The sequence below is a fragment of the Sphingomonas citricola genome (assembly GCF_019429535.1).
Classification (GTDB): domain Bacteria; phylum Pseudomonadota; class Alphaproteobacteria; order Sphingomonadales; family Sphingomonadaceae; genus Sphingomonas; species Sphingomonas citricola.
In genome coordinates, this window is the sequence record NZ_JAHXZM010000006.1 from 56,360 (window position 1) to 237,075 (window position 180,716).

Annotated in this window: 157 protein-coding genes, 5 tRNA genes and 1 other RNA gene (1 of these 163 cut by a window edge); 81 read left to right on the top strand and 82 right to left on the bottom strand. The window is 68.3% G+C overall.

All coding sequences use genetic code 11. The annotated features are described in order from the left end of the window. From KZ810_RS14500 to KZ810_RS14525, 6 genes are all read left to right on the top strand, one after another. On the top strand, positions 1 to 255 hold the 3' portion of the coding sequence (locus KZ810_RS14500; RefSeq protein WP_219769836.1) for a hypothetical protein. The gene continues 120 nt to the left of window position 1, outside the view; only the last 255 of its 375 coding nucleotides appear in the window; its start codon lies off the left edge, out of view; the stop codon is at positions 253 to 255. Continuing rightward, the gene (locus tag KZ810_RS14505) at positions 252 to 2,270 is read left to right on the top strand and encodes an acetyl-CoA carboxylase biotin carboxylase subunit (protein WP_219769986.1); all 2,019 of its coding nucleotides are present in this window, start codon (positions 252 to 254) and stop codon (positions 2,268 to 2,270) included. Before KZ810_RS14500 ends, KZ810_RS14505 begins: the two co-directional genes overlap by 4 nt. A gap of 276 nt (positions 2,271 to 2,546) precedes the next feature. Next, the gene (locus KZ810_RS14510) at positions 2,547 to 4,025 is read left to right on the top strand and encodes an efflux transporter outer membrane subunit (protein ID WP_219769987.1); all 1,479 of its coding nucleotides are present in this window, start codon (positions 2,547 to 2,549) and stop codon (positions 4,023 to 4,025) included. Further along, positions 4,025 to 5,431, top strand: coding sequence for an efflux RND transporter periplasmic adaptor subunit (locus KZ810_RS14515; protein WP_219769837.1), 1,407 nt, complete (start codon positions 4,025 to 4,027; stop codon positions 5,429 to 5,431). Before KZ810_RS14510 ends, KZ810_RS14515 begins: the two co-directional genes overlap by 1 nt. Further along, on the top strand, positions 5,349 to 6,176 hold the full coding sequence (locus KZ810_RS14520) for an ABC transporter ATP-binding protein (RefSeq protein ID WP_258044980.1): 828 nt from the start codon (positions 5,349 to 5,351) through the stop codon (positions 6,174 to 6,176). Before KZ810_RS14515 ends, KZ810_RS14520 begins: the two co-directional genes overlap by 83 nt. Next, on the top strand, positions 6,176 to 7,384 hold the full coding sequence (locus KZ810_RS14525; protein WP_219769838.1) for an ABC transporter permease: 1,209 nt from the start codon (positions 6,176 to 6,178) through the stop codon (positions 7,382 to 7,384). Before KZ810_RS14520 ends, KZ810_RS14525 begins: the two co-directional genes overlap by 1 nt. A 6-nt stretch (positions 7,385 to 7,390) precedes the next feature. Here the strand turns inward: KZ810_RS14525 and KZ810_RS14530 are convergent, their stop codons facing one another. The 6 genes from KZ810_RS14530 to KZ810_RS14555 form a co-directional block, all read right to left on the bottom strand. Next, a complete protein-coding gene (locus KZ810_RS14530; protein WP_219769839.1) occupies positions 7,391 to 8,026 on the bottom strand; it encodes a nucleotidyltransferase family protein in 636 nt (211 codons plus the stop codon). Next, entirely contained in the window at positions 8,023 to 8,988 is a 966-nt protein-coding gene (locus KZ810_RS14535) for an XdhC family protein (RefSeq protein ID WP_219769840.1), read from the bottom strand. The genes KZ810_RS14530 and KZ810_RS14535 overlap by 4 nt, the downstream gene beginning before the upstream one ends. A 20-nt stretch (positions 8,989 to 9,008) precedes the next feature. After that, positions 9,009 to 11,213, bottom strand: coding sequence for a xanthine dehydrogenase family protein molybdopterin-binding subunit (locus tag KZ810_RS14540; RefSeq protein WP_219769841.1), 2,205 nt, complete (start codon positions 11,211 to 11,213; stop codon positions 9,009 to 9,011). Between the two features lie 106 nt (positions 11,214 to 11,319). After that, on the bottom strand, positions 11,320 to 13,575 hold the full coding sequence (locus KZ810_RS14545; RefSeq protein ID WP_219769842.1) for a xanthine dehydrogenase family protein molybdopterin-binding subunit: 2,256 nt from the start codon (positions 13,573 to 13,575) through the stop codon (positions 11,320 to 11,322). Continuing rightward, positions 13,572 to 14,537 (bottom strand): FAD binding domain-containing protein, encoded by a 966-nt coding sequence (locus KZ810_RS14550; RefSeq protein ID WP_219769843.1) that lies wholly within the window; start codon positions 14,535 to 14,537, stop codon positions 13,572 to 13,574. The genes KZ810_RS14545 and KZ810_RS14550 overlap by 4 nt, the downstream gene beginning before the upstream one ends. Continuing rightward, the gene (locus tag KZ810_RS14555; protein ID WP_219769844.1) at positions 14,534 to 15,097 is read right to left on the bottom strand and encodes a 2Fe-2S iron-sulfur cluster-binding protein; all 564 of its coding nucleotides are present in this window, start codon (positions 15,095 to 15,097) and stop codon (positions 14,534 to 14,536) included. Before KZ810_RS14555 ends, KZ810_RS14550 begins: the two co-directional genes overlap by 4 nt. A 118-nt stretch (positions 15,098 to 15,215) precedes the next feature. On the opposite strand from KZ810_RS14555, the gene KZ810_RS14560 reads away from it, so the two are divergent. Both KZ810_RS14560 and KZ810_RS14565 read left to right on the top strand, forming a co-directional pair. Beyond that, on the top strand, positions 15,216 to 16,226 hold the full coding sequence (locus tag KZ810_RS14560) for a glycerophosphodiester phosphodiesterase (protein WP_219769845.1): 1,011 nt from the start codon (positions 15,216 to 15,218) through the stop codon (positions 16,224 to 16,226). Beyond that, complete coding sequence (locus KZ810_RS14565) at positions 16,226 to 16,510, top strand: hypothetical protein (RefSeq protein WP_219769846.1); 285 nt, start codon at positions 16,226 to 16,228, stop codon at positions 16,508 to 16,510. Before KZ810_RS14560 ends, KZ810_RS14565 begins: the two co-directional genes overlap by 1 nt. Before the next feature lie 51 nt (positions 16,511 to 16,561). On the opposite strand, the gene KZ810_RS14570 is transcribed toward KZ810_RS14565, so the two are convergent. Both KZ810_RS14570 and KZ810_RS14575 read right to left on the bottom strand, forming a co-directional pair. Then, entirely contained in the window at positions 16,562 to 16,942 is a 381-nt protein-coding gene (locus KZ810_RS14570) for a hypothetical protein (protein ID WP_219769847.1), read from the bottom strand. A gap of 23 nt (positions 16,943 to 16,965) precedes the next feature. Then, positions 16,966 to 18,525 carry a L,D-transpeptidase family protein gene (locus KZ810_RS14575; RefSeq protein WP_219769848.1) on the bottom strand — a complete coding sequence of 520 codons (1,560 nt, stop codon included), beginning with the start codon at positions 18,523 to 18,525 and terminating at the stop codon, positions 16,966 to 16,968. Positions 18,526 to 18,839: 314 nt separating this feature from the next. Between KZ810_RS14575 and KZ810_RS14580 the strand changes: the two genes are divergently transcribed. The 4 genes from KZ810_RS14580 (at position 18,840) to KZ810_RS14595 (ending at position 21,321) form a co-directional block, all read left to right on the top strand. Further along, a tRNA-Gly gene (locus tag KZ810_RS14580) sits at positions 18,840 to 18,913 on the top strand. Between the two features lie 91 nt (positions 18,914 to 19,004). Continuing rightward, positions 19,005 to 19,769, top strand: coding sequence for an SDR family oxidoreductase (locus tag KZ810_RS14585; protein WP_219769849.1), 765 nt, complete (start codon positions 19,005 to 19,007; stop codon positions 19,767 to 19,769). Beyond that, positions 19,766 to 20,725 (top strand): glycoside hydrolase family protein, encoded by a 960-nt coding sequence (locus tag KZ810_RS14590; RefSeq protein ID WP_219769850.1) that lies wholly within the window; start codon positions 19,766 to 19,768, stop codon positions 20,723 to 20,725. Before KZ810_RS14585 ends, KZ810_RS14590 begins: the two co-directional genes overlap by 4 nt. Positions 20,726 to 20,841: 116 nt before the next feature. Beyond that, entirely contained in the window at positions 20,842 to 21,321 is a 480-nt protein-coding gene (locus KZ810_RS14595; protein ID WP_219769851.1) for a hypothetical protein, read from the top strand. 383 nt (positions 21,322 to 21,704) lie between these two features. Here KZ810_RS14595 and KZ810_RS14600 read toward each other — a convergent pair whose 3' ends face one another. The 7 genes from KZ810_RS14600 to KZ810_RS14630 all read right to left on the bottom strand — a co-directional run bounded on the left by KZ810_RS14600 (position 21,705) and on the right by KZ810_RS14630 (position 32,926). Continuing rightward, positions 21,705 to 23,267, bottom strand: coding sequence for an efflux transporter outer membrane subunit (locus KZ810_RS14600; protein WP_219769852.1), 1,563 nt, complete (start codon positions 23,265 to 23,267; stop codon positions 21,705 to 21,707). After that, positions 23,264 to 24,832: a DHA2 family efflux MFS transporter permease subunit gene (locus KZ810_RS14605; RefSeq protein ID WP_219769853.1), complete on the bottom strand. Its 1,569-nt coding sequence runs from the start codon at positions 24,830 to 24,832 to the stop codon at positions 23,264 to 23,266. The genes KZ810_RS14600 and KZ810_RS14605 overlap by 4 nt, the downstream gene beginning before the upstream one ends. Before the next feature lie 31 nt (positions 24,833 to 24,863). Continuing rightward, positions 24,864 to 26,162, bottom strand: a complete 1,299-nt coding sequence (locus tag KZ810_RS14610) for an HlyD family secretion protein (protein ID WP_219769854.1) — start codon at positions 26,160 to 26,162, stop codon at positions 24,864 to 24,866. A gap of 123 nt (positions 26,163 to 26,285) precedes the next feature. After that, the gene (locus KZ810_RS14615) at positions 26,286 to 27,776 is read right to left on the bottom strand and encodes a tryptophan halogenase family protein (RefSeq protein ID WP_219769855.1); all 1,491 of its coding nucleotides are present in this window, start codon (positions 27,774 to 27,776) and stop codon (positions 26,286 to 26,288) included. Beyond that, positions 27,773 to 28,807 (bottom strand): cupin-like domain-containing protein, encoded by a 1,035-nt coding sequence (locus KZ810_RS14620; RefSeq protein WP_219769856.1) that lies wholly within the window; start codon positions 28,805 to 28,807, stop codon positions 27,773 to 27,775. Before KZ810_RS14620 ends, KZ810_RS14615 begins: the two co-directional genes overlap by 4 nt. After that, complete coding sequence (locus tag KZ810_RS14625) at positions 28,800 to 29,501, bottom strand: SapC family protein (protein WP_219769857.1); 702 nt, start codon at positions 29,499 to 29,501, stop codon at positions 28,800 to 28,802. The genes KZ810_RS14620 and KZ810_RS14625 overlap by 8 nt, the downstream gene beginning before the upstream one ends. A 71-nt stretch (positions 29,502 to 29,572) precedes the next feature. Further along, positions 29,573 to 32,926 carry a TonB-dependent receptor gene (locus tag KZ810_RS14630; protein WP_219769858.1) on the bottom strand — a complete coding sequence of 1,118 codons (3,354 nt, stop codon included), beginning with the start codon at positions 32,924 to 32,926 and terminating at the stop codon, positions 29,573 to 29,575. Positions 32,927 to 33,252: 326 nt separating this feature from the next. Between KZ810_RS14630 and KZ810_RS14635 the strand changes: the two genes are divergently transcribed. Then, positions 33,253 to 34,272, top strand: coding sequence for a LacI family DNA-binding transcriptional regulator (locus KZ810_RS14635; RefSeq protein ID WP_219769859.1), 1,020 nt, complete (start codon positions 33,253 to 33,255; stop codon positions 34,270 to 34,272). Here KZ810_RS14635 and KZ810_RS14640 read toward each other — a convergent pair. The 7 genes from KZ810_RS14640 to KZ810_RS14670 all read right to left on the bottom strand — a co-directional run bounded on the left by KZ810_RS14640 (position 34,235) and on the right by KZ810_RS14670 (position 44,803). Beyond that, positions 34,235 to 35,431 (bottom strand): MFS transporter, encoded by a 1,197-nt coding sequence (locus tag KZ810_RS14640; protein ID WP_219769860.1) that lies wholly within the window; start codon positions 35,429 to 35,431, stop codon positions 34,235 to 34,237. The genes KZ810_RS14635 and KZ810_RS14640 overlap by 38 nt on opposite strands. A 17-nt stretch (positions 35,432 to 35,448) precedes the next feature. Beyond that, positions 35,449 to 37,791: a hypothetical protein gene (locus KZ810_RS14645; RefSeq protein ID WP_308461565.1), complete on the bottom strand. Its 2,343-nt coding sequence runs from the start codon at positions 37,789 to 37,791 to the stop codon at positions 35,449 to 35,451. Positions 37,792 to 37,835: 44 nt separating this feature from the next. Further along, a complete protein-coding gene (locus tag KZ810_RS14650) occupies positions 37,836 to 38,822 on the bottom strand; it encodes an endonuclease/exonuclease/phosphatase family protein (protein WP_219769861.1) in 987 nt (328 codons plus the stop codon). Between the two features lie 127 nt (positions 38,823 to 38,949). Further along, positions 38,950 to 39,576, bottom strand: a complete 627-nt coding sequence (locus tag KZ810_RS14655; protein ID WP_219769862.1) for a nicotinamidase — start codon at positions 39,574 to 39,576, stop codon at positions 38,950 to 38,952. Further along, on the bottom strand, positions 39,573 to 40,553 hold the full coding sequence (locus tag KZ810_RS14660; RefSeq protein WP_219769863.1) for an aldo/keto reductase: 981 nt from the start codon (positions 40,551 to 40,553) through the stop codon (positions 39,573 to 39,575). Before KZ810_RS14660 ends, KZ810_RS14655 begins: the two co-directional genes overlap by 4 nt. Positions 40,554 to 40,582: 29 nt before the next feature. Beyond that, a complete protein-coding gene (locus tag KZ810_RS14665; protein WP_219769864.1) occupies positions 40,583 to 42,373 on the bottom strand; it encodes a thiamine pyrophosphate-requiring protein in 1,791 nt (596 codons plus the stop codon). A 150-nt stretch (positions 42,374 to 42,523) separates the two neighbouring features. Beyond that, a complete protein-coding gene (locus KZ810_RS14670) occupies positions 42,524 to 44,803 on the bottom strand; it encodes a beta-glucosidase family protein (RefSeq protein ID WP_219769865.1) in 2,280 nt (759 codons plus the stop codon). Positions 44,804 to 44,978: 175 nt separating this feature from the next. On the opposite strand from KZ810_RS14670, the gene KZ810_RS14675 reads away from it, so the two are divergent. Continuing rightward, positions 44,979 to 46,409 (top strand): L,D-transpeptidase family protein, encoded by a 1,431-nt coding sequence (locus KZ810_RS14675; RefSeq protein WP_219769866.1) that lies wholly within the window; start codon positions 44,979 to 44,981, stop codon positions 46,407 to 46,409. A 17-nt stretch (positions 46,410 to 46,426) separates the two neighbouring features. Here KZ810_RS14675 and KZ810_RS14680 read toward each other — a convergent pair whose 3' ends face one another. Continuing rightward, a complete protein-coding gene (locus tag KZ810_RS14680) occupies positions 46,427 to 48,511 on the bottom strand; it encodes a putative bifunctional diguanylate cyclase/phosphodiesterase (RefSeq protein ID WP_219769867.1) in 2,085 nt (694 codons plus the stop codon). A 90-nt stretch (positions 48,512 to 48,601) separates the two neighbouring features. Further along, on the bottom strand, positions 48,602 to 48,763 hold the full coding sequence (locus KZ810_RS14685) for a hypothetical protein (RefSeq protein WP_219769868.1): 162 nt from the start codon (positions 48,761 to 48,763) through the stop codon (positions 48,602 to 48,604). 114 nt (positions 48,764 to 48,877) lie between these two features. Here KZ810_RS14685 and KZ810_RS14690 point away from each other — a divergent pair. The 9 genes from KZ810_RS14690 (at position 48,878) to KZ810_RS14730 (ending at position 56,866) form a co-directional block, all read left to right on the top strand. Beyond that, a tRNA-Val gene (locus KZ810_RS14690) sits at positions 48,878 to 48,953 on the top strand. 268 nt (positions 48,954 to 49,221) lie between these two features. Next, positions 49,222 to 51,762, top strand: coding sequence for a TonB-dependent receptor (locus KZ810_RS14695; RefSeq protein WP_219769869.1), 2,541 nt, complete (start codon positions 49,222 to 49,224; stop codon positions 51,760 to 51,762). 181 nt (positions 51,763 to 51,943) lie between these two features. Then, positions 51,944 to 52,195, top strand: a complete 252-nt coding sequence (locus KZ810_RS14700) for a GCG_CRPN prefix-to-repeats domain-containing protein (protein WP_219769870.1) — start codon at positions 51,944 to 51,946, stop codon at positions 52,193 to 52,195. A gap of 59 nt (positions 52,196 to 52,254) precedes the next feature. Then, positions 52,255 to 52,704 (top strand): EF-hand domain-containing protein, encoded by a 450-nt coding sequence (locus tag KZ810_RS14705; protein WP_219769871.1) that lies wholly within the window; start codon positions 52,255 to 52,257, stop codon positions 52,702 to 52,704. A gap of 36 nt (positions 52,705 to 52,740) precedes the next feature. Next, positions 52,741 to 53,301: an RNA polymerase sigma factor gene (locus tag KZ810_RS14710; RefSeq protein WP_219769872.1), complete on the top strand. Its 561-nt coding sequence runs from the start codon at positions 52,741 to 52,743 to the stop codon at positions 53,299 to 53,301. After that, positions 53,294 to 53,698 carry a hypothetical protein gene (locus tag KZ810_RS14715; protein WP_219769873.1) on the top strand — a complete coding sequence of 135 codons (405 nt, stop codon included), beginning with the start codon at positions 53,294 to 53,296 and terminating at the stop codon, positions 53,696 to 53,698. Before KZ810_RS14710 ends, KZ810_RS14715 begins: the two co-directional genes overlap by 8 nt. A 3-nt stretch (positions 53,699 to 53,701) precedes the next feature. Next, positions 53,702 to 54,148, top strand: coding sequence for a periplasmic heavy metal sensor (locus KZ810_RS14720; protein ID WP_219769874.1), 447 nt, complete (start codon positions 53,702 to 53,704; stop codon positions 54,146 to 54,148). 62 nt (positions 54,149 to 54,210) lie between these two features. Next, positions 54,211 to 55,713: a DUF1800 domain-containing protein gene (locus tag KZ810_RS14725; RefSeq protein WP_219769875.1), complete on the top strand. Its 1,503-nt coding sequence runs from the start codon at positions 54,211 to 54,213 to the stop codon at positions 55,711 to 55,713. Between the two features lie 4 nt (positions 55,714 to 55,717). After that, entirely contained in the window at positions 55,718 to 56,866 is a 1,149-nt protein-coding gene (locus KZ810_RS14730; RefSeq protein WP_219769876.1) for a DUF1501 domain-containing protein, read from the top strand. 6 nt (positions 56,867 to 56,872) lie between these two features. Here KZ810_RS14730 and KZ810_RS14735 read toward each other — a convergent pair whose 3' ends face one another. Further along, positions 56,873 to 57,259 carry a winged helix-turn-helix transcriptional regulator gene (locus KZ810_RS14735; protein ID WP_219769877.1) on the bottom strand — a complete coding sequence of 129 codons (387 nt, stop codon included), beginning with the start codon at positions 57,257 to 57,259 and terminating at the stop codon, positions 56,873 to 56,875. Positions 57,260 to 57,349: 90 nt separating this feature from the next. Here KZ810_RS14735 and KZ810_RS14740 point away from each other — a divergent pair, with 90 nt between their 5' ends. Then, positions 57,350 to 58,072 (top strand): SDR family NAD(P)-dependent oxidoreductase, encoded by a 723-nt coding sequence (locus KZ810_RS14740; protein ID WP_219769878.1) that lies wholly within the window; start codon positions 57,350 to 57,352, stop codon positions 58,070 to 58,072. Positions 58,073 to 58,211: 139 nt separating this feature from the next. Here the strand turns inward: KZ810_RS14740 and KZ810_RS14745 are convergent. After that, a tRNA-Ser gene (locus tag KZ810_RS14745) sits at positions 58,212 to 58,301 on the bottom strand. 161 nt (positions 58,302 to 58,462) lie between these two features. On the opposite strand from KZ810_RS14745, the gene KZ810_RS14750 reads away from it, so the two are divergent. Then, complete coding sequence (locus KZ810_RS14750) at positions 58,463 to 59,224, top strand: EipA family protein (protein ID WP_373369171.1); 762 nt, start codon at positions 58,463 to 58,465, stop codon at positions 59,222 to 59,224. 55 nt (positions 59,225 to 59,279) lie between these two features. Here KZ810_RS14750 and KZ810_RS14755 read toward each other — a convergent pair whose 3' ends face one another. The 5 genes from KZ810_RS14755 to KZ810_RS14775 all read right to left on the bottom strand — a co-directional run bounded on the left by KZ810_RS14755 (position 59,280) and on the right by KZ810_RS14775 (position 63,642). After that, complete coding sequence (locus tag KZ810_RS14755; RefSeq protein WP_219769879.1) at positions 59,280 to 59,582, bottom strand: cytochrome o ubiquinol oxidase subunit IV; 303 nt, start codon at positions 59,580 to 59,582, stop codon at positions 59,280 to 59,282. Continuing rightward, positions 59,579 to 60,205 carry a cytochrome c oxidase subunit 3 gene (locus tag KZ810_RS14760; RefSeq protein WP_219769880.1) on the bottom strand — a complete coding sequence of 209 codons (627 nt, stop codon included), beginning with the start codon at positions 60,203 to 60,205 and terminating at the stop codon, positions 59,579 to 59,581. Before KZ810_RS14760 ends, KZ810_RS14755 begins: the two co-directional genes overlap by 4 nt. Further along, positions 60,202 to 62,295, bottom strand: coding sequence for a cbb3-type cytochrome c oxidase subunit I (locus KZ810_RS14765; RefSeq protein ID WP_219769881.1), 2,094 nt, complete (start codon positions 62,293 to 62,295; stop codon positions 60,202 to 60,204). Before KZ810_RS14765 ends, KZ810_RS14760 begins: the two co-directional genes overlap by 4 nt. Positions 62,296 to 62,299: 4 nt before the next feature. Next, a complete protein-coding gene (locus KZ810_RS14770; protein ID WP_308461566.1) occupies positions 62,300 to 63,235 on the bottom strand; it encodes a ubiquinol oxidase subunit II in 936 nt (311 codons plus the stop codon). Between the two features lie 332 nt (positions 63,236 to 63,567). Next, positions 63,568 to 63,642, bottom strand: a tRNA-Thr gene (locus KZ810_RS14775). Positions 63,643 to 63,729: 87 nt separating this feature from the next. On the opposite strand from KZ810_RS14775, the gene KZ810_RS14780 reads away from it, so the two are divergent. Then, complete coding sequence (locus tag KZ810_RS14780; protein ID WP_219769882.1) at positions 63,730 to 63,870, top strand: hypothetical protein; 141 nt, start codon at positions 63,730 to 63,732, stop codon at positions 63,868 to 63,870. A gap of 20 nt (positions 63,871 to 63,890) precedes the next feature. On the opposite strand, the gene KZ810_RS14785 is transcribed toward KZ810_RS14780, so the two are convergent. Next, positions 63,891 to 65,690 (bottom strand): aminopeptidase P family protein, encoded by a 1,800-nt coding sequence (locus tag KZ810_RS14785; RefSeq protein ID WP_219769883.1) that lies wholly within the window; start codon positions 65,688 to 65,690, stop codon positions 63,891 to 63,893. 183 nt (positions 65,691 to 65,873) lie between these two features. On the opposite strand from KZ810_RS14785, the gene KZ810_RS14790 reads away from it, so the two are divergent. The 3 genes from KZ810_RS14790 to ppc all read left to right on the top strand — a co-directional run bounded on the left by KZ810_RS14790 (position 65,874) and on the right by ppc (position 69,673). Beyond that, on the top strand, positions 65,874 to 66,440 hold the full coding sequence (locus tag KZ810_RS14790; RefSeq protein ID WP_019515615.1) for an HNH endonuclease: 567 nt from the start codon (positions 65,874 to 65,876) through the stop codon (positions 66,438 to 66,440). 41 nt (positions 66,441 to 66,481) lie between these two features. Beyond that, positions 66,482 to 66,928, top strand: coding sequence for a hypothetical protein (locus tag KZ810_RS14795; protein ID WP_219769884.1), 447 nt, complete (start codon positions 66,482 to 66,484; stop codon positions 66,926 to 66,928). A gap of 63 nt (positions 66,929 to 66,991) precedes the next feature. Further along, positions 66,992 to 69,673, top strand: coding sequence for a phosphoenolpyruvate carboxylase (ppc, locus tag KZ810_RS14800; protein ID WP_219769885.1), 2,682 nt, complete (start codon positions 66,992 to 66,994; stop codon positions 69,671 to 69,673). A gap of 86 nt (positions 69,674 to 69,759) precedes the next feature. On the opposite strand, the gene KZ810_RS14805 is transcribed toward ppc, so the two are convergent. Next, positions 69,760 to 70,257: a hypothetical protein gene (locus KZ810_RS14805; protein WP_219769886.1), complete on the bottom strand. Its 498-nt coding sequence runs from the start codon at positions 70,255 to 70,257 to the stop codon at positions 69,760 to 69,762. 257 nt (positions 70,258 to 70,514) lie between these two features. Next, positions 70,515 to 73,121 (bottom strand): aminopeptidase N, encoded by a 2,607-nt coding sequence (pepN, locus tag KZ810_RS14810; protein ID WP_219769887.1) that lies wholly within the window; start codon positions 73,119 to 73,121, stop codon positions 70,515 to 70,517. A gap of 147 nt (positions 73,122 to 73,268) precedes the next feature. Here pepN and KZ810_RS14815 point away from each other — a divergent pair, with 147 nt between their 5' ends. Further along, positions 73,269 to 74,930, top strand: a complete 1,662-nt coding sequence (locus KZ810_RS14815; protein WP_308461567.1) for a M28 family peptidase — start codon at positions 73,269 to 73,271, stop codon at positions 74,928 to 74,930. Positions 74,931 to 74,959: 29 nt separating this feature from the next. Then, a complete protein-coding gene (locus tag KZ810_RS14820; protein WP_219769889.1) occupies positions 74,960 to 75,781 on the top strand; it encodes a Rossmann-fold NAD(P)-binding domain-containing protein in 822 nt (273 codons plus the stop codon). On the opposite strand, the gene KZ810_RS14825 is transcribed toward KZ810_RS14820, so the two are convergent. Then, on the bottom strand, positions 75,691 to 76,614 hold the full coding sequence (locus KZ810_RS14825) for a DMT family transporter (protein ID WP_219769890.1): 924 nt from the start codon (positions 76,612 to 76,614) through the stop codon (positions 75,691 to 75,693). The two genes, KZ810_RS14820 and KZ810_RS14825, sit on opposite strands and share 91 nt — an antisense overlap. A gap of 148 nt (positions 76,615 to 76,762) precedes the next feature. Between KZ810_RS14825 and KZ810_RS14830 the strand changes: the two genes are divergently transcribed. Then, positions 76,763 to 77,203: a glycine zipper 2TM domain-containing protein gene (locus KZ810_RS14830; RefSeq protein WP_219769891.1), complete on the top strand. Its 441-nt coding sequence runs from the start codon at positions 76,763 to 76,765 to the stop codon at positions 77,201 to 77,203. A gap of 58 nt (positions 77,204 to 77,261) precedes the next feature. Here KZ810_RS14830 and KZ810_RS14835 read toward each other — a convergent pair whose 3' ends face one another. The 3 genes from KZ810_RS14835 to KZ810_RS14845 all read right to left on the bottom strand — a co-directional run bounded on the left by KZ810_RS14835 (position 77,262) and on the right by KZ810_RS14845 (position 81,651). Beyond that, entirely contained in the window at positions 77,262 to 78,263 is a 1,002-nt protein-coding gene (locus tag KZ810_RS14835; RefSeq protein WP_219769892.1) for a threonine aldolase family protein, read from the bottom strand. A gap of 42 nt (positions 78,264 to 78,305) precedes the next feature. Next, positions 78,306 to 79,367, bottom strand: a complete 1,062-nt coding sequence (locus KZ810_RS14840) for a sodium:calcium antiporter (RefSeq protein WP_219769893.1) — start codon at positions 79,365 to 79,367, stop codon at positions 78,306 to 78,308. 124 nt (positions 79,368 to 79,491) lie between these two features. Further along, the gene (locus KZ810_RS14845) at positions 79,492 to 81,651 is read right to left on the bottom strand and encodes a transglycosylase domain-containing protein (protein ID WP_219769894.1); all 2,160 of its coding nucleotides are present in this window, start codon (positions 81,649 to 81,651) and stop codon (positions 79,492 to 79,494) included. A 90-nt stretch (positions 81,652 to 81,741) separates the two neighbouring features. Here KZ810_RS14845 and KZ810_RS14850 point away from each other — a divergent pair, with 90 nt between their 5' ends. From KZ810_RS14850 to KZ810_RS14885, 8 genes are all read left to right on the top strand, one after another. Further along, positions 81,742 to 82,221 carry a YaiI/YqxD family protein gene (locus KZ810_RS14850; RefSeq protein ID WP_219769895.1) on the top strand — a complete coding sequence of 160 codons (480 nt, stop codon included), beginning with the start codon at positions 81,742 to 81,744 and terminating at the stop codon, positions 82,219 to 82,221. 92 nt (positions 82,222 to 82,313) lie between these two features. Then, positions 82,314 to 83,426: an Rv3169 family protein gene (locus tag KZ810_RS14855; RefSeq protein WP_219769896.1), complete on the top strand. Its 1,113-nt coding sequence runs from the start codon at positions 82,314 to 82,316 to the stop codon at positions 83,424 to 83,426. Continuing rightward, entirely contained in the window at positions 83,423 to 84,436 is a 1,014-nt protein-coding gene (locus tag KZ810_RS14860) for a phosphotransferase family protein (RefSeq protein WP_219769897.1), read from the top strand. Before KZ810_RS14855 ends, KZ810_RS14860 begins: the two co-directional genes overlap by 4 nt. Further along, complete coding sequence (locus KZ810_RS14865; RefSeq protein ID WP_219769898.1) at positions 84,433 to 84,813, top strand: hypothetical protein; 381 nt, start codon at positions 84,433 to 84,435, stop codon at positions 84,811 to 84,813. The genes KZ810_RS14860 and KZ810_RS14865 overlap by 4 nt, the downstream gene beginning before the upstream one ends. Next, a complete protein-coding gene (locus KZ810_RS14870; RefSeq protein ID WP_219769899.1) occupies positions 84,810 to 87,134 on the top strand; it encodes a CaiB/BaiF CoA-transferase family protein in 2,325 nt (774 codons plus the stop codon). Before KZ810_RS14865 ends, KZ810_RS14870 begins: the two co-directional genes overlap by 4 nt. Positions 87,135 to 87,148: 14 nt before the next feature. Further along, the gene (locus KZ810_RS14875; RefSeq protein ID WP_219769900.1) at positions 87,149 to 87,952 is read left to right on the top strand and encodes a crotonase/enoyl-CoA hydratase family protein; all 804 of its coding nucleotides are present in this window, start codon (positions 87,149 to 87,151) and stop codon (positions 87,950 to 87,952) included. Beyond that, positions 87,937 to 89,460, top strand: a complete 1,524-nt coding sequence (locus KZ810_RS17400) for a TLP1 C-terminal extension domain-containing protein (protein WP_308461568.1) — start codon at positions 87,937 to 87,939, stop codon at positions 89,458 to 89,460. Before KZ810_RS14875 ends, KZ810_RS17400 begins: the two co-directional genes overlap by 16 nt. A gap of 37 nt (positions 89,461 to 89,497) precedes the next feature. After that, complete coding sequence (locus tag KZ810_RS14885) at positions 89,498 to 90,379, top strand: HpcH/HpaI aldolase/citrate lyase family protein (RefSeq protein ID WP_219769901.1); 882 nt, start codon at positions 89,498 to 89,500, stop codon at positions 90,377 to 90,379. Here KZ810_RS14885 and KZ810_RS14890 read toward each other — a convergent pair. Further along, the gene (locus KZ810_RS14890; protein ID WP_219769902.1) at positions 90,364 to 90,837 is read right to left on the bottom strand and encodes a hypothetical protein; all 474 of its coding nucleotides are present in this window, start codon (positions 90,835 to 90,837) and stop codon (positions 90,364 to 90,366) included. The two genes, KZ810_RS14885 and KZ810_RS14890, sit on opposite strands and share 16 nt — an antisense overlap. Positions 90,838 to 90,951: 114 nt before the next feature. Here KZ810_RS14890 and rpiB point away from each other — a divergent pair, with 114 nt between their 5' ends. From rpiB to KZ810_RS14915, 5 genes are read left to right on the top strand one after another with little or no spacing between them, the layout of a single operon-like run. Then, positions 90,952 to 91,386 (top strand): ribose 5-phosphate isomerase B, encoded by a 435-nt coding sequence (rpiB, locus tag KZ810_RS14895; protein ID WP_219769903.1) that lies wholly within the window; start codon positions 90,952 to 90,954, stop codon positions 91,384 to 91,386. Further along, positions 91,383 to 92,693: a serine hydroxymethyltransferase gene (gene glyA, locus KZ810_RS14900; RefSeq protein WP_219769904.1), complete on the top strand. Its 1,311-nt coding sequence runs from the start codon at positions 91,383 to 91,385 to the stop codon at positions 92,691 to 92,693. The genes rpiB and glyA overlap by 4 nt, the downstream gene beginning before the upstream one ends. A 6-nt stretch (positions 92,694 to 92,699) precedes the next feature. Then, positions 92,700 to 92,873 (top strand): hypothetical protein, encoded by a 174-nt coding sequence (locus KZ810_RS14905; protein WP_219769905.1) that lies wholly within the window; start codon positions 92,700 to 92,702, stop codon positions 92,871 to 92,873. After that, a complete protein-coding gene (gene nrdR, locus KZ810_RS14910; RefSeq protein ID WP_219769906.1) occupies positions 92,874 to 93,335 on the top strand; it encodes a transcriptional regulator NrdR in 462 nt (153 codons plus the stop codon). Then, positions 93,332 to 94,096 (top strand): RNA methyltransferase, encoded by a 765-nt coding sequence (locus tag KZ810_RS14915; protein WP_219769907.1) that lies wholly within the window; start codon positions 93,332 to 93,334, stop codon positions 94,094 to 94,096. Before nrdR ends, KZ810_RS14915 begins: the two co-directional genes overlap by 4 nt. Positions 94,097 to 94,104: 8 nt before the next feature. Here KZ810_RS14915 and KZ810_RS14920 read toward each other — a convergent pair whose 3' ends face one another. The 8 genes from KZ810_RS14920 to KZ810_RS14950 form a co-directional block, all read right to left on the bottom strand. Beyond that, entirely contained in the window at positions 94,105 to 94,971 is an 867-nt protein-coding gene (locus KZ810_RS14920; RefSeq protein WP_219769908.1) for a Brp/Blh family beta-carotene 15,15'-dioxygenase, read from the bottom strand. Beyond that, a complete protein-coding gene (locus tag KZ810_RS14925; protein ID WP_219769909.1) occupies positions 94,968 to 95,690 on the bottom strand; it encodes a bacteriorhodopsin in 723 nt (240 codons plus the stop codon). The genes KZ810_RS14920 and KZ810_RS14925 overlap by 4 nt, the downstream gene beginning before the upstream one ends. Before the next feature lie 316 nt (positions 95,691 to 96,006). Continuing rightward, positions 96,007 to 96,243 (bottom strand): helix-turn-helix transcriptional regulator, encoded by a 237-nt coding sequence (locus KZ810_RS14930; protein ID WP_219769910.1) that lies wholly within the window; start codon positions 96,241 to 96,243, stop codon positions 96,007 to 96,009. Then, positions 96,240 to 96,629, bottom strand: coding sequence for a hypothetical protein (locus tag KZ810_RS14935; protein WP_219769911.1), 390 nt, complete (start codon positions 96,627 to 96,629; stop codon positions 96,240 to 96,242). Before KZ810_RS14935 ends, KZ810_RS14930 begins: the two co-directional genes overlap by 4 nt. 84 nt (positions 96,630 to 96,713) lie before the next feature. Further along, a complete protein-coding gene (locus KZ810_RS14940; RefSeq protein WP_219769912.1) occupies positions 96,714 to 96,926 on the bottom strand; it encodes a hypothetical protein in 213 nt (70 codons plus the stop codon). A gap of 1 nt (position 96,927) precedes the next feature. Then, the gene (locus tag KZ810_RS17305) at positions 96,928 to 97,059 is read right to left on the bottom strand and encodes a hypothetical protein (RefSeq protein ID WP_258044966.1); all 132 of its coding nucleotides are present in this window, start codon (positions 97,057 to 97,059) and stop codon (positions 96,928 to 96,930) included. Further along, positions 97,059 to 97,205, bottom strand: coding sequence for a hypothetical protein (locus tag KZ810_RS14945; protein WP_219769913.1), 147 nt, complete (start codon positions 97,203 to 97,205; stop codon positions 97,059 to 97,061). Before KZ810_RS14945 ends, KZ810_RS17305 begins: the two co-directional genes overlap by 1 nt. Further along, complete coding sequence (locus KZ810_RS14950) at positions 97,202 to 97,453, bottom strand: hypothetical protein (protein ID WP_219769914.1); 252 nt, start codon at positions 97,451 to 97,453, stop codon at positions 97,202 to 97,204. The genes KZ810_RS14945 and KZ810_RS14950 overlap by 4 nt, the downstream gene beginning before the upstream one ends. Between KZ810_RS14950 and KZ810_RS14955 the strand changes: the two genes are divergently transcribed. Both KZ810_RS14955 and KZ810_RS14960 read left to right on the top strand, forming a co-directional pair. Next, a complete protein-coding gene (locus tag KZ810_RS14955; protein WP_373369172.1) occupies positions 97,452 to 98,048 on the top strand; it encodes a hypothetical protein in 597 nt (198 codons plus the stop codon). The two genes, KZ810_RS14950 and KZ810_RS14955, sit on opposite strands and share 2 nt — an antisense overlap. 151 nt (positions 98,049 to 98,199) lie before the next feature. Further along, complete coding sequence (locus KZ810_RS14960; protein WP_219769915.1) at positions 98,200 to 99,021, top strand: DNA adenine methylase; 822 nt, start codon at positions 98,200 to 98,202, stop codon at positions 99,019 to 99,021. A gap of 54 nt (positions 99,022 to 99,075) precedes the next feature. Here the strand turns inward: KZ810_RS14960 and KZ810_RS14965 are convergent, their stop codons facing one another. After that, on the bottom strand, positions 99,076 to 100,203 hold the full coding sequence (locus tag KZ810_RS14965; protein ID WP_219769916.1) for a hypothetical protein: 1,128 nt from the start codon (positions 100,201 to 100,203) through the stop codon (positions 99,076 to 99,078). Positions 100,204 to 100,708: 505 nt separating this feature from the next. Here KZ810_RS14965 and KZ810_RS14970 point away from each other — a divergent pair. Then, positions 100,709 to 101,839, top strand: coding sequence for a DUF262 domain-containing protein (locus KZ810_RS14970; protein WP_219769917.1), 1,131 nt, complete (start codon positions 100,709 to 100,711; stop codon positions 101,837 to 101,839). Then, positions 101,836 to 102,663, top strand: coding sequence for a HEPN domain-containing protein (locus KZ810_RS14975; protein WP_219769918.1), 828 nt, complete (start codon positions 101,836 to 101,838; stop codon positions 102,661 to 102,663). The genes KZ810_RS14970 and KZ810_RS14975 overlap by 4 nt, the downstream gene beginning before the upstream one ends. A 223-nt stretch (positions 102,664 to 102,886) precedes the next feature. Here KZ810_RS14975 and KZ810_RS14980 read toward each other — a convergent pair whose 3' ends face one another. From KZ810_RS14980 to KZ810_RS14990, 3 genes are all read right to left on the bottom strand, one after another. Beyond that, entirely contained in the window at positions 102,887 to 103,594 is a 708-nt protein-coding gene (locus KZ810_RS14980) for a replication protein A (RefSeq protein ID WP_219769919.1), read from the bottom strand. 19 nt (positions 103,595 to 103,613) lie between these two features. Next, entirely contained in the window at positions 103,614 to 104,873 is a 1,260-nt protein-coding gene (locus KZ810_RS14985) for a tyrosine-type recombinase/integrase (protein WP_219769920.1), read from the bottom strand. 159 nt (positions 104,874 to 105,032) lie between these two features. Further along, positions 105,033 to 105,118 (bottom strand) — tRNA-Tyr (locus KZ810_RS14990). Positions 105,119 to 105,356: 238 nt separating this feature from the next. On the opposite strand from KZ810_RS14990, the gene rlmB reads away from it, so the two are divergent. Beyond that, on the top strand, positions 105,357 to 106,103 hold the full coding sequence (rlmB, locus tag KZ810_RS14995) for a 23S rRNA (guanosine(2251)-2'-O)-methyltransferase RlmB (protein WP_219769921.1): 747 nt from the start codon (positions 105,357 to 105,359) through the stop codon (positions 106,101 to 106,103). Positions 106,104 to 106,146: 43 nt separating this feature from the next. Here the strand turns inward: rlmB and KZ810_RS15000 are convergent, their stop codons facing one another. Continuing rightward, positions 106,147 to 106,464, bottom strand: a complete 318-nt coding sequence (locus KZ810_RS15000; protein WP_219769922.1) for a 2Fe-2S iron-sulfur cluster-binding protein — start codon at positions 106,462 to 106,464, stop codon at positions 106,147 to 106,149. 78 nt (positions 106,465 to 106,542) lie between these two features. Between KZ810_RS15000 and KZ810_RS15005 the strand changes: the two genes are divergently transcribed. Beyond that, positions 106,543 to 107,172: a DNA-3-methyladenine glycosylase family protein gene (locus KZ810_RS15005; protein ID WP_219769923.1), complete on the top strand. Its 630-nt coding sequence runs from the start codon at positions 106,543 to 106,545 to the stop codon at positions 107,170 to 107,172. Positions 107,173 to 107,226: 54 nt separating this feature from the next. On the opposite strand, the gene KZ810_RS15010 is transcribed toward KZ810_RS15005, so the two are convergent. After that, positions 107,227 to 107,649, bottom strand: coding sequence for a DUF2147 domain-containing protein (locus tag KZ810_RS15010; protein ID WP_219769924.1), 423 nt, complete (start codon positions 107,647 to 107,649; stop codon positions 107,227 to 107,229). Positions 107,650 to 107,825: 176 nt separating this feature from the next. Between KZ810_RS15010 and KZ810_RS15015 the strand changes: the two genes are divergently transcribed. Beyond that, positions 107,826 to 109,151, top strand: coding sequence for an Nramp family divalent metal transporter (locus KZ810_RS15015; RefSeq protein WP_219769925.1), 1,326 nt, complete (start codon positions 107,826 to 107,828; stop codon positions 109,149 to 109,151). Between the two features lie 86 nt (positions 109,152 to 109,237). Then, complete coding sequence (locus KZ810_RS15020; RefSeq protein ID WP_219769926.1) at positions 109,238 to 110,326, top strand: MBL fold metallo-hydrolase; 1,089 nt, start codon at positions 109,238 to 109,240, stop codon at positions 110,324 to 110,326. Here the strand turns inward: KZ810_RS15020 and KZ810_RS15025 are convergent. Together KZ810_RS15025 and KZ810_RS15030 are read right to left on the bottom strand one after the other, a co-directional pair. After that, positions 110,304 to 111,026, bottom strand: coding sequence for a hypothetical protein (locus KZ810_RS15025; protein ID WP_219769927.1), 723 nt, complete (start codon positions 111,024 to 111,026; stop codon positions 110,304 to 110,306). The two genes, KZ810_RS15020 and KZ810_RS15025, sit on opposite strands and share 23 nt — an antisense overlap. Then, positions 111,023 to 112,225, bottom strand: coding sequence for a toxic anion resistance protein (locus KZ810_RS15030; RefSeq protein ID WP_219769928.1), 1,203 nt, complete (start codon positions 112,223 to 112,225; stop codon positions 111,023 to 111,025). The genes KZ810_RS15025 and KZ810_RS15030 overlap by 4 nt, the downstream gene beginning before the upstream one ends. Before the next feature lie 251 nt (positions 112,226 to 112,476). On the opposite strand from KZ810_RS15030, the gene KZ810_RS15035 reads away from it, so the two are divergent. Then, positions 112,477 to 114,864, top strand: a complete 2,388-nt coding sequence (locus KZ810_RS15035) for a TonB-dependent receptor (protein WP_219769929.1) — start codon at positions 112,477 to 112,479, stop codon at positions 114,862 to 114,864. A gap of 16 nt (positions 114,865 to 114,880) precedes the next feature. Here KZ810_RS15035 and KZ810_RS15040 read toward each other — a convergent pair whose 3' ends face one another. After that, positions 114,881 to 115,273, bottom strand: a complete 393-nt coding sequence (locus tag KZ810_RS15040; RefSeq protein WP_219769930.1) for a hypothetical protein — start codon at positions 115,271 to 115,273, stop codon at positions 114,881 to 114,883. A gap of 212 nt (positions 115,274 to 115,485) precedes the next feature. Between KZ810_RS15040 and typA the strand changes: the two genes are divergently transcribed. Together typA and KZ810_RS15050 are read left to right on the top strand one after the other, a co-directional pair. After that, positions 115,486 to 117,327: a translational GTPase TypA gene (gene typA / locus KZ810_RS15045; protein ID WP_219769931.1), complete on the top strand. Its 1,842-nt coding sequence runs from the start codon at positions 115,486 to 115,488 to the stop codon at positions 117,325 to 117,327. Between the two features lie 193 nt (positions 117,328 to 117,520). Further along, on the top strand, positions 117,521 to 118,852 hold the full coding sequence (locus KZ810_RS15050; protein ID WP_219769932.1) for a chloride channel protein: 1,332 nt from the start codon (positions 117,521 to 117,523) through the stop codon (positions 118,850 to 118,852). Positions 118,853 to 118,895: 43 nt separating this feature from the next. Here the strand turns inward: KZ810_RS15050 and KZ810_RS15055 are convergent, their stop codons facing one another. After that, the gene (locus KZ810_RS15055) at positions 118,896 to 121,247 is read right to left on the bottom strand and encodes a TonB-dependent receptor (RefSeq protein WP_308461570.1); all 2,352 of its coding nucleotides are present in this window, start codon (positions 121,245 to 121,247) and stop codon (positions 118,896 to 118,898) included. Between the two features lie 315 nt (positions 121,248 to 121,562). On the opposite strand from KZ810_RS15055, the gene KZ810_RS15060 reads away from it, so the two are divergent. Further along, positions 121,563 to 124,703, top strand: coding sequence for a response regulator (locus tag KZ810_RS15060; RefSeq protein WP_219769933.1), 3,141 nt, complete (start codon positions 121,563 to 121,565; stop codon positions 124,701 to 124,703). A gap of 146 nt (positions 124,704 to 124,849) precedes the next feature. Further along, positions 124,850 to 126,049 (top strand): glycosyltransferase, encoded by a 1,200-nt coding sequence (locus KZ810_RS15065; RefSeq protein WP_308461571.1) that lies wholly within the window; start codon positions 124,850 to 124,852, stop codon positions 126,047 to 126,049. Here KZ810_RS15065 and KZ810_RS15070 read toward each other — a convergent pair. Beyond that, on the bottom strand, positions 126,030 to 126,788 hold the full coding sequence (locus tag KZ810_RS15070; RefSeq protein WP_219769935.1) for a fatty acid desaturase: 759 nt from the start codon (positions 126,786 to 126,788) through the stop codon (positions 126,030 to 126,032). The two genes, KZ810_RS15065 and KZ810_RS15070, sit on opposite strands and share 20 nt — an antisense overlap. Next, complete coding sequence (locus KZ810_RS15075) at positions 126,775 to 127,737, bottom strand: phosphatase PAP2 family protein (RefSeq protein ID WP_219769936.1); 963 nt, start codon at positions 127,735 to 127,737, stop codon at positions 126,775 to 126,777. Before KZ810_RS15075 ends, KZ810_RS15070 begins: the two co-directional genes overlap by 14 nt. 147 nt (positions 127,738 to 127,884) lie before the next feature. Here KZ810_RS15075 and KZ810_RS15080 point away from each other — a divergent pair, with 147 nt between their 5' ends. From KZ810_RS15080 to KZ810_RS15100, 5 genes are all read left to right on the top strand, one after another. After that, complete coding sequence (locus KZ810_RS15080) at positions 127,885 to 128,931, top strand: alpha/beta fold hydrolase (RefSeq protein WP_219769937.1); 1,047 nt, start codon at positions 127,885 to 127,887, stop codon at positions 128,929 to 128,931. Next, complete coding sequence (locus KZ810_RS15085) at positions 128,928 to 129,131, top strand: DUF5818 domain-containing protein (RefSeq protein ID WP_219769938.1); 204 nt, start codon at positions 128,928 to 128,930, stop codon at positions 129,129 to 129,131. Before KZ810_RS15080 ends, KZ810_RS15085 begins: the two co-directional genes overlap by 4 nt. 112 nt (positions 129,132 to 129,243) lie before the next feature. Next, positions 129,244 to 130,677 carry an NAD-dependent succinate-semialdehyde dehydrogenase gene (locus KZ810_RS15090; protein ID WP_219769939.1) on the top strand — a complete coding sequence of 478 codons (1,434 nt, stop codon included), beginning with the start codon at positions 129,244 to 129,246 and terminating at the stop codon, positions 130,675 to 130,677. Between the two features lie 146 nt (positions 130,678 to 130,823). Next, on the top strand, positions 130,824 to 131,207 hold the full coding sequence (locus KZ810_RS15095) for a hypothetical protein (protein WP_219769940.1): 384 nt from the start codon (positions 130,824 to 130,826) through the stop codon (positions 131,205 to 131,207). 95 nt (positions 131,208 to 131,302) lie between these two features. Further along, entirely contained in the window at positions 131,303 to 131,596 is a 294-nt protein-coding gene (locus KZ810_RS15100; protein ID WP_219769941.1) for a DUF3297 family protein, read from the top strand. Positions 131,597 to 131,626: 30 nt separating this feature from the next. On the opposite strand, the gene KZ810_RS15105 is transcribed toward KZ810_RS15100, so the two are convergent. The 6 genes from KZ810_RS15105 to KZ810_RS15130 form a co-directional block, all read right to left on the bottom strand. Then, positions 131,627 to 132,172 carry a hypothetical protein gene (locus tag KZ810_RS15105; protein WP_219769942.1) on the bottom strand — a complete coding sequence of 182 codons (546 nt, stop codon included), beginning with the start codon at positions 132,170 to 132,172 and terminating at the stop codon, positions 131,627 to 131,629. Then, positions 132,169 to 132,978 (bottom strand): LytR/AlgR family response regulator transcription factor, encoded by an 810-nt coding sequence (locus KZ810_RS15110; RefSeq protein ID WP_219769943.1) that lies wholly within the window; start codon positions 132,976 to 132,978, stop codon positions 132,169 to 132,171. The genes KZ810_RS15105 and KZ810_RS15110 overlap by 4 nt, the downstream gene beginning before the upstream one ends. Positions 132,979 to 133,028: 50 nt before the next feature. Beyond that, the gene (locus KZ810_RS15115) at positions 133,029 to 134,198 is read right to left on the bottom strand and encodes a sensor histidine kinase (protein WP_258044968.1); all 1,170 of its coding nucleotides are present in this window, start codon (positions 134,196 to 134,198) and stop codon (positions 133,029 to 133,031) included. A gap of 95 nt (positions 134,199 to 134,293) precedes the next feature. After that, entirely contained in the window at positions 134,294 to 137,647 is a 3,354-nt protein-coding gene (locus tag KZ810_RS15120) for a TonB-dependent receptor (RefSeq protein ID WP_219769944.1), read from the bottom strand. Between the two features lie 174 nt (positions 137,648 to 137,821). Beyond that, positions 137,822 to 139,963, bottom strand: coding sequence for an NAD-dependent DNA ligase LigA (gene ligA / locus KZ810_RS15125; protein ID WP_219769945.1), 2,142 nt, complete (start codon positions 139,961 to 139,963; stop codon positions 137,822 to 137,824). A 51-nt stretch (positions 139,964 to 140,014) separates the two neighbouring features. Next, positions 140,015 to 140,446: an RrF2 family transcriptional regulator gene (locus tag KZ810_RS15130; protein WP_219769946.1), complete on the bottom strand. Its 432-nt coding sequence runs from the start codon at positions 140,444 to 140,446 to the stop codon at positions 140,015 to 140,017. A 78-nt stretch (positions 140,447 to 140,524) separates the two neighbouring features. Here KZ810_RS15130 and ssrA point away from each other — a divergent pair. Continuing rightward, positions 140,525 to 140,892, top strand: a transfer-messenger RNA (tmRNA) gene (ssrA, locus tag KZ810_RS15135). Between the two features lie 289 nt (positions 140,893 to 141,181). Here ssrA and KZ810_RS15140 read toward each other — a convergent pair. Then, a complete protein-coding gene (locus tag KZ810_RS15140) occupies positions 141,182 to 142,534 on the bottom strand; it encodes a dihydrolipoyl dehydrogenase (RefSeq protein ID WP_219769947.1) in 1,353 nt (450 codons plus the stop codon). Between the two features lie 142 nt (positions 142,535 to 142,676). Between KZ810_RS15140 and KZ810_RS15145 the strand changes: the two genes are divergently transcribed. After that, a complete protein-coding gene (locus KZ810_RS15145) occupies positions 142,677 to 142,955 on the top strand; it encodes a hypothetical protein (RefSeq protein ID WP_219769948.1) in 279 nt (92 codons plus the stop codon). 127 nt (positions 142,956 to 143,082) lie between these two features. Here KZ810_RS15145 and KZ810_RS15150 read toward each other — a convergent pair whose 3' ends face one another. Next, on the bottom strand, positions 143,083 to 143,976 hold the full coding sequence (locus KZ810_RS15150) for an SDR family oxidoreductase (protein ID WP_219769949.1): 894 nt from the start codon (positions 143,974 to 143,976) through the stop codon (positions 143,083 to 143,085). 46 nt (positions 143,977 to 144,022) lie between these two features. After that, entirely contained in the window at positions 144,023 to 145,831 is a 1,809-nt protein-coding gene (locus tag KZ810_RS15155) for a glycoside hydrolase family 15 protein (protein WP_219769950.1), read from the bottom strand. Between the two features lie 238 nt (positions 145,832 to 146,069). Here KZ810_RS15155 and KZ810_RS15160 point away from each other — a divergent pair, with 238 nt between their 5' ends. Continuing rightward, the gene (locus tag KZ810_RS15160) at positions 146,070 to 146,582 is read left to right on the top strand and encodes a GNAT family N-acetyltransferase (RefSeq protein WP_219769951.1); all 513 of its coding nucleotides are present in this window, start codon (positions 146,070 to 146,072) and stop codon (positions 146,580 to 146,582) included. A gap of 15 nt (positions 146,583 to 146,597) precedes the next feature. Here KZ810_RS15160 and KZ810_RS15165 read toward each other — a convergent pair whose 3' ends face one another. Next, a complete protein-coding gene (locus KZ810_RS15165; protein WP_219769952.1) occupies positions 146,598 to 146,948 on the bottom strand; it encodes a hypothetical protein in 351 nt (116 codons plus the stop codon). 71 nt (positions 146,949 to 147,019) lie between these two features. After that, complete coding sequence (locus KZ810_RS15170) at positions 147,020 to 147,262, bottom strand: hypothetical protein (RefSeq protein WP_219769953.1); 243 nt, start codon at positions 147,260 to 147,262, stop codon at positions 147,020 to 147,022. 191 nt (positions 147,263 to 147,453) lie between these two features. Between KZ810_RS15170 and KZ810_RS15175 the strand changes: the two genes are divergently transcribed. Continuing rightward, a complete protein-coding gene (locus tag KZ810_RS15175) occupies positions 147,454 to 148,473 on the top strand; it encodes an LLM class flavin-dependent oxidoreductase (protein WP_219769954.1) in 1,020 nt (339 codons plus the stop codon). 27 nt (positions 148,474 to 148,500) lie between these two features. Here the strand turns inward: KZ810_RS15175 and KZ810_RS17310 are convergent, their stop codons facing one another. Then, positions 148,501 to 148,635, bottom strand: a complete 135-nt coding sequence (locus KZ810_RS17310) for a hypothetical protein (protein WP_258044969.1) — start codon at positions 148,633 to 148,635, stop codon at positions 148,501 to 148,503. A gap of 107 nt (positions 148,636 to 148,742) precedes the next feature. Here KZ810_RS17310 and KZ810_RS15180 point away from each other — a divergent pair, with 107 nt between their 5' ends. Continuing rightward, positions 148,743 to 149,831, top strand: coding sequence for an SPL family radical SAM protein (locus KZ810_RS15180; RefSeq protein WP_219769955.1), 1,089 nt, complete (start codon positions 148,743 to 148,745; stop codon positions 149,829 to 149,831). Positions 149,832 to 150,079: 248 nt separating this feature from the next. Here the strand turns inward: KZ810_RS15180 and KZ810_RS15185 are convergent, their stop codons facing one another. The 4 genes from KZ810_RS15185 to KZ810_RS15200 form a co-directional block, all read right to left on the bottom strand. Further along, positions 150,080 to 150,421 (bottom strand): SWIB/MDM2 domain-containing protein, encoded by a 342-nt coding sequence (locus KZ810_RS15185; protein WP_219769956.1) that lies wholly within the window; start codon positions 150,419 to 150,421, stop codon positions 150,080 to 150,082. Positions 150,422 to 150,603: 182 nt separating this feature from the next. Next, entirely contained in the window at positions 150,604 to 150,972 is a 369-nt protein-coding gene (locus tag KZ810_RS15190) for a reverse transcriptase-like protein (RefSeq protein ID WP_308461572.1), read from the bottom strand. Beyond that, the gene (locus KZ810_RS15195; protein WP_219769958.1) at positions 150,969 to 151,508 is read right to left on the bottom strand and encodes a pseudouridine synthase; all 540 of its coding nucleotides are present in this window, start codon (positions 151,506 to 151,508) and stop codon (positions 150,969 to 150,971) included. The genes KZ810_RS15190 and KZ810_RS15195 overlap by 4 nt, the downstream gene beginning before the upstream one ends. Then, on the bottom strand, positions 151,505 to 153,166 hold the full coding sequence (locus KZ810_RS15200) for an NAD(P)/FAD-dependent oxidoreductase (RefSeq protein WP_219769959.1): 1,662 nt from the start codon (positions 153,164 to 153,166) through the stop codon (positions 151,505 to 151,507). The genes KZ810_RS15195 and KZ810_RS15200 overlap by 4 nt, the downstream gene beginning before the upstream one ends. Positions 153,167 to 153,337: 171 nt before the next feature. Between KZ810_RS15200 and KZ810_RS15205 the strand changes: the two genes are divergently transcribed. The 5 genes from KZ810_RS15205 (at position 153,338) to KZ810_RS15225 (ending at position 160,650) form a co-directional block, all read left to right on the top strand. Then, positions 153,338 to 156,961, top strand: coding sequence for a hydantoinase B/oxoprolinase family protein (locus KZ810_RS15205; RefSeq protein WP_219769960.1), 3,624 nt, complete (start codon positions 153,338 to 153,340; stop codon positions 156,959 to 156,961). After that, positions 156,961 to 157,617, top strand: coding sequence for a DUF969 domain-containing protein (locus KZ810_RS15210; protein WP_219769961.1), 657 nt, complete (start codon positions 156,961 to 156,963; stop codon positions 157,615 to 157,617). The genes KZ810_RS15205 and KZ810_RS15210 overlap by 1 nt, the downstream gene beginning before the upstream one ends. Beyond that, positions 157,614 to 158,525 carry a DUF979 domain-containing protein gene (locus KZ810_RS15215; protein ID WP_219769962.1) on the top strand — a complete coding sequence of 304 codons (912 nt, stop codon included), beginning with the start codon at positions 157,614 to 157,616 and terminating at the stop codon, positions 158,523 to 158,525. Before KZ810_RS15210 ends, KZ810_RS15215 begins: the two co-directional genes overlap by 4 nt. Further along, entirely contained in the window at positions 158,522 to 159,514 is a 993-nt protein-coding gene (locus KZ810_RS15220; protein WP_219769963.1) for a DUF2891 domain-containing protein, read from the top strand. Before KZ810_RS15215 ends, KZ810_RS15220 begins: the two co-directional genes overlap by 4 nt. A gap of 179 nt (positions 159,515 to 159,693) precedes the next feature. Further along, entirely contained in the window at positions 159,694 to 160,650 is a 957-nt protein-coding gene (locus tag KZ810_RS15225; RefSeq protein WP_219769964.1) for a PEP-CTERM sorting domain-containing protein, read from the top strand. Between the two features lie 54 nt (positions 160,651 to 160,704). Here the strand turns inward: KZ810_RS15225 and paoC are convergent, their stop codons facing one another. The 3 genes from paoC to paoA are packed head-to-tail and all read right to left on the bottom strand — an operon-like array spanning position 160,705 to position 164,533. Further along, positions 160,705 to 162,924: an aldehyde oxidoreductase molybdenum-binding subunit PaoC gene (gene paoC / locus KZ810_RS15230; RefSeq protein ID WP_219769965.1), complete on the bottom strand. Its 2,220-nt coding sequence runs from the start codon at positions 162,922 to 162,924 to the stop codon at positions 160,705 to 160,707. 5 nt (positions 162,925 to 162,929) lie between these two features. Beyond that, the gene (locus KZ810_RS15235; protein WP_219769966.1) at positions 162,930 to 163,877 is read right to left on the bottom strand and encodes an FAD binding domain-containing protein; all 948 of its coding nucleotides are present in this window, start codon (positions 163,875 to 163,877) and stop codon (positions 162,930 to 162,932) included. Beyond that, positions 163,874 to 164,533 carry an aldehyde dehydrogenase iron-sulfur subunit PaoA gene (gene paoA / locus KZ810_RS15240; RefSeq protein ID WP_219769967.1) on the bottom strand — a complete coding sequence of 220 codons (660 nt, stop codon included), beginning with the start codon at positions 164,531 to 164,533 and terminating at the stop codon, positions 163,874 to 163,876. Before paoA ends, KZ810_RS15235 begins: the two co-directional genes overlap by 4 nt. A 242-nt stretch (positions 164,534 to 164,775) precedes the next feature. Between paoA and KZ810_RS15245 the strand changes: the two genes are divergently transcribed. The 4 genes from KZ810_RS15245 to KZ810_RS15260 all read left to right on the top strand — a co-directional run bounded on the left by KZ810_RS15245 (position 164,776) and on the right by KZ810_RS15260 (position 170,548). Further along, on the top strand, positions 164,776 to 166,092 hold the full coding sequence (locus tag KZ810_RS15245) for a dicarboxylate/amino acid:cation symporter (RefSeq protein WP_219769968.1): 1,317 nt from the start codon (positions 164,776 to 164,778) through the stop codon (positions 166,090 to 166,092). 105 nt (positions 166,093 to 166,197) lie between these two features. Further along, positions 166,198 to 168,684: a glycoside hydrolase family 3 protein gene (locus KZ810_RS15250; RefSeq protein WP_219769969.1), complete on the top strand. Its 2,487-nt coding sequence runs from the start codon at positions 166,198 to 166,200 to the stop codon at positions 168,682 to 168,684. Beyond that, entirely contained in the window at positions 168,684 to 169,790 is a 1,107-nt protein-coding gene (locus KZ810_RS15255; protein ID WP_219769970.1) for an SGNH/GDSL hydrolase family protein, read from the top strand. Before KZ810_RS15250 ends, KZ810_RS15255 begins: the two co-directional genes overlap by 1 nt. Positions 169,791 to 169,810: 20 nt before the next feature. After that, a complete protein-coding gene (locus KZ810_RS15260; RefSeq protein WP_308461573.1) occupies positions 169,811 to 170,548 on the top strand; it encodes a polysaccharide deacetylase family protein in 738 nt (245 codons plus the stop codon). Positions 170,549 to 170,557: 9 nt separating this feature from the next. Here KZ810_RS15260 and KZ810_RS15265 read toward each other — a convergent pair whose 3' ends face one another. Both KZ810_RS15265 and KZ810_RS15270 read right to left on the bottom strand, forming a co-directional pair. Further along, positions 170,558 to 172,018, bottom strand: coding sequence for a S10 family peptidase (locus tag KZ810_RS15265; RefSeq protein ID WP_219769995.1), 1,461 nt, complete (start codon positions 172,016 to 172,018; stop codon positions 170,558 to 170,560). Positions 172,019 to 172,112: 94 nt separating this feature from the next. Further along, positions 172,113 to 172,298, bottom strand: coding sequence for a helix-hairpin-helix domain-containing protein (locus KZ810_RS15270; RefSeq protein WP_219769972.1), 186 nt, complete (start codon positions 172,296 to 172,298; stop codon positions 172,113 to 172,115). An 81-nt stretch (positions 172,299 to 172,379) separates the two neighbouring features. Here KZ810_RS15270 and KZ810_RS15275 point away from each other — a divergent pair, with 81 nt between their 5' ends. Further along, on the top strand, positions 172,380 to 172,976 hold the full coding sequence (locus tag KZ810_RS15275; RefSeq protein WP_219769973.1) for a 3'-5' exonuclease family protein: 597 nt from the start codon (positions 172,380 to 172,382) through the stop codon (positions 172,974 to 172,976). Here the strand turns inward: KZ810_RS15275 and KZ810_RS15280 are convergent. Beyond that, a complete protein-coding gene (locus KZ810_RS15280; protein WP_219769974.1) occupies positions 172,973 to 173,794 on the bottom strand; it encodes a shikimate 5-dehydrogenase in 822 nt (273 codons plus the stop codon). The two genes, KZ810_RS15275 and KZ810_RS15280, sit on opposite strands and share 4 nt — an antisense overlap. Then, complete coding sequence (locus KZ810_RS15285) at positions 173,791 to 174,453, bottom strand: TetR/AcrR family transcriptional regulator (RefSeq protein WP_219769975.1); 663 nt, start codon at positions 174,451 to 174,453, stop codon at positions 173,791 to 173,793. The genes KZ810_RS15280 and KZ810_RS15285 overlap by 4 nt, the downstream gene beginning before the upstream one ends. A gap of 89 nt (positions 174,454 to 174,542) precedes the next feature. Here KZ810_RS15285 and KZ810_RS15290 point away from each other — a divergent pair, with 89 nt between their 5' ends. The 3 genes from KZ810_RS15290 to KZ810_RS15300 are packed head-to-tail and all read left to right on the top strand — an operon-like array spanning position 174,543 to position 180,516. Then, positions 174,543 to 175,751: an efflux RND transporter periplasmic adaptor subunit gene (locus tag KZ810_RS15290; protein WP_219769976.1), complete on the top strand. Its 1,209-nt coding sequence runs from the start codon at positions 174,543 to 174,545 to the stop codon at positions 175,749 to 175,751. Between the two features lie 6 nt (positions 175,752 to 175,757). Beyond that, complete coding sequence (locus KZ810_RS15295) at positions 175,758 to 178,970, top strand: efflux RND transporter permease subunit (RefSeq protein ID WP_219769977.1); 3,213 nt, start codon at positions 175,758 to 175,760, stop codon at positions 178,968 to 178,970. Then, a complete protein-coding gene (locus KZ810_RS15300; protein WP_258044972.1) occupies positions 178,930 to 180,516 on the top strand; it encodes an efflux transporter outer membrane subunit in 1,587 nt (528 codons plus the stop codon). Before KZ810_RS15295 ends, KZ810_RS15300 begins: the two co-directional genes overlap by 41 nt. Positions 180,517 to 180,716: the final 200 nt, after the last annotated feature.

Consider the following 180,716-nt stretch of genomic DNA (forward strand, 5'->3'; position numbering starts at 1 on the left):
ACTGCCACGCAGGCGGATGTCGCGAGCGGCGCTGCGATCTTTTCCACTGATGGTGCCAGCAGCGCGAGCGACCTGAAGGTGCCGCAATATGTGTGGTGGCGCGACGGCGCGGGTCGGCGCCACGCGCGGGTGCTCGTGCAAGCCGAAATTGTGCCCGGCGGTATGACGATCGTCGGATTGCGGGATTCCGCTGGAAACGAGGCGGCGGTGACGTTGCCTGAAGTGGAACTCTTGGGGACGAGGAAGCCGGAATAGTGTTCAAGAAGATACTGGTCGCCAACCGTGGCGAGATTGCGTGCCGGGTGTTCCGCACCGCGAAGAAGATGGGGATCGCGACCGTCGCGGTCTATTCGGATGCCGATGCGCTCAGCCCGCACGTGCTGATGGCGGACGAGGCGGTGCGGCTCGGGCCGGCACCCGCCGCGGAGAGCTATCTGAAGGCCGACCTGATCCTGCTCGCGGCCAAGGAGACGGGCTCGGACTGCATCCATCCGGGATACGGTTTCCTGTCCGAGCGTGAGAGCTTCGCGCGCGCCTGCGCCGAGGCGGGTATCGCTTTCGTCGGACCGCCGCCGAACGCGATTGCGGCGATGGGTGACAAGATCGAGTCCAAGAAGCTGGCGAAGGAAGCCGGCGTCAACGTGGTGCCGGGCTTCCTGGGCGAGATCGCCGACACCGACGACGCGGTCCGCATCGCGGGTGAGATCGGTTATCCGGTGATGATGAAGGCGTCGGCGGGCGGCGGCGGTAAGGGGATGCGGCTCGCATGGTCCGAGCAGGACGTGCGCGAAGGTTTCGAGGCGACCAAGCGCGAGGGGCTGGCGAGCTTCGGCGACGACCGCGTGTTCATCGAAAAATTCATCGAGAGCCCACGCCACATCGAGATTCAGGTACTGGGCGACCAGCACGGCAACGTCGTGTACCTGAATGAGCGCGAATGTTCGGTGCAGCGCCGCCACCAGAAGGTGGTCGAGGAAGCGCCGTCTCCGTTCGTCTCGCCCGACATGCGCCGCGCGATGGGCGAGCAGGCGGTCGCGCTCGCCAAGGCGGTCGGCTACTACAGCGCGGGCACGGTCGAACTGATCGTCTCGGGCGCGGACACGACGGGGCAGGGGTTCTACTTCCTCGAGATGAACACCCGGCTCCAGGTCGAGCATCCGGTCACCGAGGAGATCACCGGGCTCGACCTGGTCGAGCAGATGATCCGCGTCGCGGCGGGCGAGCAGCTGTCATTCGCGCAGGCGGACGTCAAGATCAACGGCTGGGCGGTCGAGAACCGCGTTTATGCCGAGGATCCGTATCGCGGCTTCCTGCCCTCGATCGGCCGGCTGGTGCGCTATCGCACGCCGGCGGCGAACCAGCGTCAGGCCCCCTTCGGAGACGATGAGGGTGCGCCGGGCGTGCGCGTCGACGACGGCGTGCGCGAGGGCGGCGAGGTCAGCATGTTCTATGACCCCATGATCGCGAAGCTCGTCACCTGGGCGCCGACGCGCGAGGAGGCGATCGACAAGCAGATCGCCGCGCTCGATGCGTTCGAGATCGAGGGGCCGGGCACCAATCTCGATTTCCTGTCCGCGCTGATGCAGCACCCGCGCTTCCGATCGGGCGAGATCACGACCGGGTTTATCGCGGAGGAATATCCCGACGGCTTTCATGGCGCGCCGGCAGGCGACGAGGTGGTGCGTGCACTCGCCGCAGCGGCGGGGTTCGCCGCGACCGCAGAGGCCGACCGCGCGCGGCAGATCGATGGTCAGCTCGGCAACCAGCTCGATGCGCCGACCAACTGGGTGGTACGCGTCGGCAACACCGATCACCGCGTGCAGGTCGGCGACGATGACGTCCGTGTCGATGGCACGCCGATCGCAGGCGACGTCGGCTACGATGCCGGGGCTCGTGTGGTGACGGTTGGCGGTGACGCGCCGCTATCGGTCAAGCTGCGCCGCACCCGCACCGGTTTTACGCTCAATGCGCGTGGTGCCACGCACAAGGTGCGCGTGCTGCCTGCGCACGTTGCATCTTATGCGCAACACCTGATCGAGAAGGTGCCGCCCGACCTGTCTAAGTTTCTGATCGCGCCGATGCCGGGGCTCCTGGTGCGACTGGACGTCAAGGAAGGTGACCGCGTCGAGGCGGGACAGCCGCTCGCGGTCGTCGAGGCGATGAAGATGGAGAACATCCTGCGCGCCGAAAAGTCCGCCGTGGTGAAGACGGTCAATGCCGCGGCGGGCGAGAGCCTGCAGGTCGATCAGGTGATCCTCGAGTTGGAGTAAGGTTGCGCCGCTTGCGGCACGATAGCATCGCGGCGGAAGCGAGGCGGATTGCGGCGGGTACCGGGTCGGGAATTTTCCCGGCGTAGACGCGAGCACGCCGTTCAGCCGCGCGCGCCGCGGGAGTGGATCCCGCGGCGTCGTCAGCGCTCGCGCGCTGCCGGCCGGGCCGATGCGTGCTTCGCATCGCGCGCCGGCGCGGCGCGCTCGCACCGGTTGGTACATTCTGCGACATAAAAGCGCTGGACGCCGCGTGGTGTGTTGGCCATCTCCATCACCATGACGCGCCTGCGCCTCTCGCTCATCTCCGCGGCCCTGCTTGCCGGGTGTACGGTCGGCCCCGATTACAAGCCGCGCTCGGCCGCCGAGTTGGGCGTGCCCGATGCTTATTCGGTCACCGCCGCGCCTACACGCGAGGATTTGACGCACTGGTGGACGCGCTTCGACGATCCGGTGCTGGGCCAATTGGTCGAGCAGGCGAGTGCCGCCAACACCGATGTCGCGCAGGGGCTCGCGCGGCTGCGACAGGCACGCGAGTCATTGGTGCAGAACCGCGCCAGCCTCCTTCCCACGATCAACGGCTCGGGCGGATACAGCCGGTCGGAGACGTTCCGCGGCGGTGGGCAGTCGGTAACGCTGCCCGACGGAACAGTGCAGAACGTCGGCGGTGGCGGGGGCTCGAACTTCTCGCTCGGGCTCGATGCGCAATACCAGCTCGGGCTGTTCGGCGAGGTGCGGCGTACTGTCGAGGCAAGCCGCGCACAATACGAAGCGTCCGGGTTCGACTACGCGACGACATTGCTGTCGGTGCAGCAGGAGGTCGCGCGAAATTATGTACTTGCCAGGCTCTATCAGGCGCAGCTCGCCAACGCGCGCGCCAGCCTCGCGCTCCAGGACGACAATCTAGAGATCGCAGGCTTCCGCGTGCAGGCGGGGCTCGTCTCCAGCCTCGATCAGGAACAGGCGCGCAGCCAGCGTGCGGCGACCGCGGCGACGATCCCCGCGTTCGAGCAGCAATATAATGCTGCGGTGTCGCGGCTCGGCGTGCTGACCGCGCAGGCGCCGGGGGCGCTCAAGCCGTTGCTCAGCTCGACCCGTCCGATCCCGACCGGACCGCGCGTCGTCGGTGCCGGCATCCCCGCCGACGTGCTGCGTCAGCGTCCCGACGTGCGCGCGGCCGAGCGGACCCTTGCCGCCGCGACCGCGCAGATCGGTGTCGCCAAAGCGGCGCTCTACCCGGCGCTCGCGATCAGCGGCAACATCAACACCAATGCAGGAAATGTCGGAGGGCTGCTCGGCACGATCACCGGCGGGCTGTTCGCCGGGCTGACGCAGGCGATCTTCAATGGCGGACGGCTGTCGGCGCAAGTCCGCAGCAACGAGGCTGCCGCAGACGCCGCATTCGCCGCGTACAAGGGGAATGTCCTGCTCGCGCTCGAGGACGTCGAGAATGCCGTCGTCGCGCTCGATACCGCGCGTCGGCGTGGGCGAGAGTTCGCGGTGCAATTGGACGCCGCGAACAACGCCGCGCTGCTGTCGCGGCTGCAATATCGCAGCGGGCTGACCGATTTCACCACGCTGTCGCAGCAGGAGGCGAACCTGTTCTCCGCGCGCAACAGCGAGGCGCAGGCGCGCGCCGATCAGGCGACCGCGCTGATCCAGTTGTTCGGTGCGCTCGGCGGCGGGTGGGACCCCGACGTGACCCCGACAGCGCTTAATTCCGCACCTGAACAGCCCGCTGCCCGAGAGACCCGCTGATGGCCGACCAGAACCTCGACGACTTCCTGGGCCAGAAGCCGCAGCCGAAATGGCGCACGTGGCTCAAATGGGGGCTGGTCGCACTGGGCGTCGTACTGCTCGCGCTGCTCGTCCAGCGGCTGGTGTTCGGCAGCGCGAAGGCGACCGACTACGCGACCGCGCCGGTCGAACGCGGGAACCTCACCGTCAGCGTGTCGGCAACGGGCAAGCTCGCGCCGACCAATCAGGTGACGGTCGGCTCGCAACTCTCGGGTCTCGTCACCAAGGTGGTGGTCGACGTCAACGACCGCGTGACCGCCGGGCAATCGCTCGCACTGATCGATCCCGAGCAGATCGAGGACCAGATCCGCCAGCAACAGGCGCAGATTGCGGCGAACCAAGCGCAGGTCCGCCAGGCGCAGGCGACCGTCGCCGAGAGTCAGGCGCAGCGCGCGCGACTGGAGCAGGTGTACAAACTGTCGAATGGCCGCGTGCCCTCGGCGACCGAACTTCAGACCGGTCGCGCCGATTATCAGCGCGCGGTTGCGGCGCTGAAGGTCGCACAGGCGAACGTCGTCGCATCGCAGGCGACGCTGGCGCAGAGCCAGACGCAGCGCGCGCGCGCGATCATCCGCTCGCCCGTCAACGGCGTGGTGCTCGCGCGGCAGGTCGATCCGGGTCAAACGGTCGCCGCCTCGTTCAACACGCCGACGCTGTTCGTGATCGCGGAGGACCTGAGCAAGATGAAGCTCGAGGTCGCAATCGACGAAGCCGACGTCGGATCGGTCCAGGTCGGGCAGCGCGCGAGCTTCACGGTTGATGCCTTTCCGGGCAAGACCTTTCCCGCGACGATCACGCGCGTCGATCTCGGCTCCAACCTGACCGTCAGCAACGCGACCGCCTCGTCGTCGTCGAGCACGTCGACCACCAGCACGACGGGGCAGGTCGTCTCCTACGCCGCCGATCTGACGGTCGAGAACCCGACGCTGCAATTGCGCCCCGGCATGACCGCGACCGCCGACATTGTCACCTCGGATAAAAGCAACGCACTGCTCGTCCCCAATGCCGCGTTCCGGTTCAAGCCGCAGGTGGCGGGCGGCGACGACAATGGCGGCGGGATCGCGGGCTCGCTCACCTTCCGTCCGCGTCGCGGCGGCCGGCCCGAGCGTACTGCGACCGTCGGGCGCGGCGGCACGCAGACGCTGTACGTCAAGGGTGCGGATGGCAAGCCGCGCGCGATCCAGGTCACGACCGGTGACACCAACGGCACGATGACCGAAGTGCTGTCGGGCCCGCTCAAGCCGGGGATGCAGGTAATCACCGGGCAACTCGCCGGCGGTGACGATGCGCGCAGCGGCGGCGGGCGCCGTGGTGGCGGTAGCGGCGGCAGTGGTGGTCGGCGCGGGGGCGGCGGCGGTGGCCAGTAACGCCGCCGCGGCCGCATCGCCCGACGGTGCCGACGCGCTGATCGCGCTGCGCGGCGTCACCAAGAGCTACGGCGAGGGCGGCACCGCGTTCCAGGCGCTGAAAGGGGTCGATCTCGACATCTTGGCGGGTGATTTCGTCGCGGTGATGGGCCCGTCGGGGTCGGGCAAGTCGACGACGATGAACATCCTCGGCTGCCTCGACGTGCCGTCAGGCGGCACCTTCCTGTTCCGCGGTTACCAGGTCGAGACATTGAACCGCGACCAGCGCGCGCTGCTGAGGCGGCGGTACCTCGGCTTCGTATTCCAGGGGTTCAACCTGCTGAGCCGCACGACCGCGCTCGAGAATGTCGAGCTGCCGCTCCTCTACCGCGGTGACGAGAAGAAGGCACGACGCGAGCTTTCGATGGCGGCGCTGGAAAAGGTCGGGCTCGACCGCTGGTGGGACCATACCCCGGCCGAGCTGTCCGGCGGACAGCAGCAGCGTGTCGCAATCGCGCGCGCAATCGTGACTCAGCCCGACGTGCTGCTCGCCGACGAGCCGACCGGCAACCTCGATTCGGAGCGCTCGGTCGAGATCATGGAATTGCTCACCGACCTCAACCGCGGCGGCATCACCGTGTTGATGGTAACGCACGAGCCCGACATGGCGGCGTTCGCGCGAACGGTGATCCACTTCAAGGATGGGCTGGTCGAGCGGATCGAGCGCAACCATCATCAGGGCCAACCGGTCGAGGGGGGCGCCTGATGCTCGGCACGACCTTCGTCCTCGCACTGCGCTCGATCCGGCGGCACCTGTTGCGGTCGTTCCTGACGACGCTCGGCATCATCATCGGCGTCGCGGCGGTCGTGACGATGGTCACGCTCGGCAAGGCGACGACCGCGCAGGTGCAGCAGAACATTTCGTCGCTCGGCACCAACATCCTCCAGGTCCGCCCGGGACAGGGTTTCGGCCGGGGCGGCGGGGGGCCACGCCCTCCCGACTTCAAACCCGAGGATGTCGAGGCGATTGCCAACCAGATTGCCGGCGTGTCCGCGGTCGCCCCGCAGGCGCAGTCGACCGCGACGGCGATCTACGAGGGGGCGAACTGGTCGACCACGATTAACGGCACCACGGCGGCCTATTTCCAGGTGCAGCCGTGGCCGCTCGCCGCCGGCCGGTTGTGGACGTCGCAGGAGGAATCTGCCGGCAAGGCGGTCTGCATCATCGGCAATACCGTCAGGCAGAATCTATTCCGCACCGGCCGCGCGGTCGGGCAGCGGTTCCGCGTCGGTGCGGTCAGCTGCGACGTCATCGGCGTGCTGTCGACACGTGGTCAGGCCGGTTTCGGCGGCGATCAGGACGATGTCGTCATCATGCCGATCAAAACGGTGCAACGCCGCTTCACCGGCACCCGCGACGTCCGCCTGATGCTGGTCGGCGTCGATCAGGCCTATTCGACCGCGACCGTGCAGGCGGGGATTACCGACCTGTTGCGCGAGCGGCGCACCATCACCGCGGGCAAGGACGACGATTTCAACATCTTCGACACCAAGCAGATCAGCGACACGCTTTCGAGCACGACGACATTGCTCACCCGCATCGTCACCGCGGTCGCGGGGATCAGCCTCGTCGTTGGCGGGATCGGCATCATGAACATCATGTTGGTGTCGGTAACCGAACGGACACGTGAGATCGGCATCCGTCTCGCGATCGGGGCGGTGGCGAGTGAGGTGCTGCTGCAATTTTTGGTCGAGGCGGTCGTGCTGTCGATGCTGGGCGGCGTGATCGGGCTATTGCTTGCGCAGGTCGCGATCGGCGCGCTGTCGGCGCTCGGTGGGTTGCCGTACCTGTTCGTGCCGGAGATCAACGCCATCGCGTTCGGCATCTCCGCGGTGATCGGGGTGGTGTTCGGTTATTTCCCGGCCCGGCGTGCGGCTGCGCTCAACCCGATCGACGCGCTACGCCACGAATGACGCACGTCAGGACAACCGGTCGTAGCGCCGCGTACCCGGCAAAGTCAGAGCCTCGGGCGCGTGGACGAGTTCGCGCAGCTGCTCCAGCTCTTGGGGAGTATCGACGTCGATCAGTTCGGCAGCGTTGGTAACCACGTGGCGACCCGCGCGGATCAGATCACGCGCGCCCTGATCACCTGAAAGAGTTTGCAACGTATCGAAGTGAGGGCGGGCGAAGACGGCCGGGGGCTTCGGGCTCTGACCATCGCTCGACGCCACTACCGCGTCGGCCGAGTCCGCTGCGTCGAGCAACCGATAGACGTGCGACGCCGTGACGCGCGGCATATCGGCGAGCGCCAGCAGCACCGCCGCTGCACCTTCTGCCGCCGCGCAGGCCACACCCAATCGGACCGACGACGCCATGTCGCCGACCGCATCGTCGTTGGTCACGACGCGAAACCCGTGCGGCGCGTAATTGATCGCGCATCGCGGTGATGTGACGACGACGCGCCGTTTGAACGGGATCGCCTCGAGCGCAACCGCGACGTGCAGGCCGAGCGGTCGGCTAAGGAACGGCTCGTTCAGCTTGCTGCCGACATCGCCGAACCGCGCCGACTTGCCCGCGGCGAGGAGGACAAGAACTGTGTCCTCCGCCGCGATCACGCGAGCACCGCCTCCGCGGCGCGGTCGGTCGCCGTGTCGGATGCTGGCAGGTGAAACGCTCGTATCATCGCCGCCGCGATCGAAAGCGCGATCTCGGCCGGACCGATCGCGCCAATGTCGACCCCGACCGGACCATCAATCCGATCGATCTGCACGTCGCTCAACCCTGCTGCGGCAAGGCGCTCGCGCCGCGCCGCGTGGCTCTTGCGACTGCCGAGCGCGCCGACATAGGCGGCATTGGTCTTGAGCGCCGCGATCAAGGCCGGGTCGTCGATCTTGGTATCGTGGCTCAGCGTCACCACCGCGGTCGACGGCCCCGGTCGGTACGCCTCGACCGCCTCGTCGGGCCAGCGATCGTCGAGCGTGACGTTCGGGAAGCGTTCCTCGGTCAAGAACCGCCCGCGCGGATCGACGACAATGACCTCGATCCCCAGCGTCGCGGCCAGCGCGGCGAGGCTCTGCGCGATCTGGACCGCGCCCACGATCAGCAGCCGGCGCGGGGGCGCGTAGCGATTGGCAAATACTTCGCCCGTCTCGACCGGGCGCAGGTCGCTGTGCCCGGTCGACAGATCGGTCGCGACGGTGACGCCCTGGCCACGCTCGCGAGCCTCGGCGATGCGATCGAACAATTCGGGATCGAAACCCTCCGCCGAGACGGGTTGTACCATCACGCTGATCTGCCCACCGCACGGCAGCCCGACCTCCCACGCGCTGTCGTCGGCTACGCCGTAAGTCTTCATCTGGAACGGTGCACCCGCGATCACCTGCGCTGCGGTATCGAGGATGTCGCCCTCGACGCAGCCGCCCGACACCGATCCTTCGAACCGGCCATCGGCGTGAACCAGCATGTGACTGCCCTTTGGCCGCGGTGCGGAACCCCAGGTGGAAACTACGGTAGCGAGCGCGAGCGGCTCGCCCTTCCAAGCGGAAGCGGCGGCGAGGACGGAATCGTTGTCGGCCATGTAGGTTCTCGTAAGTACGCTCAGACCGGCGGCAGGCCGGCGAGCAGGGTATCGAGCGTCGCGGGCACGTCGCGCACGCGTACGCCGGTGGCGTTGTGGATCGCGTTGATGACCGCCGCGCCCGCGCCCGAGATGCCGAGCTCGCCGACCCCCTTCGCGCCGACCTGATTGGCAGCATCGTCGATCTCTTCGATGAAGTGAACGTCGATCTGCGGCACGTCAGCGTTCACCGCGACGTGATATTCGCCGAAGTCCGGATTGACGAAACGGCCATTGCGGGTGTCAACGACTGCAGCTTCGCCCAGCGCGTAGCTGATGCCCCATACCATCCCGCCGATGATCTGATTGGCCGCCGTTTTCTGATTGAGCACGCGGCCGACGTCGAACACGCCTAGCATCCGCCGTACGCGTACCTCGCCCGTCACTCCGTTGACCGCGACTTCGCAGAAATGCGCGCCGTGGCTAGCCTGACTGGTGCGCTTGGCCTGTTGCCCCGGCGACGATTTGCCGCGCCCCTCGATCGGTTCCCCACGGGCGAGCTCGGCGAGCGGCACCTCGCGCCCGCCCGCGGTGACGCAACCGTCCCGGAGGACCAGTTCTTCGGGGGCGGCATTCATCCTAAGCGCCAGCTCGGCGAGCACGTCCTCGCACGCGAGCAGCACCGCCGCGCACGCGCTGCCAGCGCCGAACGATCCGCCCGACCCCGCGCTCTTGGGATAATTGGTATCGCCGATCCTGACGTCGACCTGGTCGGCGGTAACGCCCAGCACCTCGCCCGCGGTCTGCGCCAGGATCGTGTAGGTGCCGGTGCCGATGTCGGTCATGTCGGTCTCGACCGTCACGCGCCCGCTCGGCTCAAGTCGCACGTTCGCGGCTGCCTCGACGGTGAAATTGCCGCGCAGCGCGGCTGCCATCCCGATGCCGATCAGCCATTCGCCATCGCGCGTCGTGCCGGGATCGGGGACGCGATCGGGCCAGCCGAAACGACGCGCGCCCTCCGCGTAGCAGTCGAGCAGACGCCGCGTGGAGAAGGGCTTGGACGAGGTCGGGTCACAGGCCGGCTCGTTGCGGCGCCGCAGCTCGATTGTATCGATCCCGAGCTGCTCGGCGAGTTCGTCCATCGCGCATTCAATGGCGAAGGTACCGATCGCCTCGCCCGGCGCACGTACCGCACCGGTCGGCGGCAGGTCGACGCGCGCGAGCGCGGTACGGAAGACCCGCGTGTCGCCGCTGTAAAGCGGGATCGAGCCGAACGGGATCGGCTCCAGGAAGCCGCTGTCGTCGTTCTGATAGGCGACACCCTCGTGCGCGATCGCGCTGATATGTCCGTCGTGATCGCACGCGATGCGGATGCGCTGGCGCGTCTCGCTGCGGTGATGGACGAGATAGGCGGTATCGCGCCGTGGTAATGCGACCTTTACGGGTCGACCGAGCCGCTGCGCCGCGATCGCCGCGAGCACCACCTCGGCGCCGACCCCGGTCTTGCCGCCGAACCCGCCGCCGACGAAGGGGGCGAGCACACGCACCTTGGCAGCATCGATTCCAAGCGCGGTCGCGATCGTTCCCCGGGCTGCGCCAATGACCTGATTGCTCGTCCGCACCGTCAGTTCGTCGCCGTCCCACCACGCAAGCGTCGCGTGCGGCTCGAGCGCGGCGGGGAAGTGCGCGGGTGTCGAGTAGGTCGCGTCGAACGTTACCGCGGCGTCGCGCATCGCGAGATCGAGATCCCCCTTTGTCACGGATGGCAGAAACCCGATCGCAGGGGTTTCATCGACCGGCGCGTCGGCGAAGTCGTAGCGTCCGGCACGCGCGTCGACATCGACGCGAACCAATGCTGCGGCCTCACGTGCTACTGCCAGACTATCGGCGACGATGGCCGCGACCGGTTGACCGACGTGAAAGATCTGCCGGGATCCCTGACTCGGCATCGCACGCGAGTTGCCCTCGCCGGCCATCATGCGCGGGTCGTCGTGGATCACCGTCAACACGCCCGGCACGCCTTCCGCAGCGGTCGCATCGATAGCTATGATCGTGCCCGCACCGACCGGCGCACCGACGACCACGAGATAGGCAACGTTCGCCGGCGCGTCCTCGAATGCGTAGTTGGCAGTACCGGTGACCTTCAGAGGCCCTTCGATGCGGGGCAGGGGGGCGCCAAGTTGTCCTTGAACCGCTCGTTTCAGTCCGCCTGGCCGCTCGGCCGTATCGATCGCCTGTTCGGTCATCGCGACGCTCCCCGCTTGAACGGCTGTAATCTAGGGAACCGTACGCATTTGCGCCAGCCGGGGGGCGGCAACATGCCACCACCTCGACTGGCGCAGTGCGTCGGCGTCAGGCGTCGAAGGGAAGCTGCTCGATGATCTTGTCACACGTGATGGGGAAATCGCGCACACGCACCCCCGTCGCGTTGAAGATCGCGTTGGCAACCGCCGCCCCCGCGCCCGAGATGCCGAGCTCGCCGATCCCCTTGGCATGGATCGGGTTGACGTGGATGTCGCGCTCCTCGAGGAAATGAACCTCGAGGTGGGGCACATCGGCGTGCGAGGGGACGTGATATTCCGCCATGTCGCGGTTGACGACCTTGCCGTTGCGATCGTCGTGGATCATCTCCTCGGTCATCGCCGCGCCGATACCGAAGGTCATGCCACCCAGGCACTGCGACCGCGCGGTCTTTTCGTTGAGGATCCGTCCGGCGGCGAACACGCCGAGCATTCGCTCGACCCTGACCTCGCCCGTGACGACATTGACCTTCACCGCGCAGAAATGCGCGCCGTAGCCGGCCTGATGGAATTTCTTCTCCTGCTTGCCCGGCTCAATCTGCCCGATGACACCCAGATTCTCGTCGATCAGCTCGGTGATCGGCACGACGCGGTTGTCGGCGATCGCACGGCCGTCCTTCAGCGTCATCTCCTCGACCGCGACGCCCATCGACTTGGCCAGTTTCTCGCGGATTTTCTCGCACGCGAGATAGACCGACGAGCCAGCCGAGCCGGCGCCCCACGAACCGCCCGAGCCCGACGAGGGCGGTGCTTTACCGTCACCGAGGTGGACGACGACCTTCTCGACCGGCAGGCCGAGCGTTTCGGCGGCGATCTGCGCGAGGATGGTATAGCTGCCCGTGCCGATGTCGGTCATGTCGGTATCGATGATCGCGCGACCGTCGGTGGTCAGCGTGACCTTCGCGGCCGATTTCATCAGCATGTTCGTCCGTACCGCGGACGACACGCCCATGCCGTGGAGCCATTCGCCGCGACGATCGGTTCCCGCCTTCTTGCGCTGCGACCAGCCGAACAGCTGCGCCCCCTTCTCCAGCGCCGGGATTAGGTTGCGGCTGGAGAAAGGAATCCCCTTCTCGGGTTCCTGCGCGGGCTCGTTGCGGCGGCGAAGCTCGATCGGGTCGATCCCGAGCTGCTCCGCCAGCTCGTCCATCGCGCATTCGAGCCCCATCATGCCCACCGCCTCGCCCGGCGCGCGCATCGATCCCGCCGCGTTGAGGTTCAACGCGATCAGATCGTGGTTCATCTCGCGATTTTCGCCGCCGTAGAGGAAGTGAGTTCCGATCGCGACCGGCTCCCAATATTGCTCATACGGCGTATTGGTGACGAGCGAATTGTGGCTGAGCGCGTCGATCTTGCCGTTGGCATCGGTGCCCAGACGGATGCGCTGCTCGGTATTCGAGCGACGCACGGTTGCCTCATACACCTGCTGGCGCGCGAGCACGATCTTGACGGGGCGACCGAGCTTCTTTGCGGCGACCGCAGCAGCGACGCTTTCGGGCGCGATGCCGAGCTTCGACCCGAACCCGCCGCCGACGAAACGTGCGATGATCCGCACCTTGTCGGCCGATACGCCCAGCGCCTTGGCGAGCTGCTGCTGATCGCTCGCGACCATCTGATAGGCGCCGTGGAGGATCAGGGTGTCATCACGCCATTCGGCAATCGACGCATGAGGCTCCATCGCGGTCGAATTCTGGCTCGGCGTGGTATAGGTGACGTCGATCTTCACCGCGGCCTTGTCGAAGGCGCCGGCGAAGTCGCCTTGCTTGCTGTGGCCAGGGATCTGGTCTTCCTTGGGCTCCTTGCCCTGGTCCTTGTGCGCGGCAAACGCATAGCTCGCGTCCGCTTCGTCATATTCGAGCCGCACCGCCGCGGCGCCGTCGCGCGCAGCCTCGAACGTCTCGCCCACGACGACCGCGACGGGCTCGCCGAAATAATGCACCTCCTGCACCCCCTGGGGCGGTGCCTCGGTCGCGCCGCCCTGACCCGGGCTGCGGATGAACGTGTCATAGTCCGCGACGACGTCGATGACGCCGGGCAGCGCGCGCGCCGCGCTATCGTCGATCTTCGTAATCTTGCCCGACCCGAAGGTCGCGCGGACGAGCACGCCGTAGGCGAGCCGCTCCGCGGGATATTCCGCGGCGTAGGGCGCACGTCCGGTAACCTTCAACGGTCCTTCGACACGATTGATCGGCTTTCCGATGACGTCCTGCGCGCCGTGATCGAGGAAGCTGTGCGGGCGCGGCTCGTCCATGACCAGCGCGTTGGTTTCGGCGTCGTCGGAGCCGAACAATTTGCCAAGGATGCTCATGCGGTCAAATCCCGTAGGGTCGCGATCAGCGTGCGCCGTGCGAGCGGTATCTTGAAGTCGTTCGAGCCGTAGCCGCGCGCGTCTGCGAGCAACGCGTCGGCGGCGGCTTCGAATGCCTGCGTCGAGGGAGCCTTACCGACGATCGCGGCTTCGACGGCGGGATTGCGCCACGGCATCGGCCCGAGCCCGCCGAAGGCGAGCGCGGCCGAGGCGATCACGCCGTCCTTCACCTCGACGACACCGGCCACCGAGACGAGCGCGAAGGCGTAGGACGCACGATCGCGGACCTTGCGGTAAACCTGCTTGCCCGTGGGCGGGGCCGGCAGCTCGACATGAGTGATGAGTTCGCCCGACTCCAATACCGTCTCGATCTGTGGGGTGTCGCCGGGCAGGCGATAGAAGTCATGGATCGAGATGCGACGCTTGTCACCGTCGGGCTTCTGCGTCACGATGACCGCGTCTAGCGCGCGCATCGCGACCGCCATGTCGCTCGGATGCGTCGCAATGCAATGGTCGCTGGTGCCCAGCACCGCGAGGATGCGGTTGAATCCGCCGATCGCGTCGCAGCCTGACCCCGGCTCACGCTTGTTGCAGCGCGTCGCGGTGTCGTAGAAATAATAGCAGCGCGTCCGCTGAAGCAGATTGCCGCCGGTCGACGCCTTGTTGCGAAGCTGCCCCGATGCACCCGCCAGCAGCGCGCGGCTGAGAACCTCGTATTTCGCGACCACGCGCGGATCGGCCGCCAGATCGCTGTTCGGCACCAGTGCCCCGATCGTAAGCCCGCCGTCATCGCGCTCCTCGATCGTGTCGAGATCGAGCCGGCTGATGTCGACCAGACGTTCGGGCGTCTCGACCTGTAGCTTCATGAGGTCGAGCAGGTTCGTGCCGCCCGCGATGAAGCGGCCGTTCGCGTGCGTCGCGGCCTCGATCGTGTCGGCGCGGCGATAATCGAAGGTCTTCATGCCGACACCTTCTCTTGCGCGGGTTGCTCGTTCGCGGTGCGCGGGGCGGGCTTGATCGCCTGATCACCCAACTGACCCGCTACTTCGCGGATCGCGTCGACGATGTTGGGGTAGGCGGCGCAGCGGCAGATGTTGCCGCTCATGCGCTCGCTGATCTCCGCGTCGTTGAGCGAAACCTCGTTCAGGTCGCCGGTGACGTGGCTTGGCCAGCCCTTTTTGACCTCATCGAGCATCCCGACCGCGGAACAGATCTGGCCCGGTGTGCAGTAACCGCACTGATAACCGTCATGCGACACGAACGCCGCCTGCATCGGGTGCAGGTCCTCGACCGTTCCCAGACCCTCGATCGTCACGATCTCGTCATCCTGATGCATCACGGCGAGCGAGAGGCAGGAGTTGATGCGCCGTCCGTTGACCAGCATCGTGCAGGCACCGCACTGACCATGGTCGCAGCCTTTCTTGCTGCCGGTCAGCCCGAGATGCTCACGACACAGGTCGAGAAGCGAGGTGCGGACGTCTACATCCGCTTCGTAGGTTTTCTGATTGATGGTGAAGCGCATGATCCGCCTTTTCGCTGCTAGCTTCACAACGTGCGTTATCCGCTTCATATCCCTGCGAACGACTCTCACCGCGGCGGCATTGCTGGCGCCCGCGCTGGCGAGCGGGCAGGGTGGTGCCATGAGCACCAATCCCGCCAGTGCGCGCCTGTCGTCCCCGCCGATCGTCATCGCGCATCGAGGCGCCAGCGGGGAACGACCCGAGCATACGCTGGCGAGCTATTCGCGCGCGATCGAGGCGGGGGCCGACGTGATCGAGCCCGATCTGGTGCCGACCAAGGACGACGTCCTGGTCGCGCGGCACGAGAACGAGATTTCCGAAACGACCGACGTCGCGGAACACCCCGAATTCGCCGCGCGGCGCACGACCAAGACGATCGACGGACAGACGCTGACGGGCTGGTTCACCGAGGATTTCACGCTGGCGGAGTTGAAGACGCTGCGCGCCAAGGAGCGGTTACCGCAGCTCCGACCCGCCAATACGGCGTGGAACGGGCGCGAGACGATCCCGACGCTCGTCGACATCATCGCGCTGGCAAAGGCGCACGGGGTCGCAATCTATCCCGAAACCAAGCATCCGACCTATTTCGCCCGCATCGGCCACCCGACCGACCGTCTGCTCGTCGACCAGCTGAAGGCAGCGGGATGGGACAGCGCGGACGCGCCGGTGTTCATCCAATCGTTCGAAGTCGACAATCTGAAGCGGCTAAAGACGATGACGCGCATCCGGCTGATCCAGCTCGTCGCGGCGAGCGGCGCGCCCGCCGATGGTGCCGCACCCAGCTATGCCGCGATGATGACGCCCGCGGGGCTGCGCGCGGTGGCCGGCTACGCCTGGGGGATCGGTCCCGACAAGGCGATGTTGTGGCACGACGGCGGGAAGGGTGACGCGCCGACGACGCTGGTCGCCGATGCCCACGCCGCAGGGTTGCGTGTGCATCCGTGGACGTATCGTGCCGAGAACGCGTTCGTCCGTCCGCGCTTTCGTCGCGGCGAACGCGCGGGGGATCACGGTGATCTGGCCGGAGAGATCGCGGCTGCGTTGGCGCAAGGCGTCGACGGTTTCTTCACCGACTTTCCTGCAATCGGGGTCGAGACGCGCGACGCCTTCGTCGCGGGGGAGAAGAAGTGATGCGCAAATTCGTGCTGACTATCGCGGCGGTGCCGCTGCTCGCGACCGGTGGGTGCGTGAAGACGGCGTGGAACGTCGCCACCATGCCGGTTCGCGCAGTCGGGAAAGGCGTTGATCTCGCCACCACCAGCCCGCGTGAGCGCGACGAGAAATACGTCCGCCAACAGCGCAAGCAGGCCGAACGCGAACAGCGCGAGCGCCGCGACTACGAGCGCGACTGCCGCAAGAAGCGCGGCGATTGCGCGCCCTACGATGGTTATGTCGCGGGGCAACGCGGCCGCTGACGCCGCGCCGTACCGACCCGGCCCGGTTGGGCGGGGCCGGTGCTTCTCCGCTTATTCGCCGGTGAAATTGCCGTCGGTCGCGGGCTCGTCCGCACTCGATTGGTCACGCGACCGATCGCCGGCATCGTCCCGCGTCTGACCGCGCGTGCTGCGCGCGGTCATGCCAGTGGCGAACGCGTCGTCGTTCATCTGCTCGTCCACCGTCCGCTCGGCGGCGGGCGGCAGCGCCTCGGCGGTCGCGTTCAGGTCGGTCGCGGGCAGTGCCTCGGGCGTCGGACTCTGCTCGGGTGTCGGCTCGGGCAGTGACTCGGCCGCGTAATTGTCCGAGATTTCGTTGTCGGGCAGCGGCGTCTGCTCGTCCGACGAGCGTGAACAGCCCGCCAGCGTCAGCGCGAGCAGGGCGGCGAGTGCGGCACCGGTCTTTTTCTTCATCGTCCCTGTCCCTTTGTCCATTGTCACAACGCCGCCAGCGCCTGGCGGGCCGAGCGTGCTTCCACCTTGCTAGCCAGTTCGCCGTCCCAGCCATAGGGGTCATCGCGGAACCCGACCTGACCCGACGGGCTAGCGAAGGCGGTCCAGTACAGCAGATACACCGCCACCGGCTCCGCCATCTGCGCGCGCACCGTCTTGCCCGCGGCCACCGTCTGATCGATCGCTTCCGGCTGCCATTGCGGGGTCGTCTTCATCAGCAGCTTCGCGAGCGCCTCGGGCTTCTCGAGCCGGACGCAGCCGTGGCTGGCGAGCCGGTCGAACCGCGAGAAGCCCGACTGCGCGGGTGTGTCGTGCAGATAGACCGCGAAGTCGTTCGGGAAATCGAACTTGAACCGGCCGAGCGCGCTCTTCTCGGATGATTGCTGCAACCGCTTGCCCCCGTTTCCGGTGTCGATCACGCGAAAGCCGTTGCGCTTCAGATAACCCGGATTGGCGCGCTCCTTGGGCCACAATTCCTTGTCCGCGATCGAGCTGGGCACGTTCCACGGCGGGTTGAGCACGACCGAGTGGATCGAGGAGACGAGCATCGGCGTCTCGTTGCCCGGACGTCCCGTCACCGCCTTCATCGACATGACGGGCGCATCGCCGTCGAACACCGTCAGCACCGCGGCCGCGACGTTCACCTGGACGCGCTTCTCCTCCAATTGTGCCGGAAGCCAGCGCCAACGCTCCATGTTCGCCGCGATCTGCCGCATCCGCGTCGCGACGGGCACGTTGAGCGCCGCGAGCGTCTGTGCGCCGACGTCCCCCGCGGGGTTGAGGCCGTAGCGACGCTGCGCGCGGCGGACGGCGGCGAGCAGATCGGCGTCGAACGCAGTGCCGCTGGCCGACACCTGCGGATCCTCCGCCGCCAGCCGCTTGCGCAAGGCCGTGACCGCAGGACCCGAGCGACCATATTTGAGCTCGGGTGCGGCGGGCACGCTGCCCCAGCCGCCATCCGCCGCAATCTGGCGGTAGCGGGTGAGCCCGGCGACCAACGCGTCATAACCGGCGTAAGGCGGCGGCAGCGACGCGACCCAGGCGGCGAGCCGGTCGCGCTCGACCGCCTCGGCAAAACCGGGCAGGGGATCGTACGCCTGCGGCCGGATACCCCAGTCGCGTTCGAAATCGCTCGCGTCGAGACGTCCGGCATGCACCGCGCGCGCGTGATCGAGTGCCGTGCGGACCAGTGCGTCGCCGGTCTTTCCGCTGAGATCGCGCGGGCTGCCCTGCCGCAGGCCCTGCTTGATCTCATCCTGCGCAATCAGGCGGGCGAGTTCACGCGCCTGCTTCTCCGACAATTGCGGCAGCGGCTGCGCGATCGCGCTGGTCGTCGTGACCGTTGTCGTGACGGGCGGCGGCGTCGCGGGGGCCGGGGCGGGGGCGGGGGCGGGGGCGGGGATGATCTGCGCGTTGCTGACCGTGGCGAGCAATGCCATCGCGGTCGTGCCCGCGCCGCCGATCACGCGACGCAGCACCGCGCTGCGCGCCGTCCCCCACCGGTTGCCAGTCACCGCGTCACCCTGCGCGTTCAACGTCTTCATCTCGCCACTCACCCTCACATCACGTCGGCGCTTCGGCTCATACGAATGAGCATCATGCGCCACGATGAACACCTGCGAAATACACGACGCGCGCGTTGGATGCATCGCCGGTGTGCAACGGTACGCCGCGGCGACTAGCGTGATCGGCCACGCCCGACCACGGTTAAATCGTTTGTTCCGCGCCGTTTATCATCAGGATGCTCGTGCGATCTGGCGTCCGGTTGCCGACCGATCGTCGGCGAACGCCTCGCTTGCACGGGCGCGCGATCTCGATTAACGCGGCTGGCGTCTCGACCGCGATCGCGCGGTGCCGGGCGGGTATAGCACAATGGTAGTGCAGCAGCCTTCCAAGCTGAATACACGGGTTCGATTCCCGTTACCCGCTCCATCCTCCCAACACTGACATGTCCGTCGTCGCCGCCCGCGCGAGAACGATCGCCGGCGCTGTGAGTTAGGCCTCCCGAGAAGCGGAGGACGAAATGGCGCGGACGATTGTCGTGACAGGTGCGGAATCGGGTATCGGCGCTGCGTGCGCGGAAGCCTTCGGCGCCGCGGGCGACCGCGTATGCGTCATCTATCATGCCGACGCCGAAGCAGCGCAGCGCAGCGTGGCCGCGGTTCAGGCGCGTGGTGGCGAGGCCATGTCGGTGCAGGCGGACGTGGGCGACGAATATGGCGTCGACGCAGCGTTCACCGCAGTGGAGCGGACCTGGGGTGCGGCCGACGTGCTGATCAATTCGGCCGGGCTCAACATGAGCGGCGTGAGCGTGCGCACGATGGCGCTGGAGCAGTGGCAGCGGCTGATCACCACCGACCTGACCGGCGCGTTCCTGACATCGCGGCGGTTCCTGAAAGGGCGCGGCGAGGCGCCGGCCGACGCGTCGATCATCCACATCTCGTCGATCCACGCCTACGCAGTACGCGCGGGCGGGGCGGATTATTGTGCGGCGAAAGGCGGGCTCACCAACCTCGTCGAGACGATGGCGATCGAGGAAGCGCCGCGTGGCATCCGCGTCAACGCGATCGAGCCGGGCATGATCCTGACCCCGATGAATGCGCGCGCGCAGAGCGACCCCGCCTATCGCCAAAGCCTGGAGCAGAACATCCCGATGGGTCGCGCGGGCGACCCGTCCGAGGTCGCCGACCTCGCGGTCTTCCTCGCCTCCGACCACGCACGCTATATCACGGGCGCGCGGATCGTGATCGACGGGGGGCTGTCGCTGATGCAGGCGCTGGGCGCATGAGCGACGCCCCCGACAACGCGATCGCCGACCCGCATCGCAAGGACAGTGTCGCCGCCGCCGACACCGCGCTCGATTTCAACGTCAAGGCGATCGAGACGGTCACGATCGAGGGGCCGCCCGCGCTGATGCAGCGCGACCTGATGAGCCCGTACGTCTGGCGCGAGGCCGACGGCCGCTGGGGCATGATGGTGCGCGCGGTCTGCCGCCCGGGCGAGGTGATGACCGACACCGGCCAGATCTGGAGCGGGTGGAGCAGCGACGGCGTGCGGTTCACGATGCTCGACCAGCCCTCGATCGTGCCCGGCCCTGACGCGCACGACGCGGGCGGGGTCGAGGACCCGACGGTGGTGCGGCTGGAGGAGGGTTATCTCGTTTATTATTCGGGCGTGCTCGCCGACCACGCGCACGGTGAGTTGTCGTACGCGACCGGCCCGTCGCTCGACCGATTGACGAAAAGCGGCGTCGCGCTCGCGTCATCGAAGTCGGAAGGCAACACCAAGGAAGCGACCGTCAGCCGCTCCGCCGACGGGGCGTGGCGCCTGTTCTACGAATATGCCGCCGACGATGCGTCGCGGATTGGGCTGGCGATCGGGGCGGGGCCGTCGGGGCCGTGGTGCGAGCAGCCGACGCCGTTCATGCCGCGCGAGAACAGTTGGGACGACTGGCATCTGTCGACCGGGCCGCTGCTGCTCGACGATCCCGCGACGCCGGTCATGTTCTACAACGGCGCGACGCGCGACGCGCGCTGGCGGATCGGCTGGGTCGCGTTCGACGCTGCGCTGACCCGCGTCGTCGCGCGCGGGATCGAGCCGCTCGTCACCCCGCCGCCGGTCGACGATCGCAGCGCGACCGACATCGCCTTTGCCGCGTCGGTGGTGGTCGATGGCGGCGCGATCTGGCTCTATTACTCGCTCGAGGATCGCCGCCTGTCGCGTGCGCTGCTGCGGCGGAGTTGACCGGGTGCGGCCGCACCGTCGCGATGCGGGAACCGGCGGGGGCAGCGTGGCTTTTGACCCGCACACCAACGAAAAGCGGTCGCGACCATGATGCGATCGACAGCGGAGACACGGGCATGATTAGCGCGATCGTCATCGGATTATTGCTGCAAGCGGGTGCGGGTGCGGGTGCCGGGGCAGGGGCGAGCGGAGGCATGGCCTCGTCGGCGGGGGCACGCGGCGGCGCCGCAGCACCGAGCGGGCGCGTGTCGCAACCGCCGATGAATTCGGCGATGCGCCGCGCGATGGGCAGTTCGCGCGGTGCGGCGATGGCGTCGTCGAGCGCGTCTGGGGGAATGAATACGTCCACCAATGCGATGACGCTGACGCGTAGCAGCAGCGCGGCGGGCAGCAGCCAGCAGTCGGGCAGTAGCGGTGGCCGGGGGTCAGACACGATGACCGGTGGCATGACGAGCGGCAATTCGATGCAAGGCGGCATGGCTGGCGGCAGCATGGGTTCGACGATGCCCCGGCAAGGGGGCGGCACGGATTCGACCTCGTCGCAGACGAGCTACGATGCGACGGGGATACGCCAGCAGGGCAACGGCCCGCGCTGAAGCGGCCGGGCCGGCAGGGACGCGGCGACCGCATCGCTGCCGGGCGTCGCGTTCACCGATGGGCCTCGCTGGGCAAGGTGTTCGTCGCCCAGGCAACGTTTCATCGACCCACTGACGCCGACGGGCTTCGACAGTCGTCTGTCACCCAATTAGTATCGGGCAACATGTGGCGCGGTGGCGATCGTCCCCACCGGACAATTTACCCTCGCACGATGACGCGGCAGCCGTGCCCTCGCCAGCAGCGGCCGTCCCGCCGGGATCACGTCTCGCCTATCTGATCGCTTAGTAAAGGAAGAGGAGCGTCGTGTCCGCGTATCCGGCCCGGCTGACGCCACGCGCAGCGTGGGGCCGGTGGCGCGGCAGCGGTGACCAGACCCCGCCGCTTATTTCCGGTCGGCTTTCGGCTGCGTATAGGCCTGCGCAGCGTTACCCGGTGCGGGGACCGTGAGCGGCAGGTCTTCCCAGCCGCCGCCGAGCGCCTTGTAGAGCGACAGCAGGTTGCGGCGCAGGTTGCCGTTGCTTTCGGCCACCTGATCCTCCGCGGAGAGCACCGACTGGCGCGCGGCGAGCACGTCGCCGAAATCGGTCAGCCCGCTGCGCCAGCGCGCCTCGACCGAGCCGACCGCGCGGCGTGCGTCGGTAAGCCCGGCGGCGAGCACGGTTGCCCGGTCCTGCTCGGTACGGATGCGGATCAACGCGTCCTCGACGTCGCGCAGCGCCATCAGCACGGTGCGGCGATATTGCGCATAGGCCTCGTCCGCCGCTGCCCGGCGAACCGCGACCTGGCCCTTGCGGCGCCCGAAATCGAGCACAGGGAAGGTGGCGTTCGCCGCCCCCGTCAATTGCAGGCTGTCGCCGGTGAACAGATTGGACAAGGCGGTGGAGATCAACTGCGCCATGCCGGTCAGGCTGAAGCGCGGGTAGAGATCGGCCACCGCGACGCCGATGTCGGCGGTCGCCGCCGCCAGATTGCGCTCGGCCGCGCGCACATCGGGGCGGCGGCGCAGAAGCTCGCTTGGCAGCCCCGGCGGGACCGATGCGGGCACCGCGAGCGCGGGGCGCGGGCGCGATAATTCGACGATTAGCGCGTCGGGGGTCCGCCCGGTCAACACCGCGAGCGCGTGCATCTGCGCCTTGCCCTCGGCGACGATCGGTCCGATCGCGGCCTGCGCATTGGCGAGTTCGGCCCGCTGGCGCACGAAGTCGCCTTCGGCGATCAGCCCCGCGCGGCTGGTGTCGGCGGCGATCTTCAGATTGGTTTGCTGGCGCGATACCTCGCTACGTGCGATCGCTTCGCGCTCCTGCAGGCTGCGCAGTTGCAGGTAGGCGTCGGCGGTTTCGGCGACGAGCGAGAGTTGCGCGTCGCGCGCGCTCCAAACCGCTGCCTCGGTCCGCGCGCGCGAACCCTCGACCTGGCGCGTGACGCCGCCGAACAGGTCAAGTTCCCAGCTCGCGTCGAAGCCGGCGGAATAGGTCTGGATCGAGCTGCCGGGCGAGGAAATCCCGCCGCCCGAGCCGCCGCTAGCCCCACCGCTGCCACCCGCGCCGCCGCCGCTGGCGCCGCCGCCGCCCGCCCCGCCACCGAACAGGCTGGCGAGCGAGGCGAGACCCGCGTTTTTGCTGAAGCGCTGGTACGTCGTGCCCGCGGTCGCGTTGACCTGTGGCAGATAGGCCGCGCGCGCGATGCGTTCCTGCGCGCGCGCCTGCTGGATGCGCGCCACTGCGACCGCGATGTCGGGGCTCTGCCGAAGCGCGGTCGCGACCAGCCGGTCGAGCTCGGGGTCGCGGTACTGGTGCCACCAGCCGGTGAACTGGGGCGCGGGCTGCGTGTCGGTCACCGCCTCGCCGAAGCGCGCAGGCGCGCTCGCCTCGGGCGGGCGGTAGTTCGGCCCGACGGTGCACCCCGCCAGCGCGGCCAGCGCCGCGATTGCCCATGCGCGCGTCATGCCGCCGCTCCTTTCGCCTTGCCCTGCCGCAGGAAGATCGCGAGCGGGGTCACCAGCAGCACGAAGATCATGAAGCCGTGGAATACGTCGATGTACGACAATACCTGCGCCTGTTCGCGCACCTGCTGCATCAGCGCGGACAGCGTCGCGGTGCTTTCCCCGGTGCCCGGCATCGAGCGCGACAATTGGTTGACCCCCTCGACGTAGGACGGATTGAGCGGGTTCAGTCCCTCGACGATCCGGTCCTGGTGATATTGCCCGCGCGCGATCAGCAACGCCTGCGCGACGCCGATACCGACGCTGCCGCCCAGGTTGCGCGCGACGTTCAGGAGCGCGGAGGCATCGCTCGTCTGGTCGGGTTTCAACCCGACATAGGCGGCGGTGTTGATCGGCACGAACAGGAACGGCAGCCCGACCGCGGAGATCAGCCGCGCGGTCGATGCCTGGTGGAACGTCAGCTCGCTGTTCCACCCCGACATATACCAGAGCGACGCCGCCTGGAGGAGCAGCGCGGGCATCAGCAGGAAGCGCGTGTCGACCTTGCCGGTCAGCGCGCCGACGACGGGCATCGCCACCAGCGTCGCGATCCCGCCGACCGTGAGCGCGAGCCCGGCGGTGGTGGCGTCGTAGTTGAACACCTCCTGCAGCATCTGCGGGATGAGCGTGGTCGTGCCGAACAGGACCGCGCCCGTCGTCGTCATGAACAGCAGGGTGATCGCGAAATTGCGGTTGGCGAGGAGCTTCAGGTTGACGATCGGGTCTTTGCGAGCGAGCTCCCACCAGACGAGGAAGCCGAGCGAGACGACCACCGTTACCGCGAGCCCGAGAATGAAGGTGCTCTCCAGCCACATCTCGCGCTCACCGCGGTCGAGGATAAGTTCGAGCCCGCCGAGCCCGAGCACGACGAGCGCGAAGCCGATATAATCGACGCGCAGCCCGCGTTTCAGCCGCTGGCGGCGTTCCTTTTGCAGGATCTCGGGCTCGACCACGAGCGTGTTGACGAGCAGCAGCGACAGGATGCCGATCGGCACGTTGATCAGGAAGATCCAGTGCCACGAGATGTTGTCGGTGATGATTCCGCCGAGGGTCGGTCCGAGGACGGGGCCGACGACGACGACCACACCGTAGGCGGCGAAGGCGGCGCCACGCTTTTCTGGCGGGAAACTGTCGGCGAGGAAGCTCTGTTCTGACGGCGCGAGGCCGCCGCCGCCGATCCCCTGGAGGACGCGCGCGATGATCAGGAAGGTGAGGTTGGGCGCGAACCCGCACATCAGCGACGACAGCGTGAACAGCGCCACCGAGATCATGTAATAACGCTTGCGTCCGATCACGTCGGACAGCCAGCCCGAGATCGGGATCACGATCGCGTTGGAGACGAGATAGCTCGTCAGTACCCAGGTCGCCTCGTCGCGGCTGGCGGCGAGCCCGCCCGCGATATGGTCGAGGCTGACGTTCGCGATCGAGGTGTCGAGCACCTCCATGAAGGTCGCAAGGCTGATGACGCCGACGATCAGCCACGGATTGCGATCGCCCGCCGCCGAGCGTTCGTTGCTCCACCCGCTCATGCCGCGCCCGTGCCGCTTGGCCGAGGTGCGATCACGGGCGCACGGTGACGCGCGGTACGACCGACATGCCCGGCCCGATCGCGTAATGCTGCCAGTCGTTGTTGTTGAAGCGGATGCGCACCGGCACGCGCTGCACGACCTTTACGTAATTGCCCGTCGCGTTCTGCGGCGGAAGGAGCGCGAACGCCTGACCCGCGCCGCGCTGGATCGATTCGACGTGGCCCGCGAATTCGCGGCCGGGATAGGCGTCGATCTCGATCCGCACCGGCAGACCTGCGCGCATCAAGGTGAGCTGCGTTTCCTTGAAGTTGGCGGTGACCCACAGATCGTCGGGGACGATCGCCATCAACTGCTGCCCGGGCGCGACATAGCTGCCGAGGTTGACCGAGCGGTTTACGACCTGCCCGCTGATGGGCGCGCGGATGACGAGGTGGCGGACGGTGACGTCGCTCTGCGCGACGCGCGCCTCGGCGGCGCGGCGCTGCGCGCGTGCGGCCTCGACCCGCTTGCGCGCGGTCAACACGTCGGCCTCGGCCGAGCCGATCTGCTGGCGCGCGGCGCCGACCTGCGCGAGCGCGCTCTGCGCCTGCGCGCGCGCCTGATCGATCTGCGTCGGCGCGGCCGCGAGCGGATCGAGCCGGCGCAGGTCGACGTAGCGCTGGTAATCGCCCGCCGCGCGGCGCGCCTCGGCGAGCGGCACCGCCGCCTGCGCGCGCGCCTGCCGGACGCTCGCCAGCGCGGCGAGCACGCCCGCCTCGGCCTGGCGGATCTGCGCGTCGGCTTCCGCGATCCCCGCGACCGCCTCCGCGCGTGACGCCTGCGCGGTGCCGGGTTCGATCACCGCGAGCAATTGTCCGGCCTGGACGTGGCGGTTGTCGGCCGGGGTGACCTGTGTGAGCTGGCCGCTTTCCTGCGCGGCGATGCGAACGATGTGCGCGTCGATGAAGGCGTCGTCGGTCGACTGGAACCGGCGCGCGTGGAGCCAGTAGAGCACGCCGCCGATGATCAGGACCGCGGCGACGATCCCGACGACGATCCAGAAGATCGGTCGCTTGTAGAGCGGTGGCTTGCCGTCGTCCTCGTCCTCGTCATCAGACCCCTCGTCGTCGTCCTTGTCGGATTTCTTCTTGTCCGAGTTCCGGCTTTTCTGGCGATCGTCGTCCTTCTTGACGTCGCGCTTTCGGTCGTCGCTGTCGCGCGCGTCGTCTCCGGCGTCCTTGCCGGTGGCCGCGTCGTCGCGTGTGTCGCGGCCGGCGGCGTCGTGCCGCGGCGGGTCCTTGCCCTCGTTCGTCGCGCCGCCGTTGGCCGCGTCGTGATCTTCCCCGCTCAAGCACGCCCCCTGATCATCAGCCAGCAAGCCGTGTCGCGGTCAGGCGAGGGCGAGCTTGATCCTTGTTGGTCGCCAAACGCCCATGTGTCGGGGACGTTCCTGGCGTGTAACGATCCGTGTCGGTCAGGCGGGGCAGTATTGCCGCAGGAACTGCTGGTGCGGCGGGATCGCCTGCACCGTGGCCGCGATTCCGCGGGTCAGCTCGCCGAGCGATTGCTGCAACACGGGTGCGCCGAGCAGGCTGGCGATGCGGTGGTGCGCGCGCGGTACGATGCCCTGTCCGAGCATGACCGCGACCCAGGAATCGATGCGGAATAGATCGTCCTGCCCCTGCCACGCGCCCGCGCTGTCGGTGAACAGCGCGATCCGTTCGGCCAGCGTATCGGGGATCGTCATCGCGCGCCGCTCGCGCCAGAACGGTGTGTCGTCGCGCGCGGTCACGACATAGTGCAGGATGATGAAGTCGCGCACGTGCTCCCATTCGTGGCGCGACTGCGCGTTGAAGCGCGCGGCGAGCGCGTTCGCGTCGTCGCCGCGGAACGGGAACAACTGGATTAGCCGGATCGCGGCGTTCATGATCAGGTGGATGCTGGTCGATTCGAGCGGCTCGATGAACCCGCCGGCGAGCCCCATCGCGACGCAATTGCGGTTCCAGCTTCGCCGCCGCATCCCTGCGACGAAGCGCAGCGGCCGCGGCTCGAACAGCGGGTCGCCGTCCAGTCCGGCGAGCAACGTCGCACGGGCTTCGTCGTCGCTCATATGCGCGCTCGAATAGACCAGCCCGTTGCCGACGCGCGATTGCAGCGGGATCTGCCAGCGCCAGCCAGCACCATGCGCGATCGCGCGGGTGTAGGGGACGGGGGCGCGCACCGTTTCGGTCTGCACCGCAAGCGCGCGGTCGGTCGCGAGCCACTCGCTCCAGTCGTCGTAACCGGTGCGGAGCGCGCCCTCGATCAAGAGCGCGCGGAAGCCGGTGCAGTCGATGAACAGGTCGCCCTCGACCCGCGCGCCCGATGCGAGGACGAGCGCGGCGATGTCGCCGTTCTCCAAGAGGTTGACCCGGTCGATCCGCCCCTCGACGCGGCGCGCGCCCGCACCCTCGGCGACGCCGCGCAGGAAGCGCGCGTAGGCGGTCGCGTCGAGGTGATAGGCGTAGGCGAGCGACCCTTGCGCGTCGTGCCCGAACCGCCCGGCAGCGGCGGCTTGCTGTTCGAGCGAATAATCGCCGTAATCGCCCGCGACGCCGTGTGCGCGTGCCTGCAGCCAGAAATGCTGGAAATCGGCGATCGCGACCGAGCGTCCGACCTGGCCGAAGGGGTGGAAATAGCGGTCGCCGATCGCGCGCCAGTTCTCGAATGAGATGCCGAGCTTGAAGGTCGCCTGCGTCGCGCGCATGAATGCGGCCTCGTCGACGCCGATGAAGGCGTGGAAGCTGCGCGCGGTCGGGATGGTCGATTCACCGACGCCGACGGTGCCGATCTCGTCCGATTCGACCAGCGTCACCTCGACCAGCGACCCGAGCTGGCGCGTCAGCGCGGCGGCGGCGATCCACCCCGCGGTGCCGCCGCCCGCGATCACGACGCGGGTGGGCCGGGCGGTGCTGGAGTCGGTCATCGGTTCAATCGCCCGAGCAGGTAGGCGCGCAACTGCCGCGCGGTGGATCCGTCGATCGGGGCGAGCGGCCCGCGCGCCGCGGCGGGCAGGTGGGCCGCGACCGCCTCCGCGTCACCGAAGACGTAATGGTCGAACATCGCGCGCCACGCCGCCTTTTCCTGCGCGGGCCGGTCGCGCAGCGACAGAAAGGCGTGGAGCATCGTGTCCATCGGCGTGTCCATGAACGCGGGTGCGGCGTTCCACCAATAATTTACCAACACGTTGAACGCGTCGAGCGCCTCGACATGGTGCCACCACAATGCCGGGTAGACGAGCACGTCGCCCGGCTCGAGCTCCGCCACCTGTCCCGCGGCGAGCGCGTCGGCGAAGCGGGGAAAACGCGCGAGATCGGGCTCGGCGAAATCGACCATGCTGACGACCTGCCCGCCAGGCGTCGGCGCGAGCGGGCCGGGGTAGAGGTTCGTAACCTGCTCGGGCGGAAATAACGTGAAGCGCCGCCGCCCGACCGCGCAGACCGCCGCATTGTTCGACTGGTCGTAATGCGCCGAGGCGATCGTGCGGTTGCCGATCCAGATGCTGGCGAGCGGGGGGGACTGCGCGAAGGTGTCGCCTGCCGGATGCAGTTCGTTTGCGGCGCGGAAGCCGGGGAGATAGGTGTCGAGGTCGGTCGAGCCGAGGTAGAGCGACGGCGCGTTCGGGTCGTCCAGATGCGCGAGCACGCGGTCGAGGAAGGCGCCGAGCGCCATCCGCTCGGCGGCGAAATTCATCGCGGTCGCGCTAGCGTCATAGTGAAAGCGCCCGCGTATCTCGGGCGCGCCGACGTAGCCCGTGACCGTCTGCCCCGCATCGAAGCCGCGCAGATAGTCCGCGGCCGCGCCGGGCGAGGTGCGCCCTGCGGCCACCAGCGGCCAGTCGGCGGCGAGCCCGCGCAGGATGACGGGCTCGTCCTCGGCGATCAGCGCGTCGAGATCGGGGGCGCCCGGCGCGTCGATCGCGCGGACGCTGCGTCCGACGCGCGCCGCGTCAGCCACCGAGTTCGCCCCGCAGCTTTCGGTCGAGCAGGTGGCGGATGTTGCCGAGCGAGGAGGCGATCCAGATCGCGGGGCGGAGATGATCGTCGCGGTGGAGGCGCGCGAGCGCGTCGCCGTCGAGAGCGGCGAGGCGATCCGCGTCGATCGTCCAGTGGTCGGGCAGATTGTAACGTCGACCCTCGCCGAGTTCGAGCTGGAGCGTCGCCGGAGTCAGCAGCCCGGTGTCGTCGAGCGCGGCGTAGAGCGCCTGCTCGCGCTCGAGCCCGGTGTAGATGCGCTGGAGCATCGCGGAGACGTGATCGAGCAGCGCCGAGTTCCCGCCGTGTTCGCGGAACACCGGCTCGCCCGCGGGCTGGACGCGCGGATGGTCAGGTTCGACGTGGATCATCGGCTCGCCGTGGTCGTCGACGCCGATCGAGAAGGGACCGCGCGCGCGCGTCGCGGGGACGTAGCGGGCGTCCCATTGCTCGCCTGAGAGAAACAGGTTCTCATCGGGATCGAGCCCGAGCAGGACGGTGGCGAGGAATTGCCCCTGGTCGTCGCGGCGGAGCAGGATCGCGTAATCGCGTTGCAGTTCCTCGAACTCGGCGGGGAACACGCGGGTCTGGTTGATCGCATCGCCGTAGCGCGCGTGATGACCGACCGCGACGCGAAGGTCGCGGTGGTCGACGTTGTTGAGCAGAACGGCAGCCATGACGCTTACTTATCCGAACGCGATTTGGGTGAACAAGGCCGCCGTCGCCGGCGGCCCCGTCCGTTCGGTCGTCAGAAGCGGTAGCGGGCGCCGACGAGGTAACGCGCTGAGCCTTCCGCGAGATACCAGACGTTGCTCTCGTCGCGGCCGTAGCTGCGAACGCCCTCTTCGGTCAGGTTGATCGCCTCGAAGCCGAGCGAGAAGCGCGGCGTCAGGTCGAAGTTCATCGACAGGTCGAGCTGGCCGTAGGGTGCCACGAACACCGGGTTGCGATCGGCGCCGCCGCGGTTGATGTCGGCGAGGAACTTGTCGCGCCAGTTGTACGACACGCGGATCGAGGTCCCGTTCTTGTCGTAGATCAGCGTCGCGTTCGCGGTGTCGGACAGGCCGACGAGCGCGAAGGTGTTCACCGTCGGCGGTGCCGCCACGTCGATTCCGACGTTGCCGCGCACCAGCGTATAGCTCGCCGCGATGCCGAAACCGGTATCGCCCAGGAAGTACTGGCCGGCGAATTCGCCACCGTAGATGTGCGCGTCGCGGTTGTTGATCGGCGTGTTGACCGCAAAGTTGAACAACGGGTCCTGAGCGTTGGCGGTGATGTCATATTGACCCAGCACCTTGTCGACGAAACCTTGATCAAGCGAGCGGCTGTTGGCGTTGTAGTTCGCCGCGAACTGCGCGTTGGTGGCTGCGATGTCACCGCTATTGGCCTGTAGCAGTGCGGTGTAGGTGAACAGGTTGACGTCGGTGATGTCGGCGCGGAACGTGTTGGTCAACTGATCGCGCGCGGTGCCCGAGCGCGTACCCGCCGCGCCCGAGGTCGGGTCGCGCAGGCCGAACAGGTTGCGGTTGACCACCGTGTTGCCGATGAAGTCATGGACGCGCTTGTCGAAGAAGCCCGCCGACAGGAAGATGTCCTTGCGCGGATACCATTCGAGCGAGACGTCGATGTTGTCCGACGACAGCGGATTCAGGTCGGTGTTGTTGGTGCTGCCGGTCGCGATGCCGCCGATCGCGGTCGGCCGTGCGGGCTGGCCGACGCCGGTCGAGGCGAACAGGTTGCCGTAGGCTGGACGCGAGATCGTCTTGCTGTACGAGGCGCGCGCGAACAGGTTGTCGATCACCTCGATCTTGGCGTCGACCGCAGGTAGCCAGTTGCTGTAGCGGCCGCGGCTGGTAACAGGCTGCTGATCGTTCGAGTAGGTGATCGCGAAGTCGTTGTCCGACGTCCACACGATCGCCTGCGGCACCGTCTGGAGCGACACCGCGTTGACCTTGGTGTTCTCGTAACGGACGCCGGCGACTACGTTCGCGTTGCGCCCGAACACCTGACCCGTCCATGAACCCTGAACATAAGCTGCCCAGATGCTTTCGCGGACGCGGTTGTCGTTGTTCGCGTCAATGTTATTCCGATGGTCGATCCCGTCGATCGACTTATACTGAAATCCGAGCGGGGCCGGTTGCTGATTGGGGTCAAGCGGCAGGCTGCTGTAATAGTTGAACAGCGCGTTATAGAGTTTGGTCGCATCTTCCGTGCGGAACGCGGTCAGCGAGCTGCCCGTCACGTTCGGGTTGTTGTTCTCGAACTTGCACACGCCGCAGAACTGGAACACCTGACCTGGGGCGAGACGCGCGACGTCGGGCGGCAGCGAGTTGCCCCAGTCACCCAGCACCTGACGCGTGTTGAACTGCGTCTGGCGCGTCTTGGTCTGGCGATAGTCGCCACCGGCGTCGAAGCGGAACTGGTCGTTCAATTCCCACCCGGCGTCGGCGCGGAGTTCCTTGATCCGCTGCGTCTGCGTCGAGGCAAACTGGCGCTGCACCGCGCTCGACAGGTCGCCCGTGTCGATCACGCCGTTTGCATTGCCCTTGATGAAGGTCTGTCCTTGGGGGAAGGCCGTCGAGGGCGGCGTCACGCTCGGCGTACGATCATTGACCGTGATCGACTGGGTTGGAAAACCCTTACTGTTGAGCGTCAGCGACTGCGCCGCGACGACCGGCGCGTTGAACGCGACGGTGGTCGAGGTCTGGCCGTTGGGGTTGTCGGGCAGGCTGTCCGCCTTGCCGATGTGACCGTCGATCGCGAACGAGAAGCGGTCGGTCGGCTTCCACTCGATGTTGCCGCCGAAATCGTAGAGCTTGTTCTTCTGCGCGCGATACGCCTGCTCGAACGCGGCGTCCTTCACGCCGTTGATCGTCTCGGCGAGGAAGGTGGTGGTCGCGACGCCGTTGCTCGCGTCGTCGAAGGTCACCTCGCTGAACGGACGGTTGAACCAGTTCGACTGGGTCGAGCGGCGCTCCGACTGCTTCAGCTGCGCGTACAGGCCGTCGGCGGTGAAGGTCAGCGTGTCGGTCGGGCGGAATTGCAGGATCGCCTGGCCATTGATGCGCTCGCGGCTCGCCTCGGAGAAGTGGTAGCGCGAGTCGTTGGGCACCGACACGAGCGGATTGCCGGTCGGGCGGTTGTTGATCTTGGTGGCGTTGTTGACGAAGCCGTTCGCGGGATTGAGGAAATCGGTCAGCGAACGGATGTTCCAGTTGTCGGGCGCGACGCTCGCGAAGCTGAAATTACGCTTCTGGTAGCTGCCGAACAGCGACACGCCGAAGCGCTGATTGGGATCGGACCACGCCGCGGTGCCTGACACTTCGGGGGTTACGCGCGCGCCGCAGTCGAGGCAGTCGGACGAGCTATTGTCGTAGCTGCCCTTCGCACCGATCGAGCCGAGGAAGCCCGCGTCCTGCGCGTCGAGCGGGCGGCGGCTGACGACGTTGATCGTCGCGCCGATGCCGCCCGAGGGGATCGCGGCGCGGCCGGTCTTGTAGACCTCCAGCGTCTTCACGCCTTCGGAGGCGAGGTTGGAGAAGTCGAACGAGCGCCCGGTGCCTGCCGCGCCGTCGCCGCCCTGGTCACCGCCGACCGCGACAATGTTAGAGGTCGCGAGCTGGCGGCCGTTCAGCGTCACGAGGTTGTACTGTGCGCCGAAGCCGCGGACGGTGACGGTCGAGCCTTCGCCGTTGCGGCGGTCGATCGACACGCCGGTGATGCGCTGGAGCGATTCGGCGAGGTTGGTGTTCGCGAACTTGCCGATGTCCTCGGCGCTGATCGCGTCGACGACGCCGTTCGAATCGCGCTTGATCGCGATCGACCGCTCGAGCGAGGCGCGGATGCCGGTGACGACGATGTCGCCGCCCTCGGCCGCGGTGTCGGGCACCGGGTTGGTCGGGCTCGGCTCAGCCGGGGTCGCGGCCTGGCTGGTCGTGTCGGCCTGCGGCGTGCCCTGCTGCGGGTCGGCGGGGGCGGCGGGTGCGGCCTGCGGATCGGTGGTCGCCTGCGCGTTCGCCACGCCGGCCATCATCAGCCCGGCGGCGAGGCCGATCATCGAGGTTGAGCGCACAAGTGCGCACGACAGCTTCATCGCTTTCATCATCCTTCCCCTTTGAACCCGGCGGCCGTCCCTTCGGCCGTCCCGGGCGCAATCTTCGTTACGTACTGTTGCGCGTCGTATCGAAGCCGACATCGATGTCAACATACGACCAATGGCGCACTTGCTTTGTCGCTAGGTGTGGCCGAGATGCATGACAGGCTGAACTTTTTACAATCTGTACCGCCGTTTGGCGCAGGAGCGGTCGCCTCCGCTGCTTGACCTGCTCGTCGATTTCCCCGACATCGATGTCAAGAAACTGGATGGCGTGTCGGCCGCCGGGTTCCGCGCGGCGGGCTCGGCCCTGTGGCGTCAACGAGCGGTGGACGATGAAGCCGATCACGATCAAGGATGTGGCCGAGCGCGCGGGGGTGTCACCCAAGACGGTGTCGCGCGTGATTAACGGCGAGGCGCACGTCCGGCCCGAGATCCGCGAAAGCGTCGCGCGCGTCGTTGCGGACATGAACTACCGCCCCAATGCCTTCGCGCGCGGGCTGTCGAGCTCGCGCTCGTTCCTGGTCGGGCTGTTCTTCGACGATCCGGTGTCGGGCTATGCCGCGACGATCCAGCGCGGCGCGCTCGAGCAGGCTCGCGCGATGGGGCGGCACATCGTGATCGAGCCGATCACGTTCCAGCGCTCCGACTGGCGTGAGCGGCTGGTCGACAGTCTGCACGCGCTTAGGCTGGGGGGTGCGATACTGACCTCGCCGATCTGCGACCGTGCCGAATTGCTCGACATCTTCGATCGGCACGACGTGCCTGTTGTGCGTATCGCGCCCGGTGCCGAACTGGAGCGGACGCCGCAGGTGCGGATGGACGACCGCGACGCCGCGCGCGACATGGCCGAGCATCTGCTCGCGCTCGGCCACCGCGACATCGCGTTCGTGCGCGGCAATCCGACGCACAGCGCGTCCGAGCGGCGCTGGCTGGGTTTCCACGACGCAATGACCGCAGCGGGCCTGTCGCCGCCGCCCGAGCGCGTGATGCAGGGCGATTTCCGGTTCCGTTCGGGGTTCGACGCGGGCGAGGCGTTGTTCGACCGCCACCCGCGCCCGACCGCGGTGTTCGCGAGCAACGACGAGATGGCGCTCGGCGTCATGATCGCGGCGATGAGCCGGCAGATCGCGGTGCCGCGCGCGGTATCGATCGTCGGGTTCGACGACGCGGAGATTGCGCGGATGGCGTGGCCGCAGCTGACCACGATCCGCCAGCCCAATTATGCACTTGGCTGGGAGGCGGTCGACCTGGTGATCCACCAGCACGGCACGAACACGACGGGCGATCCGTGCCGCATCCTTCCCTATGAACTCGTCATCCGCGGTAGTTCGGGACCGTGCGCGGTGTCCTGAACGCGACGGGCAGCAGCGCGGCGGCGAGCGTCAGTGTCGCGAACAGCAGCAGCACCGCCGAGAAGTCGTCCGCGTTCGCGAACAAGGCGAGCAGCGGCGCGACGACCTGCGGCAGCGTATTGGCGAGGTTGAGGAGCCCTAGGTTGCGCCCCGGCCCGACTCCGCGCGGCAACAGCAGCATCGCGTGGCCGATGTTGAGCGCCTGAAAGACCGACACCGCGCTCGCGAAGGCGACATAGCCGACCGCCGCCCAGTGCCAGTCGCGCAGCATTACCATGGCGATTAGCCCCGCACTAGCGACGAGAGCCGCGCCCGCGAGAAAGCGTTCGCGCTGCCCCGTCCGGTCCGACCGCCGCCCGAGCAGAAGCGCGAGCGGGACGGGGACGATGGTCGCGACGAGGAGCAGTTGCGCGACGATCGCGGGTGCATCGCCCGCGCCGCCGACCGCGCGCGCGAAGAAGAAGAACAGGCACAGGCCGACGCCGCTGTTGGCGACCTGCACCAGCAACCGCGTGGTCCAGGCGATCGCGAGAGCGCGCGTCGCGTGCTGCGGCTCCGCCGGGGGGGATGCTTCTGCCACACGCGCGCGGGGCGGCGTGGCGAGCAGCGGGATGACGCACACGACCATCAAAGCGGCGACATAGGCGAGGCGCACCCCCTCGCGCGTGGCGAGCGTCACGACCAGCGTGGTCGCCGCGGCGGCGAGCGGTGGCCCGAGCGTCAGCAGCCCCGCGGCGGTGTTTTTCTGTGCCGCGGGTACCTCCTCGGCGGTGAGCGCGGACACCTGTGCGAGGAGCGCGTTGACCGCGATCTGGAACGCGACGATCGCCGCGACGATCGTGGCTCCGTGGGTCGCGGCCGCGATCGCGGCGAACGAGGCGGCGGTCGCGATCAGCCCCGCGACCATCCAGCCGCGCCGCCCGCCACCGCGCGCGACGGCGCGGTCGCCGAGCCAGCCGAAGACGATGTTGGCGACCCCCGCGGCGAGCGCACCCGCGACGCTGCACGCGACGAGCAGGCGATAGCGTTCGTCGGGCGCGAAGGCCTGCAGCTTGATCGGCAGCAGCAGTGAGAGGAGCGGCGTGTAGCCGATGATCCCGCCGGTCGCCGCCAGTGCGTAGCGGAGCAGCGCGCGCGCGGGCAGCAGCGGCTGCGGCATCTCAGCCCGCCCGCGGATCAGCGCGCATCGGGCAGCGTGACGGTCGCCGCGGCGTCGGGCCCGTCGCGCAGCACCGCCGCCGCGGTCGCGCCGCGCGGCACGCTTAGCGTCTCACCGGTGAAGCCGTCGGCGATCTCGACACCCGCGATGCTGCGGAGGAGGAACAGGTCGCTGCCGGTGATCGTGCAGGTGGCGCGCGCGCACGTCGCCGCGGTCAAGCGGGGCAGGCGTACGAGAGTGCCGAGTGCGCGCCAGTCGCCGACCACGTCGCCCTGGACCAGGCGAAAGCGCAGCGCACCGTGCGCCGAAGCGCCGAGCGCTGCGGGATCGAGCGTCGCGACCGCGACATGGTTGTCCTGCAAGCGTACGGGCAGGCGGACGCTCTCGCCGGGGGCCGCCACCTCGACGGTGTCGTCGGCGTTGAACGTCGTGCGCGCGTCGGCGCGCAGCGAGAAGGTGACGCGGGCATCCTGCGCGATCAGGTCGTCGCCGCGCAGGCGGATCCCGACCGCGCGCGGCGCGGCGGGTACGCTTGACCGGCCGAGCAGCGACGCCGTCGGGCGCGGCGGCGCGATCTTTACCGTGACCGCCACGCTGCGCCCGTCGGCGAGCGTGACGCGCGCGGCGGGCGCCTGTCCGGCGGCAAAGGCGACGGCGGTTTCCGTGGTAAGCACCAGCCGGTCGGTCGTGCCCGCACGGGTCAGCGCGGCGGGGCGGAACTGCGTGCCCCCGACGTCGAGCCCCGCCACCTGATCGAGCCGTGCGCCCGTCAGCACGCCCTCACGGTCGCCGGCGTGGAGGACGAAGCCGTCGATCCGGCTCGCCTCGGCATAAGCGCGCAGCCGGAGTTGCTGCGGTTCGGCAAGACCGTGGCTGCGGATCCAAAGCGTCAGCGTGCCGGGCTTCACGTCGCCCAAAGGGACCTTGAGCCGGAGCGTGTCGGCCGCGACCTCGAACGGCACCGCACGCTTTAGCCCGTCGCGCGTCACGCGGACGTCGGCGACGCACGCCGCCGCGCCGCCCGCGAGCGTCAACGGCGCGTCGCGCCCGACGACCAGCGTCGCGTCGCCCGCGCTCCACGCGCCCGCCCCCGGGGTCACCAGCCGGAATTCCGGACCATCGAACGCGGCGAAGCCCCAGGCGCCGTGCAACCGGCCGGTCACGTTGCCGTCGACGATCATCCCGGCGGGGCGTTCCCCCACCACGAAACCGCCGCGCGACGCATCGGCGGTGACCGGCAGCTCGACCGAGCCCGCGCGCGTCGGCACGCGCAGCCGCATGTCGCGCGCGTAATCGGTCGAGAAGACGAGCGGTGCGCCGCCGACCGGCAGCACCAGCCCCGGCTGCGCGAGGCACAAGGCGCCGGGTGCGCTCGATTCGAGCGGCGGACGCGCGGGTGGGGCGACCGTGGGGAGCGCGGCGACGAGCACCGATTGCGGCTTGCGGAACGACGGCACGGTATTGAGCAGCAGGTCGGTACGCGCGCCGTGCTGGACGTTGAGCGCAGGAATGAACTGCAATTGCGCCGACTGGAACGCGCCGAGCATCCGCGCGAGATCGCGGAACACGCCGATATAGGCGCTGTAATAGCCGTAGCCCGCCTGCGGCGTGGCGGCGAGTTGCAGCGCGATGTTGGCGGGCGCGCCGGCGAGCGTCTGCGCGATCGAGCTGGTCTGCCCGTCCGCCAGCACCGCCGCGCTCTGACCCGGGGTCAGGCAGGCGGCGCGCGGGTCCTCGCCCGGTTGGAGGCAGGCGGGGTCGAGCTTCACCGCCAGGCTTTTGGCGAGCACCGGCGATACCTGCGCGACCTCGTCCGCCGTCCGCCCGCGCAGCCGCGCGACGAACGCTTCCAGCCGGGTGCGGTCGAGCATCGCCTGATTGAGATCCTGCGACGCGCGCACGAACGCCCCGGGTCGTTGCCGTACCGCCGAGCGGACCGCCGCGAACGCGCCGCCGGTATCGGGGACGAGAAAGACGAGCGCCTGCTGCGCGCCCGCCGGCACCGCGACGTCGATCACCGCGTCCTTGGGCTTCCAGGTGCGCGCCTCGCTCAGCCAGTCGTCGGACGGCGGGTTGGTCGCGCCGCGCAGGAAGGCGAGCACCATGCGGTAATGCGCGCCCTGATTGCTGGGCAGGACGGCGGCGATCCGCAGGTGATCGCCCGCGCTCAGATTGGGTACCTGCGACAAGGGCAGGGTGGTCGTGCCGTCCGCGCCGGTGTGGGTCACCGCGACCTGCAACGCCGGACCGGTCAGGTCGAACGCATTGCCCTGCGCCGCGAGCGACGCCGCGCCGCCCAGCAGCACGCCGGTCGCGGCGACGAGGGACAGGAGCCGGATGCGGGAAGGGGAACACGCCACCCGCCCGCTTTACCGTGCCCGCCGGACCACGCAATCGCGCGCGGTCAGCGCGGCCGCGCCGGATCGGTCGGCCAGCGAAGGCGATAGGTGACGCGAAAGCCGTCGTGATCCGACAATTGCGGCGATCCCGCCGCGCCGTCGAACATCGCCTCGACGCGGATCGACGTGATCGACACCGCGTGGCCGGGTGCGAACAATTGCAGATCCTCGGTATCCATCCACGGTGCATCGCCGTCCCACGATACGCGCACGTCGCACCCGTTCGCGGGCACGACGCAGTAGCGCTGCACCAGCGTCAGATGGCCGAGCGCGGCGTCGAAGCTCGCCATCCGGCTGGCGTCGCCGCGCATGTTGAAATCGCCGCCCAGGATCATCGGGCCGGCGTGCCTCACCCCCGCGAGGAACTGCGCCGCGTCGTCGACCTGCATTGCGTGGGCGCGCGCGCTGCGTGATGTGGGGACGCGCGCCGCCGAGCGCGAGTTGAGGTGCGCGTTCACGATTCCGATCGGTTCGGGCACGCCCGGGACGCGCACCGCGACATATTGAAGCCCCTTGTTGCTCAGGCAGTCGAGCCCGGCGCAGTGGCGGCTGCCGAACGGCGCGGACTGTGCGGCGACGATCGGGTAGCGGCTCAGCACCGCCAGCCCCGACCCGACGAGATGGATGCCGATCTCGCCCTTTTTCCAGCGGACCGGGCCGGGCATCCGCGCCGTCGACGGCAATCGCCGCCGCTGCGTGCGCGAGGGCCCCCAGGCACGGTAGGGATAGCCCGCCGCGCCGATCGCGCGCACCGCGGCGGGGCTGAACATTTCCTGCACGAGGACGACGTCGGGTGCGCGACCTTGCGCGTTCAGCGCGGCCAGGGTTTCGCCGATTTGCGCCAGTTGCGCCGCGCGCCCGTGCCGTGCGGGCCAGCCAAGCCCCTCGATATTGAACGTCAGCACGTCGAGCGTCGCCTCCCCGACCGTGTGGCCGGGCGCGGACGCGACGGTTGGCTGCGCCGCCGCCGCGCCGGGTGGGGCGAGCCGCATCGGGGGCAGGCGGGTGCACGCGCCGAGCGTGGCGGACGCGGCGGCGAGGAGCAGGCAGGACAGGCGTACGGGTCGGGGCGGCAGGTGCGGTGTTTCCGTGATTGAAGTGGCGGTGATGGCTCGCGGTCTACAGCGTCAGCCCGACGCCGGCCCGGGCGAATTGTTTTTCCGCCGCGTCGACGGTGGTGCCGTGCACCAACGGCATCGCGATCGCGCGGGCGTAGTCTCTTAGCACCACCGCGGCGAACCATTCCGCGCGCGCGTCGAGCGCGGACCAGGCGACGCAGAAATCGTAGGCGAGCCCGACGAACACGCAGCGCGTCACGCCGCGGTCGCGCAGCGCGCCTGCGAGCCCGGTGCGCGTGGCGCGATCGTTCTCGAAGAAGGCGGAATAGCTGTCGACGGCGGGATTGCTGCCCTTGCGCACGATCAGGTCGGCGCGCGCGACCGCGGGCAGGATCGCGGGGTGGAAGTCCGCGCCCGGTGTCCCCTGGACGCAATGGTCGGGCCACAATACCTGCTCGCCGTAGGGCATCACGATCGTCTCAAACGGCTGCGTCCCCGGATGGCTGCTCGCGAACGACGAATGAACCGCGGGGTGCCAGTCCTGCGTGACGACGACGTGCGCGAAGCGGTCGGCCAGCGCGACGATCGGCGCCATCACCGCATCGCCGTCAGCGACCGAAAGACTGCCGCCGGGGCAGAAGTCGCGCTGCGGATCGACGATCACGAGCGCGTCGGTGGCAGCGATCACGAGAAGCCGACGACGGCGTGCGGCACGTAGGGCGCCTCCAGCCGCGCGATCTCGCCCTCGGTCAGTCCCAACTCCAGCGCCGCGATGGCGTCGTCGAGATGCGCGATCTTCGATGCGCCGACGATAGGGGCGGATACCTCGGGCTTGGCGAGCACCCAGGCGAGCGCGACCTGCGCGCGCGGCACCCCGCGTTCGGCCGCGATCTTCGCCACTTCCTCGACGACACGGCGGTCGGCGGCGGCGGTGTGCGCGTAGAGCGTCTTGCCGAATTCGTCGGTCTGCGACCGTTCGGTGGTGTCGTCCCAGTCGCGCGTCAGCCGCCCGCGCGCGAGCGGGCTCCACGGGATCACGCCCACGCCTTCCGCCTCGCACAGGGGCAGCATCTCGCGCTCCTCCTCACGGTAGAGGAGGTTGAGGTAGTTCTGCATCGTCGAAAAGCGCGTCCAGCCGTTCGCCTCCGCGACGTGGAGCATGGTCGCGAACTGCCACGCGTACATCGACGACGCGCCGATGTAGCGCGCCTTCCCCGCCTTCACGACGTCGTGCAGCGCCTCGAGCGTCTCCTCGATCGGCACATCGTAGTCGAAACGGTGGATCTGATAGAGGTCGACGTAGTCGGTGCCGAGGCGGGTGAGGCTGGCGTCGATCTCGGTCATGATCGCCTTGCGGCTGAGCCCCGCGCCGTTGGGGCCGGGGCGCATCCGGCCGTGCACCTTGGTTGCGATCACCACTTCCTCGCGCCGCGTGAATTCCTTGAGAGCGCGCCCGACGATCTCTTCCGAAGTGCCGTCGGAATAGACGTTGGCGGTGTCGAAGAAGTTGATCCCTGCCTCGACCGCGCGGCGCAGGATCGGCCGGCTCGCGTCCTCGTCCAATGTCCAGGCGTGATTGCCGCGGTCGGATATGCCGAAGGTCATGCACCCCAGGCACAAACGCGACACGTCGAGGCCGGTGGTGCCGAGCTTGATGTAATCCATGGTGGTTCTCGCTTGATCGAAGGGAGGTTCTACAGCCGCTCGCGCACGCCGCCGATGATCTGGCGCGCGGTTTCCAGCATCACGCCCACACCGCCGCGGTCGCCCCCCGCGAGCGAGGACAGGAAACCCTTCGCCTGCTGGAGCGTGACGTGCGGCGGCAGCGGCGCGACATCGGGGTCGGTCTTGACTTCAAGCACCACCGGGCGATCGGCGGCGAGTGCGCGGTCCCATGCGTCGCCGAGCTGCTCGGGCGTGTCGACGTAGATGCCGGTCAGCCCGAGCAGTTCGGCAAAGCGCGCGTAGGGGACGTTGGGGAGCGACTGCGACGCGTCGAAGCGCGGATTACCCTCGTTGATCCGCTGTTCCCAGGTGACCTCGTTCAGATCCTCATTGTTGAACACGCAGACGATCAGCCGCGGGTCGGCCCAGCGATGCCAGTATTTCTGGATCGTGATCAGCTCGGCCATGTTGTTCATCTGCATCGCGCCGTCGCCGACCAGGGCGACGACCGGGCGGGTCGCATGCGCGAACTTCGCCGCGATCGCGTAGGGGACGGCGGCGCCCATCGAGGCGAGCCCGCCCGATAGTGAGCCGCGCTGCCCGCGCTTCACCTGCCAGTCGCGCGCGTACCAGTTGCAGCACGAACCGGAATCGGAGGTGACGATCGCGTCGTCGGGCAGTCGCGGTGACATCTCGTACACGACGCGCTGCGGGTTGACCGGCTTCGCATCCGCCATCGCGCGGCCCGTGAGCGTGTCGCGCCAGCGCTCGATGTTCGAGACGATGCCGTGCTGCCACGCGCGATCGGCCTTGTGCTCGATCAGCGGCAGCAGCGCCTTGAGCGTGTCGGCGGCGTCGCCGTGGAGGTTGACGTCGACCGGGTAGCGCAACCCGAGCATCTCGGGCGCGAGGTCGATCTGCACCGCGCGCGCCTTGCCGTCGGGCGGCAGGAACTCGGCCCAGGGAAAGCCGGTGCCGATCATCAGCAGCGTGTCGCAGCCCTGTATCATGTCGGACGACGGCTGCGTACCGAGCAGGCCGACCGCGCCGGTGACGAAACGCAGATCGTCGGGCAGCACGTCTTTTCCGAGCAAGGCCTTGGCGACGCCTGCGCCCAGCTTCTCGGCCGCCAGCTCGACCTCGGCCGCGGCCCCGCGCGCGCCTGCGCCGATCAGGATCGCGATCTTTTTCCCCTCGTTGAGGATCGCTGCCGCGCGCGCGAGGTCGGCGTCATGCGGCACGACGCGCGGCGCCGAGTAGCCGATGCCTGAGCGGGTGAAGCCGTGTGCCTGCTTCGGCTCCTCGTAGGGCATGTCCTGCACGTCCTTGGGCAGGATCACCACGCCGATGCCGCGCCTGGCGGTCGCGACGCGGATCGCGCGGTCGGTGACGTGGCGGGCCTGCGCGGGGGCGCCGACCTCCTGCACGTAATCCGCCACGTCGGCGAACATGCGGTCGAGGTTCAGCTCCTGCTGATAGCTGGCACCGCGCACCGTCACCTCGGCCTGTCCCGCGATCGCGAGAACGGGGACGTGGTCGCTTTTCGCGTCGTACAGCCCGGTGATCAGATGCGTCGCGCCCGGTCCGCCGGTCGACAGGCACACGCCCAGCTCGCCGGTGAACTTCGCGTGTGCGCTCGCCATGAACGCGGCCATCTCCTCGTGGCGGACCTGGACGAACTCGATCGCGTCGGCGCTGCCTTCGTCGCGTTGCAGCGCGCCGAGCACGCCGTTGATGCCGTCGCCCGAGTAGCCGTAGATGCGCGTGACGCCCCACGCCTTTAGCCGCTCGACGAAGAAGTCGCTGGTCTGCCGCGCCATGCCGAAATCCGATGCACTGTTGGAGCAGCCCCAACGTGCGGCGCGGCGACTGGTTCGCTCAGGCGGGGAAGTAAGCGAACCACCCGCCCCGGCGCGCCACCGTCTCGTCCGGCGGCGATGCGGGCGACGCGAACGTCGCCCGCGCGTGCGTCACGGCTTCATCGTCGCGGCATCGAGCGTCGCGCTCGACACCATTGTGCGGTCGGTCGCGTCGCGCGCGAGCGCGACGCGGTAGGTACCCGCGCGCACACGCCAGCCCGGCAGTTTGGTGTCATAGTCGGCGATGACGCGCGGCTCCGCGGTCAGCGTCACGCGCCGCGTCTCGCCGGGCTTGAGCATCACGCGGGTGAAGCCCGCCAATCGCATCGGCTGGTTCGCGCCATCACGCGACACATACATCTGCGGCACGTCGGCCCCTTCGGTGCGCCCGGTGTTGACGACGTCGAACGTGACCGACAATCGCTTGCCGCCGCTCACCACCGGGTTGCGATACGCGAAGCTGGTGTAGCTGAGCCCGTGGCCGAACGGGAACAGCGGCTTCATCGCCTTCTTCTCGTACCAGCGATAGCCGACGTCGGATCCCTCGACATACTCGACCGGGAAGCTCGGCAGGACGAGGTTGGCGGCGCGCGCGGGGTCGGCCGCGGCCTGCGCCTCAAGCGAGCTCAGCCGGTCAAGCCCGACCGGGGCGGGGCGGACGGGCTGTGCGGCGGAGGCGGGGAAGGTGATCGGCAGGCGGCCCGACGGGTTGACGCGACCGGTCAGCACGCCCGCGATCGCCTCGCCACCGCGCTGCCCCGGATACCACGCCTGTACCACCGCGGGCACCTGATCGAGCCACGGCATCAGCACCGGGCCGCCCGTCTCCATCACGGCGACGGTTTTCGGCTGCACCTTGGCGACCATCGCGATCAGCGCGTCCTGATTGTCGGGCAGCCGTAGGTCGGCGACGTCCTGCGCCTCGGTCGTCCACTGCGTCGCGAAGAAGATCGCCATGTCGGCCTTCTTCGCCGCCTCCAGCGTCGCGTTCAGGTTGCGCCCGTCGACGTAGCTGATCTGCGTGCCGGGCAGTGCCTTGCGCAGCGCATTGAGCGGCGAGGAGGCGTGATAGGTGATGCGCGCGAACGACGAGGCGCCGCCGCTCGACAGCGGGATCTCGACCGGCGCGCCGCCGACCGAGCGGACCTGGCTCGACCCGCCGCCCGACAAGACGCCGACATCCGCCGATCCGCCGATCAGCACGATCCGCCTGGCGGTGCGCGCGAGCGGCAGCAGGTTGCCGTCGTTCTTCAACAGCACGATGCCTGCCTCGGCGGCGCGCTGCGCGACCTCGGCATTGGCGGCGTAGGGCGGGGTCTGCGCGGCGGAGGCGACGGGTGTATCGTACGCGCCGCTCTCGATCAGGCCGGTCAGGTAGCGCACCACCATGTCGTCGAGCCGCTGCGTCGAGACCTGGCCCGCCTGCACCGCCTGACGCAGCGGCGCATCGAAGAAGATCTGCTTGTCGAGTTCCTGTCCGGATTCCTGGTCGAGCCCGGCGTTCGCCGCCTTGACGGTCGAGTGCACCGCACCCCAGTCGCTCATCACCCAGCCGCGATAGCCCCAGTCGCGCTTCAGCACGCGATTGAGCAGGAAATCGTTCTCGCACGCCCAGTCGCCGTTGACCTTGTTGTAGGCGCACATGACCGAAGCGGGGTTGCCGCGCTCTATCGCGAGTTCGAACGCGAGCAGGTCGCTTTCGCGCAGCGCCTGCTCACCGATCCGCGCGTCGGCGACGGTGCGGCCGGTTTCCTGCGAATTGAGCGCGAAATGCTTGATTGTCGACGCGATGCGGTTCGACTGCACGCCCGCGATATGCGCGCCCGCTAGTTCGCCCGCGAGCAGCGGATCCTCGCCCAGATATTCGAAATTGCGGCCGTTCCACGGATCGCGCGTCAGGTTGACGCCGCCCGCGAGCAGCACGTTGAACCGCTTGGCACGCGCCTCGCTACCGATCATCGCGCCGCCCGCGCGCGCGATTTCGGGGTCGAAGCTCGACGCGGTGGCGAGGCCGGAGGGAAGCGCGGTCGCGACGTCGCCACGACGCTGCTCGACCTGATTGGCGACGCCGAGCGACGCGTCACTCTCGCGCACCAGCGGCACGCCCAGGCGGGCGATGCCGTCGATATGGCCGGCGGAGGGGATCAGTTCGTTGGGCGACTTGCCCGCCGCCATCGGCGGGAACAGCCCGTGCGCGAGCGCGATCTTCTCGTCCACCGTCATCCGCGCGACGATCGCCTGCGCGCGCGCCGCGGCACCGTCGACGTGCGGTGCGGGCATCGACGCGGGGCGGGTGCCCGAACGGTTGGTCGTGCGCTGCGCAACCGCGTTGCCGGTCCCCGCCATCGCCAGCAATGATGCGCCGATCAGCGCGGCCTGCAACACTTTCATCCTCTTGCCCCTTTTTTGAACCGCGCGATCGCTGCACGGCCGTGATCTTGCCCGCACACACCATAACCGCCGCCGCCGCTCAAGCCGCTGCCAGTCGTAGGTGACGATTTACATCCGCGTCGCGGAGCCGAGTGCGCGTGGATGCGTTCTGCTGGCGTAACGAGGGGAGTGTCGCGTGCGGACAGGCTGGGGACATGTGTCGGCGGTGGCGTTGCTGCTGGCGGGGTGCAGCGTCGATGTGGCGCCCGACAATCAGTCGGCGGGCGCGAACGCCAGCGAGCCCGCCGGGCCCGCGCAGTGGAGCAACGACACGCGCGCGCAATTGCGCGACGCGATCAACGCCCGCGCGGTTCACGGGCTCGACCAGATGCCGTTCGCGAGCGACGCTAGCGACGAGGCTGGGTTCACCAAGCAGGCGCTCGCCTATGCCGCCGCGCTGGCGCACGGCGCGACCGACCCTACCAAATTGTACGACGTCTATACGGTGCCGCGCCCCAATCCCGACCTGCGCGCCGGGCTTGCCAACGCGCTGCGCGCCAACGACGTGAAGGGGTGGCTCGCCAGCCTCGCTCCCGCGGACGACAATTATCAGCGCCTGTCGAAAGCCTATATCGCGCTGCGCAAGGCGCCGCCTACGCCGGTTGCGGGCATTCCGGTGACGGGCGAGGCGATCAAGCCGGGTGCGACCGACGCGCGCATCCCGACGATCGCGCGCCAGCTCGTCATCCTCGACTATCTCGATCAGGGCGCGGCGCAGGGCCAGCAATATACGCCCGCGATGGTCAAGGCGGTGCAGGGGATGCAGGCCGATTACGGCATGAAGCTCGACGGCGTCATCGGGAACGAGGCGCTTGCGATCCTCAACATGTCCGATGTCGACCGCGCGCGCGCGGTGGCGATCGCGATGGAGCGGCTGCGCTGGCTCGAACGCACGCCGCCCGCGACGCGGATCGACGTCAATCTGGCGGCGGCGCGGCTGACCTACTGGCGCGACGGCAAGATCGCCGACAGCCGCAAGGTCGTGGTCGGCGAACCCGATCGCGAGACGCCCCAGCTCGGCTCGCCGATCTTCCGGCTGGTCGCCAACCCGACCTGGACGATCCCGCGTTCGATCGAGGGCGAGACGGCGAAGAAAGGTGCAGCCTATCTCAAGGCCAACAACATCGCGCGCAAGGACGGCTGGCTGGTGCAGCAACCGGGCCCGAAGAATTCGCTCGGCCTCGTCAAGTTCGACATGCAGAACGATCACGCGATCTACCTGCACGACACGCCCGCCAAGCAATTGTTCGCGATGATCCAGCGCCAGCGCAGCCATGGCTGCGTCCGCGTCGACGACGCGCTCGGTTTCGCGGAGATGCTCGCGCGCGACGAGGGCGTGACCGATCAGTGGCATCAGGCGCGCGGCACCGGCAAGGAGACGTTCGTTAGGCTGCCCCGGCAGATTCTGGTGCGGATGCTCTACCAGACGGTGCTGTTCGACGACGCGGGCGAGCCGATCGTGCGCAACGATCCCTATGGCTGGGACGACCGGGTCGGGGAGGCGCTGGGGTTCAAGGCGGGGCGCGCACTGCGCGTCGAAACCCACGCGAGCGACGAGGGCCCCTGATCGCCCGCGCGCGGCGGTTAGACGCCGACCCGCGCGCGCATCGTCGTCGCCTGGATGTCGCAGGAAGGGCGTCCGATCAGATAGCCCTGCACCTGGTCGCATCCCCAGCGGCGCAGGCGCGCGAGCTGCGCGTCGGTTTCGACCCCTTCGGCGACGATCGTTAGCTTCAGGCTCTTGCCCAGCCCGATGATCGCGCGGACGATCGAGGCGGAGGGCGGATGGTCACCCATTGCGGCGACGAAGCTGCGATCGATCTTGATCTTGTTGAACGCGAAATCCTTCAGATTGCCGAGCGACGAATGTCCGGTGCCGAAATCGTCCATCACCACGCGCGCGCCGTCGGCCTGCATCGCCTGCAATGTCGCGAGCACCTCGTCGCGCTGATAACCGAGCAACGTCGCACTCTCGGTCACCTCCAATTCGAGGCGTGACAGCGCGACGCCGTGCGCGGCGGCGGCGCGGCGCAATTCGTCCGCGAGGCCGTCGGCGCGGAATTGCAGCGGCGACAGGTTGATCGCGAGCGACAGCGCCTCTGGCCATTGCGCCGCGGCCGCGATGGCGTGGGCGATCACCCACGCGCCGATCGGCGCGATCAGCCCGGTCGATTCGGCGATCGGCACGAACGTGTCGGGCGCGATCTCGCCCAGCGTCGGGTGGCGCCAGCGCAGCAGTGCCTCGTAACCGGTGATCGCCAGCGTGCCCGCGTTGGCGATCGGCTGGAACACCAGATAAAGTTGATCGGAGGCGATCGCGTGCTCGAGATCGCGCGCCAGCCGCAGCCGCAGGCTTTCCTGCTCCCTCAGGTCCTTGTTGAAGAAGCGCGCGGTGTGCCGGCCATCGGCCTTCGCACGGTAGAGCGCGGTGTCGGCGAGTTCGTACAGTTCGTCGCCGGGCTGCCCCGGTTCGGAAAAGGCGACGCCCGCGCTCAGCCGGATCGCGGGCTCGGTTGCATTATCATCGGCGTCACACGCGTCGACCGCGCGGTAGATGCGCGCGAGCAGTGCTTCCGCCGCGGCAGGTTGCGACCGCGCGACCTGGATGATCGCGAATTCGTCGCCGCCCATCCGCGCGACCAGATCGTCGCTGCGCACGCACCGCGACAACAGGTCGGCGGCGCGCTTCAATGCGCGGTCGCCGGCGGCGTGGCCGAAACGGTCGTTGATGGCTTTGAACCTATCCAAGTCGACGACGACGACCGCGACCGTGTCGCCGGTACGCGCGCTGCGCATCAGTTCGTGCGACAGGCGGCTTTCGAACAGCAGGCGGTTGGCGAGCCCGGTGAGCATGTCGTGATGCGCGAGAAAGTCGACGCGCCGTTCGGCGGCGCGACGGCTTTCGACCGCGTCGCGATATTCGGCGAGGCCGCGCGCCAGATCGCCCAGTTCGTCGCGCCGCGCGACGCCGGGCACGGCGCCATCGTCGCGCCCGGCGCCGAACGCGCGCAGCCGCTGCGCGATCACGGTAATTGGTTTCACCAGCCGGTGCCGCAGCCACGCCGACATCGCGGCGATGATCGCGAGGATGACGAGGCCGCCGAACAATACCTCCACGGTCCGGCGCCGGCTCTCGCGCGAATTGCGATCGGCCGCCTCCATGACCGCGAGCGTCAGAGCCTCGCGGGTGCGCGCGCGGCTCGCCTCGAGCCGCCTGAGCGACGCGACGAAGCGCGGCATCGTCTTGGCGATCAGGTCGGGCCGCGTCCGCGCGATCGTCACCACGTGGACGGTGTTCGCGACGAAATCGCGCGATGCGCGGCGCGTCTGCATGATCGCCGCGATCTCGCGCCGGTGCTGCACCGCCGGAAAAGCAACCGGCAAGGCGGCGAAAGCGCGCGCGCGAGCGACCAGCGTCGCCCAGCGCCGATCGGGGATGGTGGCGCCGCGTTCGGCACTGCGGGTGGTATCGCCGACGTCGAGCCGCAGCTGATCCTGCGCGCGGTCCTGCCGGTCCTGCGCGTGGAGCGCCTCGCTCAGCAGCACGATTCGCTGGTCGGCGGTGTGCACGTTCTCGTTGACCGCGAAACCGGCGACGAGCAGCATCAGCCCCAGCACCATCAACGTGGTGCAGGCGATCAGCACGCGCGCCGCAATCGATAATCGCACCGACTTCTCCTCGAAGCCAGTGCTAGCGCGAAAGCCTTACGTCAACGTTAGGACCGGGTGCCTCGCAGGTCACCGCCCCATTTAAGGAGGTCAGTCGCCGAGCAGCGACGATTTGCGCGGGATCGTTTCCTCCGCGGGCTGTCCCTTGTCGAGCGTGTCGCTCGGTCGGCGCGCGTCGCCGTCGCGCTGGTGCTCGGTCGACAGATTGGGTCGCGCGGTCTCGGTCGTCGGCTTGATCGAATCGTCGTCCATCGGATCGCTCCTCGTGTGCTTGCACACCAACGACGACGCGATCGGCGTCGTTCCGAAGGGATTGCGCCGCGCCGCGCACGCGCCTAGACGCTCCCCCCACGTCGCCCGCGCGACGGGCGCTTAGCTCAGCTGGTAGAGCGGCTCGTTTACACCGAGTAGGTCGGCGGTTCGAACCCGTCAGCGCCCACCACCTTCGACTCCGAACACGCTTTTGCCATTTGAGCTCTCGGCTTTGGTCGCCGGGGCGCGCGCCGCCGACGCGTGCGCTCGACGAATAGGAAGGATTTCCCGGCACAAGAGCCGCAATTCGACCACGATCGGCTGATCATATCCCACCCGAAGTGTCGGGGAGTGCGTAGGTGGTCGATCAGGACGCAGCCCGGCGAGACGGCCCCGGCGTGCCACGGCAGCATGTGCACCGGCGCCGGTTCTGGCCCCGGTTCGGCCCCCGGTTCGGAATGCTCGCGTCCGCGACGCTCGGTACCGCATCGCCCACCGCCGCGGCTGCGCCTGCATCCCAGACCCAGACGGCCGAACCGCAGGACGACGCGGAGGGCCACGCGGGCGAGGACGTCGTCGTCACCGGGCGGCGGATCGCGGGTTCGGCGATACGCGATGCGGCGCCGGTCGCGGTGCTCGACGCCAACGCGCTCCGCTCGCTTGGCGCGACCGATCTCAAGACGGTGCTCGACCGGTTGAAACCGTTGACCGAGTCGGCGAGCGGCGGGGACCCGGTGATCCTGCTCAACGGCCGCCGCATATCGGGCTTCAGCGAATTGCGCAGCCTGCCGCCCGAGGCGTTCGAGCGGACCGAGATCCTGCCCGAGCAGGAGGCCGCGCGCTTCGGTTTTCCGCCGACCGTCAAGGTACTGAACCTCGTCACGAAGAAGAGCTACCGCGCGACGACCGCGAGACAGCTCGTCGGCACGACGACCGAGGGCGGCGGGGAGACGAACTTCGCCGAGGCGACGCTCGCCAATATCGAGGGCGCGCGTCGAACCTCGCTCAGCGTCTCTCACCTGCGCCTCAACCCGATCCTGCAGGCGGAACGCGACATCGCGCCCGACGCGAACGCGCGCTACGCACTCGGCGGCAACGTCGTCGGACTGGACGGCGCGAGCCTCGATCCCGCGCTCGACGCGCTGGCAGGTCGCGCGGTCACCGCCGCGGCGGTCCCTGCCGACGCGGCCGCGCGCCGCCTGCTCTCGGGCTATCTGGCGGGCGCGAACCGGCTTGCGGTCACCGACATCGGCCGTTTCCGCACGATCAGGGACCGCAGCGACCGGATCAACGTCGACGGCACGCTCGCCGGACCGATCGCCGGCGCCGATGGCTCGATCAACCTGTCGATGGAGGCGCAGCGCTCGACGGGGCTGAACGGCCTGGCACCCGCGCTGCTCGACGTGCCGGCGGATAGCGGCAGCCTGCCGTTCGCGAATGCGGTCCAGCTCTACCGCTATCTGCCGGGCGCGGTGCTGGGGCAGCGCAGCGACAGCCTGAATTTGCACGCGGGCACGACGCTGCAGGGCGGCATCGGGCGGTGGAGCTGGAACGTGACGGGTGGCTACGACCGGCTGCGCAGCCGCGCCGCGTTCGAGCAGGGTTACGACCTGACCGCGCTGCAGGCGGAGATCGACGCGGGCGGTGATCCGCTGGCGCCCGTCGACCCGGCGCGAACGCGGCGGCTGGTCGCGCGCAGCAAGACGGTGACGAACACGCTGGTCGGCGCCGTGGTGCTGAACGGGCCGCTCGCGACGCTGCCCGCGGGCGAGGCGCAACTGACCGCGAGCCTCGACCATGCACGCTCGAGCGCGACGGGACGCCAGCCCGGCGCTCAGGATGCGGCGCTCGACCTGAGGCGCACGACGACGTCGGCGCGCGTCAGCGTTGATCTGCCAATCACCGCGCCCGACCGCGACGTGCTGGCGTTCGCCGGGCGGCTGTCGGCGAACGGCTCGGTCGGTATCTCCGACGTGTCACGCTTCGGACGGCTGGCGAGTTCGACGCTCGGGATCAACTGGACCCCGGTCAGGCGCGTGCAAGTGACCGCATCGCGCGACGACGCGCGCACCGCGCCCGACATCGCGCTGCTGACCGGCCCGATCACGACCGCGCCCAATACGCCGTTCTTCGATTTCACGACCGGTCGCAGCGAACTGGTCACGGTGCGGTCGGGGGGTAACCCCGATCTCGCGCCCGAACGTCGGCGCAGGACGACCGTGGCCGTGTCGGTACAGCCGGTCAGGGACAAGGAGGTGCGGCTCAACCTCGAATATGTGGACACGCGGATCAGCGACCAGACGACGACGCTCGGCAGCGTGACGCCCGATTTCCAGGCGGCGTTTCCGGGCGCGTTCCAGCGCGATCCCGCCGGGCGGCTGGCGCTGGTCGACCTGCGCGCGACCAATGTCGCGTTCGAGCGCGAGCGGCGCGTGCGCGCGACGTTGAACCTGTCGCTGCCGCTCGGGCCGAAGCCGCTGCCCGCGCCCGCTCCCGCAAAAGAAGGTCCGCCGCCCAAGCCGCCGAAGCCGCGGCCCACGATCAGCGCGACGCTCGGCACGACCTACCGGATCGAGGACGTGCTGACGCTCCGCACGGGTTTGCCCGCGCTCGACCTGCTCGACGGCGCGACGCTGACGGGGACGGGCGGGCGCCCGCGCTGGCAGAGCGACATCGACCTTCGCGGCAGCTACGGCGCGACGAGCGTCGGCCTCTACGGCCGTTTGCAGGGCGCGACCCGCATCCGCAGCGACATCGCCGCGTCCGACCTGCGCTTTTCCGGGCGGGTCTGGCTCGTCCCCTATCTCAACCTCGACGTCGACAAGATCGTCGGGCGACCGTGGGCGAAGCAGATGTCGTTACAGTTCACGGTCGAGAACCTGCTCAACGACCGCATCGACGTGCGCGACCGCGACGGCCGAACACCCGACCGTTTCCAAAGCGCGTACATCGACCCCGAGGGGCGATCGGTCCGGCTGGGGGTGCGCAAGATCTTCTAGGCTCGGGATGCGCTGGAAGGGGGGGGGGCAGCGCCGAACGGGGTCGATGACGGTGGTCTCAAAGCTGAAGGCGAGCCGCAGGCGCCAATTTTCTCTCGCGGATCAGCGACGGATAGACGGGCGATCGTCGTTCAACGGTTATCGTCGCCGTGAGGCGGCGAGGGTTGGAGGAGTATCGTTGATGAAGACCCTTGTCCTGGTCGCGGCCGCCTTGGGTGGCACATTGATGGCGAGCGCGCCGGCAGAGGCGCGTCAGGGGTGTGGCCCGGGGTTCCACCGCGGTTATTACGGTCGATGTGTGGCCAATCGCTGGCCCGCTTACGCGCGGCGCGGCTACGTCGTCCACCGTTACTATCCCGGGCGGGGCTATTGGTATGGCAACCGGTTCTGGGTCCATCGCTATCGCTGGCATGGAGGGTGGCGGTATCGGTGATCGTCGCCGGCGGGCGGCGTTCGTGCCGCCCGCCACTTCGGATCGATGATGCGACAATGATGGGGACGAGCATCGTGGTGACCGTGAAGACACCATATCAGATAACGCTGGCGGGGGCGCTGCTCCTGCTGCCGACGGTCGCAAGCGCGCAGGCGCCGCGGGCGGCGGGGGACGAGCGCCCGGCTGCCGCGCCGCGCGGCGGGATGACGGCACAGGAGTTCATCGCGCGGCGCGAACGGCGGATGCTCGCGGCCGACACTGACGGCGATGGCCGGGTGAGCAAGACGGAGTTCTTGGCCGCGGCGGCGCAGGGGAAGGGCAGGGGTGATCCCGCGCGCCGCTTCGCCAAGCTCGACCGCAACGGAGACGGGATGATCGATCGCCTCGAGATCGCGGCGATGCTGGCGCATCGGTTCGCGCGGCTGGATACCGATGGCGATGGTAGCTTGTCAGCGGCCGAGCGGTCGGCCGCGCGGATGGCTGCGAAGCGGGCGGCGCCGGAGGCGTAACGTGACGATCCGCGGTGGCGAGCGACAGGCGCGGGCTTGAGCGCACCCGATCCCGACGCGGAACTGGTCAGGCGGATCGGGCGCGGCGACCCTGCCGCGACGCGGTTGCTGGTGGCCGCGAAGCTGCCGCGGATCCTCGGGCTCGCCACGCGGATGCTGCACGACCGCGCGGCGGCCGAGGATGTCGCGCAGGAGGCGTTCGCGCGGGTGTGGCGGAGCGCCGCGACGTGGCAGAGCGACCGCGCGCGGTTCGACACCTGGCTGCATACGGTCGTGCTCAACCTGTGCCGCGACCGGCTGCGTCGTCGCCGCGAGCAGACGAGCGACACGCTGCCAGAGGTCGTCGATCCGGCACCCGATGCGGAATGCCTGATGCTCGAGGCCGAGCGCGGATCGCAGGTTGCCGCGGCCATCGCGCAATTGCCCGACCGTCAGCGCGAGGCGATCCTGCTGGTCCATTATCAGGACCTGTCGGGCGCGGAGGCCGCCCGCGCGCTGGACGTGAGCATCGAGGCGCTCGAATCGCTTCTGGCCAGGGGAAGACGCACGTTGCGAACACGATTGGTATCGCCGCAGGGAACCACAACAGATGACTGATCCGCTCACGCTCGATCGTTTCCGCGACCTCGCCGACGCTTACGGCGGGGTCATGGCGCGGTGGCCGATCGCGGATCACGCCGCGGCGCAGCGTCTGGCAGCGACACCCGAAGGGAGCGCGATCCTCGACGCCGCGATGTTCCTGGACGAGCGGCTCGACGATTGGGCGGTCGCCGCGCCGTCGCGCGCGCTCGCCGACCGCGTCACCGCCCGGGCGGGTGCCGGTGTCGGTGCCCGCGCGTCGCGCCCAGGGCGGCGCTGGTGGTGGTCGGGCATCGGCCTCGCCGCGACGTTCGCGGGGGCGGTCGCGGGGGCCGCGGTGGTCGCAGCCACGCCCCCGGTCGACATGGTGGCCGGCACCACGTCGTTCGGCGATGTCGCCGGCATGGACAATTAAGCGATGACGCGTATCCGTATCGTGCTGATCGTCTCGGTCATGCTCAACCTGTTTCTCGCGGGCGCTCTGGTCGCGGGCTACGCGTCGTTGCGCGCGGGGAAGGGTATCATCAACGCGGGCTCGCTGCGCGTCGCGGGTGCCGAACTGGACCCGGTCGAGCGGCGGCGCTTTCGCCAGGCGCTGCGGCAGACGCGGCAAGCCATGCGTCCGACGATCGAGGCATCGCGCGCGGCCAAGGCGCAGGCGGCCGACCTGCTGCGGCACGAACCGGTGGATCAAGTGGCGGTCGCCGCCGCGCTGGACCGCGCGCGCGACGCCGATACCGCGGTACGCGCGGCGGTCGAGCGGCGTGCGGTCGCCTTTGCCGCGGGGCTGCCTGCGCCCGAGCGAGCGAAGCTGGCCGATGCGATGACCAGCCGTTCCACGAAAGGCAGCGGGCGCGCACGGTAAAACGCGACGGAAAGACGCGGTTGATCCGTTCAACTGCCATCATGGACAGCGAAAGAGCGATCATGCCCGCACCGGCTGCAAGGCTTTCTCCGGCCGCCATCGCGCTTAACCGATTCGGGCTGGGTGCGAGACCCGATGACGCGCCGCCGGCCGACCCCAAACGTTCGCTGCTGCGGCAATTCGACCGGTTCGATCCCCGGCCCGCGGGCTACGCTGCTTTAGCCGACGCGGGTCAAGTCGTCCGCCACTACCGCGCGCAGCAGCAGGCGAACCGGATGGCGGCGAGCGGCGGCACGAATGCGCCGACGACCATGCCACCAGGCCCGGCCGCAGCGCCGGCGACCGCTTCCGGGGCGACCGCTCCCACGACGACCGATCTCAAAGCGGCCGATCCCGCAGCGGCGTTGCGTGCGACGCGTCAGGATTTTCGCGACGACGTGCAGGCACTGTACAACGAGGGCGTTCGCGCCCGCGCGGATGCGGCGCTCGCGACCGAGGCGCCGTTCGTCGAGCGGATGGTCCATTTCTGGTCGAACCATTTCTGCGTGTCCGCCGACAGCGCGCCGGTCACGGCCTTTGCCGCCGCGTTCGAGCGCGACGCGATCAGGCCGCACGTGCTGGGTACCTTTACCGACATGCTCCTCGCGGTCGAGCAGCATCCCGCGATGCTGCTATACCTCAATCAGGTGCAGTCGATCGGACCCGACAGTCCGGCGGCGCTGCGCGACGCGAGCCGCAACCCGCAGCGCAGGCGCGGGCTGAACGAGAATCTCGCGCGCGAGATCATGGAATTGCACACGCTGGGCGTCCGCTCGGGCTACACCCAGGCCGACGTGACCGAATTCGCGCGCGCGCTGACGGGGTGGTCGGTCGACGGCATGGGCGGCGGCGGCGAGGGGGATCCGAACCGCTTCACCTTTCGCGCTGCTCAGCACGAACCCGGAAGCCGCAGTATCCTGGGCAAAGTCTATGCCGATGGTGGCGAGGGGCAGGCACGCGCGGCGCTGATCGATTTCGCGCATAGCCCCGCGACGGCGCGGCACGTCGCGACCAAGCTCGCGCGTCATGTCGCGGGCGACGATCCGCCGCCCGCGATGGTGGCACGCCTGGCAAAGAGCTTCACCGCGAGCGGCGGCGACCTGCCGACATTGTACCGCGCGCTGATCGCCTCACCCGAGGCGTGGGCTCCGACGCCGAACAAGTTCAAGACGCCGTGGGAATGGACGATCTCCGCGCTGCGCGGGACGGGGAAGCGCGATGTCGGCGCGATGCAGATCGCGGCGTTGCAGACGCAGCTCGGCCAGCGGGTGTGGAAACCCGGCACGCCCGCGGGCTGGGACGATATCGCCGCCAGCTGGCTCGCGTCCGATGCGCTGCTGCGCCGCGTCGAGCTCGCGCAGCGTATCGCCGCCCCGCTCGGGCAGGGGGTCGACGCGCGCGTGATCGCACCCCGCATCATGCCGGCCTCGCTCGCCCCCGTCACCGCCGAGCAGATCGCGCGCGCGGAGAGCCCTGCGGGCGCGGTCGCGCTGATGCTCGTGTCACCCGATTTCCTGAGGAGATGATCCGATGATCGCTCGCCGCCAATTCCTGTCGACCGCTGCGCTCGGCGCCGGGGCGCTGTTCGTCGCGCCCGGCCTCGCGCTCGCCACGGTGCCGACCGAGCGCCGTTTCGTGTTCATCATCCAGCGCGGGGCCGCGGACGGGCTCGACGTGCTTCGCCCGGTCGGCGATCCGGCGTTCGATGGCCTGCGCGGGCGGTTGATCGGCGACGATGCGCCGGGGACCAAGCTCGACGGCATGTTCACGCTGCACCCCGCGCTAGTCGAGACGGCGCGGATGTACCAGTCGGGGCAGGCGCTGTTCGTCCACGCGGTCGCGTCCCCGTATCGCGATCGATCGCATTTTGATGGCCAGAACGTCCTCGAGACCGGGGGCACGCAGCCTTATGCGGTGCGCGACGGCTGGATGAACCGGCTCGTCGCGATGCTGCCGCGCGCGAGCGAGGAAGCGATCGCGATCGCCCCGACCGTGCCGGCTGCGCTGCGCGGGCCCGTTCAGGTCGCATCCTACGCGCCGTCGCCGCTGCCGCACGCCGCCGACGACCTGATAACGCGCGTCACCGCCCTGTACGACGCCGACCCGCAACTGCACGCGCCGTGGAGCGCGGCGCTGGAGACCAGCGGGTTCGCCGCCGATCTGGGCGTGCGGCAGGATCCGGCCAGCCTCGGCCGGTTGACCGCGGGGTTCCTCACCAAGCCCGACGGGCCGCGCGTCGCGATGCTCGAAACGCTCGGCTGGGACACCCATGTCGGTCAGAAGGAGCGGCTGGGCGCGCAGTTGAGAAACCTCGACGCGCTCGTCGCGGCGTTGCGCCAAGGGATGGGGGACGCCTGGGCGACGACCACGGTGCTGGTCGCGACCGAATTCGGCCGCACCGCCGCGATCAACGGCACCGCGGGGACCGATCACGGCACCGGCTCGGTCGCGATGCTGATGGGGGGCGCATTGAAGGGCGGGCGGGTCATTTCCGACTGGCCCGGCCTGTCGGCGGCGAGCCTCTACGAACAGCGGGATCTGCGGCCGACGAGCGCCCTGGACGCGTTGATCGCCGGCGCGGTCGCCGAGAGCCTCGCGCTCGATCCCCAGATGGTCGGGCGGCGGCTGTTCTCGCAGGCGACGACCGAGCGGCCGCTGACGGGGCTGCTGCGCATCTGAACGGCGCTACGCCCGCGCCGTGTCGTGCGCGATCACGGCCTGCGTCATCGCCTGCTCATTCGCCAGCGCCCAGGCGCATAGCGTCTCGAAGGGTTCGCGCAGCGAGCGGCCGAGGGGAGTGATCGCGTAGACGACGCCGATCGGCGTGGTGGGGATGACGGTGCGGGTGACGAGTCCGTGCCGTTCGAGGCGTTTGAGCGCATCCGCGAGCGATTTGTGCGTGATGCCGCCCAGCCGCCGCTTGATCGCGTTGAAGCGGGCCGGCTGCGGGCACAGCACCGTCAGGATCATGATCGTCCATTTGTCGGCGATCTTGTCCAGCACTGGGCGGATGCGCGGAACGTCGAGCAGCGCCTGATCCGACAGCGCGCGAAGGTCGGTTTCGTCGGGCATATCTAGGCCCCTCCAGGTGCGTTCTTGTTAGCAGATATGCGCCGTATATCTGCTTCGCCGTCTCGAATGGAAGGACGGACGATGGCAAGCATGAACGACAAGGTCGCGGTGGTGGTCGGCGGGGCGAAGGGGATCGGTCTCGCGATCGCCCGTCGTCTCGCGCAGGAGGGCGCGACGGTGATCCTGACCGGGCGCCGCGCGGACGAGGTCGCCGCTGCGGCGGCGGCGATCGGTTCCTCGGCACGGGGCATCCAGGCCGATGCGGCGAGCCAGGCCGATCTCGAGCGGGTTGTCGCAGAGGCCGGGCGGCTTCATGGCCGGATCGACGCGCTGGTGCTGAACGCGGGGCTGTCTGAGCCGGCGACGATCGCGGAGGAGACGGGCGAGCATTTCGACCGGCATTTCGCGGTCAACGTGCGCGGTGCGCTGTTCGGCATCCAGGCGGCGCTGCCCGTGCTGCGCGACGGCGCGTCCGTGGTGCTGGTCGGATCGATCGCGGACGTGATGGGCGTGACGCCGTTCAGCACCTACGGCGCGACGAAGGCGGCGCTGCGCTCCTACGCACGCAGCTGGGCCGCCGAGCTCGCGCCGCGCGCTATCCGCGTCAACGTCGTCGCGCCGGGGCCGACCGACACCGACATGATGGCGGCGGTATCGGACGAGATGCGGCAGACGCTGATCGCTCCCATCCCGCTCGGCCGCATGGCGCGGGTGGACGAAGTGGCGTCGGCGGCGGTGTTTCTGCTCGGCGACGACGCGAGCTTTATCACTGGCGCCGAACTGTGCGTCGATGGCGGCATGCGGCAGGTCTGAGGGTGTTCGCGGCACCGTCTCTACGGGCGGCGCCGGTCTTTCCGTCGTGCGAACCGACTTCGCCCATGATCGGCGCGCAACAGCTCAAACTTAGCCACGCAACGGTGAAATAGAGAGGCGGAAGAGTCGGGCACAGCAATGGCGGAGACGGAGGGATTCGAACCCTCGGTACGGTTTCCCGTACGACGCTTTAGCAAAGCGTTGGTTTCAGCCACTCACCCACGTCTCCGGATGCGGCGTAGGGGCGGGCTATAACGAGGCGTCTCGGCATGATCAACCGGACTTTGCGCATCGAACGGGCGTGAAATCGCGCCGCGCCGTCGAACGTTCATTGCCGGGACAGCCGCGGCGCGGATAGATTGCGCCATCGGGTGATGGGGCGATGGTGTGATGGGCAAGGTGATGCGTACGATCGGCAATGCGGTCGCCGTTCTGGCGGTGGCAGGGCTGCAGGTGGGGCCGGCGCTGGCGCAGGTGCGATCGATCGACCCCAATGCCGCGATCGACGCCGATGTGCGCGGACCGCAGGAGGCGCCGCGCGACGCCTCGCCGCGTTATCCCGATGCCGCGCCCACCACGCCGCCCGCCACTTCGCCGAGTGCGACCGTCGCGGGTGACACCGCGCGCAGCGGTGCGCCGGTCGACCCATCGCGCACGACCGCGGCGGCGGACACGTTCAAGCGTGACGACCTGATCGGCGCGGGTGAGGACGTGTTCGGCAAGGGCGCGGAAGGCTTCGGCTCGCTGATCGAGAAGATCCTGAAGGAGCAGGGCGAGCCCAACGCCTATATCGCGGGGCGCGAGGCGTCGGGGGCGTTTATCCTGGGCCTGCGCTATGGTTCGGGCATCATGACGCACAAGGTCGAGGGGCAGCGCCCGGTCTATTGGACCGGGCCGTCGGTCGGCTTCGACGTCGGCGGCGATGCCAACAAGGTCTTCGTCCTGGTCTACAACCTCTACGACACGCAGGACCTGTTCAAGCGGTTCCCGGGGGCCGAGGGGCGGTTGTATTTCGTCGGTGGGTTCGCCGCGACGTATCTGCGGCGCGGCAACGTGGTGCTAATCCCGGTGCGGCTGGGGGTCGGCTGGCGCGCGGGCGTCAACGTCGGGTGGATGAAGTTCACCGAAACGTCGAAGTGGCTGCCGTTCTGAGCTGACGTCGCCGTGCCGCGCGCCATTCGCGTCGCGGCGCGGCCACGCTCGCGCATCACATCATCCGCGTGCGCAGGTTGAACAGGATGACGAGCGTGCCCGACACCATCAGCGCGATGATCAGCGCGGAGAACAGCACGAGCAGCAGATCCTCGCGCGACGATCTGGCGAAGCTGACGTGGAGGAAGCAGCGGAACTGCACCACCACCTGCACCAACGCGAGCGCGAGGATGATCGCGAAGGTGGTGCCGGCGGGCGCGACTGGCCAGCGCACCGCGGCAAAGGCCGCGAACGTCAGCGCGAGCGCGATCGCGAAGCCCGTCACATAGGTCAGCGTTTCGCGGCGGCGGTCGTTCACGGCAGATGCCCCTGCAGATAGACGACGCTCAGGATCGCGATCCAGATCACGTCGAGGAAATGCCAGAACAGGCTGAGGCGGAGCACGTTGATGCGCACCCGCGCGTCGAAGCCGTAGGCGAGGATCTGCGCCGCCATGACGAGCATCCAGACGCTTCCCGCGAGCACGTGCAACCCGTGGAGCGGCACCAGCGCGAAGAAGGCCGACAGGAACCCGCTGCGTGTCGGATAGGCGCCCTGCGCGAACATGGTCGCGAAATCATGCAGCTCGAGCGCGAGGAACGCGACGCCGAGTGCGAGCGTCACCCCCATCCACGCGAGAACGGGGCGTCTCGTTCCGTCATATTTCATCGCGAGCACCGCGAGCCCGATCGTCAGGCTGCTGGTCAGCAGCAGCAGCGTTTCGGCGAGCGCGCTGCCGAGCTCGAATACGTCGGCGGGCCTGGGGCCGCCCGCGGTCGCGGCGACGACCGTGCCGTAGAGTGCGAACAGCAGCGCGAAGATCACCGCGTCGCTCATCAGAAACACCCAGAAGCCGAAGATGCCGCTTTCGGCATTGGCGCGGGGATGATCCTGGGTGCCGCCCAGGTTGACGCCGGCGTGGCGCAGGACGGGCTCGCTCATGCCGGTATCTCCGCCAGACCCTGATTGCTGGCGGTCAGCTCGCAGTGGCGCGGGATCGGCGTCGCCGCCGCCAGCGCATCGTGCCAGCGGTGTTCGATCCGCGTGACCTCGGCGGACGGGATCACGCGGTGCGCGCCGCGGACGAAGCTGCGCAGGATGATTACGGCGACGATGCCGAGGCCGGCTGCGACCGCGAGCCACCACATGTGCCAGACCAGCCCGAACGACGCCGCGGTTGCGGCCGCACCGATCGCGATGGCGGTCACGCTGTTCTTCGGCACGCTGATATCGTCGTAGCGGGCGTCCCGGCGATAATAGCCGTCGTCGCGCTTGCCGTCGTAGAAGGCGTCGCGCGCGTCGATACGGGGGATAACCGCGAAGTTATACTCGGGCGGGGGTGAGGCGGTCGACCATTCGAGGCTGCGCCCGTCCCACGGATCGCCCGCGAAGACGCGGGTTTCGTCGCGCTCGCGGATGCTGACGACCAGTTGCACGATCAACGACACGAGCGCGCCGAGCACCACCAGCGCGCCGACACAGGCGACGTACAGCCACGGGCGGAAATCGGGTTCGAAGATCTCGTTCGTCCGGCGCGCCATCCCGCTCGCCCCCAGGACGTAGAGCGGCATGAAGGCGAGATAGAAGCCCGCGACCCAGCAGGTGAACGCGATCCGGCCCCAGCGCTCGTTCAACCGGAAGCCGAACGCCTTGGGGAACCAGTAGGTATAGCCTGCGAGCAGGCCGTAGAGCAGCCCCGGGATCAGCATGTTGTGGAAATGCGCGACGAGGAACAGCGTGTTGTGGAACACATAATCGAGCGGCGGGATCGCGAGGATGATGCCGGTGAACCCGCCGATCACGAAGGTGACCATAAACGCGAGCGCGTAGAGCATTGGCACGCTGAAGCGGACCTCGCCGCGGAACATGGTCCAGATCCAGTCGTAGATCTTGACGCCGGTCGGCACCCCGATCGTCATCGTCGCGATGCCGAACACCGCGTTGATGTTGGCCGACTGCCCCATCGTGAAGAAATGGTGGACCCAGACGGTGAAGCTCAGCACCGCGATCGCCATCGTCGCCCAGACGAGCGAGGCGTAGCCGTACAATTCCTTCGACGAGAAGGTCGAGACGACCTCCGAATAGATGCCGAACGCGGGCAGGATCAGGATGTACACCTCGGGATGACCGAACAGCCAGAACAGGTTGGCATAGTTCATCATGTTGCCGCCGAGGTCGTTGGTGAAGAAGTGGAACCCCAGATAGCGGTCGAGTGCCAGAAGCGCGGTCGCGACCGTCAGCGGCGGCATCGCGAAGATCATCAGGATGCTGGTGCACAGGCTCGTCCAGCAGAACATCGGCATCCGCATGTACGTCATGCCGGGCGCGCGCAGCTTGAAGATCGTGCAGGCGATGTTGATCCCGCCCAGCGTCGAGCCGATCGAGCCCATCGTCACCGCCCAGATCCAGTAATCGGGGCCGACGTCGGGACTGAAGGCGAGCCCGGTATAGGGCGGGTAGCCGCTCCATCCGCCGGTCGAGAACTGCCCGACGACGAGGCTCGTCATCATCAGCGCCGCGCCCCCGCCCGTCAGCGACAACGCGATCGCATTCGCCCAGGGAAACGCCATGTCGCGCGCGCCGATCTGGAGCGGGACGACATAGTTGATGACGCCGGTCAGGAACGGCATCGCCATGAAGAACACCATGATCGAACCGTGGGTCGAGAATAACTGCGCGAAATGGTCGGACGACAGGAAACCGGGATCGCCGACCGCGGTGGCCTGCTGCATCCGCATCAGCACCGCCTCGACCACCGCGCGCGACAGCATCACCAGCGCGATGACGACGTACATGATGCCGATCTTCTTGTGGTCGAGGCTGGTGAGCCAGTCGGACCACAAACGACCCCACAAGCGGTAGCGGGTGAGCAGCGCGATCGTCACGACCGCGCCGACGATCACCAGCGCGCCGGCGCCCGCGCCGATCAGTTCGTTGATCGTCGGGTTCTGCCACGCGCGCACGAACGGCAGATCATGCCAGGCGAAACGGCCGAGCACGTCGGGCCAGATCGGGGGGTGCGCAGTCTGCACGGGCTCAGGGCGCCTTTCGCGTCACGGAATGGTCATGCGGGTGCGCCGCGCCGCCGGTCGCGGCGACGATCCGGTCGAACAGGCGCGGCGGCACGGTGGAATATGTCTGCGGCGCGCTGGTCCCCAGGCGCGACAGCGCCGCCCAGGCAGCCTGGTCGAGCGGTCGATACGCGAGGTGCGCGCGCGCCAGCCAGCCGGCGTAAGCGGCGGGGGTCATACTGACGACGGGGAATTGCTGGCGCGCGAAATCCTTGCCGCTGAACTGCGTATTCTCGCCGTGATAGGTGCCGGGGCGATCGGCGGCGAAATTCATCCGCGTCCGCATCCCCGCCATCGCGTAGACCTGTCCGGCGAGTTGCGGCAGCAGCAGCGACTGCATCACCGTGCCGCTGGTCAGCGACAAATGCACCGGGCGGCCGGCGGGGACCGCCAGCTGGTTGACCGTCGCAACGCCTTCGTCGGGGTAGATGAACACCCATTTCCAATCGAGCGCGATCGCCTGCACGCGGACGGGCGTGCCCCGCCCGGCCTGGCGGGTATAGGGATCGTCCTTCTGCGTCGCCGGCCACAACAGGAACGCGAGCAGCACGACGATGCCAATCGGCGGGATCCAGATGAACCCTTCGAGCGGCCAGGAGAATGCCCATTTGGGGCGATAGGCATGGTGCGTGTTCGACAGCCGGTAATGCCAGGCGATGACGGGGGCGAGCACCACGATCGGCACCCAGACGAACAGCAGGATGCCGCAGACGATGATGAAAAAGTGCCGCTCGTGCGCGGCGACCGGGCCTTGAGCGTTCAAAATGCCGTGGTCGAGCGCCGCGCACCCGCCCAGCAGCGACAGCGCAACGATCGCGGCGAGCGTTCGCGCCCGAGCCGCGAGCGGGGCCATGCGGCGGCGCAGCGGTGGTGCTGATCGATGCGCCGGCGTGGCAGCCACACGAACTCCTGTGTCGACGCGGCGACAGGAGGTCGGCGACATCGTCTGTGCTGTCTACATGCCCGCCGACCGATAGCAACCGCGCGCAATCGCGGGATCGTCGGTGCGGACGATGGTTCGCACGGTGGGCCGCCGACGTCTTGGCCGGAGCGTTCGGTGGGAATGTCGAGAGCGGGCGATCCTGCCGATCACTGGGGGAGCTGGCGTTCAACGTGCCGGCTGATCGTCGATCTACCTATAGCCCGCGTGATCGGACGAGCCGCTTTTCTCGGTCGTCTTGTGGAGACCGTTCCCAGACACCGTCGGACAACGGAGGGTGATCAGGGGAAAAATGGTGCTGCCGGTGAGGATTGAACTCACGACCTCAGCCTTACCAAGGATGCGCTCTACCACTGAGCTACGGCAGCACTCGCGTCGCGTCGGCGACGGGAGGGCGCCTAAGAGCGGTTCGGCGCGTGATTGTCAAGGCGCTATCGTCGCGGTAGCGCACCGGCATGAATAAACCCGATGATCGCGCCGCACGGCTGGCCGAGCAATTGCGGGCCAATCTGCGTCGTCGCAAGGCGCAGGCCCGCGCCGGGCGCGAGGAAACCGCCGCGCCCAATCCAGACGAACCGCGCCGCACGCCCGACTGACGGCGACGCGGGGTGTTTGGTCACCCGGCGATCGGGGCGCATTTCTCCGCGAGCCACGCACGATCGTCGTCGGGGAGGACGGGGCCGAGCGTCGCGGTGACAGTCGCGTGATAGGCGTCGAGCCACGCCCGCTCCTCGTTCGACAGCAGCGCCGCGTCGATCAGGTCGCGCTCGATCGGAGCGAGCGTCAGCGTCTCGAACGCCAGCATCGTCGCCTCGCCGCCGGGCAGGTCGCGCTCGACCACGAGCAGCAGGTTCTCGATCCGGATGCCGTATTCGCCCGCCTTGTAATAGCCGGGCTCGTTGGACAGGATCATGCCGGCGCGAAGCGGCTCCTGCGGGCCGCCGCCGGGGTAGGTCGGCTTGGCGATGCGCGCCGGCCCCTCGTGCACCGCGAGGAAGCTGCCGACGCCGTGCCCGGTGCCGTGCGCGAAATCGAGCCCCGCGGCCCACAGCGGCAGCCGCGCGAGCGCGTCGAGCTGCTGTCCGCTGGTGCCGGGCGGGAAGGTCGCGGTGGCAAGCGCGATATGCCCCTTCAGCACGCGGGTGTAGCGGTCGCGCATCTCCGCGGTGGGCGTGCCGACGGGCACGACGCGGGTCACGTCGGTGGTGCCGTCGAGATACTGGCCGCCCGAATCGATCAGGTAGAGCTGGCCGGGCTCGATCGCGAGGTTCGATTCCTCGGTGACGTGGTAGTGCGGGATCGCGCCGTGCGGGCCGGTCGCGGAGATGGCGTCGAACGACAGGTCGCGCAATTCGTCCGTTTCCTCGCGGAATTGGTGGAGCCTCGCGGCAGCAGACAACTCGGTCTGCCCGCCCCTGGGCGCCTCCGCCGCGATCCAGCGCAGGAAACGCGTCAGTGCGGCGCCGTCACGGATGCTGGCGGCGCGATGGCCGGACACTTCGGCGTCGTTCTTGGTCGCCTTGGGAATGATCGTCGGATCGCGCACCGGCAGCGCAATGCCGCCGCCCGCCTCGACCGCGTCGAAGATCGCGGCGACCGCGAGCGCGGGGTCGATCGCGACGCGCTTGCCCGCGAACCGGCCGAGCGCGGGCGCGAAATCGGCGCGGTCGTGGACGCGCACCGCATTGCCCAGATGGTGGTGCACCGCGTCGGTCATCTTTTCGGGGGCGACGAAGAGGTCAGCGGTGCCGTCGGCGTCGACGATCGTGTAGGCGAGCGCGACCGGGGTGCGCGACACGTCCGCCCCGCGCACGTTGAGCAGCCACGCGGTTGAATCGAGCGCGGGGATGACGACCGCGTCGGCCCCGACCTCGCCGAGCCAGTCGGCGACGCGCGCGCGCTTCGCCGCCGAGGTTTCGCCCGCATGATCGTCACGGTGAACGCTGAGCGGTGCGGGCGAGGGGGCGGGGCGGTCGTGCCACACCGCGTCGACCGGGTTTGCCTCGACCGCGACGAGCGTCGCGCCCCTAGCGGCGAGCGCGCCGCGCGTGTCCTCGACCCAAGCGCGCGTGTGGAGCCACGGGTCGTAACCGACGCGGGCGCCCTCGCCGACGTGGCCCACGAGCCAGCTGGCGACGCTGTTCTCGGGCACCGCGACATATTGCCACTCGTCGCCCGACACCTGCTCGCGCACCTGGATCGTGTAGCGGCCGTCGGTGAAGATCGCGGCAGCGTCGGCCAGCACCGCCGCGGTGCCCGCCGATCCGCCGAACCCGGTCAGCCAGCCGAGCCGCTGCGCGTAGGCACCGACATATTCGCTCATATGCTCGTCAGTCAGCGGCACGACGAAGCCGTCTAGGCCCTGTCGGCCGAGCTGTTCGCGCAGGGCGGTCAGGCGGGCGGAGTGGATCGACATGGATATTGTCCGGAAGCTGCGGGTTGATGAAGCGCCATGTGCCAGACGGAGCCCCGTTGCGCCACGCCGCCGGTCATTATTCGCCGCGCCCGTCGAGGGTTGACCGCGCGAAAGCGGCTCTGTCATCATGCGGTCATCCCCGCTCGGCACAGCGGGCACGAGCGATGACTAGGGGGATCTGACGTGTTCCATCCCGATCTGATGCGCCATCCGGACTCCTGCCCGACGCTGGTGCTGAACGCCGATTATACGCCGTTGTCCTATTATCCGTTGAGCATCTGGCCGTGGCAGACCGCGATCAAGGCGGTGTTCCTCGACCGCGTCGACATCGTCGCGCATTACGAACGCGAGGTGCACAGCCCCAACCACACGATCAAGCTGCCGTCGGTGATCGCGCTCAAGCAGTTCGTGCGGCCGTCGCAATTCCCCGCCTTCACCCGGTTCAACCTTTTCCTGCGCGACAAGTTCGAATGCCAATATTGCGGGCACGGCCGCGACCTGACCTTCGACCACGTCATTCCGCGCGCGCAGGGCGGCCGCACGACGTGGGAGAATGTCGTCACTGCCTGTAGCCCATGCAACCTGAAGAAGGGCGGGCGCACGCCCAAACAGGCGCACATGCCGCTGTTCCTCGAGCCGATCCGCCCGACGAGCTGGCAGTTGCAGGAACACGGGCGCCGCTTCCCGCCCAATTATCTCCACGCGACGTGGCGCGATTGGCTCTACTGGGACGTTGAGCTCGAAGCCTGAGGTAGGGATGCGTCGGGCCGGCGTCGATCAAAGGGAGCATGATGCGGATATTGCTGGTTGGCGGGTGCGCGCTCGCACTGGTGGCCTGTTCGGGCAAATCGGCCGACGAGAAGGCGATGCAGAATGCCGAGCTCGCGAATTATACGCCGCCCTTCGTCATGTCGCGGCTCGATTTCGGCGGGGTGATCGAGCGGCGGTTCCGCCGGCTCGACACCAACAACGACGACAAGCTCGAGCCGAGCGAGATCGCGCCGAAGAACCGCGAGCGCGTGATGAGCTACGACACCAACAAGGACGGGTTCGTCAGCGTCGAGGAATGGGGCCGCGGCATGCTCGCGCGCTTCGATGCGCAGGACCTCAACCACGACGGCACCGTGACCAGCGACGAACGCGAGCGCGCGCGAGAGATGAACGACAGCGACCTGCCGACGCCAGCGGACGAGCCCGCGAACGCGACGGCCGCCGCGGGCAGGGCCGCCGCACGCTGACTTCCGTACCACAGGCGCGGATCGACGGTTGACCGCGCCCGTGGTGCGACGCAGCATGGCGTCATGAGCCTTCCCCCGATCACCAACAATCCCGATGTCCGCTACCTCGGCCGCGTGCTGGGCGACGTCATCCGCGCTTATGGCGGGGAGAAGCTGTACGAGCGGACCGAGGCGATCCGTTCCGCCTCGGTCGAGCGGCATCGCGGCGGCGAGGGGTCGCCCGACGCAGAACTGGGGGCGCTCGACCTCGACGAGACGCTCGATTTTGTGCGCGGCTTCATGCTGTTCTCGATGCTCGCGAACCTCGCCGAGGACCGGCAGGGGTTTGCAGCCGAGAAGGGTGCCGACATCGCCGCCGCGCTCGAGCGGCTGGCGGGCGAGGGGATCGACCGCGCGGCGGTGATCGCGCTGCTCGACCATGCGCTCGTCGCGCCGGTGCTGACCGCGCACCCGACCGAGGTGCGGCGCAAGAGCATGATCGACCACCGCAACCGGATCGCGCAATTGATGGCGATGCGCGACCGCGGAGTCGAGGCGACGCCCGAGGGCGATCTGGTCGACGAGGCGATCGTGCGGCAGGTCGCCTTGCTGTGGCAGACGCGCGTGCTCCGGCGCGAACGGTTGTACGTCGTCGACGAGGTCGAGACCGCGCTCAGCTATTTGCGCGACGTGTTCCTGCCCGTCATCCCCGCGCTCTATCAGCGCTGGGACCGCGCGCTCGGGGTTCGCGTGCCGTCGTTCCTGCGTCCGGGAAGCTGGATCGGCGGGGACCGCGACGGTAATCCGTTCGTCACCGCCGATTCGCTTCGCACCGCGCTGGCGCGCGCGTCGGAGGCGGTGCTGGGCTTCTACCTCGACCAGCTCCACGCGATGGGGCAGGAATTGTCGATCTCGACCAACCACGCTGCGGTCGACGACGCGGTGCTGGCGCTGGCCGGGGCGAGCGGCGACGTGGCGGAGAGCCGCAGCGACGAGCCGTACCGCCGCGCCTTGTCGGGCATCTACGCGCGCACCGCGGCGACGTTCGCGAAACTGGTTGGCAAGCCCGCGCCGCGGCCGGGGGCGCTGAAGGGCGAGCCGTACGCCGATCCGGCGGCATTGCGCGCCGATCTGGTCGCGATCGCCAAGCCGTTGTCGCAGGGGGGCGACGGGTTGCTCGGCAGCGGTGGCGCAATCGGGCGGCTGATCCGCGCGGTCGACGTGTTCGGCTTCCATCTCGCGACGCTCGATCTGAGGCAGAACAGCGCGGTGCACGAGCGCGTCGTGGCGGAAATGCTGCGCGTCGCGGGGGTGTGCGACGATTACGCCGCGCTCGACGAGGCGGCGCGGGTCGATCTGCTCAAGCGCGAACTCGCCAGCCCGCGCCCGCTCACCTCGCGCTTCGCCGCTTATTCGGAGGAAACCGCGGGCGAGCTGGCGATCGTCCAGGCGGCGGCCGACGCGCACCGTGCCTACGGCCCGGCCTCTATCCGCCAGTATATCGTGTCGATGTGCAAGTCGGTCAGCGACCTGCTCGAGGTGCATCTGCTGCTCAAGGAGGTCGGACTCTACCGGCCGGGTGCGCCGGCGCAGGCCGACGTGATGGCGGTGCCGCTGTTCGAGACGATCGAGGATCTGGAAGCCGCACCGGGGGTGATGACCGACTGGTTCGCGATTCCACAGGTCGCTGCGATCGCGTCGGCGCGCGGCCATCAGGAAGTGATGATCGGTTATTCCGACAGCAACAAGGACGGCGGATACCTGACCTCGACGTGGCAATTGTCGAAGGCGTCGACCGCATTGAAGCCCGTGTTCGAGGCCGCGGGGGTGGGGATGCAACTGTTCCACGGCCGCGGCGGCGCGGTCGGGCGCGGCGGCGGATCGTCGTTCGCCGCAATCCGCGCGCAGCCGCCGGGCACCGTGCAGGGCCGCATCCGCATCACCGAACAGGGCGAGGTGATCGCGGGCAAATACGGCACGCGCGAGAGCGCGATGACCAATCTGGAGGCGATGGCGTCGGCGACACTGCTGACCAGTCTAGAGCCCGCGCCGCTGTCGAACAGCGAGAACGAGGCGTTCGGGGCCGCGATGGATCGCATCTCCGACGCGGCGTTCCGCGCCTATCGCGGGCTGGTGTACGAGAATGATTTCGGAGGAGGGGGCGGCTTCCGCACCTTCTTCCGCCAGATGACCCCGATCGCGGAGATCGCGGGATTGAAGATCGGCAGCCGCCCGGCGAGCCGCAAGCAGTCGGACGCGATCGAGGATCTGCGCGCGATCCCCTGGGTGTTCAGCTGGGCGCAGGCGCGCGTCATGCTGCCGGGCTGGTACGGCGTCGGACAGGCGCTGGCGGGCTTCGAGGACCGTGCGCTGCTCAAGGAGATGGCGGAGGCGTGGCCCCTGTTCGGCGCGACGCTCGCCAACATGGAAATGGTGCTGGCGAAATCGGACATGGGGATCGCCCAGCGCTACGCCGCTCTGGTCGAGGACGCCGCCTTGCGCGACCGCGTGTTCGGGCGCATCCGCGACGACTGGCATTTGACCCGCGACCAGTTGCTCGAGGTGACGAGCCAGACGCGGCTGCTGGAGAAGCACCCCGCGCTCGACGCGTCGATCCGGCTGCGGCTGCCCTATATCGAGCCGCTCAACCTGCTCCAGATCGAGCTGATCAAGCGCAACCGCGCGGGCGAGGACGATGCGCGGGTGCGCGAGGGCATCCTGCTGTCGATCAACGCGATCGCGACCGCGCTGCGCAATTCGGGGTGAGGGCGGGCGCCCTATGCGGGAGGGGGAACTGCTCACCTTCCCTAGCGACAGCAGCGATCGTTTCCTCTTCAGCGTGTAATGGTCGGTCAGCTGCGATGAATACCGCACCGCTCCGTCCACTCGATTGGGAGCACGTTGACGGCGGCATTGGGCGGAATTTTGTAGAGGTCCATCACCCGATAGCTCCACCCGTAGGGCGTGCATCGTTTCAGCGCCGCGGCATGAAGATCGAATTGCTCCTCACGCGGCGCAATGCGGATCGACCGAAAGAACGAATGATCGATGAGCGCGTCCGGTGCGAACTGGGCCAGACGCGATGCGCGGAGATGATCGACGTAGATCGCGATCGACACGACCGACAGGGTCATCACGATCAGCACATATAGCGGAGCCGTGATCCGTAAGGAGCAGGGCATCAAGAAAATCGCCGTCGACGCCACCGCGATGGTCAGGAGCCACGATCGCCACGCGATGCCGAGCCTGTCTGGCCAAAGCAACAAGTCGACGACAGGCGACAGAAGGTCACCACACCAGATGATAGCCATCAGGCAATAGGCGCCGAGCGTCAGCGCTGCAATCTTCACCATCCAACTACTTCCGGTCGCGATATCGAGGGACGCCCAACGTTCTTCACGATTCGAATTGTGATGTAGAAAGAGAATCTCAGCTACGGGGAACGTTGTTGGTCCCTTGGCGCGCTGAGGCCCAGCCGCGTCAAAAGTCACAAACGTCACACCCCTACGCATGCGCGGGCGCGCGCGTCTGTATCCGGCGGGGTCAAAGAGCGCCGCTGCGGTGGCATGCGCGGGGGCGTGTAGGACAGCCCCCGCGCGTCTGCGCCTCAGCCCTCGAGGCTCTTTGATGCCTGCTCGAACAGGTCCTTCGACAGCCCCGGATGCGCGACGATGCGTTCGAGTTCGGCGCGCATCAGGGGGGCGCGCGTCGGGTCGAAGCGGCGCCAGCGGCCCAAGGGGGGCAGCAGCTTCGCCGCGGTCTGCGGGTTGAGCGCGTCGAGCGCGATCAGCTGGTCGGCGAGCCAGCGGTAGCCCGCGCCGCCCTTCGCATGGAAAGCGCGCTGGTTGACCCCGAACGCGCCGATCAGCGAGCGCGCGCGATTGGGGTTGGCGAGCGAGAAATCGGGGTGGCGCGCGAGTTCGGCGACGAGCGCGGGGGTGTCGTCGCGCGACGACAGCGCCTGCGTCTGGAACCATTTGTCGAGCACCAGCGAATTGCCCTGATAACGCTGGTAGAAGATGTCGAGCGCGGCGTCGCGCTCTTCCGAATGGCCGCTGACGAGCGTGGTGAGCGCGCCCTGGCGGTCGGTCATGTTGTCCGCCTCCGCGAATTGCGCGTAGGCGAGCCGCGCCGCATCGTCGGCGCCGGACGCGGCGAGGTAGCCGAGCGCGACGTTGCGCAGGCGGCGCAGGCCTTTGTCCTCGGGCGTATAGGCATAGGCACGGCCGCTGCCCGCCGCATAGGCGGTGCGCCACTGCGCCTCCAGTTCGCGGCCGAGATCGGCGCGCAGCGCCTCGCGCGCGGCGTGGACCGCATCGGGATCGACCGTGGAGAGCTGGTCGCCGATGAACCCTTCCGATGGCAGCAGCACCGCCTCGGCGACGAAGGCGGGGTCGAGTTCGGGGTTGTCGAGCGTGTCGGCGACCGCGGCGATCACCGCGGCGTGATCGGCCCGCCCCTCGATCGTCGCGGCGACGAGCGTGTCGAGCATCAACTGCTGCATCGCCTCGTAGCGCGCGAAGGGGTCGTCGTCATGGCGCGCGAGGAAGGCGAGGTCCGCGGCGGTGCGGTCGCTCTCGATCACGACGGGGGCGGAGAAGCCGCGGTTGAGCGAGACGATCGGGCGCTCGGCAATCGTCTCGAACGTCACGCTGGCGCTCGCGTCCGACAGGATGACGAGCTGTTCCTCGGTGAGCGCATCGCCCGTCTCGGCACCGAACAGGCGGATCTTGAGCGGGAGCACCTGCGGCTGCTTGTTCGACTGGCCCGGCGTGTCGGGCACCTTTTGCGCGAGGTTGATCGTCGCGCGGCCCGAGCCCGCCTCGTGTTCGAGCGACACCGACACGCGCGGGGTGCCCGCCTGCGAATACCACAAACGGAATTGCGACAGGTCGATCTCGCCCGCTTCCTCCATGCAGGTGACGAAATCCTCGCAGGTGGCGGCGGTCCCGTCGTAGCGGTCGAAATACAGGTCGGTCGCGGCGCGGAAGCGCTGCTCGCCCAGCATCGTCGCCATCATGCGGATCAGCTCCGCGCCCTTGTTGTAGATCGTCGCGGTGTAGAAATTCGAGATTTCGAGATAACGCTCGGGCCGGACCGGGTGCGCGAGCGGGCTCGCGTCCTCGGGGAATTGCCCGGCGCGTAAGCCCCGCACATCCTCGATCCGCTTGACCGCGGCCGAACCCTGATCGGCGGAGAATCCCTGGTCGCGGTAGACGGTGAAACCTTCCTTGAGGCTCAACTGGAACCAGTCGCGGCAGGTGATGCGGTTGCCCGACCAATTGTGGAAATATTCGTGCGCGACGACCGCGGCGATCGCGTCGTAATCGTAATCGGTCGCGGTATCGGGATCGGCGAGGATGTAGCGGCTGTTGAAGATGTTCAGCCCCTTGTTCTCCATCGCGCCGAAGTTGAAATCGTCGACCGCGACGATGTTGAACACGTCGAGGTCGTATTCGCGGCCGTAGACGCGCTCGTCCCACGCCATCGACAGCTTGAGCGCGTGGAGCGCGTGGTCGGTCTTGGCGAGATCGGCCTCGCGCACCCAGATGCCGAGTTCGACCGCGCGGCCCGAGCGCGTGGTGAACGTGCCGCGATTGACCGCCAGATCACCCGCGACGAGCGCGAACAGGTAGGATGGCTTGGGATAAGGATCGTGCCACTCGGCCCAGTGGGTGCCGTCGTCACCGTCGCCCGCAGCCACCGGGTCGCCGTTGGCGAGCAGGACGGGGAAGCGCGCCTTGTCCGCGCTCATCCGGACGGTGTAGGTCGACAGCACGTCGGGGCGGTCGGGGAAATAGGTGATGCGGCGAAAGCCCTCCGCCTCGCACTGCGTGCACAGATTGCCGCCCGACGCGTAGAGCCCCATCAGCTGCGTGTTGCGCTCGGGTGCGATCTCGACCTCGGTCTCGACCACGTGCGCGTCGCCGGGGAGCGGCAGGACCAGTTGCTCGCCCTCGATCCGCCAATCGTTGACCGCGACGCCGTCGACCGTGACCGACAGCAGCTTCTGCCCCGCGCCGTCGAGCACGAGCGGCAGGTCGTGGCCGCCCGACCGCTCGACCGTTAGCCGCGCACGGACGCGGGTGGTGGCGGGATCGAGCGCGAAGTCGAGCGCGGTTTCGGGCACGGTCCACGCGGGCGCGGTATAATCCTCGCGGCGGATCACGGTCGGCGCGGCGGGGGTGAGGGCGGCGTTCATGGCATCGAGCATGCCCGACCCTATCATCGGCGAGCGCCAAGGTTCCATAGCCAAGCGCGTCCGAGCAATCGGGAGCCCCGATGGAGGCCGCGACGTACCGCGGGGTTGCGCGCGCGGGGTGCGCTGCTACGCGAGGGGGCAATGAGGAGAGGAACAATCGTGAAATATCTGCCGGCGGCGTCGCTCGTCCTGTGGCTGGGGGCGGCGCAGGCGCCGCAGACGCCGGTCGCAGCCCCGACACCGCCGTCGCCCGCATTGTCCGCGCCGCGCGAGAACCCGACGCCCGCGCTGCGCGCGGTCGCGCCGCGCAATGCGCAGGAGGCCGCGATCCGCGCGCACGTCGCCTATCTCGCCTCCGACGCGCTTCAGGGACGCGAGGCGGGGAGTGCGGGGTTCGACACCGCTGCCACTTATGTTGCGCAGCAATTCGCCGCGGCGGGGCTGAAGCCCGGTGCGGACGGCGCGTTCCTGCAACGCGTGCCGTTGATGAAATATCAGGTCGCGGGCGAGGCGCGCGCGGCGATCAACGGCGCGGCGCTCAAACCGGGCGAGGATTTCGTGGCGGCGGCGAACCCGCAATCGGCGCGCACCGACGTGGGTGCACGCGTGGTGTTCGTCGGGCAGGGCGTGTCCGCACCCAGCCGCGGCCACGACGATTACGCCGCCGTCGACGTGCGCGGCGCGATCGTCGCGCTGGTCGGTGGCGCCCCCGCCGACATGCAGAGCGAGGAGCATGCCTATTTCGCGAGCATGCGCACCAAGCTGCAGGCTGCCGCCGCGCACGGCGCGGTCGGCGCGGTGCTGCTGGCAGGGGGCGCGAAAAAGGCGCGGCCGATCCGCGCGGGCGGGGTGCAGTACGGCTGGGCGACGCCCGAGGGCACCGCGTTTGCGCCCGGCGTTCCGCTGCTCGGCACGCTGACCGATGCCGGCGCGCGCAAATTGTTCGCGGGCGCCGGCATGACCTGGGATCAGGCGCGCGCCGAGGTGAACGGGAAGCAATCATTCCCGCCCGCCGCACTCGCCACCACGCTCAAGATCGAGAGCGCGACCGCGTTCACGCCGGTCGCTTCGTCCAACGTCGTCGGCGTGCTGCCCGGCACCGATCCGGCGCGGCGCGGCGAGGTCGTCGTGCTGTCGGCGCACCTCGACCATATCGGGGTCAGCAAGACCCCCGACGCCAGGGGCGACCGGATCAACAACGGCGCGCTCGACGACGCGATCGGGATCGCGAGCCTGATCGAGGAAGCGCGGCGGTTCCAGCAGCGCGGTGCGGGGAAGCGGACGATCGTGTTCCTCGCGGTCACCGCCGAGGAGAAGGGGCTGGTCGGCAGCGATTATTTCGTGCGGCACCGGCCCCGGGGTCTGGAGAATATCGTCGCTGACGTGAACCTCGACATGCCGGTGCTGACCTACGCGTTCAGCGACGTCGTGGCGTTCGGCGGCGATCGCTCGACGTTAGGCCCCGTGATCGCGCGCGCGGCGCGAGGCGCGGGCGTCGTCACCTCGCCCGATCCGATCCCCGAGCAGACGATCTTCACGCGGTCGGACCATTTCCGCTTCGTCGAAGCCGGCGTGCCGTCGGTGTTCCTGTGGCCGGGGCTGAAGGGCGAGGGCGCGCGCGCCGCGTTCGAGGACTTCATGAAGAACCGCTACCACCAGGAGGGCGACGAGGTGGACGCAGGCATCATGTGGGATCAGGCGGTGCGCTTCGTCGACATCAATTACGCGATGGCGCGCGAGATCGCCGACGCGCCGACCAGTCCGGTATGGAACAAGGGCGATTATTTCGGCACCGCGTTCAAGGGGCCGATGGCCCGGTGACGGTGCGGTGATGGTGTGGTGAGGACGGAATGACGCTGTTCGTCTTTGGGCTCGGTTATGCCGCGCGTGCCGTCGTCGCGGCGGCAGGCGGCGTCGCGATCGGCACCACGCGCGACGGGCGCGGGGGCACGATCTGCTACGACGATGCGGCGGCGGTGCGCGCGGGGCTGGCGGCGAGCGACCGGGTGCTCGTCTCGATCCCGCCCGACGCGGACGGCGACCCGGTGCTGCGCGATTACGCGGATCTGCTGGCGGATAAATGGGTCGGCTACCTGTCCTCGACCGGCGTCTACGGCGACGTCGGCGGCGCGTGGGTCGACGAGAGCGCGCCCGCCGACCGTGGACGGCGGCCCAGGCGCAACGCCGCCGACGCGGCGTGGCTGGCGCGTGGCGCCCATGTGTTCCGCCTACCTGGCATCTACGGCCCCGGCCGGTCGGCGCTGGAGCGCGTCGCGGCGGGCGAGGCGCATCGCACCGGCCTCGTGACCCAGGTGTTCAGTCGCGTCCACGTCGACGATATCGCGTCGGGCGTCGTCGCCGCGTTCGGCGCACCCGCGGGGGCGTATAACCTGTCCGACGACGAGCCCGCGAGTCAAGACGCGGTGGTCGAATATGCCGCGCGCCTGCTCGGCGTCGCGCCGCCGCCGCTCGTTTCGCTCGATCAGTTATCGCCGATGGCGCGCGGCTTCTACGCCGAGAACCGGCGCGTCGCGAACGGCAAGGCGAAGCGCGTGCTCGGCTGGCGGCCGCGCTTTCCCGATTACCGGTTGGGCCTGCGCGCGGTCAGCGCGATGACCAGCCCCGCGCCCGCCAGCACGCCCCCCGCCGCCGCCAGCAGCGACCAGCGGTAACCCTCGAACACGGTCGACAAGAGCATCGCGATCACCGGCACGATGACGCTGTTATACGCCGCCTTCGCCGGGCCGATCGTTCGGATGATGCGGAAATAGAGCGTGAAGGCGAGCGCGGAGGCGGCGAGCCCGAGGTAGAGCACGCCCGCGACATAGCTCGGCCGGGGATCGAACACCGGCGCGCCGACGGTCGCGAGCGCGAAGGCGGCGTCCAGCGCGGCGCCGAGCAGCATCGCCACCGCGAGCATCGGAATCATCGGGTAGCGCGCCGCGGTCTTCGTCGCCTGCATGACGTTCGCGACCGAGGCCGACAGGATCGCGCAGCCGGTCAGCGCGATGCCGATCAACGCCTCGCCCGGCCCATTCGGGTCGCTGCGCGCCTCCTGAACGAACAGCAGCGCGACCCCCGCCATCGCGACCGCGGAGCCCGCGAGCAATTGCCGCCCCATCCGCTGCCCCAGAAAGAGGCGCGCGAACACCGCGTTCGGCACCAGCAGTAGCGCGAACACGACCGAGACGAGGCCCGAGGTGATGTGCTGTTCCGCACGGTAGACGAAGTTGAAATTGCACACGAATTGCGCGAGCCCGAGGACGGCGGCGAACATCCACCCGGTGCGATCGAACGCCAGCCGCTCGCCGCGCGTCTTCGCCACCACCGCCAGCGCGATGCCCGCCACCGCGAAACGGTACGCGACCGACCAGCTCGGCGGCACGACCGCGCCCGCCAGTTGGTCGCGGATCACGATCCACGTCGATCCCCAGATCAGCAGCACGATCGTGAACGGGATCAGCACGCTCGCGCGTGTCGACTGCAGTGGGGGGGCGGTGGACATGATCCGCGCGCCGTATCAGATCACGCGCGCCGCGCCATGCTGAACGATCGATAACGGGCGCGTTCAGCGATCACTCAAGGCGAATCGGCGACAAGCTCATCACCGACGCAGCAATACCGCCGCGCCGCGTCAATGAGTGGAGCAGCAGATGCTGAAGACGCTTTCGATCGCCGCCGGAACGCTGGCGATGGGTATCACGTCGTTCGCGCCGATGGCGGCGCAGGCGCAGGGTTATTATCGCGGCTACGACGATCGCGGCTACAGCCGGGCGTATAACGACGATCGCTACCGCGACCACGACCGCGCCTATGCGCGCGCCGATCGCGACGGCTGGAACCAGGGTCCGCGCTATTACGAGACCGATCGCCCGCGTTATTACCGCAACACGCGCGATTATCGCTACACCGATCGCCGCTGCCAGAACGGCACCACCGGGACGGTCGTCGGCGCGATCGCGGGCGGATTGCTCGGCCGCGTGATCGATCGCCGCGGTGACCGGACGCTCGGTACCGTGCTGGGCGCTGGTGCGGGTGCACTGGCGGGCAATGCGGTCGAGCGCGCCGACAACCCGGGTTACTGCCGGCGCTGACGCGGGTGCTGCCGCCGTGGTGCGGGGAGGGCGGGCGACCGTCCTCCCCGTCGCCGCGTCACAAGGCGGCGATCGCCTCGGCGAGCGGGCGGATGTCGTCGGCGCGCTGGTCCCATGAGACGACCAGCCGCGCCTCGCCGACGCCCCAGTCATAGAAATCGAACCCCTTCGCGCGCAGGCCCGCCGCCTCGTCGGCGTTAACGCGCAGGAATACCTCGTTGCCGTCGACCGGGTGGATCAACCGCTCGCCTGCGGCCTGCGCGATCATTCGCGCGCCGTCGTTGCTCGCGCGCGCGCAGTCGAGCCACAGGTCGTGGTCGAGCATCGCGAGGATCTGCGCGGCGAGATAGCGGCCCTTCGACAGCAGCAGCCCCGCGCGCTTGCGGCGGAACACGGTCGCATCGGCAAGTTCGGGGCGGAAGAAGACCAGCGCCTCGGCGTTCATCCCGCCGTTCTTTACGAACCCGAACGACAGCACGTCGACCCCGCCGCGCCACGTGAGATCAGCGGGGCTCGCACCCGTCGCGACCACCGCGTTGGCGAAACGCGCGCCGTCCACGTGGAAGTGCAGGCCCCGCGCGCGCGCCACCGCGCCGATCGCGGCGACCTCCGCGGCGGTGTAGGCGCGGCCGTACTCGGTCTGGTTGGTGATCGAGATCGCGCTCGGTACCTGTTGGTGGATGTCGTAGCGCTGGACGCTCAGCACGGCCTCCAGCGTCTCGGGCGTCACCTTCGCGCCGTCGCCGTCGGCGAGCAGCAGCTTCGCACCGTGGGTGTAGAATTCGGGTGCGCCGCATTCGTCATTCTGGATGTGCGCGTCGCGGTGGCAGACGACCGAGCCGTGCGGCGGGCAGATCGCGGCGAGCGCGAGGCAATTGGCCGCGGTCCCGCTCGGCACCCAGAAGGCGCGGACCTCGGTCTCAAACGTTTCTGACAAACGCGCGTCGAGCTGTTTCGACCAGCGGTCGCCGTCGTACGCGGTGTCGAGCGTGTCGACCTGAGCCAGCGCACGCATCACGGCGGGGTGAACGGGGGCGGCGTTGTCGGAGAAGAAGCGCATGATCAGCGCCTTGGGTCGCGTACGCGCGCAGGTCAACCGGCCTCAGCCGTGCGTCGCGATCGCGAACAGTCCGGCCACGCCCAGTGCATAAAGAACGAGCACCGCGAGCGAATCAACGCCCATTCGCCACACCAGCCGGCGCGGTCGGAAAATCAGCCCGGCGGCGTAGACGCAGGTCAGCAGGATGCCGAGCCCGGCGAGGTAGATGTCGCTCGCCTGCGCGCTTGGCAGCACCGCCTTGCCCGACACCACCACCGCGAGCAGGAAGAGCACGGGCAGGAAGGCGTTGCCGCCGAAGATGTCGCTGATCGCGAGCTGGTAATCCTTCATCCTGACCGACGTGATGCCCGTCGAGAGTTCGGGCAGCGATGTCGCGGCAGCGAGCACCGTCGCGCCGAACAGCACGCCCGACAGCCCGATATGGTCGGCGATCGCGTCGCCGCTGCGTTCGAGCAGCACGCCCGCGACCAGCGTGGCGAGCGCGGCCGCGCCGAACACCCAGAAGACGCGGCCGGTGTGTGCAGCCCCGGCATCCTTCTTTTCCTGCGAGTGGCCCTTTGGCTCTTCCTGCGTGTCGGGCGCGTCGCCCGCGCTATCGTGCCACGGTAGCCCACGGCTGGCGCGGCTCGAGAGCCACAGTCCGCCCAGCCACAAGGCGGCAATCGCGAGCGCGCCGGGGGTTACCCGGAATGCGATCAGGTCGCCGGGCAATTGCGTCGCCATGATCGCGACGATTAACACCGCGACGACCAGCACTGCCTCGATCACCAGACTGAGGCTCGCGGCGCGATAGGTGAGCGCGGCGCGCTCCTTCATCGCCATGTCCATGAAGACGAGCACCACCGTCTGGATCGCGATCCCGCCCAGGATGTTGCCGACCGCGACCCCGATGTTGCCGCTGGCCGCCGCGCTGACGGTGATCGCGATCTCGGGCAGGTTGGTCGCAACCGCGAGCACGACGATCCCGCCCAGCGCCTTGCCGAGATGCAGCCGCGTGGCAAGGACATCGGTCGTGTCGGCCAGTTTGACCCCCGCGACCCAGATAACGCCCGCCGACGCGGCGAAGATCAGGAGCAGGATCGGGAGTGATGCGTGCGCGAACATGGATGCCCCTTCGTCGGCCGCGACCGCTACGGCGGACGGGTAACGTGCGGGCCTGCATCAAGGTTCGTGCACGTCGCCGATCTGACGATGTCGACGCTATAAGCGTCGTTCGTCCTGACGCTGTCTATTCCTCGCCGCCGTCCTGGTCGTCGTTGCCGCGGCGATCCTCGCGCGGGGGTGGCGGCGGGCCGCGGTCGCGCGGGCCGACGATCAGCGAGCCGTCGTCCGACTGGCGGATGTCGACGCCGAGATCGCGCAGGCGGTCGGCGGTCTGGTCGACCGCGCCGCCGATCAGGTCGCCGACGGGATCGCCGTTGCCAATCGCGGCCTCGGGATCGATCGCATTCTCCTCGACCACGACGGGCTTCACGACGGGCTGGATGTTCAATGCCGACTGCATGAAATTGCGCCAGATCTGCGCGGGGATCCCGCCGCCGTGGAGGCCCGGATTGGGCGAATTGTCGTCGTTGCCGACCCACACGCCGACCACCAGATCGCCCGCGAAGCCGATGAACCACGCGTCGCGTCCCGATTGCGAGGTGCCGGTCTTGCCGTAGCCCGGCACCGACAATGCCGCCTGCCGCCCGGTGCCGCGGATCGAGGAGGAGAGGAGCGACAGCATCGCCGCGCGCTGTTCGTCGGGCATCGTCTTCTGCCCGCCGGTCAGCGACTCGAACCAGCCCTTGTTGCCCGCGGTTTCGCGCAGGCCGTGCGCCTCGACCGGGTAACGACCGTTGGCGATCCCGGCATAGGCCGCGGTCAGCTCGAGCAGCGACACTTCGGAGGTGCCGAGGCCGATGGTCGCCTCGTTCGCGATCGGGGTCGAGATGCCGAGGTCGCGCGCCGCCTTGATCACCTGCCGCACGCCGACCTGCTGCGTCAGCCGCGCGGCGGCGACGTTCGACGACCGCGCGAACGCGCGCGCGAGCGTGATCTCGCCCAGGTAGCGGTTGTCGTCGTTCTTGGGCTTCCACCCCGCGATCTCGACCGGCTCGTCCTCGACGGTCGAGGCGGGGGTCATGCCGGCGCGGATCGCGGCCAGATAGACGAACAGCTTGAAGGTCGAGCCCGGCTGGCGCTTGGCCTGGGTCGCGCGGTTGAACGGCGAGTCGGCGTAGCTCTTGCCGCCGACCATCGCGACGACTTCGCCGTTCGGGCGCATCGCGACGAGCGCGGCCTGCGCCTTTTTCAGCCCCGCCTGCCGGATCACGCGCTCTGCGGTCGCCTGCAGCTTGCGGTCGAGCGTGGTCTTGACCTTGGTCTCGTCGCGGATCTCGCCGGCCTGGTCGCGCGCGCTCGGCAGCACCCAGTCGGCGAAGTACGTGCCGGTGGGGACGCTCTGCGCCGATTTCGCGAGCACGCGCTGCGGTTGCACCGCCTGTGCCTCGCGGTGGGTGAGGAAGCCTGCATCCTCCATCGCGCCGATCACCACCGCCTGCCGCTTGCGCGCGCCCTCGAGGTTGCCGGTGGGGGCGAGGCGGGAGGGCGCCTTCACCAGCCCGGCGAGCATCGCCGCCTGTCCGACGTTCAGGTTCTGCGGGCGGCGGCCGAAATAATGCTGCGAGGCGGCGGTCAGGCCGTAGACGTTGTCGCCGAAATAGACGTTCGAGAGATAGCGCGACAGGATCTCGTTCTTCGACAGCCACGCCTCGAGCCAGAAAGCGATCGCGACCTCGCGAATCTTGCGCGCGGCGGTGCGGTCGGAATCGAGGAAGGCGTTCTTCGCGAGCTGCTGTGTGATGGTCGAGCCGCCCTCGCGAACCCCGCCGCCGCGCATGTTGTGCCACGCAGCGCGCGCGATGCCGCGCGGGTCGACGCCCCAGTGCGAGAAGAAGCGCCGGTCCTCGATCGCGACGAACGCCTCGCGCACGTGCGGCGGCAGCGTGGACGCATCGACCGGCGCGCCGATGATCGCGCCGCGCCGGGCGATCGGCTGGCCGCTGGCGTCGGTCAGCGTGATCGACGGCGGTGTCGGCGGCTTCAACGATTGCGACAGGGGCGCGGTGACCGCGAGCCAGATCACCGCGAGGATGAACAGCACGATCCCCGCGGCGGTGCCGCGCACCAGCCACTTGCCCCAGCGGATGCGGCGGCGGCGGCGCGGCGGCCCGTCGCCGCCGCCGCCTCTGCCACCGTCCCCGCCATATCCCGGCGACGGATCGTCCTGCCACGCGTCGAACGACGGCAGCGGTTGCGCGGGGGGCGGGGTGGGGCGCCAGGGATCGCGGGGCGCGTCGGCCGGCGCATGATTGTACCGGACGCGGCCTGAGTCGTATGGGTCCATGTCTTGTCCGGTGACTTACAACGATATGACACTTGCCGCAAGCCGCGGCGCGATCGGAGGCAATAGCGTGATGTGGAAGCGAGCGGAAGGATGAGCGCGGGCACCGCCGCCGCGGTCACAATCCTGGTCGATGCCGACGCGTGTCCGGTCAAGGAGGAGATCTACCGCGTCGCCTATCGTACCGGCGCGGGCGTGGTGGTCGTCAGCAACCAGTGGCTGCGCGTACCGGCGCATCCGCAGATCCGCCGCGTCGTGGTGGGTGACGGGTTCGACGCCGCCGACGACTGGATCGCGGACGAAGCGAACGCGCGAAGCATCGTCGTGACGAGCGACATCCTTCTCGCCGACCGCTGTTTGAAGAAGGGCGCGAGCGTGCTGGCGCCGACGGGCAAGCCATTCACCACCGGCTCGATCGGTGGCGCGATCGCGACGCGCGCGATCATGGCGGATCTACGCGCGGGCGGCGATCAATTGGGCGGGCCCGCACCGTTCGCGGCCGCGGATCGCTCGCGATTTCTGAACGCGCTCGACGCGATGCTGGTGAAGGTGGCGCGCAGCCGCCTCGCGTAACTTTTGTTATCCAAGCGTTGACAGTCGATCGCCGGCTGGTCCAGTTTCGCGCCCACGGTGACGCCAGATCGCCGCTGAGAGAGGTGCCGGCGATGGTCCTGACCAAGGGCGACGATTACCCGATCCACCAGACGGCGGAGCCGGTCGCCTTCGCCGGGACCGACCGCAATTTTTACGATCGCTATTACTTCAACGGCTACGCGCCGGGCATCGGCGACGACGGCTTCTTCGCGGTCGCGTTCGGCGTCTACCCGCACATCAATGTCACCGACGCGAGCTTCTGCTGGTTGAAGGGCGGGCGGCAGGTCAACCTCCACGCCAGCCGCGGGCTCGCGATGGAGCGGATGGACCTGCACGTCGGACCCGTCGCGATTCACGTGGTCGAGCCGCTGCGCGTGCTGCGCGTGACGGTGGAGGCGCCGGACGAGCGCGTGCGTGCGGAGATCACCTTCACCGGCCGCGCCTTTCCGCTCGAGGAGCCGCGCTTCACGCGCCGCAACGGCCCGCGCACGCTGATGGACGTGACGCGGATGACGCAGAACGGCCGCTACACCGGCTGGGTCGAGGTCGACGGCGAACGCCACGACGTGTCGGGCTGGGTCGGCACGCGCGATCGCTCATGGGGCGTGCGCCCGATCGGCGCTGCCGACGCGCAGCCCGCCAGCCCCGCGCTGCCTCCGCAATTCTTCTGGCTGTGGAGCCCGTGCGTGATGGACGGCGGCGACCTGTATTTCCACACCAACGACGACGCGCACGGTGCGGCGTGGAACCGCCGCGCAGTGTTGAAGCCCGAGGGCGGCGCGCAGGGTGACGAGCATCACTACGACGCCGCGGCGTTCGAGATCGCGTGGCAGCCCGGGACGCGCCGTGCGCGCACCGCGTCGCTCACCTTGCGCGACGCGCGCGGCGAGACGCGGGTCGCGTTCGACATCGGCGAGACGTTCATGATGCTCGGGCTCGGCTACGGTCACCCGCGCTGGGGGCACGGCATCAGCCACGGCGAGGCGCTGACCGTGGAGCGCGAGGACTTCCGCGCCGACGAACTGGCGCCGATGCAGCCGCACCACCTCCACGTCCAGGCGTCGGTCGGCGTGACGATGACCGAGCCCGACGGCCGTGTCCGCCGCGGCAAGGGCGTGCTCGAACAGCTCGTGGTCGGCCCGCACGCGCCCTCGGGCTTCACCGGCGTGTTCGATCCGGCATGACGGGCACCCCGCTCTCCGCCGACGCGCTCACCGCCTATCTGTCGCGGCTCTGGTCGACGAGCGTCGCGATCGAGGGGCTGGCGCGCATCCCCGGTGGGGCGAGCCGCGAGACCTATCGTTTCGACGCGCACGCGGACGGCGAGACGCACCGGCTGATCCTCAGGCGCGATCCGGGTGGCAGCCTGATCGATACCGAGAGCGAGACCGAGTTCCGCGCCTATCAGAGCGCGGCGGGCGTCGTCCCCGTGCCGCGTGCGGTCGCGCTGGAGCGCGATGGCGCCGAACTCGAGCGGCCGTTCTTCATCATGGAGCGCGTCGAGGGCGGCGAGGTGGCGAGCCCGTTCACGCGCGCGCCATTCGGCGAGCATGGCGAGCGTCTGGGTGACGCATTCTTCACCGCGCTCGGGCGGCTCGCCGCGCTCGATCCCGCGGGCACGCCGCTCGCCGCGCATCTGGACGCGCCCGCGCCCGACCGGGCGTGGGAGGTCGCGCTCGATTACTGGGAAGCCGTGCTCGACGAGGACGAGGCGCAGCCGATGCCGGTGGTGCGCGCCGCGATCCGGCTGCTGCGCCGCGAACCGCCGCCGCCCGCGCAGAAGATCGCGATCGTCCACGGCGACTATCGCTCGGGCAACGTGATGCACGACGGCGCGGGCGGGATGCTCGCGATGTTCGACTGGGAGATGGCGCATCTGGGCGACCCGCTCGAGGATCTCGGCTGGGCGCTCGACCCGATCTGGGACCATTTCGAGCCCGGCTCAGTGTGCGGCATGACGTCTCGCGCACGCGCACTGGACACGTGGCAGGCGGCGAGCGGGCTCGCGGTCGACCCAGACGCGATGCGGTGGTGGTCGCTGTTCAACGCGGTCAAGGGCCGCGCGATCTGGACCTCGGCGTTCGCCGAGTTCGTGGCGGACGGGCGCACCGACCCGGTGCTCGGCATCTCGGGCTGGTACACCGCGCGGCGGCAGGACGCGATCATCGCCGCGCAACTGGAGGATTGGCGGTGAGCGATCTGGGCGACGTGCTGACCGGCGCGGGGCTGGTCGGGCTGGGCGCGGGCGCGGCGGCGGCCACGCACGATGCGTACGGCGGCGCGATGATGACGGTCGCGGGGCTGCTCGCGGTGCTCGGCGCGCAGGAGGCGGACAAGGCGGCGGCGTGGCGGCTGGCTGACATCGCCGCGATGCGCGCGCTTCTGGGTGATGAAGCCCCCGCGACGGGCGAGGGCCGGACGCTGACGGAGCTCGACGAGGCATGGGCGAGGCTGTCGCGCGCGCTGATCGCGCATCACGTGGGCGTCGCACCGCAAAGCGAGGAGGACCGTGCGATCCTCGCTTTCTATCGTGAGAGCACCGGGCGGCGCGAACTGGTGTGGCCGCAATGAGCGACGTGCAGGCGCAAGCCACGGAGGCGCTCGACCGGCCGCTCGCGGGGGTGCGCGTGGTGGAATGCGTGACCGGGACGATGGCGCACACCGCGCGGTTGCTCGCCGATCTGGGTGCGCAGGTGATCCGCGTCGAGCCCGCGGGCGGCGGCGCGGACCGGTGCGAGGGGCCGATGCTGAACGGCGAGAGCCTGTCGTTCGCGGCCGCCAACCTCGGCAAGCGCGCGGTCGCGATGGCGGTCACCGATCCCGGATTCGATGCGCTCCTCGCCGACGCCGACATCCTGATCGAGAATAGCGCGCCGGGCAGCGACGCGCATTTCGCGCTCGATCCCGCCGGGCGTGCGGCGCGCCACGCGGGGCTGGTCGTCGTGTCGTTGAGCGACTTTGGGCAGGTCGGGCCGTGGCGTAGCTGGCGCGCGACCGATCCGGTGCTTCACGCCTTGTCGGGCGGATTGTCGCGATCGGGGCTGCCCGAGCGTGCGCCGCTGCTGCCGCCGGGCGAATTGTTCCTCCACGCCGCGGCGACGCAGGCGGCGGTGATCACGCTCGCCGCGTTCATCCAGCGACTACGCGACGGGCGCGGCGACCATGTCGACGTTTCGCTGATCGAGGCGGGGATGGCCGCGCTCGACCCTGGTTTCGGGATCGCGGGCAGCGCGCAATCGGGCGTGCCGCTGTGGAAGATGTCGCGCGGTCGCTTCGACGAGCGGCACCGGTACCCGATCATCGCCTGCGCCGACGGTCATGTCCGGCTGTGCATCATGGCGCCGCGGCAGTGGCGCGGGATGTGGGAATGGATGGGGCGGCCCGACGCCTTCGCGGGCCCCGAATGGGAGAAATTGCAGACGCGGTTCCGCTCGCCCGACCTGATTCCCGCGATCGCCGCGCTGCTCGCGACGAAGACGCGCGTCGAGGTGGAGGCGGAGGCAGCAGCGCACGGCGTCCCGGCCGCGGCGCTGCTCGACCTCGACGAGGGGATCGCGAACGAGCAGATCGTCGCGCGCGGCGCGTTCAGGCCGGTCGCGGTGGCGGGCACGCTGGTACCGATGCCCGACGGCGCGCTGGAGATCGACGGGAAGCGCGCGGCCCCGCGCGGCGGGGTGCCCGATCTGTCGAGCGACCCGGTCTCGTTCAATCAACCGCGCGGGCAGTGGACGCCGCCACCCGTCGCCGACCGCCCGCTCGCGGGGCTGAAGGTGCTCGACATGGGGGTGATCGTCGTCGGTGCGGAGACGGGGCGGCTGCTCGCCGACCTGGGCGCGGACGTGATCAAGGTGGAGAACGGCGCCTTTCCCGACGGCCAGCGCCAGTCGCGCGACAATGCGCCCGTCTCGATCACCTTTGCTGCCGGGCACCGCAACAAGCGCGGGCTGTCGATCGACCTGCGCTCCGACGCGGGCAAGACGCTGTTCGCGCGATTGGTGGGCGAGGCCGATGTGCTGCTCTCGAACTTCAAGCCCGGGACGCTCGACGCGCTTGGCTTTTCGCCCGACCGGCTCGGCGCGCTCAACCCGCGGCTGGTCAGCGTCGACAGTTCCGCGTTCGGCGCGACGGGGCCGTGGAGCAGGCGCGGCGGCTATGGTCCCTTGGTGCGGTGTTCTGCGGGTCTGTCGAAATTGTGGGTCTACCCCGACGATCCTGCGAGCTTCTCCGACGGCGTGACGGTCTATCCCGATCACGTCGCCGCGCGCGTCGGGGCGGCGGGCGCGCTCGCGCTGCTGATCCGGCGGATGCGGACGGGCGCGGGCGGGCGGGCGAGCGTCAGCCAGATGGAGGTGATGATGGGGCATCTCGCCCCCCTGTTCGCCGCGCGTGCCGCGGGTGACGACGTGACCGGGCCGACGCGCGCCTGGCCGTGGGGCATCTATCCGGCGGCGGGCGACGACGAATGGGTCGTCGTCACCGCGCGCGACGCGGGCGAGGATGAGGTGGTCGCGCGCGTCATCGGACACGACGATCCGACCAGCGACCGCGACGCCGCGCTCAGCGCATGGACACGCGCGCGCACCGCGAACGAGGCGGCGGCGCAGCTCCAGGCCGCGGGCGTGCCCGCCGCGCCGATGCTGCGCGTGGTCGAGTTGCCCGACCAGCCGCATTTCCAGGCGCTCGGCACCTTCCGCACCGCGACGCACCCGCTCATCGCGCAGGACGTGACGGTCGAGGCCGCGCCCGCGCGCTCGCGCCTCGCCGCGCCTGCGCAGCGCCCGGCACCGCGGCTGGGCGAACACAGCGCCGAGGTGCTCGCCGACTGGCTGGGCATGAGCAAGGCGGAGATCGCGCGGCTCGCGCAGGCAGGAACGATCGAGATCGCGGCGTGAACGAGGGTAATCAGATGACGACATCCGGCAACGACGCGGTTCTGGTCGAGCGACGCGACCACGTCATGATCGTGACGATCAATCGCCCCGAGGCGCGCAACGCGGTCAACGCGGCGGTGCACGAGGGGGTGGGCGACGCGCTGGAGGCGGCCGACGCCGACCCGGCGGTGCGCTGCGTCATCGTGACGGGCGCGGGCGACAAGGCGTTCTGCGCCGGCGCGGATCTGGTCGCCTTGTCGCGGGGGGAGCGGCTGGCGCCCGACGACGCGGTCAAGCAGGCGTGGGGCTTCGCCGGCATCGTCAGCCACCCGGTTTCGACCCCGGTCATCGCCGCGGTCAACGGCTCGGCGCTGGGTGGCGGGCTCGAGATCGCGCTCGCCTGCGATCTGGTCGTCGCGGTCGACACCGCGGTGTTCGGCCTGCCCGAGCCCAAGCGCGGGCTGTTCGCGGCGGCGGGCGGGGTGTTCAGGCTGCCCGCGCAGATCCCGCCGAAGATCGCGATGGAGATGATGCTGACGGGTGATCCGATTACCGCAGAGCGCGCGCTGTCGCTCGGGCTCGTCAACGCGCTCGCGCCCGCCGACGCGCTGCTCGACTCCGCGCTCGCGCTCGCCGCGCGGATCGTCGCCAACGCGCCGGTGTCGGTCCAGGCGTCGAAGCGAATGGCGCTCGGCATCGTCGACGGGCGCGTCGCGCGCGAGGAGGCGGCGTGGGCGCAGAACCGCGCGGAAAGCCGCGTCGTCTTTTCCAGCGCCGATTCGCGCGAGGGCCCGCGTGCCTTTGCCGAGAAGCGCGCGCCGGTGTGGACCGCCTCGTGAGCGTCGATCCCGAACGCGTCGCGGTGATCGTCGGCGTCGGGCAGGTCAACGACCGCCCGCGCGACCCGGCCGATGGGTTGGAGCCGCTCGCGCTGATGCAGGCCGCCCTCGACGAGGCCGACCGCGACGCGGGCGGCGGGTGGCTGCGCGACGCCGATTCGGTCGCGGTGGTGCAGCAGATCAGCTTTCGCCGGCACAATCCGCTCGCCGACCGGCTCGCCGCCGCGATCGGCGCGCGCCCGGCGCTCGCGTACGAATCAGTCGGGCCCAACGGCGACAGCCCGATCCTGCTGCTGAACGAGGCGGCGAACAGGATCGCGCGCGGCGAGGGACGGATCGCGCTGGTCGTCGGCGCGGAGGCGCTGCGCACCGCGAGCCAGCGCGCCGCCGCAGCCGCGAAGACCGACGTCGCGGCGCAGAACCCGCTGCGCACGCTGACCGATGCGGCGAAGCCCGGCTTCCGCCGCCAATACGGGCTGAGCGCGCCGGTCGACGTCTATCCGCTGTACGAGAATGCGGGCCGTGCTGCCTGGGGACAGACGCTGGAGCAAGCGCAGCGCGAGACGGGCGAGATCTGGTCGCGCTTTTCGGCAATCGCGGCGCAGACGCCCGCGGCGTGGCTCCACACCCGGCGAAGGTCCGAGGAGATCGTGACGCCGGGTGCGGACAACCGGCCGATCGCCTTTCCCTATACCAAACTGACCGTCGCCAATTCGTCGGTCAACCAGGGCGCGGGGTTCATCGTCACCAGCCTAGCCGAGGCGCGGCGGCGCGGCGTGGCGGCGGCGCGGATCGTCTATGTCGGGCGCGGTGCGGCCGCGCACGAGCCCGAGGATTTCCTCGCGCGCGACCGCTACGACGCCTCGCCCAGCATGACCGCGTGTCTGGGACACGTGCTCGAATGGAATGCGGTCGACGCCGACACGATTGACCTGGTCGAGCTTTATTCGTGCTTTCCGTGCGTGCCCAAGATGGCGCGACGCGTGATCGGCTGGCCGGTCGAGCGCGCGGCGACTGTGTTCGGCGGGCTGACCTTCGGCGGCGGGCCGATCGGCAATTACATGAGCCACGCGGTCGCCGAGATGGTCGATGCACTGCGCGGCGGCGAGGGCGAGACGGGGCTGCTCTACGCCAATGGCGGCTACGCGACGCACAATCACGCGATCGTGCTCGCGACGCGCCCACTTCCCGGCGCGGGTGCGCCGAACGATTTCGACGTGCAGGCGGCGGCCGACGCGGCGCGGGGTCCCGTGCCCGAGCTGGTGAAGGACTATGACGGGCCCGCGACGATCGAGACCTATACCGTCTTCTACGCGCGCAATGGCGCGGCGACGGGTGGCGTGATCGTCGCGCGCACGCCCGCGGGGCAGCGGACGCTCGCGAAGGTGCCGGGCGATGATCACGACATGATCGCGTGGCTGACCGACGGCGCGGTCGAGCCGGTGGGGCATCCGGGGCACGTCGCGCTGGTCGGCGAGGATATGGTGTGGCGCTGCGCGGTGGCGTGATCGTCGTGCGCGCACACTTGGCGTATGGGGCAACCGCATGAACGATCGATCCACCCCCGCCCCGCCGTTCCGCCCGCGCCGCAGCGCGCTCTACATGCCCGCGTCGAACCCGCGCGCGATCGCGAAGGCGCGCGACCTCGCCTGCGACGTCGTCATCCTCGACCTGGAGGACGCGGTCGCGCCCGAGCAGAAGGCGAGCGCGCGCGACGCGGCGGTCGCGGCGGTGCGCGCGGGCGGGTTCGGTTACCGCGAGCTGGTGGTGCGCGCCAACGCGCTCGATACTGAATGGGGTGCGGACGACCTCGCCGCGCTTCGCGACAGCGGCGCCGACGCGGTGCTGCTGCCCAAGGTATCCGACGTCGACACGCTCGGCGCCGCGCGGCGGCAGCTGGGTGACGGCATCCCGCTATGGGCGATGGTCGAGAGCGCGCGCGGCGTCGTCAACCTCGCCGACATCGTCGATGCGAGCGGTGCGGTGGGACTGGCCGCTCTGGTGGTCGGTACCAACGATCTTGCCAAGGAACTACGCTGCCGCCCCGGTGCGACGCGCGCTCCGCTGCTGCCGATCCTGACGCAGGTGGTGCTCGCCGCGCGGATGGCGGGGCTGGTCGCGCTCGACGGTGTGATCAACGTACTCGACGACGAGGAGCGGATCGCGGCGGAGTGCGCGCAGGGACTCGAATGGGGGTTCGACGGCAAGACGCTGATCCACCCCGCACAGATCGCGGCGGCCAACCGCGTCTTCGCGCCCGCGGCGGACGAGGTCGCGTGGGCGCAGCAGGTCGTCGCGGCGTTCGACCTTCCCGAACATGCCGCGCGCGGCGCGATCCGGCTCGAGGGCAAGATGGTCGAGCGGCTTCACCTCGACGAGGCGCGCCGCACGCTGGCGCTCGACGCTGCGGTTCAGGCGCGGCAGTAACCCTCGCCAGAGGTGACGGTCAGGCAATCCTTCTTGCCCGCGAGCCATTTGAGCCCGGTGGCGTTGCCGTCGCTCGGGCGCAGCACCAACGTCTTGCCCTTGCGCGTGAAACGCAGTCCCGCGGGGGTGACCGTCGCGGGGTAGGTGCCCTTGTTGTCGAGATCGTATTGCATCTCGAGCGAGGCGGTGCCGGGGCCGGTCGGCGTCACGTTCAGGTAGGTCCCCTCGACCCCGATCCAGCGACCGGCGTAGTCGCGGTCGCCCTGGCCCGCGGACGCGCCGGGCAATGGGGATGCGGCCGAGGTGGGGGCGGCCGAGGGTGTAGCCGCGGCGATATTATCGGCGGCGGGTTCGGTCGCGCCCGCGCTCGTCATGCTGTTCGCCGTGGTCGATGGCGGCGCGCCGTTACACGCGGCGAGCATGGCGAGCAGAGCGGCGAGCGGGGCGATCTGTTTCATGATCCTCCCAAACACCTGCCGCTCGCGAAGCGTTCCGGGTGGCGTTTCCGCGCGCACGCGGCTATGGAGCCGCGCATCCAACCTCCTCCGTTTTTGTGAAGGCGTCCGATCCCGTTGCGCATCGTCATCGCATCCGATCACGCGGCCGTTTCGCTGAAGGCCGATCTCGTCCAGTGGCTGGGCGAACAGGGGCATGAGGTGCTCGACCTCGGCACCCACGGCGACGCGAGCGTCGATTACCCCGATTACGGCTACGCGCTGGCCGAGGCGCTGGCGGACGGGCGTGCCGAACGCGGCATCGCTTTGTGCGGGTCGGGGATCGGCATCATGATCGCGGCCAATCGAAACCCCGCGGTGCGCTGCGCGCTCGTCGCCGAGCCGCTGTCGGCTGCCCTCGCGCGCAGCCACAACGACGCCAACGCGATCGCGATGGGCGCGCGGGTGATCGGCCCCGAAATGGCGCGCGCCTGCGTGTCCGCGTTCCTGTCCACCGATTTCCTCGGCGGCCGCCACTGCGAGCGCGTCGACAAGCTGAAGGACCCCGCATGAGCAGCAATCCGATCGTCGCCAACGATGTTCAGCCAGATGGCTTCTTCACTCGTGGCCTCGCCGACGCCGACGCGGCGGTGTTCGCCGGCATCGAGCATGAACTGACGCGCGAGCAGACGCAGATCGAATTGATCGCGAGCGAGAACATCGTCAGCCGTGCGGTGCTCGAGGCGCAGGGTAGTGTCTTCACCAACAAATATGCCGAGGGCTATCCGGGCAAGCGTTATTACCAGGGCTGCGCGCCGTCGGACGAGGTCGAGGTGCTGGCGATCGAGCGTGCGAAGCAGCTGTTCGGTTGTGCTTACGCCAACGTCCAGCCGCACTCGGGCGCGCAGGCGAATGGCGCGGTGATGCTGGCACTCGCCAAGCCCGGCGATACGATCATGGGATTGAGCCTCGATGCGGGCGGACACCTGACGCACGGCGCGCGCGCGGCGATGAGCGGCAAGTGGTTCAACGCGGTGCAATACGGCGTGACCCCCGACACGCATCTGATCGACTATGATCAGGTCGAGGCGCTCGCGATCGAGCACAAGCCCCGCATCCTGATCACCGGCGGCTCGGCCTATCCGCGCCACATCGATTTCGCCCGCTTCCGCGCCATCGCGGACAGGGTCGGCGCGTTCTTCATGGTCGACATGGCGCATTTCGCCGGGCTCGTCGCGGGCGGCGTCCACCCGACGCCGTTCGGTCACGCGCACGTCGTCACCACGACCACGCACAAGACGCTGCGCGGGCCACGCGGTGGCATGGTGATGACCGATGACGAGGCGATCGCGAAGAAGATCAACTCGGCAGTGTTCCCGGGTCTCCAGGGCGGTCCGCTGATGCACATCGTCGCCGCCAAGGCGGTCGCGTTCGGCGAGGCGCTGCGCCCCGATTTCAAGGCCTATGCCGCGGCAGTGGTCGAGAATGCCAAGGTGCTCGCTGCGACGATGAAGGAGCGCGGCGCGGACCTCGTCTCGGGCGGGACCGACACGCATCTGGCGCTCGTCGACCTGACGCCGCTCGGCGTGACGGGCCGCGACGCCGACGAGGCGCTGGAGCGTGCGGGCATCACCTGCAACAAGAACGGCATCCCCAACGATCCGCTGCCCCCGGTCAAGACCAGCGGCATCCGCGTCGGCTCGCCCGCCGGCACGACCCGCGGCTTCGGCCCGGCCGAGTTCCGCGAGATCGGCAACATGGTCTCCGACGTGCTCGACGGTTTGGCGAAGAAGGGCGAGCACGGGGACCCTGAGGTCGAGGCGGACGTTCGTGGTCGCGTGCGTGACCTCTGCGCACGGTTCCCGATCTACGAAGGGTGATAGACTGTGTCGAAGTTCGATGAAATCCAGGGCGAGATCAAAGCGACCCCGGGCCTGGGCAAGAAGATGGCCAAGTACAGCGCGATCGGCGCGATCGTCGCGATCCCGCTGCCGGTCGTCGGCCCCGTGCTCGGCGCGATCGCCGGCGCCGCGGTCGCTTATGCGAAGCGCAAGGACTGAATGCGCTGTCCGTTCTGCGGCCATGAGGCCAGCCAGGTAAAGGACAGCCGCCCCACCGACGACGGCGCCGCGATCCGGCGCCGTCGCCAGTGCGAGGGCTGTGCGGCGCGTTTCACGACGTTCGAGCGAATCCAGTTGCGCGATCTAGTGGTCGTGAAGAGCGAGCACCGTCGCGAACCGTTCGACCGCGAGAAGCTGCTCCGCTCGGTCTCGATCGCGGCGCGCAAACGGCCGATCGACGCGCTCGCGATCGAGAAGCTCGTCAGCGGTATCCAGCGGCAACTCGAAACAACGGGTGACAGCGAAGTCACTTCCAAGCGGATCGGCGAGATGGTGATGGACGGGCTGAAGGGTCTCGATTCGGTCGCGTACATCCGCTTCGCCAGCGTCTACCGCGATTTCAGCGAGGCGCGCGATTTCGAGGAATTCGCCGGGACGGTAGAGGAGGCCGCGCGCGGATGAGCGACGTGACCGACCCCGTTTCGCACGAACGCGGCAGCGCCGTGCCGCCGCCCGCGATCGTTCTCGTGCGCCCGCAACTGGGTGAGAACATCGGCAAGGCCGCGCGCGCGATGCTGAATTTCGGGCTGACCGATCTGCGGCTCGTCGCGCCGCGCGACGGCTGGCCCAACCCTGCCGCCGGACCCGCCGCGTCGGGCGCCGACGTGGTGCTGGAACGCGCGCGCGTGTTCGAGACGGTGGCCGAGGCGGTCGCCGACCGCGCGCACGTCTACGCGACCACGGTGAGGAAGCGCGGCGTGACCAAGCCGGTGGTGACCCCCGAGATCGCCGCACGGGCCATCCACGCCGAGCCGGGCGGTTCCGCGATCCTGTTCGGTCCCGAGCGTTCGGGGCTGGAGACCGACGACGTCGCGCTCGCGCGTACGATCGTGACGGTGCCGATCAACGCCGAGTTCGGCAGCCTCAACCTCGCGCAGGCGGTGATCCTCGTCGCCTACGAATGGTCGAAGCACGTCGCGCTCGCCAGCCCGCCCGAGGTCGCACTCGACCCGCCCGCGCCGCACGGCGAGCTGGAGGGGATGATCGGGCAACTGGACGCGATGCTGGAGGCGGCGAACTTCTTCTTCCCGCCCGATCGCGTACCGACCTCGAAGCGGACGATCCGTACGATGCTGACCAAGCCCGGCTGGAGCAGCCAGGAAGTCCGCACGATGCGCGGCGTACTGTCGGCGCTGTCGGGGAAGAAGGCGTCGCGCAGCTAGAGCGGCCGTCACGCGGTGCGCAGGCCTGCGGTGATCGGCGGAGCAGCGAACCAGGGCGTGACGAGCAGATGCGGCACCGCCAGCGCGGCGATCGCGGCGAAGAGCGCACGCACCCCGGTCGCGTCGACGCGCAGCAGCACGGCGGCAACGAGGCCAGCCAGGATGAAGGCGAGCAACAGGATCGGCGCCACCGCGCGGACGTAGTGGGCGGTCGTCGCGCATCCCATCTTCGCGCGACGCACGTCGGTTTGCGGCAAGGCGTGGAGGATCAGGAAGCCGAGCGAGAAGCCGATCAGCGGCGGGAACAGCAACAGTGCGAGGATGCCGGCCGCCAATCGCGCATCGTGCCGGCGTGCCGCGAGTATCAACAGTGCGGCGGAAGTCACCGCGCCGGTGATCGTCAGCCCGGTCACGAGCGCCGGGACCAGCGCATCGGGGCCGCCCGCGATGATCAGCAGGTCGCGGAGCGAGTTTGCGTGGATCACCGCCGGTGCCGCGATCAGGCTAGCGCCGCGCGCGACGCGCTCGCCGAGCGTCCCCGACGGCGCGTCCTCGAGCGCGAAATGGATTGCGGACGCGAGCAGGAACAACGGCAGCGCCACCGCCGGCTCGGTCGTCCACCACCACAGGCAAGCGAGCGACACCGACGCGTACAGCGCCAGAAATGCCGGTCGCCGGGCGTGCTCAACGATCGCCAGATCGCTCGCGCCGTGCGCCATGCCGATCACCCCGATCGCGATGATCGCGTAGCCGAGCTGCACCAGCAGCGGCGAGAAGGCGGCTGCGAGCCCGGCCGCGCCCAAGACGACCCAGCCGGCCACTGGCCAGCCGGGACTACCCGCTACCGCGACCGCGACCGGCACGCGCGCGCTCACGCGTCGATGTGGTCGTGATCGTGCGTGGAACCGCCGTCACGCAGCGCCTTGTCGACGTTGGCGGCAGCATAGAAGGCGTAGACCACCTTGGCGACGACATCCATGACAAGGATCGCCCAGACCGAGGTCGGATCGTTGATGATTTTCAGACCCTCAGGCCCGGCGAGGAAGACGACCGGGTAGAGGAACCAGATGACCGTCAGGAAGGCGATATTCTTGGTGTAGGCAGCGCCCAGCGTGGCCCCCCGCTCGACCGCCTGCGTGCGCAGCGGCATCCACAACAGGTAGAGCACGCCCGCGAACGCGACGCACGACCAAAGGAACCACATCCACTTGATCACCGGCACGTCGGCGAGCGAGGAGATCAGGCCGGTCACGATCATCAGCACGTCGAGCACGATGATCGCGGTCAGATAACCGCCGACCTCGCCGGTCGACCGCCGTTCGTGAAAGGCGAGCAGCACCAGCCCCGCGAGCAGGATCGGCGTCGTCACCGACCAGTCGAGATAGCGCGCGAGATAGGTCGCGGTGCCGTCGAACTTCACCAGCGTGCCGATGCCGAACGCCATCGCGAGATAGGCGGTGGCAGCGATGAAGGGGACGCTGGCGTGCAGCAACGTGTGGTGCCGGGTGGGCGGGCGCTTGCTTCCCGTCGCGTAAATCGCGAGCGACCCCAGCGACATGATTGTGAAACCGATGAGGAACGCCGTTCCGTCCATGACCAACCCCTGCACCCATGCGTCCGGCCCGATGCCGGCGATGGTCGCTTAACGGAGATTAGCTATGCTCCGGTCCGGGGCAGGCAAAATAATGTTGCACAATGTTTCCGTGCCGGGGTGTCGCACCTGCGCGCCCGACGTTGGTCATGCCTTCCGGATGGGAGGGCGGGGCGATTTTTTCGCGAGCGCACTGCGATATGAAAAGTGGTGGAAGGGACTGCTACGGGCTGATCGGACATAAGGCGCTGCTCTCATTATCAAGTTTCTCGTTGTGGTTTCAGCAGTACCCCCTGCTGTACCCCCGCGATTGCGCCACTTAGCTGCTGTCGATGCCTCCGACCGGGCGGCTTTGAAGCCAAGTTTCGACGTCTTTTTCCCACCAGCCGATTCGGCCAGCGGTCAGGCGGTGTTGGGTCGGAAATTCCTGTTTCGCGATCATCCTATAGATCGTGGCGCGGCTGACGCCGATGCTGGCGATCACGTCGTTGACGCTCATGAACCGGCCGACGCTTGCCGCGTAGCCCGCTTGCTTTGCCTCTGCGGCAGTCTTCATCGCGCCGCCCCGATGGCTTGTTCGATGTCGAGCTGCTGGCCCTCGGGTGTAGGTGAGTTCGTGCTTTTGGGTATGATTTCACCGCGCAGCTTGGCTGCGTGGTCCAGCAGGCGTTTGGCCTTCCACTCTAGAGCAGCGACAGTGAGGCGGATGTCGCCATCGCTGATGCCGCGTTCGGCGGCGAATTTCGCGCGCATGTTGCGCGAGCCGACGCCGATCGCGTCACCGAGAATCTGCTGACCGCCGAGCAGCTTCGCGGCTGTTTCCAACCCTTGCATGCGACCGACGGTGAAGACGCCACGCGATTGAGCCGGTTTTCCGGCACAGACGAGAGCGTCAGCCTTGCCCGTGCGAGGACGGACAGGGGTGGGGGACGTGCTGGTCATAGGGCGGTCCTCTTCGTGGAAGGGGCGAGCGCGCCGGGACCAGACCGCGACCTTGTTGAATGACATTCAACAAGACGCGGCCGGTCAGAACATGGGCGGCGGGCGGCGCGGGACGGGGTGGAGATCAGTCGCGAGGGTGAGCAGGGCGAGGCCGGTGTCGAAGCGGATGACGGCGAAGGCGCGGTGCGCCGAGAGCACGTCGCACTGCTTGCCGGCGAGCTGACCGATGCCGAGGTAGAGGCAGCGGTCACCGCGAGCGATGCCGGCGACCGGCTGCGCAGGTGCTGCGCGCGCCACATCACAGGCCGAACATCACGAACGGGCCGGGACCGCCGATGAGGCGATCCAGCGCGACGACGAGCACCTGCCCGACCAGAAGCCCGCTCGCGCAGCGCGCGAGGATCTGGCTGGTGGAAAGACGCGGCGCCATCACCGAGGCGTCCCGACGAGCTGGGCGAGCGCCCAGGCGACGACAACGGGCGCGAGCAGGATGGCGAGCAGGACAACGACCAGCTTTCCAGCAATGCGGAGCGCGCGGCGCGCGCGGCCGCGCGGGGCGTCGACGCCGCCGATCACTGGTCGCGCTCCGCGGCGGGCGTGCCGTCGCAGCGGACGCAGCTATGGTCGGTCGACCATGCGAAGCGGATGGCGTGCCGGTCGTCCTTGTCCCATTCGCTGCAGCCGCAACCACGGCAGACCTGCGGGTGATGCTCGGCTGGTTCGCGAGCGAGCTGCCCGTAGACCGCCTGGTCGAAGGGGAAGACCGCCTGCAGCGCGTAGAGCGTCTTGATCTTGCGGGCGACGTTGCCCGGCTGTTCGAGCATGTGGACGAGGTCGGTCGCCGCGGCGAGGTCGCCGGGCTTCTTCGCCAGCGCGCGGGCGACCGCGGCGATCGACAGCCCGGCAGCCTCACGGCGCAGGCGCAGATACCTGTCGGCATTGCAGTCGGCGCTGCTGAACGAGGCGGCGACGTTGTTCCGGCGCCGCTATTACCTGAACGGCAGCCACGCCGGATACATCCTCTACGCCACCGGCGACTTCCAGAACGGCGACACCGACGCGATGCGGCTGGCGCTGAAGAACAGCAAGGGGCCGGGCAACTTCCGCAACCTCTTCGTGCACGCGCCTGGCGGGAAGGAGGCCGGGATTAAGGTGATCCCGATTGCCGAGGTCGGCGCGAAGGATGAGTTCCTCGGCATCAAGTCGGCGACGCAGGCCGACGTGCTCGCCGCGCACCGCGTGCCGCCCCAGCTGCTCGGTATCGTGCCGGCGCAGGGATCCGCGTTCGGCAGTCCGAAAGATGCCACCGCGATGTTCCTCGAGCTGGAGATCGAGCCGATCAAGACGGCGCTGCTCGAGCTGAACGATCGGCTGGGCGTCGAAGCTATCCGTTATCGCGAGCGCGCCGCGCTCGAATAGTTCAACGATCGGTCCATGTGACCGAGCGGGGGAAGCCGGGCTGCCACCTGGCTAAACCGACGAGGGAAGTCTCGCCACGACACGATCGGCCAATTGGCCGTCCCGCACCCGAGTCGCCTCGGGCGGGATCATTTGGGTGAGATTTCCACACATGTCATGTTCTATTTCTGTTCTCCCCGTCGCGCCTGCGGCCGGGTACATCGGCGGCAAGCGCAATCTCGCGCGCCGCGTCATCGCGCTGCTCGGTCAGATCCCGCACACCAGCTACGCCGAGCCGTTCGTCGGCATGGGCGGGATCTTCCTGCGTCGCACCGCGCGCCCCGCGGCCGAGGCGATCAACGACGTGTCGGGCGACATCGCGACGTTCTTTCGCGTGCTGCAGGAGCATTACCCCTACTTCATCGACATGCTGCGCTGGCGGGTGGCGTCGCGCGCCGAGTTCGAGCGGCTGCGCGCCATCCCCGGCGAGCGGTTGACCGACCTGCAGCGCGCGGCTCGGTTCCTGTATCTTCAGCGGCTGGCGTTTGGCGGGAAGGTCGAGGGTCGGCACTTCGGCGTCGACAAGGGGCAGGGTGCCCGGTTCAATGTCGGCAAGCTGGAGCCGATGCTCGCTGACATACACGAGCGCCTGCAGGGCGTGGTGATCGAGCAGCTCGGCTATGCCGAGTTCATCCGCCGCTACGATCGCGACGGCGCGCTCTTCTATCTCGATCCACCCTACTGGGGATGCGAGACCGACTACGGCCAGGACGTGTTCGGCCGCGACGACTTCGCCGCGCTCGCCGACCAACTCGCCAGCATCAAGGGCGCGTTTGTCCTGTCGATCAACGACACGCCCGGCGCGCGCGAGACGTTCGGCCGCTTCGAGATGATCGACGTGCCCGTCACGTACACGATCGGTGCCGGCGCCGCGAAGAAGGTGGGCGAGCTGATCATCAGCAACCGGCCGATCGCGGGCGATCGCGCGGCCTGACCGTCGATGCGGCTAGGTACGGCGAACGGCAACGCCGCGCCTAACCGCGTCGTCTTATTTACCAGGAGGCGAAGGCGGAACCTTCAAAGGATCAACTCGACCTCCAACAGCCTGCGGGGATCGCAGAAACAAAGTGACAGCGTCACCGTCACCCAAGTGGTTTCTAATGATCCCCATTTGAACGGCTGACCAAGTACGAAAGATAGCAGATTGGTACGATGCGGGAACCACGAGGTTTTCTGTGACATAATCGATTAAAGTGGAGCGCTCCTTCAAGTCGATATAGCGTAAATGCCAATATGCATCGGCCGTATATACGGCATGATCCATGATTGCGCGCGCTCTCGCGCTTCCACCTTCCCAATTGGATGTGGCGATGAAATCAGGCATTTCAAAGATCTGCTCTATGCGGTTCATAGCTACCCGCATTCTCAAAGCAGGATGAGGGTGTGTGCCGCTCGGCAGATCCTCTACCGAGCCTCTCGCTATTTCATTGAAGCGATGGAACATACACATAAGTCCCGCAGCGAGGCACCAAAGTCGAGGCTCATCAATTTCGCGGCTTTCGCGAAGTAGGAGAAGCGTCAAAGCTTCGAAGTCGGCAGCAAATTCGAAGGCATGCCTTAATGAAGCCTCTCCGGTATTCGCTGGTTGTGCTGCGTCTTTTCCGTCATTCAGCCCGCCGTCGTGGCTTAGTAGTTCTGAAAAGCCTTGCGAGCGAGCCAGCTCCCCATGTTGTTGGAGAAGATGGGCTTGTTCATGCAAAAACAACCAAGTTGTCATGTACTGAACTATATGCAGCTTAGCATCTTCAGGGCGGAGCTCCGCAGGCAATACATCAGATCGCTTGTTTCCATAGCTCAAGAGATTGAAGATCGGATCAAATTCCGTGCGTGTCAGTACGCGCTGACAAGCCTCTGGGAATAAGAGAGCATCGCGATATATCTCTATAGCAGCACCATAGCTGATCCTGACCTCGTGGTCGCCATTTGGCCGCATGAAAGCGCCAGCTTTAAAGACCCTTGTATTCACCCAAAGAACATGCAGTTTTCGCGACTTGCCTCGATAATATCGCTCAGAAAACCTCTTCTGTGTTATGTCTACTGCGGCGCGCGCAACAGCAGCGATACCCTTAGTGTCAATGAACTGTTCCTCGGCATCACGGTCAAAGCGTAAGGTCACAGACGATACCTATATTTACAATTGATGAAGCCCAGCGATAGAGCTGTTGGGGTCTCTCATAGGTAAAGCTAAGCATTAGAAGCAAGGTGGGTAATCGTGAGTGAGATCAGTGGGGGGCCGAAGGCTGAGCGCTGCGAAAGCCATACGGCGTCGAAAAGCTTGAACGCCATCGCTTCAGAACCAGATGAGCCCCGATTAGCGGGGGCGACTGGCTGCTAGCCCTCAAAGCGCGCTATTCCCCCCGCCTCGCCCCCGAGCTTTACAGGTCCCGAAAGGTGCACTGCCAAGCGAGCGACATCAGGCGGCAAATTCACGAATATAGAGCGATCGGTCGGGTAGCAGCCGGGTGCGATTGGGTGCACTCAGGGTCATCAGAGTTGCGCCGATAATAGGGCGCGGTTGGTTACCATAAAATGGCGCCAGACCGCTCCCCAGTCGGAGGCGATGGTCCCACCCGACCCGGCATGGTAAGGCGTACGATGACCTTCGAACGGAACACAGGCGAATGACCGTCCAACGATCTCTGAAGCAAAATCTGGAGAGCATCCAAAAGACGGCGCGTGAAAGAACCGTAAAGACTCAGGACGTGGAGTACGATCTTGAGACATTGGTTGCTCGTATTCGAAAGAAAACAATCAAACTCGACCCAGAGTATCAGCGAAGGCATCGTTGGCCTGCGGAAACGTCGTCGCGACTGATCGAGAGCTTAATCTTAAACATTCCGATCCCTGTTGTCTTCTTGTCTCAGGACGTCGATGTTGACGATGAAACTGAGGGTAATAGCTCACGCTACACCGTCATAGATGGTCAGCAACGGCTGACCGCCATCTTCGAATTTTGGAATAATGAATTCCCATTGGAAGGTTTAGAGACGCTTCAAGACCTAAATGGGTCTTACTATCGTGACCTTCCACCGTTTCTCATCAGGCGCTTGGAAGAGCGAACTATTAGGTGCCTCCGCATCGACTCGACGGTTGACGAGCAAGTCAAGTTTGACATTTTTGAACGCTTAAATACCGGATCGGTGAAGCTTGAATCGCAGGAACTTAGAAACGCTACGGTGCGAGGTCCATTCAACGATACTATCAAGCATCTAGCTGAATTTGAGCCTTTTCGGCGCTTGATACAGGTCGATGTCTCAAACCCATCCTCGAGCCCTAAAGTTCGCAAGATGGAAGATGTAGAATTGGTCCTCCGGTTCTTCGCTCTTAAAGATAAAAGATACTTAGGTCTTCGCAGCGGTTTTAGGGATTTTCTCACCTCTTCACTCGCAGAATTTAACGAGCTTGATCAGGCTGAAATCGATGGCAAGGTGGTTGTCTTCCTCAATTACATGTCGTTTATTTACGATAATGTAGGGCCTGCGGCATTCTCTAAGTGGCGAATCGAGGGCGGTATTGAGAAAAGAATGTCATCGTTCAACGCAGCGGTATTTGACGCGGTAGCAGTTGGTCTCGCTGAAGCGTTTTCGCCTGATGTCTTGGTTAAGTCACCGGAGCGGGTGCAAAGCGCATTGGCCGGATATAGAACACTATTTGCGGACGATACTTTCTTCGCTTCCGTGAATGGCAGCGTGAATGATGCCGCAAAGGTAAAATTCCGCATTGAGGCAATGAAGCACTATCTGCTCCGATGAGTACGTTCCTTTTTGGGCTCGCGGAAAGTTTCTCAGCGAGGCTGGTGGAGATCCGGGCAATAATTGGCCGCGCTGAAGCTGCGTTTGAGACCGACCAAGAACTATATGACATACTTTGCCGCGCGGGCGCTGTATTAATGGTGTCTGGTCTTGAGGCTTTCATCAAAGATATAAACGAGGCAATCCAGTCAGACATAAATGCAAATATTGACTCTTTCGAGCAAATGCCTGCTGGGATGAAAAGAGAGTTCACGCTGAAAATCGCGCAGATCGACGGCGCTTCAGAAAGTGATATCAATAAAAAATCGCGTCAGCTTGCTAAGTTTTTTGCAACTAACTCAGTAAAAATTGATTTGGGTGCTTTTCCAAACAAAGAAAATACGAACAAAAACCCTAGTTCAAGTATGGTAGACACTGCCTTTCAGAAATATGGCATCCGGTCTATACTCTACTGCCTTCACGGATCGAACTTTGAGGCCGTTTTTGATGGAGACTCTGCATCTAACGTGCTTGTTAGCCGGCAGATAAAACGAATGCGGGCAACCCTTTTCCACTTTCCATACAGAGAGCTTCCAGCCGATTACACGCTGACGGATTGGGACGGGAAAAAGGGAGAGGTGCCTCCAAGCTCTCTTTGGCAAGACTTTCTCGGCAATATCCTTCGCCGACGGCACGGGATCGTGCACGCAGACACGCGAGACAATCCAACCTCATGGGAGAGCTTGCGCGCGGATACTGACAAGCTTGAGATTTTATTTGCTGGCCTCACGTACGCGGCATCATCCCTCCTTGCACGCGACCTACAACCTGCGATCCCAGTCTGATATCACACTTGGAGGACTTAGATATGAGCCGGAAAAGCGGCTCACAGAACGCATCGCTAGCGAGGTCATGGCACGGAGCGTGCCGCTCCCTCCTAGGGAGCCCCGGTCCCGCGCAAGCGGGTCCGTCCGACAGTCGCTAAGCTCGCTGTCGTTGGTCTGGTTAGCACCGGATCGGGCTAGGTGGAACAGCAAGCTGCGCACGCCGTAGGCGTTCCTTATATATTTAACCTCGCAGAGCCGGGTTCATCCCGCCCGGGCGAATTGCGTTACAATCAAGGGCGCGGCCGAGCCGGGCGAGTGCATCGCCGAGCGACGTGTCGCCGGTGCGGAAGCGCGCCAGATCCTCGGAGGAGAGGGTTGCCAGCATCGCGGCAGTGCGCTCTTCCTCTTCCTTGCGGCGCGTTACCTCATCCGCCGGCACAGGCGCACGGCCGAGCAGGCGGCGCACCATGTCCGCTGCCATCTTCGGCAGGGTGAGCGCGTAGGCGTTCGAGATCTGACGCACCTGGGGACCGAACGGATCGGGGTTCTCCAGCGGCTCGAAGCGCCGCTCCCAATTTAGGAAGCCTTCCTCGCGCAGGCGCACCAGCGCATCATGGATCGCGCTCTTCGACCGGCGCAGGCGTTCCGCCAGGTACTCGATCGAAGGTTCGAGCCGCCCGGTCTTGAAGTCGACGATGCGCATCATTTCGCGCAGGATGTCGAGGCCGATGTGCCCGATCGGACCGTTGCGCTTGCCCGGCTGTTTGTTCTCGCGGTCGTACTGTTCGGCCGCACGCATGCGGGCCATGCGCTCGGCCTTGTTGAACGGGGACCATAGCTGGCCCTCGCACGTGCCAGCCTTGCGGCTGTTACGATGGACCTTCTGCCCGGTGCGGTGCGCCTTGGTCGCGAAGCTACCGACCAGCTCGCCGAATGACCGCACCCTCATGCGACCACTCCCGCGCGGGTCAGCCCTGCCGCGGCCCCTCGAGCAATTGACGCGGCTCCCTCAGATCCTGCGTCAGCATATCCGCCCACTCCTGCGCCAGCTCGCGTCGGCGCGGCATGTAGGCGGCGCGATTGTACGCCGCCTCCACTCCGCTCGGCACGTGCGCGAGCATGAGATCGATAATCGCGCGGTCGCCGACCCGGTTTTCGGTCGCGGCCAGCTCGTTCATGATCGTTGAATAGGTCGACCGCCAGCCGTGGGGAACGTGGATCCCCGAGTAGCCGGCATCGCGATAGGCCTTGCTCAACGTGCTGTCGCTGATCGGCTTGCGCGGGTGACGCACGCTGCGGAAGATCAGCGCGGCTCGACCCGAGAATTCCCGCGCAACCTTGATCACGTCGACCGCCTGCCGTGACAGGGGCACCAGGAACTCGAAGGCAACGTCCTCCTTGCGGTCCAGCACCAGCTTCATCTTGGCGGCGGGAATGCGCCAGATCGGCTCGGCACCATCCAAGCCCTCGAACTCGTCCCACTCGGCCAGCCGAAGCACACCCGCGCGAACCGCGGTGAGCGCGAGAAAGCGGGAAGCGAGCTTGGTCAGCGGCTGCCCCGGTTTCGCCTCCACCTCGCGGAGCACCGTGCGTGCCGCTTCGATCGTGCGCACGGCCGGGAACTTGCCCTTCTTGGGTTTGGCGAGCGCGCGATTCGCCACAGCAGCAGGATCCACCTGCGCAATGCCGCTGCCAATCGCACGAACGAACACTTCCGAGATCCGCTGGCGGGCACGGTGCGCCGTCTCGATCGCTCCTCGCTGCTCGATCGGTCGCAAGACCTCCAACACGAGCGGCGTCGTAATCGCGTCGATTGGTAGGTGCCCGATCTTCGGATAAACGTCCTGGTCCATGCTGCGTTTGACGATGCTGGCGTAGCGAGGCGACCAGGTCGGTGTCTGGCTGGTAAGCCACTCCTCGGCGACCGTCTTGAACGTAGCGCCCGCTCGTGCGTCCCGCGCGGCCGAGCGCGCTCGCTTCTCCACCGCTGGATCCTTGCCGCTGCGTAGCTCCCGAGCTGCCTCGTCCCGCAGCTCGCGGGCTTCCGCTAAGGTCACGTCCGGGTACGAGCCGAACGTCAGCAGCTTCTCCTTGCCCGCAACGCGAAACTTCCACCGCCAACTGCGATGCCCGGTGGTCGCAACGTGTAAAAACAGCCCACGCGCGTCGCTGAGCTTGTATGCCTTGTCCGTTGGCTTCGCCTGACGGCACGCTTTGTCCGTCAGCATGGCGTACCCCCAACGATGCGGAGCCGTACCCCCGATATACCCCCAAAAGCGGTGCGCTGCATTGAGCTTCATTGCGACGGGTTGAGACACCCGACAAGGGGCAGAAGCCGTGCTTCTCCGCACTTGTGAGACAGGTTGATACAGGCTGGAACAAGGGGATGGTGGAAGGGACTGGATTCGAACCAGTGTACGCTCACGCGGGCAGATTTACAGTCTGCTGCCTTTAACCACTCGGCCACCCTTCCATCCGGGTCGCGCCGGACGTTGGTCCGGCACCTGCTGCACGGTGCTGATCGCACGGTGCAGGCGGCTGGTCAGGCCGCTGATCGACGCCGCAGGAGCGACGAAGAAGGCGGCTCCTAGAGGCGCGCGCGGCGGTGCGCAAGCCCCTTCGCGCCGCTTGTTTCCAAATGACCGGTGCTTGCGCGCGCACGGCGTGCGGCATAGGCACGCGCGCATGACGTTCACGAAGTTTCCGCGCTGATGGCGCGCCGCGGCCATCGCCCCAGCCAGACGCAGGGCAACCGCCCGCGCTTCTGGGGACGCCACGCGGTCACCGCCGCGCTTGCCAACCCCGAACGCGTGGTGCGCAAGATGTGGGGCACGCGCGAGGCGCTGGCATCGCTCGACCTGCCGTCGTCGCTGCCGGTCGTTTTCGCCGAAGCGCCCGACCTGGGCCGGCTGGTGCCCAACGACGCGCCGCACCAGGGTCTGGTCGCCGAAGTCGACCCGCTGGAAGAGATCTGGCTCGGAGACCTCTTGGCGCAAGGGGAGGGTGACCGCCGCCCGCTGATCGTGCTCGATCAGGTCACCGATCCGCACAATGTCGGCGCGATCATGCGTTCGGCCGCGGCGTTCGACGCGCTCGGCATCGTGACGCAGGATCGCCATGCGCCGCCCGAATCGGGCGTGCTCGCGCGCTCGGCGTCGGGCGCACTCGAGGTCGTGCCGTGGGTGCGTGTCGTGAACCTCGCGCGCGCGCTCGACGAGATCGGCGAGGCGGGGTTCTGGCGGATCGGGCTGACCGGCCACGCACCAGCGACGCTGGCGGAACAACTGGGCGAGACGCGCCCCGCGATCGTGCTCGGCGCGGAGGGCGAGGGGATGCGGCAGAATACCGAGGCGCATTGCGACCAGCTCGCGCGGTTGCCGATCTCAGGCAGAGTGGAGAGCCTGAACGTCTCCAACGCCGCGGCGATCGCGCTCTACGCGGTGGCGGCGCGCGGATGACGTGATGGGCGGGGCGCGGCCGTCGACCGCGCCCCCGCCGGTCTCAATCCTCCTCGGCGATCCGCACCTTCAGCCCGTCGAGCGCCGAGGTGAACTGGATCTGGCACGACAGCCGCGACCCCGCGTCGCGATCGGCGGAGGAGTCGAGCAAGTCGTTCTCGTCCTCGCTCATCGCAGGGAGACGGTCGATGAACGCCGGGTCGACGTGGACGTGGCACGTCGCGCATGAGCAGCAACCGCCGCACAGCGCCAGGATTTCGTCGATGCCGGCATCGCGAATGACTTCCATCACCGACAGGCCGACCTCGCCGTCGATCTCGCGTTCTTCCCCCTCGCGGGTGACGACGATAAGCTTGGGCATGATCAACTCTCCGAATGGTGGCGGCCTCCATGCCGCGTCGCGCGCGCCCGGGCAATGGTGCGCACATCGGGTCGCGCGATGGGCCTGAGCGAAGGCGACCTGCGCGCGGGGCTCGACGCGCTGGGCGAGATCGAGCCCGCCTTCGCCGCCGCGGTCGCGCGCGTCGGCTACCCCGCGCCGCGCATCCGGCAGCGCGGTTACGCGACGCTGCTGCGTATCATCGTCGGGCAGCAGGTGAGCGTGCGCGCCGCCGATGCAGTGTGGCGCAAGCTAGAGGAGCAGGTCGGCGACCCGAACGATCCCGCGATCATCGCCGCGGCGAGCGACGAGGCGCTGCGCGCCTGCGGCTTCTCGCGCCAGAAGACCGGCTACGCGCGCAGCCTGACGGACGAGGTGACGAGCGGCCGGCTCGACCTCGCCAATCTGTCCGCCGACGACGAGGAGGCGATCGCGCAGCTCGTCCGCGTCAAGGGGATCGGGCGCTGGTCGGCGGAGGTGTACCTGCTGTTCGCCGAAGGTCGCCCCGACATCTGGCCCGCGGGCGACCTGGCGGTGCAGATCGAGGTCGGCCGCATCCTCGGCCACGACGCGCGCCCGAGCGAGAAGCTGACGCGCGAACTAGCCGAAGCATGGCGGCCCCACCGCGGCGCCGCCGCCATCTTCACCTGGCACCATTACGGTGCCGGGCCGGATGCGGCGCCGGTGTGACGGGATGTGGCGCGGCAGCCGGGTCGACATTCCCGACTGCCACGCCGCGCTGGCTCAGCGCGCGGGGCGCCACACCTGCGTCTGGCACAGGAAGGCGATGCAGCCCTGTACCTTCAGCGTGTTGTCGGGGTTGCGGCTGACGATCGACTTGTAGGTCTTGCCGTTACGCGGATCGTAGATGCGGCCGCGCCAGTCATCACCCGCGTCGGCGAATTCGGACAGGACGGGCATACCGACGATCGGGCGGCTGCGCAGCGCCTTGTCCTTGTTGTTGACGTCGGTCGCGGCGGCCCCGGGGGTGTGTTTCAGCACGCGCACGATCCGGCCGCAGGTCTTGCCCCCGCACGGCCCCACCTCGACCAGCGCGGCGCCGTCTTCGGTCACGTAGCGGCCGTTGATCGGTTGCGCGGCCTGCGCGGGGGCGGCGAGGGCGACGGTGCCGGCAAGCGCGGCGGCTAGAGCGGGAAGCGTTCTCATGCCGCCTTCTTGCGGCGGCGCGGATGAACACGCAATGGCCGAGGCGGCACCGATGCGGGCGACGCGGCGCAGCAACGCAACGTCACGGTGGGCGAGCAGCGTCGCGGTACCCGCGCGGCGCCGTCGCTCACATCCCGCGTTGAACCGGGCGGGCTTCTCCCGCATGGGCGTGATCGATGTCGCCCCTCGCCCGCCCGTCCGAACATTCACCCTCGCGATCGCTCGCCGACAGCTACGCCTCGATCCGGGTGCCGGAGAATGCGGGGTTCTGGCGCACGATGCTCGCCTTCGTCGGGCCGGGCTGGCTCGTCGCGGTCGGCTATATGGACCCGGGCAATTGGGCGACCGACATCGCGGGCGGTTCGGCGTTCGGCTATCTGCTGCTCTCGGTCGTGCTGTGTTCCAACCTGATGGCGATCGTGCTGCAATCGCTCGCCGCCAGACTCGGCATCGGCGCGGGGCACGATCTGGCGCAGGCGTGCCGGGCGCGCACGTCGAAGCCGGTCGGCATCACCTTGTGGGCGCTCGCCGAGATCGCGATCATCGCGTGCGACCTCGCCGAGGTGCTCGGCACCGCGATCGCATTGAAGCTGCTGTTCGGGCTTCCGCTCGTCTGGGGCGTCGTGCTGACCGGGCTCGACGTGTTCGTGATCCTCGCGCTGCAGCGGCACGGATTTCGCCAGTTGGAGGCATTCATCGCCGCGTTGCTGGTCGTGATCGCGGTTTGTTTCGGGCTCGAACTCATCTGGGCGCGACCCGACTGGGTCGCGGCGGCGGGCGGGCTGATCCCGCGACCCGAGGTCGTGACCAATCCCGCGGCGCTCTACATCGCGATCGGTATCCTGGGCGCGACCGTGATGCCGCACAATCTCTACCTCCATTCCTCGATCGTCCAGACGCGCGCGTACGGCGAGGCGGAGGCCGGGCGACACCGCGCGCTGATGCTCGCGACGATCGATTCGACGGTCGCGCTCGGGCTCGCCTTCTTCATCAACGCCGCGATCCTGATCCTCGCCGCCGCCGCGTTCCACACCGCGGGGCGCACCGAAGTCGCCGAGATCGAGCAGGCGCACGAGTTGCTGGCACCCATGCTGGGGGTGGGCGGGGCGAGCGCGGTGTTCGCAATCGCACTGCTGGCGAGCGGTCAGAACTCGACCGTCACCGGGACGCTCGCGGGGCAGATCGTGATGGAGGGATTCCTCGACCTGCGCCTGCCCGTCTGGCTGCGGCGGCTGGTGACGCGCGCGCTCGCGATCCTGCCCGCGGTCGTCGTGGTCGGCGCGGCGGGCGACCGCGGCGCGGGCGAGTTGCTGGTGCTCAGCCAAGTGGTCCTGAGCCTCCAGCTACCGTTCGCGGTGATCCCGCTCGTCGCCTTCACGGCCAACCGCGGATACATGGGCAGCTTCGTCGCCCCGCGCTGGCTGTCGGCGCTCGCCTGGGCGATCGCGGCGGTGATCGTCGGGTTGAACGGCTATCTGTTGTGGGGGATGGCGACCGGATGAGCAGTGCGAGGGTTTGACACCGGCGCGGACGTGTCGCAGCACTTGTGCCCGTTCCGGATCGATCGACGTCACACCCTCATGCCTCGATGAAATCGCTTCTCGCCTCCCTGCTGCCCGTGGCGCTCGCGGCCTGCTCGGTTCCCGCGGTGACGCCGGGCGAGCTGCCGCGCAGCGACCATTTCGATGGGCGGCGTTTCTTCAATCCCGACGGGGATCGCGGCAGCGGGGGCGATGCGAAGAAGGGGCCGGTCGGGTTGATCGAGAGCCTGTTCACGCGCGCGAACAATTGGCCCTCCGTGGCGGTTACGCCGACGCGCCCGCCGCGTCGCGTTGCGGGTGCGGCGATGGCGGTGACGTGGATCGGTCACGCGACCGTGCTGGTGCAGACGCAGGGGCTCAACATCCTGACCGACCCGATCTGGGCCGAGCGATCGTCGCCGGTCGGGTTCGCGGGGCCCAAGCGGGTACGCGCGCCGGGTGTCAGGTTGGCCGATCTGCCGCGGATCGACGTCGTGCTGCTCAGCCACGATCATTACGACCACCTCGACACGAGCACGCTCAGAAGCCTGTTCGACCGCGATCGACCGCTGATTGTCACTAGCCTGCGCAACGACGCGCTGCTCGCGCGGTACGGTATCGTCGCTGAGGCACGCGACTGGGGCGGGCGCGTGCGGGTGCGCCCCGGCGTGGACGTCGTGGTAACGCGCGCGCACCATTGGAGCGGGCATGGCTTGGGCGATCACGACCGGGCGTTGTGGAGCGGCTTCGTCGTCACGCTGCCGGGCGGAAACCTGTATTTCGCGGGCGATACCGGTCCGGGCGACATGCGCTGGGCGATCGAGGCACGCCGCTACGGCCCCGTCCGCATGGCGCTGCTGCCGATCGGCGCCTATCATTTCACCGGGCCGGTGACCGGCAACCACATCGGTCCCGCCCAGGCGGTGACCGCGTTCGGTCAGCTAGGTGCGGCGTACGCGCTCGGCATCCACTGGGGCACGTTCGAGCTGACGTCGGAGGGGATCGATCAGCCGCGGATCGAACTCCACCGCGCGCTGGAACGCGCAAACATCGAGCGACGCCGCTTCCGCGCGACCGAGGTCGGGCAGACGTGGATGATCCCGCCGTCGGCCGCGACCGGTCAGCCGCCGCGCGTCACGCCTCGCCCTGGTATTTGATCTCCAGAAAGCGCCCGCGCGTCGCCAGTGCGTCGAGGTCGCCTTGCGCCAGTTGCTCGCTCATCTCGCTTAGCTCGCGCTCGATCACGCCGAGGCCGTCGGTGAGCTGCTGATCGGGGGTCTTGCCGTTACGCGGCGTGGAACGCAGCCCCGCGGGCACCTTCTGATAGTCGCGGACGAATTCGGGAAGTTGCTCGCCGACCAGCCGCCGCACCTCGGCTGCGGCGGGCGCATCGTCGTCGAGCGCACCGATCTGCGCGCCGAGCGTGTCGAGCTGCGCGCCGATCCGGTCGACGATCGGGACCGCGGGTGCCGGCAGCGCGGGGCGCTGCGCGTCGAGCCAGCGCGCGGTGGCCGCGGGCAGCGCCTTGATCTCGCTGCGCGCGATCCGTTCCGGAGTCGGCACCGGGGTCGCGGGCGCGAACGCGATGGTGAGCGTCACCGCCAGCATCAGCAGCATGACGGCGAGCGCGCCGAACATGCCGAGCGGCATGACGATCCCGCCGAACAGCGCCGCCGCGATCAGGATCGCCGCATCAGTGAGCGCGATCAGCACCAGTCGCTGCTTCACCCCGCCGCGCCCGCCGCGCGCCGGGCGACGCTGGGTCTGCATCACGCCGCCCTCGCCGCCGCCACGCACGCGCTCGACGGTGCGGCGCGCGTCGGCGATCGCCTCGTCGGTTCGGGTCGGTACGCTCACAGCGCCTCCAGCTTGAATTGGTCGGCCGGCCCCGACACGCGGTTCTGCGCGGCGCCCTCGGCGCGGGCGATATAGCCCTTCGACTTCTCCACTTCGTTGCCGAGCGTCGTGACCGTCGTCTTCATGCTGTCGAGCGCTTTCAGCTTGAAATCGTCGATCGCGTCCATCGTGTCGTAGATGTTCTGGAACGCGCGCTGGAGCGTTTCCAGCGGGATGGTCGAGGCGGCGGCCTGTTCGTGGATGCGCGCGGTGTTGGAACGCAGCAATTTGCCGGTTGAATCGATGATGTTGGCCGTGGTCGTATTCAGTTGCGTGATCTGCTCGAGCACGAGTTTCTGGTTGGTAAGCGCCTGCGCGACCGTGACCGCGGTGCGCAGCGCCGCGACCGTCGTGGTCGAGGCGCGGTCGACGCCCTTGATCAGCTCGACGTTGTTCTTCTTCACGAGGTCGAGCGCGAGATAGCCCTGCACGGTCACCGCCATCTGCGTCAGCAGGTCCTGCGTGCGCTGGCGGGCGTAGAACAGCGCGGTCTCGCGGATCGCCTTGGCCTTCGCCGGGTCGGTCGCGTCGAGCTCGTTCGCCTTGTCCTCCAGCCGCGCGTCCATCGTCTGCGACAAATGGATCATCTGTTCGAGCCGCCCCATCGCGGTCCACAGGTTCGCGCGCTCGGTGTCGATCGAGGCATTGTCCATCAACAGCTCGTCCTTGCCCGAGGACAGGCTCTTCAGGATCGAGCTGATGTGCGTCTGGCTGGATTTGTAGCTGTCGAAATAATTGCGCATCTTGTTGCCGAACGGGATCACACCGAACAGCTTCTGCGGCGCGGTGAGATTGCCCTTTTTGCCGGGATCCAGATCCTCGACCACGCGGCGCAGTTGCGCCAGGTCCTTGCCGACGCCGTCGTCCTTGTCCATCGCGCGCACCGGGCGGTCAAGGAAGCGGTTCGACTGGCCCGCGGCGTCGCGAATCTCCTTCTGCCCCATGCTGGTGATCGCATCGACGCGGCGGCCGAATTCGGGCGAGTTGACGTCCTCCGCGATCAACTGTTCGACGAAGGTGTCGACGCGCGTTTCGAGTTCGGTGCGCGTACCCTGGTCGACCGGCACCAGCCCCGCGGCCTTCGCAGGCGCGAGCGTGGGGACGGGGTCGGGCGGGGTGAGCACCAGTTCCTTCTCAACCGTGTCGGGCGTCGTCGCCATCGTGTCGTTCCTTCTCACCCGCGCAGGCCGCGCATCGTCCGTCACCGAGCCTGACCGCGATGGCTCCCGCGATCAAGTGTGTTGTTACTATAATACGCGGGTCGGATGACCGCAATCGGCCGCGCTTTTCCATCGAACCGCAACATCGGCGTCACCGCGGTGCAACCCGCGCGACGCGAAGCTGCAACCGTGCGGCCCTAGCGCGGCGGCGGGGCCGGTGGGACATCCGCGCGGCGACAGGGGAAAAGATGATGACGGCGAAGCTCTCGCTCGGCCTCTTGGCCGGGTTGCTCGGTTGCGTATCGACGCAGGCACTGGCGCAGGCCGCGGCGCAGCCGGAGAACACCCCCGACGACATCGTCGTCACCGCGCAGAAACGCGAGCAGCGGATCGAGGACGTGCCGCTGACCGTCACCGCGGTGACCGGCGAGCGGATGCGCGACCTGGGCGTCAATTCGTTGAGCGAGGTCGCGCTCTACGTGCCCGGCCTGCGCATCCAGGAGCAGAGCGCGAACAACCCCGGTTTCGTGATCCGCGGCATCACGTCCGATTCGGGTTCGGCGCAGCAGGGCGCGCGCGTCACGCTTTATTACAACGGTGTCGACATCTCGCGCTCGCGCGGGGCGTATCAGGACCTCTACGATCTCGAACGGATCGAGGTGGTGAAGGGGCCGCAGGCGACGCTGTTCGGCACCGCCGCCGCGGTCGGCGCGGTGTCGATCATCTCCGCGCGCCCCCGCGAGGGATTCTCGGCGAACCTGACCGGCTCGTACGGTAATTATAATCGTACGCAGGTGTCGGGGTATCTGAATGCGGGCAACGATACGCTCGCCGCGCGGCTCGCCTTCGCGTACAAATACCGCGACGGCTACGTCCGGAACATCGCGGGTGACCCGAAGGTGCCGAACCAGAACCAGGGTCGGGTCGACCAGGACGATCTGAACGGGCAGGACCAGCGTGGGCTGCGCGGCTCGCTGCGCTGGACGCCGTCGAACGACATCACCGCCGACCTCGTCCTGACCTACGACGGGCAGCGCAATCCGGGCACCGCGTTCAAGAGCCGCGTGTTCGCGCCGACCGGCGGGCAGACCGGCGATTACGGTTACGCCGAACTCTCGGGCTCGCCCTTCTCGAGGGAAGTGCTCGGCAAGCGCAAGCTCGGGCTCGACCGCAACGTCTATGACGCCAATCTGACGGTGCAGATCGACCTCGCGCCCGGCGTCACCTTCACCACCGTCAACGGCTATCGCCGCTTCGACAGTCTGGAGATGTTCGATGCCGACGGCGGGCCGGCCTGGTACCTCGAATTCGCCGAGGACGCGAAGGGCGACCAGTGGAACCACGAAGGCCGCTTCGCCTTCACCGGCGACACCTACCGCGCCTCGTTCGGCTGGAACGCGTTCCTCGAAGACGGTTTCCAGCGTGTGCCCTTCTCGACCGAGGAGGGCACCTATCTCGCCTGCTCGGTCGCTGCCGCCTACGCGCCCGTTCGCGCCGCGCTGGCGGCCGCGGGGGTGCCGACCGGCACTGGATGTGTCGCTGCCAACGGCACGATCCCCGCCGCGACCCGCGCGACTGCGCTGCTGACGCGCGGCGCCGCGACGCAGCTTCCGTACGCGTCGGTGTTCACCAATTACGGCACCAACCAGGCTTATTCGGTCTTCGCCGACGGAACGTGGCTGCCGACCCCCGCGCTCGAGCTGACTGCGGGCGCGCGCGTCCTGATCGAGCACCGCAAGTCGGGCTACAGCTCGGTCCAGCCCAATTCGACGATCCTCGCCGGACTCGGCATCCGCTCCAGCCTGCTCGGCACCGCGAGTACCGCGGGCGTGCGCTATACCGCAGAGGACAGTTTCGCCGCGGTGCTGCCGCGCTTCAATGCGCTCTTTCGCGTCGCCGACGGGCTCAACCTCTACGCCACGATCAGCAAGGGTCGCCGCTCGCCGGTGGTACAGCTCGCCGCGGCGGCCGCGGGGACGGGCGTTCGCCCCAACCTGCAATCGGTGCCCGAGGAGACGGTGTGGAATTACGAGGGCGGCGTGAAGGCCGCGCTCGGCGGGTTCACCGGCACCGCCTCGGTCTTCTATCAGGATTATCAGGGTTTCCAGGTTTCGGTCACGCAGCCCAACGGCACCGCACTGACGCAGAGCGCAGGGTCCGCAAAGAACCCCGGCGTCGAGTTCGAGGGCACCTATCGTCTGTCGCCGAATCTGTCGGTGTTCGGCAGTTTCGCGTATATCGACGGCAAGATCGACCGCGGCAACAACGTGACCCCCGCTTATGCCGGTGCGCGCTTCCGCCTGCAGCCCAAGACCACCGCGTCGGGCGGGATCAATCTGCGCGTGCCGCTGGGCGAGGGGACGGTGTTCTACGCAGTGCCGAGCGCCACGTATCAGTCGAAGGTATTCTTCGAACTGCCCAACAGCGACGCGATCAGCGAGCGGGGCTACACGCTCGTCAACCTGCGCGCGGGCGTCGAGCTGGCGGGCGGGCGTTATCGCCTCGGCGGTTTCGCGCGCAACCTGACCAATAAGAAGTATCTGATCGACGCGGGCAACACCGGCGGCGGTTTCGGCGACCCCACCTACATCCGCGGCGAACCGCGCTTCTACGGCGTCGAGGTCTCGGGGACGTTCTGATCGCTCGGAGCGGGGATCAGCCGTGCGTCGCCGGTGGCTTCGCCGACGCACCCGGCTCGATCCCCGACACCACCCAGGCGAGGGCCTCGTCATAGCTGTGGGCGAAGCGGGTGAACGGTTGATCGAAGATACGCCGCACCTGCAACCGCACCAGCATCGTGCCGGTCACGAGCGCCAGTGCGCGCGCGTGCTTCATCTTGGACAGGTGCGTGCCCATCGTCGCGATCATGTCCTGTGCCTGCACCGGGCAGCGCGACACGTCGATGATGAGCGCGTAGCTCGGCATCCGCGCGGCGGCGATCTGCGCGATCAGGTCGCCGACGAGCCGGTCCGCCTCGGCGGGGGACAGCATTCCCTCCATGTCGATCCGGACGAGGGAATGTGGGCGATCGACGACGATCTTGTACATGCGCGTTTCTCCACCGCGGCGATCATGCCATGCCAATGGTTGACGATCCGTCGACCCGTGCGCCGTGGTGGATCGTCGATGCGCGGCGGAGCGTCGATCGGCGTGCGGCTGTGGCGCCGGTTGCGCGCCCCATCTTTTCGCGCGCGCACAAATAGGCTAAGGGCGCGGCCGAAATCGCCTGTGCGACCAGCGCGGGCCATCCAGGAAACATGATGAACCTCCGCAATATCGCGATCATCGCGCACGTCGACCATGGCAAGACGACCCTCGTCGACCAGCTCTTCCGCCAGTCGGGTACCTTCCGCGAGAACCAGCGCATCGAAGAGCGCGCGATGGATTCGAACGACCTGGAAAAGGAGCGCGGGATCACCATTCTCGCCAAGCCGACCTCGGTCGACTGGACGCCGCCGGGCGAGAGCGAGGCGATCCGCATCAATATCGTCGACACGCCCGGCCACGCGGATTTCGGCGGCGAGGTGGAGCGCATCCTGTCGATGGTCGACGGTGTCGTCCTCTTGGTCGATTCGTCGGAAGGCGCGATGCCGCAGACGAAGTTCGTGACCGGCAAGGCGCTGGCGCTCGGCCTGAAGCCGATCGTGGTGGTCAACAAGGTCGACCGCAACGATGCGCGCATCCAGGAAGTGCTCGACGAGGTGTTCGACCTGTTCGTCAGCCTCGATGCGAACGACGAGCAGCTCGACTTCCCCGTGCTCTACGCCTCGGGCCGCAACGGCTATGCCTCGACCGACATGGACGCGCGCGAGGGCACGCTGATCCCGATGTTCGAGACGATCGTGCGCCACGTGCCGCCGCCCAACCTGCAGGTCGAGAACGTGCCGTTCACCTTCCTGGTGACGCTGCTCGATCGCGACAACTTCCTCGGCCGTATCCTGACCGGCCGCGTTAATTCGGGGACGGTCAAGCAAAACCAGCCGATCCACGCGCTCGACAATGACGGCAACGTTGTCGAGACCGGTCGCGCGTCGAAGATCCTGTCGTTCCGCGGCCTCGACCGCGTTCCGGTCGACGAGGCGAAGGCGGGCGACATCATCAGCCTCGCCGGGCTGACCGTCGCGACCGTCTCGAACACGATCGCGGACCCGCAGGTGACCGAGCCGCTGCACGCGCAGCCGATCGACCCGCCGACGCTGTCGATGCGCTTCGCGGTGAACGATTCGCCGATGGCGGGTCGCGAGGGGTCGAAGGTGACCAGCCGCATGATCCGCGACCGCCTGTTCCGCGAGGCGGAATCGAACGTCGCGGTGAAGGTGACCGAGGCGGCCGACCGCGACAGCTACGAAGTGGCGGGCCGCGGCGAATTGCAGCTCGGCGTGCTGATCGAGACGATGCGCCGCGAAGGCTTCGAGCTCGGCATCAGCCGTCCGCGTGTTTTGTTCGGCGAGGACGAGGACGGCAAGAAGACCGAGCCGTACGAGACCGTCATCATCGACGTGGACGAGGAATATTCGGGCACGGTCGTCGAGAAGATGAACCTGCGCAAGGCCGAGATGACCGACATGCGCCCGTCGGGCGGTGGCAAGACGCGCATCACCTTCTCCGCGCCCAGCCGCGGGATGATCGGCTATCACGGCGAGTTCCTGTCGGACACGCGTGGCACCGGCATCATGAACCGGCTGTTCGAGAAGTACGGGCCGCACAAGGGCAATATCGAGGGCCGCAAGAACGGCGTGCTGATCTCGAACGGTGCGGGCGAAGCGCAGGGCTACGCGCTCGGCCCGCTCGAGGACCGCGGCATCCTGTTCGTCGGCCACGGCGAGGCGCTGTACGAGGGCATGATCATCGGCGAGAACGCCAAGACGGATGACCTCGAGGTCAACCCGATGAAGGCGAAGCAGCTGACCAACTTCCGCGCATCCGGCGGCAAGGACGACGCGATCCGCCTGACCCCGCCGAAGAAGATGACGCTGGAGCAGGCGATCGCGTACATCGACGACGACGAGATGGTCGAAGTGACGCCGAAGTCGATCCGTCTGCGCAAGCGCTTCCTCGATCCGAACGAGCGCAAGCGCGCGAGCCGCGCGAAGGCCGCCTGAGCGGGCCGGGCAAGCCGCAGCGATCGCTGCGGCGAGCCTCAAGGCCCGCCCGGTCGGCCTCGCGACAAGCGAGGACCGACGACGCGGCTCTGCCGCGGCGCGCGCCGCAACGCGGTAAAAGCGGCGGCGAAGGACACTCCCTTCGCCGCCGTTTGCGTGTCCTACACGCTCGAACTCACGCTATAGCGGTCGCATGCCCGACCGCCGCTCCCCGTTCGCCCGCCACCGCTGGACCCCGTCGCGTTACCGCGCACTGCTGCGCACCCGCGGTCCGCGCTCGGTCCGTTTCCGCACCCGCGTGTCGGTGCTGGCGGGGGCGATCGCGATCGGGCTGGTCGCGATTTTGTTCGCGCAAGCCGCAGACTGGGCAGGCGGCTGGTTCAACGGATATGCCAGGCGCTGGCACTGGCTGCCGCTGCTCACGACCCCGCTCGCCTTCGTCGCGCTGGTCTGGGTGACGCGCAGGATCGCACCGCTGGCGAAGGGGTCGGGCATCCCGCAGGTGATCGCCGCGAGCGAGGATCCCAATCGCGCGACGACCTCGTTGATCTCGGTCCGCACCGCCGCGACCAAGATCGTGCTGACGATCGCGGCCGTGTTGTCGGGCGCGTCGGTCGGGCGCGAGGGGCCGACCGTGCAGCTCGCGGCGGCGGTGATGGGGCTGACGCACCGGATCATGCGCGTGCCGCTGCGTACCCCCGTCGTGATTGCGAGCGGCGCGGCGGGCGTCGCAGCGGCGTTCAACACCCCGCTTGCCGGACTGCTGTTCGCGATCGAGGAACTGGCGAGCGCGTACGAGCAGCGGGTGACGCTGCTGGTGCTGTCGGCGATCGTCATCGCCGGCATGGTCGCGCAGTCGGTGCAGGGCGATTACGTCTATTTCGGGGTGATCGGGGCGAGCATTCCGTTGTCGAGCGCGTTGCTGGTGGTGCCGGTCGCAGGGGTCGTCGGCGGCATGTCGGGTGGCGTGTTCGCGCGGCTGATGCTGATGCTCGCGACGGGTAGCACGGCGGTCACGCGGTGGAGCAAGGCGTATCCGATCTTCTTTGCCGGGTTGTGCGGTGTCGTCGTCGCTGCGCTGGGGGTCGTGACCGGGCTGACCTGGGGCACCGGTTATTCCGCCGCGCGCGCAATGATCGTCGGGGTCGACGCGCCCTTGTGGTTCGGGCCAGCCAAGTTCGTCGCCACGCTCGCCACCGCGGTCGCGGGGCTGCCGGGCGGCATCTTCGCGCCGTCGCTGGCGGTCGGGGCAGGGGTCGGCAACCTGTTGCGTGAAGTGTTCCCGGCGAGTCCCACCTCGGCGGTCGTGATCCTGGGCATGGTCGGTTATTTCGCGGGCGTCGTGCGCGCGCCGCTGACCGCGGTGATCATCCTGTCGGAGACGACCGCGAGCCGCGGGCTGATGCTGCCGATGTTCGCCACCGCGTTCATCGCGGACGCGGCAAGCCAGTGGGTGTGCCGCGAGAAACTGTATCACGGCCTGTCGCGCGGGTTCGCGATGGCACCCGAGCCCAGGCCGCAATGAAAAAGGGCGGCGGATCGCGCCGCCGCCCCTCGTCAGGTGAGGCTCAGCGGAACTTGCCGCTGAGCGAGACACCGACGACGCGCGGTTCGTTGAACACCGCGGCGTTGTAATTCTCGATCACGCCCTTCAGGTTCTTCTCGTTCGAGAGGTTGCGCGCGAAGGCGGCGATCTCGTAGCGGCCGTCGGGCGTCGTATAGCCCGCCTTCAGCCCGAGTTCGAAGTTGCCGTCCGCGTAGAATTCGCGCGTCTTGTAAAGCACGAAGTTCGTGTAGCCCTGCAGGTTGAAGTCGGTCGCGACGAAGAAATTGCCGTCGTTGCTGAGCGGGATGTCGTACCGCACCGCGGCGTCGATCTGATACTCGGGCGCGTTGGGCAGCGGGTTGCCGTCGATCTGCGCCAGCACGGCGGGGCTGCCGAAGATGGTGCGCGTGATCGTCGGGTCCTGCACGGTGCAGGTGACGCGGCCGGCGAGCGCGCAGACCTGCGCGTAGACGTTCTTGTCCTTGATCTCGCTGTGCAGCGCGCTGCCGCCGAGCGAGAAGGTGATGTTGCGGATCGGGCGCCATTCCAGCTCCGCCTCGAACCCGTAGGCGTCGGCGTGGTCGGCGTTGAACAGTACGCCGTTGCCGTTGGCGTCGTTGCCGTTCAACTGGATGTCGTTGACGCGGTAGTAGAAGCCGGTCGCGTTGAAGCGCATGTTGCCGAACGGCCGCGTCTTCACGCCCGCCTCGTACGAGGTGATCGTCTCGCTGTCGGCGGTGGTGAAGGCCGAGCCGAACACCGCCGAGCGGCCCTGGATCGTCGGTCCGCGGAAACCGCGCGCGACGCGGGCGTAGATGCTGGCGGTCGGATCGACCTCGTACAGCGCCGACACGTCCCAGCTCGGCTCCTTGCCCGTCAGTTTGACGTTGCGGGATGCAGTGGCGGGGAAGTTGACGGTCGCGCCGGTGGTCGCGGGCTTGACCAGGATCGTGCGCTTGTCGTCCTCGGTGTAGCGGCCGCCCGCGGTCAGCGTCAGGCGATCGATCGTGTAGCTCGCCTGGCCGAACGCCGCCCATGACGTGTTGGCGTCGTGCAGGCGGACCCAGTTGCCCGGGTTGTTGGTGTTGCCGTTCGCGGCAACGAACGGTGCCGAGAGAAAGAAGCGGCGCTGGTAGAAGTCGGTCGTGTCGCGCTGATCGAAGTAGAAGCCGCCGAACTGCCACTTGAACGCGGCGCCCGCGTCGCTGGAGGCGAGGCGCAGTTCCTGCGTCCACTGGTCGAGATCACGGATGTTGCCCTGGCTCTGTCCGCAGTCGATACAACTGCCGGTAGCGGTGAGTGGCAACTGGCGCACGCCGCCGTCGGTGTCGCCGCGGCTGTAGCCCGACGTAGTCTCGTAGGCAGTAATCGAGGTGAGCGTCGCCGGTCCGAAATCGTACGCCGCGTTCACCGACCCGCCATAGGTCTTGTACGCCTGCGGGTTGTTGACCGCCTCGTCGAGCGCGATGCGGCCGCGCGGCTCGCGCGCGACACTGTTCGACCCGCGCACCAGCGCGCCGCGGTGGAACACGGTCGAGGTGCCGTCATAGTCGCGCGCGTGACCCGACACGTTGATCGACAGCGCCTCGGTCGGCGTGAACAGGAGTTGCAGGCGCACGTCGCGCTCGTTGAACCCGCCAAGCGCATTCTTGCCGCCGCGCGTGCCGTCGACGCCGGGGCCGGTGAAGGTGTTGTCGATCCAGTCGTCGCGGTGCTGGTAGAGGCCCGACAGGCGGAACGCGATCTTGTCGGCGACGATCGGCCCGCCGACCCCTGCGTCGACGGTCGCGGTGTTGTAGCTGCCGTAGGAGGCGCTGACGCGGCCGTCAAAGGTCTGACTGGGGCGGATCGTGTCGAACTTGATGATGCCCGCGGTGGTGTTGCGTCCGAACAGCGACCCTTGCGGTCCGCGCAGCACCTCGACCTGATTGACGTCGAACACGGGGTTCGACTTCAGCACGACGTGTTCGAGCACGACGTCATCCTGGATAATCGACACCGGCTGCGACGCGCCGAGGTAGAAGTCGATGTTGCCCAGACCGCGGATGTAGAAGCGCGGGAAGATGCGCCCCGTCGTCGTCTCGGCATAAAGGCCGGGCACGCGACCCGCGAGCGACAGGATGTCCTCGCCCGCGGTCTGGAAGGTGCGCAGGTCGTCACCGCCGACCACAGCGACCGAGACGGGCACGCGCTGCAGATTCTCGCTGCGACGCTCCGCGGTGACGGTGATCTCCTGCAGCCCCTCCTCACCCGGCGTGGCGGTCGCAGATTCGACCGCGGGCGGGGTGGGCGACTGGACCGTCTGCGCGACCGCGGGCGCGGCGAGCGTCAGGAGGCCGGCGGCACCGGCGAGCAGGAGCGACTTGGACGTCACGATGATCTGTTTCCCTTTTGCATGATCGCAGGTGTCGAGCGCGCAGCACCGTCGGCCCGCACGAAGGTGCCCTCGTGCGGATATCCATTCGATGATTCGCGGCTCCCCCCGCTTGGTCGCGCGCTTCGCACGCGATTGTGTCGCACGTGTGAATGTGTGTCGGAAGATTGCTCGGGTTGGTCGGGTGGCCGTGAAAGCGGGGCGTTCAAACGATTTTCCGTCAAGGCAGCAAAGGTAAATAGCCCTGTCCGATCAGTGGGTTGGCCCCGAAGCGGATTGGTTGACACTTGATCGGCTTGGTGCTGATACGCGACGATGACCAGCTTGCCTGCGCGCACCTTCGCCGTCCCGCCCGAGTGGAGCGCGTTCATCGCCGCTGAGGTCGCGTCGGGCGATTTCGCCGATGCGGGCGAGGTGGTGCGTGCCGGACTGACGGCGTTGCGCGACGGCAGGCGGCCGGTCGCGGCGGGCTGGCCGGTCGGTGGTGGCGCATGCGGTTCGCTGGTGCGCGAAAGCCGTTGGGCGGACGGTCCGCTGGGGCCGGTCGACGGCTGGTCGCTCGAGTTGCGCGCGACGGTCGCGAACGTCGTCAATTCTCCGGTCGCGAAGGTGCTGATGTGGGGGCCCGACCACATCATGATCTACAACGACGCTTATGCCGAGATTGCGGGCGACAAGCACCCGGCGTCGTTCGGCGCCCGCGTGGCGCAGGTGTGGCCCGAGATCTGGGACTGGAACCGCGAGATGCTCGCGGCGGGGTTCCGCGGCGAGCAACGCTCGTACCGCGACCAGACGCTGACGCTGGTACGAGACGGCGCGCCGGTCGGGCTCACGTTCGACCTGTTCTACACCCCCGTCTACGAGGCGGACGGGCGCGTGGGCGGCGTGCTGTGCACCTGCGTCGACAACAGCGCGCGCGTCGCCGCCGAGCAGCGCCACGTCGACAGCGAGCGCGAGCTGCGGATGATCACCGACGCGATGCCGGTGCTGATCTCGTTTGTCGACCGCGATCACGTCTTCCGCTTCGCCAACCGTTTCTACGTCGACTGGTTCGGCATGAGGCCGGACGAGGTCGTTGGCCGTCACATGCGCGACGTGGTGGGCGACACGAATTATTCGGAGCGATTGCCGCTGATCGAGCGCGCGCTGGCGGGCGAGGCGATCGATTCCGACGCTTTGCTCCATCACCGCGACGGCACCGCGCACCGCGCCAACATCCGTTATCTCCCCAGGCGCGCGCAGGACGGCAGCGTGACCGGGTTCCAGGTGCTCGTCTTCGATCTGGAGGATCGTGCGCGGCGCGAGGAGGAGCTGAACGCGAGCAACAAGCGCTTCCGCGCGGCGATGGATGCGGTCCACGGCGTGCTGTGGACGAACAGCGCCGATGGCCGAATGGTCGGTGACCAGCCCGGCTGGGCGATGCTGACCGGACAGACGCCGGACGAATATCGCGGCTTCGGCTGGGCCGATGCCGTCCACCCGGAGGACCGCGAAGGCTCGGTCGCGGCGTGGAACGAGGCGGTCGCGGCGAAGGCGATGTTCGTTCACGAACACCGGGTGCGGCGGCATTGCGGCACGTGGCGTACCTTTGCGGTGCGCGCGCTGCCCGTGCTCGACGCCGCCGGTGAGATCACCGAATGGGTCGGGGTCCATACCGATATCTCGCATCAGCGCGCGGCCGAGGCGGCGTTGCGCGAACAGGCCGAGGCACTGTCGCGCCAGGTCCGGCACCGCGAGCGTGCCGAGGACCAGCTACGGCAACTGAACGAGACACTGGAAGCGCGCGTGATCGCCGAGATCGACGAGCGGCGGCAGGCCGAGGCCAAGCTTCATCAGGCGCAGAAGATGGAAACGGTCGGCAAGCTGACCGGCGGCGTCGCGCACGATTTCAACAATCTGCTCCAAGTCGTGTCGGGCAATCTGCAACTGCTTAGCAAGGACGTGGCCGGGATCGATCGCGCCGAGCAGCGCGTGGCGAACGCGATGGCGGGGGTGTCGCGCGGGTCGAAGCTCGCCGCGCAACTGCTCGCGTTCGGGCGGCGGCAGGCGCTGGAGCCCAAGGTCGTCAACGTCACCCGCTTCGTGCGCGGCATGGACGACATGCTGCGCCGCGCGATCGGCGAGGCGATCGAGATCGAGACGATCGTCGGCGGCGGGTTGTGGAACACCTTTATCGATCCCGGCCAGATCGAGAATGCGCTGCTCAACCTCGCGATCAACGCGCGCGACGCGATGGAAGGGCAGGGGCGCCTCACGATCGAGCTCGGCAATGCGCATCTCGACGACGACTATGCGCGCACCCACGACGAGGTGACGCCGGGCCAGTACGTCATGCTGGCGGTGAGCGACACCGGCGCAGGGATGTCGCCCGAGGTGCTCGCCAAGGTGTTCGAGCCGTTCTTCTCGACCAAGGGCGAGGGCAAGGGATCGGGGCTGGGACTGTCGATGGTCTACGGGTTCGTCAAGCAATCGGGCGGGCACGTGAAGATCTATTCCGAGGTGGGCGAGGGCACGACCGTGCGCCTTTATCTGCCGCGCGCGATGGAGAGCGAGGACGTCGAGGTGCGCGTCGACAACGGCCCGATCGTCGGCGGGACCGAGACGGTGCTGGTGGTCGAGGACGACGAGGAGGTCCGTGCGATCGTGGTCGAGATGCTGACCGATCTCGGATATCGCGTGTTGAAGGCGCCCGACGCGGCCTCCGCGCTGATCGTAATCGAGAGCGGGGTGCCGATCGACATCCTGTTCACCGACGTGGTGATGCCGGGCACGCTCAAGAGCCCCGAACTGGCGCGCAAGGCCAAGCAGCGGCTGCCCAACCTCGCGGTGCTGTTCACCTCTGGCTATACCGAGAATTCGATCGTCCACGGCGGCAAGCTGGATGCGGGGGTCGAATTGCTGTCGAAACCCTACACGCGCGAGGCGCTGGCGCGGCGTTTTCGCCACGTGCTCGCCAATCAGGGGCAGCGCGCGGTCGCGGCGGCCCCCCGCGCCGCCGAGGTGCGCACGGCTGCCGCGCAAGTCGCGTCGTCGCCGCGCGCATTGACGGGGGCGACCGTCCTGCTGGTCGAGGACGACGCGCTCATCCGTGCCAACACCGCCGAGATGCTGCAGGAGGCGGGGTGCGTGGTCGTCGACGCGGCGAGCGCGGAGGAGGCGATGGCGGCTCTACAGACCGCGCCGGTCGACGTGCTGGTGACCGACCTCAACCTGCCCGGCCATTCGGGCGCGGAACTGGCGCGACGCGCGCGCGATCTGCGTGGATCGATCGGCATCGTGTTCGCGACCGGTGACGGCCACCGTGCGGCCGAGGCGGCGAAGAGTGGCGACGTCGTGCTGACCAAGCCCTACGCCGCTGCGCGGCTGATCCAGGCGGTTGGCGACGCGCTCGATGCGAAGGGCGTGCAGCGGTCGGCACCGGCCGCACGGGCGGAGGCCGACGCGATTTCGGGCTGAGCTGCCGGTCGGCTTAACCTGGGTAAGGTGAAAGCCGGCAGGTCGCGGTCGCGGCCCGCTGGACAGCGCGCGCGCGACGATCTAGCCGCGGCATTCACCCACAGGGAACCGTCGCTCGCGTGACATCCGCCAGGCGACATATTGCCGTGCTCGCACCCCCGACCGCGGGGCACCTGAATCCGTTGCAGGTGCTCGCGCGCGCTCTCATCGCGCTGGGCCACCAGGTCTCGATCGTCCACGTCGACGGGATCGAGCGGTTCGTCACCGATCCGGGGATCGCGACGGTGCGATTGGGCGCGGACGGCGGCGCGGCGCTCGACGCGTATCTCGACCTTCTGGGTCGGCCGACCGGCCCGCGCGGCCTGCCGCGGATGATTGCGGCGACCGCCGGAATGACCGCGCGATTGCTCGATCATGCCCCCGCCATGCTTGAGCGGATCGGTGCGGAGGCAGTGATCGCCGATACCGCGGAGCCCGCCGGACCGCTGATTGCCGCACGGCTAGGGCTGCCGATGGCCGCGAGCGTGACCGGGCTGCCGCTGTTGCGCGAGGAGGACGTGCCGCCGCCGTTCCTCGGCTGGCGCTACCGTCCCGACGCGATCGGGCGAAATCGCAACAACGGCGGTTATCAGGTCGCCGACTTGCTGCTGCGCCCGATCACCCGCGTGCTCGACGAACGGCGGCGCGGCTGGGGACTGGCGGGCGAGCCCGAACCGCTGGTGTGGGAGGCGCAGTGCCCGCGCGGGTTCGACTATCCGCGCGCGCGGCTGCCCGCGTGCTTCAGCTACGGCGGCGCGTGGCGTGCGGCGGACGAGGCATTAATTGATCTGCCGCGCGACGATCGGCCGCTGGTGTTCTGCTCGCTCGGCACCTTGCAGGGGTCGCGCCGCGCGCTGTTCCACATCATGTCGGCCGCCTGCGCCGCGGTCGGCGCGCGCGCGGTGATCGGGCATGGCGGCGGGCTGAGCGCGGCGGAGGAGGCGGCGTTGCCGGGCGACCCGCTGGTACACGCGTTCTGGCCGCAGGCGGCGGTGCTGCGCCACTGTGCCGCGGCGGTGCTGCACGGCGGGTTCAACACCGTCCTCGACGCGCTCGCCGCCGGCGTGCCGATCGTCGCGCTGCCGATCGCGTTCGAGCAGCCGGGAACCGCGGCGCGGATCGCCTGGTCGGGCGCGGGGCGGGTGCTGTCGCCCAAAGGCCTGCGCGCGGGAACGCTCGCGGCCGTGCTCGGCGCGGTCATGCACGATCCGGGCTATCGACGTTCCGCGGCGCGGATCGGGGCGGAGATGGCGCGGAGCGGCGGGGTTACCGCGGCGGCGGCGCGGATCAGCGCGGCGCTGTCCTGACGCCCGCGCGCGTTGACGCGGAGCGCAGGCGCGGCAGACGCCACCACGGGGTCGATGGGCTGAGGTGGTGTTCGTGATGATAGGTGCCGAAGTGGAAGCACGTCGCGACCGAGGCGAGCGGGGACAGCGCATTGCCGCGCGCGCGGTGATCGTCGGCGAATGGCGCATCCTTGTGCCGATGCGGTAGGAAGGTGCCGAAGAAGAACAATTGTGCCAGCGCGAGCAGCGCGGGGATCGCCCAGAACGCGACGATATTGAGGAGCGACGCGCCGAGCGCCATGTACACGAGCGCGGCGAGCGTGATGCGTACGATCTGCCCGTGGGTATAATAGCCCGAGAAGAAGCGGACGAACCAGCGAAGCGGATCGCGCGGCGCGCCGGTGTGGAAATCGGGATCGTCCTCGGTTCCTGGCGCGGCATGGTGCGCGTGATGCTTGGGGTGAAGCGCACGGAACGACAGCGCGGCATAAGCGGCGAGGCACAGCGTGCCGACGACGCGATTGGCGCGCGGGTGCCCGGGCGCGAACGAGCCGTGCATGCAATCGTGCGCGACGATGAACAGGCCGGTGCTGAGCCACGCCTGCAGCGCGATCAGCAGCGCGGCGAGCGGGGCGGTCGCGGCGCTCCACTGCCAGAAAAAGATGCCGCCGACGTGGATCGCGACCCACGCAGCGCCGATCACCCCGGCGAGCAGGGCGTTGACGCGTGTGTCGCGGTTGATGGTGCTAGCCGATGCCATGGTTCGTCCCGACGCGTGCGGGTTGCGCCAAGTCGGCGTCGGGCGCAACCCCGGAGCACAGCGACGCGCTGCTGCCGACCAAGCGCGGCGCGATCGCGAGCGCCAGCGGGGCAAGGGCCAGCCCGCCTAGCACGTCGACGCCGTAATGCCCGCCGAACAGCGGCGTCGCGATGATCGTCACGCCGGCCCAGACCGGCGCGACCCAGCGCCAGCCGGGCGTATCGCGTTGCGCCCAGGCAAGGATGACCGGCAGTGTCGCGTGAAAGCTTGGGAAGCTGACGATCCCCATCAATTGGGTGAGGTCGAGCACGCGCCACGTGCCCGCGCGCAAGCCCGCGATCATCGCCTGCTCGAGCCACGCGATCGACGGCCACAGCCGCGTGAAATGCGCGGGGTCGAAGACGTTGCCCATCGCGGGTAGCCACCAGGAGATCAGGATCGTCACGAACCCTGACAGGATCGCTGCCGCCACCGCGACGCGCAATCGGTCGAATTGTCCGTACGCGCTCATCGCGACGATGCAGGTCACCATCTGCACCGTCAGGCTGTGATAGGCGAGGCCGCCGATCCACAGGCCGACGGGTGCACGATCGGCGGCGGCGAAGACCGCGGGCCAGTCGAAACCGAGCGCGCGGTCGGCGGCGGCGAGCCGCGCGTCCCACAAAGCGCCCGCACGCGCGGCGAGTGCGTAGGCGAGCACGACGCCGATCAGCGTGAACAGCGTCATCTGCAGAAACGCGGTCGCGCCCGCCGCCAGCCGTGGCCGACCGCGATGGCGTCCGACGAACGCGGCGACCATGAGCAGCGCGAGCCCGATCGCCGGCGGCACCGCACGCCACGCATCGACACGAAAGCCCAGTCCGTTCACCGCGGCGAGGCAGGCGGCGACCATGATCGAGAGCAACCACCACGATGACGTGTCGCTGGTCGCGGCGTTGTTCCGGTTCATCAAGGCGTTCAACGCCATAGCGCTGTCGCGGTGCCGCCAATCGTCACGCGGCGGGCCGGCTGTGACGCGCCGATCGCGCGCCGGGGGAGTGGCACCTCGCGCGAGCGGAAGCGTTCGCGTGTCGCGTAGCGGAAGGATGGCAGGGACATGGCGACGATCGATACCGAATTCGTGACGATTGCCTATGACGATCGCGGACCGCGCGATGGCCCGCCCGTTCTGCTGATCCACGGCTGGCCCGACGACGCGTCGACGTGGGACGCGGTGGTGCCGCGGCTGAATGCCGCCGGGCTGCGCACGATCGTGCCGACGCTGCGCGGGTTCGGCGCCACGCGGATCAAGGGCGACGGCGCGCGCACCGGCAACAGCGCGGTGCTGGCGCTCGACATGATCGCGCTGATGGATGCGCTCGGCATCGAGCGCTTCATGGTCGCGGGGCACGATTGGGGATCGAACACCGCGGAGGCGCTCGCGGTCGGCTGGCCCGAGCGGGTCGCGCGGATGGCGATGCTGTGCACCCCGCCCCGGCTCGGCGGGATGAAGACGCCGTCGTTCGCGCAGGCCCAGCGGCAATGGTACCACTGGTTCATGGCGACCGCGCGAGGGGCCGATGCGGTCCGCGCCGATCGCCGCGGCTTCGCGCGCACGCACTGGGACAATTGGTCGCCGCCGGGCTGGTACAACGAGGAAACGTTCACCCGCGTGGCGCGCGCGTGGGAGAACCCCGACTGGGTCGAGGTCACGCTCCACAGCTACCGCGCGCGCTGGGACGAGGCGAAACCCGATCCGCGCAGCCAGTGGCTGGAGGATAAGGTGCGCGCGACCCGTACGCTGTCGCTGCCGGCGATCTACGTCCAGGGGGCGGTCGACGGAGTCAATCCGCCAGAGGCGAGCGCCGACGTCGCGAACAAATTCACCGGCCCATTCGCACGCGTGGTCTTGTCGGGCGTCGGTCATTTCGCGCAGCGCGAGAACCCGCGCGCGGTGGCGCGGCACCTGCTCCATCTGTTCACGGGTGATCCCGCGACGCTGGCGAGCACGACCGACCACAGCCTGTACGTGCGCCGCGCGGTGCCGGTGCTCGCCTCGCTCGGGCTCGCCGCGCTGGTCGGTGCGAGTGCGGCACGCTCGCATGGGGAGGGCGGGGCATCCTCGGCCGGGGGTGGAGGCCGGAGAGACGGGCGTGCGGCATGAGCGACCCCGCCGTTCCGGTCGACGAAACCGGCATGCTTGTCCGCGATGGTGGCGCGTTCGTCCTGCGGCGTGACGCGGGCGGGCGCTACCAGCTGCAGCTTCAGCGTACGCCGGTCGATCTGGTCGAGAAGCGGGTGCGCGTCGTCGGCACGTTGATCGCGTCCGACCTTGTCAGCGTCGAGGGTGTCGCACCGGCCTGATGCGACGGTCGGCGGCCGCGCATCGCCGGGCTGACGGCGAGATTGCGATGGCCAGCGGTGGAGTGCCGGGCGCGAGCGCCTATATGGGCGGGATCAAATCAAGGAGCCCTGCATGACCGCCTACGACCCGCGCCTCGGCCTATATATCGCCGGTGAATGGCTGGACGGCACCGGGCGTGACGCACACGACGTGCTTAACCCCGCGACCGGCCAGGCGCAGGCCGCGCTGCCGCTCGCGAACGCGGACGATCTCGGCCGCGCGCTCGACGCCGCCGATCGCGGGTTCAAGGCGTGGCGCAAGGTCGATCCGGCGCAGCGTGCGCAGGTGCTGAACCGCACCGCCGCGATCCTGCGCGAGCGCGCCGAGCATCTCGCGCGGATCGCGACGCTCGAACAAGGCAAGCCGCTCATCGAAGCGAAGGGCGAGGTCGCCTTCGCCGCCGCGCTGCTCGAATTCCACGCCGGCGAGGCGCAGCGCATCTACGGTCGCGTGCTGCCCCGCCCGGCGGGCACGCGCAGCCTGGTGCTGCAACAGCCGATTGGCCCGGTGGCGGCGTTCTGCGCGTGGAATTTTCCCGTAATGAACGTGGTGAGGAAGCTCGGCCCCGCTATCGCGGCGGGTTGTTCGATCATCATCAAGCCGAGCGAGGAGACGGCGGGATCGGCGGTCGAGGTACTGCGCTGCTTCCAGGACGCCGGCCTGCCGGGCGATGTCGCGCAATGCGTCTTCGGCGTGCCCGATCAAGTGTCGCGGCACCTGCTCGCCTCGCCCGTCACGCGCAAGCTGAGCTTCACCGGATCGGTCCCGGTCGGCAAGCATCTGGCGAAGCTCGCCGCCGAGACGATGATGAAGACGACGATGGAGCTGGGCGGGCACGGCCCGGTGCTGGTGTTCGACGACTGCGATCTGGAGAAGACGCTCGACACGCTCGTCGCGCACAAGTTCAGGAATGCGGGTCAGGTGTGCGTCGCGCCGACGCGCTTCCACGTCCAGGCGGGCATCTACGATCGGTTCGCCGAGGGCTTCGCCGAGCGGACCAAGCGGCTCAAGCTCGGTAGTGGGCTCGACGCCGACACGCAGATGGGACCGATGGCGAACGCGCGCCGGCCGTCGGCGATCGCCGAGATGGTCGAGGATGCGCGCAGCGTCGGCGCGCGCGTGCTGGCGGGTGGCGCGCGCGGGGAGGGCGACGGCTTCTTCTTCACGCCCACCGTGCTCGCCGACGTGCCGCTGGAGGCGCGCGCGATGAACGAGGAGCCGTTCGGTCCGCTGGCGCTGCTGACCCCGTTCGAGACGGTGGATGAAGCGATCGCGCAGGCGAACCGGCTGCCGTTCGGGCTGGCGGCCTATTGCTTCACCGAGAACGGCCGGCGACAGAACCTGCTCGGCGACGAGATCGAGGCGGGGATGGTCGCGATCAACAACGTGCGACTGAGCTGGCCCGACAGCCCGTTCGGCGGGGTGAAGGACAGCGGCTTCGGCTCGGAGGACGGGCCCGAGGGTGTTGCCGCGCACATGGTGACCAAGACGGTCCACATGATGTGAGGCACGCCGGGGACATGGTTAAACGCCATGTGAACGGCGCATTCCGCCATCGTTCAGCGCGACTCGCGTAGGTGAGGAAACACGCTCGCAGTAACTGCGTTCAACCAATCGTGCGAACCGAGCGTAACCCTGTAAGGAGGTTCGAGATGAGTGGTTTTCTGACCAAGGCGGGACTGGGCATCGCGCTCGCCGCCACCGCCGTCACCGCGGCGGCACCCGCCGATGCGCAGCGCTGGGGCGGATATCGCGGGCATCGCGGTGGCGACACCGCGGCGGCGGCGATCCTGGGTGGCGTCGTCGGCCTGGGTGTCGGCGCGGCGATCGCGTCGAGCAACCGGGACCGTTACTACGACCGTGGCTATTACTACGATCGTGGCTACGCACCGCGCTATCGCTACGTGCCGCGCGGCTATTACCGCGATTACTACGCGCCGCCGCCCCCGCCGCGCGTCGTCTATCGCGGCTATTACGCTGATCCCTATTACGGTGGCGGCTATTATGCACCGCGCGGGTACGGCTACGGCTGGTAAGCGCGAACCCCGTGATGAAAGCGGCGGCGCGGCGGGGAAACCTGCCGCGCCGCTTTTTTGTGGCACCGCGCGTCCAGCCGCGTTAGGCGCGCGCGATGACCGATACGCCTCCCGACCATCTCTCGATTGATCCCCGCAGCCCGCATTTCGACCGCGACGCGCTGGAGCGCGGTGTCGGCATCCGCTTCAAGGGCAACGAGCGGACCGATGTCGAGGAATACAGCATCTCCGAGGGCTGGATCCGCGTCGCGCTCGGCAAGAAGATGGACCGCCACGGTCGCCCACTGACGATCAAGCTGATGGGTCCGGTCGAGGCGTGGTTCCAGAGCGGCGGCGAGGCGGACGAGACCACAACCGACGGGGTTAAGCCGTCCACCAGCGAAGATTAAGCCTTTCGCCGGCCACGATCTTCGGAGCGGCTACGTTCCGGTTAAAAGCTGGAGAACTTCGGCCAGCAACGGCGCTGGCCCTCGCTCACTAACCGAAGCGCGACGTGAGCACATCGGCGTCACCACATCGATCGTCAATTCGGAGCGACGGAGGTCGGGCGGCGGGACGGGCCATGCTCTCCCGTCCGGTGGCTCGTACCAGAAGGCGCGCATAGCAAGCAGCGAATCAAGGTTGTTGCCATCGGCTGCGGAAAGCGTGCGTAAGCGCGGGACTGAGCCTGTTGCCGCTGTGCTGTTGCCCGCCTGTTTATAGCGCTCGACAGCATTAACCTCCCATGCTCCATCAGGACGCCGCGTCGCGACGATGCTGGTCTGCACAGCGACCCCGACGTGCCCGCCCGCCGTATAGATCGTAATGTGTTCGGGATCGGTCGGCATGGGAATGCCCAACTCGGCGCGCAACGCGCGATGGGCCGTCTCATCGGCCAGGTACTTGGCGGCGGGCGCTGGCGGCGCGCCCCTGCACACCGCCGCCGATGGCCCCGCTAGCGCGAGCAGGGCCGCCGCCGCGATCAATGGACGAACCGCGCCACCACGTCTCGGTAGGAGCGCGACACTTTCACGCTCGACCCTGAATCGAGCACCAGGAAACATTCGCCGTTGGTATGCGGCTTGACCTGCTTGACGAGGTCGAGGTTGACGATCGTCGAGCGGTGGATGCGCTGGAACCGGCGCGGGTCGAGCCGTTTTTCCAGGTCCTTCATCGTTTCGCGCAGGATCAGCGTATTGGCCGCGGTCTTGATTACCATGTAATCGCCCGCCGCCTCGATCAGCTCGATCGTATCGACGTCGACGCGGAAGATCTGGCCCTGATCCTTCACGTTGATCATCTTCTCGTAGCGGTTGGCCGCGACCTGATCGCCCCCGTCGCTCTCCGCCGCGATCTCGGCCGCTGCCTCGGGCGCGTGCTCGGCGAGCGCTTCCTTCAGCTTGGTCGCTTCCTCACGGCTGCCGCGCTCCGACAGTCGCTGGCGCACGCGGTCGAGCGTTTCGGCGAGCCGCGCTTCCTCCACCGGCTTCATCAAATAGTCGGTCGCCTGCGCCTCGAACGCGCGGATCGCGTGATCGGAATAAGCGGTCACGAAGACGAACAACGGCGGCTCGACGTCCATCAACCCCTGTACGACCGAGAAGCCATCGAAACCCGGCATCTGGATGTCGAGAAAAACCAGGTCGGGCTTGTGGGTCTTGATCGCGCTGATCGCCTCGCGCCCGTTCTGGCACTTGGCGATGATCTCCACGTCGTCGTGCGGCTGGAGCCGCAACTCGAGCCCCTGGATCGCGAGCGGCTCGTCATCGACGAGAATGGTCCTGATCGTCATCTACTCTAAACACTCCATCACGCGCGTCGGGCGGCGGGGGAGGACGGGCATCACCGCCCCGGTTCCTCCAGCTGATAGGGGATCTCGATCTCGACCCCGAACCCGCCCGCCGGCATCGCCCGAACCGCGAAGCGGTGGTCGCCGGGATATGCCTGCGCCAATCGCTCCCTGATATTGGCGATGCCGACGCCGGTTGAAAGGCTCGGCCGGTTTTTGTTCGGCATCAATCCCGGTCCGGTGTCGGATACGCCGAGCAGCACGCGTTCCCCGACGAGCCGCGCGGTGACGCAGATTTCCGCGCCGTCCTCCTGCGGGGTGACCGCATATTTGATCGCGTTCTCGACCAGCGGTTGGAGCAGCAGCGAGGGCAGCCGCGCCTTGTCGACGGCGGGATCGATGTCGAATTTCGGCCGCAGCCGATCCTCGAACCGCATCTTCTCGATCTCGAGGTAGAGCTTCAGCGTCTCGACCTCCTGCGCGACCGTGACATGCGCGGTGGGCTCGTTCGCGAGCGTGTAGCGCAGGAACGACGACAGCCGCGACAGCATCGCATTCGCGCGCTCGGTCTGTTTGAGCAGGACGAGCGTCGAGATCGAATTGAGCGTGTTGAACAGGAAATGCGGGTTGAGCTGGTAACGTAGCATCGCGAGCTGCGCCGACGACGCCTGGATCTCCAGATGCTCCATCTGGTCGATCTGCTCCTCGACCAGCAGGTAGAAATTGATCCCGAAATAGAGCGCCGACCAGCCCGCGAGCACGGTGAAATTCAGGAACAGCGTACCGAGCAGCAGCGACAAATCGACGCCGGGCGCCGACAGCTTGATGAAGCTGAACGAGAAGGCGTCGAGCGTCGCGTAGAGGAACGTACCTGCGCCGAGCGTGAAGATCGACAGGAGGATACCCGTCACGCGCGGCAGGCGGCGGTAGTAGCCGTAGAGCACCGACAAAAGCAGCGTGATGCAATAGCCGACGATCGATTCGACGATGACGGGGACGATCTGCTGCAGCGTGAAGCTGGTCGACAGCGACGATACCGAGCGGAGCACGAGGTACCCGGTCCAGCCCGCCGCCTGCAGTTTCCAGAAGGCGGCGGCCTTGTCCTCGAAGAAGGGGCGGATCGACAGCGGGCGATTGCCGGCGAGCGTCGAGGCGGGGCCGGGCGCGGTCGCCGCGGTCGTACCGGGCAGCGTGCTGGAGAGCGAAGCGGTGTTGGTCGCCATGCCGCCGGAGATACACGCGCAGGGCGGGAGGCGCAAAAAAGAAGGGTCGCCGTCCGGTAAGGACGACGACCCAATGAGAGGCCGAGGTTGCCGGCTTAGAAGGTGAAGCGCGCGCCCAGACGAATCTGGTAGAGCGACTGGGTGAACGTCACCGACGACAGGTTGGGGTTGGCGTACGATGAGTAACGGTATTGCGCGCAGGGCTGTGCGGTGCTGGTCGCGACGGTGCCCGCGTTGTTCGCGTTGCCGGCCGTGGTGAGACACTGAACGTTCACGAGCGACGCCGAGTACGGGAAACCGAGCTGACGCAGACCGCCCCACTTGCTGTTGAGCAGGTTCGGTAGGTTGTTGATGTCGGCGAACAGCGAGATCTTCGAGTTGCCGATAAACGTCGGGATTTCCTGCTCGACGTGGAGATCGATGCGGGTGAAGGCACGATTGCGTCCGATGTTCTTCGGCGCGATCTGGCCACGATACTTATTCAGCACGCTGCCGCTGATGTACGCGTCCAGTGCCTGAGCGGCTGCGTCTGCGGTCTGCGTCACCGTGGTGACACCGTTCACCGTGGTCGTCACCTGCCCGTAGCTGACGCGCGGATCGTTCAGCCCGGTCGGCACGTAGAACAGGTTGGTGTTCGCGCCGCTGCTGGTCAGCACCGTGCCGAACACGCTGGAGCGCGTCGTCACGTTGTCGAGCATCGTGTAGCTGAACGGGCGTCCCGCGCGCGTTTCACCGAACAGCTGGAACACCGTGCGATTGTCGCCGAAGAACTTGTGATCGAACCCGACGTTGTACTTGATCTGCCACTTAATCTGATCCGACGAGATGCCGTAGGCAGGGTTGTTCGGATCGGCGAACGCCTGGTTGCGGTAGTTCGAGTTGATCGTCGACGAGGTCGCATTGCCGACGTCGTAGATCCACGAGCGCGTCACGCTGCCACCGAGCGACAGACCCCAGTCGAAGTCCTTGCTCGCGCGCGCCACGATGACGTGGCTGTGGCCCTTGCTCGTGTTGGTGGTGATGATGTCGTAATTGTTGTCGGCGAACGCGGTGAGCGAACCGTAGCGCGGACGGCCATCGGGCAGCACGCCGATCGGCACCGAGCGACCATCGACGAAGATCACACCGTCGATCGTGTTGGAGTAGTAATAATCGGCGCCGAGGTTGAAGTCCATGAAGCGATAGTCACCCGACAGCGTCGCCTTGAGCGAGCGCGGCAGATGGAAATCGCGGGCAAGCGCACCGGTGTTGGTCCGCTGCAGGGTCGTCGGGTTCGTCGTGTTCGCGGCGTAGGCGGCAACCGACGCCGGCACGTTGCCGGTGACGTTGTTGAGTGCCGCGACGCAGATGTCGTTCGGAACGCCGCCGGTGCAGGTGTTCGCGCCCGCCGCCGAACGCGTGATCACGACCGAGCTGGTGGTGATCGTGTTCGAGAAGCTGTTCGACATGTAGATGTCGGGCGAGCCACCACCGAAGATGCCGGCACCGCCGCGCAGCTTCAGACCGCCGAGGAAGTTATCGGGCTTCCAGTCGAAGCTGAAACGCGGCTCGAACTGGTCGAGGCCGTTGTACGTCTCGGTGTTGCCGTAACCGACGCGCTGCGCGAAGAACGGGTTGAGGACCGGCACTTCCTTCTGTGCGTACAGGCTGTAGCGGGCGCCGTAGGTGACGGCGAGCGTGTCGGTGACCTGCCACTCGTCCTGCAGACCGAATGCGAACTGCGTATAGCGGAAGTCAGCCGCCGGGCTGACGCCGGGGATCGGTGCCGCGTAGGTCAGCTGGTTGGCGTTGCCCGCCTGGAAGTCCGCGAGCGAGTCAAAGTAATAGTTGCCAAGCGCGTTCGGCACGAAGTTGTTGAACGTGCGGTTCTGCGTGACGTCGACCAGCGCCTGGATTTGGTGCGTACCGGCGGTGTAGCGACCGAGCAGCGAGCCTTCCCAGGTGTCGAAGAACAGCTGGTTGATCTGGCGGTTGTTGTCGGGGCCGAAGAAGACGCGGGCGTTGCCGTTGGCGCAACCGGTCGTGGTGCTAGCAGCGGTCGCCGTCGCTTCGCTGCAGACGCCGAGCTGACCGATGCCGCGGCCGAGCAGCGGCTCCTGACCGCGCTTGTTGTACTTGTAAATCGCACGCGCTTCGGTCGAGAACTTGTCAGTCCAGTCCGAGTTCAGCTGGACGATGCCGGCCTTCAGCAATTCGGTCAGCGCGTAGGCGTTGCTGCTCAAACCGTAGCTCGGCTGCGTCGCCGAGGTCGAAGTGTTGTTCTGGCTGACCAGTGCGTCATACGCGTTGATGTACGATACCGAGAGGCGCTGGCCGTCGGTGATGTTCCAGTCGACGCGACCGGTGATCTTCTCGTCCTTGCGCGGGTTGAGCGTCAAGACGTTGCCGACGAAATTGCCGAGGCCACGGTTGTTCGCGATCGCGACGACGTTGTTGATCGAGGTCTGCAGGCCCGCCGGGTTGGCGTACGAACCGAGCAGCGTCGAGAACGGACGCGGATCGGTGTTACGCTCGGCGGAAACCATGAAGAACAGCTTGTCGGCGATCAGCGGACCACGCAGCGTCGCGCCATAGGTCTCCGACTTGTACTTCGGCGTGATCTGCTTGATGCTGCCGATCGTGTCGCCGGTCAGGCCGTCGGTGTTCTGCGAGTAGAAACCGGTGCCGTGGAAATCGTTGGTGCCCGACAGCAGCACGGTGTCGATCGCGCCGCCCTGGAAGCCCGACTGACGGAAATCGTACGGTGCGATCGAAACCGAGACCTGCGCGATCGCGTCGAAGGGAACCGGGCCGCGGTTGGTCGGGCTCGCATCCTGGTTGAGGCCGAAGGTGTCGCCGACGGTCACGCCGTTGATCGTAAAGCGGTTATAGCGCGGGTTGACGCCCGCGAAGCTGACCGCGCCGCCGCGGTCGCCGCTGTTCGACAGGTCGAGGTTGGCGAACGGGTCGCGACGCTGGATGTCGCGGATGTCGCGGTTGACCGAGGCGACCTTGGACACGTCGGCCTGCGTCAGCACCGTCTGCGGACCGTCCGAGGTCACGCCTGCACCGCGGATCGACGAGGCGGTGACGACGATGTCCTCGCCCGCGCCGGCGTCGGCGGTCGCATCACCGGTCGCGGCGGGTGCGAGATCGACGGGCAGCGTGAACGGCTGCTGGACGACGGTGAAGATGTCGGTGACGGTGCGGCTGCCCTGCGGGCTGGTGATCGCGACCGTGTAGGGGCCGCCGACGGGTAGGCCGTTGGCGTTGAACGAACCGTCCGCGCCGGTCGTCGTGTTGACGCGCGCGTTGGTCGAGGTGTTGGTGATCGTCACCGTCGCACCCGCCACCGGCGTGCCGCCCGCCGTCACGGTGCCGCGGATCGCCGAGGTGGTTTCCTGCGCCGTGGCGCTCATCGGGGCGATGAGCGCGACCGCAGCCACGCCCAACAACAGGTTGTTCCGCATCGTCAATGTTCCCCTTTTAGCTTTGGCTCTGCAACCTTCGGCGAGCCACGCCGTTGGTGCGCCCCTGCCCAAAGTTTATTGCGCTTCGGTTACATCGGCCATGCTATTCGCGGGGCAGTCGCAGATGCCTGTTTTGGCGTTGCAAAAAGGTAACATCGGTCGTCGGGTGGTGCCTCAGGAAGAGGCGGCGACGATCGCCTGCCACCCCGCCTCGTCTATGACGCGGATGTTCAGGTCGGCGGCCTTCTTTGCCTTGGATCCCGCCCCGGGGCCTGCGACGAGCAGGTCGGTTTTCGCCGAAACCGTCCCTGCGACTCGGGCGCCGAGCTTTTCCGCCTGCGCCTTCGCCTCATCGCGCGACATCGTCTCGAGCGTGCCGGTGAAGACCACGGTCTTTCCGCTCACTTCCGACGCGCGCGTCTCGACGGTGAAGGGTGGGGGCGAAACCTCGGCGAGCAGGTCGTCCCATACCGCGCGGTTGTGTGGTTCGTGGAAGAAGTCGGCGAGCGCGTGGCCCACCGCCGCGCCGACGTTCTCGACCCCGATCAGCGCGGCGATCGCCTTGTCGACGCGCGCGGCATGGCGCGCCTCGGTTTCACCCATCGCGGCGGTGGTCGCATCGCGAAGTGCGATCACCTCGTCGGCGAGCGAGGCGATCGCGGGCAGGGTGACGTAATGCTTCAACAGGTCGCGTGCGGTGACGATGCCGGTGTGGCGGATGCCGAGCCCGAACAGCAGCCGCGCCGCGTCGGGCGCGCGCCGCGCCTCGATCGCGGCGAGCAGTGCGTCGACCGACTTTGCTTGCCAGCCCTCGCGCCCGACCAGCGCGTCGCGATGCTCGTGCAGGCGGAAGATGTCGGCGGGTTCGGTGATCCAGCCGAGGTCGATGAACTCGACCAGCGTCTTCTCGCCCAGTCCGTCGATGTCGAGCGCGCCGCGGCCGACGAAATGCTTCAATCGCTCGAGCCGCTGCGCCGGGCAGATGAGGCCACCGGTGCAACGGACGTCGACCTCGCCTTCCTCCGCCACCGCCTCGCTGCCGCAGATCGGGCAGTGCGTGGGAAAGGCCCAGGGTGCGCGCGTGTCGTCGTGCGACAGATTCTCGACGATCTGCGGGATCACGTCGCCGGCGCGTTGCAGCACCACGCGGTCGCCCGGGTGAACGCCCAGCCGCGCGATCTCGTCGGCGTTGTGGAGCGTCGCGTTGGTGACGACGACACCGCCGACCGTGACCGGCTCGAGCCGCGCGACCGGGGTCAGCTTGCCGGTGCGCCCGACCTGAATGTCGATCGCGTTGAGCGTCGTCTGCGCGCGCTCGGCGGGAAATTTGTGCGCGATCGCCCAGCGCGGCGCGCGGCCGACGCTGCCGAGGCGCTCCTGCCAGTCGAGCCGGTCGAGCTTGTAGACGACGCCGTCGATGTCGAACGGCAGGTCGGCGCGTGCCGCCTCGATCGCGCGGTAGACATCGAGCGCCGCCCCGGTCGTCTCGGTCCGCGCGAAGGCGTCCGCGATGGGGAACCCCCATGTCCGTAACGCCTCCACCAGTGCGGTCTGCGTCGTGCCCGGAACGGTGCTTGCCTCACCCCAGCCGTGTGCGAGGAACCGCAGCGGGCGGCTCGCGGTGACCACGGCGTCCTTCTGCCGGAGCGAGCCGGCGGCGGCGTTGCGCGGGTTGGCGAACTGGCGCGGCGGCTTGCCCGCGGCCGCTCCCTCGGCGGCGAGGCGGGCGTTGAGCGCGGCGAAGGCGGCTTTCTCCATGTAAACCTCGCCGCGAACCTCGAACACGTCGGGTGCGTCGGCGGGCAGCATCTGCGGGATGTCGGCGATCGTCGCGACATTGGCGGTCACGTCCTCCCCGACCGCGCCATCGCCGCGGGTCAGCGCCTGGATCAGCCGGCGATCCTCGTAGCGCAGCGAGCATGACAGCCCGTCGATCTTCGGCTCGGCGGTCAGCGCCACGACCTCGTCGTCGGCGAGCCGCAGGAAGCGGCGGACGCGCGCGACGAACTCGGCCACGTCGTCGTCGGAGAAGGCGTTGTCGAGACTCATCATCGGCCGCGCGTGCGAGACCTTGGCGAGGTGGCCGGCAGGCGCGGCGCCGACCTGGCGGCTGGGTGAATCGCCTCGGACCAGTGTGGGAAAGGCCGCCTCTATCGCACGGTTGCGCCGGACCAGGGCGTCGTAATCGGCGTCGCTGATCTCGGGGGCGTCGTTCGTATGGTAGAGCGCGTTGTGGCGCGCGATCTCGGCGGCGAGCCGCTCGAGTTCGGCGGCGGCATCTGGTTCGGTCGTGGGAAGCGCGGATTGGGCGGTCATGCCGTCCGGGTTACGGGGCGCGGTGGCGAGCGTCCAGCCGCGCGACGAGGGCTATGCGGCGACGAGCGTGTCGGCGGTCGCGTCGGCGAGGCTGGTGCCGTCGAGGATGCGCGCGGTCTCGTCGCGGACGCGCATCATCGCGTGGCGGATCTCGCAATCCACCTCGCTGCGGCAATCCTTGCACGAGCGATAGGCGGTGCGGCTAACACAGGGGACGAGCGCCAGCGGGCCCTCGATCACGCGGATGATCTCGCCGAGCGAGATCAGATGCGCGGGCCGCGACAGCACGTAGCCGCCCATCTTGCCGCGATAGCTGTGGAGCAACTGGGCGTCGCGCAGGTCCGCGAGGATCAGTTCGAGGAATTTGCGCGGTACGTTCGCCTCGACCGCGATCCGCGTCATCGGGATCGGCGGGGTGTTCGCCGGGGCACGCGCGAGAAACAGCATCGAACGAAGGGCGTAACGGGAACGCTGGGTCAGCATATCCCACTATATCCACGGACAATGTGGCGCGCGCGTGGCATCAAACCTGCAAAGAGGCGCGTCGGGGCCTGCGCGGATAGGCTTTTACATCCGTCGCGGCATGCCTATATCGATACTGTCGGGTTCGACCCGACTATGGCGATAAAGTGCGGCGTAGAATAGACGCAGCGGACCCGGGGGCGGTACCCGGCGGCTCCACCACTTGTACCGCATGGTCAGCGCGCGAGGCGTGCCGGCCGGGCGGTTCAGCTGATGGGGCCGAACTAGGATCGACGTGTGTTGAAAGGCGCTGTTTTCGCTCGGAATGGGACCACCGCAACGGCCCATTACACAAGTGCCAACGATAACGAAGCACTCGCGATTGCGGCGTAACTGAGGGCCTAACGGCCTGACGTTACACCAAAATAGCGCGGTTCGGACCCCACCGGGCAACAGAAGGGGAAACCAGCGGTTCGGAGGGCACCGGGCAACAGAAGCCCCTCCACCTCAATTTGATGATTGCGACGCGCTCGTGTCTGGTAAGACGCGTTCGGGTGCGACGCGCGAACTTAGACCGCGATCGATCTCGCGATCTCGGCGCAGATTATAGATGACGCCCCGACCGAATGCCCGAGACGCGCAGCATTGACGAGCTTGCATCGGTCGGGTGCGGGGTGAGGTGACGGGCCAATCGCACGTGAGCCGAGCACCGCTCCATCTCCCACGCTCAAGCCTCCCCCGCTCACCCTGCCGATGCTACTCCTTGATTCCTGCCAGGTCGCGCGCGGCGCTTTGCAGTAATTCCTCCAGGGTCGGATGATACCACGCCTCGTCGGCGAACGTCGCGGCGTCGAGTCCGCGATCGATCGCGAGGGCGACGAGGTGGCCGAGATGCTCGCCCTCGGGCGCGACGATACTGGCGCCGATCAGCTTGCCGGTCGCATTGCCGTACAGCCTGACCATCCCCGCATCATGCCCGTCGGCGGTCGCGCGACCGTTGTCGCAGACCTTCGCGCATCCGATCCGCGCGTCGTCGGGCAGATCGCCGAAGTCGGTGCCGACCTGTACGATACTGGGTTCGGTGAAGGCGATCGCGAGCGCGGGTAGCGGGCGCCTGGGCGAGCCGCCGGCGGCGACGTCGCCCGCGATCTGGCCGCCGCGCGCGGCTTCGTGCAGGACGGGGCGCCACGCATTCGCGTCGCCGGCGATGAAGATGCGGCTGTGGCCGCAGCGACGACTGGCCTCGTCGAACAACGGCACGCCCTTGTCGTCGAGTTCGATCCCCGTCCACTTCAGCTCAAGCGCCTCGAGCGCGGGTTTGCGCCCCGTCGCCGCGAGGATCAGGTCGACCTCGCACTCGCCACCATCCCACGTCAGTTTCGCGTGGTTGCCGGCGCGTTCGGCCTTCGCCTCGACACCCAGATGGAGATCGATCTCGCCCCCGATCGCGGCGATGGCGGCCTGGTTCGCCGCCGGATCGGACAGACCGCCGAGCGTCTCGCCGGGGTCGAACAGGCAGACCTGGACCCCCAGTCGCGCGAATGCCTGCGCCAGTTCGAGCCCGAGCGGACCCGCGCCGAGCACCGCCATCCGGCCGGGCAGCGTGTCGCGTTCGAAGATGGTTTCGTGCGTGTGGACGAGATCGCGCACCGCATCGAGGCTGTCGGGCACGATCGGGCGCGCGCCGGTCGCGATCACGATACCGCGGCATGCGACGATCCGCTCGTCACCGACGCACACCACGTCGGGTCCGTCGAACTGCGCGGTGCCGTGGACGACGTGTGCCGGGGGGATGGCGTGATAGTCGTCGAGGACGGAGGCGACGAAGCGATCGCGCTCCCGGTGCACGCGCGCCCACATCGCGGCGGCGTCAATTTCGACCGGGCCGGTGCGGACGCCGAACAGATCGGAACCGCGCGCCTGATGCGCGGCACGCGCGGCGGCGATCAGCAGTTTGGAGGGCATGCATCCAACGCGGGTGCAGGTCGATCCGCCCGGGCCGCATTCGATGATGACCGTATCGGCGCCGCGCGCGGTCGCGGCCTTGTACGCCTTCAGCCCCGCCGTTCCCGCGCCGATGACAATGACGTCGCAAATCCTGTCGGCCACAATTCGTCTCCGCGGACGTCGTGTCCGATCCTATACTGCATCAAATTGCGAGCGCGGGGGCAGTTCCAGGTTGCCGATAATAAGCTGAGGGATCAGCCAATTATGTCCGAGCGTTGTTGAGATGGTCGATACGGGAGTGAGAATGGCGGACGACGGGGAATATGCGCGCGGTCGTCGCGATGGCCTTCGCCTCGCACTCGCGACGCTGGCGGCGGAGGAGGCGAAATGGGCCGCCCTGCTCGGTGAAAGCGCGGCGTGGCGCACCAATGCCACCCGCGAGGTTCGCCACAAGACGCTACAGGTGGCGCAGAAACGCGTGCAGACGGTGCTCAACCGGCTGCGGCCGCGCGGGGGCGACGCTGCGGAGGATCAGGCGATCGACGGAGAGGTGGCCGACGCATTGGAGCGGCTGGGGCTGTGACGCGGCACGCGGTGAGTTACCCTGATCCGGCAGAGGCTACCCCGCGGCACTGGATCGGCTGTGATTTGGGATTCGGCGTTGAGCGCGATCGCCCGCGACCGTCGTCGTCGCGGGCGATCTGGGTTACTCAGGCGATGCCCGCGCCGCCGGTCACGCCGTACACCTCGCCGTTGATGTAGCTCGCCTCCTGGCCGGCGAGCAGGACGTAGACCGGCGCGATCTCGACCGGCTGGCCGGGGCGGCCGTAGGCACTCTTCTCGCCGAAGTGCATCACCGCCTCGGGCGGTTGGCCGCCGGAGGATTGCAGCGGGGTCCAGAACGGCCCCGGCGCGACGACGTTGGCGCGGATGCCCTTTTCCAGCAATTGCGCGGCGAGCGCCTTGGTATAGGCGACGATGCCGGCCTTGGTGGTCGCGTAATCGAGCAACGTCGCCGACGGATCATACGCCTGTACCGAGGCGGTGGTGATGATCGCCGCACCGGCGGGCAGATGCGGTACCGCGGCCTGGGTGATCCAGTGCATGGCATAGAGGTTGGTCTTCATCGTCTCGTCGAAATCCTTCGACGATACCTCGAACAAATTCTCGCGGCTCTGCTGGTGCCCGGCGTTGATGACGAGGATGTCGAGCCCGCCGAGCTTTTCCACCGCCTGCGCGACCAGGTCTCGGCACCATTGTTCGTCGGTCACGTCGCCGGGCAGATCGACCGCCCTGCGCCCTTCCGCCTCGATCAGCTTGATCACGTCAGCGGCGTCGGCCTTCTCGGCGGCGAGGTAGGAAATCGCGACGTCCGCACCCTCGCGCGCGAAGGCGATCGCGGCGGCGCGGCCGATCCCGCTGTCGCCGCCGGTGATCAGCGCACGGCGCCCGGCGAGCCGGCCCGAGCCCTTGTAGCTCGTCTCGCCGTGGTCGGGCACCGGGTCCATCTTGCGCGCTTCGCCGGGCACGGGCTGCGGCTGGCGCGGGAAGGGGGGCTTGGGATATTGCGCGCGCGGATCCTGCATCGTCGGGCGATCGGTCATCGGTTCTTCTCCTGGGGGGATGACGCACGAACGCGCGAGCGCGCGTTCAGTCGCAGTCGTTCGCCTCGTCGAGCACCGCGAGCGCCATCACGTGTGCCAGATGGCTGAGCCCCTGCGGCAGATTGCCGAGGAACGCGCCGGTTTCGGGATCGATCATCTCCGACAGAATGCCGTTGCCGTGCGACAGCGCCGCGGTCAGCCGTTCCAGCCGTGCGCGCGCCTCGTCGCGGTGGCCCAGTTCGGCCAGCGCCTCGACCATCCAGAACGAGCAGGCGAGGAAACAGCCTTCCTCCTTCTCCATGCCCGAATAGCGGTAGTGGAATGGCCCCGCGCCCAGTTCGCGGTCGATCGCGTCGAGCGTCAGCTTCAACCGTGCGCGCCCGTCGAAGCCGAATCGGACCGCGAGCGCGAGCGAGGCGTCGATCCGGTCGCTGCCGGGATACATCACGAACGCCTGCTGCTTGTCCGACCAGCATTCATCCTCGATCCACTGCGCCACCCGGTCGCGCTCGCGCGACCAGCGTTCGCGGCAGGTGGTGGGTAGCTGTCCCTGGTCGGCGAGCTCCACCGCGCGGGCGAGCGCCTGCCAGCAGCTGATCTTGGACATGGTGTAATGCTGCTCGTCCTCCAGCTCCCACATCCCCGCGTCGGGTGTGCGCCAGCGATCGGCGCATTTGTCGGCCAGATGCGAGAGCAGCTTCGCGCTCGCGCTGTCGAGGATATTGCCGCACGCGACGAAACAGGCCGCGGTCTCGAAGATGTCGCCGTAGACGCCGTGCTGCTGCTGATTGGTCGCGAGATTGCCGGTGACGACCGGCTGCGAGCCGCGATAGCCGGGCATGCGCCATTCCGACACCGGCGGCACCGCGCCGCCGCCAAGCGTGTAGCAGACGCGCGTCCCCGTCTCGCGCAACTGGTTGAGCAGCCAGGTGAACGCCGCCTTCGCCTCGGCCTCCGCGCCCGCGGCCAGGAACGCCTTGATCGTGTAGCCCGCGTCGCGGATCCAGGCGTAGCGGTAGTCCCAGTTCTTCTTGCCACCGATTGCCTCGGGAACCGAGGTCGTTGCCGCCGCCGCGATCGCGCCCGAGGGCGAATAGAGCAGCAGCTTCAAGGCGAGCGCGCTGCGCAGGAACGCGTCACGGTCGGCGCCCGCATAAGCCACGCCCGCCGACCAGTCGCGCCATTCCTTGTCGGACACGTCGATCCGCGCGTCGATCTGGCGGATGTCGGGTGCGACCAGCGGTTCGTCGCGTCCCGCGACGATCGCGACGGTGCGACGCTCGCCCGGAGCGACCGTCAGCGTACCGGTGATCCCCTCATCCGCCCAGTCGCAGGCGAGCGCGTCGTCGTGGACGAACAGCCCCAGCACGCGCTCGACGTGGAACACGGTGTGTCTGCCGATGGTCGAGTGATACGGATTGACCGTGTCGCCGCGTCGCCCGGGGCGCATCACGAGATCGAAGCGGACCGATCCCTCGATCCCCTCGACGCGCCGTGCGAGTTCGGCCCAGGGTAATCGCCCGGCATTGCCGCTGTTCATCGACTCGGTCAGCCGCGCGCAGCCCGACGCGGTGGTGAACACCGTCTCAAGCACGTTGCTCTCGGCACGGTAGCCGCGCTCGACGGTGAATGGTTCGCTCGGTTGCAGTACGAAGCAGCCGCCGTTCTCGGCGTCGAGCAGCCGGTCGAACAGTGGTGGTGAGTCCATGTTGGGCACGCACCACCAGTCGATCGACCCGTCGCTGCCCGACAGCGCCACCGATCGGCCGTCGCCCAGCGCGCCATATTGCTCGAGCGGCAGATAGCCACCGATCCGCGCGCCGGGCGCGACCGCGGCGCGCGCACGTGCGAACAAGTTGGTGACTAGGTTCAACGCCGCGGCACGACGAGCGGGTGCGGGGCGGGCACCGGAGATGATGGGAGCACGTGCAATCCTTGATGGGATGAGCACGTACAATGTTTGTGACCTGCGTTAGTTCTAACGCGCATGGTCGAACGCGGCGCTGCCCCGCGCCTCGACGCGCAGGGGGAGCGGATCGCGCGCTCGCCCGTTGGCCGTGCAACGAGCGGATACGCGCAACTGGAGAGCGATGATGGACTGGGACGATACCGAGACGCTGGTGACGCGAACCGGCTTTCGTTTCTTCCTCCGCCCCGTCACGCCCCACGACACGCCGACGCTCGAGGAGCTGTTCCGGCAGGTTTCGGCGGAAGATCTGCGGTTCCGCTTTCTGACGGGCGAGCGCGACACGAGCGAGCAGCGTTTCGCGCAATTGATGTCCGATCGGGAAGCGCGTGTGACGAGCTTTCTCGCCTTCGACGAACGCCGCGCGGTGATCGCGTCCGCGACACTACGGGGCGATGCCAAGGGGGAGGAATGCGAGGTCGCGATCATGATCCGCGCGGCGTCGAAGGGGCGCGGCATCGGCTGGACGCTGCTCGACTATCTCGTCGGCTATGCCGTAAACGCGGGTTACGCGACACTCGTGTCGATCGAGGATCGCGAGAACAGCGAGTCGCTGATGCTCCAGCGGCAGATGGGGTTCGCAACCGAGCCGGTCGCCGACGAACCCACGCTGGTCAGGGTCCGGCGGCGGTTGCGCTGACGGGCCGCCCTATCGTTACAGGCCCAGGGCATAGGTGATCACGAAGCACGCCGCGGTCAGCAGCAGCATCGCGGCGATGAACGTCGCGTCAGCCACGCGTTCCATCGCGTGGAGCCGGCGATGGTCGAGGCTACGCAGCGAGAAATAGGACGCGAGCGTGGCGACGAGGAACAGCAGCGAATCGATCGCGAGCAGATCGTCGGCGATGCCCGCGCGCCGCCCGATCACGACCGAGACGTGGAGCAGCCCGATCCCGGTCAGGCAGACCCCGACCATCGCCGAGGCGATCGGGCAGATCAGCCGGCAGATCCGCTCGTCGAGCTGGCGTCGGCGTTGCCGCGCATGGTCGGTCCGGGCAGCATCCATCGCGCGTCGTGCATGTCGCGGCCGGGGTGACGCCGCGCTGACGCCGGCGTGACCGATCGCTCATGCGCGCGTCAGCGCAGCGCGTCCCCCGCGCGCGGATCGCGCAGCACCGCGAGGCGATCGCGCATCCACTCGCGCTTGAACCGTGTATAGTTGGTTTCGCGCAGGTGAATGTCGCGATCCTCGATCCACAGCTTTAGCTCGGTCAGCGCCTCTCGCTCGTCGCTGTCCAGTGCGGCGGGATCGGGCACGCCCTTGGACAATTCGGCCGCGAAGATGTCGCCGCCGTTTGCCACGCGCTGCAGCGTCGTCATCAGGAAAGTGCGTTGATCGGCCACGCCCCGCATGTTCCGCATGTGGAACAAGGCGGCAACCGCGCAGGCTTACACTTTGGTCGGGTATGGGGGACCGGAGCAGGTACGAGTGCGGGATACACGCCGACCGAAACGATGCTGTTCCGCGCTGCGGCTTGTGCCGCGGATCTGGGGACGCCAGCTTCACCGATATGAAAAGCATTGGTTTCCTGTCGTTCGGCCATTGGTCGAACACACCGCATTCGGCCACTCGCTCGGCCAGCGACGTCCTGCTCCAATCGATCGACCTCGCGGTCGCAGCGGAGGAGCTGGGTGCAGACGGCGCCTATTTCCGCGTCCACCATTTCGCGCAGCAGCTCGCTTCGCCGTTTCCGCTCCTCGCCGCGGTCGGCGCGCGCACCAGGCGGATCGAGATCGGCACCGGCGTGATCGACATGCGCTACGAAAACCCGTTTTACATGGCGGAGGATGCGGGATCGGCCGATCTGATCGGCGGCGGACGGCTGCAACTAGGGCTGAGCCGCGGTTCGCCCGAGCAGGTGATCGATGGCTGGCGCTATTTCGGCTACGCGCCGCCTGAGGGGCAGAGCGATGCCGACATGGGTCGACGCCACGCCGAGGTGTTTCTCGAGCTGTTGAAGGGTGAGGGGTTCGCGCAGCCCAATCCGCGCCCGATGTTCCCCAACCCGCCGGGGCTGCTGCGACTGGAACCACACGCGCCCGGCCTGCGCGAGCGAATCTGGTGGGGATCGGGCGCGAACGCGACCGCGGTGTGGGCGGCGCAGATGGGGATGAACCTGCAGAGCTCGACGCTCAAGGCCGATGAGAGCGGCGAGCCGTTCCACGTCCAACAGGCGAAACAGATCCGCCTGTACCGCGACGCGTGGAAGGAGGCGGGGCATCAGCGCCAGCCGCGCGTGTCCGTGTCGCGCTCGATCTTCGCGATCACCGACGACCGCGACCGCGCCTATTTCGGGCGCGACGGCGAGGGCAGCGACCAGATCGGCGTCATCGACAACATGCGCGCGGTGTTCGGGCGCTCCTACGCTGCGGAGCCCGAGCGGTTGATCGAGCAGCTACGCGGCGACGAGGCCATCGCGGAAGCCGACACGTTGCTTCTCACCGTGCCCAACCAGCTCGGCGTCGACTATAATGCGCACGTGATCGAGAACATCCTGACCCACGTCGCGCCCGCGCTCGGCTGGCGCTGACCGTGTCGCGAACGGTGTCGGGGGCAATCAGCCGATCACGCCGCCCGCGATCAGCAGCATCGTCAGCGTCGCGACCAGCAGGAACGCGAGATAATACAGCCCGAAGCTGATCGGCACTTCGGATTGCTCGTGGAATGCCTGATCGTCCATCTGCTCGCTCATCGCGGTTTCCTGCTCGCAATCTTGCTTAGTCAACCGTGGAGTGGGCGGTTCGATCCCGCGCCGCCTGCCCGCGGAGCCACCCGGCGTGCCGCTCGTTCACTTAAAGGATGGCGACGGCAGCACTCTCGAACGATCGGACGACGCGCGCGTGGCGACCGCGCCGCGTGCTGGTGACGCGCTCGGCGCTCGGCTTCGCGCATGGTCGCGCCATCGCCGCGCGTGCGGCGGCGCAGGGGATCGCGGTGGTCGAACTCGCCGGCGACCGGCTAAACCTCGCGCTGCCCGACGATCCACGCCGCGCTTATGCGGAGGCGAAGAACACGCTCGCCGTCACGGTCGCGCCGCCGTCGAAGCGCCGGTTGCAGCCGATCGCGCCGAGCGCGGACTGGCGCGTCGACCTCGCCGAAGGGTGCCCGGCGCATTGCAGCTACTGCTACCTCGCCGGGTCGCTCAAAGGTCCGCCGATCACGCGCGTCTACGCCAATCTCGACGAGATCTTGGGCGTGCTGCCCAACTATCTGGGGCAGGGCACGATCACGTCGCGCTCGGACGCGCGTGCGCACGAGGGAACGACGTTCGAGGCATCGTGCTATACCGATCCGCTCGCGCTCGAGCCGCTAACGGGGTCATTGTCGGCGGCGATCGCGTGGTTCGGACGCTGGCACGCAGACGCGCAACTGCGTTTCACGACCAAGTTCGCCGACGTGACCCCGCTGCTCGGGCTCGACCACGGCGGACGCACGCGGATGCGCGCCTCGCTCAACCCGCCCGCCTTCGCGCGGTTCGAGGGCGGGACCGCGCGCGTTCACGACCGGCTCGCGGCGCTGCGGCAGATGGCACTCGCCGGCTACCCGATCGGTCTCACGATCGCGCCGATCATCGCGGCGCCGGGGTGGGAGGAGGCCTATGGCGTGCTGATAGCGGATGCGGCGGCCACGCTCGCCGATCTGCCCGCGCTCGACCTGACGGTCGAACTGATCACGCACCGGTTCAACACGGGATCGAAGGCGGTGCTCGACAGCTGGTATCCCGGTTCCGCGATCGACATGACCGCGACCAACCGCGTCACCAAGCGCACCAAGTTCGGCGCGGAAAAGCAGGTGTACGACGCCGCCACGATGCGCGCGCTGCGCGGCTTCTTCGAGCGCGCGATCGCCGATGCGCTACCCGCGGCGCGCATCCTCTATTGGACCTGAGGATCCTGGTCGCTTTGCACTACCGCATGGTGCAATCGCATCATTTACCCGCGTGGGCGGATCGGCGACGCTACCGCAGTGGGCGTGGGGACATCGATACAGGTCGGCGGGGCAGGTAATGACACCGCGATCAACGACGGGTGCGCGCCGCCATATACGCCAGACGCGAAACGGCCGGCCGCAATCCCCGGACTGGGGACCCACGACCGGCCGTACGGATCAATCGCGCCGCGAGGCGCGGGGGATGATCAGGCCTTCTTGGCGGTCAGGTGTGCGCTCAGGAACTTGTTCATCTCGAACATGCTCGCCGACTTCTTGCCGAAGATCTTCTCCAGCTTGTCGTCCGCGTTGATCTGGCGGCGATCCTTGGCGTCCTGCAGGTCGTGCTTCTTGATATATTCCCACACCTTGCTGACGACTTCGCTGCGCGGCAGGTCGTCCTTGCCGACGATCTCCGCGAGGTCGGCCGAGGGGGTGACGGGGGCGGTGATGCCGCCGCGCGCGCCGGTCGCGGGCTTGCCGGTCGCCTTGACCTTCTTTTCCGCGGTTGCCGTCTCGTCCTTGCCGCGCTTCTCTGCCGAACGTGCCATGATCTACTCCCTTTGAACATGCGGCGCCCGTCAGAGGCGCGCCGCCGTGAACCCGTGTCTGTCGGGGCAAGCGTGAGAAACGCTGCCGTAATGACATGTCGTCGTACCGATTGCCGAGCAGGTCAACATCCCGCGTGGACGCGTGTTCCGCTTTTCGCACGTCCGGTGCGCCATGTTGAGGGTCAACGCGGGTGTCCGGCGGCGAGCGCGATCCCGGCAAGGTTCTGCGAACGCTTGATATATCTGACGCGGAGGCTTCCCTTGATCGCCTTAAGCGCGAGAAACGCCGCCAGATGCTCCGCGTGCGCCGCGGGCACCCGCACGCGCGCATTTGCCTGTGCGACGACCGCGGCGGCGTCGCCCAGCAGCACGACGTCGCCGAGTCCCTCGCCGACGACGCGGCGCGCGGCGTCGATCAGCGCCAGCCATTCGGCCTCCATACTGGTGCCCACGCCCAGGCAGCGCGCGACGAACGCCCGGCCACCGATCACCACCGCGGTCTCCATCCCCGCGGGCAACGGACGCAGCCCGCCGTCGAAGAAGACCTTCACACCCGCACCCAAGTTCCGGGTGCAATCCCGTCGAGCGTCCAGTCGCCGATCCGCCAGCGCACCAGCCTGAGCGTCGGCAACCCCACCGCCGCGGTCATCCGTCGCACCTGGCGGTTGCGTCCCTCGCGGATGGTGAGCCGCAGCCACGCGTCGGGCACGCTCGCGCGGTAACGGATCGGCGGGTTGCGCGGCCACAGTTCGGGCGGGTCGATCGCCTCGACCTCGGCCGGGCGTGTCGGGCCGTCGTTCAGCGTCACGCCGCGGCGCAGGGCATCGAGCGCCGCGTCGCCCGCCACCCCCTCGACCTGGACCAGATAGGTCTTGGGCAGCTTGAACGCGGGATCGGCGATCCGCGCCTGCAGGCGCCCGTCGTCGGTCAGCAGCAGCAACCCCTCGCTGTCACGGTCGAGCCGCCCGGCCGGATAGACGCGGGGGACCTGCACATAGTCGGACAACGTTTCGCGGCTGGTCGGCGATTTCGCGTCGGTGAACTGGCTCAGCACCCCGAACGGCTTGTTGAGCGCGATCAGCGTCACGCGGCGGCGCGCACCGCTGGCCGCCGGGCGCTCGCGGATGGCTTCGCCCGCACGATGTCGAGCGCGACCGCCTCGGCGACCTTGATCCCGTCGACCCCGGCCGAGAGGATGCCGCCGGCATAGCCCGCGCCCTCGCCCGCGGGGAACAGCCCGGCGGTGTTGAGGCTCTGCATGTCCTTGCCGCGCGCGAAGCGGACCGGCGAGGAAGTACGTGTCTCGACCCCGGTCATCACCACGTCGGGGTGATCGTAGCCCTTGATCTGGCGGCCGAACACCGGGATCGCCTCGCGCATCGCCGCGACCGCGTAATCGGGCAGGCACTGCGCCAGGTCGGTCGGGGTGACGCCCGGCTTGTACGACGGCACCACCGAGCCGAGCGTGGTCGAGGCGCGCCCGGCGAGGAAGTCGCCGACCCGCTGGGCAGGCGCGTGATAATTGCTGCCGCCCGCGACGAACGCCTGTTCCTCCAGCCGCCGTTGGAGCGCGATGCCCGCGAGCGGATCGCCCGGAAAGTCGCGCGCCGGATCGATCGCGACGACGAAGCCCGAATTGGCGTTGCGCTCGTTGCGCGAATACTGGCTCATGCCGTTGGTCGCGACGCGGCCTTCCTCGCTGGTCGCGGCAACGACGGTGCCGCCGGGGCACATGCAGAAGCTGTAGACGGTGCGCCCGTTCGAGCAGTGATGCGAGATGTGATATTCCGCCGCGCCCAGGATCGGGTTGCCCGCGTCATGGCCGAAGCGCGCGCGGTCGATCCACGATTGCGGATGCTCGATCCGCACCCCGACCGAGAAGGGCTTGGCCTCGGCATGGACGCCCGCGGCGTGGAGCATCGCGAACGTGTCGCGCGCGCTGTGGCCGATCGCCATCACGACATGGCTCGCCTCCAGGTAACCGCCGCCCGCCAGATGGAGTCCGCGTACGCGGCGCTCGCCCCCTGCATCGCGCTCGACGTCGAGCCCGTCGACACGGGTCGAGAAACGGTATTCGCCGCCCAGTTCCTCGATCTTGGCGCGCATGCTCTCCACCATCGTGACCAGGCGAAACGTCCCGATGTGCGGGTGTGCCTCGGTCAGGATTTCCTCGGGCGCGCCGGCGCGGACGAACTCGGTCAGCACCTTGCGCGCGAGGTGGCGCGGATCCTTGATCCGGCTGTAGAGCTTGCCGTCCGAAAAGGTGCCCGCGCCGCCCTCGCCGTATTGGACGTTCGATTCGGGGTTGAGCACGCTGCGCCGCCACAGGCCCCAGGTGTCCTTGGTCCGCTCGCGCACCACCTTGCCGCGTTCGAGCACGATCGGGCGGAAGCCCTGTTCGGCGAGGATCAGTGCGGCGAACAGCCCGCACGGCCCCGCACCGACCACTACCGGGCGCATCGCTCCCTCGGGCGCAGTCGCGACGGGTTTGTAGCGCGTGTCGGGGGTCAGCCCGACATCGCGGTCGCGGCGCAAGCGGGCGAGCACGGTGCCCTCGTTCTTCACCGCCACGTCGACCGTATAGACGAGCGCGATGTTGCTGCGATCGCGCGCGTCATGGCCGCGGCGTGCGACCGAGAAGCGGATCAGGTCGCGCGGCGTGATCTTCAACCGCTTCAGGATCGCGGCGGGCAGCGCCTCGTCGGCGTGGTGGAGCGGCAGCTTCAGTTCGTTAACGCGGATCATTCCAGTGTCTTACACCGTGCCGACCCGGCCGGAAACCTGCCTTGCCGCGCGATCGAGGTCCGCGGCGATCCGGTGCCCGATCAGCGCAGCTAGGGGCGAGGGCCGGCACGCCCCGCTTTGACTTGGACGCGTCCGCGCCTCTAGGGCGGGAGCCGAAGCAAAGGGGATGCGATGCCGGGCGAGTGGCAGTTCTGGATCGACCGCGGCGGCACCTTCACCGACGTGGTTGCGGTCGATCCGGCGGGTAAGCTCACCACCGCCAAATTGCTGTCGGAGGACCCCGGCCGCTACGATGATGCCGCGGTGCACGCGATCCGGCAACTGACCGGGCTGGGCGAGGGTGCGGGCGACCTTCCGCGCGCCGACATCCGGCTCGGCACCACGGTCGCGACCAATGCATTGCTCGAGCGCAAGGGGGCGCCGACGCTGCTCGCGATCACGCGCGGTTTCCGCGACGCGCTGGTGATCGGCTATCAGGACCGCCCCGACATCTTCGCGCGTCACATCCGTCGCGCCGACCCGCTCTACGCGCAGGTGGTCGAGGTGGACGAACGCGTCGACGCCGATGGCGGGGTCGTCCGCGCGCTCGACCGCGACGCGGCGGCAAAGGCATTTCAGGCCGCGTACGACGACGGCCTGCGCGCGATCGCGATCGTGCTGGCCCACGGTTACCGCTACCCCGCGCACGAGGAGGCGCTGGCGGAGATCGCGCGTGCGATCGGTTTCACGCAGGTGTCGCTCAGCCACCGGGTCTCGCCGCTGATCAAGCTGGTCGCGCGCGGCGACACCGCGGTCGTCGACGCCTATCTGTCGCCGGTGCTGGCCGGTTACGTGGACGGCTTCGGCCGCGCGGTGGGCGGCGGGCAGGCGCCGTTGTTCATGCAGTCGAGCGGCGGGCTGATCGACGGCGCGGCGTTCAGCGGCAAGGACGCGCTTTTGTCCGGTCCCGCAGGCGGGATCGTCGGCATGGCGCGCACCGCCGAGGCCGCGGGCTTCAGCCACGTCATCGGGTTCGACATGGGTGGCACCTCGACCGACGTGTCGCTCTACGCCGGGCGTTACGAGCGCCGCAACGACGCGGTCATCGCGGGCGTCCGCGTCGCCGCGCCGACGATGCGCATCGACACGGTCGCGGCGGGTGGCGGCTCGATCTGCGCGCTGGTCGGCGGCCGGCTGGTGGTGGGGCCTCACTCGGCGGGCGCGGTGCCGGGCCCGGCCTGCTACCGCCGCGGCGGGCCGTTGACCGTCACCGACTGCAATCTGATCCTCGGCAAGATCCAGCCCGATCATTTCCCCAGCTTGTTCGGCCCCGCGGGCGACGAACCGCTCGACTCCGCGGCGTCGATCGCGCGGCTCGACGAACTGCTCGATCAGGTCGAGGCCGCGACCGGCACGCGCCCGATGCGCGAGGCCGCGGCGGAAGGGCTGGTCGGTATCGCGGTCGCCAACATGGCGAAGGCGATCAAGGCGATCTCGATCGCACGCGGGCACGATCCCGCCGACTACGTGCTCGCCTGCTTCGGGGGCGCGGGCGGGCAGCACGCGTGCCTCGTCGCCGATGCGCTCGGCATGGAACGCGTGATGATCCACCCGCTCGCCGGCGTGCTCTCGGCCTATGGCATGGGATTGGCCGACCGCCGCGTGCTGCGCGAGGCGACGCTGTCCGCCCCGCTCGCCGATCGTGCCGCGCTCGACGCGGCCGTCACGCGGTTGGAGGGCGAGGCGCGGGACGCGCTCGTCAGGCAGGGGCTCAACGCCGCGACGCTGCGCACCGAGGTGCGCGTCGAGCTGCGTCACGCGCGGGCGGACTACGGTATCGAGGTCGCGCTGGGTACGTCTGAGGCGATGGCGAGAGATTTCCAGGCGCAGCATCGCCGGCAGTTCGGCTACGCGCGCGACGGTGCGTTGATCGCCGAGCTCGTCCGCGTCGAAGGGATCGCCGACAGCGGCACCCGTGCCGATCGGGTCGTGTCACTCCCCGCCGACAGCGCACCCGCGCTCGCGCTAGTCCCCGTCCACCTCGCCGGCGAGACGCGCGACGCTGCGCTGTACGACCGCGCGACGCTTGCCGCGGGACCCGAGATCGCCGGCCCCGCGCTGATCGTCGACGCGGTGTCGACCACCGTGGTCGAGCCCGGCTGGGTGGCAAAAGTTGACGCGCTCGGCAATCTGATCCTCACCCGCCACACCGCGCGTGTGGTCGCCGCGCAGGGCGAGGCGGTCGATCCACTGCGGCTCGAGATTTTCGCCGGGCTGTTCATGGGACTGGCGGAGGAGATGGGCGCGGCGCTCCAGCGTAGCGCGTCGTCGGTCAATATCCGCGAACGGCTCGATTTCTCGTGCGCGATCTTCGATTGCCACGGCAATCTCGTCGCCAACGCGCCCCACATCCCGGTTCATCTGGGCTCGATGGGGGAGAGCATCCGCACCGTGATCGCGCGCCGATCGGCCGCGGCGGACGGGCGCGGGATGCGGCCCGGTGACGTTTATGCGCTCAACGCCCCCTATCAGGGCGGCACGCATCTGCCCGACATCACCGTCATCATGCCGGTGTTCGCCGGCGAGCATAAAGGCGATGGGGCGGAGCCCGCCTTCTTCGTCGCAGCGCGCGGGCACCATGCCGACGTCGGCGGTACCAGCCCGGGGTCGATGCCGCCCGACAGCACCAACATCGAGCAGGAGGGCGTGATCCTCGACAACGTCCTGTTGGTCGAGGACGGTGCGATGCGCAGCGACGAGCTGCGCGCGCTGCTGTCATCGGGGCCGTGGCCGTCGCGCAACGTCGAACAGAATCTGGCCGATCTCGCCGCGCAGGTCGCGGCCTGCGCGCGCGGTGCGGATGGCCTCGCGCGGATGGTCGACAGCTACGGTCTCCAGACGGTGTCGGCGTATATGGAGCATCTGCAGGCGCACGCCGACGACGCCGTCCGCGCGATGCTGCCCGAGCTGCCGGACGGCGATTTCGCGTACGAGATGGACAATGGCGCGACCGTGCGCGTGGAGTTCCGCGTCGATCGCGTGAAGCGTACCGCTAGCGTCGACTTCGCGGGCACATCTGCGCAGCTGCCGAGCAACTTCAACGCCCCCGTGTCAGTCGTGCGCGCCGCGGTGCTCTACGTCATGCGCACGCTGATCGACGCGGCGATCCCGTTGAACGACGGTTTTTTGCGTTCGGTAGCGATCAAAGTGCCCGAAGGGTCGATGCTCAACCCCCGGCACCCCGCCGCGGTCGTCGCAGGCAATGTCGAGACGAGCCAGGTCGTCACCGACGCGTTGCTCGGCGCGCTGGGGGCGCAGGCGGCGTCGCAGGGGACGATGAACAATTTCACCTTCGGCGACGATCGCCATCAATATTACGAGACGATCGCGGGCGGCACCGGTGCGGGCGCGGACTTCCCCGGCACCGCGGTGGTACAGAGCCACATGACCAACAGCCGACTGACCGATCCCGAAGTGCTGGAAGTGCGCTTCCCCGTGCTGCTGGAGGAGTTTTCGGTTCGTGCGGGCTCGGGTGGGAGGGGCGCGCAACAAGGCGGCGACGGTGCGACGCGCCGTATCAGGTTCCGCACAGGCATGCGCGCCGCGATACTCTCCAACCGCCGCCGCGTCGCGCCATTCGGGCTTGCAGGCGGCGCGGACGGTGCGCCGGGCGCGAACAGCGTCGAGCGCGCCGATGGCCAAATCGAACAACTCGGATCGACCGCCGCGGTCGAGATGCGCGCGGGCGACGTCTTCGTGACCCTGACGCCGGGCGGCGGCGGCTATGGCTCGACCGATGGCGAGGGCTCGCGCTGATGCTGGTGCTCGCCGGGATCGCGGTGATCGCATTGGGGTTCCTGCTGCGCTTCAACCCGATGCTGGTGGTGGTCGTCTCGGCGCTGGTGACCGGGCTCGCCGCCGGGCTCGATCCCATCCGTATCCTCGCGACCTTCGGCAAGGCGTTTAACGACAGCCGCTACGTGTCGGCGATCTACATCGTGTTGCCCGTGATCGGCGTGCTGGAGCGCTACGGATTGCAGGCACGCGCCCGCGCGCTGATCGGGCGGATGCGCGGGGTGACCGCGGGGCGGTTGCTCGTCGGCTACCTGCTGTTCCGGCAGATGTTCGCCGCGCTCGGCCTGACCTCGGTCGCGGGGCATCCGCAGACCGTCCGCCCGCTCGTCGCGCCGATGGCGGAGGCCGCGGCCGAGGCGCAGGCGGGCAGCGCGGGTGAGGCCGAGCGCGTAAAGGCGATGGCCGCCGCGACCGACAATATCGGGCTGTTCTTCGGCGAGGACATCTTCCTCGCGATCGGGTCGATCCTGCTGATGAAAGGCGTGCTCCAAGGGTACGGTATCGAGCTCGAGCCGTTCCAGCTCTCCGTCTGGGCGATCCCGACCGCGGTCGCCGCGTTCGCGATCCACGGCGCGCGGCTGCTGTTGCTCGACCGGCGACTGGCGCGGAGCGGATGATCGGGCTGGGTTTCGTCTACGCGGTCGCTGGTGCCGCCTTCGCAGGGTTCGCGCTGCTCGCCGCGATCGAGCGCCCGCGCCGGCTCGCCAACGCTGCCTTCTACGCGCTGATCGCGTCGAGTTTCTGGTTGGGTGACCGGCTGGGCGACGTCGGCAACGGCGTGCTCGTCCTCGCACTCGTCGCGGTTGCCGCGTCGGGGCGGATGACGCGCGGGCAGGCGTCGGCCGACCCGCCCGCGCCGCGCGGTGCAGGCCTGTTCGTGCCCGCGCTGATGATCCCCGCCGCCGCGCTTATTGGCACGATCGCGTTCAAGGCGCTGCCGACGCTGGTCGACCCCAAACAGGCGACGCTGGTCGCGCTGACGATCGGCGTGCTCGCCGCTGTCGCGACCTGCCTCGTCTGGCTGCGTCCCGGCCTCGCCACCCCCGTGCGCGAGGGTCGCAGACTGATGGACGACGTCGGCTGGGCCGCGGTACTGCCGCAGATGCTGGCGAGTCTCGGCGCAGTGTTCGCGGTGTCGGGCGTGGGGGAGGTCGTCGGCCGGCTCGCCGCCTACGCGATTCCGAGCGGCAGCCTATTTGGTGCGGTGGCGGCCTACGCGATCGGCATGGCGCTGTTCACGATGGTGATGGGCAATGCCTTTGCCGCCTTTCCGGTGATGGCGGCGGCGATCGGGGTGCCGATCCTGATGCACGGTTTCGGCGGCAACGCCGCGCCGATCGCGGCGATCGGGATGCTCGCGGGCTTCTGCGGTACCTTGATGACGCCGATGGCGGCGAACTTCAATCTCGTCCCCGCCGCGCTGCTCGAGCTACGGGACCGCGGCGGGGTGATCCGCGCGCAGGTGTCGACCGCGTTGCCGCTGCTCGCATTCAACATCGTGCTGCTCTACGCGGTGCTGCGATGACGATGCTCGATCCTGCGCGCGCCGCGACCTTCGCTGAGCTGACGCTCGGCCATGTGTGGCAGGAATATCCGCACAAGCTCGATCAGGTGCTGACGGGCGACGACGATCTGCTGCCCCCGCGCGTGCTTCACCCGATCTTTTACGGCAGCTTCGACTGGCATAGCTGCGTCCACGGCTGGTGGCAGCTCCTGACGTTGCTGCGGCTTCACCCCGACATCGCGCCGGCGGCGGAAATCCGCACCCGCGCCGATGCGATGTTCACCCCCGCCAATGTCGCGGGCGAACTGGCCTTCCTCGATCGCCCGTACAGCGCGGGGTTCGAGCGGCCCTACGGCTGGGCGTGGCTGCTGGCGCTGCACGGCGAGGCGGTGCGGCACGATGCCGCATGGGGGGAGACGCTCGCGCCGCTCGCGCGCGCATTCGCCGACCGCTTCGCGGCGTTCCTGCCCAAGCTGACCTATCCGCTGCGCGTCGGCACGCATTTCAACACCGCCTTCGCGCTCATCCTCGCGCACGATTGGGCGCGCGAGCATGATCAGGCGCTGGCTGCCATGATCGGAGAGCGTGCGCGCGACTGGTTCGCCCGCGATCGCGCGTGTCAGGCATGGGAGCCGGGCGGCGACGAATTCCTCTCGCCCGCGCTCGGCGAGGCGCTGCTGATGAGCCGCGTGCTCGGTGCCGCCGATTTCCGCGACTGGTTCGGCGCGTTCCTCCCTGGTCTCGCGCGGGGCGAGCCCGCGACGCTATTCACCCCCGCGATCGTGTCCGACCGCAGCGACGGCAAGATCGCGCACCTCGATGGGCTGAACCTCAGCCGGGCATGGTGCTGGCGCGGGCTGGCGCGTGCGCTGGGCGAGGATCACCCGCTCGCGTCGTCGATGCGCGATGCCGCCGAACGCCATCTCGCGGCGAGCCTGCCGCACCTCGCCGACGATTACATGGGGACGCACTGGCTCGCGAGCTTCGCGCTGCTCGCGCTCACGGCCTGACGGCACGTCGGAGCAGAATCAGGTTGGCTCGCTGGGGGCTATCGCCTTCCGCCGTGTTGACGGCGCGCGCTTTTTGAGGGGAGGGGCGGCCCACGTCCAAGCGATACCGCGACACCTTTACAGCGCTCGGCCGTTCATGCTGCCTTGCCCGGTCGGGCAGTGAAACAGACGGAGGTGACATGCTCAAGGTGGTGATCGGGGCGCTGGGTCTGGCGATCACCGGCGCCACGGCCGCGCCGCCCGCGGTGTCGACCACGACGGCGATGCCGCCGCCCCCAGCCGTCGCCCCGGTACCCGCTCAGGCTCTATCGCCCCCACTCGCTGCCCCGGCGCGTGCGTCTGCGCGCACGATCCTGTTTATCGGCAACAGCTTCACCTTTGGTGCAAACTCGCCCGTTCGCAACTGGCGGGCCGATACCGTCACCGATCTGAACGGCGCGGGTTACGGCGGGGTGCCGGCGCTGTTCAAGGCGTTCACCCAACAGGCGGGGCTCGACTACCGTGTCAGCCTTGAGGTGCAGGGGGGGAAGACGCTCGGCTTCCACTACGATCAGCGGCGGCGGTTGTTCGACCGTGCGTGGGACGTCGTGGTGCTGCAGGAATATAGCACGCTCGACCCCGATCGGCCGGGTGATCCGCGCGCGTACATCAACGACGTCGCGCGACTGACGCGGCTGTTCGCACGCGCCAATCCGCGCGTGCAGGTGCAACTGACCGCGACGTGGTCGCGCGCCGATCAGGTCTACCGCGCACGCGGGCCGTGGGCGGGTAAATCGATCTACGCGATGGCGCTCGACTTGCGCGCCGCCGCCGATCGCGCGCGCGCGGTCAATCCGCTCGTCACCGGCATCGCACCCGTCGGGCAGGCGTGGAACCGCGCGATCGCCGCCGGCTTCGCCGATCCGAACCCATATGACGGCGTCGCGTTCGGACAGCTCGATCTGTGGAGCTTCGACCATTACCACGCCAGCCTCGCGGGCTATTACCTGGAGGCGCTGGTGGTGTTCGGTCGCGTGACAGGGATCGACCCGACAACGCTCGGGCCGGATGAACAGGCGGGCGATACGCTCGGCCTGTCGCGCGAGCAGGCGAGTGCACTGCAACGCGTCGCGCGCGACGAACTCGCGGCAGGATAGATCACGGTCTTAGTGGATCGGTCGGGGAGGCGCACGATCTCCCCGACCGGTCGATCACGCCACCGCGGGCAGCTGTTCCAAATGCTTGTCGAGCGTGATCGGATAATCGCGCACGCGCACGCCCGTCGCGTTGTAGATGGCGTTGGCGATCGCCGCGCCGACGCCGCACAACCCCAGCTCGCCGACACCCTTGGCCTTCATCGGATTGGCCTTGTCGTCGGCTTCGTCGAGGAACACGACGTCCTGGTGCGGGATGTCGGCGTGGACTGGCACCTCGTAGCTGGCGAGGTCGTGGTTGACGAACAGGCCGAAGCGCTTGTCGACCGCCAGTTCCTCCATCAGCGCCGAACCGACGCCCATCGTCATTGCGCCGATCACCTGGCTGCGCGCCGACTTGGGGTTGATGATCCGCCCCGCCGCACACACCGCCAACATCCGCCTCAGCCGCGTCGCGCCGGTATAGGCGTCGACCCCAACCTCGACGAAATGCGCACCGAAGGTCGAGATCTGATAGCTCTTGTCAAGCTTGTTGAATTCGATCTTGTCCTCGCCGACGAGTTCGCCGCCCTGTGCCGCCTTCGCGAGATCGGCCGAGCGGTTGCCACTCGACACCTTGCCGCCCTGGAACGTTACGTCGGCCGAATTGTAGCCCAGCCGCTGCGCGATCTGTTCGCGCAGCTTGACGCACGCGGCATATACGCCCGCGGTCGCGTTTGCCGCGCCCCACTGCCCGCCCGACCCCGCCGAGACGGGATAGGCCGAACTGCCGAGCTTCACGACGACCGCCTCGGCCGGCACGCCCATCATCTCGCCCGCGGTCTGCGCGATGATCGTGTAGCTGCCGGTACCGATGTCGGTCATGTCGGTCTCGACCGTCACGACGCCGTTCTGGCTCAGGCGCACGCGCGCGGCCGACGCCATGTTCATGTGATTGCGAAAAGCGGAGGCAACGCCCATGCCGACCAGCCACTTGCCGTCGCGCACCTGCGCCGGCTTGGCATTGCGGCGCGACCAGCCGAACCGTTCTGCCCCTTCGGTCAGACAACGCGCGAGCTGGCGCTGCGAGAAGCGGCGTTCGGGCTTCTCGGGATCGACCTGGGTGTCGTTCTTGATGCGGAACGCGATCGGATCCAGCCCGAGCTTCTCGGCCATCTCGTCCATCGCGACCTCGAGCGCCATCATACCGGGCGCTTCGCCCGGTGCGCGCATCGCATTGCCCTCGGGCAAGTTCAGCACCGCGAGCCGCATCGAGATCATACGGTTCGCGCCCGCGTACAGCAGCTTGGTCTGATTGACCGCGGTTTCCGGGCTGCCGTTCGGCTGGTCGCCCGATCCGCTCTCGTGCGCGATCGCGGTGATCGTGCCGTCCTTCTGCGCGCCGATGCGGATGCGCTGACGCGTCGCGGGACGATGCGTCGCGTTGTTCGCCATCACCGGCCGCGACAGCGCGAGCTTGACCGGCCGCCCCGCGGCCTTCGCGCCCAGCGCCGCCATGACCGCATCGGTGCGCAGGAACAGCTTTCCGCCAAACCCGCCACCGACGTAGGGAGACATGAAGCGGATCTTCTCCTTCGGCATGTTCAGCGTCTTGGCGAGATCCTCGTGGCCCCAGTTGACCATCTGGTTCGAGGTCCACAAGGTCAGCTGATCACCGTTCCACGACGCGATCGAGGCGAACGGCTCCATCATCGCGTGGCTGTGATCGGGCGTCGTGTAGCGCGCATCGAGCTTGACCGGTGCGGCCGCGAACGCCTCCTCGAACTTGCCGACGCGGTCGACCGGCGGCGCGGCGCTACCCTCGTCGCTAGATCCGCCTTTCAGCGGCGCGGTCTTGAGCGCGTCGTCGAGGTCGAACTGGGCCGCGCCGCGCGCATAGTCGACGCGGACGAGCCCGGCGGCGGCGCGTGCCTGCTCGAACGTCTCGGCGACGACGACCGCTACCGCCTGATGATAATGGTCGACCTCGGGCCCGGCGAGCAGCTTGACCGTGTTCTTGTCGCCCTTGCCGAGCGGGCCGGCGTCCGCCGCGGTGACGATCGCGATCACGCCGGGGGCGGCCTTGGCCGCGCGCGTGTCGATGCTGGCGATCCGCCCCTTCGCGATCGCGGCGGGGACGAGGTAGCCGTAGGCCGCGTTCGGCACGTCGGCGTGATGTTCGTAGGCGTAGGGCGCGGTGCCGGTCGTCTTGACCGGGCCGTCGAGGCGGTCGTGCGCGCGGCCCACGACCTGCATCCGGTCGATCGGGTTCTGCCCGGCGGGTGTATCGAACTTCATGGGACTTAAGCCTTGGACTGGGCGATGACGGAGGCGAGCGCGCGGGTGGCGAGCGGCAGCTTGAAGGCGTTGTCCTTCGTCGGGGTCGCCCCCTGGAACGCGCGCGCGGTGACCGCGGCGGCACCCTGCGGCAGCAACGCCTCGGCGGCCTCGACGCGCCATGGACGCGGCGCCACGCCGCCGAACGCGACGCGGCCGGTGCCGTCGGGCTGGATCACCGCGGCGACCGAGACGAGTGCGTAGGCGTAGGACGCACGGTCGCGAACCTTTTCGTAGAAATGCTTGCCGCCGATCGGTTTGGGCAGCGTCACCGCGGTGATGAGCTCACCGGGTTTCAGCACCGTATCCTGTTCGGGATGGTCGCCCCACAAACGGTGGAAGTCGGCGATCGGGATCGCGCGGCGCTGTCCGCCCGCGTCGATCGTCTCGACGTAGGCGTCGAGGACGCGCATCGCCACCGCCATGTCGCCGGGGAAGGTCGCGATGCACTTGTCCGACACGCCGATCACGCCGAGCTGGCGCGAGTAGCCGCCGATCGCGGCGCATCCCGAACCGGGCTTGCGTTTGTTGCACGCCATGTTGGTGTCGTAGAAATAGGGGCAGCGCGTCCGCTGGAGCAGATTGCCCGCGGTCGACGCCTTGTTGCGCAACTGACCACTCGCGCCCGCGACGATCGCGCGCGTCAGCACCGAATAATCGCGCCGCACGCGCGCGTCCGCGGCGAGATCGGTGTTGGTGACGAGCGCACCGATGCGCAGCCCGCCCTCGCGGGTTTCCTCGATCTTGTCGAAGCCCAGATCCTGCACGTCGACCAGATGCGCCGGCGTCTCCACCTCGATCTTCATCAGATCGAGCAGGTTCGTGCCGCCCGCCAGGAATTTCGCTCCCGGCTGCGCCGCGGCACGCGCCGCACCCTGCGCGTCCTTCGCGCGCTCGTAGGTGAACGCCTTCATGCCCGCACCCCCGCGACTTCTTCCATCGCCTCGGCGATGTTCGAATAAGCGCCGCAGCGGCAGATGTTGCCGCTCATGCGTTCGCGCAATTCCATGTTGGTGACCTGCGGGCGCGCCGACACGTCGGCCTGGACGTGGCTGGGCACGCCGCGCTTGATCTCGTCGAGCACCGCGACCGCCGAGCAGATCTGTCCAGGGGTGCAATAGCCGCACTGATAGCCGTCGTGTTTGACGAACGCCGCCTGCATCGGGTGGAGCTTGTCGGGGGTGCCGAGCCCCTCGATTGTCGTCACCTTGTCGCCTTGGTGCTGCACCGCGAGGCTGAGGCACGAGTTGATCCGCACGCCGTTGACCATCACGGTGCACGCGCCGCACTGGCCGTGGTCGCAGCCCTTCTTGGTGCCGGTCAGGTGGAGGTGCTCGCGCAGCGCGTCGAGCAGGGTGGTGCGCGTGTCGAGCGTCAGGTTCTGGCGCTTGCCGTTCACCTCGAGCGACACCGGCATCGTCGGCGCGGGCTGGCTCGGCGCGGGGGCGGTGGCACGCGCCGCCTCCTGCGCGATCGCCGCGGGTGCGCTGGTCATCGCGGCGGTGGCGGCACCGCCCGCCAGCACGCCGCGACGCGACATCGACAGCGCGCCCGGATCAGTTTTAGGCATCGTTTCTTTCATGTTGTAGTTCGTCTGCGCGACGCCACGGCCGTCGGACCATGTGACAAACGCCGCTACCCCGCAGCCTGAACCCGCATCCGTGCTTTTCGTTGCCTGATCCAAGTAAGTTTTTGTCAGCTACCCGAGTAGGTTTCCCCCGCCGCGTTCCACCGGGGTGGCGCGGGTGCTGCCACGCGGCGTAAGGCTGCCTGCACGATCTGCCCGAGGGGTGGAAGAGTTGAGGGTCGATCATGCAACCGTCCATCCCCACTGCCGACGACGCCGCGCATCGCGCGCACAAGCCGTGGTACGCGCAGCTTTATCTACAGGTGCTCGCCGCAATCCTGCTCGGCGTACTGCTGGGTCATTTCTACCCGCAAACGGGCGAAGCGATGAAGCCGATCGGCGACGGCTTCATCAAGCTGGTCAAGATGATCATCGCGCCGGTCATCTTCCTGACCATCGTGACCGGGATCGCGGGGATGCGCGACCTGGGCTCGGTCGGGCGGGTGGCGGGCAAGGCGTTCGCGTATTTCCTGTTCTTCTCCACGCTGGCGCTGTTCGTCGGCATGGCGGTCGCCAATGTCGTCCGACCAGGCAGCGGGCTCAACATCGATCCCGCGACGCTCGACGCGGGCAAGGTCGCCGATTACGCGAGCAAGGCGCACGAGACGACGCTGACCGGATTCCTGCTCGGCGTCATCCCCGACACGTTCCTGGGTGCGCTGACCGCGGGCAATATCCTGCAGACGCTGTTCGTCGCGATCCTGTTCGGCATCGGGCTCGCGCTAATCGGCGACCGTGGCGAACGATTGCTGGGTGCGCTCGAGGACGTGTCGCTCGCGGTGTTCAAGGTCGTCGCGATCCTGATGCGTGCGGCGCCCGTAGGCGCGTTCGGTGCGATGGCGTTCACGATCGGCAAGTACGGCGTCGGCACGCTCGCCAATCTCGCCGCGCTCGTCGCGACCTTCTACGCGACGTCGCTGCTGTTCGTGCTGGTGGTGCTCGGCATCGCCGCGCGACTGGCGGGATTCTCGATTTTGCGCCTGATCGCTTACCTAAAGGCCGAACTTCTGCTGGTGCTCGGCACCTCGTCGTCGGAGAGCGCGCTGCCGAGCCTGATCGAAAAGATGGAGCATGCCGGCTGCCCCAAGTCGATCGTCGGGCTGGTCGTGCCGACGGGTTACTCGTTCAACCTCGACGGCACCAACATCTACATGACGCTCGCCTCGCTGTTCATCGCGCAGGCGTGCAACGTCCACCTGAGCTTCGGCGAACAACTACTGCTGCTGGGCGTCGCGATGCTGTCGTCCAAGGGGGCGGCGGGGGTGACCGGCGCGGGGTTCATCACGCTCGCCGCCACACTGTCGATCGTGCCCTCGGTGCCCGTTGCCGGCATGGCGCTGATCCTGGGGGTCGACCGCTTCATGTCCGAGTGCCGCAGCCTGACCAACTTCATCGGCAACGCCGTCGCGACGGTGGTCGTGTCGCGCTGGGAGGGGAGGCTCGATGTCGGCCAGCTTCATGCCGCCCTGTCGGGCAAGGCGCCGCAGCCCCGGACGGACTGAGAAGCGCACTACTACCATCCGCCACCTCGACATCGCCCGGCGGCTCTGCGATCCACCGCCGCGTAAAGCCGGCCGGCGCGCAGCCGCCCGCTGCGGGAGGATGTGGTGAAGGCAATCAGGATCGGCGTCGTCGCGGCGCTGCTGGCAAGTGGTGCAATCGTCTCGGCGCAAGGGACGAGCGGGGCGCAGGGGTCGAGCGGTACGGCAGCGCCGTCGGCGGTTGCGCATCCTGATCAATGGCCGGCGCTCGCGATGAAGCGCACGCGCGATCCGAAGGTCGATGCGCGCGTCGACGCGATGCTCCGCCGCATGAGCATCGAGGACAAGGTCGGGCAATTGATCCAGGTCGACATCGCCTCGATCACGCCGAAGGATCTGGAGACGTACAAGCTCGGCTCGATCCTGAACGGCGGCAATTCCGCGCCGAACAACGATGAATTCGCGCCCGCGCCCGAGTGGCTGAAGCTGTTCGACGCCTTCTACGACGCCTCGGTCAAGCGCAGCGACGGCCGGCCGGTCGTGCCCGTCATCTGGGGCACCGACGCGGTGCACGGCGCGAACAACATCGTCGGCGCAACGCTGTTTCCGCACAACATCGCGCTCGGCGCCGCGCGCGATCCCGATCTCGTCCGCCGCATCGGCGTCGCGACCGCGGCGGAAACGGCAGCGACCGGCATCGACTGGAGCTTCGCGCCGACCGTCGCCGTCGTGCAGGACGACCGCTGGGGCCGCACCTACGAGAGCTATTCGGAGGAGCCGGCGGTCGTCGCCTCCTACGCCGGTGCGATGGTCGAGGGGATCCAGGGCCGCGTCGGCGCCGACTTCATGAAACCGGGGCACGTCATCTCGTCTGTGAAGCATTTCCTCGGCGACGGTGGCACCGGCGGGCGCGACCAGGGCGACACGCGCGTCAGCGAGGCGACGCTGCGCGACGTCCATGCCGCGGGCTACATGACCGCGCTGCCCGCGGGCGCGCTGACCGTGATGCCGAGCTTTTCGAGCTGGAACGGCGCCAAGCTGACCGGCAACAAGACGCTGCTGACGGGGGTGCTCAAGGAGCGATGGGGCTTCGACGGCTTCACGATCGGCGACTGGAACGCGCACGGGCAGGTGCCGGGCTGCACCAATGAGGATTGCGCCGCGGCGATCAATGCCGGGCTCGACATGTTCATGTATTCGGGGCCGAAGTGGAAGGAGCTTTACGCCAACACGCTGCGCGAGGCGAAGGCGGGGACGATCCCGGCGGCGCGGCTGGACGACGCGGTGCGCCGCATCCTGCGCGTCAAGGTGCTGGCGGGGACGTTCGATGCCGGTCGCCCGTCGTCGCGGCCGTTCGCGGGCAAGTTCGACCTGCTCGGCAGCCCCGAGCACCGCGCGCTGGCGCGCCAAGCGGTGCGTGAATCGCTGGTGCTGTTGAAAAACAACGGCGTGCTACCGATCAAGCCGGGCGCGAACGTGCTGGTGGCGGGCGCGGGCGCGGACAATATCGGGCAGCAGGCGGGCGGCTGGTCGATCACCTGGCAGGGGACGGGGGTCACCAACGCCAACTTCCCCAACGGCCAGTCGATCTGGGGCGGGTTGTCGCAAGCCGTGCGCGAGAGCGGAGGCACCGCGACGCTGTCGGCAAGCGGCACGTTCACGACCAAGCCCGACGTCGCGATCGTCGTCTTCGGCGAGACGCCCTATGCTGAATTCTCGGGTGACCGTCCGACGCTTGAATACAGCCCCGACGACAAGTCGAACCTCGACTTGCTGCGCCGATTGAAGAAGGCGGGTGTGCCGACGGTGTCGGTGTTTCTCTCTGGCCGCCCCTTGTGGGTCAACCCGGAGTTGAACGCGTCCGACGCCTTCGTCGCCGCCTGGTTGCCCGGCACCGAGGGTGGCGGCGTCGCCGACGTGCTGGTCGCGGGTCGCGACGGCAAACCCAAGGCCGACTTCCGCGGTACGCTGTCGTTTTCGTGGCCCAAGCGGCTCGACCAATATGTGCTCAACCGGCGCGATCCGGACTACGACCCGTTGTTCGCGTTCGGTTACGGCCTGTCCTACGCCAAGGGCGGGCAGGTGCCGACGCTCGACGAGGCTCGTCCGGCGAACGCGGGCGGCGATCAGAACGCGCTGTTCGTGCGCGGGCGCCTCGCCCCGGGCGCGACGCTCCGCCCGAGCGGCGCGGTGACGCAGTCGCGGATCGACCGCCAGGCGCAGGAAGACAGCGTCCGGCTCGCCTTCGCGGGCACGGGCGACCTGGCGGTACAGCAGGCGCAGCCGATCGACCTGTCGCGCGAATCGAACGGGCAGTTGAGCCTGATCCTCGACTATCGCGTGACGCGCGCGGCCACGGGCACCGTCACGCTGGGCATGGCGGCGGCGGGCGCACGCAGCGCGAGTGTGCCGATCACCGGCGCGCTGCGCGCCGCGGGCAGCGACTGGACCGAACTGGCGGTGCCGCTACGCTGCTTCGCCGACCAGGGCGTCGACATGGCGCATGTCACCCGGCCCGCAGTGATCGCCGCGACCGGCGCGGCGGGGATCGACGTGTCGGGCATCCGCGTCGCTAGCGCCCCGCCCGGACCCGTGAGCTGCGGTCAGCGCTGATGCGGCGGGCCTTGCTCGCGGCGCTGGGCGCGTCGGCGATCGCCGCCGGCCCGCCGCCGCGGGTCGAGCGGATTGCCGCGGAGCCCGCGGGCACGACCGCGCTGCCGATGCGCTTCGTCGGCCGCGCCGAGGCGGCGGAGCAGGGGATGATCCGCCGGCAATGGCCGGGCAGCTACGTCGAGACACGCTTCGACGGGCGCGCGGTATTGTTTCGTGTCGGGGCCGGGGAGGTTTCGCTTCGCGTCACCGTCGACGAGGGCGCACCGATCGCGCTCGTCCGGCCCGCGCCCGGGCTCTACCGCGTCGGTCCGCTTGCACCCGGCGCGCACGTCCTGCGGGTGCAGGCGGTGAGCGAGAGCCAGGCGGGGCCGACCGTCTTCGGGGGCTTTCGCGCCGCCGCGGGCACGCGCGCGCTGCCGCCAATCCTACCTGTCCGCCAGATCGAGTTCGTCGGCGATTCGCACACGGTCGGCTACGGCAATCGTGCGACCAAGACCGCGTGCAGCACGCAGGAGGTGTGGGATACGACCGACACCGCGCGCGGGCTCCCCGGCCTGCTGGGCGAACGTTATCACGCCGACTATCGGGTCAATGCGATCTCGGGCCGGGGCGTCGTGCGCAATTACGACGGCGACCCGTCGGACACGCTGCCCGCCGCCTATCCGTTCACGCTGTTCGACAAGGTGCGGCGCGCCGCCGACGCGGGCTGGCATCCGCAGGTGATCGTGGTCGCGCTCGGCACCAACGATTTCTCGACCGCGCTCCACGCCAGCGAGCGCTGGAAGACGCGCGCCGCGCTGCACGAGGATTTCGAGCGCAGCTACCCGCGTTTCCTGTCGGAGCTACGCCGTCGGAACCCGCATGCGCTGATCGTCGTCTGGGCGACCCCGCTCGCGCAAGGAGAGGTGATCGCGGAGGCGCGGGCGACGGTGGCGCGGCTGATGCATGCGGGCGAGCGCCGCATCGCGTTCGTCGCGGTCGACGGGCTCGGCTTCGGTGGCTGCAACGGCCACCCCGACCTTGCCGACGACGCCAGGATCGCAGGCGCAGTGGCCGCGCAGATCGACGCGCGACGCGATGTCTGGAACGCGGGCAGGTCGCGATGACGGGGCGGATACGCGCAATCGTGGCGGTGGCCGCGGCGCTCGTCATGCTGCCCGATATCGCACAGGCGCGCGGCACCGCGGTGCTGACCTACGACGACGCGCTGCCGTCGCAGCTCGACCACGCGATCCCCGCGCTCGACGCCGCGGGGTTGAAGGCGACGTTTTTCCTGTCGGCGGTGCGCGAGGCCGACGTACCGCGCTGGCAGGCGGTGGCGCGGCGCGGGCACGAACTTGCCAATCACACGATCTTCCACCCCTGCGCCGCCGCCAAATTCCCCGCCGATCCACGCTTCACGAGCGAGGCCTATACGCCCGCCAGCATGATCCGCGAGATCGCGCAGCAGAACACGCTGCTGCGCGCGCTCGACGGCCAAGCGCGTCACGGCTTCGCGACGCCGTGCGGCGAACATCTGGTCGGCGGGGAGGATTACCTCGAGCCGCTGCGCGCCGCTCACATCGTCGATTATGCGCGCGGCGTGAGCATGGACGACGCGCAGGTGCGCGCCGGTCCCGCACGCGTCGACGCGATGCACGTGCCCGCACGCGGCTTCGCCGAGGGGACGACGCTCGACCAGCTCGTCGCGTTCGCGCGCTCCGCGGAGACGAGCGGTGGCTGGGCGGTGTTCCTGTTCCACGGCATTGGCGGCGATCAGCTGAGCGTCGACGCTTCGACGCACCGCGCCTTTCTGGCGTGGCTGCGGCAGCACCGCCGGACGATCCGCGTCGCGACGCTGCGCGACGCGCTCGCCGTGCGGTGAAGCGCGCAGCTATCGGTACAAGGCGCGCGCGTCGTTCTTGAATGCCGCGCCGCTGTCGCCGCGGCTGTAGAACATGTGCCCGCCCGGATAGACCTTGAGCACGACGCGCTCGGTGGCACCGAATGCGGGCATCTGATCGACGATCAGGCGCGAGGCGAAGAAGGGACACGACAGATCGTCCCAGCCGTGGACGATCATCACGCGCATCTTGGGATCGTTCGCGATCGCCTTGCGCAGGTCGGTTACGGGGGTGTCGCTCGGCTTGCCGCGGTCCCACGCCTCGTTCACCGCGTACGACAGCGCGTTGTAGCGCGCGTCGGTCTTCCAGCCGACCTCGCGCGTGACGAAATCGACCATCGCGCTCGTCGTCGGCGCGATCAGCGCGTCGAGGATCGGATCGTTCGATTCCTGCCGGGGCGACCAGGGGAAGGGGTCGAAGGCGGTGACGTTCGAATCGTACACGCTGCCGATCGTCCCATCGGCGCGGTGCACCTCGCGCAGGAAGGTGCGGCTGTCGACGCGCCCGCCCAGCCGCTGAACGAGCGCGGGGTCGAGTCCGGTCAATTGCGTGACGCGCTGGACGATGCGACCCGTCGCCTGCGGGTCGGAGCGCCCGCGCAGCAGGTCGCGCGCGAATTCGCCGCGGGTATAATCCTCGACCTCCGCCATCGCCTGCGGAGTCAGCCGGTGCTGCCGCTCCAGATTGGCCGCCGCCATCGACGGCAGATCGATCATCCACGGCAGCGGCGACAGCGCGGTGGCGCCGTCGCCGACCGCGGGGTCGAGGTAGGGCGATACCATGATCAGCCCGTTGACCCCGACGCCGATCTGCGATTGCAGCTCATAGGCGATCCGCGGCGCGCGATACCCGCCGTAGCTTTCACCCATCACATATTTGGGCGAACGCAGCCGGCCTTCCTTGACCAGCCAGTCGTAGACGACCTTGGACAGATACTTGATGTCGGGATCGTTGGCGTAGAACGCCTTCTTGGTCGCGTCCGCGTCGACGAGGCTGCGGCTGAACCCGGTGCCGATGGGGTCGATGAAGACGAGGTCGGTGAAATCGAGCCAGGTGTTGGGATTGTCGGTCGCGATCGGCGCGTCGGACGGTGCGTCGCCCTGCGCGCCGAATTGCACCCGCTTGGGGCCGACCGCGCCCATGTTGAGGTACACCGACGCCGCGCCGGGGCCGCCGTTGAATGCGAAGGTGACGGGGCGCGCGGGATCGCGGCCGGGAACGGTGTAGGCGGTATAGACGACCTGCCCGATCTCCTTGCCCGTCTCGTCGCGCACCGCGATCGTGCCGACGGTGGTACGGTAATCGATCACGCGCCCGCCGACGCGCACGCGCTGCGCGATCGAGCGGTCGGCCGGGAGCGGCGGCAGCTTCACGCCGTCGTCGGTCTTCTTCTCGACCGTGGTGGTGGTCTTGTCGGTTTGTGCAAGCGCGGGCGCCGCGAGCGCGATCATCGATCCGGCGGCGAGCAGGCGTAACAATGGTGACACGTGGACTTCCCCTTTTGCGCAGCAGCTTAGCCGCTGCGCAGGCCGGGGCAAGCGCGCCTCATCCGACGCGCAGGTGTTTCTCGACGCCGTCGGTCTTCTGCGCGAGGCCCGGCACTTCGTTCAGATGGCGCAGCTCGCCGAACCTGCCGCGCTCCCCCCGGTAACGGACGATCTCCGCCCCGTGCCCTGCCAGTTGCGGCACGGCGTCGAGTTCCTCGGCGGTGGCTGTGTTGAGGTCAATCATCGTCGGCGTGCCTTTATACTTTTCGGCCGGGTCAACGCCTTGCCCACGGCTCCGATCCTCTCCGTCCGGCGTTGGGGCCTGATGCTGGTATTCCTCGACTTCGAAGCCTCGTCCCTGTCCAAGCGCAGCTATCCGATCGAGGTCGCCTGGGTATTCGAGGATGGCCGCAGTGAGAGCCACCTGATCCACCCCGCACCCAACTGGGACGATTGGGACGCGGCGGCGGAGGCGATCCACGGCATCGCGCGCGCCGAGCTCGAGGCAGCGGGCGCCGATCACGCGACGGTCGCGCGTCGGATGATCGACCAGCTCAGCGGGCATGACCTGCTGGCGAGTGCGCCGTCGTGGGACGGCAAGTGGTTGAGTGCGTTGCTGCGCGCCGCCAAGCTGCCGCGCCACAGCCTGCGCGTGCGCGACAGCGATGACGCGCATCGGGAGCGCGCGCACGCGATCCTTTCGCGCGCGCTCTCGGGCAGCGCGCTGGCGTCTGCGGTGGCGGAGACGCTCGAGGAGAGCGAGCCGCGCGGCGACGGCGAGCCGCCCGCGCACCGCGCGCTCGCCGACGCGGAGGAAGAGCGCGCGCGCTGGCTCGCCGTCGGACGATTGGCGGAGGCGCGGGTCAAACGTGCGACGCGCGCCGACGACGAAACCCCGCCGACCGGTAACGCGAGGATCTAGTCGATCTCACCGCGGGCGAAGGCGGCGGCGTGGGCCACGTCCGCGTCGCTCGGTCGGGCGCCGGTGTAGAGGATGAATTGCTCAAGCGCCTGCAACACCGCGACGTCCGCGCCCGCGATCGTGATCTTCCCGCGCTCGCGCGCCGCGCGAAGAAACGGAGTTTCCGCCGGGATCGCGACCACTTCGAACGCGACCGCGCAGCGCGCGATCGCATGGGGCGGGAAGGCGAGCGCGTCTTCGTCACCCCCGGTCATCCCGATCGGGGTCGCGTTGACGAGCACCGCCGTGCCGCCGTCCACCTCCGCCCGCCAGTCGAAACCGTAGCTGTCGGCGAGCGCGCGGCCCTTGGCTTCGTTGCGCGCGACAATCGTGCCGTCGCGGTGACCGCGGTCGCGCAGCGCGGCCGCCACCGCCTTCGCCATCCCGCCCGATCCGCGCAACGCGAAGGGCAGGGCAGGGTCGACGCCTGCACGGTCGAGCAGATCGCGGACCGCACTATAGTCGGTGTTGTACCCGGTGAGCCGGCCGTCGTCGTTGACGATCGTGTTGACGCTGTCGATCGCCGCCGCCGATCCCGCAAGCGCGTCGAGCAGCGGGATCACCGCCTCCTTGAACGGCATCGACACCGCACAGCCGCGGATGCCGAGCGCGCGGATGCCGCGTACCGCGCCCTCCAGGTCGGTCGTCGTGAACGCCTTGTAGACGTAGTCGAGCCCGAGCCGTTCGTAGAGTCGGTTGTGGAAGCGCGAGCCGAAATTGCCCGGTCGCGCGGCCAGCGACATGCACAATTGCGTATCGCGTCCGATCGGCGGCTTCATGCGACGCCCTCCGCGCACACGACCCGCGTCGTGGCACCGTCGCGGCACACCGCGTCGATCTGCGATTCGATGCAGGCAAGCAGGGGCGCGAACACCGCGCGGTCGACCTGGCTCGGCCACAGGACGCGGCGCTGCATCACGCCCCAGGAGACGGTCAGGATCAGATTGGCGATCGTCTCCAGCCGATCGTCGGCGACGTCGGCGTCGGCGATGATGCGCAGCGCGAGGATCAGTTGCTGGCGCAGACGGTGATCGATCATGTGGAAGATCGCTGCAATCCGTTCGTTGCGCGCCGCCTCCGCGGTGATTTCGGCGAAGATGCGCGCATCCTCGACTTCCTCGCAGGCGACGAAGTCGGCGATCCAGGCGCGCACGGCGCCATGGTCACCCGTCGCGCAGGCGTTGCACAGCACGCCGTCGAACAGGAATTCGTCGAGGTCCTGTTCGACCATTTCCGCGACGATCGCCTCCTTGTTGGCGAAGTCGCGGTAGATCTGCCCGACCAGCACGCCCGACTCCTTTGAGATCTGCGCCATGCCCGTGTTGTGAAAGCCCGCCTCCGCGAACAATTTGCGCGCGGCATGGATCACCTTCGAACGGCGCGCGTTGGCTTTCTCGTTGCGTGGCAACGGCGCGTCCGCCGCTTCTGCTGTCGTCATCATCTCCTTCCCATATTGACGCTGACGCTTCCTCGCAGTAGCAGCATTCGTGAGTGATCGTTCATTCACACATTTTTTCCGGGAAGTCCATGCTGATCAATCGTTTCGCGGTCGCCGCGATGCTGGTGGTGCCGCTCGCCGCATGTGGTGGTGGCAAGGAGCAGGCGCAGCAGCAGCCCGCCGGGCCCCCGCAGGTCGGCGTGGTCGCGGTTAAAAGCGAATCGGTGACGCTCACGACGACCTTGCCCGGTCGCACGGTCGCGTACGAAACCTCCGAGGTTCGCCCGCAGGTCAACGGTTTGATCCTCGCGCGGCTGTTCACCGAGGGCGATCAGGTGACGAAGGGGCAACCGCTCTACCGGATCGACCCGCAACCCTACGTCACGCAGGTGGCGAGCGCGCGTGCCGCGCTCGCCCGCGCGCGTTCCGCGATCGCCTCCACCTCCGCGCTCCAGCGCCGCTACGGCGAGCTGGTCAAGATCAACGCGATCGCGCGGCAGGATTACGAGAATTCGATCACCCAGGCGCAGCAGGCGCGCGCCGACGTCGCCGCGCAGGAGGCAGCACTCCGCTCGGCGCAGATCGACCTGTCGCGCACCACGATCCGCGCGCCGATCTCGGGTCGGATCGGGCGCTCGATCGCGACCACCGGTGCGCTTGTGACCTCGGGGCAGACGACGGCGCTCACCACGATCCAGCGGCTCGACCCGATCTACGTCGACGTTCCGCAGTCGAGCGCGGACCTGCTGGCGCTTCGTCAGAAGATCGCGGCGGGCGACCTGTCGCGCGGCGGGCAGGCGGCGCGCGTGCGGCTGCGGCTGGAGGACGGCTCGGTCTATCCGGTCGAGGGTACGCTCCAGTTCGCCGACGTCAGCGTCGATCCCGCGACGGGCACGCAGACGATCCGCGCACGCTTCCCCAACCCGCGCAGCCTGCTGCTGCCGGGGATGTACGTTCGCGCCGAACTGATCGAAGGCACCCAGGGCAACGCGCTGCTGGTCCCGCAGCGCGCGGTGCAGCGTGACGAGAAGGGTAACCCGACCGTGATGGTCGTGGGCGGCGATGGCAAGGTGCAGATGCGCAAGCTGACCGCGCCGCGCACGATCGGCGACAATTGGCTCGTCACCGCGGGTCTGAAGGCGGGTGATAAGGTGATCGTCGAGGGCGGCATGATGCTGCGCCCCGGCATGCCGGTGAAGGCGGTCGCCTGGAACCCGAATGCGAAGCCCGGCGGGCCGCAGGGCGCAGCGCAGGGTGGCGGCAACGCCGGCCAATCCCCGCAGCAGGGAGCGAAGTAACCGCTCATGTCACGCTATTTCATCGATCGCCCTATCTTCGCGTGGGTGATCGCGATCGTGCTGATGCTCGCGGGCGTGCTCGCGATCCGCAGCCTGCCCGTCGCGCAGTTTCCCGAGATTGCGCCCCCCGCGGTCGCGATTGCGGCGACTTATCCGGGTGCCGACGCGGAGACGCTGGAGCGCACGACGACCCAGGTCATCGAGCAGCAGCTGAAGGGCATCGACAACCTGCGCTATTTCTCGTCCTCGTCCTCGTCGGCGGGGACGGTGACGATCACGCTGACCTTCGAGCAGGGCACCGACCCCGACATCGCGCAGGTCCAGGTGCAGAACAAGCTGCAGGCGGCGACCCCGCTGCTGCCGCAGGAGGTCCAGCGTCAGGGTATCCAGGTCACCAAGTCGGCGGCGAGCTTCCTCGTCGTCGTCGGTCTGGTGTCTGAGGACGGTTCGCACACCGCGAACGATCTGGCGGACATGATCAATTCGAAGATCCAGGACCCGATCAGCCGCGTCAGCGGGGTCGGTGAGCTACAGATCTTCGGCGCGCAATATGCGATGCGCATCTGGCTCGATCCGCTCAAGCTCAACAGCTATCAATTGACCGTCGCCGACGTGACGAGCGCGGTTGAGGCGCAGAACGCGCAGGTGTCGGCCGGGCAATTGGGCGCGCAACCCGCGCCTAAGGAGCAGATGCTCAACGCGACCGTCTCGGTCCAGTCGCGGCTCCAGACCCCCGAGCAATTCGGCAACATCCGCCTGAAGACCAATCAGGACGGCGCGATCGTGCGCCTGAGCGATGTCGCGCGGGTCGAACTCGGCGCCGAGAATTACGGCTTCGACGTGAAGTACAACGGCAAGCCCGCGTCGGGCTTCGGTGTGCGCCTCGCCGCCGGCGCCAACGCGCTCGATACCGTCCAGGCGGTGAAGGAACGTACTGCAGAGATCGGCAAGACGCTGCCCGCCGACGTCAAGGTCATCTACCCCTACGACACGACGCCGTTCGTGCGCCTGTCGGTCGAGCAGGTGATTCATACGCTTGTCGAGGCGGTGGTGCTCGTCTTCCTCGTCATGTTCCTGTTCCTCCAGAACTGGCGCGCGACGATCATCCCGACGATCGCGGTGCCGGTCGTGCTGCTCGGCACGTTCGGTGTGCTGGCGCTCGCGGGTTATACGATCAACACGCTGACGCTGTTCGGCACCGTGCTCGCGATCGGCCTGTTGGTCGACGACGCGATCGTGGTGGTTGAGAACGTCGAGCGACTGATCGTCGACGAGCATCTCTCGCCCAAGGATGCCGCGCGCAAATCGATGGACGAGATTTCGGGCGCGCTGATCGGCATCGGCATGGTGCTGTCGGCGGTGTTCCTGCCGATGGCATTCTTCGGCGGGTCGACCGGCGTCATCTATCGCCAGTTCTCGATCACGATCGTCTCGGCGATGGTGCTGTCGGTGCTGGTCGCGCTGATCCTGACGCCCGCGCTCTGCGCCACGATCCTCAAACCGCACGACCCGAAGAAGCAGGAAGGCAACGGCCCGCTCGCGCGCTTCTTTCGCTGGTTCAACGACAAGTTCGAGCGCGGGCAGAACAAGTACGAGAACGGGGTCAAGCGTACCGTTCGGAGCTGGAAGCGGTCGATGATCGTCTTCCTGCTGATCGTGCTCGGCGTCGGCGGCCTGTTCGCGACGCTCCCCTCGGGCTTCCTCCCCGACGAGGATCAGGGGACGGTGCTGGCGCTCGTCCAGGGGCCTGCCGGCGCGACTACCGCGCGCACCGACAAGGGGCTCGATCTCGTCCGCGACCATTTCCTGAAGGCGGAATCCGCGAATGTCGCGGGCATCTTCACGGTCAACGGGTTCAGCTTCGCGGGGCAGGGACAGAATGCAGGCCTCGCGTTCGTGAATCTGAAGCCGTGGGAGGATCGCCCGGGCGGCGACAACCGCGCGCAGGCGATCGTCGGTCGCGCGATGGGCACGTTCTCGCAGTACAAGGATGGGTTGATCTTCGCGCTGATCCCGCCCGCGGTGCAGGAGCTCGGCAACGCGACCGGCTTCGATGCGCAGCTGGTGGATACGGGCGGGATCGGGCACGCGAAGCTGCTCGAGGCGCGCAACATGATGCTCGGCATGGCGTCGCAGAACCCGGCGCTGGCGCAGGTCCGCCCGCTTAGCCTCGACGATGCGCCGCAGTTGAAGGTCGTGGTCGACGAGGACAAGGCGCGCGCGCTCAACCTCGATCTCGCGACCGTCAACAGCACGATCGCGACCGCGTGGGGCGGGGGCTATGTCAACGACTTCATCGATCGCGGCCGCGTCAAGCGCGTGTACGTGCAGAACGACGCACCGTATCGACTGAAGCCGGAGGACATCGGTGCGCTCTACGTGCGCAGCACTACCGGGCAGATGGTGCCGTTCAACGCCTTCACGACGCAGGAATGGTCGAACGCGCCGGTGCAGCTGACGCGCTACAATGGCCAGCCCGCGATGCAGATCCAGGGCTCGCCCGGACCCGGCAAGAGCACGGGCGCGGCGATGGAAGCGTTGCAGGAGATCCACGACAAGCTGCCGCCGGGCACGACGCTCGAGTGGACCGGCCTGTCGTACGAGGAGAAACTGTCGGGCGGGCAGGCCCCAGCGCTCTACGGCTTGTCGCTGCTGATCGTCTTCCTCTGCCTCGCCGCGCTGTATGAGAGCTGGACCGTGCCGATCTCGGTGCTGCTGGTCGTGCCGCTCGGCATCATCGGCGCCTTGTTCGCGGCGTGGATCACCGGGCTCAACAACGACATCTACCTTCAGGTCGGGCTGATCACCACGATCGGCGTGTCGGCGAAGAACGCGATCCTGATCGTCGAGTTCGCGGAGGAACGAATCGCGGAAGGGCTCAGCCCGTTCGATGCCGCGGTCGAGGCGGCCAAGCTGCGCCTGCGTCCGATCCTGATGACGAGCCTCGCGTTCGTGTTCGGCGTCATGCCGCTCGCGATCTCGACCGGCGCGGGCGCGGGCGGGCAGAACGCGATCGGCCGCGCGGTCGTCGGCGGAATGATCACGGCGACGGTGTTCGCGATCTTCCTGGTGCCGATGTTCTTCGTCGTCGTCCTACGCCTGTTCGGTCAGGGCGGTCACGCCGAGCCCGACGCACCGAACGACCCCGATCGTGGTGACGACGACCACCGCCGCGACCATGACCCGAACCAAGGCCGCCTCGCGGCCGAGGGAGCCTGATACCGTGACCCGCTCGACCTTCTTCGCCGCGCTCGCGCTGTCGACCGCGCTCGCCGGGTGCAACCTCGCGCCCAAATACGAACGCCCGACCGGCGCGGTGCCAGCGGCATTGCCAAAGGGCGGCGTCTACCCGCGCGCGGCGAGCGACGTGCCCGACGTGTCGGCGATCGGCTGGCGCGACTTCTTCCTCGATCCGCGGCTGCGGCAGGTGATCGAGACCGGGCTTGCGAACAACCGCGACCTGCGGATCGCGGCGGGCAACGTGCTGCAGGCGCGCGCACAATATCGCATCCAGCGCGCGGACCTCGTGCCGACGACGACGCTGTCTGGATCGGCGACCTATACCAACAACATCTTCGGCGCGACCGGGGCCGCCGCCGGGGGCGCGGCCGGGGCCGGAACGGGCACCGGGACCGGTACTGGCACCGGGACGGGCGGGACCGGCACCGGTGGTACGGGCGGTACCGCCGGGGGCGGCAGCGGCCTGGGCGGCGCGGGCGTCGGGGGCTCATCGACCAACGTCGAATTCTATTCGGTCAATGCCGGCTTCTCCGCGTTCGAGCTCGACCTGTTCGGCCGCGTTCGCAACTTGAGCCGTGCCGCGCTGGAGCAATATTTTGCGACCGAGGAAGCGCAGCGCTCCACGCGGATCAGCCTGATCGCGGAGATCGCCACCGCGTGGCTGACGCTCGCATCCGATCAGGAACAGCTCCAATTGTCGCGCCGTACGCTCCAGACCTTCGGCCAGACGCTGCGGCTGACACAGGCGCAGTTCCGTATCGGCGTCGCCTCCGAGCTCGAGGCGCGCCAGGCCGAGACGAATTACCAGTCGGCGCGCAACGACATCGCGACGTTGATGACGCGCGTGACGCAGGACCAGAACGCACTCAACCTGTTGGTCGGTACGACGGTGCCGGCCGAACAATTGCCCGCCGGACTGGGTAGCGCTGCGTATACGCGCGACGCGCTGCCGGGCGACGTCTCGTCCGACGTGCTGTTGCGGCGTCCCGACGTTCTCCAGGCCGAGCATCAGCTGATCGCGCAGAACGCCAATATCGGCGCGGCGCGGGCGGCCTTCTTCCCGCGCATCTCGCTGACCGCGACGATCGGCACGATCTCGACCGCATTGTCCGGGCTCTTCGGTGGCGGCAGCTTCACCTATACCGGCGCGCCCTCGATCGGCCTGCCACTGTTCGACGGTGGCGCGATCAAGGGCAACCTCGACTATGCGCGCGCGTCGCAGCAGGTAGCGGTGTCGACCTATGAACGCGCGATCCAGACCGCGTTCCGCGAAGTAGCCGACGCGCTCGCGCAACGGGGCACGATCGGCGAGCAGGTGGCAGCCCAGTCGGCGCGCGCGAATGCAGCACAGGTCGCGGCGCGACTGTCGGAGGCGCGCTACCGGGCGGGGGTCGATTCGTTCCTCGTCTCGCTGGATGCACAGCGGACCGCGTACGCCGCACAGCAGCAGCTCGTCACCACGCGGCTCACCGGAGCGAGCAATCTGGTCGAGCTCTACCGGTCGCTCGGCGGCGGGATCAACTGACGGGGTACCTTGGGGGTGTGGGATGCCGTTTCCGGGCATCTACGCGCTCCGTGACGCGGGTTTGAGAAAAATCTGCAACTTTTCTGCAAAAACCGTTTGACGGTGTGTGTGTGCTCCCCTAGATGGGTGTCACCGCAGCGGCGGGGCGCTAGACGCTCCATCGGCTAGCGAGTGTGATCGGAAACGATGGCGCGGTGGTT

Coding starts and splice junctions, on each gene's coding strand:
- KZ810_RS15270 (WP_219769972.1), bottom strand. CDS start 172,298: ATGATTGACCTCAACACAGCCACCGCCGAGGAACTCGACGCCGTGCCG.
- KZ810_RS15165 (WP_219769952.1), bottom strand. CDS start 146,948: ATGGATGCTGCCCGGACCGACCATGCGCGGCAACGCCGACGCCAGCTC.
- KZ810_RS14705 (WP_219769871.1), top strand. CDS start 52,255: ATGGGGACGAGCATCGTGGTGACCGTGAAGACACCATATCAGATAACG.
- KZ810_RS15085 (WP_219769938.1), top strand. CDS start 128,928: ATGAGCGACCCCGCCGTTCCGGTCGACGAAACCGGCATGCTTGTCCGC.
- KZ810_RS14915 (WP_219769907.1), top strand. CDS start 93,332: ATGAGCGACGTGACCGACCCCGTTTCGCACGAACGCGGCAGCGCCGTG.
- KZ810_RS14960 (WP_219769915.1), top strand. CDS start 98,200: ATGTCATGTTCTATTTCTGTTCTCCCCGTCGCGCCTGCGGCCGGGTAC.
- KZ810_RS15285 (WP_219769975.1), bottom strand. CDS start 174,453: ATGACGACAGCAGAAGCGGCGGACGCGCCGTTGCCACGCAACGAGAAA.
- KZ810_RS15120 (WP_219769944.1), bottom strand. CDS start 137,647: ATGCGGAACAACCTGTTGTTGGGCGTGGCTGCGGTCGCGCTCATCGCC.
- KZ810_RS14600 (WP_219769852.1), bottom strand. CDS start 23,267: ATGACGCGCGCATGGGCAATCGCGGCGCTGGCCGCGCTGGCGGGGTGC.
- KZ810_RS14545 (WP_219769842.1), bottom strand. CDS start 13,575: ATGAGCATCCTTGGCAAATTGTTCGGCTCCGACGACGCCGAAACCAAC.
- KZ810_RS15150 (WP_219769949.1), bottom strand. CDS start 143,976: ATGACCGATCGCCCGACGATGCAGGATCCGCGCGCGCAATATCCCAAG.
- KZ810_RS15110 (WP_219769943.1), bottom strand. CDS start 132,978: ATGACGATCAGGACCATTCTCGTCGATGACGAGCCGCTCGCGATCCAG.
- KZ810_RS14970 (WP_219769917.1), top strand. CDS start 100,709: ATGACCGTCCAACGATCTCTGAAGCAAAATCTGGAGAGCATCCAAAAG.
- KZ810_RS14875 (WP_219769900.1), top strand. CDS start 87,149: ATGACGACATCCGGCAACGACGCGGTTCTGGTCGAGCGACGCGACCAC.
- KZ810_RS15160 (WP_219769951.1), top strand. CDS start 146,070: ATGGACTGGGACGATACCGAGACGCTGGTGACGCGAACCGGCTTTCGT.
- KZ810_RS14750 (WP_373369171.1), top strand. CDS start 58,463: ATGGGCAAGGTGATGCGTACGATCGGCAATGCGGTCGCCGTTCTGGCG.
- KZ810_RS14885 (WP_219769901.1), top strand. CDS start 89,498: ATGAACGATCGATCCACCCCCGCCCCGCCGTTCCGCCCGCGCCGCAGC.
- paoA (WP_219769967.1), bottom strand. CDS start 164,533: ATGCCTAAAACTGATCCGGGCGCGCTGTCGATGTCGCGTCGCGGCGTG.
- KZ810_RS14670 (WP_219769865.1), bottom strand. CDS start 44,803: ATGAAAGTGTTGCAGGCCGCGCTGATCGGCGCATCATTGCTGGCGATG.
- KZ810_RS14720 (WP_219769874.1), top strand. CDS start 53,702: ATGACGCGTATCCGTATCGTGCTGATCGTCTCGGTCATGCTCAACCTG.
- pepN (WP_219769887.1), bottom strand. CDS start 73,121: ATGCTCGATGCCATGAACGCCGCCCTCACCCCCGCCGCGCCGACCGTG.
- KZ810_RS14935 (WP_219769911.1), bottom strand. CDS start 96,629: ATGACCAGCACGTCCCCCACCCCTGTCCGTCCTCGCACGGGCAAGGCT.
- KZ810_RS14840 (WP_219769893.1), bottom strand. CDS start 79,367: ATGTTCGCGCACGCATCACTCCCGATCCTGCTCCTGATCTTCGCCGCG.
- KZ810_RS15170 (WP_219769953.1), bottom strand. CDS start 147,262: ATGACGACGCTGCAGCGCGTGGCAAACGGCGGCGACATCTTCGCGGCC.
- KZ810_RS14515 (WP_219769837.1), top strand. CDS start 4,025: ATGGCCGACCAGAACCTCGACGACTTCCTGGGCCAGAAGCCGCAGCCG.
- KZ810_RS14795 (WP_219769884.1), top strand. CDS start 66,482: ATGCGGATATTGCTGGTTGGCGGGTGCGCGCTCGCACTGGTGGCCTGT.
- KZ810_RS15095 (WP_219769940.1), top strand. CDS start 130,824: ATGAGTGGTTTTCTGACCAAGGCGGGACTGGGCATCGCGCTCGCCGCC.
- KZ810_RS15000 (WP_219769922.1), bottom strand. CDS start 106,464: ATGCCCAAGCTTATCGTCGTCACCCGCGAGGGGGAAGAACGCGAGATC.
- KZ810_RS14730 (WP_219769876.1), top strand. CDS start 55,718: ATGATCGCTCGCCGCCAATTCCTGTCGACCGCTGCGCTCGGCGCCGGG.
- KZ810_RS15020 (WP_219769926.1), top strand. CDS start 109,238: ATGAAATCGCTTCTCGCCTCCCTGCTGCCCGTGGCGCTCGCGGCCTGC.
- KZ810_RS14660 (WP_219769863.1), bottom strand. CDS start 40,553: ATGGATTACATCAAGCTCGGCACCACCGGCCTCGACGTGTCGCGTTTG.
- KZ810_RS14700 (WP_219769870.1), top strand. CDS start 51,944: ATGAAGACCCTTGTCCTGGTCGCGGCCGCCTTGGGTGGCACATTGATG.
- KZ810_RS14590 (WP_219769850.1), top strand. CDS start 19,766: ATGAGCGACGCCCCCGACAACGCGATCGCCGACCCGCATCGCAAGGAC.
- KZ810_RS15130 (WP_219769946.1), bottom strand. CDS start 140,446: ATGCTGACCCAGCGTTCCCGTTACGCCCTTCGTTCGATGCTGTTTCTC.
- ppc (WP_219769885.1), top strand. CDS start 66,992: ATGAGCCTTCCCCCGATCACCAACAATCCCGATGTCCGCTACCTCGGC.
- KZ810_RS14525 (WP_219769838.1), top strand. CDS start 6,176: ATGCTCGGCACGACCTTCGTCCTCGCACTGCGCTCGATCCGGCGGCAC.
- KZ810_RS14685 (WP_219769868.1), bottom strand. CDS start 48,763: ATGGACGACGATTCGATCAAGCCGACGACCGAGACCGCGCGACCCAAT.
- KZ810_RS15200 (WP_219769959.1), bottom strand. CDS start 153,166: ATGATCCGCGTTAACGAACTGAAGCTGCCGCTCCACCACGCCGACGAG.
- paoC (WP_219769965.1), bottom strand. CDS start 162,924: ATGAAGTTCGATACACCCGCCGGGCAGAACCCGATCGACCGGATGCAG.
- KZ810_RS14575 (WP_219769848.1), bottom strand. CDS start 18,525: ATGAAGACGTTGAACGCGCAGGGTGACGCGGTGACTGGCAACCGGTGG.
- KZ810_RS15010 (WP_219769924.1), bottom strand. CDS start 107,649: ATGAGAACGCTTCCCGCTCTAGCCGCCGCGCTTGCCGGCACCGTCGCC.
- KZ810_RS14955 (WP_373369172.1), top strand. CDS start 97,452: ATGTGGACGAGGTCGGTCGCCGCGGCGAGGTCGCCGGGCTTCTTCGCC.
- KZ810_RS15185 (WP_219769956.1), bottom strand. CDS start 150,421: ATGGCACGTTCGGCAGAGAAGCGCGGCAAGGACGAGACGGCAACCGCG.
- KZ810_RS15090 (WP_219769939.1), top strand. CDS start 129,244: ATGACCGCCTACGACCCGCGCCTCGGCCTATATATCGCCGGTGAATGG.
- KZ810_RS15280 (WP_219769974.1), bottom strand. CDS start 173,794: ATGAAGCCGCCGATCGGACGCGATACGCAATTGTGCATGTCGCTGGCC.
- KZ810_RS15175 (WP_219769954.1), top strand. CDS start 147,454: ATGAAAAGCATTGGTTTCCTGTCGTTCGGCCATTGGTCGAACACACCG.
- KZ810_RS14830 (WP_219769891.1), top strand. CDS start 76,763: ATGCTGAAGACGCTTTCGATCGCCGCCGGAACGCTGGCGATGGGTATC.
- rlmB (WP_219769921.1), top strand. CDS start 105,357: ATGGCGCGCCGCGGCCATCGCCCCAGCCAGACGCAGGGCAACCGCCCG.
- KZ810_RS14640 (WP_219769860.1), bottom strand. CDS start 35,431: ATGCCGCAGCCGCTGCTGCCCGCGCGCGCGCTGCTCCGCTACGCACTG.
- KZ810_RS14825 (WP_219769890.1), bottom strand. CDS start 76,614: ATGTCCACCGCCCCCCCACTGCAGTCGACACGCGCGAGCGTGCTGATC.
- KZ810_RS14715 (WP_219769873.1), top strand. CDS start 53,294: ATGACTGATCCGCTCACGCTCGATCGTTTCCGCGACCTCGCCGACGCT.
- KZ810_RS14550 (WP_219769843.1), bottom strand. CDS start 14,537: ATGAAGACCTTCGATTATCGCCGCGCCGACACGATCGAGGCCGCGACG.
- KZ810_RS14850 (WP_219769895.1), top strand. CDS start 81,742: ATGAGCGCGGGCACCGCCGCCGCGGTCACAATCCTGGTCGATGCCGAC.
- KZ810_RS14835 (WP_219769892.1), bottom strand. CDS start 78,263: ATGCGCTTCTTCTCCGACAACGCCGCCCCCGTTCACCCCGCCGTGATG.
- KZ810_RS14535 (WP_219769840.1), bottom strand. CDS start 8,988: ATGGCCGACAACGATTCCGTCCTCGCCGCCGCTTCCGCTTGGAAGGGC.
- KZ810_RS14665 (WP_219769864.1), bottom strand. CDS start 42,373: ATGGCGCGGCAGACCAGCGACTTCTTCGTCGAGCGGCTAAAGGCGTGG.
- KZ810_RS14975 (WP_219769918.1), top strand. CDS start 101,836: ATGAGTACGTTCCTTTTTGGGCTCGCGGAAAGTTTCTCAGCGAGGCTG.
- ligA (WP_219769945.1), bottom strand. CDS start 139,963: ATGACCGCCCAATCCGCGCTTCCCACGACCGAACCAGATGCCGCCGCC.
- KZ810_RS15210 (WP_219769961.1), top strand. CDS start 156,961: ATGCTGGTGCTCGCCGGGATCGCGGTGATCGCATTGGGGTTCCTGCTG.
- KZ810_RS14860 (WP_219769897.1), top strand. CDS start 83,423: ATGACGGGCACCCCGCTCTCCGCCGACGCGCTCACCGCCTATCTGTCG.
- KZ810_RS15215 (WP_219769962.1), top strand. CDS start 157,614: ATGATCGGGCTGGGTTTCGTCTACGCGGTCGCTGGTGCCGCCTTCGCA.
- KZ810_RS14820 (WP_219769889.1), top strand. CDS start 74,960: ATGACGCTGTTCGTCTTTGGGCTCGGTTATGCCGCGCGTGCCGTCGTC.
- KZ810_RS14695 (WP_219769869.1), top strand. CDS start 49,222: ATGCTCGCGTCCGCGACGCTCGGTACCGCATCGCCCACCGCCGCGGCT.
- typA (WP_219769931.1), top strand. CDS start 115,486: ATGAACCTCCGCAATATCGCGATCATCGCGCACGTCGACCATGGCAAG.
- KZ810_RS15295 (WP_219769977.1), top strand. CDS start 175,758: ATGTCACGCTATTTCATCGATCGCCCTATCTTCGCGTGGGTGATCGCG.
- glyA (WP_219769904.1), top strand. CDS start 91,383: ATGAGCAGCAATCCGATCGTCGCCAACGATGTTCAGCCAGATGGCTTC.
- KZ810_RS14780 (WP_219769882.1), top strand. CDS start 63,730: ATGAATAAACCCGATGATCGCGCCGCACGGCTGGCCGAGCAATTGCGG.
- KZ810_RS15300 (WP_258044972.1), top strand. CDS start 178,930: ATGACCCGAACCAAGGCCGCCTCGCGGCCGAGGGAGCCTGATACCGTG.
- KZ810_RS14625 (WP_219769857.1), bottom strand. CDS start 29,501: ATGGCTGCCGTTCTGCTCAACAACGTCGACCACCGCGACCTTCGCGTC.
- KZ810_RS15070 (WP_219769935.1), bottom strand. CDS start 126,788: ATGGCATCGGCTAGCACCATCAACCGCGACACACGCGTCAACGCCCTG.
- KZ810_RS17310 (WP_258044969.1), bottom strand. CDS start 148,635: ATGAGCGAGCAGATGGACGATCAGGCATTCCACGAGCAATCCGAAGTG.
- KZ810_RS14570 (WP_219769847.1), bottom strand. CDS start 16,942: ATGAAGAAAAAGACCGGTGCCGCACTCGCCGCCCTGCTCGCGCTGACG.
- KZ810_RS14605 (WP_219769853.1), bottom strand. CDS start 24,832: ATGAGCGGGTGGAGCAACGAACGCTCGGCGGCGGGCGATCGCAATCCG.
- KZ810_RS15075 (WP_219769936.1), bottom strand. CDS start 127,737: ATGAACCGGAACAACGCCGCGACCAGCGACACGTCATCGTGGTGGTTG.
- KZ810_RS14650 (WP_219769861.1), bottom strand. CDS start 38,822: ATGCGGCTCGCCCCACCCGGCGCGGCGGCGGCGCAGCCAACCGTCGCG.
- KZ810_RS15040 (WP_219769930.1), bottom strand. CDS start 115,273: ATGTACAAGATCGTCGTCGATCGCCCACATTCCCTCGTCCGGATCGAC.
- KZ810_RS17305 (WP_258044966.1), bottom strand. CDS start 97,059: ATGGCGCCGCGTCTTTCCACCAGCCAGATCCTCGCGCGCTGCGCGAGC.
- KZ810_RS14740 (WP_219769878.1), top strand. CDS start 57,350: ATGAACGACAAGGTCGCGGTGGTGGTCGGCGGGGCGAAGGGGATCGGT.
- KZ810_RS15030 (WP_219769928.1), bottom strand. CDS start 112,225: ATGGCGACGACGCCCGACACGGTTGAGAAGGAACTGGTGCTCACCCCG.
- KZ810_RS15255 (WP_219769970.1), top strand. CDS start 168,684: ATGCGGCGGGCCTTGCTCGCGGCGCTGGGCGCGTCGGCGATCGCCGCC.
- KZ810_RS14760 (WP_219769880.1), bottom strand. CDS start 60,205: ATGAGCGAGCCCGTCCTGCGCCACGCCGGCGTCAACCTGGGCGGCACC.
- KZ810_RS14595 (WP_219769851.1), top strand. CDS start 20,842: ATGATTAGCGCGATCGTCATCGGATTATTGCTGCAAGCGGGTGCGGGT.
- KZ810_RS15235 (WP_219769966.1), bottom strand. CDS start 163,877: ATGAAGGCGTTCACCTACGAGCGCGCGAAGGACGCGCAGGGTGCGGCG.
- KZ810_RS15225 (WP_219769964.1), top strand. CDS start 159,694: ATGCTCAAGGTGGTGATCGGGGCGCTGGGTCTGGCGATCACCGGCGCC.
- KZ810_RS14555 (WP_219769844.1), bottom strand. CDS start 15,097: ATGCGCTTCACCATCAATCAGAAAACCTACGAAGCGGATGTAGACGTC.
- KZ810_RS15015 (WP_219769925.1), top strand. CDS start 107,826: ATGTCGCCCCTCGCCCGCCCGTCCGAACATTCACCCTCGCGATCGCTC.
- KZ810_RS15275 (WP_219769973.1), top strand. CDS start 172,380: ATGCTGGTATTCCTCGACTTCGAAGCCTCGTCCCTGTCCAAGCGCAGC.
- KZ810_RS14925 (WP_219769909.1), bottom strand. CDS start 95,690: ATGGACGGAACGGCGTTCCTCATCGGTTTCACAATCATGTCGCTGGGG.
- KZ810_RS15115 (WP_258044968.1), bottom strand. CDS start 134,198: ATGGCGACCAACACCGCTTCGCTCTCCAGCACGCTGCCCGGTACGACC.
- KZ810_RS14635 (WP_219769859.1), top strand. CDS start 33,253: ATGAAGCCGATCACGATCAAGGATGTGGCCGAGCGCGCGGGGGTGTCA.
- KZ810_RS14615 (WP_219769855.1), bottom strand. CDS start 27,776: ATGACCGACTCCAGCACCGCCCGGCCCACCCGCGTCGTGATCGCGGGC.
- KZ810_RS15220 (WP_219769963.1), top strand. CDS start 158,522: ATGACGATGCTCGATCCTGCGCGCGCCGCGACCTTCGCTGAGCTGACG.
- KZ810_RS14985 (WP_219769920.1), bottom strand. CDS start 104,873: ATGCTGACGGACAAAGCGTGCCGTCAGGCGAAGCCAACGGACAAGGCA.
- KZ810_RS14585 (WP_219769849.1), top strand. CDS start 19,005: ATGGCGCGGACGATTGTCGTGACAGGTGCGGAATCGGGTATCGGCGCT.
- KZ810_RS14870 (WP_219769899.1), top strand. CDS start 84,810: ATGAGCGACGTGCAGGCGCAAGCCACGGAGGCGCTCGACCGGCCGCTC.
- KZ810_RS15035 (WP_219769929.1), top strand. CDS start 112,477: ATGACGGCGAAGCTCTCGCTCGGCCTCTTGGCCGGGTTGCTCGGTTGC.
- KZ810_RS14890 (WP_219769902.1), bottom strand. CDS start 90,837: ATGAAACAGATCGCCCCGCTCGCCGCTCTGCTCGCCATGCTCGCCGCG.
- KZ810_RS14540 (WP_219769841.1), bottom strand. CDS start 11,213: ATGACCGAACAGGCGATCGATACGGCCGAGCGGCCAGGCGGACTGAAA.
- KZ810_RS14520 (WP_258044980.1), top strand. CDS start 5,349: ATGCGCGCAGCGGCGGCGGGCGCCGTGGTGGCGGTAGCGGCGGCAGTG.
- KZ810_RS14930 (WP_219769910.1), bottom strand. CDS start 96,243: ATGAAGACTGCCGCAGAGGCAAAGCAAGCGGGCTACGCGGCAAGCGTC.
- KZ810_RS15290 (WP_219769976.1), top strand. CDS start 174,543: ATGCTGATCAATCGTTTCGCGGTCGCCGCGATGCTGGTGGTGCCGCTC.
- KZ810_RS14725 (WP_219769875.1), top strand. CDS start 54,211: ATGCCCGCACCGGCTGCAAGGCTTTCTCCGGCCGCCATCGCGCTTAAC.
- KZ810_RS15100 (WP_219769941.1), top strand. CDS start 131,303: ATGACCGATACGCCTCCCGACCATCTCTCGATTGATCCCCGCAGCCCG.
- KZ810_RS14785 (WP_219769883.1), bottom strand. CDS start 65,690: ATGTCGATCCACTCCGCCCGCCTGACCGCCCTGCGCGAACAGCTCGGC.
- KZ810_RS15050 (WP_219769932.1), top strand. CDS start 117,521: ATGCCCGACCGCCGCTCCCCGTTCGCCCGCCACCGCTGGACCCCGTCG.
- nrdR (WP_219769906.1), top strand. CDS start 92,874: ATGCGCTGTCCGTTCTGCGGCCATGAGGCCAGCCAGGTAAAGGACAGC.
- KZ810_RS14855 (WP_219769896.1), top strand. CDS start 82,314: ATGGTCCTGACCAAGGGCGACGATTACCCGATCCACCAGACGGCGGAG.
- KZ810_RS14565 (WP_219769846.1), top strand. CDS start 16,226: ATGCGCAAATTCGTGCTGACTATCGCGGCGGTGCCGCTGCTCGCGACC.
- KZ810_RS15145 (WP_219769948.1), top strand. CDS start 142,677: ATGGCGGACGACGGGGAATATGCGCGCGGTCGTCGCGATGGCCTTCGC.
- KZ810_RS15245 (WP_219769968.1), top strand. CDS start 164,776: ATGCAACCGTCCATCCCCACTGCCGACGACGCCGCGCATCGCGCGCAC.
- KZ810_RS15180 (WP_219769955.1), top strand. CDS start 148,743: ATGGCGACGGCAGCACTCTCGAACGATCGGACGACGCGCGCGTGGCGA.
- KZ810_RS15005 (WP_219769923.1), top strand. CDS start 106,543: ATGGGCCTGAGCGAAGGCGACCTGCGCGCGGGGCTCGACGCGCTGGGC.
- KZ810_RS15265 (WP_219769995.1), bottom strand. CDS start 172,018: ATGATCGCGCTCGCGGCGCCCGCGCTTGCACAAACCGACAAGACCACC.
- KZ810_RS15060 (WP_219769933.1), top strand. CDS start 121,563: ATGACCAGCTTGCCTGCGCGCACCTTCGCCGTCCCGCCCGAGTGGAGC.
- KZ810_RS14560 (WP_219769845.1), top strand. CDS start 15,216: ATGAGCACCAATCCCGCCAGTGCGCGCCTGTCGTCCCCGCCGATCGTC.
- KZ810_RS14980 (WP_219769919.1), bottom strand. CDS start 103,594: ATGAGGGTGCGGTCATTCGGCGAGCTGGTCGGTAGCTTCGCGACCAAG.
- KZ810_RS14735 (WP_219769877.1), bottom strand. CDS start 57,259: ATGCCCGACGAAACCGACCTTCGCGCGCTGTCGGATCAGGCGCTGCTC.
- KZ810_RS15080 (WP_219769937.1), top strand. CDS start 127,885: ATGGCGACGATCGATACCGAATTCGTGACGATTGCCTATGACGATCGC.
- KZ810_RS14950 (WP_219769914.1), bottom strand. CDS start 97,453: ATGCTCGAACAGCCGGGCAACGTCGCCCGCAAGATCAAGACGCTCTAC.
- KZ810_RS14630 (WP_219769858.1), bottom strand. CDS start 32,926: ATGAAAGCGATGAAGCTGTCGTGCGCACTTGTGCGCTCAACCTCGATG.
- KZ810_RS14845 (WP_219769894.1), bottom strand. CDS start 81,651: ATGGACCCATACGACTCAGGCCGCGTCCGGTACAATCATGCGCCGGCC.
- KZ810_RS15205 (WP_219769960.1), top strand. CDS start 153,338: ATGCCGGGCGAGTGGCAGTTCTGGATCGACCGCGGCGGCACCTTCACC.
- KZ810_RS14510 (WP_219769987.1), top strand. CDS start 2,547: ATGACGCGCCTGCGCCTCTCGCTCATCTCCGCGGCCCTGCTTGCCGGG.